The following is a 230,686-nucleotide window of genomic DNA, read 5'->3' as shown; positions in this document are numbered from 1 at the left end:
AGTGGCGCGAATTCGGGTTCGCGGCCGGCGGCCCGCGCCTGGTAGGCGAGCACCAGGTCACGCACGAGCGGGCCCATCGACTCGCCGTCCGCGGAGATGTGATGGGCGACCAGCAGCAGGGTGTGGTCGGCGGGACCGGAGTCGAGCAGACGCGCCCGGATCGGGAGGTCGACGGTCACGTCGAATCCGACGGCCGCGGCGGCGAACAGATCTCGTTCGGAGTCGGCGCTCCCCCAGTCGAGTCGGTCCGCGGCATCGGCGGGTGCCAGGATCTGCTGAACCGGGTCGCCGGCGACCTGCGGGTACACGGTCCGCAGCACCTCGTGACGGGTCATCACGTCGAGAAGCGCCGCGCGCAACGCATCCCCGTCGAGCGGCCCCTCCAGGCGCATCGCCACCGGGATGTTGTAGGCAGGCGACCCACTGTCGAACTGATTGATGAACCACATCCGCTGTTGCGCGTTGGACAGGCGGATGCGATCCGGACGCGGTCCGGCGGTGAGCGGCTCGACGGCCCTGGAGCCCGGGGTCAGCCGGCCGGCCAGGGCTCGTACCGTCGGCGCCTCGAACAGGTCGCGGACCGCGAGGTCCACACCGCGCGCCTGCGCCACCCGGGCGACCACCCGGGTCGCCGACAGCGAGTTGCCACCGAGCGCGAAGAAGTCGTCGGTCGCGCCGATCTCGTCGACGCCGAGGACCTCGGCGAACACCTGCGCGACGGCCCGTTCGTCGTCGCCCTCGGGCGCCTCGTACGCGGCGGCCTCGAAAATTGGTTCCGGGAGCGCCGCCTTGTCCAGCTTGCCCACCGGAGTCAGCGGCAGGGCGTCGAGGACGGTGAACGACGACGGCACCATGAAGGCCGGCAGTCGTTCGCCCAGCAGCGTTCTCAGATCGTCGACGTCGACCGGCCGGTCGGTGACCAGGTAGGCGGCGAGTGCGGTGGCGACCGAGCCCCCAACGCCGAGGACGACCGCCGACTCGACACCGGCGCAGGTTGTGAGGACCGACTCGATCTCACCGAGTTCGATACGCAGGCCCCGCAGTTTGACCTGGTCGTCGCTGCGGCCCGAGTACTCGACGACGAGCGCATCCGAGGCGTCGCGACGCCAGCGCACGACGTCGCCGGTTCGGTACATCCGTTCGCCGTCGCGGCCGTACGGGTCGGCGACGAATCGTTCCGCGGTGAGACCCGACCGGTCGAGGTATCCGCGCGACAATGCGAGCCCGGTGGCATACAGTTCGCCGGTCACGCCGACGGGCACGGGACGGAGCCGGTCGTCGAGGATCATCAGACCGATACCGGCCAGCGGTCCGCCCAATCGGACCGGGGCGCCTGCGGCCATCGGTGTGGACAACGTGAGACCGATGGTGGTCTCGGTGGGTCCGTAGAGATTGTGGACGGCGACGTGACGCGACCAAGCGTCCACGAGCGTCTGTGGGACGGCTTCACCGCCGGCCATCAGGGCCGACAGATCCGGCAGCCCTGCGGGATCCAGGGTCGCCAGCACCGTGGGAGTCAGGAAGGTGTGGGTGACGCGATGCTCGCGCAGGAAGGTCTGCAGCACCTCACCTCCGACCGCATCGCCCGGCCGGTAGACCACCGTTCCGCCGGCGACGGTGGCGAGCAGGTATTCGAGCACGGACGCATCGAAACTCGGAGACGCGAAGCCGAGAACGCACGGTGGCGGGCCGTCGCCGGTGACGCCGAGTCGGGTCATCTCCTCGGCCGCGAAGTTCGCGAGCCCCGAGTGGGTCACCGAGACGCCCTTCGGACGTCCGGTCGAGCCCGAGGTGTAGATCACATAGGCCACGTTGTCGGGCCGGATCACGTCGCGGTGGTCCAGATCGAGGGGCGATGCGTCGAGCCCGTCGACCTGAGCGGTCACTTCGTCACTGTCGAGCTGCAGCCAGTCGAATCCCTCGTCGGGCAGCGATCCGGTGCGGGACACGGTGAGTCCGAGTTCCGCACGCGAGTCCGCCACCATCGACGCGACACGCGCGGGCGGGTAATCGGGGTCGATGGGCACATAGCCGGCACCGGTCTTCGCGACCGCCCAGATCGCCGTGAGCAGATCCGACGACCGGCCGATCGCCAGTGCGACCAGGGATTCCACGCCGATTCCCTGCCCGATCAGCCACCGCGCCAAACGATTCGACCGTTCGTCGAGCTCGGCGTAGGTACGTTCCGCACCGTGGGCGTCGCGGACCGCGACGCGATCGGGCCACCTGCGAGCCGCGGCGGTGAACAGATCGGCGAGCACCACGGGTTCGGTGCCCTCGCCACTCGACACCGGTGTGAGATCGGCGGATTCGCTGTCGTCGAGCAGTCGCGCATCACCGATGGCGCGACGCGGCGCGGCGGTGACGGCGGTGAGCATCCGGACCAGCTGGTCGACCATCGAACGCGCGGTGCCTGCGTCGAACAGATCGGTCGCATAGATCATCGAGCCCCGCCACGGCCGGCCGGGGGCGTCGGTGGCGAAACCGACGGTCAGGTCCACCTTCGCCGATTCGGCACCCGGATCGATCGGCTCGATCGTCAGGCCGTCGGCGGTGACCGCGGCCATCGACTCGTCGGTCGTCCGGTCGGGCGGCGTCACATCGACCGTCAGCAGGACCTGTGTGAGCGGCGCGAAAGCTTCCGACCGCACCGGATTCAGGTGGTCGACGAGCTGTTCGAACGGAATGTCGGCGTGGGCGAACGCGTCGAGGTCGGTGGCGCGGACCGCGGCGACGAGGTCGCCGAACGGCATCCCCGGTTCCGCGGCCGTCCGCAGTACCAGGGTGTTGACGAACATGCCGACGAGATCGTCGAGGACCGCCTCACCGCGGCCGGCGATGGGTGTTCCGATCGCGATGTCGGTGGCCGACGACAAGCGGGCCAGCAATGCCGTGAGACCCGCGTGCAGCACCATGAACTCGGTGGCCCCGTGCTCCCGGGCGATGTCACGCACTCGGTCGGCGACGTCGGCCGGGACCTCGAAGTCGACTGCCGCACCGCGCATCGACGCCACGGCGGGGCGCGGACGGTCGGTGGGCAGATCCAGCACATCCGGGAGCCCGGCGAGTCGGGTGGCCCAGTGGTCGAGTTGCCCGCGCACCGGCGACGACGGATCCTCGGGGTCGCCGAGCACCCGGTGTTGCCAGAGCGCGAAGTCGGCGAACTGCACGGGCAGCGCCGGCAGGTGTGGTTGTGCGCCGCGTGCCCGGGCGGTGTACGCGGCGATCAGATCGCGAGCGAGTACGGGGCCCGACTCGCCGTCCGCCGCGATGTGGTGGATGACGAGGACGACGAGATGGTCGGTGTCGGCGAGCGCGGCGACCCGTCCGCGGATCGGGAGTTCGGTGCTCACGTCGAACCCCTGGGCGACCACCGACAGGGCGCCCTCGGCGGTGTCGGTCACCGTCCAATCCAGCTGCGAGACGGCTGTTCCCACATCGACGACCTGCTGATACGGCCGGCCTGCCACGGCCGGGAAGACCGTCCGCAGTACCTCGTGGCGGGTCACCACGTCGTCGAGCGCGGCCCGCAGCGCCGCGCGGTCCAGATCTCCCGTCAGCCTGAGGGCGACCGGGATGTTGTAGGTCGGCGACGAGGTGTCGAACTGGTTGATGAACCACATCCGCTGCTGTGCGAACGACAATGGCAATCGGTCCGGGCGCGCTCCGGCGACCAGCGGTGGCCTCGCCCGGCCGGTTCCGGGCACCAGCGCCGCCGCGAGTTCCCGCACCGTCGGCGCATCGAACAGACTGCGCACGGCGACGGCGGAATCGAGCGCGTCACCGATTCGCGCCGCCACCCGTGTCGCGGACAGCGAGTTGCCACCCAGATCGAAGAAACTGTCGGTCACCGACACCCGTGCCATGCCCAGCACCTCGGCGAAGACGTCGGCGATCGCGCGTTCGGCATCGGTGGCGGCCGCGACGAATTCCCCCTCGGTGAAGACCGGTTCCGGTAGCGCCCGCCGGTCGAGCTTTCCGGCGGTGTTGAGCGGGATCTCGTCGAGCACCATCCATACGGTGGGCCGCATGTACTCGGGCAGGGCACCGGACACGGCGTGCCTGACCTCATCGAGGTCGAGGTCGTGCCCCGGGACGGAAGCCACGTACGCGACCAGATGCTCCGCGCCACCCGATGCGGCGGACACGGTGGCGGCGGCGTGGACGACGCCCGGTGCCGCGGCGATCGCCGCCTCGATCTCGCCGAGTTCGATGCGCTGGCCGCGCAGCTTCACCTGGAAGTCGGTGCGCCCCAGGTAGACGATCGCGCCGGAACCGTCGACACACACCAGATCGCCGGTGCGGTAGAGGCGGCCGCCGGGCGCACCGAAGGGATCGGCGATGAACCGCTCCGCGGTCAGGTCGCTGCGCGAGGCGTAGCCCCGGGCCAACTGCACCCCGCCGAGGTAGAGCTCGCCGGGGATGCCCGGCGGCACCGCACGCAGACGTGAATCCAGCACGTGGGCAGTCGAGTTCCAGAACGGCAGACCGATGGGCACCGACGTGGCGGACTCGTCGACGGTGTCGACACGTTGATAGGTGATCTCGACGGCCGCCTCGGTGGGGCCGTAGAGGTTGTAGAACTCGGCGCCGGGCATCATGGCGCGGGCCTCGGCGGCGACCGCGGGCGGCAACGCCTCACCGGTGGTGGACAGGTACTTGACCGAGGTCAGGCGCGACAGGCGTTCGGGGCCTGCCACATCGACGAACACCGAGAGCATCGACGGCACGAAGTGCACCATGGTCGCCCGGTGTTCGGCGATCAGATCGGCGAGGTAGATCGGGTCGGCGTGTCCGCCGGGCCGGGCGACCAGCATCTGCGCGCCGGCGACGAGCGGCGCGAAGAGCTCCGGCACCGAGCAGTCGAAGGTGAACGGGGTCTTCTGCACCACGACGTCGTCCGCGGTGAGCGGGAACCGATCCAAACCCCACCACAGGCGGTTGACGACCGCCGCATGGGTCACCGTGACGCCCTTCGGCCGGCCGGTCGAACCCGACGTGAAGATGGTGTAGACCGCGTTGTCACCGGTGAGCGCCGCGGGACGGTCGGCGTCGGTCACCGGCTCGACTGTGTCATCGGCCGGCGACGATGAGTCGACGACGACGATCGGCGTCCCGGTGGTGCCGGCGGCCGTCCGCACCTCGCCGGCCGCCGCATCGTGCGGACCGGTGAGGAGAGCGGCGACGCCCGCGGTCGTGAGCATGTACTCGGCACGATCGGCGGGGGTGTCGACGTCGACCGGGACGTACTGCCCGCCGGCCGCGACGATCGCATGGATGGCGACCATCATCTCCACCGAACGCGGGATGCTCACGGCCACCGCAACATCGGGTCCCACCCCGAGTGCCAGCAACTCACGCGCCAAAGCCGAGACCCGCGTCCCGAACTCCCGGTAGTCGACGACACGATCCTCGAACACCAGCGCCGGGTGGTCGGGGACGGTCGCGATCCGGGCGGCGACGAGCGCATCGACGGTCTCCGGCCGCACCGCGACCTCGTCTCCGGCCGCACGCACCAGGGCCGCGTCGCGCGCCGCTGCACTCAGCAGGTCGATGTCACCGATTGCGGTGTCCGGCCCCTCGACGACGTGTCTCAGGATCGCCACGACGGCCGCCGCGAATCCGCTGATCTCGTCGGCGGTGAACGCGCTCGGCAGGTACTTGACGTTCAAACCCAGGTCGTTCGCGGTCGGCGTGCTGAACAGGTTCAGCGGGTAGTGCGTGGCGTCGGTGAAATCGATGCCGGCGATGCGCAGCCCGGCCGCCCGGCTGCCATCGGCGACGGCGTCACCGTCGATCGGATACGACTCGAAGATGGTGAGGGTGTCGAAGCCGACCTCACCCACCTCCGCGGCGATCTGCGGCAGTCCCAGATGCTGGTGGTCGAGCAGTCGGGTCTTGCTCTCCTGCAGGGCGCGAACCGCGTCGGCGATCGTCGTCCGCGGCTCGACGGACACCGCCACCGGCAGGGTGTTGATGAAGAGGCCGATCATCGATTCGACGCCATCGATCTCGGGGGGCCTGCCGGACACCGTCTCACCGAAGGTCACCGTGTCCTGCCCCGTCATCCGGGACAGCAGGACGCCCCACGCGAACTGGACGACCGTCGACAAGGTCACGTTGGAGGTGCGGGCGAACTCCTCCAGCCCGGCGGTGATGTCGGAGCCGACGAACACCGCGTGCTCGGCCGGCATCTCCTCGACGGTGGCGGACGCACCCGTCGACACCAGTGTCGGACCGTCCACGATGGACAGTTCCTCACGCCACGCATCGACTGCGGCGGCGCGGTCCTGCCGGTACAACCAGTCCAGGAAGTCGGCGTAGTCGGTTGTCGACGAGCGGGTTTCGTCGTCGTCGACGACGTAGCCCTCGATCAGGTCGGCCAGGACCAGCGGTCCGGACCACCCGTCGAACAACAGATGGTGATTGGTGACGATCAGCGCGGCACGCGGCCCGGACTCGCCGGGGAGAGTCGCCAGTACGAACCTTATCAGCGGAGGTGCGGCGAGATCGAAGCGCTCGACTCGCTCGGCGACCGCGATCTCGTCGAGCCGCATATCCGCCGCAGCTACCTTTTCATCGATCAGATCGACAGTGCGCCAAGGCAGTTCGACCGACTCCGGTACCACCACGGCGAGCGCGCCGCTCGACGGTTGCACAAAGCCGGACCGCAACACCCGGTGCCGCTGCAGGAGGCGTGCAGCGGCGCGCCGCAGGCGGTCCGCGTCCTGATCGCCGTCGAGTCGGATGACGGACTGGGTGACGTAGACGTCGACCGCGGCGTCGGTCCCGGCATGCCGGGCCGCCTCGACGTACAGCCCTTGCTGCAGTGGGGACATCGGCCAGATATCGGCGGCGGGATACCGTGCGGCGAGGTCGTCGAGGTCGCGCTGGGTCAGATCGGCGCCCGACACGTCGGAGGGCGTGAACCCCATGTCGCCGACCCGGTCGACCTCGTCGACGAGCACTGCCAGAGCGTCCTCGAATCCGCCGATGATCTCGGCGACCTCCGAGCCGGTGAGGGCGTCGGCGGGATAACCGAATTCGGCGACGATCTCGCGTCCGTGTGTACCGCCACCGATGTGGACGTGCACGTTGAGCGCGGCGAGCGCGCGCATCCGGCCGGTGACCGTGCCGGGCAGCGTCGGCGCGTCCGTCGCGAACTCGAATCCGCGATCGTCGGCGCCCTGGGTGGAACCCACCGCACCCGCGCCACCCGCTCCCATGAAGTTGTAGAGGACGGGCGGCAACGGACGGTTGCGGAGTTCGCTTCCGGCGGCGTAGCGCAGCGGCGCGAAACCGAGGCCCTTGTCCGGGGTGCCTGCGAGGAGTTCCTTGACCGCGCGCACCGTGTCCACCGGCGCTCGATCGCCTGCCGACGGCGTCACGTTCACCGGGGTGAAGGCGGTGAACCAGCCGACGGTGCGCGACAGGTCGGCTCCCGGCTGTACCTGCTCTTCTCGCCCATGCCCCTCCAGCAGCACCGATACGCCGGGGTCGGCGTCGCCCGAGTCGGGTTGCACCCGCTGCCAGCGCTCGATCGCAGTGATGAGCGCGGCGACGAGGATCTCGTCGGTTCCGGTGTGGAAGGCCGCGGCTACCCGGGTCAGCACGGCTTCGGAGACCGTTGCATCGACAGTCGACGTGATGGTGGTGACGGTGCGTTCGCGGTGGTGTGCCCGATCCAGTCGCCGCCCGAGAACGGTGTCGCGCTGCGGCAGTCGCTGCTGCCACAACTCTGCCTCGGCGGGCCGGGTTCGCGGAAGGTCGTCGAGCGCACCCGCCCACCGACGAGCGGAGGTGACCTCCCCGGGCAGCTCGATCGGCAAGCCTGCGGTCCGCTGCGCCCAGGCCATGGCGAGCTCGGTCGCGACGACGGACCAGGAGACGATGTCAATTGCGATGTGGTGCACGGACACCATCAGACGGCCGTCGCCACCGGACCGCGGGCGCAGTCCGGTGACCTCGACGAGCCGTCCGGCGGCGGGGTCGAGCCGGCCCAGTGCGACTCGGTGTTCGGTGCGCAGCAGGTCGTCGAAACCGGCGGTGCCGGGATCGGTGTCGGCGTCGACGAGGCGGACGGCGGCGGTCGGGTCGAAGTGGGCCGCGCCTGCGGTGAGGATCCAGCCGTCGTCCGGGCTTTCGACGAGCGTCGCCGTCAGCATCGGATGGTTGGCCACCACCGCGTCGAGCACGGCCCGGAGGTCGTCGACCCCGGTCGTCGCGGGCAGGGTCAGTGTGACGGTCTGCGAGAAGTCGGCAAAATCCTGCGCCCGATCGGAGAGCTCGAGCATCCAGTGCACACCGGGGCTGAGCGCGGTCGGTCCGACACCCCCTCCCTCGTACTCCGGCAGGACCGCGGCCTCCCGGCCTGTGATCGCCCGGGCGATGGCGCGGATCGTCTTGTGTTCGAAGATGTCCCGCGGGCTCACGTCCAATCCGGCCGCCCGCAGCATCGACGAGAGCTGGATCGACATGATCGAATCGCCACCGAGCCCGAAGAAGGATTCGGTCACCGACACGTCGTCGACCCCCAGGACGCGGGACACCACGTCCGCGATGGCTCGCTCGGCGTCGGTCGCTGCCGGTACGTGACCCACTGCGGGCGCGCCGAACTCGGGTGCGGGCAGGGCTTTCCGGTCCAGCTTTCCGGCCGAGTTCAACGGGAGCTCGTCGAGTACGGACCATACGGTCGGCCGCATGTACTCCGGGAGGGACCGCGCCACGACATCCTCGACGACGTCGAGATCGATCGCCGAACCCGCCAGGTAGCCCACCAGATGTTGGGCACCGCCCGGCGCCGTGGCCACGGTTGCCGATGCGTGCACGACGCCGGGAGAGGATGCGAGCACCGACTCGATCTCGCCGAGCTCGATCCGCTGTCCACGCAGCTTCACCTGGAAATCGGTGCGTCCCAGATACTCCAGATCGCCGAGTATGCTGCGGCGCACCAGGTCGCCGGTGCGGTACAACCGGGCCCCAGGCCGTCCATAGGGGTCCGCGACAAAGCGCTCCGCGGTCAGCTCGGGCCGGGAAACGTACCCGCGCGCCACCTGCACACCGCCCAGGTACAACTCGCCCGGAATCCCCGGGCCTACCACCTGCAGACGATCGTCCAGCACCAGCGCGCGGGTGTTCCACACCGGCGTACCGATGAACACCGTCGGTTCGCCCGACGCCACCTCATGGTGAGTGGCGTCGACCGCCGCCTCGGTGGGTCCATACAGGTTGTGCAGGCGCGCATCGGGAAGTGAACTGCGCGTTGCCTGCGCGACGGACGGCGGCAACGCCTCGCCCGAGGCGAACACCTGCCGCACCGAGGTCAGGCCGGCGAGGCCGGTCGCACCGAGTACGTCGACGAAGACCGACAACATCGACGGCACAAAGTGCAGGGTACTCACCCGCGCGGTGCGGATCAGCTCTGCCAGATATGCCGGATCCCGGTGGCCGCCTGGCCGGGCGATCACGAGCTGTGCGCCCACCATGAAGGGCCAGAACAACTCCCACACCGACACGTCGAAGGTGGCCGGGGTCTTCTGCATCACCACATCGGCGGGCTCCAGGACATATACGGCCTGCATCCACGTGAGTCGATTGACGATCGCTGCGTGAGACACGGTCACGCCTTTCGGGCGACCCGTCGACCCTGAGGTGAACAGCGTGTACGCCGGGTGGCCACCACGCAGTGGTGTTATTCGGTCCGCATCGGTCACCGGCACCACATCGGGTTCGATCGCAGTCGATGCATCGACGATCATCGTGTCGGCGGGCAGCCCGGAGATCAGCGCATCACCGCTCTCGACAACGAGTACCAGTCGAGCACCGGAGGTCGTGACCATGTACTCGACCCGATCCGCGGGAGCATCCGGATCGATGGGCACGTAATGTCCACCGGCGGTGATGATCGCGTGCACCGCGATGAGCAGCTCGACCGAACGTGGGATGGCCACCGCGACCGCCACTTCCGGGCCGACACCGCGGCCGATCAGGAGTCGCGCGACGACGGCCACACGTGCGTCGAACTCGCGACGGGTGACAACCCGGTCGCCGGAGACCAGTGCCGCCGAGGACGGCGTCCCGGACGACGCGAGCAGGTCCGGCAGGGTCTGCACGGGCACGTCAGCGACCGGCCCGTCCGAGAGCTCGATCTGACGCTCGATCTCGTCGGCGCCGAGAATGTCGATGTCACCGACCGCCACATGGTGGTCGGTCCCGAACGCGGTTGCGATGGCGGTGAGAGCCGCTGCGACTCGTTGTATCGTCCCGTGGTCGAAAAGCTCTGTGGCATAGATGATCTTGCCGATCACCTCGTCACCGGTGTCCACCAGACCGAAGGTCAGATCAAATTTCGCCGTGTCCACACCTGGGTCGACCGCCTCGATCTCCAGGTCACCGATCCGGTTCACCTGCGCCGGGCTGCCGCCACCGGACTGCTCGAACACCAGCAACACCTGGGCCAGCGGTTCGAACGACTCTGAGCGCACCGGATCCACCGCCTCGACGACCTGCTCGAACGGTGCATCGGCGTGGGCGAAGGCATCGAGATCGGTACGCCTGATCTGCTCGATCAGGTCAGTCGGCGTCGTCGCGGGGTCGACGGCCGCACGCAGGATCAGCGTGTTGACGAACAGACCCACGAGGTCGTCGAGAGTGGCCTGCCCGCGACCGGCCACCGGGGTGGCGATGGCGATGTCGCCGGTCGCCGACAAGCGCCCCAGCAACGTGGCGAGGGCAGCGTGAACCACCATGAACAACGTCGCGCCCTGCGATTGCGCGAGCGAGTGTAGGGCGTCGCGGGTATCGGCGGAAAGCCGGAACTCGACAGTCGAGGCGTCCGTGGACGCGCCGGCGGGCCGGGATCGGTCGGTCGGGAGCTCCAGCTGATCGGGCAGACCGGCGAGCTCGGCCGACCAGTAGGCGATCTGACGACCCAGTTCGGACTCCGGATCGGCCGGATCGCCGAGCACCGTACGTTGCCAGATCGCGTAATCAGCGTATTGAAGCGGCAATTCGTCCCAGCTCGGTACCTCCCCGGAGATCCTCGCCTGGTACGCGCCGATCAGGTCCCGGGCCAACACCGGTCCGGATTCGCCATCGGAAGCGACGTGATGTACAACGACCACCAACAAGTGCTCGCCAGCGCCGATTTCGGCGATACGCACCCGGATGGGGGCTTCGGTGGCCACGTCGAAGCCGCGCGTGAGAATCGCACGGGCGGCGGAGTCGTCGGTTCGGGCCCAGTCGATGTCCGCCACGTCGACGCCCGACGCGACGTGCTGCGACGGCAGCCCGTCCACACCTCCTGGGTACACAGTGCGCAACACCTCGTGGCGGTTGATGACATCCGCAAGGGCCCGACCCATGGCAATGTCGTCGACCTCGCCGCGGAGCCGCAGCACGACCGGGATGTTGTAGGCAGGCGAGTCGGGTTCGAGTTGATTGATGAACCACATCCGCTGCTGGGCAAACGACAACGGGATCTGTTCGGGACGCGGTTGCGGTGCAGGCGCCGAGCCGACGGGGGTGCGTGCGCCGGACATCTCGACGTCGCCGAGGGCCGCGGCCAGATCGCGTGGTGTCGGCGCGTCGAAGAGCGCGCGGACCGGCACCTCCACGCCCAACGCCTCGGCGACGCGGGCGGCGACGCGGGTGGCCGAGAGCGAATTGCCACCGAGATCGAAGAAGCCGTCGACCACCGACACCCGGTCGACGCCGAGCACATCAGCGAACACACCCGCCACGGTCGACTCCGCATCGGTCTCCGGCGCCACATATCGCCCCGCGGCGAACTCCGGTTCCGGCAACGCCCGACGATCCAGCTTGCCCGCCGAGTTCAGCGCGATGTCGTCGAGAACCATCCACACCGACGGCCGCATGTATTCCGGCAGTGCCTCGGCCGTCACCGACCGCACCGCCGGCAGGTCGATCGCCTGCCCGGGCGCACCCGCCACATATGCGACGAGATGTTGCCCGCCGTCGGGCCCGTCGACGACGCTCGCCGCCACGTGGACGACGCCGTCGGCGTCGGCGATCGCCGCCTCGATCTCGCCGAGCTCGATCCGCTGACCGCGCAGCTTCACCTGGAAGTCGGTACGGCCCAGATACTCCAGTTCATCGCGCGAGTTCCACCGAACGAGGTCGCCGGTGCGGTACAGGCGGGTTCCCGGCTCGCCGAACGGGTCGGCGACGAACCGCTCTGCCGTCAGGTCCGGCCGCGCCGCATACCCGCGCGCCAACTGCACACCGCCGACGTAGAGTTCACCGGCGACACCCATCGGTACCGGATGCATTCGCGCATCCAACACGTACGCCGTCGAGTTCCACACCGGCACACCGATGGCCACCGACGCCACGTCGCGGTCGATCGCCTCTATCTGTTGATAGGTGATCTCGACCGCGGCCTCCGTCGGGCCGTACAGGTTGTAGAACAACACCTCCGGAAGCAACGCGCGGGTCTCGGCCGCCACCGCGGGCGGCAAGGCCTCACCGGTCGTCGACACGATCCGCACCGAATCGAGGGCCCGCACCCGTTCGGCGCCCGCCACCTCCAGGAACACCGACAGCATCGACGGCACGAAATGCACCATGGTGACGCGGTGTTCGGCGATCTGCTCGGCAACGTGGACCGGTTCGAGATGGCCGTCGGCTCGCAGGATCACCATGCGCGCGCCCACCATCAACGGCGCGAAGATCTCCGGGACGGAACAGTCGAATGTGTACGGGGTCTTGAGCATGACCGCATCGGTCGCGTCGATCGGCAGCTCGTCCAGGCCCCACCACAGGCGGTTGACCACTGCGTCGTGCGGCAGGGTCACGCCCTTAGGACGGCCCGTCGAGCCGGACGTGAAAATGGTGTAGACCGCATGATCCGGCCTCAGTGGCGCGCCGCGGTCGGCGTCGGTCACCTCGGCCGAGGCGGGATGGTCGGAGTCGATCTCTGCTGCTGCATCGACCTCGACGATGCGCAGGTCGGCGGCGAGGTCGGCGATCGCCGCCGGGCGGTCGGTGTGCGCATCGACCAGCACCACCTCAAGGCACGCGGTGTCGACCATGTACCGGGCACGATCTGCCGGCACCCCGGGGTCGATCGGGACATACTGACCGCCGGCCGTGACGACGGCGTGGATGGCCAGCACCATCTCAACGGACCGCGGAATACACACGGCCACCGACGTGTCCGGGCTGACACCGAGCGCGATGAGGTCGCGGGCCAGGACGTTCACGCGGGCGGCGAACTCGCGATAGGTCAGGATCCGGTCACCGGCCACCAGCGCCGTGGCGTCCGGGGTGGCCGCGGCCTGGCGGGCCAGCGCGGTGGGCACGGTGTCGCGCGGCAGGTCCTTGTCCCGGCCGGCCGACAGGGCGCGTCGGCGCCTGCGGTCGCTCTCGGTGAGCAACTCCAGGTCGCCGATCGGCGTGGTGGGGGCCGTGACGAGCTGGCCGACGAGACGCTCGAAACGGGCGGCGAACTCGACCATCGTCGACTCGGTGAACAGGTCGGTGGCATAGATGATGTTGCCGCCGAGGGCCGCGGTCGGGTCGTCGGCGCGCTCCGGCGAGACCTCGATGGTGAGGTCCACCTTGGCCGAGGGTGCGCCGGCGTCGACGGGTATGACGTCGAGGCCGGGCAGGGCGACGTCGTCGGAGAGCGCCCGCTGGTAGGCGAGCATCACCTGGGTGAGTGGCGCGAACGCTTCGGAGCGCAGTGGATTCAGCTTTTCGACGAGGTGCTCGAACGGCACGTCGGCGTTGGCGAAGGCGTCGAGGTCGGTGCTGCGCGTCGCCGCGACGACGTCGGCGAATCCGGCAGCGGGGTCGATCTCGGTGCGCAACACCAGGGTGTTGACGAACATGCCGACGATCTCGTCGAGTTCGGCCCGACCACGGCCGGCGACCGGGGTACCGATGGCGATGTCGGCGGTCCCGGACAACCGCGCCAGCAGCACCGCCAGACCGGCGTGCAGCACCATGAACTCGGTGGCCCCGAGTTCGCGGGCGAGGTCGATGATGCCGCGCCGGGTGTCACTCGGGATGGTGAACCGGATGTTCGCCCCGCGCATGCTCGCCACCGGCGGCCGAATGTGATCGGTCGGCAGGGTGAGCAGGTCGGGCAGCCCGTCGAGGGTCCGAGTCCAGTGGGCCGTCTGTCGACCGAGCACCGAGGTCGGATCGTCGGCGTCGCCGAGCACGCGCTGCTGCCAGAGTGCGAAGTCGGCGAACCCGACCGTGAGCGGAGCCAGGTCGGCGCGCTGTCCGTGGCTACGTGCCTCGTAGGCGGCCAACAGATCACGCACCAGCGGCCCGGTGGACTCTCCGTCGGCCGCGATGTGGTGGGTGACGACGAGAAAGACGTGATCGTCGGGTCCCAGTGCGGCGATCCGCGCGCGGATCGGCATGTCGGTGGTGACGTCGAACCCGGTGGTGGCGACGGTGGCGATTGTGTCGAAAGCCGCTGCCGGATCGTCGATCTCGGCCCAGTCAAGCTGGTTCCGGGCCTCGTCGGCGCCGATGATCACCTGGTGTGCGCGTCCGTCGACGGCCGGGAACACGGTGCGCAGTGTCTCGTGCCGCTCGACGACGTCACCGAGCGCGATGCGCAACGCCTCGGCGTCGATCCGTCCGCGCAGCCGGAGTGCCACCGGCAGGTTGTAGGCCGGGGAACCGGGTTCGAATCGGTTGATGAACCACATCCGCTGCTGCGCGGTGGACAGCGGGATGACGTCGGGTCGGGGGCCCGCGACGAGGGGTTCCACCTCGGTGTCACCGGTGTGGATGCGGCGTGCGAGATCACGGACGGTGGGCGCCTCGAACAGATCCCGTACGCCGACATCGGCTTTGAGTGCACCGCCGACGCGCGCGCTCACCCGGGTGGCCGAGAGTGAGTTGCCGCCGAGATCGAAGAAACTGTCGGTCACCGACACCTGGTCCACGCCGAGCACCTCGGCGAAGACCTGCGCGATCGTCTCCTCGATCTCGCCATCCGGTGCCACGAGTTCACCGGCGGCGAACTCCGGTTCGGGCAGCGCGCGACGATCGAGCTTGCCGGTGCTGCCAAGCGGAACCTCGTCGAGCGTCATCCACACGGTGGGACGCATGTATTCGGGCAGCGCACCGGCAACCGAGTCGCGCACCGCGTCGAGATCGAGACGCTGGCCGGGTCCGGCCGCCACATACGCGACGAGATGCTCGCTGCCACCGGCACCCGTGGTGACGGTGGCCGCCGCATGGACGACGCCCGGCGCCGACGTCAGCACCGATTCGATCTCGCCGAGTTCGATGCGCTGGCCGCGCAATTTCACCTGGAAGTCGGTGCGGCCCAGATATTCGATCTCTCCCGAGATGTTCCAGCGGACGAGGTCGCCGGTGCGGTAGAGCCGACCGCCGGTTCCGAACGGATCTGCCACAAAGCGCTCGGCGGTGAGATCCGGGCGCGCCGCGTAGCCGCGGGCGATCTGCACGCCGCCGAGGTACAGCTCGCCGGCGATACCCGGCGGCACCGGGCGAAGCCGGTCGTCGAGGACCCACACCGCCGTATTCCGGATCGGTCCGCCGATCGGCACCACCGTGCTGTGCTCGTCGACGGTGCCGAGGGCCTGCGCGGTCACCTCGACGGCGGCTTCGGTGGGGCCGTACAGGTTGTGCAGTGCCACGTGCGGGAGTCGTCGGCGGGCGGCACGGGCGAGGGCGGGCGGCAGCGCCTCGCCGGCGATGTAGAGGTGGCGCAGTCCGGCCATGGCGGCGAGTTGCTCGTCGTCGACGACGTCGAGGAAGGCGGCGAGCATCGACGGGACGAAGTCGACGGCCGCGATGCCGTGCCGGGCGACGAGGTCGGCCAGGTAGGCGGGGTCGGCGTGTCCGCCGGGACGGGCGACGATCACCCGCGCGCCGATCATGAACGGTGCGAACAGTTCCGGCACCGACACGTCGAAGGTGTACGGCGTCTTCTGGATGGTGGCCGACGTCGCGTCGACCCCGTCGAAGGTCTCCAATCCCCATCGGAGTCGGTTGACGACCGACCGATGCGAGACGGTGACGCCCTTGGGACGGCCGGTGGATCCGGAGGTGAAGATCGTGTAGGCCGCGTGTTCCGGGCGCAATGGTGCCCGGCGATCGTCATCGGTGATCGGCGCACTCGGATCGGCCGGAACACTCGCATCGATCACCATGGTGTCCACGCCCGCCGCGGCGATGGCCGCCGGTACTCCCCCGGACCCGATGAGAACCGTTGTCACCGAGGCGGTATCGATCATGTAGCGCACACGGTCGGCCGGTGTCTCGGTGTCGATCGGCACGTACTGACCGCCGGCGGTCGTGATCGCATGGACCGCCACGAGCATCTCGATCGACCGTGGCAGACAGACTCCCACCGCGTCGTCGGGTCCGACGCCTGCCGCGATCAGCGACCGCCCGAGTGCGTTGACCTGCGCGCTGAACTCGCCGTAGTTGATCTCACGGTCGCCGTCGACCGCGGCGACGGCGTCGGGTGTGAGTGCCGCCTGGTGGGCCGGGCCCGCGCCCACGAAGTCGACCGGTTCGTCGGTCCGGTCGCCGTGACTCCACTTCTCGATGAGGCCGCGCTCTGCGGGTGCCAGCAGGTCAACATCGCCGACACGACCGGGATCAGTGGCACCGAGCGCGATCAGGATCTGCGTGAAGGCGTTGCCGAGATGCTCGATCTGGGCTTCGGAGAACGCATCCGGCAGGTATTTGAGCTGTAGTGATACGCCCGGCGCGGCAGCATCGGACGTGGCGCCCGAAGCGCCACGTCCCGGAGCGGCGATCAGGTTCAGGGGGTAGTGCGTCGCATCACCGGTGCGGATCGCCGTGATCTGGAGGTCGTCGGACTGTCCGTTGTCGGCGATCGTATCGGCGTCGACCGGGTAGGACTCGTAGACGGTGAGGGTGTCGAACAGCGCGTGGTGGCCGGTGGCCGTGGCGATGTCGGCCAGGCCCATGTGCTGGTGATCGAGGAGTCGGGTCTTGGTGTCCTGCAGGGCACGTACCGCGTCGTCGATCCGCTGGTCCGGGTCGACGGTGACCGCGACGGGCAGCGTGTTGATGAACAGGCCGACCATCTGCTCGACGCCGTCGATGTCGGCCGGACGGCCCGACACCGTCTCGCCGAAGCCGACCGTCCTCTGCCCGGTGAGCCGGGACAACAGGATCGCCCAGCCGAACTGGAGCAGGGTCGAGGTGGTGACGCCGAGTCGGCGAGCGGCGTGCCCCAGGGCGGTCCCCAGGTCCGCACCGGTGTCGATGGCGTGCTCACGGGGTCGCGCATCCTCGGTGGCCACCCGCCCGGGTGCGACGACGGTCGGGCCGTCGAGGCGGGCCAGCGCGTCCGACCAGACCGCACGTGCCGCAGCGTCGTCGCGCCGGGCGAGCCACTGCAGGAAGGTCGCGAAATCTCCGCTGTCGGTGGAGGTCAACGGGCGACCGCCGAGATACGTGGCGAACAGGTCACCGACGACCAACGGCCCCGACCATCCGTCCACCACGAGGTGATGGCTGGTGACGACGAGCGCCGCGCGTGAACCGGGCAGCAGCACCAGCGCGAATCGGATGAGGCCGGGCTCGGAGAGGACGAACGGCCGCCGCAGCTGATCCACCGCGATGGATTCGAGGCGGTTGTCGAGTTCCCCTGTCTTGTCCCACAGATCGACTGTCTTGTCCCGGAGATCGACTGTCTTGTCCCGGAGATCGATCGTGGTCCATTCCGGATCGATCCGGGGCGGGACGACTGCGACGACCGTCCCCTCGACGGTCCGCACGTAACCCGAGCGCAGGACTCGATGGTGATCCAGGAGACTTGTTGCGGCAGATCGCATCCGCGCGACGTCGATATCTCCCGCGAGCTCGATCACGGCCTGCGTCACGTACACGTCGACCTCTGCGGTCGCGGATCGCCCGTCGTCCGAGGCGGCACCGAGTTCGGCCTGGAAGTAGAGCCCCTGCTGCAGCGGGGTCAGTGGCCAGATCTCCGCGCCGGGATAGCGGCGACCCAGATCGTCGATCTCGTCCTGGTGCAGACGTGGTCCGATGAGATCCGACGGAGACGGCCCGGGATCCGCGGCGTCGGTCGCCGCGACGATGGCGGCAAGCTCCGTGACCCAGCGGCCGCCGAGGTCGGTGACCTCGGCGTCGGTGAGCGATCCCGGCCGATACGCGAACGATGCGCGCAACCGTCGGTCCCCGTCGATGACGACGGTCTGCACGTCCACCGACAGGGTATGCGGCATCACCAGGGAACCGCTGAGCGTCGACGGGAGCTCGACGTCGTCGGCGGACGGCACGAATGCCCCATCGGCGGCGTCGGTGTTCTGCGGACTCGACGCAGCGACATTCCCGAAGTAGTTGAACCCGATCGAGGGCAGGCGCCTGCGCCCGAGCTCGGCCAGATCGGCGAGGGTCGCGGCATCGGTGTCCGGGGCGGTGAGTACGCGCGGCGCGAGATAGCGCAGCATGCCGAATCCGAGGCCGTTGTCCTCGCGGCCGCGGAGCTCCTCCTTGGTCTCCTTGACCGTGCGCACGACGTCATCGTTGTGCCCCACCGGGATACGCACCGGGGATATCGTCGTGAACCACCCGACGGTTCGCGACAGGTCGACGGCGCGCGGATCGTCACCACGGGCGGCGATCTCGGTTTCCCGGCCGTGGCCCTCGACGCCGAACACGACTGCATCGTCGACCGCCCCTGGGTCGTCGACACCCGCTGTGAGTTCGCCGGTCCACCCGTGGACTGCCCTGGCCAGCGCGGCGAGCAGCGCGTCCTGGGTGCCGGCACCGAACGCGTCGGGCACCGTGGTGAGCAGCGCGCGGGTGGTGTCGGCGTCCACCAACAGCGGCACCGCCACAGGCTGTGCCGCACGGGTCTCGGCGCGGTCGAGTTCACGGCCGATGCGCGGTGGGTCCGCGGGCAATCGCTCCAACCAGTACGGCAGTTCGCCCAATCGGTCGGCCGCGTGGTCGGCGAGCAGCCGGGACCACCGACGAACCGAGGTGCCTTCGGGTTGCGGTGCGGGCGCGAGACCGGATTCCCGCTGCGACCACATGGTCGCCAGGTCGACCACGATCGTCGGCCACGACACCGCATCCACCGCGAGGTGATGGATGACGATCAGCAGCCGTGCGTCGGCACCGACCGCGGTACCGCCGTCGGGGATCTCGACCTTGTCGGGTACCACCACGACGCAGCGCAGGATGTCGCCCGTCGCGGGATCGAGTTCGGCGAGTGCCTCGGCGTGCAGATCGGTGATCGCGTCGGCGAACTCCGCACTGCCGGGTGCCGACCCCACTGCTGCGGTCCGCAGCAAGGCACCGGTGTCCACGGTGGCTCCGGTGTCGAGGTTCCACTCCCCCTCGACCTGTCGCAGTCGCGCGGTCAGCATCGGGTGGGCGGCGACGAGTGCGGCGAGCATGTGCCGCAGGTCGTCTCCGGTCAGTTCGGCGGGCAGATGGAGGAGATTGGCCTGCGAGAAGTCGGCGAAGTCCGCGGGCGAATCCGCATGCTCGAGCATCCAGTCGACGATCGGTGTGATCACCATCTGTCCGGACGGCCCGTCGGGCAGTTCCGTGAGTGGTTCCACCGCCGCTCCGACGACACCCGCCGCCGCGGCCATGGCGCGGATCGTCTTGTGTTCGAAGATGTCCCGAGGAGTCAGGGCAAACCCCGCGGACTTGGCCGCGGATGCCAGCTGGATGGACATGATGCTGTCGCCGCCGAGGGTGAAGAACGAATCGGTGGCGCCCACCCGGTCGGCGCCCAGCAGGCCGGCCACGATGCCGGCCAGCGTGCGCTCGGTATCCGTCGCGGGTGGAACGAACTCGGTGTCGGCGACGAAATCCGGGGCGGGCAGGGCGGCCCGGTCCAACTTGCCGGCGGGGGTCAACGGCAGCGCGTCGAGCACGATCAGCTGCGCCGGCACCATGTGAGCGGCCAGTCGACGGCCGGCCTCGCGCGACACCGCGGCGGTGTCGAGAACCGAGTGGTCGTCGGCGACGAGGTAGCCGACCAGTCGGGTCCGCCCGGCCGGGTCCTCGGCGCCCAGGGTGAGCGCATGTGCAACGCCCGGGGCCGCCGCGAGCACGGCGTCGATCTCGCCGAGTTCGACGCGCTGGCCGTTAATCTTGACCTGGTGGTCGGCACGCCCGGCGAACTCGATCTCGCCGGCCGGGGTCCGCCGGACCAGGTCGCCGGTGGCGTAGAGGCGCGCCCCGGGCAGTCCCAGGGGATCGGCGACGAAGCGCGCGGCGGTCAGGCCGGCCCGCGCGAGGTAGCCACGTGCCAGACCTGGTGCCGAGAGATACAACTCGCCGATGACGCCGTGCGGCACCGGGTTGAGGCGCTCGTCGAGGATGTAGGCGGTGAAACCCCGGATCGGTCGCCCGATGGTGACCGGTCGGCCCGGGAGAGATCGGCCGGCGGTGGCCCAGATCGTCGTCTCGGACGGCCCGTAGAAGTTGAACAGTGCCCGCCCGTCGGCGGCCCACCGCTCGATCAGTTCGGGCGGGCATGCCTCGCCACCCGTCGCAAGGTGCTTGAGGGTGGTGAGTCCCGCGGGATCGACGGTGGCGAGCACGGTGGGCGTGATCAGCGCATCGGTGATGCGGTGCCGTGCGATGAGGGCGGCGAGTTCGGCGCCACCGTAGATCTCGGCAGGCGAGACGACCAGCGTGTGCCCGGATCCGATGGCCCAGATCATCTCGAGCATCGAGGCGTCGAAGCTCGGCGATGCCACGTGCAGCACGCGCGTGGCGGGGCCGGAGGACACTTCACGCAATGCTTGTACGAGATCGGAGATGCCGCGGTGGTTGACGGCAACCGCCTTGGGCCGACCTGTCGAGCCGGACGTGTAGATCAGGTAGGCGAGGTTGTCGAGGCGTACCGGTGCAAGCCGCTCGGCATCGGTCACGGTGTCCGCCGACTCCCGCCCGGTCGCCTCGATCAGGTCGGTCTCGTCGAGGACCAGCCAGTGCGGCCGATCGCGGTCGCCGAGGGTGACGCGGTCGGCGACCGTCGTGAGGCCCAGGGCCGCACCCGAATCCGACAACATGTGGTCGATGCGATCGTCCGGGTAGGTCGGGTCGATCGGCAGGTAGACACCTCCCGCCTTGATCACCGCCCACGTGGCGACGACCGACTCCATCGACCGTGCGATGCCGACCGCGACCACCACGTCCGGTCCCACGCCGTGGCGGATCAGGGTGCGGGCGAGTCGGTTGGTCCGGGATTCGAATTCCTGGTAGTCGATCGTCTCCGCGCCACTGATGAGTGCGGCATGCTCCGGATCGAGGGTGCGGTCGCCGAGGACCTCGGGGAGGGTCTTCCCACCACCGAAGGTCTCGTTCGCTCGGGCGGCCGCCGCGAGTTCGGCGCGGACGGCGTCCATCTCCCGCCGCTGGGCATCGTCGAGCAGGTCGATGTCGCCGACGGCGGCGGTACGGTCCCCGGTGACCGCGCCGAGGACCCGCAGCCAGGTGTCGGCGAACCCCAGGATCGTCGGCTCGTCGAACAATGCTCGCGCATAGAGGAACTCCGCCTTCAGGTCGGGTGTCCCGTCGCTTCCGGGGCGTTCGAGGACACCGACGGTGAGGTCGAACTTGGCATCCTGTTCGGCGAGGTCGAGCGGTTCGATCTCGAGTCCGGCCCCGGTGAACGCCGCGCGACCGGCCGTGTCGTCGGTCGCATAGGTGAACGCGATCTGCGTGAGCGGCGCGTGCGCTGTCGACCGTTCCGGTGCCAGCGCATCCACGAGTTGTTCGAAGGCGACGTCGCTGTGGGCGAAGGCCTCGAGGTCGACGGCTCTGACCTCGGCGAGGAAGTCCTCGACCGACACCGCCGGGTCGACAGCGGTCCGCAACACCAAGGTGTTGACGAACATGCCGATCAATTCGTCGAGGACCGCCTGTCCGCGGCCGGCGACGGGCGCCCCGATCACGACGTCGCGCGTCGCGGCGAGTCGGGCCACGGTCAGCGCGAGCGCGCCGTGGCACACCATGAACGGCGTCAGACCGGTCTCGGCCGCGGTGCGCCGCACCGCAGCGGCGAGATCCGAGGGTAGGTCGATGCTCACGCGCTCGCCGTCGGCTTCGAGCACCGATGGCCGCGGCCGGTCCATGGGCAGGTCGGTGACCGCCGGGATCTCGTCGAGGACCGACAGCCAGTGCGCGAACTGCCGGCCGATGGGTGAGGTCGCGTCGTCGGTGCGGCCGAGCGTCTGGTGTTGCCACAACGCGAAATCGGCGTACTGGACGGTCGGCGGCTCGGCGGCCGACCCGGCGCCGGTACGCGCGAGGTAGGCACGGACCAGGTCGGTCGCGAGAACCTTGGCCGACTCCCCGTCAAAGGCGATGTGATGGCACACGACGATGACGTCGGTGGTCCCCGAATCCGCTGCCCGCCAGACCCGTCCGCGAATCGGGAGGTCGCTCGCGATGTCGAATCCGCGGGCGGTGGCGTCGCGCAGGTCGCCGGAGTCGCGGGCGAACGACCAGTCGAGACGCTCGGCGGCGGCGTCGACGTCCAGGATGCGTTGTGCGGGTCGCCCGTCCACGGTGGGGTACACGGTGCGCAGGATCTCGTGTCGTCCGATCACGTCCAGCAGCGCATCGAGCAGGGCATCGTGATCGACATCTCCGGCCAGCCGCAGGCCCAACGGGATGTTGTACGCCGAGGATGTGATGTCGAACTGGTTGATGAACCACATCCGCTGCTGCGCGAACGACAACGGGATGACGTCGGGCCGGGGCTGCGCGACGATCGGCGCGGTCGCACCGGTTCCCGGACGGACCCGTTCGGCCAGCGATCGCACGGTCGGCGCGTCGAACAGGTCCCGCACCGTGACGTCGGTGTCGAGGGCGCGGCCGACGCGAGCGGCCACCCGGGTGGCGGACAGCGAGTTGCCCCCGAGGTCGAAGAAACTCTCGGTCGCCGATGCGCGGTCGAGGCCGAGTACCTCGGCGAAGACACCGGCGATGGTCACCTCGGTGTCGGTGGTGGGCGCCACGTACTCGCCGCCGCCGCGCTCCGGTGCCGGCAGGGCACGTCGATCCAGTTTGCCCGAACCGGTGAGCTCGACGTGCTGCAATGGCATCCACACCGTCGGCTGCATGTACTCCGGGAGCATGCGGGCCGCGAGCGCCTTGACCGGGGCAAGATCGATCCCTGTTCCGCCGGATTCCCCGGTGCTGCCGGCGAGGTAGGCGACCAGATGTTCGGAGCCGTCGGCGGTGGTCGCGACGGTGGCCGCGGCGTGCACCACTCCGGGTGCGGAGAGGAGCACCGCCTCGATCTCGCCCAGCTCGATGCGCTGACCGCGCAGCTTCACCTGGAAGTCGGTGCGGCCCAGGTATTCCAGATCACCCTGGGGATCGTGGCGCACCAGGTCGCCGGTGCGGTACATGCGGGCCCCGGCCGGCCCGGCCGGGTCCGCGACGAACCGGTCGGCGGTGAGGTCGGTGCGCGAGGCGTACCCGCGGGCGAGTTGCACGCCACCGAGGTAGAGCTCGCCGGGCACCCCGATGGGGACCGGATGGAGCCGGGCGTCGAGGACGCGCGTCGTGGTGTTCCAGACCGGCCGGCCGATCGGTACCTCGGTGTCGCCGTATCGCACCTCGTGGTAGGTGACGTCGACGGCCGCCTCGGTGGGCCCGTACAGATTGTGGAGCCGCACGTTCGGCAGCGCGTCCAGCGCGGTCGCGGCGACCGAGGGTGCCAGCGCCTCACCGGAAGTGAACAGCTGCCGGATCGACGACAATGCGGAGAGCCCTTCGGGGCCGAGGACGTCGATGAAGGCCGACAGCATCGACGGCACGAAGTGTGTGGTGGTCACCCGCTGCTCGCGGATGAGCTGCGCCAGATAGGCCGGGTCGCGGTGGCCGTCGGGACGGGCGATCACCAGTTCCGCGCCGACCATCAACGGCCAGAACAATTCCCACACCGACACGTCGAAGGTCACCGGCGTCTTCTGCAGCACGACGTCTGCGCCGCGCAACCGGTAGGAGTCCTGCATCCAGGCCAGGCGGTTCGCTATGGCCGCGTGGGTGATGACGACGCCCTTGGGGCGGCCCGTCGAGCCGGAGGTGAACAGGGTGTAGGCGGCGTGGTCGGCGGTCAGCGGTGTCCTGCGGTCGGCGTCGGTGACCGGCGAGGTGTCCCCGGCGACCGGCGCGGACAGGTCGGCGACGATGAGGGGACGGTTCGAGTCGGCGAGCGCGTCCGGCACGCCGCCGGGGCCGACGATGACTGCGGCCGAGCGTGCGGTGTCGAGCATGTAGTCGATGCGATCCGCCGGCGCCGCCGGATCGATCGGCACGTAGTGACCGCCGGCGGTCACCACCGCATGGATCGCGACCAGCATCTCCGCGGAGCGCGGGACCGCGACGGCGACCGCGACGTCCGGGCCCACGCCGGCTCCGATGAGCTCGCGCGCGAGGCCGTTCACCCGTGCGCCGAAATCGGCGTAGGAGATGGTCCGGTCGCCGTCGACGAGGGCGGGTGCGCTGCGGTGCGAACGGACCGCCGTTGCGATCGCGTCGGGCAGTACCGCGGCGTCGGTGTCGACGTCGAGGCCCTGTGACCATGCGCGGAGCTTGCCGCGTCCGGCCGAGTCGACGAGCGGCACATCGCCGACCACGGCCTCCGGGTCGCCGACGAGCGCCCGCAGGATCGCGACATACCAGTCGGCGAGCCGGATCGCGGTGTCGTGGTCGAACAGGTCGGTCGCATAGACGATCGAACCGTCGAGGGCGGTCAGCCGGCCGTCGTCGGTGCGTGTGGCGGACAGGCCGACGGTGAGGTCGAAACGTGCTGCGGGATCGGCAGGTTCGGCCGGCGCGATGCTCAGGTCCGGCAGGTCCACGCGCGATTGCGCATGCTGTTCCAGCGTGAACATGACCTGCGCGAGCGGGGCGAAGGCCTCCGATCGGGTCGGTGCGAGTCGTTCGACGAGGTGCTCGAATGGGACGTCCGCGTGGCCGAAGGCATCGAGATCGGTTCCGCGGGTGGCAGTCAGCAGCTCGCGGAACGACATGCCGGGATCGATCTCGCTGCGCAGCACGAGAGTGTTGACGAACATGCCGATCACGTCGTCGAGGGCGGCCTGTCCGCGTCCGGCCACCGGCGTCGCGATGGCGACGTCGGTGGTGGCGCCGATGCGGCCGAGAAGCGCGGCGAGGGCGGCGTGCAGCACCATGAACGGCGTCGCACCATGGCGCCGGGAGAGATCGTCGACGGCGTCGACGAGATCGGCGGGGACGTCGAATCCGGCGAGCCCACCACGCAAGGACGCCGCGGCGGGACGCGGGCGGTCCATGGGCAGTTCGATGACGTCGGGCAGGTCGGCGAGCTGTTCGGTCCAGTACGAGATCTGCTGTCCCACGATCGAGTCCGGATCGTCGGCGGAGCCGAGCACCCGCTGCTGCCACAGCGCGAAGTCGGCGTACTGGACGGACAGGTCCGGCCAGCCCGGTGTGGTGCCAGCGGTCCGTGCCGTGTAGGCGGTGACGATGTCGCGCAGCAGCGGGGCGAGCGACTCACCGTCGGCGGCGATGTGGTGGATGATCACCACGAGCAGGTGGTCGTCGTCCCCCGTCGAGACCAGCGCAGTACGGATCGGTAGGTCGCGGGTGACGTCGAACGGTTGCCCGGCGAGATCGCGCGCGGTGGCGGCGTCTGTGGGTCGACTCCACCAGAATGTGTCGGTCGTCGCGATCGTGGGGTCGAGGATCTGTTGTGCCGCATCGCCGTTCTCGTCGGCCGGGAAGACGGTGCGCAAGCTCTCGTGTCGGCTGATCACGTCGGCGAGAGCGGCGCGCAGGGCGTCGGCGTCGAGGCGGCCGGTGAGCGTCAGCGCAAACGGGATGTTGTAGGCAGGCGACGACAGGTCGAACTGGTTGATGAACCACATCCGCTGTTGTGCGCTCGACAGCGGGATGCGCTCGGGGCGTGGGCCGGCGGTCAGCGTTTCCGTTACCGGGCCGGTGATGTCGGCGACCCGGGTGGCGAGCGCACGGACCGTCGGCGCGTCGAAGAGGTCGCGCACCCCGACCCGGGTACCGAGGGCCTCGGCGATGCGGGCGGCGACTCTGGTTGCCGACAGAGAGTTGCCGCCGAGGTCGAAGAAGCTGTCGGCGGCCGACACGGTGTCGAGGCCGAGGACGTCGCCGAACACGGCGGCGATGGCACGTTCGGCGTCGGTCGCGGGTTCGGCGTACTCCCCTGCCGCGAACTCCGGCTCGGGCAGTGCGCGGCGGTCGATCTTGCCCGCGGTGTTGAACGGCATCTCCTCGAGCAGCGACCAGACCGTGGGACGCATGTACTCCGGCAGCGCCTGCGCGGCGGCCTCACGCACGGTCTGGAGGTCGATCGAATCGCCGGCGACGTAGCCGACGAGGTGTTCGTCGCCGGTGGAGGTGGCCGTGACCGTGGCAACCGCGTGCACGACGCCCGGCACGGACGCGAGGACGGCCTCGATCTCGCCGAGTTCGATGCGCTGACCGCGCAGCTTCACCTGGAAATCGGTGCGGCCCAGATAATCCAGCTCGCCGTCGGAGGTGTACCGCACCAGGTCGCCGGTGCGGTAGAGGCGCGCACCGGCCTCGCCGAACGGATCGGCGACGAACCGGCCGGCGGTCAGGTCGGCACGGGCCGCGTATCCGCGCGCGAGCTGCACGCCACCGAGATACAGTTCGCCCGCCACCCCGGGTGGAACCGGACGCAGTTGCGAATCCAGCACCCGGGTGGCGGTGTTCCAGACCGGTAGGCCGATCGGAACGGCGGTGTCGCCGGGCCGCACCTCGTGGAAGGTGACGTCGACGGCCGCCTCGGTGGGTCCGTACAGATTGTGCAGCCGCGCGTTCGGCAACGCGTCGAGTGCCGCGGCGGCCACCGTCGGCGCAAGTGCCTCACCAGAGGTGAACACCTGGCGGATCGACGTCAACTCGGCCAGACCGGCGGCCCCGACGACGTCGATGAACGTCGACAGCATGGACGGCACGAAGTGTGTGGTGGTCACCCGCTGCTCGCGGATGAGTTCCGCGAGGTAGGCCGGGTCGCGATGGCCGTCGGGACGGGCGATCACCAGTTCCGCGCCGAGCATCAACGGCCAGAACAATTCCCACACCGACACGTCGAAGGTGGCCGGGGTCTTCTGGATGACGGTGTCGCCCGAGTTGATCGGGTACGACGCCTGCATCCACGCGAGACGATTCGCGATCGCCTCGTGTGTCACCGTGACGCCCTTGGGGCGGCCCGTCGATCCGGACGTGAAGATCGTGTATGCGGGGCTCTCGCCTCGCAGCGGAGCGATCCGGTCGGCATCGGTGATCGGTGCGACGGTCACGTCGGCGGCGCGCTCGGCCGCAATGGTCATTGTGCCGGTGTGCTGCGCGCCGATTGTGTGTGCGGTGTCATCGGCGACGAGCACGAGCGTCGCGCCGGAGGTGTCGAGCATGTATTCGACACGGTCGGCCGGGGCGTCCGGGTCGATCGGCACGTAGTGCCCGCCGGCCGCGACCACGGCGTGCAGGGCGACGAGCAGTTCCACCGACCGTGGGATACACACGCCCACGGCGACTTCGGGTCCGACGCCACGCGCGATCAGGTCGCGCGCCAGGTTCCACACCCGCGAACCGAACCGGGCGTACGTGATCGAGTTGCCATCGAAGACCAGCGCGATGGCATCGGGCGTTGCACGGGCCTGCGCCGCAACGTGATCGGCAAGCGTCGTGGCGTCGACGTCGGCCCGGTCGCCGTGCGCCCACCCGGTGACCAGCGCCCGATCGGCGTCGCTGATGGTGTCGACGTCGGCGAGCATGCGCTCGGGCACCTCGACGAGCGTGGCGAGCACCGTGCGGACATGGTCGGCCACGCGCACGACCTCGTCGTCGCCGATGACGCTCGGCAGGTATTTGAAGGCGAACCGCATGCCGTCGCCGGTCGGTCCGACGATCAGGTTGAGCGGATAGTGGGTGGAGTCGGCGAAGTCGACGCCGGTGATGTCCAGACCGGCCGCGCGACTCCCCGAGGCCAGGGCGTCGGAGTCGACCGGATAGGACTCGTAGACGGTCAAGGTGTCGAACAGGACCGGATGCCCGGCGATCTCGCCGATCTCGGCCAGGCCGAGGTGCTGATGGTCCAGGAGCCGGGTCTTGGCGTCCTGCAGTGCCGACGCGACCTCGCCCAGGGTCTGTGCCGGATCGCAGTCGACGATCACCGGGATGGTGTTGATGAACAGGCCGATCGCGGCCTCCACGCCGTCGATGTCGGCCGGGCGGCCGGACACGGTCTCACCGAAGGCCACCACCTGCTGCCCGATCAGCCGGGACAGGGTGAGGGCCCACGCGACCTGGATCGCGGTCGACCGCGTCACCCCGTGCTCGCGGGAGAAGCGGTGCAGTCCGGAGACCATCTCGTGATCGAGGTCGACGTCGCGTTCCGCCGGTGTCTCGGCGACCGTGGCCCGCTCGGGCGCGAGGAGGGTCGGGCCGTCCAACGGCGCCAGCGCCTCTCGCCACGCCTCCCGCGCGGCGGCGCCATCCCGGTCGGCCAGCCAGGTGAGGAAGTCGGCGTAGTCGGCACGGGGCGTCTGCGGGGCGGGGACGGCGCCGTCGCCGAGGTAGGCGGCGAACAGGTCGGCGATCACCAGCGGCCCGGACCAGCCGTCGAGGAGGATGTGGTGGTTGGTGATGATCAGCCGGTGCCCACCCGACGGCATCGTGACCGCGACGAACCGGATGGGGCCGGGTCCTGCGAGGTCGAAGCGGGTGGTGCGCTGCTCGCCGGCGAGTGCCGCCAGACGCGCCTGCGCAGCGTCGGCGTCGAGGGAGGTGAGATCGACCGTCTGCCAATCGGGTTCGACGTCCGGCGGCACCACGGTGACCGGCGTACCGGCGGCCGTCCGCACGAACGCGGATCGCAACACTGGGTGTGCTCGGAACAATTCGCCGGCCGCCCGTTGCATCCGGGGCTCGTCGATACCGTCGGCGATCTCGATGATCACCTGGACCGAGTACACGTCGATCTCATCGGGGCGGTCGACGATCTCGGACTGGAACAGCAGCCCGTTCTGCAGCGGGGACAACGCCCAGAGATCCGCCTCCGGGTACTGTCTGGCGAGCTCGTCGATCTCGTGCTGCGCGAGTCCGGTTGTCACCACATCGGATTCGGACAGGCCGGGATCGCCCACGGCGTCGAGGTCGGCGACGATGGTGGCGAGACCGCCCTGCCACCGTCGCGCGATCGCGCTGACCTCGTCGTCGTCGAGGACGGCGGCCGGGAAGCTGAAGTCAGCTCGCAGGGTCCGGCCGTCGCCATCGGCGACCGCGGAGACGTTGACCGCCAGCGAGGACAGCGCCACCATCGCGCCGGACACCGACGGCGGCAGCACCGGCGCATCCGTCGCCGGCAGGAAGCCGGCGACATCGTTCCCCGCGACATCGTTGCCCGCGGCAGGACCCGTCGGACCACCGACACTGCCGAAGTAGTTGAAGCTGATCGACGGGAGCCGCAGGTCTGCGAGCGGTGAGCCGTCGCGCAGGTGGCGCAGTGACCCGAATGCCACACCGTGATCGGGCATGGCGGCCCGGGAGTCCTTGACGGACTTGACCAACGCGGTGATGTCGGCCGTGTCACCACCGTCCGCGGGGACATCGACGGTCAGCGGTGCGATGCTGGTGAACCATCCGACCGTGCGCGACAGATCGGCGCCCGGTGCGACGGATTCCTCACGTCCGTGGCCCTCGAGGAGGATGGCGATGCGACCACCGGTGGTCGCATCCGCCACCGCCAGGGCCAAGGCCGCGAGCAACGGGTTGTCGGCCCCGGTCCGGAAGGCCTTCGGCACCCTGGTCAGCAGGGCTTCGGTCAGGTCGGTGGGCAGCGTCCACGACACGGTCCGGACCGTCGCCTGACGATCGCGGGCCCGTTCGAAAGGCCTGCCGACCTGCTCGACGTCTGGCGCCCGCAGGTGCTCGGCCCAGATCGGGAGTTCCTCGTCCCGGCCGGCGAGATCGGCGAGCACGCCGGCCCAGCGCCGCATCGACGTGCCGGTCGGTTGCAGCGAGATCCCCTGTCCCGCTGAGTACTGAGCCCATGCGGTGACGAGATCGGTGATGATCGCCGACCACGAGACGGCGTCGACCGCGAGATGATGAATGGCGAGAACCAGCCTGCCGCGCCCGTCCGGGCTCCGCAGCCCGACGGCCTGGAGCACTGCGCCCGTGCCCGGGTCGAGACGTCCCAGCGCCTGGACGTGCCCCTCGCGGACGGCCTCGGTGAAGGCCGGCGAATCGACCGGGGCGTCGATGTCTCGGATCTCGACCGCGGCGCCCGCGTCGAACGCGTTGCCCGCGGTCAGCTCCCACGCGCCGTCGCGCTCGACCAGCCGTGCACCGAGCATCGGATGGTGCGCGACGACCGCGGCGACCACCGTGCGCAGCTCGGGTTCGGAGATGCCGTCGGGCAGGACCAGCACGCTGCTCTGCGAGAAATCGGCGATGTCGGACGGCTCGTCGGCATGTTCGAGCATCCAGTGCACGGCCGGGGTGAGCGCGACCGCGCCCTCTCCCCCGCCCGGGTATTCGGCCAGGTCGGCGACCGCGCCGGCGCGGGCTGCGATGGCCAGGCCCCGCACGGTCCGCCGCTCGAAGATGTCCCGGGGGCTCACGGTGTAGCCCGCGGCACGCAGAGCCGACGACACCCGGATGGACATGATCGAGTCGCCGCCGAGCGCAAAGAAGGATTCGGTCACCGAGATCCGGTCGACGCCGAGGGCACCGGCGAAGATCCCGGCGATCGCACGCTCGTCGTCGTCGGCAGGTGCCTCGTAATCGGTGTCCAGCGCAGTGAAGTCGGGCTCCGGCAACGCCCGACGGTCCAGCTTTCCGGAGCTGCCCAGCGGGATGGCGTCGAGCAGACTCCACACGGTCGGCCGCATGTATTCCGGCAGCGCCTCTGCGGCCGCGGTTTTCGCCGGCTCGGGAGTGGCCGGTCCGACCAGATAGGCGACGAGGTGTTCGGCCCCGGTGGACGACCGCGCGACCGTGACCGCAGCGTGCACCACGTCGTCGACGGCGGTGAGCACCGACTCGATCTCGCCGAGTTCGATGCGCTGTCCGCGCAGCTTCACCTGGAAGTCGGTGCGGCCCAGATACTCCAGCTCGCCGCCGGAGTTGTGGCGCACCAGGTCGCCGGTGCGGTACAGCCGGTCACCGGGTGCACCGAACGGGTCAGCGACGAAACGTTCCGCGGTGAGATCCGGGCGAGCCGCGTAACCGCGGGCGATCTGCACGCCGCCGAGGTACAGCTCGCCGGGCACGCCGACGGGTACCGGGCGCAGCCGGCTGTCGAGCACCCAGGTCGTGGTGTTCCACGTCGGGTGCCCGATCGGCACCACGTCGCCGACAGTGGTCAGATCCTGGTGGGCGACCTCGACGGCCGCCTCGGTGGGACCGAACAGATCGTGCAGTCCGGCCCAGGGCAGTGCGGCGCGGGTGGCCTTCGCGACGGCCGGTGGCAGCGCCTCACCGGAGGCGAAGACGTACCGCAGCGACGTGAGCCCCGCCAGGGTCTCGTCGTCGACGACGTCGAGGAACACCGACAGCATCGACGGCACGAAATGGACCGATGTCACCTGCTCCGACTCGATCACCTCGGCGAGGTGACCCGGATCGGTATGTCCGCCCGGGCGGGCGATCAGCATCCGCGCACCGGCGAAGAGCGGCGCGAACAGCTCGGGCACCGAGACGTCGAAGGTGTACGGCGTCTTGAGGATCACCGTGTCCGAGGCATCGATCGGGAAGGTGCTCAGACCCCAGCGCAGACGGTTGAGGACGGCACGGTGCGACACCGTCACGCCCTTGGGCCGGCCGGTCGAACCCGAGGTGAAGATCGTGTATGCGGCGTGACCCGGATGCAGTGGCGCTCGCCGCTCGGCGTCGGTCACCGGATCGATGTCGATATCGATCGGTGCGGTGGTGTCGACATCGAGCACGGTGGCGCCGGCCTCGACAAACGTCTGCGAGGACGTGCCGGGCGCGACGAGGACGAGTGCCACGCCCGCGGTGTCGAGCATGTGGCGCACACGATCGGCGGGGGCCTCGGTGTCCATCGGCACGTATTGGCCACCCGCGGCGACGATCGCGTGGATCGCGACCACCATGTCGACCGATCGTGGAATACTCACGCCGACTGCGTCATCCGGGCCCACACCGCGCGCGATGAGATCCCGTGCCAGGTCGCTGACCCGGGCCACGAGCTCTGCGTAGTCCACGCTCCGGTCGTCGAACACGAGGGCGGCGGCCGACGGTGTGCGTCGCGACTGCTCGATGATCGCGGTGTCCAGCGTGGCATCGCGGAGCGCCACGTCGGGTCCGACGGAGAGCCGGCGGATGTCGCCGTCCTCACGACTGGTGAGCAACGGGCTGTCGCCGACCGCCGCCGACGGGTGCCGCGCGAGATCCCCGAGGAGGTCGACGAATCGGCCGCCCAGTCGCTCGATGGTCGCCGCGTCGAAGAGATCCGTCGCGTACACGATCGAGCCGCGCCAGCCGTCCTCGGGACCGTCTCCGGTGGCGATGTCGATGGTCAGATCCACTTTGGCGGACGGCTCGCCTGCCGGTACGGGTGTGACGGTCAGCCCGGGCAGATCGATGCTCCCCCGCGACGACGCGTCGACCGTCAACAACACCTGCGACAGCGGCGCAAACGCCTCCGAACGAGTCGGATTCAATTCCTCGACGAGATATTCGAACGGCACATCGGCGTGCGCGTACGCGTCGAGATCGGTGCGCCGCACCGAATCGAGGAGTTCGGTGAATGTCGTCGACGAGTCGACCTCGGTGCGCAGGACGAGCGTGTTCACGAACATGCCGACGAGCTGATCGAAGGCTGCATCGCCGCGTCCGGCGATCGGGGTGCTGACGGCGATGTCGGTGGTGCCGGACAACCGGGACAGCAGTACCGCGAGCGCGGCGTGCACGACCATGAACGACGTGACTCCCCGATCGGCGGCGATCGCGGTGACCGCGGATGCGACCTCGGCGGGGACCTCGAGCTCGACGGCCGCGCCACGCAGCGTCGCAACCGCCGGGCGCGGACGGTCCGCCGGCAGCTCGAGCACATCGGGTAGGGCCGCCAACTGTTGTGTCCAGTAACGGGTTTGCGCCGCCATCGCCGAGTCGGGATCGTCTGGTGAACCGAGGACCGCGCGCTGCCAGAGTGCGTAGTCGGCGAACTGCAGCGGCAGCGGTGTCCACGCCGGCGCGGCGCCTTCCGTCCGCGCGCGGTACGCCGTGAGGACATCGGCGAGCAGCGGTGTCATCGATTCGCCGTCGGCCGCTATGTGGTGCACGACGAGGGCGAGCACATGTCGGCGACGGTCGGCCGCGTCGGTGCCGAGCACCACGCGCACCGGCAACTCGGTCGCGATGTGGAATCCGGTGGTGACGGCCTGCGTCACGGCGGCAGCGATCTCGGCGTCGGAGCCGTCGATGTGCTGCCAACGCAGCGCCGTCGACAGGTCGGCGGCCGCGTGGACCGTCTGGACGGGCGTCCCGTCCACGTCCCCGAAGGTGCTGCGCAGCACCTCGTGTCGGCCCACCACGTCGGTGATGCAGGCGCGCAGCGCAGCGACGTCGAGGTCGCCGTCGAGGCGCAACACCAGCGGGATGTTGTAAGCCGGCGACTCCGGATCGAACCGGTTGAGGAACCAGATCCGCTGCTGCGAGTACGACAGCGGGAGGTGCGGCGGCCGCGGGATCGAGCCCGGCGCGACCGACGCCAGGGTGTCGGTCGCGGACCGGCTCATCAACCGAGCGAGGTCTCGCACCGTCGGGTGGTCGAAGACGTCGCGGACCCGCACGGTGGCGCCCGCGGTCGCCGAGATCCGTGCGGCGAGTCGCGTCGCCGACAACGAGTTGCCGCCGAGGTCGAAGAACGATTCCGTCGCGCTCACCCGGTGGCGGCCCAGCAGATCGCCGATGATCTCGGCGATCTCGGTCTCGCCGGGGCCGACCGGTGCGACGAACTCCTCGGCCGATAGCCCGTCCGGGATCGGCAGTGCGCGTCGGTCGAGTTTTCCGCTGGTGGTCAGCGGCAGGGCGTCGAGGACGACGATCGCCGAGGGCACCATGTATCGCGCGAGTCGCTCGCTCACTGCGCCGATGAGAGTGTCCGGGTCGAGCTCCGTCGATCTGTCCGTCTCCGGCACCACATAGCTCACGAGACGGATACCGGTGCCATCTCCCCCGACGCCCTGGGTGACCGCCGTGTCGACGCCCGGCTGCGCCGTGAGAACGGCATCGATCTCGCCGAGCTCGACACGCTGACCGTTGATCTTCACCTGGAAGTCGGCCCGGCCGGCGAACTCCAACCGATGAGCCCGGGTGCGCGCATCCAGTGTCCAACGGACGAGATCGCCGGTGCGGTACCACCGACTGCCCGGCTCGCCAAGAGGATTCGCCACGAAGGTCGACGCCGTCAGACCGGCCCGGTTCAGATAGCCGAGCGCGAGGCCATCGCCGGCGAGGTAGAGCTCACCGACCGCGCCGATCGGAACCGGATGCAGCCGTTCGTCGAGCACCGCCACCGAGAAGCCGCCCACCGGACGGCCGATGGTGATCGGTTCACCGGGAACCACCGCGGCCGCCGTCGCCCACACCGTGGTCTCCGACGGCCCGTACAGGTTGAACATCTCCCGGCCTGGCGCCCAGGCCTCGACCACGTCAGGCGGACACGCCTCACCTGCCGTCGTGAGGTGACGGAGCGAGGTGACGCCGTGGGGCTCCATCGTCGCGAGCACCTGTGGGGTGATGACCGCGTCGGTGACGGCGCCGTCGACGATCACCTCGACGAGGGCTGGGCCGGCGAAGACGTCGGCCGGGGAGATCACCAGGGTGACCCCCAGCCCGATGGCCCAGGCCATCTCGAAGAAGGCGGCATCGAAGCTCGGGGACGCCACGTGCAGCACCCGGATGTCGGACTCGGTTCCCGAGATTCCCCTCCCCGAGATCGATCGCTGTGCGGCCAGCAATTCGGCGACGCCACGATGCGACACGGCAACGGCCTTGGGCCGTCCGGTCGAGCCCGAGGTGTAGATCAGGTAGGCGAGGTCGTCGAGACGGGCGGCGCGGGTCCGTTCGTCGTCGGCGATCGGTGCGCCCGACAGTCCGTCGAGCCGTGTCCGGATCGACGGGTGGTCGATCGCAATCCAGCGGACCTCGTCGGAACGCTTGTCGAGTCCGCTGTCGCCGATGGTGAGTGCCACCGCCACAGCGGAATCGGTGAGCATGTGGGCCACCCGGTCGGCGGGCAGTGTCGGGTCGATCGGCAGATACGCCGCACCGGTGGCCAGCACCGACCAGACCGCGATGACGGACTCGACAGACCGACCGACCGCCACCGCCACCACGTCTCCCGGTCCGATGCCCTCGCCGATGAGCAACCGGCCGAGTCGGTGGGTGCGGTCGCCGAACTCGTCGTAGGTCATCGACCGGTCGCCGAGGATCAGTGCGGTGCGGTCGCCGGTCACGTCACGCGCGGCGAGGATCTCGGTGATCGTGCGCGGCGACGCCGTGGCGGGAGCGATCATGGGCGCGAGTACCGCACGTTCGTCGGCATCGACGAGCTCGATGTCACCGACGGAGCCGTCCGGCGCGGCCACGAATCCGGCCAGCAGCGTCTGATACAGCGCCGCGATACGCGTGATCTCACTGTCCGAGAACGCATTCGGGAGGTATTTGAACGTCAGGTCGATGCCGTCGCCCGACGGTGCGGCGGCGAGATTGAGCGGATAGTGGGTGGCGTCGGTCAGCGTCACCCGCCCGATCTCCAGGCCGGCCGCCGAGCTGCCCGCGGTGACCGCGTCGGCATCCACCGGATATGACTCGTAGACCGTGAGCGTGTCGAACAGCACGTGATGGCCGGCGGCCGACGCGATGTCGGCGAGGCCGACATGCTGGTGGTCGAGGAGCCGTGCCTTGGTGGCCTGCAGGTCGGCGAGGCCGTCTCGCACCGGCTGTGCCGCATCGACGTCGACGACCACCGGCAGCGTGTTGATGAACAGGCCGATCATCGATTCCACGCCGGGCAGTTCCGGCGGCCGGCCGGAGACCGTCTCGCCGAAGGTGACAGTGGCGCGCCCGGTCAGTCGGGACAGCAGCACGCCCCAGGCGTATTGGAGAATGGTCGGGACGGTGGTGTCGGTGTCGCGGGCCAAGCGGGTCAGCCGCGACGAGAGTTCAGCACCCGCGGCGACAATCCGGTCGCGGGGCAGTTCGGTTGCGGCGGAGGTGAATCCGGGCCGTACCAGGGTCGGGCCATCGACGTCGGCGAGGACCTCGCGCCACGACGCCAGTGCCGCGTCGTCGTCCCGTCGGGCGAGCCAGTCGAGGAAATCGCCGTAGTCACGGCTGACCGTCTCGTCGGTGCCCGGGAGCTCGAGGCCGCCGTAGTGGGCGAACAGTTCGGCCAGCACGAGCGGATTGGACCAGCCGTCGAGCAGCAGGTGGTGGTTGGTGACGACGAACCGGTTCACGCCGTCCGGGAGGTGGATCAGCCGGAAACGCAGCAAGGGCGGCACGGCCAGGTCGAACGGTGTGATCCGATCTCTCAGGGCCAGCTCATCGGCGCGGCGTTCGGCGTCGTCGACCGGGAGTTCACTGAGGTCGACGGACTTCCAGTCCAGGTCGACGTGTGAGGGGACCACGGCGAGCGGTGTGCCCGACTCGGTCCGCAGGTACCCGGAGCGGAGCACCCGGTGATCGCCCAGCAGCCGACGAGCCGACTCCCGCAGCCGATCGCCGTCGACGTGACCGTGGATGTCGATGACGCCCTGGGTGACGTAGACGTCGAGGCCGGTCGCGCCGTCCGCCGGTTCGTGATCGGCCTGGGCGTGTTCGGTCTGTGCCAGTTCGGCCTGATAGAACAGACCGCGCTGCAGCGGGGTGAGCGACCACAGGTCGGCGTCCGGATACCGGACGGCGAGCTGATCGATCTCGCCCTGGGTGAGGCCCGTGGCGGCGACGTCCGACGGACTCAGTCCGGGATCGCCGACCTCGTCGACGTGGGCGGTGATCTCCGCGAGCGCATCGGTGAACCCGGCGGCCAGTGACGCCACCGCATCGCCGTCGAGAACCGTTGCCGGCGCGCTGAACTCGACCTCCAGGACACGACCGACCGCGGTCGGCACGGTGTTGACGTTGACCGCGAGCTGCGCGAGCGCGGCCATCGTCCCCGAGACGGTACCGGGCAGGCGGGGTGCGTCGGCGACCGGTGCGAACGCGACGTCTGCATCGACACCGTCGGCGGACCGGACAGAACCCGTACCCGCGCCGAGGAAGTTGAACGTGATCGGCGGGAGCGGCCGAGAGGCCAGCGGCGAATCGGGTCGGAGGTATCGCAGCGCGCCGAAGGCGATGCCGTCGTCGGGCCGCTCGGCGACGGCTTCCTTGGTGGCCTTGACGAGCGTCGCGATGGGTAGGGCGGGATCGATCTCGACGATGAGCGGCGAGACGCTCGTGAACCAGCCGACGGTGCGGGACAGATCGGCGAGCGCCTCACCGACGTGTTCTTCGCGGCCATGACCCTCGAGCAGGATCGACACCGGGACCGGGCCACCCTGGTGGCGGGCCACGGCGAGTCCGAGTGCGGCGAGCATGATGTCGTCGGCGCCGGTTCGGAAGGCGGTGGCGATGCGGCCGAGGACCGCTTCGGCGAGATCGGCGGACACCCGGAACGTCTCGGATCGGACACCGGACTGTCGGTCCCGGTCTCTGGCGAGCGGCGCGCCGAGCAGGGTGGGATGCTGCGGCAGGTGACGTTCCCAGATCGGCAGCTCGGCGGCGCGGGAGGTCGCGAGACCGTCGAGCACGCTCGCCCACCGCCGCATCGATGTGCCGTTGTCCGGCAGTCTGATCGACTCGCCGGCACTCCGTTGCGACCAGGCGATCGCGAGGTCGGTGATGATGGTGCGCCACGAGACGGCATCGACGGCGAGGTGATGCACGGCCAGGATCAGTCGGCCCGGATCGTCGCCAACGCCGCGCACGCCGGTGCAGGCGACCATCTGTGCCGCGGCCGGATCCAAGCGACCCAGCGCATCGGCATGAGCGGCGTGGACGAGTGCGGCACCGTCGGTGACCCCAGCACGCCGGCCAGCCTCGTCGGCCGTCCAGATGGTCAGGGCGTCGGCACCGGAGAACGGCTCACCGGCCCGCATCGACCATCCGTCGGCTGTCTGCGTCAACCGCGCCGACAATGCCGGATGGTGCGCGACGACGGCATCGAGCACAGCGCTCAGCCCGATCTCGTCGACGTGCGACGGCAGAGTGAGGACGACGGCCTGCGAGTAGTCCGCCACATCCGACGGTTCGTCGGCATGTTCGAGCATCCAGTGCACGGTCGGTGTGATGGCCACCTCGCCGACGGCGCCGCCCGGCAGCTCGTGCAGGAGGTCGCCGGGCGAGGTCTCGACGGCCCGGGCGAGGTCACGAACAGTCTTGTGTTCGAAGATCTCCCGTGGGCTGAGCGGGAACCCGGCACCGCGCAGCAGCGCCGAGACCTGGATCGACATGATCGAGTCGCCGCCGAGCGCGAAGAAGGATTCGGTCACGCCGACCCGGTCGGCGCCGAGCACACCGGCAACGATCTCCGCGATACGGCGTTCCGCCTCGGTCCCCGGCTCAACGGTCTCGGTGGATTCGGTCGTCGAGAAGTCGGGCTGTGGAAGGGCACGGCGGTCGAGCTTGCCGGCACTGCCGAGCGGTAGTTCGTCGAGCACCGTCCACACCGTGGGCCGCATGTACTGCGGGAGCGCCGCTGCGACGGCACGTCGCGTCGCGTCGACGTCGACGGTTGCCGTCGGGGACAGGTAGGCGACGAGATGCTGAGCATCGCCGGGCCCGGTGGCGACTGTCGCGGCCGCGTGGACGACCCCTGGCACGCCGGAGAGCACGGACTCGATCTCGCCGAGCTCCACCCGCTGACCGCGCAGCTTCACCTGGAAGTCGGTGCGGCCCAGGTATTCCAGCTCACCCGCCGAATTGACCCGGACGAGATCACCGGTGCGGTACAGCCGTCCGCCGGAGACCCCGTACGGGTTGGCGACGAATCGGTCGGCCGTGAGGTCGGGGCGGGCCGCGTATCCGCGGGCCACCTGCACACCGCCGAGGTAGAGCTCGCCCGGGACGCCGACCGGCACCACCCGCAGGCGTGCATCGAGCACCAGGGTCTGGGTGTTCCAGGTCGGTCGGCCGATCGGCACCACGTCGCCGACGACGTCGATGCCCTGATGGGCGACCTCGACGGCGGCCTCGGTCGGACCGAACAGGTCGTGCAGCCCGGCGTGCGGGAACCGGTCCCGGGCCGCGGCGGCGACCGAGGGCGACAGGGCCTCGCCGGAGCAGAAGACGTAGCGCAGATGGGTCAGGGCGGCCAACTGCCGGGCGGGGACCACATCGAGGAACACCGACAGCATCGACGGCACGAAATGCACCGACGTCACCCGGTGCGCCGACAGCACCTCGGCGAGGTAGGTCGGGTCGGTGTGTCCCCCATGGCGCGCGACGAGGAGTCGTGCACCGGCGATCAGCGGCGCGAACAATTCCGGTACCGAGACGTCGAAGGTGTAGGGCGTCTTGAGGATCACCGTGTCGTCGGTGCCGAACGGGAAGCTCGCCAGACCCCACCGCAACCGGTTGAGCACCGAGCGGTGACTGACCGTCACACCCTTCGGCCGGCCGGTGGAACCGGAGGTGAAGATCGTGTAGACAGCGTGGTCGGGATGCAGCGGCCCGGTGCGATCGGCGTCCGACACCGGCTGCGCGTCGGGAGCATCGAGGTCGACCGGGCGATCGGCGTCGACCACCACGACGGGCGTCGCATTGGCGGAAACGGGCTCCGGAGGGGCACCCGGATCGACGAGAAGTACCGCCGCACCGGCGGTGTCGATGATGTAGTCGGCGCGCTCGGCGGGCGCCTCGGTGTCGATCGGGACGTACTGTCCGCCAGCGGTCACCACCGCGTGGATCGCGACGACCATCTCGACCGACCGCGGAATGCACACGGCCACCGCCACGTCCGGCCCCACACCGAGCGAGATCAGCGTTCGGGCCAGCATGTTCACCCGGGCGGCGAACTCGGCGTGGTCGAGGACGCGGTCGTCGAACAGCAGCGCCGGGGCGCCCGGGTGGCGTGAGGCGAATTCGCTCAGGGCCTCGGGCAGGACCTGTGTCGGCAGTTCGACGCGCGACCCGGTGGCGTCTGCCACGCGGCGCGACGCCTCGGCCTCGTCGACGAGAGCGAGATCACCGACGGCGGGATCGGCTCCGGCCGAGGCCGCCACGGAGATCTCGATCAGCAGGCTGCGGAATGCGGAGGCGATGCGTTCGGCGCCGGCGTGGTCGAAAAGATCTGTGGCATAGATGATCTTGCCGGTGATCGCGCCCTCGTCGGTCTCGGTCATCCCGACCGTGAGGTCGAACTTGGCGGCGTCGGCACCCGGATCCTCGGCAGTGATCTCGAGCTCGCCGACCGCACTCGGACCGAGCCCGCTCTGATCGAGGACGAGCAACACCTGGGCGAGCGGTTCGAACGATTCCGACCGCACCGGGTCCAGTGCCTCGACGACCCGTTCGAACGGCACGTCGGCGTGCGAGAAGGCGTCGAGATCGACGCGCCGCACCTGGCCCAGCAGTTCCGCCAGCGACTGATCGGGGGTCACCTCGGTGCGCAGCACCAGCGTGTTCACGAACATGCCGACGAGGTCGTCGAGGGCGACGTCGCCGCGACCGGCGACCGGCGTGGCGACCGCGATGTCCGATGTTGCCGACAACCGCGCCAACAGCAGGGCCAGCGCGGCGTGGACCACCATGAATCTCGTGGTGCCGTGGGCACGCGCGAGTTGATCGAGACCATGACGAATGTCCTCGCCGACCCGGTACTCGACCGATCCGCTGCGCATCGACGCCACCGTGGGGCGCGGGTGATCGGTGGGCAGTTCCAGCACGTCGGGGAGCCCGGCGAGCTGCGTCCGCCAGTGCCCGAGCTGTCGGGAGATCTCCGAACCGGGGTCACGGTCGTCGCCGAGCGCTTCCCGTTGCCAGATCGCGTAGTCGGCGTACTGCACGGCCATCGGCGCCCACGCCGGTGATTGTGACTGTGCGCGTGCGGTGTACGCGATGGCGAGGTCGCGGGCGAGCACCGGGCCGGACTCCCCGTCCGCGGCGATGTGGTGGAGAACAACCACGAGGAGGTGTTCGTCGGGGCCGACCGTCGCGAGTCGTGCCCGGATGGGCAATTCACCCGCGACGTCGAAGCCGCGCCACAGGAGTTCACGCGCCCGCACCTCGTCACCGATCCCCCAGTCCAACAGCGGGGTCGCCGTCGCGACATCGGAGATCTCCTGATGCGGCGTGCCGTCGGGACCGGCCGGATAGCGAGTGCGCAGCACTTCGTGACGCGCCACCACATCCGCGAAGGCATCTCCCATGGCATCGGCGTCCACCGGGCCGCGCAGGCGGAGCAGGACGGGGATGTTGTAGGCAGGTGATGTCGTGTCGAATTGGTTGATGAACCACATCCGCTGCTGCGCGAACGACAGTGGCAGCGGCTCGGTTCGGGGCCCGGTGGGTACGAGTGCCGGACGGCCGGCGCGCAGGCCGGCCGCGCCCGAGACGAGTTCGGCGAGTTCACGTGCGGTGGGTGCGTCGAACAGCAACCGCACGGGTACGTCCGCCCCGAGCGCGTCGGCCACCCGGGCGGCGACCCGGGTCGCCGACAGCGAGTTGCCACCGAGATCGAAGAAGCTGTCGGTCACCGACACCCGGTCGACGCCCAGCACGTCGGCGAACACACCGGCGACCCTCGCCTCGACATCCGATTCCGGGGCCACGTACTGCCCTGCGCTGAACTCGGGTTCCGGCAGGGCCCGGCGATCGAGTTTGCCCGCCGAGTTGAGCGGGATGTCGTCGAGGACCATCCAGACCGTGGGCCGCATGTACTCCGCGAGTGCCTCCGACGTCACCGACTTGACCCGGTCCAGGTCGATCGGCTGACCACTCGCACCCGCCAGGTATGCCACGAGATGATCTCCGCCGGCCGGCGCGGCGGCCACCGTCGCGGCCGCGTGCACCACGCCGGGCGCCGATGCCAGCACCGACTCGATCTCGCCCAGCTCGATGCGCTGACCCCGCAACTTGATCTGGAAGTCGGTGCGGCCCAAGTAGTCCAGTGATCCGTCGCCTCGGTGACGTACCAGGTCTCCGGTTCGGTACAACCGCGACCCCGGCGGACCGAACGGATCGGCCACAAAACGTTCCGCGGTCAGTTCCGGTCGAGCGGCATAGCCCCGGGCCAGTTGGATCCCGCCGACGTAGAGCTCGCCGGCAGCGCCTCTGGGCACGGGGTGCAGTCGTGCGTCGAGCACGTGCGCGGTCGAGTTCCACACCGGGACACCGATCGGCACCGATCCGAGCGAGGCGGCCACATCGTCGATCTGCTGATAGGTGATCTCCACGGCGGCCTCGGTCGGCCCGTACAGGTTGTAGAACAGCACCTCGGGCAACAACTGCCGCGTCTCGGCCGCCACCGCCGGCGGGAGCGCTTCCCCTGTGGTGGACACGATGCGCAGCGAATCGAGCGACCGAATCCGTTCCGGACCGGCGACCTCGAGGAACACCGACAGCATCGACGGCACGAAATGCACCATGGTCGCCCGGTGCTTCGCGATCTGCTCGGCCACGTACACCGGATCGAGATGACCGTCGGCGTCGAGCACCAGCAGCCGGGCGCCGACCATCAACGGCGCGAACAACTCGGCCACCGAACAGTCGAAGGTGACCGGCGTCTTCAGCACCACCGTGTCGGACGTGTCGATCGGCAATTCGTCGAGTCCCCAGCGCATCCGGTTGACCACCGCGTCGTGCGACACGGTCACGCCCTTCGGCCGTCCCGTCGATCCGGACGTGAAGATCGTGTAGGCCGCGTGGTCCGGCCGTAGAGGTGTGTGGCGCTCGTCGTCGCGCAGGGGGGTGTCGTCGCCGGCGACCGCCGAATCACATTCGACGGCAAGGATCTCCGCGCCGGCCTCGACGACGGCCGCGGGCGGGGCGCCCGGGCCGACCAATACGACCCCGGCACCTGCGGTGTCGAGCATGTACCGGACCCGGTCCACCGGGGCGGCGACGTCGATCGGCACATATTGTCCACCGGCCGCGACCACGGCGTGGATGGCCACCACCATCTCCACCGAGCGCGGGACGCACACGCCGACCGCGACATCGGGGCCGATCCCACGTCGGATGAGATCCCTTGCCAGGATATTGATCCGGGATGCGAGGTCGCCGTAGGTCAGGGTGCGTCCGTCGGACACCAGGGCCGGCAGATCGGGGGTCGCCGCGGCCTGCCGCGCCAGCGCATCGGCGATCGTCTCGGTGCGGACCGGCACCACCGCACCGGCGGAGAGTTCTCGGCGGCGCTCGACGTCGGCCGCGCCCAACACCTCGAGGTCGCCCAGCGCACGATCGGGTTCGACGACGACCTGCCGGATGATCCGCTCGAAGATCGCGATGAACTCGCCGACCGTCTCACGGTCGAAGAGGTCGGTCGCGTACTCGATCACACCGGAGAGGACCTGATCACCACCGCCACCCTCGATCAGGGTGATCGCGAGATCGTGATCGGTCAGGTCGCGGTACTGTTCGACCAATTCCGCTGTGACACCGGGCAGGTCGAACCGCGCGCCCTGCGCGTCCTGGAGAAGCAGCAACACCTGGAAGACCGGCGAATGTGCGGTGCTACGGGTCGGCTGCAGCTTCTCGACGATCATGTCGAACGGGATGTCGGCGTTGCCCAGCGCCGCCAGATCCCGGTCACGGACCTCCCCGACCAGTTCCCCGAAGCCGCGGGCCGGATCGACGGGGGTACGCAACACGACCGTGTTCATGAACATGCCGACGAGATGTTCGAGCGAACGCTCACCACGGCCCGCATAAGGAGTGCCGACCACCACGTCACGGTCACCGGTCAGGCGGTGCAGCACCAATACCCAGGCGGCGTGCAACACCATGAACAGCGACGCGTTGTGCGCCTGCGCGAACTGCCTGATCGCGGCGAACAGTTCACCGTCGACCTCGAAGGTCACGGCGTCGGCGCGATTGCTCTGCACGGGCGGCCGTGGCCGGTCGGTGGGCAGCGCGATCAGTTCCGGCGCACCGTCGAGATCCTGTTCCCAGAACTCCAGTTGTTGCGCGGCAAGCGAATCGGGGGTACCGGGCTCACCGAGGACGTGTCGTTGCCAGACGGTGTAGTCGGCGTACTGGACGTCGAGTCGCGGTCGATCTGCGTCGCCCTCACCTCGGCGGGCGCCGTAGGCGGCCACCAGATCCTGTGCCAGCGGCGTGAGTGACCCGCCGTCGCTGATGACATGGTGGGCGACGAGGGCGAAGACGAATTCGTCGTCGGCGGTCTGGAACAGTCGTGCGCGGATCGGCGGCGCCGTCTCGAGATCGAATCCGACGCCGATCACTCCCGCGAGGGCGGCGTCGACAGCGGCCGGGTCGTCGGCCGGGATGCGGACCGCCGGATCGATCTGGAGATCCGGACGGTAGCTCCCCTCACCGAGCACGACCTGTTCGGGCACGCCGTCGGTCGACGGGAAGCGGGTGCGCAGGATCTCGTGCCTGCCGAGGAGGTCACGGACCGCGCCGTCGAGCGCCGACGGATCGAGATCTCCCCGGAACCTGAGTACCAGCGGGATGTTGTAGACGTGGCTGCCCGCGTCGAGGGTGGCCAGGAACCAGATCCGCCGCTGCGCATACGACAGCGGGATCGGCGACGGCCGCTCGGTCGCGACGAGTTCGGGTCGGTGGACGTGCCGGCGGCCGGCCACGCGCGCGGCGAGATCGCGCACCGTAGGCGCTTCGAAGATGTCCCGGACGGACACCACCAGGTCGAGATCGTCCTTGCACCTCGCGGCGATCTGTGCGGCCACCAGTGAATTGCCGCCGATGCCGAACAACGACTCGACGACACTGACCTGATCGACGTCGAGGACGGCCTCGAACACCGTGGCGATCTGGCGCTCGGCCTCGCCGCGCGGCGGTACGTACGCCATCGCGCCGGCCGGCGTGGGCACCGGGAGCGCCTTGCGATCGAGCTTCCCGTTGACATTGAGCGGCAGCTGGTCGAGGACCATCACCACGTCGGGAACCATGTAGTCCGGAACCCTGATCGCGACGGCGGACCTGATCTCGGTCCCGTCGAGATCTCCGCCGTCCGTTCCGGTCCCGACGACGTAGCCGACCATCTGCTCGGGTTGACCGTCACGCTGCTTGATCGCGGCGGCCGCGGCATCCACTCCGGGCGCGTCCAAGAGCGCTGCCTCCACCTCACCGAGTTCGATGCGGTATCCCCGGAGTTTCACCTGGGCGTCGCTGCGCCCGATGTACTCCATCGCATCACCCCGGGGAATCACGACATCCCCGGTGCGGTACATACGGGCCCCCGGCTCGTAGGGGTCGGCGACGAATCGTGTTGCGTTCAGGCCGAATCGGCCCAGGTATCCACGCGCGACCTGCCCACCGGCGATGTACAGTTCGCCGGGTACGCCCTCGGGCACACGGGCGAGGCGCTGGTCGAGCACGTAGCAGCGAGTGCCGGGGATGGAACCGCCGATGTCCGAAGCCAGGCTGTTCGCGACGAGATCGATCGTCAGTTCCCGTCGGGTCATGTACACCGTCGCCTCGGTGGGGCCGTACATGTTGTTCAGCGACGGTCCCGCGTTGCCGTCCAGCGTGAGCCGGTCGTCGTGCCAACGGCGTACCTGCGCGAAGTCGAGTGCCTCACCGACAAAGATCATGTACCGGATCGACGGCGCCACCACGCCGTTCGCGGGCGGACGGACGGCGGCGGCCAGTTGGTAGAAGGCGGACGGGGTGAGGTTGACGACGGTGACCTGTTCCCGTTCGAGAACCTCCACGAAGTCGGCGGGTGATCGGGTCGTGAAATAGTCGAGCACGACGAGACGGCCGCCGAAGCTCAGCGACACCCAGATCTCGCCGACCGACACGTCGAAGGCATAGGACTGGAACATCGTCCATACGTCGTCGCAGGACAGGTCGTACATCTCACCCATCGACCGCATCAGGGTGACCACGTCGTCGTGGGTGACCACCACGCCCTTGGGCTTGCCCGTCGAGCCGGAGGTGTACATCACGTACGCGGGATGCGCCCCGTTGATGTGCTGCGGGATGAGATCGACACCGTGATCGCTGCCGGCATCGGCAACCGTGGACAGGGAGACGTCGAGGGTCTGCCAGGCCTTGATGGTCTCGTCGTCGGCGAGGACGAGCAACGGCCCGGCGTCATCGATGATCGTCTGCAGCCGTTCGAGCGGATGCGATCGGTCGAGCGGCAGGTAGGCCGCACCCGACTTGATCACGCCGAGCAACGCGACGATCAGTTCTGCCGATCTCGGCATCGCGACACCGATCAGGATCTCGGGACCGGCGCCGGCCGAGATGAGGCCGGCGGCGAGCCGGTCCGAACGCTCATCGAGTTCCCGGTACGTCAGGGCCGCGCCGTCGAGATCGACGACCGCGGTTCGATCGGCGAATCGATGAGCGGACAAACGGAAAAGTCCCGGGAGCGAGCCCCAGTCCGAGGAGCCCGACATCTCGAACGCGATCGAACGGACCCGGTCCACGACCCGGTTCGCCTCGGCGGCGATCTCACCGGCCGCCAGCCCGGCCTTCGGGATCAGGCCGGTGACGGTACCCACCACCGCCGACTCGGCGTCGAGCCCACTCGCAGCGAGCACGCTCGCGGTGGCCGCGACCTGCGCCTGGAGCGCACCGAAGGTGACGGGGCCGGCCGCACCGGTGAAGGAGGTCTGCTCCGGCGCCGTGGCGGCCGCCACGGCGATCAGATGCAGGGTGGATGGCCGGGGGCCCCATCCGGAGGAGAGGTCCCGTTGGCCGTGCTCGGGGGCCGTCACGCGCGATCGGCGCCTCTCACCGGGACCTCGCCTCTCACCGGGACCTCGCCTCTCACCGGGACAACGGTGCCGTCGACCGTCTGGGCGCCGGGCGCGTCCCCATCGTTGCCGACGACCTCGACAGCGCGCACCCGTAGCTCTCGGACCACGGCGTCGAGGGTGTCGGGACCGGACGTGACCAGGTCCGGGACGCTGCTCATCAACGCCATCGTGAGGCCGGCGTTCGAATCGTCGGCGGGCAGCCCGGCCGACATGGCGGTCTTGATCGCATCCAGGTCACCGAAGCCCATGATGAATCCATTCCGCTCGACCGCGGTCGCCATCGGCTCCGCCGCGGCGGCCCGGGTCACCAGATCTGCGAGGGTGACCGCGTCCTGCGCGGTGCTGGTGGCTTCATCGGCGAGATCGAGCACAATGTCTCCCACGATACAAGTCGTGTCGTCGGCGACCGCCTCGAGCACCCGGACATACCAGTCGGCGATCCGCTCCACCGTGCTCGCGTCGAAAAGATCCGTTGCGTAGAGCAACTGGGCCTTGATGGCACCGTCGGACGTCTGCCCCGCCGGATCGCTCGGGAAGAGCGTCAGCTGCAGGTCGACCTTCGCCGAAGAGAGCTGCTCGTCCTCCGGCGAGATGCGCAGACCCTCGAGTTCCAGCGTGGGGAACTCGATGTTCTGGAAGGCGAACATGACCTGGAACAACGGGTTGTAGGAGGTGGGCGCCACCGGCAGTACGCGTGAGACGATCTGGTCGAAGGCCACATCGGTGTGTGCCATGTCGACGAGATCCTCGTTGCGGACCCGCTCGAGAAGCGTGCCGAACCGCTCGCCGACCGACAGCCGGGTCCGCAGTGCCAGGGTGTTGACGAACATCCCGACCACGTTCTCGAGTGCGGAATCACCGCGGCCCGCATACGGCGTGCCGATAACCACGTCGTCGTTGCCGGAGATGCGGCTCAACAGCAGGGCGTAGGCCGCGTGCGTGACCATGAACAGAGTGGTGTTGTTGACGCGCGCCACCGAGTCCAGCGCACGGACGAGATCCGCGGGCAGCTCGAACTCGACGGTGCGCCCCTCGAAACTCGGGGTGCGCGGCCGCGGGCGGTCGGTCGGGAGATCGATCTGGTCGGGCACGCCCTCGAGCCGCTCCGCCCAGTACTGCAGCTGACGATCCCCCTCGGTGACCTCGTCGTCACCGGCGGTCGCCAGCCGATCGGCCTGCCACAGGGTGAAGTCCGCGTATTGCACGGGCAGCGGCACCCAGGCCGGTGCGGCCCCACCGAGTCGCGCCGCGTACGCGGTCATCAGGTCACGGGCGAGTGGCGCCATCGATGCACCGTCGGCGCTGATGTGATGGACCACGAACACCAGCACGTGCTCGTCGGGACGCACCCGCAGCACCGACATCCGCAGCGGCGCCTTCGACACGATGTCGAATCCCTCGCCGGTGACCCGGGCGATCGCGTCGGTCAGGTCCCCGTCCACATCGGTGACGCGCAGATCGAGATCGTCGACCATGTCCTCGGCCGGGATGATGATCTGGATCGGCAGCGCGTTGACCATCGGGTAGGTCGTCCGGAGCGACTCGTGGCGCCGGACGAGGTCACCCATCGCGGCCCGCAACGCGTCGGTGTCGAGCTCGCCGGACAGTCGAAGTGCCAGCGCGACATTGTAATTGGCCGCATCCGGGTCGGCGCGATTGAGCAGCCAGAGGCCGCGCTGCACTCCCGACACCGGCACCATCTCGGCGCGATTGCGGGCGGTCAGCGGAGGCGCCGAACGGCCGGTCATCGTCGACGTCAGGTGTGCGGCGAACTTGGCCGCGGTGGGCTTCTCGAACAGGTCCTTCACCGGGACCCGGCGATCGAAGACCCCCGCGAGGCGGGACACCGCCTTGGTCGCCGACAGCGAGTTCCCGCCGAGTTCGAAGAAACTGTCGTCGACACTCACCCGGGAGACGTCGAGGACCTGCGCGAAGACGTCGGCCACCACCGCCTCCATCTCGCTGCGCGGCGCAACGAACTCCTTGGACATCGTGAAGTCCACCGGCGGAAGCGACGTGCGGTCGATCTTGCCGACCGGGGTGAGGTCGAAGGACGCCACGACGACCACGGTCTGCGGGACCATGTAGGCGGGCAGGCGCGCGGCGGTGTGATCGAGGATGTCCGCCGGTGACGGCGATGCACCGTCGGCCGCCGTCACGTAGGACACGAGAACGGTCTCGCCGGCAGGACCGGGCACGCCGAGGCTGAGGGCGTTCGCCACCCCGGGGTGTTCCATGAGTCCCGCGTCGACCTCGCCCGGCTCGATCCGCTGTCCACGGATCTTGAGCTGGAAGTCGTTGCGGCCCTGATAGATCAGGGCACCGTCTGCCGTCCGGACAACCCGGTCTCCGGTGCGGTACATACGACTGTTCGGTTCGTGGGGATTCGCCACGAACGCGGTTGCCGTCAGATCAGGACGGCCGTGATAGCCACGTCCGAGCTGGACACCGGTGAGATAGAGCTCGCCCGGCACCCCGACGGGCGTCGGCCGTAGACCACGATCCAGCACCAGTGCACCCACGCCGGACACGGCCGGCCCGATCGTCACCGCGTCGTCGGCGCGCATCGGTCCCGCCGCGGTCGCCCAGATCGTCGCCTCGGTCGGCCCGTACAGGTTGAAGAACTGACGACCGGCACCGACCCATCGACGCATCAGGTCCGGCGGGCACGCCTCCCCCACACTGACGACGGTCGACAGGCTCCGGACTCGAGACGGCTCGAGCGTACCGAGAGCCGATGGGGTCATGACCGCATGCGTCACACCACCGCCGGCGATCACCTCGTCGAGTTCGGCGCCACCGAAGACATCGGCCGGGCTCACCACGAGCCGTCCGCCCGAACACAGGGCCATGGCGATCTCGAAGATCGATGCGTCGAAGCTGGGCGACGCGACGTGCAGGACCCGGGCGGCCGGACCCACCGACAGCGTCCCGCGCTGGTTGGCGATCATGTTCGCGAGTCCTCGATGGGTGACGGCGGCCGCTTTCGGCCGTCCCGTGGAACCCGATGTGTAGATGAGGTAGGCCAGGTCGTCGAGGCCTGGCGCCGACACGAGCTCGCCGTCCTGGATCCGGGTCCCGCAGTGACCGGCGACCTGCAACTCGATCTGCTCGTCGTCGATCACGAGCCAGTCGACGTCGCCCGGGGCATCGACAGCGACATCGCAGACGGTGACGCCGAGGACCGGGGCCGCGTCGAACAGCATGTCGGCGCGTCGCTCCGCCGGATGGCGAGGGTCGATGTTGACGAACGCGGCTCCGGTCTTGGCGACCGCGACGGTCGCGATCACCGACTGCGCGGACCGCGGGATCGTGACGGCCACCACCGATCCCGGTCCGGCGCCGCGCGAGATCAATTCGCGCGCCAATTGATTGGTACGTATCTCGAAGACGTCCCAGCTGGTCGTCGAGCCGTCACCGACCAGTGCGGGTGCAGCCGGGTTCGCCGCGTTCGCGCCGGCCGCCAGGAGCTCCCGCAGCGTCTGCGGCGCGGCCGCCGACGGCGACCGATCGGACAGCGCCGCGATCTCGTCGGGCGGCAGCAGGTCGATCTGGCCGACGGGTGCGTCGGCATCGGCCACCATCCCCTGCATCATCGTGATCAACCGATCGCCGATCGCCGAGACCGTGGATTCGTCGAAGAGATCGGTCGCATAGGAGATCTCGACGTCGTAGTGGACGTCGTCCGGCGGCCCGTCCGCCGAGCGCTCGGTGACGGAGAAGGCGAGGTCGTACTTCGCTGCGGGGACGCGGGCATCGATCACCTCCGTCGAATCGGCCCATTGCCGCAACTCGCCGGACTGGTCCGACTGCATCGTCAGGGCGACCTGGAAGAGCGGGGTGTGCGACGACGAGCGCTGCGGTGCAACCGCGTCCACGACTCTCTCGAACGGGACGTTGGCATGCGCCATGGCGGTGGCCCGCGCCGTGTGCGCGGAGGCGAGCAGATCGCTCACCGTGGTCGCGGTGCCGACCGGCGTGCGGAGCACCACCGTGTTGACGAACATCCCGACCAGATCGGCGGTGAGTTCGTCGTCCCGCCCCGCGAGGGCGGTGCCGATGGCGACATCGTCGGTGTCACCGAGACGGGCGAGCACCGCGGCCACTGCGCCGTGGATCACGGCGAAGGGGGTGACCGACACCCGTCGCGCGAGCGACCGGATGCCCGCGACGAGCTGACCGTCGATCGACACATCGACGTAATCGCCTGCACCGCCTGCCACCTCGGGTCGCGGGCGATCGGTGGGCAACGTCAGGAAATCGGGCATCCCGGCGAGTTCTGCTCGCCAGAAGTCGAGTTCTCGGGTCTGGAGTTCACTCGGGTGCTCGACGTCGCCGAGCATGCGGTGCTGCCACAGGGCGAAGTCCGCGTACTGGATGGGCAACGGAGCGAACCGGGGCGAGTCGCCGTCCCGGCGAGACCGGTAGGCCGTCATCAGATCCCGGATGAGGGGCCGCAGGGAGAAGCCGTCGGCGGCGATGTGGTGGAGGACGACCACCAGGACGTAGCCCTCGGAGTCGGCGAACACCGCCCAGCGGAAACCGATCTCGTCGACCAGGTCGAAGCCGCGGACCGTCTCGCTCGCGACCGCTTCGTCGAGGGTTCCCACCACCGGACGCACCTCGACCTCGGCGTGATGCTCGAGGTCGACGACCGGGAGCACCTCCTGCACCGGTTCACCGGCGACAGAAGGATATCGGGTCCGCAGCGCCTCGTGTCTCTCGAGCACGTCGAGCACGGCCCCGCGCAGCGCATCGAGGTCGGCATCGGGACCGAGACGAATCGCGCCCGGCATGTTGTAGGTCGCCGCCGCCGGGTCCATGCGATTGATGAACCAGAGGCGGGTCTGGGCATGGGACAACGGGATCACGCTTGCGCGGTCAGCGACCGGGCCGAGCTCCGGCAGGTCGGCGTCGGCCGCGTCGTCGGCCCGACGCGCGATCTCGCCGAGGTCGGAGCTGTCGAAGATGTCGGTCAACCGCAACGACAGTCCGTACTCGTTCCGCGCCCGCGACACCAGACGGGCGGCCGTCAGAGAGTCGGCACCGATCGCGAAGATGTTGTCGCGCAGACTGACCCGGTCGGCACCGATCAGGTCGGCGACGAGATCGGCCAGCGCGACCTCCACTGCCGACTCCGGCGCCTCGAAAGGCACGTCGGCGCCCGTCGTCGGTGCGGGCAGCGCCGACCGATCGAGCTTGCCGGAGGCGTTGACGGGGAAGTCGTCGAGGACCACCACCGCCGACGGCACCATGTGCGACGGAAGATTCTTGCGACAGAACGCGAGGACCCGTTGCTCCTCGACCGTTTCCGAGTTCGAACGCAGATAGGCGACCAGCATCGGTCCGGCGCCGTCGTCGCTGCGGGCCACCACCACGACCGCGTCCACATGCGGCACATCTGCGAGTACCGCCTCGATCTCGCCGAGCTCGACCCGCTGACCCCGGATCTTGATCTGGAAGTCGGTGCGTCCCAAGTATTCCAGCTCGTGACGATCGTTCCACCGGACGAGGTCGCCGGTGCGGTACATCCGCGTGCCCGCGGGCGCGAACGGGTCCGCGACGAAGCGATCCGCGGTGAGGTCCGGCCGGCCCGCGTAGCCACGCGCGAGTTGCGCGCCGGCCAGATACAGCTCGCCCGCCACCCCGATCGGAACCGGCCGGAGACGGACGTCGAGGACTCGGACGTCGGTGTTGACCATCGGGCGGCCGATCGGCACCGGGCCCGTCTGATCGGTCACCCGATGCTCGGTGACGTCGACGGCCGCCTCGGTGGGGCCGTACAGATTGCACAGATCAACCGAACTCACGGCGCCGACCTTGTCGGCGAGGGCTCGGCTCAGCGGTTCGCCCGAGGTGAACACCTGACGCACGGTGGGGCCGAACACCGTTGCGGCGCCGGGTATGCCATCCATCGTCGTGGTGGCACGGTTGCGCTGCGACAGGATGTCGACATACGCATCGAGCATCGACGGGACGAAATGCAGTGTGGTGACGCCGGTGTCCTCGATGAGACGGGCGAGATATTCCGGGTCGCGGTGTCCGTCCGGTCGGGCGATGACCATGCGACCGCCGGTTCGCAACGGCCAGAACAGTTCCCAGACCGAGACGTCGAAGGTGATCGGTGTCTTGTAGAGCACCGCGTCGTCGGGGCCGATCGGATGGCCGTCCTGCATCCAGCCCAGCCGGTTGATCGCCGCGCGCTGTGTGACCTCGACCCCCTTGGGGACGCCGGTGGAGCCCGAGGTGAAGATGACATAGGCCGAGGCGTCGCCGCCGCGACGCGCTGCCACCGGCGCGGTCCGCGCCGCGGGGCGCGCGTCGTCGAAACGGGCCCAGGTCAGATAGGCGGCATCGATCACGACCTCCGCGCCCACGGAGTCCGCGATCAGCGCACGACGACGGGCCGGTTGCCCCGGATCCACCGGCACGTAGGCAGCTCCCGCCGTGAGGATCGCGTAGACCGCACAGACCTGCGCGAGGCCACGCGGCAGCGACACCAGCACTCGATCGCCTGCGGCCACCCCGTCGTCGAGGAGCCGCCCGGCGAGGCCGAGACGGAGCGCGTCGAACTCGCCGTAGGTCCACGTCCGGCCCTCGAACTCCACCGCGACCGCGTCGGGGGTGAGTGCCACCTGCCGTTCGAAGTCGTCGAGGAGTGAGGTGTCGTCGCCGGGCAGCTCGGCACGCGGCCCGGCCCCCGTCTCGAGGAGGGTGGTGGCCTCACCGTCGAAGAGCAGGTCGACCTCGCCGATCGGCGTGTTCGGCTCGGCCATCAGTCGGTCCATGAAGATCAGGAACCGTCGCAGGTGCTGGTCGAGCTCGTCCTGTCGGTACAGCTCCGGATTGCCGTGCAGATCGACGACCAGACGCTCGCCCGGGCCGGCCTGGTAGAGGTTGAGCCGGAGATCCTCGAGGATGCCGGAGGTCAGGATCTGATAGTCCACCCGGGCGCCCGCGAGTTCGATGGGCTTGTCGAACATCATCATGTTGACGATCGGCCCGAACGATGCCGTGTTCGAGTCCGCCATCCCGGCGTCGAGCCGGATCTCCTCGAACCGGTACCGCTGGTGACGCAGGGCCCCCGTCATCTCCAGCTTCAGTTGGCCGACGAGATCACCGGTGGTGAGACCGGTCACGTCGCGGGCGACGATCGGCAGCATGTTGGAGAGCATCCCGCCCGCACGCTTGATCCGTGCCGTCGCGCGACCGGTCACCGGCAGGCTCAGCGCCACGTCGTCGGTGCCGCTCATCCGGGCCAGATATGCGGAGAACACTGCGGTCAGCAGGACGGCGGGCGAACCCCCGATCTGCGCTGCGCGCTCCTCCAACACTTCCTGCCGAGCCGTGTCGAGCGCGCTGCCGGCGATCAGGTTGACCGGATGCAGAGGGGCCACGGCGGCGCTGACCGCGAGGCTGACCCGCTCGGGCAGGTCACCGGCCCGGTCGGTCCAGTGCACCCGGTCCGACTCGTGCCGGGTGCTCTCGGCATATGCGCGATCGTCTGCGACGAGGTCGGCGAGCGATGCGTGCGGCCGATCCGTGCGGGTCCGACCTTCGACGACCGCGTTGTAGCGCTCGAGAGTCTCCTGCATGGCCGTGAGCGCGGCATAACCGTCGATCACGATGTGGTGGGCGCGCAGGTACCAGAGCGCCCGGTCATCGGCGACGCGGATCAGGCTGGTGACCGTGAGTTGATCGGTGACCAGATCGATCGTGCGCTGGTAGTCGGCGTTCATCCACCGGAACGCGGCCGCCATCGGGTCCGCGTCGTCGCGCAGATCGATGACCGCGAGGGTGAAGTCGACCGTCGGGTCGACCAGCTGCATGGGCACCCCGCCCGACTCGATGATGCGGGTGAACGGGGACTGCAGATCCCAACCCACCTCGCGCACCACACGCGCGAAGAGCTCGATGTCGAGCGGACGGTCGTCGTCGCGGATGTCCAGATAATTCGCGACCGTCACCGAGTAATCCGGGGACAGGTTCTCCGCGAACCACATACCCCGCTGAGCTGCGGTCAGCGCGAGTGGCTGGTACCCCGAGACGTCCGCTACGCGATCATCCTCCGGGTGCATTCCACTCACTCTCGTCTCGGCGGTCTCGCGATCTTCCGCGGTACCATCTCGTCATGCGCCCGGAGAACCCGAGTGCGCGCATCTCTGCCGTTACCTGTCTCGCTTCGCGCCCTCCGTCGCCGACCGGACGTCTCCCGAACCCGCAAATCCATGCTGTCGAACAAGTTGTTTAGCAATCGATACTAAGTACTGCAATACACAGGTATTTCGTGCCGAGGCCGCCGGCCGTTACACGGCATCTCGCAGATTCCTGACCACGAACCGTAACGAACGACGAGCCGAGGACGGTAATCACCACGTCCCCCGTTCGAGCGATCGCGACTTCTCCGCCCAGGTCACGACCGCCCGTCGGCCCGTCCCGAACTGGTTCACAACGGGAACTGTAGGAGCCGAACCTGTGGGAAAGCTGTCTACTCGATGTCAGGTCGCCCAGATGTGCGATTCCGGGCCGCTCGCCGACGACACCGACCACCTGCCACGTCGGTGGTCGTCGCCCCGACGGCCTGTACTGCGTAAGTTTGATTCGGTAACGACCCCGTCACGCTCGAGAACATCGATCCGGAAGAGGAGCGGAATGCCTGATTCACGAGGGCGTCACACGGTCGATGACCTGTACCGCCCCGAGGACGCCGACGCTCCGGACGACGGCGCGGTGACGCCTTCCACCGAAGTGCCCGCCCCCGAAGTGCCCACCGCCGAAGTGCCCACCGCCGAAGTGCCCGCCCCCGAGGTGCACCGCACGTGGGACCCTCTCACCGATCCGCTCGATCCCGCCGATCTGTTGCCGCTCGACGAGCCCGGCGATCCCAGTTTGTGGGAGCGTGACCTGCATCCGCGCGATGCGATCACCTGGGAAGAGTTCAGCACCGACGCCGAGCCGACACCGGGACCGCACGACATCGGCCCGCCCCAGAGCCCGAACGGCTCCTCGGCACATCACGGCGACGAGCCGACCGGAGCCGCCGTCACTCCGCAGCCGTTCGGCGGTGTCACCGATCAGAATCCCGACCCCGATGTCCAACCCGGTGGCCCTGCTCCGGCCGATCCGCATGCACCGGTGTCCGAGGCGGTTCAGAACACGGTCACCGACCGGATTCCGCGAACCCCCGAACCCGCCGTCGCAGCGGTCGGCCTGCAGAAGCGCTTCGGCGATTTCGTCGCCGTGTCCGATGTCACGTTCTCGGTCGCAAAGGGCACCATCCTGGGTCTGCTCGGCCCCAACGGTGCCGGCAAGACGACGACCGTCAACATGCTGTGCACGCTACTCAAACCGGACGCGGGCACCGGCCTCGTCGCCGGTCACGACGTCGTGCACCAGGCCGCCGCGGTCCGCCGTTCGATCATGTTGACCGGACAGTTCGCCGCGCTCGACGAATCGCTGACCGGGCGGGAGAATCTGATCCTGTTCGGGCGCCTGCTCGGTCTCGCGAAACCCGCCGCGACCGTCCGCGCCGACGAACTGCTCGCCGCCTTCGGATTGACCGACGCGGCCCGTCGGAGGGTGCGCGAGTATTCGGGCGGTATGCGCCGCCGGATCGACATCGCGTGTGGCCTGGTCACCCGCCCCGAAGTGGTGTTCCTCGACGAACCGACCACCGGACTCGACCCGCGTAGCCGACAGGAGGTGTGGCAACTCGTGAAGAGTCTGCGCAACCAGGGCGTGACGACGGTGCTCACCACGCAGTACCTGGAAGAGGCGGACGAACTCGCGGACCAGATCGTGGTGATCGACCACGGCCGGGTCATCGCGCGAGGTACGACCGACGAACTCAAGTCGCAGATCGGCACATCGGTCTATCAGGTGACACCCACCGATCCCGAGCAGGTGCCCGCGGTCCGGGAGGCCCTCGCCGACCTGCTGGCCGAATCGCCCTCGCCGGTGCAGTCGGCGCTCACACCATCACCGGATGCGCCGGCCCGCGACGGCGACCGACCGATCTCGGTGTCGGTGCCCGCCCCCGACGGCGCGGACACCCTCGTCCAGATCGTCCAGCGAACGAGCGCCGCCGGCATCCGCCTCTCCGACGTCGCGCTGCGTCGGCCGTCGCTCGACGAGGTCTTCCTCGCCCTCACCGAACCCTCGACCACGAAGGTGCCCGTCCCCTGATCACGCACACCACCCCGGACCCGACCGGACCGACGCAGGCCGCGGAGCCACAGGTCAGCCCACCGCAACAGTGGTGGGCGCTGACCACGCGCGGTCTGTCCGGCATCGTGCGCAACGGCGAGATCATCTTCGCGATGATCGCTCCCGCCTTCCTCGCGGTGTGCTTCTACGTGCCGTTGCGGTCGTTGATGGACGCCTATCCGGGCATGGACTACGCGCAGTACCTGATGCCGATCATCGCGCTGCAGTCAGTCGGCTTCGTCGCGTCGGCCTCCGCCATGCGTTCGTCGATGGACGGCATGCGCGGCATCAACCTGCGCTTCCGGGTCATGCCGATGAACTCCCTGGTCCCGGTCGCCGCCCGCGGGTCGGCCAATGCGGTTCTGCTGACGATCTCACTCGTCTTCGCGACCATCGCGAGTCTGCTGATCGGCTGGCGTCCGCACGGTGGCATCGGCGGGACCATCGGCCTTTACGCGGTGGCCTTCGTCGTCGGTCTGCTGGTCGCCGTGATCGCCGACGCGCTCGGGCTGTTGGCGAGCAGCCCCGAGTCGACGAGTCAGATGCTCGGACTGCCGATCCTGATCCTCGGCATGCTGTCGACGGGATTCGTCCCCGAGAGCCAGTTCCCGGAGTGGATTCAGCCGTTCGTCCGCAATCAGCCGGTGTCGCAGTTCTCGAACGCGATGCGAGCTTTCAACGACGGCACCGCGACCTGGTCGGTGGTGGCACCGACGGTGTACTGGTGCCTGGGGATGGCCGGTCTGGCCGCGGGCCTGCTCATCTGGGCCGAGCGGAGGCTACGCGCATGACGACACCACCGCAGATGAGTTCCACCGCGGCGGCGGCCGCGACGATGCCGACCGGCGAGGTCCCACCGGAACACTCGACCGATGCCTGGACGACGCAGACCCGAATCCTCACCGGACGACAGCTGTCGGTATGGGTGCGGGACTACTCGACGCTCGGCCAGAGCCTGCTGTTCCCGGCGCTGTCGATGGTCATGTTCAAGGTCGTCCTGGGCGATGCCGTGGGCAATGCGACCGGTCAGAACAGCGCGTACGGAACCGTGCCACTGGTGATCCTGGTGGGAGCCATGTTCGGCTCGATGGCGGCGGCGGTCCGGCTCAACACCGAACGCGGCACCGGTCTCCTCGGCCGTCTGTACGTGCTGCCGATCAACCGTGCCGCCGATCTCAGCGCACGCATCATCGCCGAGCTCGTGCGCATCCTGGCCTCGACCGTGGTGTTGTTGGTGGCGGGGCTGTTCATCGGTTTCCGTTTCACCCAGGGTGTGTGGGCCGTCCTCGGCATCATCGGGGTCGCGCTGCTCTACGGCATGGCGTTCTCGACGATGGTCCTCGCGCTCGCCGTCAACGCGAAACCGGCGGCCCCGATCGTGCCGATGATCTCCTTGTTCTCGAGTGTCCTGATGTTCTTCAACTCGGGGTTCAGCCCGCTCGAGGCCTATCCGGGATGGCTGCAGCCGATCGTCGCGAACCAGCCGATGACACCGGCGATCGAAGTGATGCGGTCACTCGCCGTCGGCGGACCGATCACCGAGAACCTCATCAAGGTGATCGTCTGGTCGGTCGTCCTGCTGGGCGTCTTCGTCTACCCGGCACTGCGTGGTTATCAGCGCGCCGCCACCGATCACTGACGGCCTCGGGACAGCGCCGGGATCGTCGAGGACCGTAAGCTCGCACCATGGCCACCGACAAGACCGGAGTCCACACCTCCGTTGCCCACCACCCGGCCGAACGCCGCTACGAGATCACGGTGGCGGACGCCGGTGAACCCCGGGTGGCCGGGTTCACCGCTTACCGTGACCGTGACGTCGACGGCACCGGACAACGCGTCTTCTTCCACACGGAGGTGGCCGAGGAGTTCGGTGGCCGTGGTCTGGGCACCATCCTGATCCGCGAAGCGCTCGACGCGACCCGCGAAGAGGGGCGCGTCATCGTCGGTGTCTGTCCGATGGTCGCGGCCTTCCTACGCAAGAACCCCGACTACGCGGATGCGGCGCGCCCGGTGACCCCCGAGGTGCTCTCCTGGCTGGAGACCGCGCTCAACTGACCGAACCCGGCCGAGACGGGGAGGCAACCGGTCACTCGTCGGACGTCGACACCGGGACGGTCGCGCTGTGTTCCGACGTCTCGCCGCCGACACCGTATTCGATGCGTTTGATGGTCGGTCCGGTGTTGACGACGATCGACGCGACCAGCGAGCGACCCGGCGGCAGGACCCGCGCGGTGACCTGACCGCTGTCGAGGGGCCGCAGCTCGTCGACCAGCACATCCCGCAACCGGCGCAGGAGGTCGCGTTCGGGCACCATGCTCAACGCACCGTCGTCGAGGAGCAGCACTGTGACACCTCGCCTGCGGGCCTGCCACACCGCGTCACGAACCGGGTCGGACTCCCACGCGGGAGCTCGGATCCCGTCGCGCAGTTGCGCCTCGGTGAGTCGTACATCGGCCACCTCATCGATGGTGAACTCGTGCCCGTCGACGATCTCGCCCAGGATCGGTCGCGCGCGACGCCCCAGTCGAGAGAGTTGGCGGCCGCGCTCGGCCGCGGCCGCCGCCGTCGCGGCCTCGGTCGCGGCCTGCGCGACCGCACGCTCGCGGAGAACGCGGATACGTTCCGCGAGCGGCCGCGCCATCAACATGAACAGCATCGCCAGCACCAGGACCGGGTAGCAGAAAGCCGTGTTTCCCGCACCGGAGGCGAATCCGAATCCGATTGCCATACCCCACAGTCCGGCGATCCCGGTGCAGCACACGGCACCCATCCAGGCGAACGCCGGCCGACCACGCACCGCGAGCAGGGTGAACACGATGGTTGCCGCGGAGACCGGCGGTGCCGTCTGGAGCTGAAGATATGTCTCGCCGGGCAGGCTCCACAGCGAGATGGCGAGTCCGCAGACCGCCATCAGGGCCGCCGGGACGGCAGCGGAGAGCGGGAACCGCGGACCACGCGCTCGCTGAACGATCAAGGTGGCGATCGCGAAGAGCACCAGACCGGCGATCAGCCCGGCCCAGTTGTGCACGGACGTGATGTGCCATCCGGCAGCGATCGTCACGACGGTATAGACCGCCGCGAACAGCCCGAGTCCCCGCGTGACCGTCGACGAGCCGAGCCCGTAGATGTCGACGGTTGCGTCGTCGAGCTCCCGGTCCTCGGAACGCGGATTCGGCGTCACGACCGCCGCCACTCGACGACGACGGTCGTCCCCCGCCCGGGCGCGCTCACGATCTGGGCTGCACCGCCCGGCAGCGAGGCCATCCGTCCCCGGATTCCGGTGGCGATCCCGTACCGTTCCGGCCCCACCGATTCGGGGACGAACCCCACGCCGTCGTCGGTGATCGTGACCCGCACGGCGGCGTCGCCGAAATCGCCACCGACCACACAACGGGCGCTCCCTCCCGCGTGCCGGTGCCAGTTGCGCACCGCTTCTCCCGTCGACTCGGTCAGCGCCGAGACGACGTCGGCGGGATACGACACAAAGCGATCGTGCACGAACAATTCGCTGCGGACACCGTCGCTCACGGATGCCGCAGATGCCCGGATCCGTTCGGCGAACTGGGTCGCCGAGACGACACCGAGGTCGTGGTCGTCGCTGCGGTCGAGCTCGTCGAGGGTCGATGCGGCCTGGTTCGCGAGACGTGGGTCTAGCCGCCCCGGTGTCACGGCGAGCAACGACGCGATCACCTTGTCGTGGATCACCGCCGCAAATCGTGCGCGTTCGGCTTCCTGTGCCATCTCCGCGGCACCGGTGGCGGCCGAGGCCAGAATCTCGGCCCGGCGGGCGTCGAGTAGTCGCACATTGGCCATCGTCGCGATCGCCACGGCCAAAAAAACCCCGCTGAGCGCCATCGTCAGGGGCGCACTGAGCAACGCGACCGGACGGATCTCACCGAAGCGACCCACCTGGTTGGCCGCATGTACGGCCAGCGTGGCCGTGACGAGATGCGCAATGGCCCAGCGGGCACGCGCCACCAACACCAGACCGATGCTCGGCACCGACGGAAACTGCACCATCCACACCGCCCAGCGCGCCGGATCGTTGGTGGCGCCATTCCATGCGACGAACCAGAGGAGCGTCGCGAGCAGGTAGCCCAGCGCAGACAGGACCATCAGGGCCTCATGGCCCCGCGGCACCGGGCGGAAGGACGCCAACACGAGCAGGATCGCGGGCACGACGATCAGCGCCAAGCTGACCGGCGTCCACCAGACCGCGGTGAGATCGGCGCACCGGATGGCCACCGGGATCATCACCACTGTGAACGTGAGGAGGCCGAGACCGATGAAACGCCCACCGCTCCGCTGCATCCGGAGTAGATCGGAGTCGTCGCTGACCGCGGGCGCGCGCAGACCCCGCAGGCGGCCGACGACCGCTCGCCCGGCCTGTGTGTGATCGATCACCATCGAAGTCCACCAGACTCTGTGGCGGATCTGCCAGCCTCCGTTCGGACGGTCATCTGATCGTCATGAACCGGGCGTGGCTCACGGTGCCCGCACTCGGCGGAAACTGCACCGACTCCCTACCCGAAGGCGGCACCGTCCCCGATGTGCGACCACACACCTCCGGAGATCTCGCCGTCCTCGGTGACGTCGTATCGCCGCGTGGCGTCCTCGACGTTGACGACGATCGTGGCGCGGGTCGGACGTCCGGGCGGCAGGACACGCGCGGTGACCCGGCCGTCGTCGAGACGGTCGAGTTCGTCGATGAGCGCATCGTCGAGCCGCTGCTGCACCGAGTCGTCGCCGATCAGGCCGCCGTCGTCGAACAGCACGACCGACACTCCCCGTTCCCGCGCCCGCCACACGGCTGCCCGAACCTGGATCGAATCCCAGGCGGGCGCTCGGATACCGTCGCGCAGCTGGGCTTCCACGAGCCGGGCGCGCTGCACTTCGATCGGGCTGAACTCGTGGCGGTCGGCGACCTGTTCGAGCAGCGACCGGGCCTGCCGGTCCAGTCGGCCGAGCTGCCGGTCCCGTTCGGCGGCTACGGCCAGGGCCGCCGCGTCCGACGCCGCGTACCCCAGCTCCCGATCTCGCAGGGTGCGGATGCTCTCGGCCATCGGCCGCAGCATCACCACGAACAGTGACGCGAAGATCATCACCGGGTACACCCACGAGGTGTAGCCGAGTCCGGTCACGAACCCGGGCCCCCGGAAGCCGCCCCACAGCGTTGCGGACAGACTCATCGTGAAAGCGCCGATCCACGCCAGACCGAGCCGGCCCCGGACGGCGAGCAGTGCGAGAACCACGATCCCGGAGACCGCCGCGGGAAGGCACTGCAAGGTCTCGAAGGTGTCCGGCGGGACCGACCACCAGGCTGTCGCGGTCCCGGCGATCATGACCGCCACCACCGCCACGCCCCAGCGAAACGGGAACGGGTCGCCGACGACCCGGATCAGGCCCACCAGATCGGCGGCCAGCAGTGCGAACGCCAGGGCAAGGCCCAGCCAGTTCGCCGACCCGCGGATGTCGAGTCCGGAACCGATCGTGACCACGATGTAGACCGCGCCGAAGGCGACCAGCGCACCGACCACCGGCAGGGATCGCAGTCCGAACAGGTCGACCGTCTCATCCGGCCGCACCTCCACCGCGTCACGTTCCGACATCACGGACCCACCTCAGCACCACGACGGTGCCCCGGCCCGGCTCGCTGCGGACCTCGACGTCGCCCCCGGCCAGCCCGGTCATCCGACCACGGATCCCGACCGCGACGCCCAGTCGCTCGGGACGCACCCGGTCCGGATCGAAACCCTCGCCATCGTCGACGATGGCCACGGTGACCTGGTCTGCCCGGAAATCGCCGACGACGAGACAGGATGCGCCCGCGCCGGCATGTCTGCTGGCGTTGCGGATGGCCTCACACATCGCCTCGATCATCCCGGACACGACCTCGCCCGGATACCGTCCCGAGGCGGACCGGTTGATCGACAACTCACGTTCGACGTCGTCGGCGGTCGCCGCGATCGCGGTTCGCACCCGCTGTACGAACTCGTCGACACCCATTGACGCCTCGGGCGGCTCGTCGTCGCGCCGGTCGAGTTCGTCGAGGGCCGTCACCGCCTCTGCCCCGAGCCCCCGGCGCGGCCGCCCGACCTCGATCGCCAGCAGGATGGCGATGACCTTGTCGTGGATCAACGCCGCGAAGCGTGCTCGCTCGGACTCCTTGGCCGCCGACGCCGCCGACGTCGCGGCGGCGTCCATCGCGGCCGACCGTGTCTCGTCGAGCAGCCCGGCGGTCCGCACGGTCACGACGGCGACCGCGAGGAACACACACGTGAGAGCGATGGTGACCAATGATCCGAGATAGAGCTCGGGACGCAGATGTCCTGCGATACCGATCTGGTTGGCCGTCTGGGCCAGGAAGGTCGCCGCCACGATGTGTCCGATGGCCGGCAGGTACCGACCCGCCATCCCGAACACCAGACCGGGGACCCCGGGGAACTGGACCAGCCAGACACTCCACCAGGATTGCCCCGGTGTGACGTCTCCGTTCCATGCGACGAACCAGAGTCCGATCGCCAGCAGGAATCCGAGACTCGACAGGGCTGCCAGGACGGTCTGATGTCGCAAGGTCTGCCGATAGGTCGCACCGATGACGAGCAGGGCGGGCCCGACCACCAACGCGGCGCTCAGCGGAGGCCACCAGGGATCGGTGAGTTCCGAGCGGGCCGCGATGACCGGCGACAACCCGACTGTGAAGGTGATCAGTCCGCAGCCGATGAACCGGGCCCCGATCCGTTGGACGCGGGCACGATCTGTGGCGTCCGACGGCCCGACGACGCGGTCGCGCCACTGCCGCGCTCGCACATCGTCCGGCGACGCCCGGACAGGGCCGGTCACGCCGGCCGCAGTATCTCCGCTCATCGCATCATCACCATCTGTCCATTCCTGGGAATCGACTCGCAGACTGGTGACAATGCCATACCGCGTACACACTCCGATTGTGGGCCGACGATGGCGAGCGGGCACGCGAAACGGCCCGCTCCCCTGAAGGGAACGGGCCGTCTCGATGTGTCTGTTGCGGAAAGGCCGCTACTACTTGGCCTTCTCCAGCACCTCGACGAAGCGCCACCGCTTGGTCGCCGACAGCGGGCGGGTCTCCATGAGCCGCACGCGGTCGCCGACACCGGCGGTCTCGTCCTCGTCGTGTGCCTTGACCCGGCTCGTGGTCCGGATGATCTTGCCGTAGAGCGGGTGGCTCTTACGATCTTCCAGCTCGACCACGATGGTCTTCTGCATCTTGTCGCTGACCACGTAACCGATCCGCTCTTTGCGGTTGTTACGTACTTCGGCCTGTGACGATCCTTCTTGGGTCACTTTCTGGTCCTCACTCATGCGTCATCACCATCCGGTCCCGACGCCAGGCCCAGCTCACGCTCGCGCATCACGGTGTAGACACGCGCGATCTCGCGACGCACGGTCCGCAGGCGGCGATTGTTGTCGAGCTGGCCGGTGGCCATCTGGAACCGAAGGTTGAACAGCTCTTCCTTCGACTCTTTGAGGCGATCGACCAGATCGGTATCACTGAGCTCACGCAGCTCGTTCGCAGCAACTCCGAGTGCCATCAGAACTGCTCCTCTCTGGTCACGATCCTGGTCTTGATGGGGAGCTTGTGCTGCGCGCGACGCAGGGCCTCGCGAGCGGTCTCCTCATTGGGGTAGCTCATCTCGAACAGCACCCGACCCGGCTTGACCGGGGCGACCCACCACTCGGGCGAACCCTTACCGGAACCCATGCGGGTCTCGGCGGGCTTCTTGGTCAGCGGGCGGTCCGGGAAGATGTTGATCCACACCTTGCCGCCACGCTTGATGTGCCGGTTGATGGCAATACGTGCCGATTCGATCTGACGGTTGGTGATGTACGCGCCTTCCAGAGCCTGGATGCCGTAGTCACCGAACGTCACCTTGGTGCCGCCCTTGGCCTGGCCCTTGAGGCTGGGATGGTGCTGCTTGCGGTGCTTGACCCGACGAGGGATCAACATGATCAGCCCTCCTTTTCCGTGGCCGCGCCGGCAGTGGCCCCCGCATTGGCGTCCACAGCCGGAGCATCGGCGGCACGACCCGCTTCGGTGCTCGTCGCGGTGGTACCCGAGGAACCGCTGCGACGCGGCCGGCTGGGCCGGCGCGGACGGCGATCCTCGGCGGCCGGCGCGGCTGCGGACAGCTCACGCTTGCCACCGACGATGTCGCCCTTGTAGATCCAGACCTTCACGCCGATACGGCCGAAGGTGGTCTTGGCTTCGTAGAGTCCGTAGTCGATGTCGGCGCGCAGCGTGTGCAGCGGCACCCGACCCTCGCGGTAGAACTCACTGCGGCTCATCTCTGCGCCACCCAGGCGACCCGAGCACTGGACCCGGATGCCCTTCACGTTCGGCTGACGCATCGCCGACTGGATCGCCTTGCGCATCGCGCGGCGGAAGGCCACACGGTTGCTCAGCTGCTCAGCGACGCCCTGGGCCACCAGCTGGGCCTCGGACTCTGCGTTCTTCACCTCGAGGATGTTCAGCTGCACCTGCTTGCCGGTCAGCTTCTCCAGGTCGCCACGAATCCGATCGGCCTCGGCGCCGCGGCGGCCGATGACGATGCCCGGACGGGCGGTGTGGATGTCGACGCGAACCCGGTCACGGGTGCGCTCGATCTCCACCTTGGCGATGCCGGCGCGCTCGAGTCCCGTGGACAGGAGCTTGCGGATGGCGACATCCTCTTTCACGTACTCCGCATACTGCTTGTCGGCGTACCACCGCGAACTCCAGTCCGTGGTGATGCCCAGACGGAAGCCGTGCGGGTTGATTTTCTGACCCACTACTGGGCTCCCTTCTTCGGCTGACGCGACCGGCCTCGACCGGCGGTGGCCTTCTCGGGAAGGCTCTCCACGACGACGGTGATGTGGCTGGTGCGCTTGCGGATGCGGAACGCACGACCCTGTGCACGCGGCTGGAACCGCTTGAGCGTGGGGCCCTCGTCGGCGAACGCGGTGGCGACGACCAGGGTCCGGCGATCCAGATCCAGGTTGTTCTCCGCATTCGCGACGGCGCTGGCGAGCACCTTGGAGACCGGCTCAGACGCCGACTGCGGGGCGAACCGCAGGATGTCGAGGGCCTCGTCGACGTTCTTGCCGCGGATCAGGTCGATCACACGGCGCGCCTTCATCGGCGTCACACGAACGAACTTCGCGGTCGCCTTGGCTGTGGGATTCTCGGTTTGCGTAGTCATTACCGGCGCTTCGCTTTCCGGTCATCCTTGATGTGACCCTTGAAGGTGCGGGTAGGGGCGAACTCGCCCAGCTTGTGCCCGACCATGTTGTCCGAGACGAACACCGGGACGTGCTTGCGACCGTCGTGAACGGCGAAGGTGTGACCGATGAAGTCGGGGATGATGGTCGAACGGCGCGACCAGGTCTTGATGACCTGCTTGGTGCCCTTCTCGTTCTGCGTGTCCACCTTGGCAAGCAGGTGGTCGTCGACGAACGGGCCCTTCTTGAGGCTGCGTGGCATTCTCTAACTCCCTCCTGTGCTTATCGCTTGTTCTTGCCGGTGCGACGACGCCGGACGATCAACTGGTCGCTGGCCTTGTTCTTGCGGGTCCGGCCTTCCGGCTGGCCCCACGGGCTGACCGGGTGGCGACCACCCGAGGTCTTGCCCTCGCCGCCACCATGGGGGTGGTCGACCGGGTTCATCACGACACCGCGGACGGTCGGGCGCTTGCCCTTCCAACGCATACGGCCGGCCTTGCCCCAGTTGATGTTCGACTGCTCGGCGTTGCCCACCTCGCCGACGGTGGCGCGGCAGCGCACGTCGACTCGACGGATCTCGCCGGACGGCATACGCAGGGTGGCGTAGCCACCCTCCTTGCCGAGCAGCTGGATCGAGGCGCCTGCGCTGCGGGCCATCTTCGCCCCGCCGCCCGGGCGCAGCTCCACGGCGTGCACCTGGGTACCGGTCGGGATGTTGCGCAGCGGCAGGTTGTTGCCGGGCTTGATGTCGGCGGTGGCACCGCTCTCCACCACGTCGCCCTGCTTCAGGCCCTTGGGCGCGATGATGTAGCGCTTCTCGCCGTCGACGAAGTGCAGCAACGCGATCCGCGCAGTGCGGTTCGGGTCGTACTCGATGTGAGCGACCTTGGCGTTGACGCCGTCCTTGTCGTTGCGACGGAAGTCGATGAGGCGGTACGCGCGCTTGTGGCCGCCACCCTTGTGACGGGTGGTGATGCGGCCGTGCGCGTTACGGCCACCACGGCCGTGCAGCGGACGGACCAGCGACTTCTCGGGATGGTCACGGGTGACCTCCGCGAAATCTGCGCCGGACGAACCGCGACGACCCGGGGTCGTCGGCTTGTACTTACGAATAGCCATGAGTCTGTAGTCCCTCTACTCTCGAGTCCCGGTCAGCCGACCGGGCCTCCAAAGATCTCGATGGGCTTGCTGTCAGCGGACAGCGTCACGATCGCGCGCTTGGTGGACTTGCGCTGGCCGTAGCCGAAGCGGGTGCGCTTGCGCTTGCCCTGCCGGTTGGCGGTGTTGACGCTGGTGACCGTGACGTCGAAGATCTGCTCGACCGCAATCTTGATCTGCGTCTTGTTCGAGTCCGGGTGCACGATGAACGTGTACACGTTGTCCTCGATCAGTCCGTAGGACTTCTCCGAGATCACCGGCGCCAGGATGATGTCACGCGGGTTGGCCTGCGTAGCCATACTCACGCCTCCTCTGTCTCATTGGCGACGGGAGACTTCGTCTCAGTCGCTGAGTTCTGCTCGATGAACGCGTTGAGCGTCTCGACGCTGAACACCACCTCGTCCGAATCCAGGACGTCGTAGGTGTTGAGCTGATCCGGTGCGATCGGCAGAACGTTCTGCAGGTTCGCGACGCTCTTCCATGCGGCGTCGTCCTCACGGCCGAGCACCACCAGGAACTTGCGGCGATCACTCAGTGCCTCGAGGAACTGGCGAGCCGACTTGGTCGACGGGTTCTGCCCGGCAACCAGTTCGGTGATCACGTGGATGCGCTCGTTACGGGCCCGGTCGGACAGGGCACCGCGCAGGGCGGCGGCCTTCATCTTCTTCGGGGTCCGCTGGCTGTAGTCACGCGGCTGCGGACCGTGAACGGTGCCACCGCCGACGAACTGCGGCGCACGGGTCGAACCCTGGCGGGCGCGGCCGGTGCCCTTCTGGCGGTACGGCTTGGCTCCACCACCACTCACCTCGCCACGAGTCTTGGTGGCGTGGGTGCCCTGGCGGGCAGCGGCCTGCTGGGCCACGACCACCTGGTGCATCAGTGAGATGTTGGCGGTCACGTCGAACAGCTCGGCGGGCAGATCAACGGTGCCGTTGGTCTTGCCGTCGGCGGACTTGACGTCCAGCGTCAGTTTTGTAGTCGTCTCGGTGCTCACTTGGCACCACCCTTCACTGCGTCGCGGATCACCACGATGCCGCCCTTGCGGCCGGGGATCGCACCCTTGATCAACAGCAGACCGGCGTCGGCGTCAACCATGTGCACGGTCAGGTTCTGCGTGGTCACGGTGTCGTTACCCATACGTCCGGCCATCCGCATGCCCTTGAACACGCGGCCCGGGGTGGCGCAGCCACCGATCGAGCCGGGTGCGCGGTGCACGCGGTGCACGCCGTGGCTGGCGCCGAGACCGGAGAAGCCATGACGCTTCATGACGCCGGCGAAACCCTTGCCCTTGGAGGTACCGGTCACGTCGACCTTGGTGCCGTTCTCGAAGATCTCGGCGGTCAGCTCCTGACCGATCTCGAGCTCCGAGACGTCCGCGACGCGGATCTCGGCGAGGTGGCGACGCGGGGTCACTCCGGCCTTGGCGTACTGCCCGGCGACCGGCTTGGTCACCTTGCGCGGATCGATGGCGCCGTAGGCGAGCTGGACGGCGGTGTAGCCGTCGCGGTCCGCGGTACGGAGCTGGGTGATGACGTTCGGTCCGGCCTGGATCACCGTCACCGGAACGACACGGTTGTTCTCGTCGAAGACCTGGGTCATGCCGAGCTTGGTGCCCAGGATTCCCCGTGTGGCACTTTGATTGCTGGTTGCACTCTTTGTGGTCATATCTCTCGCCCCCCGCCTACTGGATGTTGACGTCGACGCTGGCCGGCAGATCGATGCGCATCAGCGCATCGACCGTCTTCGGCGTCGGGTCGAGGATGTCGATGAGTCGCTTGTGGGTACGCATCTCGAAATGTTCGCGGCTGTCCTTGTACTTATGCGGCGAACGGATGACGCAATACACGTTCTTCTCGGTGGGCAACGGCACCGGGCCGACCACGCGTGCCCCGGTACGGGTCACGGTTTCCACGATCTTGCGCGCCGAAGCGTCGATCGCCTCGTGGTCGTAGGCCTTGAGCCTGATGCGGATCTTCTGTCCCGCCACGCTGTGTCCTCTTCCGTCAGTTGTTCTCGACAGACAAACACCGCGTGGCCTGATCCGACACTGGAGGCCGGTGGACACATGACCGCCCGCGTGAGATTCGGGGATCGACGCTGTTCATCTATCGTTGTACGTAAGCTCGTCACTTGGTACGAGCCGGTTGTGCTCCGGCACCCGCGGTCGGGCGTGTCGTGTCCGTACCACTGATCCAGGGCACGCGTTACACGCCCGGTCCCGGAATCCGGGGCCTGGGAGTCATTCACCTGATGGAGGCCGCACAAAAACCTGCGTCCGCCGCTCAAGGCAACCCGACAAGTATGCACCAGGTCGGGGCCCTAAGCCAAATCCAGGACGCCGGCGGATGCCCGCGCCCTCCGCCGGACCCCGGAGATTGCCGACCGGGGCGAGCAGCGCGTCGAACTGCTCCTTCTTCTCCGGCTCGACAGGCGCCCCTCAACTTACCGGGTAGTAATATCTGGTCGCATGAGCGACTCCGGCTCCTCGAGCCCCACCTATGCCCTGCGCCGCAAGCTACCCGACAACGCGATCGGGCACGCTCTGTTCTCACTCGGCATGGTCGCCAGGGTGCCCTACTTCGGCACAGTGCTGCCGACCGTCAGCGAGATGCGGCCCGGGTTCTGCCGGGTGACGGCACCCAATTGGTTCGGCGTCCACAACCACATCGGGACCTTCCACGCGATCGCGGCGTGCAACCTCGCCGAGGCCGCGATGGGCATGCTCATGGAGGCGACCACACCGAGGAGCCATCGTTGGATTCCGAAGGCGATGAACACGCAGTATCTCGCCAAGGCGACGACGCGACTCACTGCGGAGGCCCGGCTCGACGACGCCGTGAGCTTCGCGGAGATCGTCGAGGGCACCGATGTCGTCGTCGCCGTCCGGGTCCTCGACAAGCACGGCACCGAGGTCGTCCACTGCGACATCACCACCTGGGTGACCCCGGTCTGACACGCTTGTCCGCCCGGCAACTCACCCGCCCGGCCAGCTAACCGGCCCGCAACTCACCATGCCGTGGGCGTCGGTTCCTCCTACCCTTAGACGATGACGCCCGGAAACGCCTGCGCCGGGCCCGCCGACCCCGTCGGTGCGGTCCGCAAGGTCGGGGTCGAGGAGGAGTTCCACCTCGTCGACCTGCGCACGTCACGGCTGACCACCCGGGCTCCCGAGCTGCTCGGCGTCCTGCCGCCCGGCAGCCCGTATGTCGAAGAGCTGCAGCGCTGCGTCATCGAGGCGAACAGCGATGTGCACCGACACCTCGACGACCTGCGCGTCAACCTGCAGTCCAACCGGTCCGTCCTGGTCGACGCAGCAGCCGGCCTGGGGATCGGCGTCGTCGCGGCCGGTTCCGTGCCGCTCGCGGTGCCGACCGAGATGCTGGTCACCGAAACCCCCCGCTACCGACGGATGCTCGCCGACTATCAACTCCTCGCCCGGGAACAATTGATCTGCGGCACGCAGGTGCACGTCGACGTGACCGATCGCGACGAGGCCGTCGCCATCGCGTCGCGCATCAGTCCGTACATACCGTCGCTGCTCGCACTGTCGGCGAGTTCACCGTTCTGGGCCGACGGCACCGACACCGGTTACGCGAGCGCCCGCACCCTCGTCTGGCAACGCTGGCCGACCACCGGACCGTTTCCCGACGTCCACTCGGCGGCCGAGTACGACGACGAGATCGAGCGGCTGATCAACAGCGGCGTGATCACCGATCCGGGCATGGTCTACTTCGACGTCCGCCCGTCCGCGCGGGTCAACACCCTGGAACTCCGGGTCTGTGACAGCTGTCCGTCCGTAGACACCATCACCCTCATCGCCGGCCTGTTCCGCGCACTCGTGCTCCGTGAGGCCCGCCGTCTCGACTCGCCTTTCCCACCGACGTCACCCGCGTTGTACCGGGCCGCGATCTGGCAGGCCGCCCGCGCGGGACTCGAAGGCGACCTGATCGACGTCGATCACTCCGCTCCACGACCGGCCGCCGACGTGATCGCCGACCTCACCGCGTCGTTGCGCAACGAACTCGAGGACTGTGGCGACTGGCCCGCGGTCGATGAGCTCACCCGTCGGGCACTGACCTTCGGAAGTTCCTCGGCACGTCAGCGACGCACCCTGCGTCGCCGGGGACGGTTCACCGCTGTCGTCGACAATCTGATCGCGGAGACGGCCGGAACCCTGACCGAGGCACCGTTGCCCGACGACCCGGACGGGCGGCTCCTGCACGGGTACCTCCGTCCCGAGCACCCCGCCGACATCCCGACGGTGGACTCGCCGGACCGCGACTCCTACGACGAGGCGGTCGCACCCGGGATCACGTCACGCCCGGGTTACGCCGAGATCCTCTCGTCGGCCGCCACTCTCGGATCGATCACGTTGCGCAAGCGGCAATATCAGATCGAACGGGAACAGAGCATCGACGGGGTCACCTTCCGGGTGACCGGGCAATCGCGGGCCCAACTCTTCCCGCTCGACGTGATGCCCCGCTACATCGGCGCCGACGACTGGCAGCGGGTCTCCCGAGGTCTCCGGCAGCGGGCGCTGGCACTCAACGCCTTCATCACCGACGTGTACGGCGACCAGGAATGCATGCACGACGGCATCCTTCCGCCCGAAGCGCTCGACCGCGCGCCGGGATACCGCCAGACCGGCCGCGTGCCGGCGTGGCAACGGGTGCGCACCCACATCTGCGGCACCGACCTGGTCTCGCCCGAACCGGGACACTTCGTGGTCCTCGAGGACAACCTGCGCGTGCCGTCGGGAATCGCTTACGCGATGTCCAACCGCACGTTGATGACCCAGTTCATGTCCGAGATCGCCATGCCCGCGGCGACCATGTCGGTCGCCGACGTCCCGCGCATGATCGGCGAGACGATCGCGGCGGCGGCGCCGCCGGATGCCCACGCCGACGGCATCGACATCATGCTCAGCTCGGGCTGGCAGGATTCGGCGTGGTTCGAGCACACCATCCTGGCCGCCGGTGCCGGACTGCGACTCGCGACACCGGAGCACATCTCGGTCGACGTCACCGACGGCCCCGACGCCGGACGCGTGTTCTTCCAGCACGGCACCTCCCGTGTCCCGGTCAACACCGCGTATGTCCGCATGGACGAGGACATGTTGCTGTCCTCCAACGGTTTCCATGATCAGCCACTCCGCGACGGCATCCTCGACGGACTGGGCCGCGGACGATTCGCCCTCGCCAACGCGCTGGGCAACGGCGTCGGCGACGACAAGGCGATCTACTACTACGTCCCCGCGATGATCCGTTATTACCTGGGCGAGGAGCCGCTCCTCGATCAGGTACCCACGTGGCTCTGCGCGGAACGCCATCAGCGCGATCATGTGCTGGACAACCTGGAACACCTGGTTGTCAAACCCATTGACGGCCTGGGCGGTTCCGGAATCACGATCGGACCCGAATGTACCGAGGAAGAGCTGTCACGTCGCCGGGTCGATCTGCTGACCCAGCCGGAACGATTCATCGCCCAGGAGGTGGTGGCCCTGTCCACCCACCCCACCTTCGACGGCAACGGCTTCTACGCCCACCATGTCGATCTGCGCGCCTTCGTCCACCTCCGTGGCGCGGGCGACGAGCGCGTCACCGCCCACGTCGCCCCGGCCGCACTCACCCGGGTCGCCCCCGCCGGCAGCCTGATCGTCAACTCGTCCCGCGGTGGCGGCGGTAAGGACACCTGGATTCAGGGCACCGATCCGGCACCGAGAGAGGGATGACCGATGTGTGGTGTATGTGGTGAGATCCGTTTCGATGCGACAACTCCCGACATCGGCGCCGTGGAGGTGATGACCGGCTCGATGACTCGGCGCGGACCGGACGGGTCCGGCATCTTCGCCAAAGGTTCGGTGGCGCTGGGCCATCGGCGGCTCAAGATCATCGATCTCTCCGAACGCGGCGCACAGCCGATGGTGGATCCGGAACTCGGTCTGGCGCTGGTGTTCAACGGCTGCATATACAACCACCGGGAACTGCGGGGAGAACTCGAGGGCAAGGGATACCGCTTCTTCTCCCACGCCGACAGCGAGGTCATCCTCAAGGCCTTCCACGCCTGGGGAGCCGACTGCGTCGACCACCTGATCGGGATGTTCGCCTTTGCGGTGGTCGACACCGACTCCGGCACACTGACGCTGGCCCGTGACCGCCTCGGGATCAAACCCCTGTACCTCGCCGAGAGCCCTGGCCGACTGCGATTCGCGTCGTCTCTGCAGGCTCTGCTCCGGGCCGGCGATGTGGACACCACCATCGACCGGGTGGCCCTGCATCACTACTTCAGCTTCCACTCCGTCGTCCCCGCACCCCACACCATCTTCAACGGCATCCGTAAACTGCCGCCCGCGACGGTCCGGACCATCACACCGGACGGCCGGAGCACGGAGCGACGCTACTGGGCGCCCACCTTCTCCCCGCATCCCGAACGGGGCGACTGGGACGAATCGCGGTGGCAGCACGAGTTGCTGGATTCGTTGCGCACCTCGGTCCGCCGTCGGATGGTCGCCGACGTCCCGGTCGGCGTACTGCTGTCCGGAGGGATCGACTCCTCGCTCGTGGTCGCGTTGCTGGCCGAGCAGGGGCAAACCGACCTCGCGACGTTCAGCATCGGATTCGACTCTGCCGGTGGAGAATCCGGCGACGAATACGCATACTCCGATCTGATCGCCGACACCTTCGCCACCGACCACCACAAGATCCACATCGGTACCGACCGGCTGCTGCCCGCGGTACCCGACACCATCGCCGCGATGAGCGAACCGATGGTCAGTCACGACTGCGTGGCCTTCTATCTGCTGTCCGAAGAGGTCAGCAAATCCATCAAGGTGGTGCAATCCGGCCAGGGCGCCGACGAGATCCTCGGCGGATACGGCTGGTATCCGCCTCTGGCGCACACCGCCCGCAACGACACCACCAAGGCCTACGCGAGCGTCTTCTTCGACCGCGATCACGCAGCGATCGGCGAACTGCTCGGCGAGGCCTATCACCTCGAGCAGGACTACGACCCGAGTTGGGAGTTCGCCCACGCCCACCAGTCGTCGGCCGGCGCCCGGACCGCCGTCGACGCGGCACTACGGCTCGACACCACCGTCATGCTCGTGGACGACCCCGTCAAACGGGTCGACACGATGACCATGGCGTGGGGCCTGGAGGCACGGGTCCCCTTCCTGGACCACGAGTTCGTCGAGCTGGCGGCCACCTGCCCGCCCGATCTCAAACTTGCTCACGGCGGCAAGGGAATCCTCAAGGACGCCAGCCGTTCCCTGCTCCCGTCCGCCGTCATCGATCGCACCAAGGGGTACTTCCCCGTGCCCGGTATCCGACACCTCGAGGGCGGTGTGCTCGATCTCGTCGCGGACACCCTCCGCTCGACGGCGGCGACCACCCGGGGGCTGTACCGGCCGGCGGCACTCGACCGATTGTTCGCCGACCCGAACGGCATCCGGACCACCCTGGATGCCAACGAGTTGTGGCAGGTTGCCATGTTGGAGATGTGGCTACAGAGCATGGAAGCAGTCACCGCCTCGTGAGCGTGAGCAGGGCGATACCCGCCGGCACCCCCGGCCACGCCGGCTCGATGCCCGCGCACACCGTCCGTTTCGACGACCGCGGCTGGCACACCTACGGCGCGTCGGTGTCGCCGGACGGAAAGGCGTTCGCCTACATCGTCGACGACGGCACCGGCTATCCGCGCGCCGCGCAACGTTCGCTGTCCATCGCTGGAGTCGGCGAACTCCGCTGGGTGAGCCTGCGTTCGACCGGTCCGGTGCGCAAGATCGTCCACTCGACCGACAGCAAGTGGCTGGCGGTCGAGATCGCCCCGAGTGGCGGTGAGCACCATCAGGTCTGGGTGGTCACCACCGATCCCGACGACGACACCGCACATCGCATCGGCGCGACGCGCCCCGACGGGGACACCCCCGGGCGCCCTGCCGCCGGGGCCGGGCGGACGTTCGGCACCGTCTCACTGGTCGGATGGGACACCGATTGGGTGCTCATCACGGCGACCGAACCCGACGGCACCGCGCATTCGCTGCGGGTACACCCCGGTACGTCGGCGACCATGACACTCGACGTCCGCGTCGGCGGAGCTCTCATCGACTCGTGGAAGGGCGCCACGCTCATCCGGGTGGGCCCGCGTGGCTATCGCGACATGCTGTTGCTGCGCCGACGGCTCGACACCGCGTCCGACAGTGTCGTGATGACGCCACTCCTGCCCAACGATCCCGGCGCGGTCACCGACGTCGGTTACATCCTGGACCAGGGTTTCCATCATCCGTCGCTGGTGTTCACCGGTCCCCCACAGGATGCCGAACGCGATCTCGACAGTGTCCAGGCGATCGTCGTCAGCGATTTCGACAGCAAGTATCCGCGCCTGCTCGGCGTCGAGGTCGGTCGGCACGGCGTTCGGTTCCGGGTGCTGGCGCAACGCCCGGACGCCGGCCTCGACGAGTTCACGGTGAGCAACGACCAGTCGACGGTGGCCATGCTCTGGAATGTCGGCGGGCGCAGCGAATTACAGATCCTCACACTTCCGGACCAGACATTGCACGATCCCATCGACCTGCCAGGCGAGGTGGCCACCGAGCTCTCCATCAGCGCGGCCGGCACTCTGGTCGCCGTCACCGTGTCGAGCCCGCAGCACTCACCGCTGGTCCATCTGATCCTCACCGGCACCGGCGAGGTGATCCCGATCCGCGACGACGTGGTGGCCGGCGAGGGTCCGTCGACCGGACTGGTGCCGGAAGTGCTGGAACTGTCTGCCCGGGATGGGATGCCGCTGTCCGGTCTGCTCTTCCGCGCGCAGCGCGAGGGCCCCGGACCGACCGTCTTGTACTTTCACGGGGGGCCCGAGGCGCAGACACGCCCCGACTACAACTTCCTCTTCGGACCACTCGTGGACGCCGGGATCACGGTGTTCGCCCCCAATGTGCGCGGATCATCGGGATACGGGCGACTGTTCTCGCACGCCGACGACCGGTACGGCCGCTATGCGGGTATCGACGACGCTGCCGACTGCGCGGAACACCTTGTCGCGCGGGCAATCGCCGATCCCGGCGCGCTCTACTGTTCGGGTCGATCGTACGGCGGCTACCTCACCCTCGCATGCCTGACCTTTCACCCCGACACCTTCGCCGCCGGCATCGCCATCTGCGGTATGAGTGATCTCGAGTCGTTCTTCCGTAACACCGAGCCGTGGATCGCGGTGGCGGCGTACACCAAATACGGTCACCCCGAATCGGATCGCGAACTCCTCGCCGATCTGTCACCGGTCCATCGCATCGCCGACGTCCGGGCGCCCTTGCTGGTGGTGCACGGCGCCCACGACACGAATGTCCCGGTGAGCGAATCCCGGCAGATGGTCGACGAACTGCGTGCCCGAGGCGCCGTGGCCGAGATGCTGATGTTCGACGACGAAGGACACGAGATCGTCAAACGTCACAACCAGCAGCGACTGACCGAGGCCGTCGCGGGCTGGATTCTCGACCACCCGCCGCGACCCAGATCATCGGGAGGGGCGCGATGAGGCCGGAGCGCGATACCCGAGGCGCACCTCGCTCCCGACACACCCCCCGGCCCCGCCACATACCCGGCCCCGGAGAAGCGCCCCGGAAATCCGCCCTCCAGCGCGACGGCGCGCACCACGTGTCGATGCCCCGCCCATGGCGGGCGCGTCTCGGGTGCGCTTCTCCGGAGTCGAGCGCTCTCGCGACGACGGGGGTTCGCACCGTGGGGTGCCGATGAACTCACGCATGACCGACCGGCTCATCGCCCAGCTGGTGGAGACACGATCAGAAAGCGCGCGCGCCAACGTGCTCGAGGAACTCCGGCGGTTGATCCTGTCCGGAGGTGCGCCGCCCGGTGCACAGATCCCGCCCGGCGAGGTCGCGGATGCCTTCCAGGTGAGTCCCATCCCCGTGCGCGAAGCTCTCAAGACGCTGGTGGGTGAGGGCCTCGTCGTGCACCAGCGCAACGCCGGTTACCGGGTCAGTCAGCTCTCGATCGACGAACTGCGCGAGATCTACTTCGTGCGGGGCACTCTGGAGCAGGCTGCGTTGGCGCGCGCCGTCGAACTCATCGACAACACCGGCCTCGACCGAGCCCGGGGACGTCACCAAGAATTGTCGACAGCGGTAAAATACGACGACCGCAAGGCCTTTCACGACGTCTCCCGAGAGTTCCACCGCGAGCTCACCGCTCCGTGCGCGATGCCCCGGCTGCTGAACATGTTCGAGGCGACCTGGAACCTCACCGAGCCGTTCCAGGCGATGCGGGCCGTCGGCTCGGCAATCCAGGAAGCCCTCAACAACGATCATGCGGCGCTGCTCGACGCCTTCGCCGCCCGCGACACCGTCGCGGTATTGGAGGTCGGACAACTCCATCATCGGCGACTGGAGAGCGCCATCGTCGAGACCGCAGCCGAACTCGGGGTACGCCACGACGACTGACCGCGCACCGCCCGCGCGCGATCAGGGCATCCAGGTCGGTCATGAGTCCAGCGCTAGCTTGCCCGGTGGCCGAAAAGGCGCACGCTCGTCCACCGGCCGGGGGAAGGCCGGCCGTCGGGACAGGTAGGCGAACACCGGTCCCAGGAAGTTCATCGCCACCACCGAAACCCAGGCGGCCCAGGGATTGCCGGGCGCGAAACCGAACCCGCCGAAGAAGGTGGCGAAAAACGAGGCGAAGCCCGCGGTGCGCGCGAGGAGTAACACGTGAGTTACACTTGGTCATACCAAGAGACCAAGTTTGAATCGGGAGGCGCCGTGATACGACGAGGACGCACGCTCAGCGCGAGCACCGCGGCCTATCTCGAGGGCATGATCACCAACGAGCTCAGCCCGGGCGACAAACTCCCGCCCGAACGGGTTCTCGCGGAGAACCTCGAGGTCTCCCGGACGACGATCCGCGAGGCGCTGCAGGAGCTCGAGCAGCGTAGGCTCTTGGCCCGGACTCCCGGACGCGGCACGATCGTGCTCCCCCGGTCGGCCAACGCGACGGCGATCCTGGAGACGATGGCCGACGATGCCGAGCAGGACCACGTGGCCGAACTCCGGATGCTGATCGAGCCACAGGTGGCGGGTCTGGCGGCGGACCGGGCCATCGAGTCCGATCTCGTGTCCCTCGAGGACATCCTGGCGTCTAGCCACACCGGACTGAATCCGGCCGAGTCGCTCGAGCAAGATGTGGCATTTCATCTCCAACTTGCGCGGGCGGCACGCAATCCGCTGCTGATCTCGCTCTGCCAGCTCAGCAGCGGGTGGGTACAGAACGTCCGTGCGCGGTCACACGCCACCCGGGAGGGCCGACGGATGTCCTTCGACGGGCACACGCAGATCTTTCAGGCAGTGCAGAACAGCGACCACAAGGCGGCGGCGGCGGCGATGACCGACCACCTCGCCGAGGTCGCGCGACTCGTGGATCGGCGGGCGAAATGACCTTCTCATCACTGTCATCGATGAACGAGACGGCGATCCTGGCAGAGGGTTCGGGACCGGTCGTCGGCGACGACTATCTCCCCTGCCGCCCCGAGGAGATCTTCTGGGGCGATCTCCCCTGTGCGACCGATCATCCCGTGATCAGCGTGGTGCCGGGCACTTCGCTGACGGTCGACACCCTGAGTCACGAGGGCATCCTCGCGGATCAGGGTCGCGATCCCCGCAGGTACTTCGGGGCTCACGGGGTCGCGCCCGAATGCGTGCTCGACGAAGCGGTCGCCTTGTGCGCATCAGACCGTACGCACCGCCAGGGTATCGACGGTCCGCATGTCACCACCGGCCCGATCGAGGTCATCGGCGCGATGCCCGGCGACCTGCTCGCGATGACGGTCGTCGAGACGCTGCGACGCGTGCCCTACGGAGTTGTCTCCAATCGCCACGGGCGGGGATCTCTGCCCGGCGAATATCCCTCCGGTGGAATCACATACAGCGCATTCGTCTCCGTGCACGAAGACCCCGATACGGCGTATGGGGTACTGCCCCTGACCCAAGACGTCGACGGGCCTGCAGCCCGGTTCCCGCTGTCCCCATTCCTCGGGATCATGGGAGTGGCCGTCCACGGCGACGCCCGCGCACATTCCATCCCTCCCGGCGCCCACGGCGGCAACATCGACATCAATCTCCTCACCGCCGGCAGCACTCTGTACCTGCCCGTTCAGGTTCCCGGCGCGCTGGCCTACGTCGGGGATCCGCATTTCGCCCAGGGCGACGGCGAGGTCGCGCTCACCGCGCTGGAGGCCTCGCTGCGCGCCACCATCAGGTTCGACATCGTTCGCGCACCGGATGTCGCGGCACGGTTCGGCGACCTGGTCGGCCCGATCGCGGAGACGCAGGACTTCCTCGTCCCCACCGGCCTCGACACCGACCTCGACGTGGCAGTGCAGAACTGTGTCCGCGCCGCGGTGTCGCTCCTGTCCGCGCGATACGGCATGGATGGCGCCCAGGCGCTCGCATACCTCAGTGCCGCAACAGACTTCAACATCTCCCAGGTCGTGGATGTCGTCAAGGGTGTGCATGCCCGGATCCGACGGGCGGACTTCGGGTCGTGAGCCTCGTCGCGCGGCTCCGGGCAATCCCGGATGAGCGAATGCATCTGACGCTGATGATCATCCTGACGTTCACCACGGGCATCAACGACGCGGTCGGCTATCTCGGCCTGGACAAGGTTTTCACCGGCAACATGACCGGCAACGTCGTGGTGCTCGGGATGGCCGTCGCGGGCGGCTCGGGTCTCCCTGTCCTCGGGCCGGCGATGGCACTCGCGGGATTCATGATCGGGGCGGCCCTGGGCGGCCGGGTCCTGCGCGGCCAGGGCAGGCAATGGACCGCCCGGACCACCATCCTGTTCGCGGCCGTCGCGGCGATCATGTTCGGGCTGTCCGCAATGCTGTTCGTCACCGGTCAGCACCCGGCCAGACCGACGATGATCACCATCACCACGCTTGCGGCCACCGCGATGGGAATTCAGGCCGCAGCTGCCCGCGTCGTGGCCGTCAAGGACGTGACCACGGTGGTGGTGACCTCGACCATCACCGGCCTCGCGGCCGATTCGGTCCTCGGCTCCGGGAAGGGCAGCGGCACCGGCCGCCGGGTCGCGGCAGTGGTGGCGATCATCCTCGGCGCCGCTACCGGTGCCGCGGTGATGCACGCCCACATGGGTGCGGCGCTTCTGGTGGCGGCGCTGCTGATCACAGGTGTCACCGTCACCGGTGCGATCCACGATCAACGGCGAAGCGATGAGAATGCGGATACGGCGGTCGCCCGGCGCACCTGAACGCGGCGGACACGGTCACAAGGGAGCCGGCTCGGACACGAGAAGAATTCGGACATCCGGAAATATATCTATCCGTTAATTCCCGGGTAACAAACAATTCTTAGCTTGATCACATCAGCGTCCCCGACCATCCGGCGCTGACTCCGTCTGACCGGGAGAGCCACCATGTCTGCACCTTCTGCCGACGTCGCGACCGCACATGAGAGTGCGGCAGGCGAGAGCGTCATCAAGCTCGGCTACCACCAGAACCTCACCAACTCCGATCTCGCGCCACTCAAAGAGCAGAAGTGGACGTGGTACAACATCTTCGCGTTCTGGATGTCCGACGTGCACAGCGTCGGGGGCTACGTGTTCGCGGGCAGTCTGTTCGCCCTCGGCATCGCAGCGTGGCAGGTGCTCGTCGCATTGGTCGTCGGCATCATCGCCGTCAACCTGCTGTGCAACCTGGTGGCCAAACCATCGCAGCTGGCCGGCGTCCCCTATCCGGTCACCACGCGCGTCGCGTTCGGCGTCAAGGGCGCCAACATCCCGGCGATCATCCGTGGCTGCATCGCCGTCGTCTGGTACGGCATCCAGACCTACTTGGCCTCGGTCGCTTTCGGTCTGCTCGCGCTGAAGTTCTGGCCGGGCCTCGAGCCGTGGGGTGACGTCGATCAGCACGGCTTCCTCGGCTTGAGCATTCTCGGCTGGGCAGGTTTCATCCTGATGTGGGTCCTGCAGGCGTTCGTGTTCTGGAACGGCATGGACACCATCCGCAAGTTCATCGACTTCTGCGGTCCCGCAGTGTATGTCGTGATGGTCGCGCTGGCGGCATACCTCATCGTGAAGGCGGGGTGGAGCAACGTCAGTCTCGATCTCTCGACCGGACCCGGATTGTCCGGATGGTCCTCGGTCACCCAGATGCTCAGCGCATTCGCCCTGGTGGTCTCCTACTTCTCCGGTCCGATGCTCAATTTCGGCGACTTCTCGCGGTACGGCAAGTCATTCGCCGAGGTGAAGAAGGGCAATTTCTGGGGTCTGCCCGTCAACTTCCTGTTCTTCTCGCTGCTGGTCGTCTGCACGGTCTCCGCCGGAGCAACGGTGATCGGCCGTGACGAGGACGGCAACATCATCACCGACCCCGTGCACATCGTCGACCAGATCGACAACACCACTGCCGCCGTGCTCGGTGTGCTGACGTTCGCGATCGCCACCATCGGCATCAACATCGTGGCGAACTTTGTCTCGCCCGCCTTCGATTTCTCGAATGTGGCGCCCACCAAGATCACGTGGCGCACCGGCGGCATGATCGCCGCGGTCGGCTCCGTGCTGATCACCCCGTGGAATCTGTTCAACAACCCCACCGCGATCCACTACACGATGGATACGCTCGGGGCGGTGATCGGTCCGCTGTTCGGCATCCTGATCATCGACTTCTATCTCATCAGGAAACAGCGGATCGAGGTCGACGACCTGTTCAGCATGGACCCGGGCAAGTCCTACTCGTATCGCAACGGCTGGAATCCGGTCGCGGTGATCTCGGTGATCGTCGCTTCGATCCTCCCGATCAGCTTCGTCATCTGGGGCACCGCATATCAGGCCAGTTTCACCTGGTTCATGGGAGCCGCCGCAGGTGCGGTGGTCTACTGGCTCGGGATGAAGTTCGCACCGACGAGCTTCATCTACGACATGGGCGAGGCCCCCGCGGTGTTGCCGACCGCCAAGGACGGCAAGCTCGAACCGTCGGCGCTGTAACGCAAGCCCGGGTAACGCCTAATTCAAAGGAGCAGCAGCGAGACGATGCGCATCTGCGTCATCAATCCGAACACCGCGACGGCGATGACCGACGTCATCGCCGTCGCGGCACGGTCCGTTGCCCGACCGGACGCCGAGATCATCGCCGTCACCTCGTCGATGGGCCCGGCGTCCATCGAGAGCCACTACGACGAGGCCCTGGCGGTTCCCGGGCTCCTCCACGCCATCGCCGAGCATCCCGGTCACGACGGTTATCTCGTCGCATGCTTCGGAGACCCCGGCCTCGATGCCGCCCGCGAGCTGGCGGACGCTCCGGTGCTGGGGATCGCCGAGGCCGCCATGCACCTCGCGGCACCCCTCGGACGGGGGTTCTCGATCGTGACCACCTTGGATCGTACGATCGGCCGCGCGGGAGATCTGGTCGAGCACTACGGTTTCACTCGTCAGTGCCGAGGCATCCACGCCTGCGACATCCCGGTCCTCGAACTCGAGTCCAACCCCGCGACCGCGGACATCCTCGAGAAGGCGTGCCGCGCGGCACTGCACGCCGACCGTTCCGACGCGATCGTCCTCGGTTGCGCCGGCATGGCCGACCTGGCCCACCGCATCAGCGGCGCGATCGGCGCGCCGGTGATCGACGGGGTCGCCGCCGGAGTCGGCATGCTGTCGTCGATGGCCGCGATGGGCCTGCGCACCGGGACCGCGTCCGGCGAGTTCGCCACTCCCCCAATGAAGATCTATTCCGGGCCACTGGAGGGCTTCGGGAAGGTCTGACCTTCGCCCGATTCGCTTCGTCGTCGGTTGCGTTCGCGTTCGTGGCGTCTGCGGGCATGTTTGGCCAACACTTCCGCTGATCGAGTAGCTCCGGAGCGCCGGCGGAGGAGTGTATCGAGATCTCCCTCCAAACCGAAACTCCGGGGTAACACGACCGAAACCATTGCGGCAGATAGTCGCTAGTGCACATGATCGACCCGTCCGCGACCACGCGGTGACGATCCGGGTGACCAGATTCCGGGACAGGGTTCCACTCCGCAGCCTGTGCTGCGGCCTGCCCCGGAGGTACCCATGGCCGAGAAGCCGTGCGATCTGCTGATCAGCAACGCCTACATCTACGTCGACACCCACTGGGAAGTCCCCGACGGCTGGATCGCCATCTCGGACGGTCGCGTCCACAGCATCGGGACGGCCACCGACGAGATCCCCGACGCGACGACCCGGATCGACGCCCAGGGAAAACTCGTGACGCCCGGCCTGATCAACGTCCACCACCACATGTATCAGAACCTGACCCGTTCATATGCGCCGGTCGTCAACGCCGGGCTCTTCGACTGGCTGACCACGCTCTACCCACTGTGGGCGCAGATCGACGACGAGGCCGTCTATCTGTCCACCTGGGTCGCGATGGCAGAGCTGTTGCTGGGCGGATGCACCCTGTCGTCCGATCACATGTATCTGCATCCGCGAGATGGGTTGATAGATGCGCAGATCCGAGCGTCGCGTGATCTGGGCTTCCGCTTCTACGCCAACCGCGGCTCGATGACCCGGTCCACTGCCGACGGCGGGTTGCCACCCGTGCAGGTCGTCCAGGAGCCCGACGTGATCCTCGCCGATTCCGAACGGCTCATCGACAAATATCACGACCCTTCGCCGGGTGCGATGTCACGGGTCGCGCTGGCGCCGTGCTCGCCGTTCTCCGTCACCGCCCAGCTCATGTCGGACACCGCGGCGCTGGCCGAGAGCCGCGACGTCCGCCTGCACACCCACCTGGCCGAAGATCAGGACGAACTGGCGTACTGCCGGGAAGTGTACGGCATGAGCCCGGTCGACTACTTCGACAGTGTCGGCTGGATGCAATCGCGTTCCTGGGTAGCGCATTTCATCTATCCATCCGACGACGAACAAGCCCGTATGGGCGCAGCCGGAGTCGGCGTCGCGCACTGCCCGAGTTCGAATATGCTCATCGGTGGCGGAACAGCCGACGTCCAGCGGCTCCGCGCACTCGGCGCTCCGGTCGGTCTCGGGTGTGACGGATCCGCGTCCACCGATCACGGCTCGATGTGGCTCGAGGCCCGCGCCGCTCTGACGCTGGGACGCTACCGGGGCGGATCGACCGCGATGACCGCCCGTGACGTGCTGAACATCGCGACGCGCGGCAGCGCGGCCTGCCTCGGCTGGGACGACGAGACCGGTCATCTGAACCCCGGCGCGTGTGCGGACCTCGTCATCTGGACCGGCTCGGCCATGGCGCTCGCCGGTGCAGTCACCGACCCGGTGGAGGCCTGGTTGCGATGTGGGCCGATGGCGGCAGACACGACCATAGTGGCGGGCCGGATTCTGGTCCGCGACAGACAGATTCAGAATTTCGCCGCATCCGACATAGTGTCCGCCCACACCGCCGAGGCCCGGCGTATCCAGCGGGTGGCAGTCTGATGGCCACGATCACGCACGCCACCAGGAACGGCCTGCGTGCCCCTCGTCAGACCTTTATCGTGACGTTCTTCGCCGCGAGCAGTGTGGACAGTGCCTGCGGGACGAGTGCCAAGCCCAGCACAGACATTGCCACGTTCCAGGACCCGGTGACATCGTGCAGGGCGCCGATCGCGATCGGTCCGACCGCGGCCACCACATAGCCGACCGACTGGGCCATCCCCGACACCTGTCCGGTGGCCACCGTCGACGGGCTGCGCAGCACCATGAACAGCAGCACCAGGCTGATCGATGCGCCCGGACCGAACATGATCATGATGACCCAGAGCGTGGTCCACACGTGAACGGTCACCAGACCGACGAACCCTGCGGCGCACACGACCACCACGCCCAGCGTGATGGCGCGTTGATCAGCCAACCTTCCGGCGACTATGGGGATCACCAGTGAGGCGGTCAACGCCACGACCTGCCCGATGGCCAGAGTGGTCCCCGCCTCGGCGGCTGTTCGGCCGTGGTCGATGAGGTACTGCGGCAGCCACGCACTGAAGGTGTAGAAGATGATCGACTGCGAAGCCATGAAGGTCGTTATGGCCCAAGCGATCCGGTTGCGCCACAGTGATGCCGGCGTGCTGGTGACGGCCACGGTGTGGACCCGTGCCAACTGCGGAACCCAGACGACCAGCGCCACGACCGCGAGCAGCGTCCACGACGTCAGTGTCAGGCGCCAGTTGCCGTCGTCCAGATCGTCGATCGGGATGGTCAGGGCGGCGGCGACGGCTGCCCCGCCCGAGAGCGTCATCGAGTACAGCCCGGTCATCAGACCCGACCGGTGTGCAAAGTCACGTTTGATGAGTGCGGGCAGCACCACGTTGCAGATGCCGATCGCCGTTCCGATCACGGCCGAGCCGACGAGCAGACTCGCGATGTTCGGGATGAATCGCAGACCCATGCCGAGGATCAGCATGATCATCGAGCCGAAGATGGTCCGCTCGATCCCGTACCGCGCGGCGATGCGCGGCGCGATCGGGGCGCTGATCCCGAAGAACAGCACTGGCAACGTGGTCAGCAAACCGGCTGCCGCACTGCCGAACCCGAGGTCGCGCATGATGTCGTCTACCAGCGGCGCCACTGAGACCACCGGCGGTCGCAGATTGGCGGCCACGAGCATGATGCCGATCGCTGCGATGACCGCGGCGATCCCTCGCGGGGCATTGCCGCCCGACGATACGTCGGCCGTGCGCTCCGGCGCTGTTTTGACCGACGACTCTGCCTGCCCGTCGCCCGTCACGCCAGCCCTCGCAGCGCTGCATCGAGGTAGGAATGGACCGCGGCACGGGCCGCACCGGCGTCACCGGCCTCGATCGCATCGACCACGCCGACGTGGCCCGGTGGATGATCACCCTCCGCCAGCGTCGCCTCCACGACACTCTCGTGGAGGCGCTGCATGACCTCCACGATGCCGTCGTAGAGTTCGAGCAGCAGCCGGTTGCCCGGGATCTCGACCAGCGAGGCGTGAAACGCTATGTCCTCCTGCGCATACCCGGCTACATCACCAGTGGCGAACGCCTGCTCCGCGGCCCGGAGACGATCGCGCAACCCCGCGACCTCCTCGGAGGTTGCACTCTCGGCGGCGGCGGCCGCGGCCTCGACCTCGATGGCGCGGCGCGCTCCGAGCAGGTCGTGGTGGGCCGAACCCGGAACGCAGCTCTCGATCGCCGCCGCAAGCAGGTTACGACTGCGCACGTAGGTCCCGTCGCCGCGCCGCGGGATGAGCATTCCGGCATGCTCCAGCGCTCGCACGGCCTCGCGGATCGTGTTGCGCCCCACGCCGAAATGCTCCACGAGTGCCGGCTCGGCCGGAATCCGTTCACCCACGGCCCATTCGCCGGACCGGATGAGATCCCGCATTCGGTCGACCACGAGCTCACTGGTCCGTCGCGGCGGGACGATCACGTCGTTCATGGCAAACACCCTAACATCCCATGTTTGCCGCCGACAAAGCCTCCTTGCACAGGAGAGGAAACATCACCCCGAGACGTCGAGCGAGGCGATCACCTTGGTCGGCTCGATCCACACCACGCGCTCGCCGGGCACGCCGTTACGGTCGCCGAACTCGTCGGCACGGTCGGCCCCCATGTACCGCGCACCGCAGAGCGTCGCGATCCGCTTCACCTCGTCGAGGTCGTCGCTGGCCACCGCGCGGCCCTGGATCTGAACGAAAGCGTACGGCGGCTCGGGGAGGTCGACTGTCAGGACCACGCGCGGATCTCGTTGGATGGAACGGGCTTTCGATGTGCCCGAACCCGTGTTGAAGGCAATGCGATCCCCGTCCAACACGAACCAGATCGGCGCGGCGAGCGGCCTGCCGTCAGCGGCGAGGTGACCGAGGTGGCCCGTCTTGGTACCACCGGTCAGGAACTCACGGATCTCGGGATCGTTCAGGGATGCGGCCATGACCCCACCATACGGCGCGGGCGCGTCAGCCGACCGTCAGCGACCGGCCAGCACGTCGGCGATCCGGCACGCGACCATCATGATCGTGGCGTGGGGCCCGCTGCGCCCCGCGGTCGGCAGGATCGATCCGTCGACGATCCGCAGGCCTCGGACCCCGACAACGGCACCGAGCTCATCGGTACGCGGCCCCATGGGCATGCTGCCCCACGCGTGCTGCGAGGTCCGTACGACGGGGTCGACCGCCACCGAACCGGGCTCGACGATGTCCGCGAACACGGGCGACCGCAGCATGTCGGCGACCGTCGCCACGCCCCGGTCGAGCCGGGCGGCCTCCGCCACGTCGACGACTCCGAGATCGACGATCGGACCTCCACCGGCCATCCGCACCGTACCCCGGGTACCGGGTCGCATCGCGGCGACGCCGATGGCCGGCCCGACCGGAGGAAGGCCTTTGATGTAACGTGCCATATCACTGCTGTAGCAACGTATCTCGAGATCGTCGGCAGTGTGCACCACGGACTGCAGCAATGCCGTCGGCGGACCGTCGACACGGCTGCGATAGTGCACCAGCACTTCGCGATGCTCACGTACGGCCAGGACATCACGATCGGTCGGCCCACCGAGACCCGACCGCAACAGGATCACGGCAGTGCCGATAGCGCCTGCGCAGAGGACCACCTCACCGGCACCGACCACGGTGTCACCGACGACGACCCCGGTGACCTGGGCGCCGGACCGACGCAGCCCCGCCACTTCGGCGTCCGCGCAGATGGTGAGATTCGTCCGGCCCAACGCATCACGCAGGTAGGCCTCGGCAGCAGTGCGGCGCATCATGCCGTCCCGGTTCGACCGTACGCGGTTGAGCCCGACGATCGGCCACGCGTCGTCGGGTGGCCGCACCGGAACGATGCCGCTCCAATAGGATTCGAATCTGGCCGTGACCTCGGCCAACTCGCCGTCGGCGAATGGCGACACACTCATCGTCCCCCCGCGCGCGTCCAGCTCCGCGTAGGAGGAGCCGATCTCGTCGATACGCCATCCGGCGGGCCAGTCCGCGAAGTCGTCGGCATGCCAGCGCAGGAAGTAGCCACCGTTCACCGAAGACGACCCGCCGAATCCGCGACCACGGACCACGGCGAGTCCCGACGGCTCCTCGTGCGGCACGGCATAGGGCGAACCGAGGGCGATCGGAAGTCCGCGGAGATCGCGAACCGCCTCAGTGGGCCACTCCGACGACCCGCGCTCGATCAGGAGAACGGTCCGGTCGGGATTGCGGGACAGCCGCTCGGCGACCACACAACCCGCGCTCCCGGCACCGACGATCACCACATCGGCGGTGGCGGGGAGATCACCGAGGGTCATGTCTTGTTGGTGATCACCGGCCGCAGGGCACCGAAATCGCGGTGGCTCAACGCTCCTTGCCACAGCCCGGCGCCGTAGGCGAGATCGTCGAGACGCCGGAACAGGGTGTAGGCGACCGGTCCGAGTGCCGGTCCGGCTTCTGGCTCGGCCACCACCTGGCGGACCCACGAGACCATGCCCTCGGCGATCGCGACCTCCACCGCGAGCCGGCGGAAACGTGCGGACACGATCGCGAGGATCACCGCCACCGGCCAGTAGTGGCGACAGATCGCCGCGGCCGCCTGAAGGAGCCCGAACCCGACTGCTCGTCCGGTCAGCTGCGTCGCGACAATCGGCGCATCGGGCAACTCGCCGAGCCGTCGTCGAAGGCGCATGCCGACCTGACCGAGGATGATCATGGCGATCGCCAGGCCGATCTTCGTCCGGGTCATCAGTGCCACCACGGCGACGGCCATCGGCACCGACATCACGACGGGGGCGGCGAATCCACCGTGCCGGTCCGCGAGATGAGACGCGCCGGTTCCGTAGTACCGACGGCGGTCGAGCACCGAACGCATCCCGGTCCGGTGATCGTGCGACACCCGGGCGACCGGGTCGTAGCGAACCCGCCAGCCCGCCTTGTGGGTCCGCCAGCAGAGGTCGACGTCCTCGGCGACCCGCAGGGACTCATCGAAATCCTGAAAGGCGCTACAGCGCACCAACATTGCGGCGCTCGGCACATACGGGACCCGGCTGCCCGGGACCACAGAGCATTCGTCCGGCCCCATGTCGAGCGACGAATAGCCGTTCTCGTAGCGCTCGGCCAGCGAGACATCGCAGTCGTCGCGACTCAGCCCCACGATCCGGGGTGCCACGATCGCGACCGCCGGGTCCGAGAAATGCCCGAGGAGCATGGTCAGCCAATCGGCCGGGGGCACCACGTCGGAGTCGAGGAAGGCCACGAATTCGGTCGTCGCCTCGGCCGCCCCCGCGTTGCGGGCGGCCGAGGGGCCGCGATTCTCGTCGAAGCGGATCAGTGTGACGTCCCGGCCGCACGCCCGGATCGGTACGTCGGAGCCGTCGTCGACCACGATCACCTTCGCACCGGAGACGGCCTGCAGCAGACGGTCGACCCCGTGCTGATTGCCGCGCACCGGCACCACGACCGTGACGTTCTCCGGACGCGGCCCGAACATGGGACGGGGGTTGGCAATTCCGCTGTCGAGCAGGCGACGCGCGAGACTCCGGGTGGCCGCGTCGACAACCTCGATACGGCCGTCGGCCGATGTCAGTCCCAGCGCGGCATCGGTCAGGCGGAGCATCCGGGTGGGCGATCCACCGACGAGATACCGGAGATCCTTGTGCGGCGCGCACCGCATGTCGATCTGGACCTGGAAACCATCCGGCAGACTGTGGTCGACGACAGAGGTCGGCGGCAGTTCCTTTTCGACTGCGGTCATACGAGTCGCCCCGACTCTCCGACCGACCACGACCCGATGGCCGTCACCAGTCCGGTGACCAGCGCGTCGGTCACGCTCGCGCCGTGCTCAGCGCTCGCGCCGGTCGGATCACCCAGCACGCCGTTGGTGCTCACCGCGGCGACGCCGCCGGCCCGCATCGCGGGCAGCAACGCCGAAATGGGGGTCACGTTCCCGACCTCGGCGGCGGAGAGGCTGACATCCTCAGGCGAAAAATGCAGCAGCACAGAGGTTTCGGTGATCCCGGCGTGCGCGTCGGCCCCCTGTGTGGCGCAGGGGAACCAGGCGGCGTCGCGACCTTCATAGCGCAATGTGTCCACCGCGTCGACCACCGTCGGCCCGTTGCCGCCGTGTCCGTTGACGAAGACCAGACGATCCGCCCAGCGGCAGGCGCTGCGTCCGTACTCCACCAGGAGGAGGTGCAGCGCCTCGTGCCCGACCGAGATGGTCCCCGGGAAACCCTCATGCTCACCGCTCGCGCCGTAGTTGATGCCGGGGGCGGCCACCACCAGTCGGGGCTCCTCCGCGCCGTCGGCAACTGTGGTGGGCCCATCCGCGGACAATCGATCGGCAGCGCGGCCGGCCACGGCCGTCGCGATCCTGCTGTCGGTGTCGAGTGGGAGATGCGGACCGTGCTGTTCGGTGGCTCCCAGCGGGACCAGAAGGGTGACCGATCGATCCGACAGTTGAGGCCAGCACAACTGTCCCAGTGCGGCCCGACGCTCCATTCGCTCAACTCTAGCGACGCCGTCGATGCGTGTTAACCGACTCGGTGCAATTTGTTTGATTCGATTTCGATGATTCCGCGATTGCCCAGGCCCAGGGGTCCGAGCGATCGATCGGTTGTGGGATGCTGGTCCGACAGACGTGAGACCCGACACTTCGGGCGGGTACGGACCGGGAGGACATCATGACGTCAACGGCGCCGCGCAGCAGCGGAAAGAGTGGGCCCCTCAGCGCAATCCGCGTGGTCGAGTTCGCGGGCATCGGACCCGGCCCACATGCGGCGATGCTACTGGCCGACCTCGGGGCCGACGTCGTTCGCGTGCAGCGCCCGGGCTCCCTGCCGGCACCCGACCGCAACGCGGATGCGCTCCTGCGTGGCCGCCGGGTCGTCGAGGCGAACCTGAAGGATGCCCGGGACCGCGACACCATCCTGCGGCTCATCACCAAGGCCGACGTGGTGCTGGAGGGCTTCCGGCCTGGGGTGATGGAACGACTCGGCTTCGGACCCGACGACCTGTCCGCCATCAATCCGGGCCTGGTCTACGGGCGGATGACCGGCTGGGGCCAAGAGGGCCCGCGTGCCGACCGCGCCGGACATGACATCAACTACATCTCACTGACCGGAATGCTGCATGCCATCGGCCGCAAAGAAGATCGGCCGGTGCCGCCGCTCAATCTTGCCGGCGATTTCGGTGGCGGATCGATGTTCCTCGTCATGGGCGTCCTCGCTGCGCTCCTCGAACGACAGACCTCGGGCAACGGACAGGTCGTCGACGCCGCCATGGTCGACGGTGCGTCGGTGCTCGGTCAGATGATGTGGGCCTTCCGCGGAACCGGACTCTGGAGCGACGCGCGCGGCGTGAACATGCTCGACACCGGCGCGCCGTACTACGAGGTCTACGAGACCTCCGACGGCAAATACATGGCGGTCGGTGCCATCGAACCGCAGTTCTACGCCGAATTGCTGACCGGGCTGGGACTGTCCGACACCGATCTGCCCGGCCAGAACGATATTGCCAACTGGCCCAAGCTCAAAGAAGTGTTCACCGACACCTTCAAATCGCGGACCCGTGACGAGTGGACCAAGGTCTTCGAGGGTACGGACGCCTGCACGTCGCCGGTCCTCGACTTCGCCGAGGCGCCGGCCGATGCGCACATGGCGGCGCGCGCCAACCTCGTCGAGATCGACGGCGTGATGCAGGCGCAGGTCGCTCCCCGCTTCTCGCGCACCTCGCCGGAGACCCCGACCGGTCCGGTCCGCGAGGCGACCGACCCCGCCACCCTCTGGCAGGACTGACCCTCACCCCACTCTCCCCACTCCCCCCTCCCCTCCCTCCCCCTCCCACAGGCAACCCCCATCGCAGCCGCGACGGTTCCCGTCATCCGCGCCCCCTTTTACCCGGCGCGGATGACGGGAACCGTCGCGGCTGCGTTCTGGGTCGGGGGGTGTGGACAGGTTCGTGGGCAGTTCGGGTTGTGCACAGATGTCAGTACGGGCGTCCGGTCGCGACATGAGCGGCGGATCATCGCTGCATGGACGAACGCGGTGACACCTCGTCGTCGGACATGTTCCGCAGGCGCGACGCGCTCATCGCCCGCGGTTCCGATGACCGGCGACTACGTCAGGAACTCGACACCGGCACGCTGATCAAACCGTGGCGCGGCGTCTATCTTCCTGCGCCGGAATCGAGTTCCGCCGACGCCGCCTACCTGACCCGCGTACTCGCCGCATGCGAGGTCGCGGAGATCGACAAGGTGGTCAGTCATCAGTCCGCGGCCGCAATCCATGGCCTACCGCTGCTGCACCCCGACCGTTCCCGGGTGCACTTCACGGTGAACCGCACATCCGGTGGTCACCGACGCGGACAGGTCCTCCACCCTGCACGACTCACCTCCGACGACGTCGTGTCCGTCGACGGACGCGCGGTCACCTCGCTTGCCCGCACCGCGGCCGACATCGCGCGGACCGGAAACATGAACCAGGCCGTGTGCGTCTTCGATTCCGCACTACGTGCGGGAGCAACAATCGAAGAACTCCGCGACGCCGTGGCCGGCAACCGCGGTCGTGTCGGCAACTCCGTGGCGCGCGCAGCCCTCCCCCACGCGAACCCGCAGTCGGAATCCATCGCCGAATCATTCAGTCGGGCACTGATCGTCGGCTTCGACGACATCCCAACCCCCATCGCGCAGCACGAGTTGTTCACAACCTCGGGGATCTTCGTCGCCCGCGTGGACCTCTACTGGGACGAAGAACGGATGGTCGGCGAGGTCGACGGCCGCGGGAAGTACACTGCCGACCTCGACCCCGGAGAACACCCCGGTGACCGGGTCTGGGACGAGAAGCGTCGCGAAGACGCCATTCGGGATCTCGACGAGACCGTGGTGCGGTGGGGATGGCAGGAATGCATGCACCCCGAACGACTCCACGCACTCTTGCGCCGAGGCCTGACCCGGGCCCGCAAACGCCGCTGAACCGCAGCCGCGACGGTTTCCGTCATCCGCAACGGGAATTCGGGGTCGCGGATGCAGGAAACCGTCGCGGCTGCGGAGAAGGGTTTGGGTGGGTGGGTGCGTAGGGGTGTCAGACTTTGGAGTTGCCCATGTCGATCTGGAACTCCGCCCCGGTGATCGCCTTGGCACCGTCCGAGGACAGATACACCACGGCATCGGAGATCTCGTCCAGCGACGCCACCGGGTGGTAGTCCAGGACTGAGGTCAGATGTGGTGTCACCCAAGGCATTCCAAAGATCCGGTGGGCCTCGGTGTCGGCGACCCCCATCGGGGTGTCGACTGCGTAGGGGTGGACACTGTTGACCCGAATCCGGTAGTGCCCGAGTTCCTTGGCCGCGGTCTGGGTGAGACCTCGCAGTCCGAACTTCGAGGCCGAGTACGACGCCTGCATCGGCATGGCCTTCAGCCCGGCCACCGAGCTGATCACGACGATGGAACCGCCATTGCCGGCCTCGAGCATCGCGGGGATGGTCGCCTTCAGGGTCTTCCACGTGCCGACCAGGTTGACGTCGACGACATCGGTGAACTGTTCCTCGGAGAGTTCCCACACCTTGCCCCACGTGAGGATGCCCGCGTTGGCGATCACATGGTCGAGTCTGCCGAACTGTTCGACCCCGTCGGCGACCAGTTCTTGCTGGAACGCGAGGTCGCGTGTATCACCCTGCCGGGCAAGAATCTTGCCTCCGGCCTCCTCGACGAGCCGGATCGTCTCGGCGAAGTCGTCGGTGGTCGCCGACGGATAAGTGGCGTGCTCGGCCACCGGACCGGCGATGTCGAGACCGATGATCGCCGCGCCTTCGCGTGCGAATCGCAGGGCATGGTTGCGCCCCTGCCCACGTGCGATTCCGGTGATGTAGACGACCTTGCCGTCGAATTGGCCCATCCGCCGAGTCCTCATTCTCTCGTCCTGGTCACCAGTGGCGATGTCCCGCTTCCGCACCTTCGGCGCCGGAGAAACGCGAACACCCGCCACGGGTGAACTGTGTCGCAAAAACTGTAACACGTTCTACTTTGTGGCGGGCGTTCGCGAGACCCTGGAGATCAGCTGCCGCCGAAGGTGCGTTCGAAATCCTCCGGGATGATCAGGTCGTCGCGGGACAGTTCGTGAACACTGTTGTGTCCCAGCCCCATGACCACACCGTCGAGACCCATGCGGAGCAGGTCGAGAACATTCTCGACGCCGGCCTGTCCGTTGGCCGCCAGCCCCCAGAGGTAGGCGCGACCGACCATGACCGCCCGAGCGCCCAAGGCCAGGGCTTTGGCCACATCGCTGCCCCGGCGGACGCCTCCGTCGAGCAGGACGTCGACCTGATCGCCCACCTGATCCGCGATCGGACCGAGCAGCCGGATCGTGGCCGGGGTGCCGTCGAGGTTGTTGCCGCCGTGATTCGAGACGGAGATGGCCGACGCACCGATGTCGACGGCCCGCTTGGCATCATCGAGACGGGTGATGCCCTTGACCATGAAGGGTCCGTCCCACTGCTCGCGCAGCCACTGCAGGTCCTCCCAGGTCGGCGGCGGAGTGTTCATCCATTGGCCGTAGGCGCCGAAGAACGTCGGGCCTGGCTCTCCCCTGGGCGTCAGGTTGGGCGCGGTGAGGTCGGGGATCTCGACCTTGCCGCCGCGGACCCAGTCGAGCGCGTAACGCGGCTTGACCGCGATCTCCGGTGCCAGTTTCAGCAACGCCTGGAAATCGACCTTCTCCGGGATGTCCGGGCTGCCCCAGTCGCGACCGATGTTGAACACCCAGTCGGTGGTGACGATGAGCCCCTTGGCGCCCGCCTCCTTGGCTCGCAGTGCGCGAGCGAGGATCTCGTCGCGGGTGCCGAGCCAGTAGATCTGGAAGAAGACCTTGTCGTTGACTGCGGTGACCTCCTCCACCGGATGCGACGCGAAGCTGGACAGCCCCATGGCCGTCCCTCGCGCGGCGGCCGCCCGGGCGACCGCGACCTCGCCGTCGGGGTCGACGGCCTGCACGCCGGTCGGCGAGATCATCACCGGGAACGAGAGGTCCTGACCCATCACCGTGGTCGACAGTTCACGATCGGGCTGTGCACCGACCACGTGCGGCGCGAAGCCGAGCTCGGAGAACGCATTGACGTTGTCGCCCAGCGTGATACCGGCCTGCGTGCCGGCGACCAACGACGAGTACACCGATTTCGGCAACCGTTTCTTCGCACGACGCTGCGCCTCGTGAACCGTTTCGAACCACGGGTTGCGGGCCCAGGGATTGGCCATGTTCTTTCCTACCTACTTCATTGTGTGATGGCAGCACAGAACACCCGAAGGGCCGGGCATCCCGTTGTTGCGGGGTGGGTCAGAGCGTGAAGCCCGCGAGGGGGTTCTCGTCACAACTCTTCGACGGCGGGGCACCGATCGGCAACAGGTCGCCGTCGGCCTGGCGGGTCATCAACGTCAGCGGCGTGCCACGTGAATGATCTTTGTTCGCAGTCGGTTTGGAGCGCTCACCGGCAAGCAACTGCTCGCCGTAGCCCTGCACGCACTCGGGGTCGGGCCCGGCCAGGGGCAGGCCGGTGAAGAACTTCGCGGCCATACAGCCGCCGCGGCACGCATCGAAATGGGCGCACTTGGTGCAGGCTCCCGCGTTCTGCGGTTCGCGCAGTTCGGTGAACAGATCCGAATGCTGCCAGATCTCCCGGAAGCCGCCGTCGGCGAGGATGTTGCCGGCGAGGAAGTTCTCGTGGATCGCGAACGGACAGGCGTACACGTCGCCGACGGGATCGATGAGGCACACCACGCGTCCGGCACCACACAGGTTCAGCCCCGGGAGAGCGCCACCACCATCGGCCCCGCCGAACGCGGAGAGATGGAAGAACGAGTCACCGGTGAGCACCCCGTCTCCGTGCGCGACAAGCCAGTTGTAGAGCTCACGTTGCTGTTCGGGCAGCGGGTGCAGATCATCCCACACGTCGGCGCCACGACCCGACGGCCGGAGGCGGGTGATGCGCAGGGTCGCGTTGTACCGATCGGCCAGTGCCTTGAACTCGTCGAGCTGTTCGACATTCTGCCGCGTCATCACCACGCTGATCTTCGCGTCGGCGAAGCCCGCCTCGTGCAGGTTCTCCAGGGCGCGCACGGCCATGTCGAAGGATCCCGGACCGCGGACCGCGTCGTTGACCTCCGCGGTGGCACCGTCCAGCGAGATCTGCACGTCGACGTAATCCGAGGCGGCCAGGCGCTCCGCCACCGCCTTGTCGATACGTAATCCGTTGGTGGAGAACTTCACCCCGACCTGGTGGCTGGTCGCGTAGTCGACGAGCTCCCAGAAGTCGGGCCGAACGGTCGGTTCGCCGCCGCCGATGTTGACGTAGAAGACCTGCATGCGCTGCAGCTCGTCGATGATCGCCTTGCACTGTTCGGTGGAGAGTTCGCGCGGATCCCGCTTTCCCGACGACGACAGGCAGTGCACACACGCGAGATTGCACGCGTAGGTCAGCTCCCAGGTCAGGCAGATCGGGGCGTCGAGCCCCTTCTCGAACTGGTCGACGAGCCGCCCCACCTTGGGGGTCTTCGGGGCAGGCGACGCAGGGGCGACGAGATCCGTTGCGGTGGGCGGAAGTTCCAATGTGGTCATCGGGTGTGACTCCTCAGGACTGGTCGGCGAGGCGAGGCGAGGGACAGTACTCAGGCGGCGGGGCGGGGGACGATCATGCCCGAGTCGGCGAGCGCGCCAAGCGCCTGCACGTAGAGCGCACGATCGGCTTCGCCGAGGCCTGCGGCGGCCAACGCGTCCGAGGCACTGGCGTGGTCGCCGAGCGAGGACACGATGTCCACGACTGTCAGGTTCTTCAGGAAGGACAGCTTGCGGGTGCCGAAGTGGTAGAGCAGCGCGCCGAACGGCTCGGGCCGCAGCGCGACCTTCGGATTCAGCGTCCATGCTCCACCGGAATCGAATTGCGGTGCCGGGCCGGTGCCGGCGGACGCAGCGACGCGACCGCCGGACACCGGTGCGGATGTCGGGGTCGACATCAGTAGACCCCGCACATCCCGTCGATCGACACCTCTTCGACGAGGGACTCGCCCACGAGCTCGGTGTCCTGCGTCGACGTGGCTGACTGATCGGCCATGATCCAACCTCCAATTTTTGTCGGTAGTGATTCGGATCACTGGATACTATAATGGCACTCGGTGCAGAAAAACACCCCCCGACGAAAACTGACCAGACGGACAGGTGACGATGAACCCATCAGACGCGGTGCGCCCACTCATACGCACCGCGCACGCAGGTCGGCGACCGGTCACCTCGCGCGCCCGGATCAGTGCGGTCGCGATCGACCTGTTCACCGCCAAGGGTTTCGAGGAGACGAGCGTCGACGACGTCGCGGACGCGGTCGGCGTCGCCCGCCGCACACTGTTCCGCTACTACCCGTCCAAGAACGCGATCGCCTGGGGTGATTTCGATGCGCACCTCGCCGAGATGCGTGCCCTCCTGGCCGAGATCCCCGATGATCTGCCGATCGCCCAGGCCCTGGGACGCGCACTCATCTCGTTCAACGCGGTGCCCGACACCGAACTCACCGCCCATCGTCGACGGATGTCGCTGCTACTCGGAGTGCCCGCGCTCCAAGCACACTCGATGCTCATGTACGCGGAGTGGCGTCAGGTGATCGCCGATTTCTGCGCGCACCGCCTCGACCTGGGCGAGCACGACCATCTCCCCCAGACCATCGCCTGGATGTGCCTCGGCACCGCACTGGCCGCGTACGAGCAGTGGCTCACCCACCCCGACTCCGACCTCGAAGCCCTGATCGTCGCCGGCACACGTACTCTGTCGCAAGGAGTCGGCGCGCTGTCGTGATCGGCTCCCCATGCGATACGCTGGACTAGAACGTGTTCTAATTTTGTTTCGGAACGGCGATGCCCGGACGCCTGTCCGCACTTGCCGGCCAGACCTGGAGAGGTGGCGAGATGACCGAGTTGACACCGCACGGCTCGCGCAGTGTGATCCTCACGGTCGCCGAGGTCATCGACGAGACCGCGGACGCCCGATCAGTCGTCTTCGAGCTTCCTGACACCCTCACCGAGTCCTTCACGGACTACAAGCCCGGCCAGTTCCTGACGCTGCGGATCCCGAGCGATCAGACCGGTTCGGTCGCGCGTTGCTATTCGCTGGCGTCCGCGCCGGGCACCGACAAGCTCCCGAAGGTCACCGTCAAACGTACGGTCGACGGTTACGGATCCAACTGGGTCTGCGACAACCTCACCGCCGGTGCCCAGATCGAGGTGCTGCCACCCTCGGGCGTCTTCACCCCCAAGGAACTCGACACCGAGTTGCTGCTCATCGCGGCGGGCAGCGGTGTCACCCCGGTGATGTCCATCCTGAAATCGGCTCTGCACGGCGGCACCGCCCGCGTCACCTTCTTCTACGCCAACCGCGGCGTCGACGACGTGATCTTCGCCGACGAGTTGCGCGAACTGCAAGATGCGTATGCCGACCGCCTCACGGTGATCCACTGGCTCGAATCCCTCCAGGGCCTGCCGAACCACGAAGTGCTGGCCACGACCTTCCGGCCGTACTCCGAACACGCCGCGTATATGTGCGGTCCGGGCCCGTTCATGGACGCAGTCCACAAAGGCCTTGCGGGCGCGGGGTTTCCGCACCACAACGTGCACACCGAGGTCTACAACTCGCTGGCCGGGGATCCGTTCGCCGACGTGGTGCTCGACGAGGTCAGCGAGGCCGAGGACGCCGAGGCCGCGACGGTCGAGGTGGAACTCGACGGCGAGACCCACAATCTGAAGTGGCCACGGAAACGGTCCCTGGTCGACATCATGCTGGCCGCGGGCCTCGACGCACCGTACTCCTGCCAGGAAGGCGAATGCGGTTCGTGTGCCTGCACCCTCAGCGAGGGTACGGTCGAGATGGAGAACACGGGGGCACTCGATCCGGAGGACATCGCCGACGGTTACATCCTCGGATGCCAGGCGCACCCCACGTCGGACTCGCTCAAGATCGAGTTCTGACCCACCACCGCGCGAACCTCGACGAGAAGGACTGACGATGAACTCCGAACGACTGGCACGTGGGCTCGGCGGCATGCTGTTGACCATCGGCACATTGCATTTCGTGGCGCCGAAGCCGTTCGACGAGATCATCCCGAAAGAGATCCCCGCCGATCCGCGGACACTCACATACGCATCAGGTGTCGCCGAGGTCGCCATCGGCGCGGGTCTGCTGGCACCGCGCACGCGACGTCCCGCTGCCGCACTGGCCGCCGCACTCTTCGTCGCGGTCTATCCCGCAAACATCAACATGGTGCGACTGTGGAAGGACAAGCCCGCTGCCATGAAGGCCGTGGCGATCGGTCGCCTGCCGCTGCAGTTCCCGATGATCTGGGCTGCGGTCAAGGTGTTCCGCTCCACACCGCAGAATCGCTGATCCAGAACCACTTTCGACTTTCGCCGAGGGTCGGTGCCGGAGTCACTCAGCGTAGGGACCGCAGATACGCCCGGTCACCGGGATCGAGGTGCTCGGTCGCGTAACGCAGTGCGGTACTGCCCATCTGGGCGGCGTGCGCACCCAGATAGTCCGTCAGCACGGTGCGATCCACGCGTTTCCCGAGTTCGCGCAACATCCATCCGGTCGCCTTCTGGATCAGATCACGACGATCATCGAGGACGACCGATACGACGGCGATGGTGGCGTCGGAGAACCCGTGCTTGAGAAACGCGAACGTCCCGACGATGCCGGCCCGTCGGCACCACAGGTCGTCCTGTCCCGCCAGTTCGACGAGCGGCTCGTGGTCGGCACACGAGACCAGCCATTCGCCCAGAATCGGGTCGGCCGACGAGTCGATGAGATCCCAGTTGTCCACCCGCCCGTCGTGCAGGGCGGTCAGGTAGAGCTCAACCCAGGCGGACTGCTCGGTGCCGGCCGACGCCCTCTCGAACTCCGCGCGGAGCAGGAAGAGAGCGAGCAGGCGATGCTCATGTATCGGCGAGTCCAACAGCTCGCGGATCGCACTCGGCTGCACCCCGCGAAATCGCTTGGCCACCTTACGTAACGGCGGCACGGCGACACCGACGAACACATCGCCCTCGCCGTAATCGCCCGGCCCGGTCTTGAAGAAGCGTGCCGAGCTCGCCGCCCGGGCGGGATCCGCCAGTTCGGCGACCGCCGCCACGATCTCCGACGCCGGGAACGCGGCGGCCATCGTCAGGCGATGAGGTCGGCGATCGGGGTGCGTGTGAGGAGCTTCGGGCGCGTCTTCATGACCGCGCCGACCTTACCCGCACCGACCACGCCGGTGAGGATGCCGTCGCGGCTGTAGTACGCCAAGAACTTTCGGCCGTCGTCGTCCACCACATGGACCTCGTCGGTCGACTCCGGGCGGCCGAGCACCTGGATCTTGAGGTCGTACTGATCGCTCCAGAAGTACGCGGGCGTGGCGGGGATCATGGCGTCCGTCTTCGCGATCCGGTGCGCGACGACACTCGCCTGCTCGACGGTGTGCGTCCAGTGCTCGACCCGCCGTGTCCCACCGTTCTCGGTACGCCAGTTGGCCACATCGCCGAGAGCATAGACATCGGGAGCCGATGTAGCGCCGTGTTCATCGCAGGCGATGCCACCACCGACCTCCCGGGGTGCGACCTCGATCCCCGAGCCGTCGAGATAGTCGATGACGGGGGCCGATCCGATTCCGACCACCACGACGTCGGCGTCGACCTCGGCGCCGTCGGACAGGCGCACCCCTCGTACCCGGAAGCCGTCCGACAGCACCTCGTCGACCCCGATGCCGGTGCGGACGTCGACGCCGTTGGCGACATGCAACCGGGTGACCATGTTGCCGATCTCGGGCCCCAACGCCGCGACCAGCGGTGTCGGTGCCGGCTCGACCAGGGTGACCGCCAGGCCACGCTGGTTGAGGCTCGCCGCAACCTCGCAGCCGATGAATCCGGCGCCCACCACCACCGCCCGGGTCGCGCCCTCGAGCTCGCCGCGCAGGGTGAGAGCGTCATCGATGCTGCGCAAGACGTGCACACCCGGCACATCGTCGCAACCGGGCAGCGACCGCGGCCGAAGTCCGGTGGCAAGGACCAGGGTCTCGTACGCCACGATCTCGCTGCGCGCCGGATCATCGAAACGCTCGACGGTGACCGTGTGATCCTCCGGCGAGATCGCGCTCACCCGCTCCCCGACCCGCAGGTCGATCGACGAGTCGCCGAAGAACTCGGCAGGCTTCAGGTCGACGCGGTCGTCCTTGCCGAGCAGCACCGACTTCGACAGCGGCGGACGATCGTAGGGCGGATGGGGCTCGGCCCCGATCAGCGTGACGGTTCCGGCATAGTTGTTGGCGCGCAGGCTCTCAGCGACGCGGATCCCACCCAGGCCCGCTCCCACCACGACCACACCCGCGGTTGACCCACTCATCTGCGTCCTCCCATGACGTATCCAGATCCGTGCCCACGAGGTGTAACCCGGCGCCGCGACGTCGACGCGGTCCGCGTCGCCCGCGGTCGCCGGCCACCGTGAGCCGGCCGGAGATGCGCTGGATGCACCCCCTCATCGGGTGACATCGCCGACCATCTCGAGGTCGGCGAGCCGCCAGTTGCCCCCGACATTACGCATAGTGGCCCACCGAGCGGTAGAGGTGCGTTCTCCGTCGGTGCCGGCGGATGGGGTCACGCCGGGCAACCTCACGGACTGATCGGCGAACACCATCATCTGGGCCTGGTCCGCGGCGTATGCGTTCACCCCGACGCCAACCACCCGGACCGTCATGCTCGCTCCGCCCGTCACCGCACCGGGCAACACGACATCGGGCCCTTCACTGCGGTACCGGAGGAGCAACGAACCCGTCAGACGCGCGGCCACCGCCGCGCGGTCGGACGGTGTGGAGTCGGGCCCGAAGGTCATCAGCGCCGTGACCGCCTCGCTCGTCGCGGCCTGCACGGCGTCGCGCTGGGCCTCGTCGGGAACCGGGCGCGCGCGGTGAGCACCCACGAATCCGGCGATCGCCACGATCGTCGCGACGAGCACGATCACCACCGCCGTACCGAACCAGCGCCGTCCACGACGGGTGAGCTGCAACCCGCCGGTCACGTCAGTCCCGCCTGACTCATCAGCCACCCGGCGGATGTTCGCGTCATCGTCACCTCGATGTTCACGCGTCGGTCGCCGTAGTCGCCACCGACCAAGGTCGGATCGGTGGCCTCGGCGACCATCAGCACGCGTGCCTGCGCGCCGACGTCGTCGGAGGGCGGATCCGTGATCAGACCGGCGGACAAGACCTGCCCGGTACTCGGCCGGTCCTGGCGACCGATCTCGGCGACGAGGGCATCGCGCGACGTGACGAGCCGGTCGTGCTGGGCCCCGGTGGTCACGGCCAGCACCCGATCGAGGTAGCCGGCGGGATCACGGGGATTCGCGGTCAGCAATGCGGTCACCGCCGAACGTGATCCATCGAGTGCCGCGGTCGCGGCGTCGGCACGTTCCGTCGCAGATCGATTGTGCACCGCGACGGCCACGATCACCGCGACCAGGAGCACCACGACGGCCACAGCGAAGGCGGAGGCGATCACCAGGCGTCTCGACCGGCGACGGGCCCGATCGCGCAGCGGCCCGGCTGCCACGACACGCGCCAGACGCGCATTCCGGGTCGCCTCGACCACCTGTTGCCGTGCCTGTTCCACACGTTCCTCATCGACCGCACTCATGAGATCACCTCGACGCGGGTCAGCAACCAGTGATCGTCGGCTTTGTCGAATCGAGCTGTGACCGAGGACCTCTCGGTGATCGGTGCACCGGCGGACGCGACGGCGGGTGTCGTCACGATCTTTGCGCGGATCAGCACGTCCCCGCTGTCGGGCCCTGCATCGACGATGCCGACGGCCTCCGGTGTCCACACGATGCTGCGTGCACCATCGGCAGGCGGGCGAGTCAGTTCCGATGCGTACCGGGCGGCGAACTCTCCGCCCACGAGTCCTCGGGCCCGGGTCCGATCGGCCTGCCACGTCGCGGTGTCGACCGAGAAGACCTGCGCCACCACCTTTCCGGCGTCATTACGTAGTTGATCGCGACTACGTTCGGTGGCGGAATCGGTGACCGAGACCCGCCATTGCCAGGCCAGTACCGTGAGCAGGACGACGAGTACCACCACGATCGCACCGGAGATGAGGAGCGCCGACCTCCTCGAGACGATCCGGGAATTGTTGCGCCCAACGCCGGCACGGGAATCGGTCATGGGATGTACTGCACCGCCGAGAGTTTCAGCTGACCGTCGTCGGGCGTCACCAGCACCCGTAGCCGGAACTGCTGGTCCGAAGGGGCGCGCCCCGCGGCCGCGTCACCAGAGAACTCGACCGTCGCGGCCACCAGGACCGCGGCCTCGTCCCCAGACCGGCCCGAGACCCCGGCGCCGTCCACGGTTCCCCGCGCCACGGTCCCCTGGCTCTGGACGAACCGACTGTAACCGTCGGCAGATTGCGCGAACTCGTCATAGAACGCGCCAGTCGCACCGTCCAGGATGCGCCTCGCCTGATCGGGACGTCGATGATCGGGGCTGAGCAGGAGGGACACCCTCGCCACCGCGGCCCGCTGGAAGTCGCCGTCGGTGTAGGCGCGCTCCGCGCGTACCCACAGCGTCCCCCCGATGACCGCCGCGACCACGGCGGCGACGGCGACGATCGCGATCACCCACCGGATTCGCGAAGGGCGTCGCTCACCGGCCTCGATCTCCGCCGTCCGCAGTTCATCGACCGCGCTGCGCAACTCGGCACGCGCGGTCCGCTCGTCGTCGAGCAGACGGTTGCCGGTCATGCGTCGTTCCTCTCACCGATGGCACCGACGTCACCGTCGAGCCGACTCCACCCTAACGGTGACGCCGGACACAGCCACAGGGGTGTCGTCCTCTCGGCCGCCCTACCGTCCGTCGGCGCCGATACGCTGCGAATACGCTGCTCGCTGATCGTGGTCGTAGTCCAAGAACATACTGTCCAGCTTGGTCATTCGGCGCGACATCCGCTTCATGCGCTGCGGGATCGTCGCATTGGCATGCACCCAGGCCATGGACCGGGGAGCCGTCACCCGAACCCGCGGTCGGGCGATGATCGATACGACGTGTGCCGCGACATCCTCGGGGTCGACCGGCCGTACGAGCGAGTTGGTCCGCAGCCCCGAGATCAGACCGGTTCTGGTGAAGGTCGGGAGCACCGTACTGATCCGCACACCGGTGGGCTCCAACTCGGCGTCGAGGGCCTCGGAGAACTCTATGACGGCGGCTTTCGCGCCGTTGTAGATGGTCAGTCCGGGAGTCGGCAGACGTCCGGCGACCGATGCGATGTTGACGACCTGGCCGCGGCCCCGCGTCACCATCCGGCGGGCCGCGAGCTGGGTTCCGGTGATCACCCCGATGACATCGATGTCGAAGGTTCGCCGGATCAGGGCCTCGTCGTAGGAGAGGAAATGCCCGACCGGCATGATCCCGGCGTTGTTGATCAGGACATCGATCGGGCCGAGGGAATCCTCGACGCCGGTGAGGAAATCGTCGAAGGACTTGCGGTCGGTGACGTCGACGGAGAACCCCTCGACCCCGAGGTCGGCGGCCGCCTTGCCGACCGCCTCCTCGTCGACATCGCCGAGGGCGATGACGGCGCCCGCGTCGAACAGCTGTGTGGCCGTTTCGAATCCGATGCCGCGCGCACCGCCGGTGATGGCGATGATCTTGCCGCACAGAGCGGATCGGACCTCGTCGTGATCGGGCGTACGGCTGATTCGGTCGCGGAGGGACATCGGTGATCCTTTGGTGCTGAACGGAATTGACGAGACGGCGATCGAGGGACCCTCACCAGATCATCGGAGCCAGATACTTGGCGGCGAGTGCCCGGACCGCTTCGGGTTGCGTCCGGCTCTCGTCGGAGGTGGGGACCTCGAGATAGGAGATGACCAACCGGACGTGGAGCTCCACCGCCTGCAGCAGATCATCCGCGGGCATCGTGGCGCCTGCCTCCCGTAGCGTGGCAGCCACCCGATCGGTCACCATGTCGATGAACAGGGCGGTCACCGACGCGGTGATGCCCTTCATCTCCGAGTCGGTGAGCACCAGGCGGCGCATCAGCGGATCCTCGGACACCATCAGCGCGCCCTCGGCGAAGGCCTCGACCACCGCATCGGCGGGTCCGAGCCCGACGACCGCCTGTTCGAGGCGGCGCATCCCACGTTCGTAGAGATCGTTGGCCACCGCCAGCAGCAGCGCCTCCTTGTTGGGGAAGCGCCGGTAGAGCGTGCTCCGGCTGACGCCCGCCTGCGCGGCGACCTCGTCCATGTTCGCGCGCCGGACCCCGACAGAGGTGAACTCGGCCCCGGCCGCCGAGAGGATCGCCTGTTCCTGATCCTCCGGTGACGAGGTGTTGCGCGTCTTACGCGGCGCCCGTGTCGTCGTCATCGGCGTCGAATGCTCACGGGGAGCTTGTCTTTGGGAACAGGAAGGGAGCTGTAATCCATCGGCATGGTGTAGCCGTCCGGCACCGACCACTCGTGACCGCGTACCAGATGATGCAGGATCGTCTTGATCTCCATCTGGCCAAAATACAGGCCGATGCACTTGTGTACGCCACCGCCGAACGGCATCCACGCCATCCGGTGGCCCTTGTCCTCGGCGCGGTCCGCCGAGAAGCGCTCGGGATCGAACATCTCCGGGTTGGTGAAGAACTCGGGGTCACGGTGATTGGTGAGCTGCGGCACCGAGACGAAGCTCCCCTTGGGGACGAAGTATCCCTGGACCGAGGTGTCCTTGATCGCCATCCGCGGCTGCGCGGGCACCGGCGGACACATCCGCAGGGATTCCTTCATCACTGCGTCGATGACCGAGAGCTTGTCGAGATCGTCATAGCCGAGCTCGCGATCGAGGTCCATCGACTGCTCGTACGCCTTCTGTTGCCACTCGGGCGCTTTCGCCATCCGGTAGGCCATCTGCGTCGTGGTGATGGTCGACGTGTCGTGGGCGGCCATCAACACGAAGATCATGTGGTTGACCACGTCCTCGTCCGTGAAGCGATCGCCGTTGTCGCTCTCCGCATGGCAGAGCACCGAGAACAGGTCCGGCGTCTCACGCGCCCGTTTGACCGGGATGTTCTCGTAGAAGAACTCCTCGAGCACCTTGCGAGACCGGAGTCCCTTCCACCACCGTCCTCCGGGAACCGGCTTGCGCACGTAGGCGACTCCCGCACGCACCGTCTCGATGAAGGCCTTGTTGAGTTTGTCCGCATCGTGCTTGGGCAGTTCGACGCCGAGGAAGACCTCGAGGGCGACGTCGAGCGTCAGCTCCTTGAACTCGCTGAACAGCTTCACATCGCCGGACGCGAACCGCTCGATCCGATCGGCGATCATGGGCTGCATCTCCTGCATGTAGCCCTTGAGCGCGGAGGGGGTGAACGCCTGCTGGAGAATGTGCCGATGGTGTCGGTGCTCGTCGAAATCGAGCAGCATGATGCCGCGATTGAAGAAGGGGCCGATGAAGTAGCTCCAGGCCGGCCCGTTGGCGAAGGCCTTGTCGCGGTTCATCAGGATCTCGTCGGCGGCCCGCGGGCCCGAGGCGATCACCATCTGGATACCCAGCGCGTTGAGACCGGACACCTGGCCGAACCGTGCCAGCCGGTCGTCGCCGAACGCGAACGGATCACGCCGCATCGACATCATCTCGAGAATCCCGTTGCGGTCGGCGCACGGCACCTCGAGCAGGTCGCTGCCGGCCGGGGCCTCCGCGCCCACCGTCGTTGTCATGCCACGTCTCCTCACACCCACGGGTCAGGGGCCGACTGTGACCCCGATCGCATTCTCCCGAACCATTGGAACAGAATATCGAAAATGTTTCTAGTCCCGGTCGTGATCGACCCCCCGAGCGGACAGCAGCGCATGACAGCGGATCAGGCGGTCACGCCACCACCGCTCACGCCTCCCATCGGCCAGCGGCACGGCGCCCCGGTCGACGATGTGATCAGGCCCGAACCAGCGCGTGGTGACCGCCCCTCCCGCCGGGAGGAAGGGCACGGCCACATCGGCACCGAACAGGGCGCCGGTGCCGAGCCCACAGGCGTGGTCGAGGTTCGGTAATGCGGCCGCCGCGGCCAGCCCGGCGGAGATGCCCACCGCCGAGTCGAGGGCCGACGACACCACGACGGGCAGCCCGATCGCGTCGGCGATCTCGAGCGTTGCCCGCATCCCACCGAGGGGCGCGACCTTGACGATGGCCACGTCGGCGGCGTCGGCGGCGACCACCCGATATGGATCGGCCGCCTTCCGGATCGATTCGTCCGCGGCGATCGGGACGCCGACGGCGCGGCGCACTTCGGCGAGTTCCTCCACGGTCGCACACGGTTGTTCGACGTACTCGACGTCACCGATCGCCCGGATCGCGCGGATCGCCTCGGCGACAGTCCATTTGCCGTTCGCATCGATCCGCACCCGCGCCACCCCGGCGCGGGCTGCGGCGACCCGCGCGACGTCGTCGTCGAGCGTCTGGCCGGGTTCGGCGACCTTGACCTTGGCGGTCGACGCCCCCGGATAACGAGCCAGAATCCCGGCGACCTCGGACGCCGGGACGGCCGGCACGGTCGCATTGATCGCGATCACGTCGCGTACCGGCGGCGGCGGCCCTTGATATGCCGCCTCGATGCCGGCCGCGAGCCACGCAGACGCTTCGTCGTCGTCGTACTCGACAAAGGGACCGAACTCCCCCCATCCGGCCGGCCCGCGGAAGACCATCGTCTCGCGCATGGTGAGGCCGCGGAACCGTGTACGCATCGGCAATCGGACCACCAACGCCGTGGCGAGCAGATCGGCCGTTGTGGGCAGTGCGTTCCCGGACATCACCGGTCCCTTCTCACGAGCCTCCTTGGAACAAATCTTTCACTTCGTTCCAAGCTGGGTTAGTCTCCTCCCATGTCAGTCAACCAGGACTACGAGCAGTCGATCCGCGAGGCCGAACCGGTCATCGTCGACGACGAGGCCGATGCGGCGGAGGCCTCGCCGCGTCTCGGCGCCGATTCCCTCGTCTGGAAGTTCTACGGCGACAGTCGCGGAATCCTCGGTTTTCAGCGCCTCGCCGGCACCGAGAACTGCATCGAGCAACTCGGCCAGGCGGTGCTCGACCATTCCGTCATCTTCGACGACTTCCTGGGCCGCGCACGGCGGACCGGACCACCGGTGATGACGACCGTCTACAGCACCGAACCGCAGAAGTGGGGCCGCACGGTTCGCGACTTCCATCGCGACATCAAGGGCACGATCAGCGACGGATCGCGCTACCACGCACTCAATCCCGAGCTGTTCTATTGGGCTCATGCGACTTTCGTCGACCAGGTGCTCTACATCACCGATACGTTCATCCGCAGGTTGAGCTACACCGAGAAAGTCCAGATCTTCGAGGAGAGCAAGGTCTGGTATCAGCTGTACGGGGTCAGTGCGCGGAGTCAGCCACAGACCTACGAGGAGTTTCTCGCGTATTGGGATGACATGCTGAACCGGTTCGTTCCGCACAAGACCGTTGTGTACGCCACCGGCTACATCCGCCAGGGCCTCCCCCGGCCCAAGAAGGTCCCGGCACCGGTATGGAGGGTGGCTTCGGTCCCGCTGAACGGATTCATCCGGACGGTCATCGTCGGCACGATCCCACAACAGATGCGTGAGGTGTGCGGTCTCGAGTGGGATGCCAAACGGGAGAAGCGCTTCCAGCGTTTCGCGGCGGCCATGCGGGCGGCGAATCCGGTGTTCAACCGACTGCCACTGAAATGGCTCTACGTGCCATGGGCCTATCAGGCCTGGCGTGAGATCGGCGTGGACCCACGACCGTTGTACAACAAGAAGGGGTCGTCGTAGGACGACTCCCCCGGTGGTCGGAGGCGCGGCGTGGGCCCGAGGTCTCCGTCGAGCGCTCTGCTGATCGTTGGTCCGATCCGCGCGAAGTCGGCGGCCGCCGTCGACATCGGGTAGACATCGGCGATCAGTGCCAGCCAGTGATAGATCTGCCGGAGATCGTCGGTCGACAACGGCCCGTTGACCCAGTTGTCGCTCTTCCAGGTCTCACGTTCCCAGGTCTGCCAGGGGTAGTCCGCGTCGGCCGGCGGGGACACCGAGTACAGTCCCCGGACGATGACGTCGTTGCGAGCGGCCCCGGACTCCGTACGCCATCGGGCCACGACCTCCCCGAACCCGACGTAGTCGTCGGCCGTCCACGCGCTCACCGGGAATCGCTTCCACCCTGCACGACGGATCGTCCTGGCGATCTTGCTGTCGAGCACCTGGCTCGGATGGTCTGGTGCTCCGCCGCCCGCGAAGTACAGAAACCACGTGAAGCCGGTGGGCCCGAGGCGCTCGATCGTGTTGCCGCCACGTTCTGGCTTCAGCAGTTCGAAGGCGGTGGCCGGATCCTCGCGACTCGCCTGCGCCGCCTCCTGGAGCAATCCCCCGATCCGTCGTCGGTCGGTCGCCACCGCGACCATGCGGCGCTTGTTCTCGCCGGGGCGCCGACCGTGACAGAACGCGATGGTGTTCCACAGCAGGTTGATCGCATCGTCGGGAGACGCCAGGGCGGCGTCTGCCAGACCGAAAAGGCCTGTGCGCGATATTGTCTCGCCGCACAACACGCCGGGAAGACCGTGCTCGGCGAGTTGCTCGGCCCACCAGGGGCGGTCGACGCCGACGGTGTCGTCGAGGAGTTCTGTGGTGCGGTCGCCTGCGGCGAGCCAGTCGATCAGGATGGTCGGTGGTGCGAGATCGCGGGGACTCATGGTTCTTAGGACGCAGCCCGGCCCCAAACGGTTCCCGATGTCCGGGGGGCTATGACGCCCTGAGGAATTCACCTGCCGCCGAGCCGAAGTCGGCAGCTCGGTCCCGATGCACACTGTGCCCGGCGTCGATCACGGCGAACCGGCCGTCGGGCAGCACCTCGCTGAGCGTACGGAGATGCTGTGACGGCAGGAAGCTTCGGCGGCCACCCGAGATGACCAGGGCAGGTGCCGTGACCGCCCGCAGACGCGTCCACCAGTCGGGGTCGGCGACCTCGAACTGGGTCGAGACGTCGGTGGCCACCCGTCGGTCGAATCGGATGATGGGAACCGGATTGCGCACGGCCCAGCCCAGTCCGCGCACGCGTTCGCCGAGCGATGCCGCGACGACGATGTTCTCGTCGAGATCGTGTTGATCCCGCGGCATCGGCGGGATCTCCTCGAGGACGATGCGCCGCACGCGGTTCGGCACATCCATCGCCAACCGGAGCGCGGAGTGCGCCCCGAGCGAATGCGCGACCACGTCGGCGACCTCGATGTCGAGGTCGTCGAGGACGAACCTCAGGTCGTCGCGGAAGTCGTCGAGCCGGTAGGTCGCGGCGTGCCCGCTCCGGCCGTGACCGCGGAGATCGACGGAGACGACCGACCTGCCCTCACGGCGTAGCGCCCTGGCGAAGGTGCGCCAGGTGCTGTGGTCGCCGGCCATGCCGTGCACCAGCACGACGGGCGGGCGATCGCGGTCGACCCCGGCGACCCGGACATTCAGTGCCAGTTCCCCGGAAGATGTCGATCGATGCAGCACGCGCATGCCATCGAGGGTAATGAGCGGTGCTCTCGCCGAGATTCCGGGTGCTGTCCGCGGGTCAGTCGCGGAACCAGCCGCTCTTCTTCGCACGCATCACCATGTCCTGCCAGTAACCCCACTGATGGGTTCCGAGCGCCGGATAATCGGTCGTGATCCGCACGCCGGCAATCGCCGCCCCGACCTCGAAGGTGCGGGTCTGCGCGAGCGAGATCACCTCGAGCGGGGTGCCCTTGATGGATCCGATCGCATCGGTGTTGTACTTCCCCCACAGGCCCGAGGCCGCTCCGACCCGGATGTGCATCCCACGCATCCTGGCGATCTGGACGAGGGCGTCGTTGCGAACCCACCGTTCGTTCCACGGCAGACCCCACATGGCGTCGGCGCTGAACGGACCGACCCCCGCGGCCATCCCCGCGTCGATGAGGGCCAGTCGCACCGCTTCCCGCATGGTCGGCGCGGACAGGTTGAGGAATCCCGACATCGAGAAGACATGGGAGATCCGCTTCCGGTGGTACGCACCGTAGATCATCGCCGCGTTGCCGCCCATCGAGATGCCCATGAGGGCATACTTACCCCGCGGCCCCACGGCGAGACCGCGCGCATCGAGTTCTCTCACAATGGTGTTCAGGCGGCAGGTCCAGCGATAGCGGTACTTGATCTTGTTTCCCGGGCTGGCGGCATCCCAGTCGGTGTAGAAGCTCGCCAGCCCACCGACCGGTTCCACCACGTTCACGCCGGTGTCGGCGATCCGCTGAATCCGCGTCTCATGGCGCCAGCCGCTCTCGTCGTTCGTCGCCCGGAGCCCGTCGAGCGCGATCACCGTCTTGTAATTGCCCCATCTGGTCCACATGTCCACCGGCGTCGAGGGCATTCCACAACCCGCCACGTAGAAACGACCGAAGGAGGCCGCGTTTGCGGTCCCCGCGGCGACGACTCCCGTTCCGGCGGCCGCGGCGAGCGCGAGCAGAAACACGAGAAAGCGTCGCCGCGCGACGGCAAAGCGCCCGCGGTCGATGAGAACTGGCACCGCAGCACCGTAATTCGCCGGCACCGGCGATTGCCATGCTTGTGACCACAGCTCCGGCACATTGCAACCACGGTGTTACCAAAGTGGCTCATGTGATTCATGATGCGGACTCGACCAATCGATGAATCGCGTGCGACGCCGGCACCTCGATGAGTCCGACCGAGATCACCGGACCGTGCACGTGCTCCTGACCGGCATGCGCAGACGACGAAGGCGCCCGGCCACTTTCGTGACCGGGCGCCTTCGTGTGTTCGTCTAGACCACTGTGACTGACAAGGTCACTTGTTGATCTTGGTGACGCGGCCGGCACCGACGGTGCGGCCACCCTCGCGGATCGCGAAGCGCAGGCCCTCGTCCATGGCGACCGGCTGGATGAGCTTGACGCTCATCTCGGTGTTGTCGCCCGGCATGACCATCTCGGTGCCCTCGGGAAGGGTCACGACACCGGTCACATCCGTGGTACGGAAGTAGAACTGCGGACGGTAGTTGTTGAAGAACGGGGTGTGACGACCACCCTCGTCCTTGCTCAGGATGTAAGCCTGGCCCTCGAACTCCGTGTGCGGAGTCGTGGTGCCCGGCTTCACGATGACCTGACCGCGCTCGACGTCCTCACGCTTGAGACCGCGCAGCAGCAGACCGGCGTTGTCGCCCGCCTGTGCCGAGTCGAGCAGCTTGTGGAACATCTCGATACCGGTGACGGTGGTCTTGGTGGACTTCTCGCGGATGCCGACGATCTCGACTTCCTCGTTCACATTGACCTCGCCGCGCTCCACACGACCTGTGACCACGGTGCCGCGGCCGGTGATGGTGAAGACGTCCTCGACGGGCATCAGGAACGGCTTGTCGGTCTCGCGGACCGGGTCCGGGATCGACTCGTCGACGGCAGCCATGAGCTCCTCGACCGACTTGGTCCACTCGGCGTCGCCCTCGAGCGCCTTCAGCGCCGAGACCTTGACCACCGGGGCCTCCTCGTCGAACTCCTGGGCGGCCAGCAGTTCGCGGACCTCCATCTCGACGAGCTCGATGATCTCATCGTCGTCGACCATGTCGGCCTTGTTCAGGGCGACCAGGATGTAGGGCACACCGACCTGGCGGGCCAGCAGCACGTGCTCGCGGGTCTGCGGCATCGGACCGTCGGTGGCGGCGACCACGAGGATCGCGCCGTCCATCTGAGCCGCACCGGTGATCATGTTCTTGATGTAGTCCGCGTGACCGGGAGCGTCGACGTGCGCATAGTGACGCTTCTCGGTCTCGTACTCCACGTGCGAGATGTTGATCGTGATCCCACGAGCCTTCTCTTCCGGAGCCTTGTCGATCTGATCGAACGCGAAGCTCTGGTTGAGTTCCGGGTACTTGTCGTGCAGCACCTTGGTGATGGCCGCGGTCAGCGTGGTCTTGCCGTGGTCGACGTGACCGATGGTGCCGATGTTCACGTGCGGCTTGGTCCGCTCGAACTTCGCCTTCGCCACTTGATTGTCCTCCTGGACTGTTGTTGCTCTGTTGGGTGGATCCCAACAGCTCTGTTCGGTTACTTACGTTGTTGCGCCCGCTTGTGATGTGGCCGGCGCGTGTCGCTGGGGCGACCGACTTACTCGCCGGTGGCCTTCGCGATGATCTCCTTCGACACGTTCGCGGGAACTTCCGCGTAGGAGTCGAACACCATGGAGTAGTTTGCCCGGCCCTGGGTCTTCGACCGAAGGTCTCCGATGTAGCCGAACATCTCCGACAGCGGAACCTGCGCCTTCACGACACGGGCACCACTGCGCTCCTCCATGGCCTGGATCTGGCCACGGCGGGAGTTCAGGTCGCCGATCACGTCACCCATGTAGTCCTCCGGAGTCGTGACCTCGACGGCCATGATCGGCTCCAGGATGACCGGGCTCGCCATCCGCGCGGCCTCCTTGAGGGCCTGCGAACCGGCGATCTTGAAGGCCATCTCCGAGGAGTCGACGTCGTGGTACTGACCGTCGAGCAGGGTGACCTTCAAGTTGACCAGCGGGTAACCGGCGAGCACGCCGTACTGCATCGCGTCCTGCGCGCCGGCATCCACGGACGGGATGTACTCACGCGGAACGCGACCACCGGTGACCGCATTGTCGAACTCGTAGGTGGCGCCGTCCTCGGCGTCCACCAGCGGCTCGAGCTTGATGATGACCTTGGCGAACTGCCCCGATCCACCGGTCTGCTTCTTGTGGGTGAACTCGTGCTTGTCGACAGACTTCTTGATGGTCTCGCGGTACGCGACCTGAGGCTTGCCCACGTTGGCCTCGACCTTGAACTCCCGCTTCATGCGGTCGACCAGCACGTCGAGGTGCAGCTCGCCCATACCGCCGATGACGGTCTGGCCGGTCTCGTCGTTGAGCGACACGGTGAAGGTCGGGTCCTCTTCGGCGAGCTTCTGGATCGCGGTGCCGAGCTTCTCCTGGTCGGACTTGGTCTTCGGCTCGATCGAGACGTTGATGACCGGGTCCGGGAAGCTCATCGACTCGAGCACGATCGGTGCATTCGAATCGCACAGGGTGTCACCGGTGGTGGTGTCCTTCAGGCCGATCATCGCGTAGATGTGACCGGCCCAGGCCTCGTCGACCGGATTCTCCTTGTTGGCATGCATCTGGAAGAGCTTGCCGATGCGCTCCTTCTTGCCCTTGGTGGCGTTGAGCACCTGGGTGCCCGGCGTCACGTGGCCGGAGTACACGCGGACGAAGGTCAGCTTGCCGAAGAACGGGTGCGCCGCGATCTTGAACGCCAGCGCCGAGAACGGCTCCTCGGACGACGGCTTGCGCGACAGGATCTCTTCCTCGTTGCCCACGGCGTGACCCTCGACCGAGGGGACGTCGAGCGGCGACGGGAGGTAGTCGATGACCGCGTCCAGCATCGGCTGGACACCCTTGTTCTTGAACGCGGAGCCACAGATCACCGGGTAGTACTCACGGCGGATGGTCAGCTTGCGGATCGCACCCTTGATCTCTTCGGTGGTCAGTTCCTCGCCACCGAAGTACTTCTCCAGCAATGCCTCATCGCTCTCGGCGACGGTCTCCATGAGCTTCTCGCGGTACTCGGCGACCTGGTCGACCAGATCCGCGGGGATCTCCTCGAAGGTCGGCTCCGCACCGATCTCGACGGTGCCGCGCCAGGTGATCGCCTTCTGCTCGATCAGGTCGACGATGCCGTCGAAGTTGTCCTCGGCACCGATCGGCAGCTGCAGGACGAGCGGCTTCGCGCCCAGGCGCTCCTCGATGGTGCGCACGGTGAAGAAGAAGTCCGCACCGAGCTTGTCCATCTTGTTGACGAAGCAGATGCGCGGGACCTCGTACTTCTCCGCCTGCCGCCAGACCTGCTCGGACTGCGGCTCGACGCCTTCCTTGCCGTCGAACACGGCGACCGCGCCGTCGAGCACGCGAAGGCTGCGCTCCACCTCGACGGTGAAGTCGACGTGGCCGGGGGTGTCGATGATGTTGATCTGGTTGTTGTTCCAGAAGCACGTCACCGCGGCGGAGGTGATGGTGATCCCCCGCTCCTTCTCCTGCTCCATCCAGTCGGTGGTCGAGGCACCGTCGTGGGTTTCACCGATCTTGTAGTTGACACCGGTGTAGAAGAGGATTCGCTCGGTTGCGGTGGTCTTACCGGCATCGATGTGGGCCATGATGCCGATGTTGCGCACCTTGTTCAGGTCGCTGAGCACTTCCTGTGCCACTTAATTGCCTCGCAATTTCGCTAGAGCTGAATTGGTTGTGGTGAGCGTCGGGCCGATGATGATCCACCGCCGGCCCGACGTCGAGATCACCAGCGGTAGTGCGCGAACGCCCGGTTGGCCTCGGCCATCTTGTGGGTGTCCTCGCGACGCTTGACCGAAGCGCCGAGACCGTTGGAGGCGTCGAGCAGTTCGTTGGCGAGACGCTCGACCATCGTCTTCTCACGACGCTGGCGGCTGAAGGTCACCAGCCACCGCAGTGCGAGGGTGTTGGCGCGTCCCGGCTTGACCTCGATCGGCACCTGGTACGTGGCGCCACCGACGCGACGGCTCTTGACCTCGAGGGTCGGCTTGACGTTGTCGAGGGCGCGCTTGAGGGTGACGACGGGGTCGGTACCGGTCTTGTCGCGAGCCTGCTCGAGCGCCCGGTAGACGATGCGCTCGGCGGTCGACTTCTTGCCGTCCAGCAGAATCTTGTTGACCAGCTGGGTGACCAGCGGCGAACCGTAGACCGGGTCGTTGATCAGGGGGCGCTTGGGTGCGGGTCCTTTACGTGGCATGACTTATCAGTTCCCCTTCTTCGCGCCGTAACGGCTGCGGGCCTGCTTACGGTCCTTGACACCCTGGGTGTCGAGCGAGCCGCGGATGACCTTGTAGCGAACACCCGGGAGGTCCTTCACACGACCACCGCGGACGAGCACCATCGAGTGCTCCTGAAGGTTGTGACCCTCACCCGGGATGTAAGCGGTGACCTCGACGGAGCTGGTCAGGCGCACACGGGCGACCTTTCGCAGCGCGGAGTTCGGCTTCTTCGGGGTGGTGGTGTAGACGCGGGTGCACACGCCGCGACGCTGCGGGCTTCCCTTGAGGGCCGCGGTCTTGGTCTTCGCGGCCTTGTCGTGACGGCCCTTGCGGACCAGCTGATTGATGGTTGGCACTAGGTGTTCTTCCTTTGTCGGCAGTCCCCGCCTGCGTCTCGTCAACGCTGTCGGCGGGCTTGTAGTTGTCGTGTCGCGGTTTGTGCTCCGGGCAAGCGCCGAGAATCAAAATTCGATCCCGTTGCTTCCACAACTCGCCCCACCAGCCCGTAAGTGCTGGTCAGTACATTATCGCTACCCCGAGGTCGGGCGTGTCAGACGCTCGACCGCGGTTTTGCTTGTCAGACCGCGAGCTCCCGGTTGCCGGGCATGCGGACTGGCCCAGCATGTGCCGGGCACCGGCGATCCACTCTACCGATCGAGTTTGCACAGGTCAAAAAACGGATTCGCCCATCTCGATGACGAACCAACGGATGGTGAACCCGGGGTGACCTTCCGGGTTGCTCAACGGCCGTCGGCGGAACTTTGTTCCGCATGTTGCCGCTCGAGGCGGGCCGCCGACTCCTCGTCGTCCCAGAGCTCGAGGGTCTGCACCACCCAGAAGACCCCGAACTCGGCGAGTAGTACCACCTCGACCCAGAAGAGCCATGACGCGCCGACCGGGCCGATGCAGACGATGCCGATGAGTGTCAGAGCCATCACCAGGGCGATGACGGCATATGCCCACGGATACCACGACCGCGCTCCCCCACCCTCGCGGTCGGCCAGTGCCGCAAGGCCATTGAAGACCACCACGAGGATGAGGCCGACGAACATCGACACGGCGGCGACGTCGTGGGTGGAACCGGGAATCCAGGTCCAGTGCCCGAACAGTCGCACGACGACCAGGATCACGGCCGTCACGCCGAGGCACCGTGCGACGATGCCGATCCACGTCCGGTGCGGCGAGGAGGCGTACCCCCGGAGCCGGCCGAAGACGAACCACAGCACCAGTCCGGCGGCAGTGGCCGCACAGGCTGCCCACACGTTCCAGCGGACCCAGTCCGGGCTCGTGAGCGCCCGCTGGTCCCCGGTGACGGGTGTCGGGATGAACGCGACGAGAAACGCGAGGAACCCCGCGTAGTTGAGCAGAACGTCCTCGACCTCCGAGCGCCCCTTGTACGCCATGAGCATCGCACCCATCGCGCACAGTGCGCCGATGAAGACCGCATGGACGGAGGTGTAGTAGTACCGGCTGATCGACGACTCGATCCGGCCCTCCTCGATGCTGTCGATGGCGATGGCCACCCCGAGCATCAGGATCAGGGAGATCATCCCGACCCGGATGTTGCGGTACGTGTCGATGGTGTCGCCGCGACGTCGCGGTTCCACGTGCTCGTCGGCGAACTTCCTCAGCCTCTTGACGCCGGATTCGACCATGCTCATGCCGACGCTGTTCATACCGTGCCCCTTTGCCATCCGCCGGATCGACAAGACCGATGCCATCCATTGGATACGCACCTCTGGCGGCCCGAGAGGCTTTCGCGATTTCTTCGTCCGGCGAACATGCATACGCCTCGACGGCCTCCACGCGGAGCCAAGGCTATTCGGATGATTGGGGCAGCTTGACCTTCGTGGCGCCACGCTTCGCGGGGTTCGACGGCGGCGGCACGACCGGGCCGATGTCGCCGTCGGGTGCGTTGTCGAGATCGACGACGACCGGCGCATGGTCACTGGGTTTGCTGCCCTTGCGCGCCTGCCGATCGATCCACGCCGACGCGACACGATCGGCGATGGGCCCACCGGCGAGAACGAGATCGATCCGCATCCCGAGGTCCTTGTGGAACATCCCGGCCCGGTAGTCCCAGTAGCTGAAGACCCGGTCCTCAGGCCACCGCTCACGGACCACATCGTGTAGACCCAACTCGTCGAAATCGGTGAGCGCCCGACGTTCCGGCACCGTCACGTGCGTATGACCTTCGTAGGCAGTCGGATCGAACACATCGGCGTCGGTCGGCGCAATGTTCATGTCGCCGCAGAGCATCGTGTTGTCGGCGGCTCCGGCACCGGTCGCCGCGGCGACACTGTCACGCAGACGCGCCAACCACTCCAGCTTGTATCGGTAGTGATCCGAGTCCGGCTCCCGGCCGTTGGGTACGTACAGCGAGTACACCCGGATGCCACCGCACGTGGCGGAGACCGCACGCGCCTCGGTCGGCGAATCCGCCTCGGGAAAGCCCGGTACCCCGTCGAAGCCCGACCGGACGTCGTCGAGTCCGACCCGCGACAGGATCGCGACCCCGTTCCACTGCCCTTGTCCCACATGGGCGATCTCATAACCGCGGTCCGCGAGGTCGGCGCCCAGCGCGTCATGGAACGCGTCGTCGGCGAGCTTGGTCTCCTGCAGGCACACCACGTCGGGCCGTCGTTGATCGAGCCAGGGCAACAATCGCGGGATCCGTTGCTTGACCGAGTTCACGTTCCAGGTCACGACGCGCATGGTGTCAACCGTAGTCGCGGGTATTCCACCCGCCGACGGCATGCCGGTGATCGCGAGCGCAGTAGCGCCGGGGCCCGGCGCAGCAGAGTGATGTGTGTCATGTGAGGACATCGACCCACTCGCCCACCCCTCCGAATCGTCGCCCCGGCGCCCGGTCATCGAGCACTCGTGGCGGCGGTCGGCCCTGTCCGGGGTCCGCCCCGACGACGCGACACCGACCACCCTGGTCGACATCGCGTCGACGGCGCTCGGTACGCCCGCCGAGATCCGCGGCGGGATCGCGATCAACAGCCGCGAGCACTGGCGCGAGCGTCTGATCTGGAAGGTCGGCGACCTCCTCAGCGAGCGTGCGACGGAGTTCGGGCAACTCGAGGCCCTCGACAACGGCAAGGCGGCGACCGTCTCGACCGCGGTCGACATGGCGTGGTCGGCCGACATCTTCCGCTACAACGCCGGGCTCGCCACCAAGATCACCGGCAGCACCGTCGACGTGTCGATGCCGTTCGTCCCCGGCGGCGAGTACCACGCCTACACGTTGCGTGAACCCGTCGGCGTGTGCGGCCGGATCGTGCCGTGGAACTTCCCGCTGCTGATGGCCGCGTTCAAGCTCGCGCCCGCGCTGTCAGCGGGCAACACCGTCATCCTCAAGCCCGCCGAGCAGACCCGCTCACCGCATATCTTCTCGGAGAGATCTTCACCGAGGCCGGATTCCCGCCCGGAGTGGTCTACATCGTCACCTGCTACGGGGAGGCGGGTGCCGCGCTGGCCGCCCACGACGACGACAAGATCGCCTTCACCGGTTCCACCGAGGTCGGCAAGAAGATCGTCGACGCCGCGAAGGGCAACTTGAAGAAGGTCTCCCTCGAACTCGGCGGCAAGAGCCCCAGCATCGTGTTCGCCGACGCGGACTTCGAGAAGGCCGTGGCCGGATCGGTTGCGGCGTGGATGTTCAACCACGGGCAGTGCTGCGTCGCCGGCACCCGACTCGTTGTCGAACGCCCCATCTTCGACGACTTCACGGCCGCGGTCGCCGAGGCGGCATCGCAGGCCAAGATCGGTCCGGGACTCGATCCGGCGACCGAACTCGGACCACTGATCAACCAGGAACAGTTCGACCGCGAGTCGGGCTACCTGTCCGCCGGACTGGCCGACGGCGCCCGCGCACTGACCGGCGGGAAGCGTTGGGGCGATGAGGGTTTCTTCATCGAGCCGACGGTCTTCGGGCATCTGGACCACCGATCTGTCCAAGGCCCACAAGACCGCCCGCCAGATCAAGGCCGGCTCGGTGTGGGTGAACCAGTACAACGGCTTCGACACCGCGATGCCGTTCGGCGGGTACAAGCAGTCCGGCTGGGGTCGCGAACTCGGCAGCTCCGCCATCGATCTGTACACCCAGACCAAGGCCGTCAACGTCGCCCTCTGAGCGCACGCCCACCCGAATCCACGAGAACCCCAGGAGCACATGACATGTCCATGACCACCAACGCCGCGGTCCTCACCTCCCCCGGAAAGCCGTTCGAGATCATCGAACTCGACCTCGACGAGCCGCGGGAGGGCGAGGTCCTGATCAAATACACCGCTGCCGGTCTCTTCCACTCCGATCTCCACCCGACCAACGGCGATCTGCCGCCGCGTTATCCGATCGTCGGCGGCCACGAGGGCTCCGGCATCATCGAGGCGGTGGTCCCGGGCGTCACCAAGGTCAAACCCGGCGATCACGTGGTCTGCAGCTTCATCCCGAACTGCGGGACCTGCCGCTATTGCTCCACCGGTCGCCAGAACCTGTGCGACATGGGCGCAACCATCCTCGAGGGGTCGATGCCCGACGGTTCGTTCCGTTTCCACTCCGGCGGTGACGATTTCGGTGCGATGTGCATGCTCGGGACATTCGCCGAGCAGGCCACGATCTCGCAGCACTCGGTGGTCAAGGTCGACGAGTGGCTGCCGTTGGACAAGGCGGTCCTCGACGGGTGTGGCGTGCCATCGGGCTGGGGAACCTCGGTCTACGCGGGCGGCGTGCGCGCCATGCCTTCGCCGACGCTGCCGAGGCAGCGGCGAAGGTCAACGAACTGACCTGGGGCCAGGGCGCCGATCAGGCGCTCATCCTGGTCGGCACCGTCGACGAACAGGTCGTCGCGAACGCCACCGCCGTGATCGGCAAGGGCGGCACAGTGGTCATCACCGGCCTGGCCGACCCGACGAAACTCACGGTCCAGGTGTCGGGAACGGATCTGACCCTGAACCAGAAGACGATCAAGGGCAGCCTGTTCGGGTCGGCCAACCCGCAGTACGACATCGTCAAACTGCTCCGGCTCTATGACGCGGGCCAGCTCAAGCTCGACGAGCTGATCACCCAGACCCACACCCTCGATCAGGTCAACGAGGGCTATCAGGATCTGCGCGACGGCAAGAACATTCGCGGTGTGATCATCCACGACGCCTGATCGACCGCGACGAATCCACCGCGAACGAGCCCGGCCCGAGCACGCCGAATCCGCCTTCCGTGCCCGGGCCGGCCCACGTCGGTTCGATCTCGTCACCTCACCGACACATCCCACACGGCCAGGAGCCACGGAATCGAGATCGCGACGACCAGTGCGAGGTTGAGCCACCGGTGCTTCCACATGATGGCGGCGAACTCACGGACCTCGGCGTTCGGAACGAAGTACGACGCCGTGCGCGCCCCAGTGGCGAATCCGTCGATCTCGTTGCCGCGCATCAGCATCGCGGCGCGCAGGGCGTGATAGTCGCTGGTGACGACGGCAACCGGCCCCACGACACGATGATCGGCGAGGAGCTTCGCCGAGAAGGCGATGTTCTCGGCGGTGTCGGTCGAATCATCCTCGGCCAGCACGGCATCGCCACGCATTCCGCGGGTCAGCAAGTAATCGGACATGGCTGCGGCCTCCGACACCTCCTCGTCGGCACCGCGGCCACCCGAGCAGATCATGATCGGCCGGCGGCCGGACGCTTCGGCCAGGTCGAACACCTCCTGGGCCAGATCGAGCCGACCCGCCAGCAGTTTCCCCACCCGGCGTCCGTCGATGAGCCCGGCACCTAACACGATCACGGCGCCTGCGGGATCGCGCCGGACCCGTCGTCGAGCCCACACCTCGTAGACGGCCGACCAGATGACCAACGCCAGGAGCGCGAAGCCGATATAGGCAGCAGGTACGCCGATCGCCGCGAGCACGAACAGCAAGCGGTGGTCCGAGGTCGGGATGAGCCAACCGACCACCAGGCCCGTGGCGACGCCGACGACGTAGACCAGGAGGAGTACCCCCAGGGCGGTCGACAGCATCATCGACGAGCGAAGGCCCTCCCTGCGCACCAGCTCGACTCCGGTGCCAACCAGGTACACACCGAGCACGGCCGCGGCGACCAGCCCGGTCACCGCCACCACGGCCAGCACCATGGCACCCGACACCTCGCGTCCGCAGGCCCCCGCCACGGCAGCGACCACCACCATCGCCACGATCACGACCGCGCCCGTTCCGAAGATGCCCGGCAACAATCGGCGCGGCTCACGCCAGGCAGTGATACCGGCGCCGAGCGCGAGAAGAACGAGCGCGATCAGCAGTGCACCCATGTCGGCAATCATGGCAGCCGCGGCGGCAATGATGAGCTCGTTGGGCCGCACAAATCGATGCCCCCGGCCCACCCCGGTCGGGGTCGACGGGTAAGTGCCCGGTAGGAAGGATAAGAGGCAAGGCGACGGAGGTGAAGGTATGAACAGGACTTTGGCGAGATTCTGGACGTCATCGATCGTCGTCGGTGCGTGCCTGCTCGGTGCCACCGCATGCGGCGGGGAGCCCGCGTCGACGCCCGCTTCGGAGTCGGGCGTCGCCGGCCAATCGGTGGTCGACAACCCGATCGATCCGGGCTCGGACGCGCAGGTCGCCGAGGCCGTCCGCGGTCAGAACCTCCAGTTGACCGGCGAGAAGGACGTGACCGCCCAGGTCTGCCCGACGGCGGGTTGTTCGACCGCCACTGAGTTCGATCAGGCGACGTTCCTGAAGTTCCCGACCACCGGCCGAGCCACGACCTACGCGGGCGGACAGGACTCCGCGTACCAGGTGCTCGACCTGGTGGTGACGTTCCCGGAGTCGACACCGCCCGACCTGCGGACGCGGTACCAGGAAGCGGTGCGCGTCGCCATACGCTGAGTCGAAGTCGCGCCGCCGCGCCGCCCACGGTGCTCAGCCGTGTTCGGCCGACCGCAGAGCAGCCGTCACCAACTCCGTCCACGTCGCGACGACCTGGGCGCGACGTTTCGAGTCGTCGGAGAGCGTGTCGGCCAGCCCGAGTCCGCGGGCGAGGTCGAGGGTCACCTGCGCGACGTTGCGCGCCTGCGGATTGGCGCCGTCGGGGTCCAGCGCCTCCACCGTCATCTGATGGGCAGCATGGGCGAACTTGTCCTCCATCGGCAGGATCAGTTCACGCAGCGCGGGATCGGAGGCCGCAGCGGCCCAGACCTGCAGTGCCGCTTTGAATTCCGTACCGGTGTAGATTCTGACCGCCCGATCGACGGCCGCGGCGACCCGGTCGGGCCCCGCGGGCAGCGCGGTGATCGCGGTCGATGCGGTCGAGGTCATGTCCTCGAAGACCTGCTCCAGAGCCGCCGTGATCAAGGCCTCCCGGGTGGGGAAATGATGCTGTGCCGCGCCCCGCGACACGCCGGCCCGTTCGGCGACCGCCGCCACCGTTGCCGCCGACCAGCCGTCATGCGCGAGCGCCTCGATGGTCGATCGCAACAGTCGCTCCCGGGTGATGCGGGAACGCTCCTGACGCGGCTCGCGCGGCGGCGGCGTGCGGGTGCCCGCGGTCATCTCGTCATCGATTCCACTACATCATTCCTTCTGCGTCATTCCTTCTGCGTCATTCCTTCTGCGCATTCAGGTCCCAACGCGGAGAACGCTTCGACAGAAACGCCGTCATACCCTCGCGGGCCTCGTCCGAACCGAACAGAGCGGCCGACTCGTCGGCGCGCTGCCGAGCCAGTCCCCGGAAGCTCGACAACACCGTTGCCGTGGTGAGCATCTTCGATGCGGCCAGACCCTGCGGGGAGGCACGCCGGATTCCGGACAGCACGGATGTCAGTCCGGCATCGAGTTCGTCAGCCGATGCGAATGCCTCTGTGACGAGCCCGATCTGCACCGCGGCCGAGGAATCGAAGGTCTCGCCGGTGAGGAAGTATCGGCCGGCGGACCGCGCGGTCATCTTCGGGAGCAACACCAAGGAGATCACCGACGGCGCCAGTCCGAGCCTGGCCTCGCTGAGCGCGAAGGTGCACCGAGGTCCCACGAGCGCGATGTCCGCTGCACCGAGAAGCCCGAAGCCACCGGCCCGGACGTGTCCGTCGACCTTGGCAATGACCGGCTTCGGCATCTCCAGGATGACCCGCATCAGGTCGAGCATCGCCGACGTGCCCATCGCCGACGCCTCTTCGACGGCGGCACCCCGTGCCAGCGCCTCACTCAGATCCGCACCGGCACAGAATGTCCCACCGGTGTGCGTCAGCACGACGGCACGGATGGCGGGGTCACGTTCGGCGGCACGCAATCCGTCGAGGAGCTGCGCGACCAGCGCCTCGCCCAGTGCGTTGCGGTTCGCCGGAGAGTCCAATGTGAGCGTGAGGACCTCGCCGGCGATGTCGGTGTGAACCACTTCGGTCATCGGCGACCTCCTCAGTACGACTTGGGCAGACCCAGGCTGGTCTGCGCGACGAAGTTCAGGATCATCTCCCGGCTCACCGGCGCGATCCGCGCGATGCGGGCCAGGCTGAGCATCGGTGCCAGACCGTACTCACTCGTCAAACCGTTGCCGCCCATCGAATGCACCGCATGGTCGACGATCTTCACGCACGCCTCGGCGGCCGCGTACTTGGCCATGTTCGCCGGTTCGGCGGCGCCCCAGTCGTCGCCCGCGTCGTACAGGGTCGCGGCCTTCTGCATCATCAGCTTGGCCATCTCGATCGCGACCTTGCCTTCTGCCAGCGGATGCGCGATCGCCTGATGCCCACCGATCGGTGTCTTCCAGACGGTTCGGTCGTTCACGTAGGCGACGGCCTTGTTCAGGGCGAAGCGGCCCATGCCGACCGCGGACGCCGCGGCCATGATGCGTTCGGGATTGAGTCCGGCGAACAACTGACTCAACGCCGCGTCCTCGGAACCGACCAGCGCGTCGGCCGGCAGCCGGACGTCGTCGAGGAACAGCTGGAACTGCTTCTCCGGGTTCTGAAGTTCCATGTCGATCATCGTGTACTCGAACCCGGGTGCGTCGGTGGGCACGATGAACAGCGCGGGCTTGAGCTTGCCGGTCTTGGCGTCCTCGGTGCGAGCGACGATGAGCACGGCCTCGGCCTGGTCGACACCGGAGATGAAGACCTTGCGGCCGGTCAGCAGCCACTCGTCGCCGTCGCGGCGGGCGGTGGTGGTGATCTGGTGCGAGTTCGATCCGGCGTCGGGCTCGGTGATGCCGAACGCCATGGTGATCGTGCCGTCGGCCAGGCCCGGAATCCATTGCTGCTTCTGCGCATCGGTACCGAAACGGGCGATGATGTTGCCACAGATGGCCGGAGACACGACGAGCATCAGCAGCCCGGTGCCGGCCGCGGCGATCTCCTCCATCACAATCGACAGTTCGTACATGCCGGCGCCACCGCCGCCGTACGCCTCCGGCAGGTTGACCCCGATGAATCCGAGTTTCCCCGCTTCGGACCACATCTCGTCGGTTTTGCGTCCCTCACGCGCGCACTCGCGGAAGTACTCCTGACCGTACTTCGCGGCGAAGGCCGCCACCGAGGCCCGCAGGTCTGCCCGTTCCGAGCTCTCCACGAATGGGTTGGCGGCGATGTCATCCAGGTGTGCGGTCATCCGACTCTCTCCTCTTGCTTCGGGTTGTCCGAGTGGTCCTCTGCGGCGGCGGTGCCGGTGCTATCACCGTCGTCGGCGCTGATCACCGCCAGTACGTCACCGACGGAAAGCTGTTGTCCGGGTTCGACCGACAGCGTGGCGACCACGCCGTCGGTGGGTGCGGTCACGGTGTGTTCCATCTTCATCGCCTCCAGCCAGAGCATCGGTTGCCCGGCGACCACCCGCTCCCCCTCGATGACCGCGACCCGGATGACGGCGCCGGGCATGGGCGCGAGCAGTGAGCCCGGACGGGCCACCGCCGACGGGTCGACGAACCGCGGCACCCGCCGCAATGCCACTGCGACACCGGGTCCGTCGACGAAGACATCGTCGCGATAGCGCGCGACGGTCAGGGTGCGGCGGACACCGGCGACGGAGACGACGACGCGATCCGGGGACGCGTGGACGACCGAGACGTCGGGCAGGTCCGGCAGATCGATACCACCCCGCCCGTGCCGGTAGCGAACCTCGATCTCCTGATCGTCCGCGCGCGTGTGGAGGTACCGCTTGGTCTGATACGCCGACGCGAGATTGCGCCACCCGGTGGGCAACCCGGCCTGTACTGTCGCACGGCCGCGTACCTCGGCCGCATCGGCGAGCGCTGCCGCGGCGGCAGCGACCCGCACATCGTCGCCACCGGCGAGGGGCCTGGCCAGCAGGTCGAGGCCGATGCTGTCAATGAATCCCGTGTCGGTGTGGCCGGACCGGAATTGGTCGCTGCGAAGGGTGTTGACGAGCATGTCGCGGTTGGTGACGGGACCGTGGATGCGAGCGTCGGCCAACGCGCGGGCCAGCATCGCGGCCGCCCGGCGCCGGTCCGGCGCCCAGCCGATAACCTTCGCCAGCATCGGATCGTAGAAGGTCGAGATCTCGCTGCCCGCCTCGATGCCGGAATCGACGCGGATACCGGGGCGGTCGAGAGGACCGAATCGGACGTCGTCGGCGATCTCGATCGCATGCACGGTCCCCGACTGCGGTTGCCAGTCGGCGCCCGGGTCCTCGGCATAGAGGCGGACCTCGATGGCGTGCCCGGCTGCGGCCGGCGGTCGGACGTCGAGATGCTCGCCCATCGCGACCCGCAGCTGCCACGCCACCAGGTCGGTGCCGGTGGTCAGCTCCGTGACAGGGTGCTCGACCTGTAGCCGGGTGTTGGTCTCCAGGAAGAAGAATCGCCCGTTCTCGTCGGCGAGAAACTCCACCGTGCCGGCTCCGGTGTACCCGATTGCCGCCACCGCGGTACGCGCCGCCACGTAGAGGCGGTCGCGCAGATCACCGCCGATGCGCTCCACCAATGGGGCCGGCGCCTCTTCGATCACCTTCTGGTGCCGGCGCTGGATGGAGCACTCTCGTTCGCCGACCGCCCAGACGGCCCCGTGCTGATCAGCCATCACCTGGACCTCGATGTGGTGGCCGCGCTCGACATAGGTTTCGCAGAAGACGGTGGGATCGCCGAAGGCGGACGCCGCCTCTCGTGCGGCACCGGCGACCGCATCATCCAGTTCGTCGAGCGAACGCACCACCCGCATCCCGCGGCCACCACCGCCGGCGGATGCCTTGATCAGCAGCGGCAGGTCGTCGGCGGTCACCCCGGCCGGGTCGATGTTGCCCAGCACGGGTACACCCGCGTCGGCCATCAGCTTCTTCGCGTTGACCTTGGAACCCATCGCCTCGATCGCCGCCGGTGGCGGCCCGATCCAGGTGAGTCCGGCGTCTATCACCGACTGCGCGAATTCGGCGTTCTCCGAGAGGAACCCGTACCCGGGATGGATGGCATCCGCACCGGCAGCCTGTGCCGCCGCGATGATGAGGTCGCCACGCAGATACGTCTGCGCCGACGTCGATCCGGGGAGCACGACCGCCGCGTCGGCCATCCGCACGTGCGGCGCGTGCTCGTCGGGATCGGAGAACACGGCGACGGTGCGCAGGCCCATCGCGCGGGCCGTGGTGAACACGCGGCAGGCGATCTCACCGCGGTTGGCGACGAGTACAGAGGTGATCGTGGTTGTCATGTTCGCCTCACATCCGGAAGACGCCGAAGTTGGACGTGCCCTCGACCGGTCCACTGTCGATGGCCGAAAGGCACAGCCCCAGAATGGTCCTGGTGTCACGCGGGTCGATCACACCGTCGTCGTAGAGCATGCCGGACAGGAACGCCGGGACCGACTCGGCCTCGATCTGCGCCTCGATCATCTGCTTCATCGCCGCATCCGCTGATTCGTCGACCGTTCCTCCGCGCGCCTCGGTGGCGGCCCGGGACACGATGGAGATGACGCCGGCGAGCTGGGCCGCACCCATCACCGCAGACTTCGCGCTCGGCCAGGCGAACAGGAATCGCGGATCGTAGGCGCGCCCGCACATGCCGTAGTGACCGGCACCGTAGCTCGCTCCCATCAGCACCGAGATGTGCGGCACGGTGGAGTTGGACACGGCGTTGATCATCATCGAGCCGTGCTTGATGATGCCGTTCTGCTCGTACTCCTTGCCGACCATGTATCCGGTGGTGTTGTGCAGGAACAACAGTGGCGTGTTACTGCGGTTGGCCAGCTGGATGAACTGGGTCGCCTTCTGCGACTCCTGGCTGAACAACACGCCCTGGGCGTTGGCCAGGATGCCGATCGGGTAGCCGTGGATGCGGGCCCAACCGGTACACAGGGAACTGCCGTAGTCGGGTTTGAACTCGTCGAAGTCGCTGTCGTCGACGACGCGGGCGATGACGTCGCGGGGGTTGAACGGGATCTTCAGATCCGAGGGGACGATGCCCAGCAGTTGCTCGGTGTCGTAGCGCGGTTCGATCACCTCGGCCACCGGGCCGGGTCCCTGCTTGCGCCAGTTCAACCGGGCCACGATGCGCCGGCCGAGCCGGATGGCGTCCTGCTCGTCGACGGCGAAGTAGTCGGCCAGACCCGACTGCCGGGCGTGCATCTGGGCGCCGCCGAGGGACTCGTCGTCGCTGTCCTCGCCGGTCGCCATCTTCACCAGCGGCGGTCCACCGAGGAAGACCTTCGACGCGTTCTCGATCATCACGACGTGATCGCTCATACCCGGGACGTAGGCGCCGCCGGCGGTGGAGTTGCCGAAGACCAGGGCGATGGTCGGTATCCCCGCGGCAGACAGCCTCGTGAGGTCGCGGAACATGCGGCCGCCGGGGACGAACACTTCCTTCTGAGTGGGCAGGTCGGCCCCGCCGGACTCGACCAGCGAGATCATCGGCAGGCGGTTCTGCATCGCGATGTCGTTGCAGCGGAGTATCTTCCGCAAGGTCCACGGATTGGATGTGCCGCCTTTCACGGTCGGATCGTTGGCCACGATCATGCACTCGACACCTTCGACCACGCCGATGCCGGTGACCGCGGACGCCCCGACCTGGAAGTCCGAACCGTACGCCGCCAGCGGGCACAGCTCGAGGAAGGCCGAGTCCTCGTCGATCAGTATCTCGATGCGCTCGCGGGCGGTCAGCTTGCCGCGCTCACGATGCCGGGCGACGTACTTCTCGCCGCCGCCGGCGAGTGCCTTGTCGAACTCGGTTTGGATCTCGACGAGCTTGTCGGTCATCGACGTGCCGGCCGCCCGAAAGTCCTCGCCGGCCGGGTCGAGGGTGGATCGGATGGTCGTCATCGCTGATACCCCAATCGTTTTGCCGCGAGACCCGCCAGGATCTCGGTGGTGCCGCCGCCGATACCGATGATGCGCATGTCGCGATACTGACGCTCCACCTCGGTACCGGTCATGTAGCCCATCCCGCCGAACAGCTGAACCGCCTTGTTCGCCACCCACTCACCGGCCTCGACGGCGGTGTTCTTGGCGAAGCACACCTCGGCGATCAGATCGTCGTCGGAGGTCACCTTCCGTTCCACGACGGCGCGGGTGTATGTGCGTGCGATGTCGATGCGGCGGGCCATCTCGGTGACGGCCTCCTGCACCGATTGGCGTGCGATCAACGGCTTTCCGAATGTCTCCCGGTCACGGACCCAGTCCAGGGTGAGGTCGAGGCACCGTTGGGCGCTCGCGTACGCCTGCACCGCCAGACCCGACCGCTCGGTCACGAACGCAGTCGCGATCAGGGCGAAACCCGAGTTCTCCACGCCCACCAGATTGCTGACCGGCACCCGTGCATCGACGAATGACAGCTCGGCGGTGTCCGAACTCCGCCAACCCATCTTGTCCAGTTTGCGGGTGACGGTGAATCCGGGTGTGTCCTTCTCGATCACGAGCAGCGAGACGCCCGATGCGCCCGGGCCGCCGGTGCGGACGGCGGTCACGACGAAGTCGGCACGCACGGCGGAGGTGATGTAGGTCTTGGCGCCGTTGACGACGAAATGGTCGCCCTCGCGGACCGCGGAGGTGGTCAGGTGTCCGACGTCGCTGCCCCCGCCCGGCTCCGTGATCGCGAGGCTGCCGATCTTCTCACCGGCCAGAGTGGGCCGCACCCATCGATCGATCTGATCCGGGTCACCGGCCCCGATGAGATGCGGCAACGCGATGCCGTGGGTGAACAACGAGGCGAACACCCCGCCGGCGGCTCCCGCGTAGTGGAACTCCTCGCCCAGGATGGAGCCGTCGATGAGGTCACCACCGGACCCACCGACCTCCTCGGGGATTCCCAGACCGAACAGCCCGAGCTTCGCCGCCTCGCGATGCAGGTCGCGCGGGATCAATCCGTCGCGCTCCCACTCGTCCTGGTACGGCAGCACGTGACGCTCCACGAATGCCCTGACAGTGGCACGCAGTTCGAGGCGTTCGGGGGTGTCCCACACCGGACTGGTGATCGTCACTTGCTCTCCTTGCTGTTCGTGAAGGCGATCGGGATGGGCACCGGACGCGAGCGCAACCACTCGCCCATGCCCTTGGCCTGCGGATCGAATCGGACGTTCTCGGCGACCCCGCGGCCGAGGACACCGTCGATCACGAAGTTGACCGCGTTGAGATTCGGTAGTCGATGACGTCGCACCGGGAGATCAGCGATCTCGGGCAGGAGTTTTCGGAGCAGGTCGACGTCGAGGGTGCTGTCGAGCCAGGAGAAATGGCCCGGGTCGCGCACCCACACCCCGATGTTCGCGCTACCGCCCTTGTCGCCGCTGCGTGCGCCGGCGATGGTGCCCAGCGGCAGCGACGCCGTCGGGCCCCAGTCAGCGGAGGTCTCCACCGGTGAGTCGCCGGCGTCCTCGGACACCTCGGTGCGCACGGGGCTCGGCAGGATACGTTCGACCACACCGGTTTGCAGGGCCACGCGGTGGTCGACGGCCGCCGCGTCCACGTAGCCAGGCTCGAACACGCCGTATGGGTTGCCGTGTCCGGGAGGTGCGGTGGCCGCGAAACCGGGATAGCTCGCGAGCGCGAGTTCGATGGCGGTCGACGAGAAAGCGCGGCCGACCTTCTTCGCGTCGGGATCACGCACCACGCAGCGGAGCAGCGCGCTCGCCTGTTCCTCCGTCTCGGCATCCGGACGGTCGAGGCGCGAGAGTTCCCAGGCGATCTCGGCGGGCACGGTCGGCAGCGCCGCCGTGAACTGATCCTTGAACAACTCGGCCTTCGCCTCGATGTCGAGCCCGGTGAGGATGAGGGTGATCTCGTTGCGCACTCCGGCAAGGCTGTTCAGCGACACCTTGGTGGTCGCCGGGGGCGCCTCGCCGCGTACCCCGCTGATCGACACGCGATCGTCGCCGGCCTGCCCGAGTTCGATGGTGTCGAGCCGCGTGGTGACATCGGGCCCCAGGTACCGCGGTCCGCCGACCTCGTAGAGCAACTGCGCGGTGACCGTCCCGACCGTGACCGCGCCGCCGGTACCGGGGTGCTTGGTGATCACCGACGATCCGTCGCCGGCGACCTCCGCGATCGGGAAGCCCAGGTGACCCATCCGGGGCAACTCACCGAAGAACGAGTAATTGCCGCCGGTCGCCTGGGCTCCGCACTCGATGACGTGCCCCGCCACCACCGCGCCGGCGAGGGCGTCCAGATCGTGGTACTCCCAGCCGAATTCACTGGCTGCCGGACCGACCGTGAGCGACGCGTCGGTGACCCGGCCGGTCACCACGATCTCGGCGCCGGCATCGAGCGCGGTCTTGATCCCGAACGCCCCGAGATAGGCGTTGGCGGTCAGCGGGTCGCCGAGCTCGAGTTCGGCGGTGCGGTCGAGGAGATCGTCGCCGTCGACAAAAGCGATGTCGGCGCTGATCCCCAACTTCTCGGCGAGTTCGCGCAGCGCCACCGCGAGCCCGTGCGGATTGAGACCACCGGCATTGGTGACGATGCGAACCCCCTTGTCCATCGCGAGGCCGAGACAGTCCTCCATCTGACGCAGGAATGTCTTGGCATAGCCCGATCTCGGGTCCTTCATGCGGTCCCGGCCGAGGATCAGCATGGTCAGCTCGGCCAGGTAGTCGCCCGTCACAAAGTCGAGCTCGCCGCCCTCGAGCATCTCTCGCATTGCGGAGAATCGGTCGCCGTAGAAGCCGGACGCGTTGCCGATCCGGACGATCCTGCCTTCATGCGTGTCGGCCATGACTCAGTGGACCTCTCGTTCAGAAGCGGACGACGGCCTTCCCGCTCCGGGTGGACCGGCAAAGGCCTGGGCGATGCCGGCCCAGCGCCTCGCGTCGGAACCGATGATCTCCAGATCGAGATCCACCAACGCACGTCGCTGGGTCACCAACTGGCAGAAGTCGATTGCCGGGCCCCGCACGACGTCGGTGGCATCGTCGGGTCCCCAGGTCCACACCTCTCCCGACGGCGAGGTGATCTCGTATCGGAACTGCGCCGCCGGTGGCGTCAGACCGTTGACCGCGTAGGCGAAATCCCTGGTACGCACACCGATGTGGACGACACCCCGGATCCGATCGGTGGCCACCATCGTCACGCCGAGTGCATCCGCGACGTCGAGGCCGTGCGCCCAGGTCTCCATCAATCGCGCGGTCGCCATCGACGCCGCCGACATCGGCGGGCCGAACCACGGGATCTTCACACCGTCGGGGACGGCGCGCAGCGCGTCGGTGAGGTTCGCACGAGCAGTCCGCCACGCATCGAGAATCTGCGCGGGCGACGCCATCGCCCCCTTCTCGGCCGCCGCGTCGACAAAACCCATCGGGTTGTCGGCCGCCTCGTCGAGGACCGCGCCGAAGGCGTCCGGGTCAGCTGCGGCCATCGCCGCCACCCGGTCGGTCCACGACAGGTGCGCGATCTGATGCGCCACCGACCACTTGGCGGCAGGCGTCGGCAGCGCCCATCCGGAATCGTCCAGAGCCGCCACCAGGGTGTCGAGCTCCGCCGATTGCGCCGTCAGATCTGCTACAAGCCCCTCCACCATCGACATGCGATCAGGGTCACACAGCCGGTCAGAAAAATCAATCATGCATGATTGTTTTTGCGCCGACAGCAACCGGAATCCCGCCGACAGCAACGTGTATCTCGCCGACAGCAACCGCGACCTCGCCGAGAGCAACGGGTATCGCGCCGAGAGCACCGCGCGGCGTCGACAAGGGCCCGGATAAGCCGCGCACACGGGCGCACACGGACATGGGTGCGCCGGCGGTGTAAGGGATCGTACGTTGCTGTCGGCGGAATCCTGGTTGCTGTCGGCGGAATCCTGGTTGCTGTCGGCGCGATCTCGGTTGCTGTCGGCGCGATCTCGGTTGCTGTCGGCGCGATCTCGGTTGCTGTCGGGGGTCAGCGGTAGTGCACGTCGGCGGCACAGCGACTGAGCAGCATCCCGTCGTGCGCATGCATCGTGGCATCGAACGACGCGACCCGACGACCGATCTTCACCGGCGTCACCTCGACGACGACGTCGGAGCCCTGCACAGCGGGCGACCGGAGAAAACTGATCGCCAGATCCGCGAGTTGATAGTCACGCCCGGCCGTCGTGTTCGCCTGGCCGGCAAACGAGCACCCCTGCGCGACCGCGGCGGCAATGACGCCTCCGTGCATCGTGCCGAACACGTTGCCCATCCACGGTTCGGTGCCCACGGTGAAACGCACACCGGTACCGAGCGGGTGGTCGACGGTCTCGACCCGACCGTTGAGCAGATCTGTCAGGTGACCCGCGGTACGGGTACCGGCGGCGATCTGCTCGACGATCACGCGGCCGTCGAGATCCGGCTCGATGGCCGGTGGCATCGACAGCCCTGACGTACCGACACCGCCGGTCGGAGCCTCGACGCCACGATCCCCGGTCGGATTGTGGTCGAAGGTCCGACCCACTCCGACATTGCGAGCCGTACCGGAACAGCAGATGCGGCCGCTCGACGTCACGATGTCGACCCGAGTGGTCCCGAAGGCCTCGTCGCGCATGAGGAGTTCGGCATTCGCCGTCAGCCGGTCGCCCACGTCGACGGTCCCCTGCATCGAGACGGCGAGACGGGCCTGTACGCAGGGCGACCCATCGGGTTCGGAGGCGAAGTACGGCAGGCCACCGAGATGATCGAACAGCACGGCGAGCGCCGGGAGATCGATCCGCCCACGGTGGTCCACGAGGTTCGCACTCACCAGTTGCTCGGCGCGCACCGTCGTCGGACCGGTCGTCGTGACATTTCCGATGCCGAACGCCATGACGGGATCACGCGGCACGATTCGAGTGGATGAGGCACTGTCGACAACCATGTCTACGGTCCTATCAGCACAGGCATCCGGCCGACGAACCGAGCAGACGCCCCGGGGGTGCATATGAGACACCATTCACAATCGGCATCCTCACCAGCACCTCCCGCCCCTCGGGCAACCCCTTGAACCAGTCTCGGATCCATAACAGAACCTGCGCACACCTGTACGCCCTGACCCCGCTCCGACACCCTGACAGACACGGAACGTGCTCGATCGGACTGGAGGGACCTCTGATGACGGGACGTCGGACAACGATTCGGGCCACGGCCTGCGCAGCCGCAGCCGCCGGCTTGGCGATCAGCGTGATCGCGGGCGGTGGAGCAGCGAATGCGGCACCACCGAAGATGCTGCGGGTCGACCAGGTACCGAATGTGGGCGTCACCGTCGACCGCAACGGGCTTTCCGGTGGATTCGCCGCCAACCTCGCGGCCACCGCCACGAGTGCCGACACCACCCGACTGCGGATCTTGCCGGTGGGCGACGCGTGCGCACGCAACCTCGGCCAGACGCGGGTCGCCATCACCTGGCGGAACGAACGCACCAACCACACCGACGACGTCGTCTTCGGCACGTGCACCTCGGGCAAACCGTCGCCCGGGGCCGAGATCCGCGCGGGTCACGGCCGCATCTCCTTCACCACCACCATCATCGGCAAGGCCGACCGGGCGTTCACCGTGACACCCGGCGTCGGGTGGTTCATCCGCTGAACACAGCACTCACCGGACCACGAGTAGACATTATTCAGAATCTGTTCACAAGAAACGAGAACACGTTCTAGAGTGGCGTCATGGCCGAGACCGTGACCCAGCTCCTGCAGGAGCGCGCAGACGACGACAACCTGGCGATCACCTACGAGGGCACGCAGTGGTCCTGGCGCGAGTACATCGCCGACGCACGGCGCGCTGCCTCGGCCGTACTCGGCCTCGCCGATCGATCGCGTCCGATGCATGTGGGTGTTCTGCTGGGTAACACCCCGGACATGCTCATCGCGCTTGCGGCGGGAGCCCTCGGCGGATACGTGACGGTGGGCGTGAACAACACCCGGCGCGGCGACGGACTCGCTGCCGACATCCTGCGGGCCGACTGCCAGATCCTGATCGCCGACGCCGAGCATCGTCCACTGCTCGACGGTCTGGATCTTCCCGGCGTGCACATCCTCGACACGTCGACGCCCGCCTGGAACACGGCGACCGCCACCGCAGGCGATTTGATCCCGCACTGCGTACCGACGGCCGCGGACACCTTCATGCTGATCTTCACCTCGGGCACGAGTGGCAACCCGAAGCCGGTTCGGTTCGCGCACATGATGATCCCGTTCGCCGGGCCGGTCCTCGCGGACAAATACAGCATCGGGCCCGGCGACGTCTGCTATCTGTCGATGCCACTGTTCCACTCGGCCGCACTGATGGGCGGCTACTGCGTGGCGCTGTGCGGCGGTGCCGCCATCGCCCCGGCGAAGTTCTCCGCTTCCACGTTCCTGCACGACATCCGGCGCTACCACGCGACCTACATGAACTACGTCGGCAAACCCCTCGCCTACATCCTGGCCACCGAGGAAAAGGACGACGACGCCGACAATCCGCTGCGGGTGGCCTTCGGCAACGAGGCCACCGACCGCGACATCAACGACTTCTCCCGCCGATTCGGCTGCACGGTCTGGGACGGCTTCGGCTCGACCGAACTGGCCATCATCATCACGCGTGAACCCGGCACCCCGGAGGGATCGATCGGCCGGGGATTTCCCAATGTCGCCGTGTACAACTCGGAGACACTCACCGAATGCCCGCGGGTCGAGTTCGACGAGAACGGCGCACTGGCCAATGCCGACGACGCGATCGGCGAGCTGGTGAACGTCGATGGCGCAGGCATGTTCATGGGTTACTACAACGACGATGAATCGACCGGTGAGCGCCTGCGGCACGGCATGTACTGGTCGGGCGATCTCGCGTACAAGGACGCCGACGACTGGATCTATCTGGCCGGGCGCACCGGCGACTGGATGCGGGTGGACGGCGAGAACCTGGCCGCGGGACCGATCGAACGTATCCTGCTCCGTCTTCCGGAGGTCAACCGCGTCGCGGTCTATGCGGTCCCCGACGAACATGTCGGCGACGCGGTGATGGCCGCCGTGGTCCTCCAGGACGACGCGGAACTCACTCCCGGGTGGTTCGCCGAACAGCTTGCCGCACAGGCAGACCTGTCCCCCAAGGCGTGGCCGCGCTATGTCCGGATCGCCGGCGACCTGCCGACGACGGCGACCAACAAGATCCTCAAGCGGGAACTGAAGAAGGACGGCCCCAGCGCAGGTGACGGCACGCTGTGGGTGCGCGAGGGACGATCGAGGGACTACGTGATCGTCGGTGCCTCCACCGCGGCGGTCTGAGGACCGATGACGCTCTCACACGCCGGGGACACCGGGGCCATCCCCACCGATGTCGACGGACTGACCGCGCCGTGGCTGTCAGACCTGCTGCGCTCGACCGGGCGGGACGCCGAGATCATCTCGGTCGAATCCGAGCCGGTCGGCTCCGGCCAGATGGCCGGCTCGTACCGGCTGACGCCGACTTGGGCCGTCCCCGGTGACCTGCCGAGGACGATGGTCGCGAAACTCGCGACAGGTGAACGCGCGCAACGCGAGTTCGCGGCAGGCGTCTTCCGCAACGAGGTACTTTTCTACCAGCGACTGGCGCCCACTCTCACCGCGCCCATCCCGCGTTGCCATGCGGCGGTGATCTCCGACGACCACACCGAGTTCGTGCTGCTGCTCGAGGATATGGCGCCTTCCGTCCAGGGCGATCAGATCGCCGGTTGCACGCCCGAGCAGGCGCACGCGGTGGCCCTCGCCGCGGCAGGCCTGCACGCGCCCCGGTGGTGCGATCAGACCCTCGCCGACCTGCCGGGGCTGGCGTTACCCACGCACGAAGACCGACTCCTGATGGATTCGGTTCTCGCCCCGATGGCCGACGTGTTCCGTTCCCGTTTTGATCTGTCCGGGCGCGAGGCGGCCGCCATCGACTGGCTGGTCGCCACTGCCGGGGACTGGCTGGAACGTGATCCTCGATGCTTCTCCCTGATCCACGGCGATCTCCGCATCGACAACATCCTGTTCGGGCCCGAGGGGTCGGTCACGATTGTCGACTGGCAGACCATCACACTTGGCAATCCCCTGCGTGACATAGCGTTCTTGCTTGCCACCAGCCTGACCGTCGATGATCGTCGCGCTCACGAACGGGAGATCGTGGCCGCCTACCATGCTGCGCTGCTCGCGCACGGTGTGACCGACTACTCCCTCGACGACTGTTGGTCCGATTACGTCGACTCGCTGATCCAGGCGCCCATGATCATCGTCTTCGGGTGTGGTGCGGCGATGCCCACCGAGCGCGGTGACCGTATGTTCACGATCATGCTCGAGCGTGCCGCGACCGCCATCGACGACTTGAATCCCGGTGCGCTCTCGTGAAACTGGTGATCGGCGCCAGCGGATTCCTCGGATCTCACGTGGTACGCCGTCTCGTGGAGTCCGGTGAGCAGGTCCGCGTGTTCGTCCGCGAGACCAGCGACACGCAGGGCATCGACGATCTCGTCGTCGAGCGTGTCGTCGGGGACCTGTTCGACGAGGCGACGGTATCCGCCGCCCTCGATGGCTGCGACGACGTCTACTACTGCGTGGTCGACACGCGGGCCTGGCTGATCGATCCGGAACCACTCTTCCGCACGAATGTCGAGGCGCTGCGAGCTGTGCTAGATGTGGCAGTGCATGCCGACCTGCACGCCTTCGTGTTCACCAGCACGCTCGCGACAATCGGCCGTGTCACGGGCCGCTCGGCCACCGAGGCCGACGAATTCAACTGGGCGGACACAGCATCGGATTATGTCCGGTCTCGTGTCGCGGCCGAGGACTTGGTCCTCGAGTACGCCCGGACGAAGGGGCTGCCCGCCGTCGCCATGTGCGTCTCCAACACCTATGGCGCAGGCGATTGGCAGCCGACACCACACGGGGCCTTTGTGGCGGGCGCCGCCCTGGGCAAGATGCCTTTCACGGTGCGGGGCATCCGCGCGGAGTCTGTCGGCATCGACGATGCCGCCGACGCACTGGTGCTGGCGGCCGAACGGGGCCGGCCGGGCGAACGGTACATCGTGTCGGAGCGCTTCATCGACCTCGGCGAGATCATCGCCGTCGCCGCACGCACCGCGGAACGCAGGCCGCCTCGCCTCGTCCTCCACCGGTTGTCGCTCTATGCGTGCGGTGCGGTCGGTTCCCTCCTCGCCAAGGTCACCGGCCGGCCGCGGCAACTGACCATCCCCTCGGTGCGGTTGATGCACTACATGTCCCCGATGGAACACGGCAAGGCCGAGCGCGAACTCGGCTGGCGCCCGAGCCCGGTCACCGAGGCAGTCGTCGAGGGGGCCCGGTTCTGGACCGTCCGGGCGGCGCGACGTCGGGCCGACCGCGCGGGCGCCGGAGATCAGCGCTGACGCCCCCGCAGATCGGGCGCACTTCCCTGACGATCGGGCGCGGAATCACGTCGACTGGACGCACTCTCCGGCCGTTGCGCCCGCTCGGAAAGATCCGGTAGCCGCGCGGCGAGGTTCTCTGCCCGCTCGACGAGATTCTGTACCCGCTGGACGAGATTCTGTGCCCGCTGGACGAGATTCTGTACCCGCTCGGCGGGATTCGGACGACGTCCTCACGCCAGCAGGTCGGCCAGCTCCGCCAAGGTGTAGGGCGCACTGTCGTGATGATCGCGGTATGCGATGAACGCCGCCTGCTGTGGTTCGTATCGTCCGATGAAACCGCCTGCAGCCGTGAATATCTGCCCGGTGATGTCCTTGGCGGCGTCACTGGCCAGGAAGACGTACAGGGCGGCCACGTATTCGGGTGGCGCGGGCTCCAGCGCGGCATCCTTGGTGAGGTCATCGAGAATGCCGCGCCGGTGCAGACTCTCGATGTGTGCGACGTAATCGTCCCCGCTCGACAGTCGGGATTTGGCCCCCGGCATCACCACATTCACCCGAACGCCATGGTCGGCGAGGTCCGCACCGCCGGCGAGCGCCAGTGCGTTGACACCCCCCTTTGCGGCCGGATATCCACTCCCACCGAAGATCCCGAGCGACGCAGCCGAGCCGGTCAGCACGATCGATCCGGTCTGTTGTCGGGAAAAGACCCGTCCAGCGGCCTGCATCAAATGAAACGCACTCATCAGGTGCGCATCGACCTGCTCGCGGAACTCCGAATCGGTGATGGTGAGGATGGTCGAGCCGGCAGGTTCGGCAATACCCGCGCAGTTGACCGCGATGTCGAGTGCGCCGTACTCGGCGAGCGCGGTGTCCACCATCTGCTGGGCCACGCCGTCGTCGCCCGCCGAGCCGACGACGCCGACCGCATACCCACCGCCGCCACGGATCTCGGTGACGGTCTCCTCGACCACCATCCGATCCCGGCCGTTCACCACCACCGACACGCCACGGCCGGACAGCGCGTAGGACACCGCGAGACCGATGCCCCGGGTGGCCCCGGCGACCACGGCCACCCGCCCGGACAGACTCAGGTCCGGGGGGTGATCCGAGGACGACGATGTCCGGCCGTCATCCATCAAACGCCGCTACCCACCGGTGTGATCGGGAGCGAGCGACCCCGGTCGGTGAACTCGAAGGAGGCACCCGAGCTGAATCGTGCGATAGCGACCTCGCCGGATTCCTTGTGTGTCTCGCTTCCCCGGGTCATCACGAACTCGATCGCCTCGTCCGTCTCGTCGCTCGAACCGACTGTCCAGTGGGCATCCATCGCCGTGCCGATGGCCTGCAACGGCTCATGGTGTGCCCTCTCCAACAGGGTGACCCACCCTCCGTCGGTCACGGCGTCGGAGCTGTGGGGTACGCGGACCACCACATCCTCGCCCCGGACCTCGGCGGTCACACCGGTGTACTGCCTGGGTCCGAGAACTGGATGCAGGTTGATCACCGCGGCCAACCCCTCGGCGTCCGATGCGAGGCCGAGTGCCGCACGCAGCCGATCCGCCGACAACCCGGCGATCCCGATCAACTGCTTGCGGAAGATCTCCCGCGCCTGCTCCTCACTCTCGGCGTGCCTGCGCACCGACAGCAGAAAGCCGAGCGAGAGCAATTGATGTTGCAGCGCAATCTCTTCGGCGATACGTGCGAGCGCCGATCGTGACCATTCCCGGAACTGGAGGTCGGCGACGAGCGAGCCGCGGTAGTCGGTCAGTCCGTCGTCGGCCGACGAGTCGATCGGGGTGAGAGTCAACTGACCGGCCCGGGTGGTGAACATCTGCCCGGCGTCGGCCGGCAGCGGCAGTTCCTCCCGGTCCGGCTCGATCGTCACCGTCCACTCGCAGTGCGGCATCCGGTCGACAGGCCGGCGCGGCGGGCGGTGGATCGGCCGGATGCGCGCGCGGCGGTTCGTCGCGATCGCAGTCGCGTCGAACGTCGGGTCCTCGATGTCGTGGCACATCGTCGTCACGTAGTCGTCGCCCATCGGCTCGACGTCCATCAATGCGCCGCAATGTTGCAGGAAGAAGGACCCGTGATATTTGTCGGTCACCTCATAACGGAAGTCCATGAACTGCGGCGGTGCTCCGATGTCGAGTTGGAGGCACTTGAACATGTCCTCCACTCCGTCACCGTCGATCCCGAGCGCTGTCCGCATGCGGTGGGTGTACACCGGACTGGCCGCCATCCACTCCTCGATGGCCACCTGTCCCATCACCTCTCGTCCGAAGGCGCTGATGAGGTGTGCCATCCCGCTGCGGTCGATCAACTGTCCGGAGAGCAGTAGTTCGGGCACCAGGGTGGCCAACTGATCCTGACTCAGGCCTTGATAGGCCGGGGCTGAGTGAGTCATCGATCAGATCACCAGAACTCGACGGGGGCTTTGCCGAACGGGTACCACCCGGGCAGGTCGCCCGGCGCCGACTTCTCGATCCGCTTGAGCATGCCGTCACTCATCGCGTTGTTCTTGAGAAGTTCGACGAACAGGGCCGACACGTTGCCGAAGTCGAAGAAGTCACGCTGCCAGGAGAACTGGAAGTTGCCGGCGTACTTGAACCAGCTGCCCTGGATGCCCTCCAACGCGTAATTGGTGCCATCCTCACGTTTGCGGTCGTAGACCTGCTTCCACAGTCCGATCATGTCACCGGTCTTCTCGTCGATGACCCACGCCTGGTAGGGGTACTCCCACCCCTCGAGGCCCTCCATCTCCTGTCCGAGGGCGAGGTCACGGATCTCGTCGCGACCGACTGCCATGAAATCTTTCTCGGGACCGTAATTCCACCCGTAGGTCGCGTCTTCGGTGTAGAACTCGGCCAGCGGCTTCCAGTCACCCGCCTTCTCGGCGACGACGTTCGCGTCCAGCCACCGCTGTTTCATCTCTTCCAGTTCGGCACGATCAAAAGACATGTCACTCCACTTCACTCGTCGTCTTCGACAATTTTCAGAGCTTGGGTCGGGCAGTACATCACCGCGGCCTCGACCTCGGCGCGGCGATTCTCGTCGGGTTCCTTGTCGAGGATCTCGACATGATCGCGGTGCGCCTCAAAGACGTCGGGCGCCTCCATCTCGCACATTCCGTGTCCCTGGCACAAGTCCAGGTCAACCTCGACACGCACTGTCGATCACCGCTTCCGATACTTCACACGGCACGGCTGCTGGAGCTGCACGACCATCTTGGAGTGATCGTTACGATAGGACTCCGACGGCTGCAGCATCTCGAACTCGTAATTCTGGAACAGCACCGAGAAGATCGCCTTGAGCTGCATGATGGCGAATTGCGCTCCCACACAACGATGCCGACCTGCTCCGAAGGGAATCCAGGTCCACCGATTGACGATGTCTTCCTGCCGCGGCTTGTCGTAGCGGTCGGGATCGAAGGTGTCCGGTTCCGGAAAGTCCTCCGGCAGTCGGTTCGAGATCGCGGGCGACACGGCGATCGACTGGCCGGCCTTGATCTCGAAGTCCTCGACGTGGAAATCCTTCTGCACCACCCGCATCAGAACGATCAACGGCGGGTGCAGCCGCAGCGCCTCCTTGAGAGCATTCTCCAGCTGAGGCATCTGCCTGGTATGGGCGAACGTGTACTCGGGACGCTCCCCGGCCGGGGTTTCTCCATAGATCTCATCGAGTTCGCCGTACACCCGAGCCATGTATTCGGGATTGCGCAACAACTCGATCAACGTCCAGGCCGCGGTGCCCGAGGTGGTGTGGTGACCCGCGAACATCATCGAGATGAACATGCCGGTGATGGTGTTCGCATCGAAGCCGACCTGGACCAAGACGTCCATCAGATCGCGATCTTCTTTGTTCTCCGTCGGATTCGCGATGCGGTCGTTCATCACGCCCTGGATGAACTCGACCAGCTCCGCGCGAGCCTCGTCGCGCTTGCGGAAGCTCTCGATGTCGGCCTTGTAGTCGACGTATGCGATCGGATCGGTACCCTTTTCCAGATCATGGAACAGATGCGCGATGTGTCCGTTCAGACTTTCCCGGAACTTCCTGCCGATCAGGCAGGCCGACGAGGTGTACAGCGTCAGCTCGGCAAAGAACTCGAGCAGGTCGATCTCGCCTTCGTCACCCCATTGCGCGATGATGCGCTCGACCTCGTTGGGGATGGTCACCGCGTGCTGTTTCATGTGCGGGCCCTTGAGCGCCGCATTGTGGATGGCCTTGGAACGCTCCTCCGGGTCGGTGTCGAAGACGACGCCCTCACCGAAGACCGGGGTCATGAACGGGTATGCGGCGGCCTGGTCGAGATCCTCCTCCGGCGCCCGGAAGAACTCCTCGTTGGCGGCGGCACCGGAGACCAGGACCACCTCACGATCGGCGAGCTGGAACATCCCGACGTCGCCGCACTCCTCGCGGATCCGCCAGAACAACGAGATGGGGTCGCTGGCCAGCTCGTCGAGATGTCCGTGTTCGCCTTCTCCACGGGAGACGCGCTTCGGTTGGGTCAGAGCAGTCATCGCTGTTCTCCTTCAGGCTTCTTGCCACGTGTGAGGGCGCCCTCGGCCTCCACCTCGACCACGCGCATGTGCGCGCCGCGCGGCATGGTGACGATCGCGGAGACGGCCTGGGCGATGTGCCCGGGCTCCAGGAAGTTCCCGTGCCGGGCGAGTCCGTGCCGGATCCAGTCGTTCAGCATCAGTTCGGTGGTCTTCTGATCGAGATCCATGCCCATGCCGGTCAGCACCTGGCCGGGCCGGATCACGCTGGCACGCACGCCCGTTCCCTCCAGCTCGAGCTGCGCAGTGGCGACCAGCCCGTCGATGCCGGCTTTGGCAGCCACGTACGCCGAGGACCACGGCCGCGGGTGAAGGACGACGTCGGAGCCGATGAACACGTAGTCGCCGCGTCGCCGCTCGATCATGCCCGGCACGACGGCACGGTAGAGACGATGGGCTCCGACGAGGTGGATGTCGATCTGTGAGGCGAAGTCTTCGGGGCTCACCTCATATGACAGCCCCACGGCGAGGTCGCCGGCGCCGCTCACGACGATCTCCAGATCACCCAGCGCGGCTTGCGCTTTCGCGACGCACTCGGTGACAGAAGCCTCGTCGGTGATGTCCAGCGGGACCGCAACCGCCTCCCCGCCGGCTGCGATGATCTTGTCGGTCAGTTCCTGCAGTTTCTCCACCCGTCGCGCGGCAAGCGCCACCGGATAGCCTGCGGCGGCGAGGACCTCGGCAGTCGCGGCACCAATGCCCGATGATGCGCCGGCCACCAGCACGGGGCGACGATCGGGATGAGGGATGAACGCCATCAGCGCACCTTCACTTTCACGGGGAGTTCCGCGAATCCGCGCACGTTCACCGAATGGACGCGGACCGCGTTGTCGATGTCGATGTCGACACTGCGGATGGAACGGGCAACCTCACCCAGGCCGATGTTTGACTCCAGTCGGGCCAGGTGTGCGCCGAGGCAGAAATGTGTACCCAGCCCGAAACTCAACAGCGCCTGGCTGCAATCCCGGCCGATCTGGTACTCGGCGGCATCGGCGCCGAAGACGTCCACGTCCCGGTTGCCCGAGCCGACCAGCAGCAGGACCCGCTCCCCCGCGGGGATCGTCAGGCCGCCGTACTCGACATCGGAGAGTACGCGACGCAGCACCATCTGAGTGGAGTTGTCGTAGCGCAGTGTCTCTTCGGTCCAGTCTGCGACTGCATCGGGATCGGCCAGCGGCTTCGCGAGCTCGTCAGGGTTGCGCCAACCCCAATACAGCGCATTGGCAAGGAGTTTGGTGGTCGTCTCGTTACCGGCGACGACCATCAGGACCATGAACCCGACGATCTCGTCTTCGGTCAGGCGGATCTTCTCGCCGGTCGCGTCGTCGTCGACCTCCGCCTCGACCAGGGCCGACACCAGGTCGTCCCCGAGGTTCTTGCGGCGATCGGCGATCAGCTCCGAATAGTACTTGTGCAGCTCGATGTAGGCGTAGATCGCCGCTTCCGGGATGTCGAGAACACCCTCTTCCCGATGCAGCAGCAGATCCGACTGATGCCGGAGATGCGCGCGATCGGCCTCCGGCACACCGAGTAGTTCGGACACCACGTCCATCGGCAGCAGACCCGCGAAGTCGGCGATGTAATCGAACTCGCCCATGTCGAGGCACTTGCTCCAGTGCTGGTGGGTCAGCGCCGTGATCCGTCCGGACAGGTCGCCGACCCGGCGAGGGGTGAAGCCCTTGGAGACCAGCTTGCGGATCCGCATGTGCTTCGGATCGTCCATGGCCAGGAACGACATCGACTTGTGCGCATCCGGACCGTACGAGGACGGATCCATGGACACGCCCCAGCTGTTGGACAGCTTCACACTGTCCCGGAATCCGGCGCGGACATCCTCGTGGCGGGCCAGCGCCCAGAAGTCCATCGCCGCATTGTGATAGACCGGCGCCTCGCGGCGAAGCCGGTCGTATGTCGGGTATGGATCCTCGTGGAAGTCATACGCATACGGGTCGAACGGGACGAGATGCTCCATCCCCGTTCCCGTGGCGGTTTCGGTCATCACTTCTCCATCAGTAGATGTGCGGCTGCGACAAGACGTTCGGAGGTCTGCTCGTACGTCATGTGGCCCATTCCCGCGTGCACCAGACCGCCGGCGTAGATCATCTCCAGTGCATCGAGGAGGGGGCCCGGGTTCTCCGGCTCCACCTCCAGAGCCTCGGCGAGACGTCGGCGGATGAAACCGCCGATCCGCAGCCGGAGGTGTTCCACGTCGGGATCGGTGCCCAGGAGAGCCATCGTGACCGCGCCACCGAGCTGCCCCTCCCCCGCGACCACCATCGACACCTCGCGAAGCACCTCCGCCACCCGCTCCGCGGGTGCCACCGACAGGTCGGGCTCACCGACCCCGGCGCTGAGCCGTCGCCAGAAGACCTCGGCTACCAGGTGACTCTTCGACGAGAAGTAGGTGTAGGCGGTCGCGGGTGCGACACCCGCCAACTTGGCCACGGTTCGGACTGTGAGTCCGTCGAATCCCTCGTCGTTCAGCACCTCGACCGCGGCATCCGTCAATCTCGTGACGGTCTCGGCCTGCTGCTGGGTCAATCTTCGGCGAGTGGATTCCTGGGATACAGGACTGGACATGTGAGCGAGGCTACACTAGGTTTGAACTTGAGTCCAGACACCTGTCCAGATGGAGTTCCAGCCAATGTCCTTACGTCCTGCATCGTCGTCGGAACTGCTGATCGACGGCAAGCTCACCCCCGGTGGGGGCGGCACCTTCGATGTCGTGAACCCGGCCACCGAGGAGATCCTCGGCCAGGCCGCCGACGCCACCGCGGCCGACATGGACGCGGCCATCGCCGCCGCCCGCGTCGCCTTTGACACCACCGAATGGTCGCGCGACCACACATTGCGGGCCCGCTGCCTCCGCCAATTACGCGACGCGCTCCTGGCCCACGGCGACGAGCTGCGCGACCTGACGGTGGCCGAGGTCGGTTGCCCCGTGTTCCTCACCAGCGGACCGCAATTCGAGGGACCGGTCACCGATCTCGGCTACTTCGCCGACTTGGCCGAGAGTTATCAGTGGACCACCGACCTCGGCCAGGCCAAGCCGATGGGCATCAAGAACGTCCGGGAGATCCGCAAGGAGGCAGCCGGTGTGGTCGGCGCGATCACGCCGTGGAACTTCCCGCACCAGATCAACTTCGCCAAGATCGGGCCGGCGTTGGCCGCAGGCTGCACCGTGGTGCTCAAGCCCGCGCCCGACACCCCGTGGTGCGCCGCCCTGGTGGGCAAGGTCATCGCCGAGGAGACCGACTTCCCACCGGGCGTGATCAACATCGTCACCTCCACCGATCACGCGCTGGGCGCGCAGCTGTCCACCGATCCGCGTGTGGATCTGGTGTCCTTCACCGGGTCCACCGCAACCGGCAAGAAGGTGATGGCCGGCGCTGCCGAAACCCTGAAGAAAGTGTTCCTGGAACTCGGAGGCAAGTCGGCGTTCATCGTGCTCGACGACGCCGACCTCGCTTCCGCCTGCTCGATGGCCGCATTCAACGTGGTCACCCACGCCGGACAGGGCTGCGCCATCACCACCCGTCTCCTCGTCCCGCGGGAGAAGCTCGACGAGGCGATCACCGCGACCCGCGACTCGCTGGCCGGACTCGGGGCCGGTGATCCGAGCGACGCCGGAACCATCTGTGGCCCCTTGATCTCCGCCACCCAGCGCAATCGTGTCGAGTCCTACATCGAACTCGCGAAGACCGAGGGCGGCACCGTCGAGATCGGCGGCGGCCGGCCGGCCGACAAGGCCAAGGGCTACTTCGTCGAGCCGACCTTGATCTCCGGCCTCGACAACTCCGCCCGCGCCGCGCAGGAGGAGATCTTCGGTCCGGTGCTCGTCATCCTCCCGCACGACGGCGACGACGACGCCATCAGCATCGCCAACGACTCGCCGTACGGGTTGTCCGGTGCCGTCTGGGGTACGGATACGGCACGGATCGACAAGGTGGTCAATGGCGTTCGGACCGGCACGATGGGGATCAACGGGGGCATCTGGTACTCCGCCGACGTCCCGTTCGGCGGGTACAAGCAATCCGGCATCGGCCGGGAGATGGGCGTCGCGGGCTTCGAGGAATATCTCGAGTGCAAGGCGGTCGCGACGCCGGCCTGAGTGATCTCGATTTCGACAAGCTCAATCGGGCGGATCGGCGGTCAGCCCAACCGCTGGTCGAGTAGCTCCGAGCCGCTAGGCGAGGAGTGTATCGAGACCACGCCACCCTTCAACAAACAGAAAGCAGGACAATGAGTTCCGAGGACCGTAACCAACGCTTCGCAGGCAAGACCATCATCGTGACCGGAGCCGCCGGAGGTATCGGTGAGGCCTACGCCCGCGCACTGGCCGGCGAAGGCGCCAACGTCGTGGTCGCCGACCTCAACGACGAGCAGGGCAAGCAGGTCGCAGCCGACATCGGTGGCCTCTATGTGAACACCGACGTCGCCGACGAGCAGTCGGCGCAGGCGCTGGCAACCGCCACGGTCGACGCGTACGGCACCATCGACGGCCTGGTCAACAACGCTGCCATCTACGGCGGCATGAAGCTCGACTTCCTGATCACGGTGCCGTGGGACTACTACAAGAAGTTCATGAGCGTGAACCTCGACGGCGCGCTCAACGTCACCCGCGCGGTCTACCCGCACATGAAGGACGGTGGCGCCATCGTCAACCAGTCCTCCACCGCCGCTTGGCTCTACAGCGGCTTCTACGGCCTCGCGAAGGTCGGCGTGAACGGCCTCACCCAGCAGTTGGCCACCGAACTCGGCGGCCAGAACATCCGTGTGAACGCCATCGCGCCGGGTCCGATCGACACCGAGGCGACGCGTTCCACCACGCCGAAGGAGATGGTGGCCGACATCGTCAACCGGCTGCCGCTCAAGCGCTTCGGCACCCCCGAGGACCTGGTCGGCATGTGTCTGTTCCTGTTGTCCGAGGAGGCCGGTTGGGTCACCGGGCAGATCTTCAATGTCGACGGCGGACAGGTCATCCGCTCATGACACAGTCGGGTACCGCGCCCGCGCGCCTCGGCTATGTCGGCCTCGGCAACATCGGCGGGCCGATGGCCGGTCGCCTGGCCAAGTGGGAGGGTGGCCTGACCGCCTTCGACCTCTCCGAGGAAGCACTCGGGAAGGTCGTCGACCAGGGCGCCACGGCCGCCACCTCACTGGGCGACCTGGCGGCGAAATCCGACATCATCGGCATCTGCGTCCTCGACGACACCCAGGTACGCACCGTGGTCGCCGGCGACGGCGGCCTGCTCAGCGCCGCCAGACCGGGAACCATCATCACCGTCCACTCGACGATCGGCCCCCAGACCGCCGTCGATCTGGCCGCGGAGTGCGCGGAACACGGTGTGACCCTGCTGGATGCGCCGATCTCGGGCGGGGCCGCGGGCGCCGACCAAGGCCGGCTGGCCATCATGGTCGGTGGTGACCGCGCCTCGTACGAACAGCTGAAGGAACCGTTCGGTCTCGTCGCGGGCATGCTCGTCCACGCCGGCGACGACGTCGGGGCCGGCACCAAGATGAAGCTGGCCCGCAATCTCCTGCACTTCATCTCGTTCACCGCCGCCGCGGAGGCCTCGAAGCTCGCCGAGGCGGCCGGGATCAGCATCACCAAACTGGGCAAGGTGGTTCGGCACACGGATGCGATCACCGGTGGTGCCGGGTCGATCATCCTGCGCGACACCACCGACGAGATCGCACCCGATGATTTCTGGTATGACATCTTGACACCCGTACGCACACTCGGCGAGAAGGACCTGTCGCTCGCACTCGAACTCGGACGAGAACTCGGCGTCGATCTGCCGCTCGGCGACATCGCACTCCGCGACTTCGCCATCGGGTTGGGCGTGCCGCATCGAGAAGGAGAGGACTCATGACGTCAGCTGACGAGACCACCAGCCCGCAACGCCAGAAGGGCTTGGACAAGATGTCCGAGGTCTACGGCTGGGAGATGTCCGACGGACCCGGAGACTTCTTCGCGCACACCGCGGACCAGGTGTTCGGTGAGGTCTGGACGCGGGAGGGTCTCTCGGTCCGCGACCGTCGCCTGATCCTGCTCGGCGCCCTCGCCCAGGCGGGTCAGATCGACGTGGCGGAGATCCAGGCGGGTGCAGCGCTGGCCAACGGTGAACTGACGGCCGAACAACTGGAGGAGATCAGCCTCTTCCTGTGCTACTACGTCGGTTGGCCGTTGGGCACCAAGATGCATTTCATGTTCGGCAACGTCATCGGGAAACACCAGAAGAAGCAGAAGTGACCTCGGGAGTCGACTTCACGGAGCTGACCGGGGGCGGCGGCTGCTCGATCATGAGCGCCACCCCCGGTCCCGACCTGGAGGTCAACGGTTTCCGGGAAAACGAGTACGCCGCATCCGGTGTCGCAACCCGCTACGCCAACGCGGGCCCCGGTTCGGTGGCCCCCCTCGGCGAGGACAAGTACGCGACTCGCGTTCTGGTGCGCAGGCCGCGTCTCGATGCCGACTTCAACGGCACCGTCGTCGTCGAGTGGCTGAACGTCAGCAGCGGATCAGACGCGGCACCCGAATACACCTACCTGGCCGAGGAACTCGTCCGAGGCGGATACGCATGGGTCGGCGTCTCGGCTCAGTACACCGGCGTGATGGGCGGGCCGGGCTCCGTGGGCGGTCTCGGTGAAGGCGCATCGGGCACGCTGGCCGCCAAGGACCCGGAACGCTATGCCGGCCTTCATCATCCGGGAGATGCCTACTGTTACGACCTGTTCGGGGCCGTCGGGCGGTCACTGCTGTCAACGTCCGCTTCGGGCGGCTCGCATCCGCTACGCGGACTGTCCGTCCGGCGACTGCTCGCCGCCGGCGAATCGCAGTCGGCAATGGCGTTGACGACCTACGCGAATCTGTTCGCCGCCGAGCACGAGGTGTTCGACGGGCTGCTGATCCACAGCCGCGCGGCCGCCGGCCTGGATCTGGGAGAGCCTGGCACCGCCATCGATGTCGATGCGGTGTTCGCTCAGGAGCCGGTGACGATCCGGAGCGATCTGCCCATCCCGGTCTTCATCGTCCAAACCGAGACCGACGTGCTGACGAATTTCCGCTTCTACCGCGCACGCCAGCCCGACACCGATCGGCTGCGTGTCTGGGAGATCGCGGGCACCTCACACGCCGACCTCCATCAGATCGGGCCGTATGAGCACATGCTCGGGTGTCCGACACCGGTCAACCGTGGGCAGCAACGATTCGTGCTGCGCGCCGCGTTGCGCCACCTGCGCGAATGGGCCGACGGCGGCCCGGTGCCCCCGATGGCGACCCCTTTGGAGCTCGACGACAGCACGGACACAAATCAATTCGCCGTCGATGAGGCCGGGAACGTCCGCGGGGGCGTCCGCACCCCGTGTGTGGATGCGCCGACCGAGATCCTGAGCGGCATCGTCGGCGGCGACGTCCCTCGCATCTGCGTGCTGTTCGGTTCCACCACCCCGATCGCACCGGAAATCCTGGCCGCGCGATACGTCGGCCGCCACGACTACGAGCGGCATTACCGAGCGGCCACAACGTCAGCGATCGAAATGGGTTTCATCCTGGCGGCCGACCGCGACGAGGCTCTGGCCGACGCCCATCCCGACCGGATCCCCGACTGACCCACTCGATGGCGGCAGGAAACGAGACACCATGGAATTCACACTCGAAGACATCTCCACGCAGGAGTTCGAACGTCGTCGTGCGCTTTTCGGTCCCCTCGCCGACTCCGTTCGCGAACTGATCGACGCGGTGATCCGCACCGAGGTCGACGAGGACGTCATCCGTGACGCCCATGGTCAGATCGACTCGGCAGTGGAATCGTTGCGCACCAGGCAGATCGACGGCGCCTTCGGCGTTCGGCACACCGCCGACATGAAGGGCATGCCGTGGGGCAATGCGGTGATCGGCCTGCGGAACGCCGTGGCTCCACCCTTGCAGGTGACCCGGCACGAGAGCGGCCTGGTGTCCACCGATTTCACCCTCGGGGCCGCATATGAGGGGCCGCCGGGTTGCGTGCACGGCGGGATGTGCGCGATGGTCCTCGACCACGTCCTCGGCCAGGCCGGTAGCGCCGACGATGTTCCGTGCTACACCGGCACCCTCACGATGAGATATCTGCGCCCGACACCGCTCGGCCGGTTGCATGCGGAGGCCATCATCGTGGAACGCGACGGCCGCAAGAAGGTCGTGCGCGGGGCGATCTCCGACGCTGATGGCGAGACCGTTGCGGCTGAAGGTGTCTTTATCGTCCCGAAGGACTGGGCGGGCGTGATGCCCGAGGCCGCGGGCACGCCCGACCCGTGATTCGTGCGTCGGCCGCAGCACCTGACGACTGTCGCTGCGCAGCAGTTGCTGTCGTCCACGTGGTCACCCGACGCCACCGAGATAGGCTCGCTCGATCCGCTCGAGATCGCCGGCGAGTACGGACGAGTCCTCCTCGAGACGCACTTGTCCGTGGACCAGAACGATCGCACGGTCGGACACCTCGAGCGCAAGCCGGACATGCTGTTCGACCAACAGCACCGCGGTGCGTTCCGACGCCGCGACGTCCCGCAGAACCGGCAGGATCGCCTCCACGACGACGGGCGCAAGTCCCATACTCAATTCGTCGATCAGCAGGACCTTCGGTCTCTGGAGCAACGCCCGGGCGATCGCCAGCATCTGCTGCTCCCCGCCGGAGAGTTGACCGGCGGCCACGCCCAGTCGCGGTTTCAACGCCGGAAAGTATTGCAACACTTTTTCTATGGACTCTCGCGTGGCGCGATGTCCGCGTTCTCGGACCGCCAGACGCAGATTCTTTTCTGCGGTGAGTCTTCGGAACAGGGCGCGATCGTCGGGCACGATGACCATACCGGCGCGAACCGCGGATCGCGGTTTCCCGGACGGGAGCACCTGCCCCGCCAACGACACTGTTCCACCCAGGCCCGGCAACAAACCGGCAAGGGTCAACAGCAAGGTGGTCTTACCGGCGCCGTTGGGGCCGAGCAACGCGATCACCTCGCCCTCCTCGACGGAGATGTTCAGCCCTCGGACACACGGCGCCGCACGGGAGTACCCGGCTTCCAGTCCCTCACACCCCAATACCGTCACGACGGCACCTCCTCAGTCGTCACCGGATGAGAGTTCCCGATCTGCTCCTGGTCGTGTGCCGTCGGCGAACCGAGATACGCAGCGATCACCAGATCGTTCGTCCGGATCTGTTCCGGTGTGCCGGTGGCGATCACCGATCCGAGATCGAGCACGATCACACGGTCGCAGATGCTGAGGACCAGGTCCATGTCGTGGTCGACCAGCAACACGGACACACCCAGCGCACGGGCCGCCCGTAGGCGCTCCCCCAGCCAACGGCTCTCGGCAGTGTCGAGTCCGGCGGCTGGTTCATCGAGCAATGCGACATGTGGTCGGCCGGCGAGGACCCTGGCCACCGACACCAATTGTCGCTGCCCCTGGGAGAGGTCCGCCGCCAGGATATCGGCGAGATGAGTGATGTCCAGCAGCGTCAGCACGTTGGCCACCGCCTCGTCGGTGTCACCCGACAATCGCGCGGCACCCACCGTGACGTTCTCCGCAACGGTGAGCTCGTCGTAGAGCTCGATGTCCTGGAACGTCCGCCCCAGACCCGATCGACTGCGTCGATGTGGCGGCAGACCGCTGATCTCCTTGCCGTCCAGCGTGACTCGGCCTCTCGATGCCGCGAATCCGCCGATCGCATCGATGAGGGTGGTCTTGCCCGCACCGTTCGGGCCGATGAGTCCGATGATCTCGCCTTCGCGAAGATCGAAGCTCACATCGTCCACCGCGACGACCTGGCCGTAGCTCACGGTCACTCCGGCCACCTCCAGGATGACCTTCTCCCCCACGGCCCGTTCGGATTCCGGCGGGACCGCGGATGCCTCGGGTGTCTGTTCGGCGGGATGCGCCCCTCTTCCGCCGGGGAGGCGAATCCGTTGTAGGTACCCGGCGAGTCCGTCCGGACTGGTCACCACGGTGAGCACCAACAGTATTCCGCTCACCAGCATGTAGTAGTCGCCGAAGCTCAGATAGCGATCTGAGATGAAGTAGAGGATTCCGCCCGGGGCCAGCACGCCGGCGAGCAATCCACCCGACACCGACGTCACACCGGCAACGTAGAAGACCGCAAAGAGCCCGATACCGGCGAAGACCGTGAAGGAGCTGGCGGTGGCGAGCGTCTGCTGATAGGCAAGCATCGCACCACCCAGGCCGGCCACAAACGAACCGATGGCGAATGCCAGGAGCTTGGTGACGCCCACATTGATGCCCGTCGCCGCGGCAGATCTTTCATTGGCCCGCACCGCCAGCATGGACGCACCGAGAGCACTTCCGCGCAACCGCGCGACACCCAGCGCCACCAGCGCGAGCACGATCAGGCAGACCACCCCGAACGCGATCCTCGGATAGCCCTCACCGGCCCCGATCCCGAGGTCGATACCGAACAGACTCGGTGGATCGACGGGTGCGCTTTGCAATCCACCGTTCAGGCTCGGATTCCGGAACCAGAAGGCCTCCAGGAATACCGCGAGAGCCAGGGTCGCGACCATGAGCGGCAATCCCCGAACCCGTAAGGCCGGAAGACCGACCAGCACACCGATGATCATCGCCCCACATGCCGCCAGAATGGGTGCGAACGGAAACGGGACTCCGAGGTCGGAGGTGATCTTGCTCAGGCCGAATGCGCCCGCTCCGGCCAGCGTGAGCTGAGCCAGCGAGACCTGACCCGCATAGCCGGTCACCACCACCTGGGAGAGTGCGATGACGGCGAAGATCATCGAGGCGATCACTGCGAGACGCAGACTGCCGGATGTGGCGAACAGGGCGCCGAGCACCACCACACATCCGACCGCGCCGGGAACCAGCAGACGTCGAGGCCGCGGAGAACGTCCAAGGTCTTGCCGGGTGATCGCGCCGCGCCCCGGCAGCGGCTGCCCGCGGATGAGGAGGAACGCCAAGATGAGTAGCAGCGGAACGGCTTCGGCAACACCCGCCTGGGGGAACCAGTCGACGGTCGACTGCAGGTTGGTCGCCTCGGACTGGAGCATACCGATGAGCAGGCCCGCACCCACCGTCAACGCGATACCGGTGAAATTGCCCACCAGGGCGGCGGCCAGCGCCGGCACGATGAACATCGTGTATGCCACCGGGTTGAGCGGAACGATGGGCGCGATCACGATACCGCCGATACCGGCGACCGCCGACGACAGCGCCCAGTTGCTGATTGCGATCTTGTCCGGCGACAGACCCGTGACCAGCGCGCCCTTCTCTGACTCGGCTGCCGCTTCCGTCGCCATACCGAACCGGGTGTAGCGCAACACGAGTCCGGCGCACACCGCCAGACCGATGACCACCGCGGCCAGCCACAAACGGTCGGACGAGATCGCACTGTCACCGATCCGGAGTACACGCGGTGTGAAGATCGCACTCACGGTCGGGGTTTCGGTTCCGACCCGCAGCGCGATGAGCGCCTGGATCACCAGCATCAGACCGATAGAGGCCACCGCCTTGGCGAGCGCGGGTGCCGTGCGCATCTGACGGAAGACAAGGAGATACAGCACCACGCCGAGAAGTGCCGAGACGGCGACGGACACGATCATCGCCGGCACGATGGCCCAGTCCCCGCCGAGGTCGATCGTCGCCGGGAACCCCGGAATCGGATTGAGGAGCTCTCCGTGACGCAGAAACCCGAAGGTGTAGGCCGCGTAGAGCGCGACGGCGCCCGTCGCGAAGTTGACCACACCCGAACTCTTGAAGGTCATCACGAGTGCGAGTCCGAGTGCGGCGTACACCGCGCCGTTGCCGAGGCCCAATGCCAAGAAGGCGAAATGCTGAGTCATGTGCGAACCCAGATCGGGGGTCGCCGGCGGCGACCCCCGATCTCTCTCGTACTAGTTGTTGACAGCTACGGTGTTTTCCAGCTTTGTGTCAGCACTGACATCACTGACGAGAATTGACTTGCTGCACAGCGTCTTCAGCTGCGGAACAGCCGAGCCGTCGCAGGTGAAGCTGAGCCCCGGGGCGGCCGGCAACGGCACATCCTTTGCTGCCGTGAACGCCGCCATGACATCCTTCGGCGTGACCGGACCGGTGAGCGACTTGCCCACCTCGCCGAGCGACATCATCACCTGGTAGCCCAGGTAGGCCAGGCCGGCCGGATCGACGTCGGACGCATAGGTCGCCATGACACTGCGGTACAACTCGGACGAGGGATCATCGGAGTCCAGCTTGACCGTGGTGAACGCCTTTGCGCCGGCCACCGCGTCTGCACCCACGCCATCGATCACCTGCTTGTCGAGGCAGCTGGCGATCAGATATTTCTTGACCGTCGGAGCAGCTGTCTGCAGCGCCTTGATCGTCGAGATGCACTGACTGGTCTCACCGAGGACCGTGACGGCACCCGGCTTGCCTGCCAGCCCCGCGGTGATCTGCGGAGTGGGATCGGCAGCCGACGCGGGAATGGTGATGACGTCCATATCCACTCCGGCCTGTTTGAAGATCGGTGTACCGATCGCCTTCACCGATGCGGCCGCGTCGCCGGCGTCGGAGATGACGACCGCGATCTTCTTGACGCCCTCCTTGGCCGCGGTGGCGGCCTGACCGGCGAACACCGCGACGATGCCGCCCGAGAGCATGAACGCTCCCGACGTCATCATCTCCACCTGCGAGACCGGCGCCTGCGCGACGTAGGGAATTCCCGCGCCGGCGACGATCGGCAACATGACCGCCCCCTGCGATCCGAACGGCGCGACGACCGCAGCCACCTTCTGCTCGACCATCTGATTCGCGCAGCTCGTCGCCGAGGCCGGGTCCTCCTGCTCTTTGCAGACGACCAGGTCGATCTTGTGGCCCCCGAGGCCACCACCGTTGTTGTTCAGGTATTGCGTGGCGGCCTCACCACCTTCCCGGACCATCGGGACGGTGATCGGGCCGCCTTCGGGCGTGATGAACCCGATCTTGACCGGGTCGCCGGTGGCCGCATTCGACGGCAGTGCCGACGTGCTTCCCGCTGATCCGGCTGAGTCCGAGGAATTGTCGTCAGCACACGCCGTGACGCCACCGACGAGGAGCAGACCGGCTGCGCCGATCGTCGCTGTCGTGCGGAGGACACGCTTGACCGAATGCGATGGTTTCAATGCTGGTCCCTTCAAGAGGTGAACGGCAGATCTGGACAGCTCACAGACCGCCGGAGGAGCCAGGGTGAACATCGCGCTCGCCGTCTGGCCTCCGGCAGAACTGTAACGCGTTGCAATTGCCGTTCGACGTGAATTCGAAGAATCCGACATTTGGTCCGATGCCCACCAAGTTGGTCACTCGCCCAATATGTTTGGCCACGGTGCAACCGCCAGGCCACCGGGCCGGCCGTCCCCGCTCGACGGGCAGCGGTAGCGTGGTCGATGTGAACACCGTGGTTCAGGGTGAGGGCGACAGCGTTCCGTTCGGGCGAGCGGAGGCACTACAGGTGTGCGGGATGTGGCAGCGCCTCGGGTTGCCCGGCATGATCGACATCCACACCCACTTCATGCCCAAACCGGTCATGGACAAGGTGTGGGCGTACTTCGACTCCGCCGGCCCACTGATCGGTCGCGAGTGGCCGATCACCTACCGCGCCGACGAGGACGTCCGGGTCACGACACTGCAGGACTTCGGGGTCCGCGCCTACTCATCCCTGGTCTATCCCCACAAGCCGGACATGGCCGAGTGGTTGAACGGCTGGGCTGCCGATTTCGCGGCGCACCATCCGGACTGTCTCCACACCGCGACCTTCTACCCGGAGGAATCGGCGCCCGCCTACGTCTCGAAGGCCATTCAGCGCGGGACGCAAGTGTTCAAATGCCACATCCAGGTCGGTGACTTCTCGCCGCTGGATTCGCTTCTCGACGGTGTCTGGTCGCAGATCGCCGACAGCCGGATACCGGTCATCATCCACTGCGGGTCGGGCCCGGCGCCCGGGACGCACACCGGTCCCGGGCCGATCGCCGCACTGCTGCAGCGCTTCCCGTCGTTGCCACTGATCGTCGCGCACATGGGAACTCCCGAGTACGTCGAGTTCCTCGATCTCGCCGAGCGCTATCCGGAAGTGCGGTTCGACACGACCATGTCGTTCACCGACTTCTCCGAGGAGGGCGCTCCGTTCCCGAAAAATGAACTTCCCCGGTTGCGCGAGCTCGGCGACCGCATCATGTTCGGCAGCGACTTCCCGAACATCCCCTACCCGTACACCCACGCACTCGAGGCCGTGCAACGCCTCGAGCTCGGCGACGACTGGCTACGCGGCGTGCTCTACCAGAACGCCGCCGAGTTGTTCGGGGTCGGTTGAGGCCTGCGCCTCTCACCACACCCTGAGCTCTCACAACACCTGAGACAGAAACGCGCGCAACCTCTCCGACTCAGCCGAGTCGAAGATCTGCTCGGGTTTGCCGGTTTCCACCACCGCGCCGTGGTCCATGAACAGGACGCTGTCGGAAACATTGCGGGCATAGCCCATCTCGTGGGTGACGACGACCATCGTCATCCCTTCTTCGGCGAGGTCGGCCATCAGCGACAGCACCCCTTTGACGAGTTCTGGGTCGAGTGCCGAGGTCGCCTCGTCGAAGAACATCACCTGTGGTTCCATCGCCAGCGCCCGGGCGATCGCCACGCGCTGTTGCTGTCCGCCGGACAGACTTCCCGGCCGGGCGTCTGCCTTGTTGGTCAGGCCGACGATCTCCAGCTGACGCATCGCGACGGCGCGCGCCTCCTCCTTGCCCAGCCCCCGAAGCTTGCGCGGCCCGAGTGAGATGTTGTCCACGACCGTCTTGTGCGGGAAAAGGTTGAAATGCTGGAACACCATGCCGATCCGGCGCCGGAGCTCGTCGGGATTGTCCCCGAGGACCGAACGGCCGTCGAGGAGCACATCTCCTTGATCGGGTTCGTGCAGCCGGTTGAGTACCCGCAGCAACGTCGATTTCCCGGATCCGGATGGCCCGATCACAGTCGTCGTGGTCCCCGCGTCGACCTGGATGTCGACCCCCCGCAATACGTGGTTCTTGCCGAACGACAGGTGCAGGTCGGTACCGGTCAAGGAGACCGCCTCGCGTGCGGTGATGGTGTCGGCCATGTCGCTCATCCCTTCTCGACCGCTGTTGCCGGCAGCGGGTCGTCCTCGACATCGGCGGGACGGCCGGTGCGCAACCGGTTGTCGATGTAGTTCACGAGGTGTGTGAGCGGAATCGTCAGGACGAGATAGACGATGCCCGCCGCCACCAGCGGTGAGAGATTACCGGTCTGCGCGTTGAGGTCCCGACCGACCGCGAACAGCTCTCGCTGACTGGCGAGCAGGCCGAGGAAGTAGACCAGCGAACTGTCCTTGATGAGGCTGATGAACTGATTCATCAGCGCAGGTAGGACGCGCCGCACACCCTGCGGGATCACGACGAGCCGCATCGACTGCCGGTAGCTGAAACCGATGGCGCGCGAGGCCTCCATCTGCCCGTCGTCGACGCTCTGGATACCCGATCGGAAGATCTCGCCGATGTACGCGGCGGCGAGCAGTGCCAACGCGACCGCGCCGAGCCAGTAGGGGTTGTTCCCGGTGAGGTTCTTGACCACCGGGCCCACCCCGAGACCCACGAGCAGGATCACCACCACTGCGGGCAGACCGCGGAAGATGTCGGTGTACACGCGGGCCGGCCAGCGCAGCCATCGTGAGCGGGAGATGCCGGCGACGGCCAGCAGCATGCCGAGGATCGTGCCGAGCACGCCGGATACCAGCGACAAGATCAGGGTGTTGACCAGTCCGGTCTTGATCAGGTCGGGGAAGGATTCCCGGTAGAGGTCCCAGTTGAAGAAGGTGCTGCCGAGCTGGGCGAAGGTGCCCTTCGGAGCCGACGCCTCGTCCGCCTTGCCCGCGTTCTCGGCCTCGTTCTCCTTGGCGATGGCGGCGAAGTCGGGCAGTTTCGGCTCGGGCGCGGCCTTGCTGCCGGGCTTCCACCCGTCCGGCAGTTCACGCGGTACCCAGTCGGTGTAGAGCTTCGCGTAGGTGCCGTCGGCGATGATGGCGTCGAGGCCGGAGTTGAGCGCCTCGACGAGTTTCGGCTTGTTCTTGCCGACCGCCCAGGCGACGAAGTTGTTGACACTGAAGGTGTTCTCGACGATGGCGGTGCCGTCACCCTCCTTGACCGCGCCCTCCGCCTGCTGTGAGGGCGCGACCCATGCGTCGATCTGGCCGCTCTTCAGGTTCGCGTATGCGGTCGCATAGTCGGGGAACTTCACCGGGTCGAGCTTCAGCGTGTTGATCACGTAGTCGTCCTGGACCGTGCCCTGAACCACACCGATCCTGGTGGAGTCACTCAGGTCCGCGAAACCCTTGATCGATCCGCTCGTCGGTGCGACCAACGAGAAATAGCCGAAGTCGTAACCGTTGGTGAAGTCGACCGTCTTGCGTCGCTCGTCGGTGGTGGTGATCGACGACGAGCCCACGTCGAACCGGTTGTTGGCCACCTGCGAGAGGAGTCCGGCGAACTCGGTCCCGGAGAACTGGATCTGCAGGCCCAGCTTGGCCGCCACCGCCTTGAGCAGCTCGTTGTCGAAGCCCGTGAAGACGCCCTGACCGTTCACGCAGATGCTGGGGCCGGCGTCGGACAAGGTGCCGACCGAGATCGTGCCGGCTTTCAGCAGGCCGAGGGCGTTGGTGTCGATCTGGTCGACCGGCGTCGTGGTGGCGGTGGTGTAGCGGTCCTCGCCGCCCTGATCCGCCGCCGCCATGTTGGTCGGGGCGGCCGATGCCGACGCCGCACCGGCCGGCGTACAACTGTCCGGCGGCGCGGCGGCAGCGCGAGGTGCAGGGCCACCGACAGCAGCCATCAGACCTATCACCGCCACGACCACCAGGAATGCCAGGTGGCGGACCGGCCTGGGAGCGGAGCGAGCCGAGGCCGTGCGGGTGGCGGTCACCTCAGCACATTAGCGAGCGATGACGGCGAACACCCAACACTTCCGCTCATCGCTGCGCGAAACCCCGATGTCAGACCGACCCTTGTGCCGCCATTCGCGCCCGCACCTCGGGACGGCGCAGCGGCGGCACGGTCTTGGGCGGCTGCCGCCGCTCGGGCAACACGTCGAGCAGTGCATGGGTGGCCTCGGTGACCTGCTGCACGGCCAGCTCGAAGGCCTCGGCGTTGGCCGACGACGGTTGCCGAATGCCGCTCACCTTGCGGATGTACTGCCGGGCCGCGGCCTCGATCTCCTCGTCGGTTGCCGCGGGTTCCAGACCGCGCAGCTCGGTGATGTTGCGGCACATGGTGGGCTCCTGGTCTCGATACGTCTCCTCGCTTCACTCGTCGACTACTCGACCAGCGGACAAGGTATTCAGTCGGCGATCTTGACGACCGCTTTCCCCAGGATCCGCCCTTCGGCCAGATCGGTCAACGCCTTGGGCAGCTCGTCGAGCGGATAGGTGACATTGACCTGCGGCCGCAACCCCGCGGCGATCATCTCGGCAAGTTCGTCGTGCAGCATCTCCGGCACCCCGGGATGAGTACGCACGTACTCGCCCCACGCGGCGCCGACGATGGAGATGTTGCGGAACAGCACCCGGTTCAGCTTGACCGTCGGGATGCCGCCGGCAGCGAAACCGATGACCACATAGCGGCCGTCGGGGGCGACCTGACGCAGCGCCTCGTCAAAGACCTCTCCGCCGGAGGGGTCGATCATGACGTCCACACCCTCGGGTGCGACCTCCCTGAGCTTCGCCCCCCATCCATCTTCGAGCGCGACGATCTCGTCGGCGCCCGCACTGCGCAGCAACTCTTCGGCACCCTTCCGGTGCACGATGGCGATCACCTTGGCGCCCATGGCCTTTGCCACCATGATCGACGCGGTACCGACACCGCCCGCGGCGCCGAGGACACCGACGATCTCGCCGGGCGCGGTCTGCGCGCGGAGCTTCAGCGCGAACAACGCCGTCTGGTAGTTGATGCCCATCGCCGCACCCTGGTCGAAGGTCAGCCCCTCGGGCAGCGGCAACAACTGCTCGGGCGCCGCGGCGACCTGCTCGGCGAAGCCACCGACGATGGACGCCACCAGCACCTTGTCGCCCGCCTTGACCGACGAGCCGGCGGGTGCATCGCGCACCACCCCGGCCACCTCGGTGCCCGGGGTGAACGGCGTCGGCATCCGCAGCTGGTATTTGCCCTGACTCATCAGGAGGTCGGGGAAGCAGATACCACACGACTTGATGTCGACGAGGACCTGCCCATCGGCCGGAGCGGGGTCGGCGACGTCGGTCAGTTCCAGTCCAGCGGGTCCCGTCTCGGCGGTGAGCACTTGTGCTTTCATACGGCTCACCCTACGCGGCCGCCGATATCGACCGGATAGGATCAGGAGTATGACTGCATCGTCGGCAAGGACGCCGAACGCACCATCGCCGGAGCGCCTCAAAGTGGCCGAAGAGGCCCCCGGTTTCATGCCCCTCGACGAGGCACAGACCCTTTTCGAGATCGCGGGAGAGTATCTGGCCCAGCCGAATTCGACTCGTGTGGGGGTCGAGATCGGCACCTACTGCGGCAAGTCCACCGTCTTCCTCGGGGCGGCCGCCGAACATTACGGGGCGACCATCGTGACGGTCGATCATCATCGCGGCTCCGAGGAGCATCAGCCCGGCTGGGAGTACCACGACAAGTCCCTCGTCGACCCGCACACCGGGACGCTCGACACCTCGGCACGCTTCCGCCAGACCATGTACGACGCGGGTCTCGAGAACACCGTGATCGGCATGCTCGCAGGGTCGGCCATCGCCGCAAGGGTGTGGGGCAAGCCGGCCGACTTCGTGTTCATCGACGGCGGCCACAGCATGCAGGCCGCGCAGAACGACCTCGACGGGTGGGCGCCCTGGGTGCGCATCGGCGGGGCACTGCTCATCCACGACGTGTTCCCGAACCCCGACGACGGCGGACGGCCTCCGTACGAGATCTATCGTCAGGCGCTGGCCACCGGGCAGTTCACCGAGGTGCGGGCCGAGGGCTCGCTGCGCGTGCTCCGTCGCGACGGCGGCGAGGTGGGCACACCCCTCGGCTGACCCGACCCTGCCCGTTCTTCCCCCAGGTCTCGCGTTGTCCTCCGCGAGCAATCGGCGGACGAAACCAGACGCGGGGGACGAACTGCCGCTGGGGGCATGTCACCGGGGACCGCACCAGAGGATGCCGGCGGCCCGGAGGGCTGCGATCACCCTGGCGTGGAGGATTCTGGGGCGCATGGAATCCGACCATGTCCATCGGACGAGAAGCGGTCCCGTCGCGCGGATCGCATCCTCGCGGAGTTTCTCCTCATAGATGACGTCCTCGGGCAGCCGGTCCCCGAACGGGGTCGACCGGTGATACTCGAGGCGACCGTCGAACTCTCCGACGACTCGGAGCACGCCGTCGACATCCCGCCGGCCGAAGTCGCCGCGCACCGTCTTGCGTTTCCCGTCGAGGTCCACCGGGATCGCGACCTGCAGATCAGGTGTGGGGATCTGCGGGTTCTCGGAGAGCACCAGTCGGCTCACGGACTCACCGACGCGCTCTGACAATCCGTTCGCCGAGACCACCATCGATCGCAGCATCGCGATGCCGCGATGCCGCGATGCCGTGGTGCCGTGGTGCCGCGATGCCGTGGTGCCGTGGTGCCGTGGTGCCGTCGCAGTTGGTCGACCTGCTCGCCGATCTCGGCCATCGTCTCGCCGAGCTGGCGACCCGAATCGAGTACGCAGACCCCCTGGACAAATGTGCCGGTGCGCGCGACGTCGAAGATCGATCGGGCACGCGAGGTGACCGGGACCGGCCGCCGGAAGTTCCTCCCCCGGGTCTTGTTTCGCTCTCCGACGGCGGCCGGACGAGGAAGCAAGACCCGGGGGAAGAACCGTCAGGACATCATCGCCCGCACCTTGCCGAGCACGTCCGGGTAGCGCTGGAGATGCGCACCGCCGTTCACGTCGAAGGCTGCTCCGGTGATCCACGCGGCCTTGTCCGATGCGAGGAACACCGCCATGTCCGCTATCTCCTCGGGACGACCGCTGCGGCCCAGCGGGGTGTTCTCGATGTACTCCTCGGTGAGCCCCGGAACCATCGACAATCCGGCCGTGAGTGGGGTGTCGACAACGCCGGGCTGGATCGCGTTGACCCGCACGCGGCGCGGCGCCATCTCCAGCGCGGCCACCTCGACCAGCATCGTGGCACCGGCCTTCGACGCACAGTAGGCACCGACACCACTGCCGGGCTGACGCCCGTTCAGGGACGAGATCACGGTGATACTGCCGCCCTCGACGACGCGTTGGCCTGCATGTTTGAGCACCAGGAACGATCCCGTGAGGCAGACGTCGATGGTCGTCTGCCAGTGTTCGAGCGGCAGTTCCGTGATGGCGCCGGGAATCGTCAGACCGGCACAACTCACGACGGCCCGCAGATCCTCTACCGCCGCGAAGCCCGCGGACACCGATTCCTCGTCTGTCACATCCATTGTCACCGCGTTGGTAGTACCGCCGATCTCGTCGGCGGCCGTCCGCGCCGCATCGGCGTTCACGTCGGCGATGGTGACGACATAACCGTCGGCGGCCAACGCCCGCGCGGTGGCCAGACCGATACCCGACGCCCCGCCGACGACGACGGCAGCGGGCGAGCCGGTCATGAGGCACCGCCGGTGGCGGCTTTCTCGGCCACCGGCGCGAGATGTGCGGTCAGGAATGACAGTTGATGCGCCACAGCGGGTTCGAACCAGTCCTTGCCCGCGAAGACGTCGAAGTGGTCACACGGGTAGTGCCGCACCTCGGCCCGCGCCTTGAACCCCGCCTTCGCCGCGGCGTGGGGTGGTGCCCCCTGGTCGAAGTCGGCGATCTGCATCAGCACCGGTGCCGTTATCGCATCGGCATGCTTGTCGGCTCGGAAGTTGCCGAGTTCCAATCCGATCGACGCGTCCACCTCGTTCCGCCACGACGGCCCGGCGATCGTCAGGTAGTCCTCGTAAAATCCCGGCGACGTGAGCGCGGCCTTCTCTCCCGGCCGCCCGACCACCGGCATCATCGTCGGCGGTCGGCCCAGCTTACCGGCCAAGGCGCTGCTGATCCCGACGACCGTCGAACGCGCCATGGCACTCGCGCCGACCTGTGGATAGTGGTGGACTCCCGCTGCGAGACCGTTGACGAGCGGCACCATCGCTACCACGGCGCAGATGTCGGTTCGGTCTGCGGCCACGACCAGTGCATGACCCCCGGATTGCGAGACGCCCCAGAGGATCACGCGCTCGGGATCGACTCCCTCCTGACGCTTGGCCGCGTCGATCGCCGCACGATAGTCGTCGGCTTGTCCGGTCATCGAGATCCGTTGCCGTGGTTCGCCACCCGACAAACCGAAACCTCGGTAGTCGAAGGCGAACACCGCGAGTCCGGCGGCGGCGAGACGCTGCGCGTACGGCTCCAGGCCGGAGTCCTTCGTCCCGGCGAACCCGTGTGCCATCACCACCACCGGACGGCCAGCCGGGGTGTCGAACTGTGACCAGTCCGCGCCCGGGAAATACCAGGCGTCACAGCCTGTTCCGTGGGAATCAAAGGTGACCGTCATCCGGGTCGTCATCATTGCGTACCTTCCTGCGCTCCTGCAGCGGCAACCATCGGCTCATCGTGCTCGTCGACCCGAGCCCACACCGGCGACCCCTGAGTGCGCGCGCGCCCGAGCCCCGCCGGCATCTCCTTGCTGCGGATGTTGTGTTCGTAGAGGTAATGGTCGAGTTGCTGTGTGTGCCGTGGCCGGTCGAGCATGTGCCCGGTGAAGAATTGCTGATCCTCCGCGATCACCTGATGCATCTCGTGCTCCGATGGCAGACGATAGCGCCCGACGGCGTACGCGCCGAGCAGTCGCGCCTGACACTCGACGAACGGGAACAGTGTCGGGGTTGCCTGCGCGAACCCGGCGAAAACGAGGTCGTCGATGCCCGGGTAGAACATCCTCTTGTACAGCTCTATCCGATTGTCCGGTGCGCTGATGAAATCCGGATCGAAGAACGGGAAGGTGATGTTGTAACCCGTTGCGTAGATGATGATGTCGAAATCGTCGGAAGTGCCGTCCTCGAAATGAACCGTCTCACCGTCGAACCGCGCGATGTTGGGCTTGGGGATCACATCGCCGGAGCCGAGGCGCAGCGGCAACTCCACCGATTGCGTCGGATGCGCTTCGAAGAACTTGTGATTCGGCGTCGGCAGCCCGAAGTCCTCCGGCCGTCCCGCGGTCATCGGCTGCATGAACTGCATGAACTTGCGCTGCCACGAGAACGGGATGTACGGCGAGGTGTGGTAGTACCTGTCGGCCGGCTTGCCCGCGAAGTACTTGGGCACGATCCACGCACCAGAACGCGTCGACAACGTCAGCTTGTTCCCCAGCGCCTTCGACGACAGTTCGACCGCGATGTCTGCGGCGCTGTTTCCGAGGCCCACGACCAGAATCCGCTTGTCCGAGAATTCATGCGGTGTCTTCGGATCGACGTAGTGGTGCGCATGCATGGCAGTCCCGGTGAACTCACCTGGGAAGTCGGGGAACCTCGGGTCCCAGTGGTGCCCATTCGCGACCACGAGGAGATCGAACCGGCGTGAATCTCCGCGCTGTGTCTCGAGTTCCCATCCCCCGCCGTCGAGCCGTCGGGCGTGGGAGACCGCATTCTCGAATTCGATGTTGTCGAGCAATCCGAACGCCTGCGCGTAGGAGTCGAGGTAGCTCTTGATCTCTGAGTGATGTGGGAAGTCGGGATAGCTCTCGGGCATCGGGAAGTCGCGGAACGACAGCTGATGTTTGGACGTGTCGATGTGCAGTGAGCGATACGCGCTGCTGTGACCGTTCGGGTTGCCGAATGCCCAGTTCCCACCGATCCGATCGGACGATTCGAAGCAGGTGTACGGCACGCCGTAGTCGGCGAGCATCTTGCCGGAGGTGAGACCGCTGATCCCTGCCCCGATGACCGCGGTACGCGGTAGATATGTGCTCATGGTTCCTCACCCGAACAGCCCGCATAGCGGGCGGTAGACAGATTGTTCATTCTGTCTACCGCATTTCGTCGCAGGGGTAAACAGAATCCGGAATTTGTCTACAGATTTGCTAGGGTGCGAACGTGAGCGAGGCACCGACGAATCCGCAACCGGCCGACCCGGTCGCCGCCCGACTTCTCAACGCGTGCGAAAAACTTCTCGCCGAGAAGGGGATCCGCTCGACCACCATGCAGGAAGTCGCGGAGATCGCCGGGGTGTCTCGAGCCTGGCTCTATCGGCACTTTCCGGACAAGTCCACGCTCGTCGGCGCCGCCATCGTGCGGCTCAACGAGTCCTTCTGGGGCGACGCGGTCGCCGAACTCGAGGCGATCGACGGCCTCGATCGGCAAGTGAGCACAGGCGTACGCATCGGCCGTGGCGCCTACGACGATCCCGGAACGCTGCTGATGCGGTTACGGACCACCGAACCCGACGAATTCGCCGCTTGCGCGGGTGCCGGAGTTGCCGGCCTGATACCCGACCTCGCAGCCTTCTGGCGCCCGTTCATCGATGCCGCGGCACAGCGCGGCGAGATCCATCCCGATCACGATCTCGGCGAGGTGTCCGAATGGGTCGCGCGGGTGCTGATCAGTCTGGGCACAGTCCCCGGCGACACCGTCGATCCCGATGATGCCGACGCGGTGCTGCGCCAGGTGCGGCGGTATCTGATGCCGGGATTGCGGGCGTCTCCGGAGCAGTGAATTTGTATGTGGCGCAGGTGGTCTCGATACACCTCTCGCCTAGCGGCTCGACGCTACTCGACCGGCGCTTGGGTGCGTCCCCTGAGTCCCTCACACCACCGCGGACGCGATGCCGAGCTTCCCGGCGAGCTTGGCGAGATAACCGCTCGCCCGCTCCACACTGTCGTCCGGCAGTCCGTAGAGCACGGTGGTCACGCCGATCTCGCGCCATTTGTCGAGACGCTCCGGCACCGGCTTGAAGTCCAGCACGACGATCTGCGGTTCGCCGTCACGACCCGCTTCTGACCAGATGCGCTTGAGGAGCTCCACCGAGCCCTCGATGTCGTCTTCGCCGGGGGTGGTGATCCAGCCGTCGGCACTGCGCGCGATCCACTTGAAGTTCTTCTCGTTGCCCGCCGCGCCGACCAGGGTCGGGATCGACGACTGCGGCGGCTTGGGCCACGCCCAGCTGGCGCCGAAATCGACGAACTCTCCGTGGTATTCGGCCTCTTCCTGGGTCCACAGCGCCCGCATCGCCTCGAGGTACTCGCGCAGCATGGTGCGTCGGCGCTTCGGCGGCACGTTGTGATCACCGAGTTCGTCCAGGTTCCAGCCGAATCCGACACCCAGGGTGACCCGACCACCGGAGATGTGGTCCAGGGTGGCCAATGTCTTCGCCAGCGTGATCGGATCCGATTGCACCGGAAGGGCGACCGCGGTGGCCAACCGGATCCGCTCGGTGACCGCGGCGGCCGCGGCCAGGGACGTCCACGGATCGAGGGTCCTCATGTAGCGGTCATCGGGCAGCGAGGAATCCCCGGTCTGCGGATGCGCGGCGTCGCGCCGGGTGGGTATGTGTCCGTGTTCCGGCACGTAATACGCGGCGAATCCGGCATCTTCGATCAGCGGGGCCAGCACATGGGGCTTGAGCCCACGATCACTGGTGAACTGCACGATCCCGAATTCCATGAACCCTCCAACGCCGCGTCGCAATATGTCACGCCCAACCCTGGACGACTGACTGGACACCAGTCTAGGTCATTCAGCGTCCGACGGCCAGGTTTTGTCGCACGTCGCGGAAGATCCCGTTTGCCGCACTGGTCCTACTGATCGCGTCAGCAGCCAGGATGACCGCTGCCGACGTCCAGCAGCTCTTCTCCACGGGCCACCGTTTGCCGTCGGAATACACCAGCCCGGTCCAGTAGGAGCCGTCCGGATCCCTGAGGTGTTGAATCGATTCCACCAGCGTGATCGCATCTCCGGTGTCCCCGAGCGCATCGAGCGCCAGCGCGAGCTCGCAGGTCTCGGCACCGGTGACCCACGGCCGATGATCAACGCAGCGAACGCCTTTGCCTTCGACCACGAACTCGTCCCACCGGCGTGCGATGTGCTCCTGCCCCGCCCGGCCGCGTAGCGCGCCGCCGAGGATCGGGTAGTACCAGTCCATCGAGTGATCCGACGGCGGCTCGAAGATCTCCGGCCGGTCGCGGATCGCGTCGCCGAGCGCGGCGTGTGCGCTCATCCACTCCTGGTCCGGCTGACCCATCTCGTCGGCGATCCGGATCGCACAGTCTACGGCCTGGAAAATACTTGCGTTGCCGGTGATCTGGGCCTGATCGAACATCGCTCCGGTGCCGTGGTCGCCACCCCAGCGGAACGCGCCGTCGGGGCGCTGAAACTTCATCACCAGGTCGATCGCCGACCACACCATCGGCCACATCCGATCGAGAAACACGGTGTCGCCGGTGATCAGGTAGTGATGCCAGACCCCGACCGCGATGTAGGCGCAGAAGTTGCTGTCGACGTTCGCATCCTCGACGTGGCCGATCACCGTGCGGATGGGCCACGAGCCGTCCGCCCGCTGCAGGCGCCGCGACCATTCATAGCCCGCTTCGGCCTCCGCGACACGTCCGGTGACCGACAGTGCCATCGCGGATTCAATGTGGTCCCACGGATCGGTCTGACCGCCCGGGAACCACGGCAGTGCACCCGAATCCTCTTGCATTGCAGCGACAGCGGCACCCGTGGCGTCCGTCTGCTGCGCGGTCAACACCCCGGCGATCGCCGGAAACCGCGTCACGGTGTCCCGGAGTCGGCCGGCTTCCGTAGGTACAGGGCCACCGACTTGCCGATGAACGGGTTGAGTGCCTGCTCCCCCGCCCGGGTCAGCCACGGCTTGCTCATCATGTCCCAGACGAGCAGCTGGTGATATCCCTTCACCAGGAGGTTGTCATTGTTCTCCACTCCGACAGCACATTTCAGCCACCAGTATGGTGCATGAAGTGCATGCGAGTGATCGGTACCGGTGACCTCGAGCCCCGCGCGAGTCAGCTTGTCGGCGAGTTCGGACGCCTTGTAGATCCGGACGTGCCCGCCTTCCACCTCGTGGTACTCGTCCGACAGTGCCCAGCAGACCTTCTCGGGCCAGTAACGGGGCACCGTGACGGCAGCGACGCCACCCGGCTTGAGTATCCGCACCATCTCGGCCATCGCGGCTTCGTCACCTGGGATGTGCTCCAGGATCTCGGACATCAGCACGACGTCGAAGCTGTTGTCGGCGTAGGGAAGACGAAGTGCATCACCGACCTCGGCCCGTGCTTTCGCATCGGCCGGCACGTGCCCTTCGGCCATCATCGCGTCGAACATCTCGCCGACGTCTGCCATGTCGGATTCGGACTGGTCGAAGGCGATGACATCCGCACCGCGCCGGAACATCTCGAACGAGTGCCTCCCCTGCCCGGCACCGATATCGATCGCCTTGGTCTGCGGACCCACCCCCAGGCGGTCGAAATCCACTGTCAGCACGCGCGTTCCCTTCGTCGATCCGTGATGTTGCTGTGGTCAGCCCACGACCGGGCCGGACTCGGTCGCCACGCCCCCATCGCGCGCGACTCGTTCCAGGACGGTTTCGTAGTGTGCCGCGGTCTTCGCGGCCACCGCCGCCCAGCTGTACCGATCCTCGACGCGGCTCCGGCCTCCCTGCCCGAGACGATGCCGCAACTCGGCATCGTCGAGCAGGCGCCCGATGGACTGTGCGAGTTTGCCGGAGTCCCCCGGCGGCACCAGCAGAGCCGCCTCCTCCTGGGTCCCGACGACCTCGGGAATCGCACCGGCGCGGGTGGCGACGAGCGGTGTCGCACAACTCATCGCCTCGACCGCGGGAAGTGAGAAGCCCTCGTAAAGGGATGGGACACAAGCGACCTCGGCGGACGCCAGCACGTCGGCCATCTCCTCGTCCTCCAGGCCGGAGACCACGCGGACGCGATCACCGATGGCCAGGTCGTCGATCATCTTGGCCGACGGACCGTTCGGGTCGAGTTTGGACACCAGTACCAGTTCGACCTGACGTTCGGCGCTCAGTTTTGCGATGGCCTCCAGCAGATATGAAACACCCTTGAGCGGCGCATCGGCACTGGCGACGCAGGCGACGCGTCCCGGGACACGTTCGACGCCCGGACGGAACACATCTGTGTTCACGCCGAGTGGGATCGTGGTGATGCGGCCCGACGGGATGTCGAATGCCTTGCGGATGTCGACCTCGCTGCTGCGTGACACGGTGAGCAGTTCGGGGATTCGCCGTGAGACGCGACCCTGCATCCGCAGGAACGAATGCCATCGCCATGCGGTGATCTTGCGCCAGCCCTTGGCCGCCTTGACCGCCAGTGTGCGATCGCGGGTGATCGGATGATGGATCGTCGCGATCAGCGGGAAGCCGGCCTTCTGGATGTCGAGCAAACCGTAACCGAGGCATTGGTTGTCGTGGACGATGTCGAAATCGTCCCGCCGCTGCTTCAGCAGTCGGGCCACCCGCAGACTGAAGGTGAGGGGCTCACCGAAGCTCGCGGTCCACATCGACCCGACCTCGAGCGCATCGATCCAGTCCCGGTACTCGCCCGGTCGCGGGGTACGGAACGGGTCCGGCTCGTCGTAGAGCGCCATACTCGGCACCTTGGTGAGCTTGACCCCCGCGTCGATGGCGACCTGGTCGAGTTCGGGATATGGCTGGCCGGAGAAGATCTCGACCTCGTGACCGAGCAGTGCGAGCTCTCGGGACAGGTGACGGACGTAGACTCCCTGACCGCCGCAATGCGGCTTGCTGCGATACGACAGCAGTGCGACGCGCATCCCTACTGCACCGGTTCCATGCCGGCAGCGACCTCGAACTCGTTGAGCGAGACGAACTTCACGCGTCGGCGACCGGCGGACTTACCGGCATTCTTCTCGGCTGCATCGATGGCCTTCCAGCCATCCATGTCGATCCGCCGCGCACCGCGGTCCGACACGATGTCGGCGACGTCGTCGCGAGACGTGGACGGGCTTGAGAAGGCCCCCGCCACATAGTCTTTCAGTACGGCCTCCGCGGTCTCCTGACCACAAATCCGATTCATGCCGATCCCCCCGGTCGCACCACGTTTGATCCATCCAGTGACGAAGAGTCCCGGCACGACCTCACCGTCGGCCGCGACCTGAACCCTGCCGTCGGTGTTCGGCACGACGCCGTTCACATCGTCGAACGGCATATCGATGACAGGTACGCCACGATAACCGATCGCCCGCAACACCACTCCGGTGTCGATGTCGAAGCGCTCGTCGGACGGGGTCACCGCCACCCGTTCGGTGCCCGGCGCGTACACGTTTCGCACGCACGTCAACCGCTCCACGTGCCCGTCCCCGGCCAGTTCCATCGGCGAGACCAGGAAGCGGAACACGATGCGCCGGTTCCCCTCGGTGGTCGGTCGCGCGGCGAACTCGCGCGCGAGGCGGACCTTGGTCGCGATCGTCGAATCCAAGGTGTCGTCCTCGAGCGCCGCCTCGCTGGCCGGATCGAGCACGAGTTCGTCAGGATCGATCACGACGTCGACACCCTCGACATCACCGAGCGCGAGGAACTCGCTGTTGGTGTACGCCGCCTGCGCGACGCCTCGGCGGGCGAGCAGCACGACCTCCTTGACATTCGACTCACGCAGCGTCGCCAGTGCGTGATCGGCGATGTCGGTCTTCGCGAGTTCGTCGGGATCGCTGACCAGGATGCGCGCGACGTCGAGGGCCACGTTGCCGTTGCCGACCACCACGGCCCGCTCAGACGACAGATCGACGTCGAGATCGGCGTAGTCGGGATGGCCGTTGTACCAGGCGACGAACTCGGTGGCCGGGATCGATCCGGACAGATCCTCCCCTTCGAGCCCGAGACGTTTGTCGGTGGACGCACCGACCGCGTAGATCACCGCGTGATAGCGCTCGACGAGCTCGGCATGCGTGATGTGCTTGCCGACCTCGACGTTCAGGAAGTACTGGAAGTTCCGCTTTGCCGCCGTCGCCGCGAAGATCTTCTCGACGCCCTTGGTGGGTGCGTGGTCGGGCGCGACGCCGGCCCGGACAAGACCGTAGGGCGTCGGCAGCCGGTCGAACATGTCGACCTTGACCTGAGGCTTGCGCACGAGCTCCTCGGCCGCGTAGAACGCTGCAGGCCCGGCGCCGATGATGGCGACATGCAGTTCGCCGTCCGGCAACTGCGGCGCCTTCTTCGGGGGTACCAGGCCGCCCTCGACGTCGTGGTCCTTGTAGTAGTCGGCGTTGATCTGCAGATACGGCTCGTCGCGCTCTTCGAGCTGGTCATCGGGGAGGATCGCCTCCACCGGACACTCGTCGATACACGCACCGCAGTCAATGCATGTCTCGGGATCGATGAACAACATCTCCGCCGTGAAGAACTCCGGCTCATCGGGCGTGGGATGAATGCAGTTGACCGGACACACGCTGACACAACTGGCGTCGTTGCAACATGGTCGGGTGATCACATGCGCCATCTGCTGTTTCCTCGTAATCCAACACGTGGAACGTGTTCTAGTTTTCTCGTCCTGCGTATCTTAACTGTAAAGATACCGGTGGCTGAAAGTAGGGACCGAGTGAGCACCTCGCAAGCAGCGGGAACAACGTTCGAACCATTGCCGGATCGCAAGGAGGGAGCTCGATACTTCGAGGCCGACTATCGCGTCCGAACCGGAGACGTGGATCAGGATATGCGCGTACGGCTCGATGCCGTGGCCCGCTACCTGCAAGATGTCGCCAACGACAACATCGAGGCCACCGACTACGGCGCCTCCGATCCGTTCTGGATCGTCCGGCGGACCGTGATCGACGTGATCCGCCCGTTCACCTGGCCGGCCGCGGTGACCGCGCAGCGCTGGTGCGGGGCACTGTCCACACGCTGGACCAACATGCGCGTGCGCCTCACCGCCGATCACGAGACCAACCGCTTCAACCCCGATGAGCGCGAACCGGGACTCATCGAGACCGAGGCGTTCTGGATCAATGTGAACGATCAGGGGATGCCGTCGAGGATCACCGACGAGATGCTCGAGATGCTGTCCGAGATGACCGACGAACATCGGCTGCGCTGGAAGTCCATGAATCCCGACAAGGCGCCCGACCCGTCGTCAATCGAGCTCGAGGACCGCGAGCACGTGCTGCGCATCACCGATTTCGACCCGTTCAAGCACCTCAACAACGCGGCCTACCTGGAGGCGATCGAGGATGAACTCGTCGCTCATCCCGACCTGGTGGACGGTCCGCACCGCGCTGTCATCGAGTATCTGCGGCCGATCGTGCCGGGCGTGCCGATCACTCTGCGCAGGGTCCGGGAACCGGAACGCCTCCTGGTGTGGATGCTGATCCCGGGTGACGACGGACCGGCGGTCGCGGCGACGGTGTCGGTGTCGAAGATGCCGAGCGTGTGACCGACTGACTACTGGCCGCCGCTGAGGAGCAGCTCCATCAGTTTGATCGGCGCTGCACACGGGTCCGCGGGGACCGCTGCCGTCCGCGGTTCGACCCACCACGTGAAGACACCGCGGCTCGGGGCGCGCGCGGTGACCCCGCAGACCGCGGGTCGTTTCGGATCCCGTTGGGTGAACGCCGCCTGGCTGGCCACCTTGATGTTCTCGGTCTCGTAACCGAGCTTCTTGGCGGTCTGCTTCTCGACGTTCGGGTCTCCCCACTCGAACCAGTTGAAGGTGACACTCGCCGAGGTGGCGCCCTCGACGAGCCAACGGCAGATCGCCCCGTTGAAGGTGCCGCGGGCGACGCTTCCGCCGACCGCCTGCGCGATCTGTGCCGTCGAGAGGACCTCGCATTCGAGAAGCAGCTTGTCGTACTGATCGGTGTCGACGTGTCCCTGCTGCTCGTTGTCGGCGGCGCCGACTGCCACGGGCTCGCCGTCGATGTCGCGGGCGCACGCGGTCCCGAGGCCGAGGACCAGCAACAGCACTGCGATCAGAGTGAGCAGCCGTTTCATGATGCACGCTCGATCGAGAGTCGGGAGAGTTCGCGGGTCGACTCGCAGATCTGATCTGTCGCGGGCGGCGGCTGTGCACTTCCGAGCGCCTGCGTTCCCGCGCTCACCGACCATTCGAAGAAGTCGGCGCCGAAGGCGATACCGATCTCGCAGATCCCGGCATCGGATGCGATGAATCCCTTGTGCCCGTCGATGTCGAGGTCCTTGGTGGACTCGCGCGACAGCTGCTCGGTGGCCCGTTCGCGACCGATCGGCGACCCGCGATACCAGTTGAACGACGCGACCGGCCCGGTGCGGTCGTTGCTGCTGTCCCACTCGCAGACCGACGGATTGTTCACGGTGTTGGCCAGACCGGCGAACTTGGTGATCCGGGTGACCTCTTCGGTCGTGACGCCCCCACACGCGCCGAAGAACGGGCCCGCACCGGCCTTGCCCGGCGCGTCCGCAGTCGTCGGTGCCGCCGGATCCTCGGAGTCATCCGAGCAGCCGGCGAGGGCCACGACCAGCACGAGGACCAGAGAGACCAGCAGGCCACCGTGCATCCGCAGTCGGTCGAGTTCGCGTCGTTCTCGCTTGGTCGGTCGCCCGGCACCGCGATCCCGCCGCGGCTGGCTCGCGACGACCTCGCGCAGAGGCGGCGGCGGGCTGCGGTCGATGTAGCACTCGGCCGCGGCAGGCGCGGACACACGTTTGCCGATCAGCTTGGTGACCTCGACGACCCGCTCGTGGCCGTGCAGGCGCACCCGGACTTCGTCACCGATCGCGACGGACTGCGCCGGCTTCGCGGTGGCACCGTTCACCCGCACATGTCCGCCACGGCATGCCGCACCGGCCGCTGACCGGGTCTTGGTGAGCCGGATCGCCCAGATCCAGCTGTCGACGCGTGTGGTCATCGCTCCTCGGGGTCTACTTCCGACGGGTCAGAAAGTAGTAGCCGGCACCGGCACCCACCAGACCCAGCAGGATGGCGAGCGGCCAGTTCAGCAGGAACCCGACGAGGAGGAACACCACGATGCCGGGGGAGACCGCGACGAGACTCATGCCCGGGTGCTGACGGACGACTTGGGAGACCGCTTTGCTCTTCGCCGGATCTACCGCCATGGCTCCTCCTTGGTGAGCGGAACGGGTGACGCTGAGGTTGTCTCCACTGTAACCACGAGAGCGACTGTAACCACGAGAGCGACGCCTGCCGCGGGACCGACGCTCAGGCGGCGCGGCCCGTCCCTGGACGCGGCCTCGGAGCCGCCCACGGTCACCAGCGTGTGCGATCCAGCCGCTCACCGTGTTCGCCGGCGTCCGCAGCACAGCCGAACCCGACCACCCATCGGCCGTCGGAGAGTTCGACGCCGCCCAGCATCATCGGGGCCGGCAGCGCGGCGAGGAACTCCCCCAACGCTGTCGGCGAGAGCGCCCACACCTCCCCCTGGATGGACCGGCCGCGCTCGGGGTCGCGGATGAGGCCCGGCTTTGCGGGGGTGGTGTCGAGCGCAACGAGGCGGTAGTCCGGCGCGGTCCACACCTCACCCGACCACCGCGCGCCCCGGTCGGAGAGTTCGTGGGTCAACGGGCCGCCGCGCATGTGCGCACCGAACACCGCGAGCTCGGTTGCCAGGGCACCACCCGCCTCGGGCCACGCCGCCGGAGCGGCATCGGCGGTGCCGTCGAGAAATCGGCGTGCGAGATCGGTGATCACCGCATCGTCGTGTGCACGCCCCAGTAATGTGACCCCGAATTGCGCACGGGTACCGCCGGTCTCGTCGACCTGCCCGGCTGGTATGGCGAGACCACACAGGTCGAAGAGGTTACCGAAGTTCGTGTAGGTGCCCATCCGGGAGTTCACCCCGATCGGGTCCGCGTCCACCTCGGCCAGGGTCGGGTGCATCGGCGCCGTCGGCACCAGGAGGGCATCCGCATCACCCCACTCCGCCATCGCCTCAGTGCGGAGCTCCGCGAGACGACGGCGGGCGCGCAGGAGATCCACCGCACCGAATCGCTTTGCACCGCTGATGATCCCGGCCACCACAGGGTCCAGCCCGGACTCGGTTCCGGCGGCGTCGATGAACTGTCCGACCGCGTCGTATCGTTCGGCGACCAGGGCATCCTCGTACAGCAACTTCGCCGCGGCGAGGAACGGTCCGAGGTCGATGGGCTTGATCCGTAGGCCCGCGGACTCGGCACGGCCGACCGCCGCACCGAAGGCATCGCGCCACGCGTCGTCGAGTTCGGGCAGATCTGCGGGTACCGCGACGGTCGGCTGCTCGGTGGCGGCCAGTCGGGTGGCCGGGCCGAACGGTCGCGGTCCCTGCGCGGTCGCCATCACGGCCATCGCCCGATTCGCGAGGTCGAGGTCCGCCGCGAAGATGGTCGCCGTGTCGTAACTCGTGCAGGCGGGCACCACGCCGTCGGTCGAGACCACGCCCAAGGTCGGCTTGACCCCGACGATTCCCTGCAGGCCGGCGGGAACCCGCCCCGACCCCGCCGTGTCGGTGCCGATCGCGATGTCGGCGAATCCCAGGGCCACGGCGACGGCCGAACCGGAGCTCGACCCGCCCGAGATCCGGTCGGGTCGTCGTGAATCCCGAACGGCTCCATACGGACTCCGAGTTCCGACGAGTCCGGTGGCGAACTGGTCGAGGTTGGTCTTGCCGATCACGACTGCCCCAGCGGCACGCAGCGCGGCAACCGCCGGGGCATCGGCCGACGGCACGTAGGCATAGTCGGGGCACGCGGCGGTGGTGGAGAGCCCGGCCACATCGACATTGTCCTTGACCGCGAGCACGATTCCCGCCAGCGGCCCGCCGGCCGTCAGCGAGTCCTGATGCTCGGCCTGCACCTCGTCGCGGGAACGAAGGGCGATGAACACCTCCGGACGGTCGGCCTCGTCGATGCGCCGATAGATGTCGGTGATCCTGCTCATGCGACCTTCCCCTCTTCTGCGACCTCCCCTTGCCCCACGGCGTCCGCCAGTGCGTCATCCGCCGGGATATTCGCGAACTCACCCTGACGCGACCAACGTTCGCGCTCCTCGGCACGCGCGGCTTCCATCGTGGCACGCCTCGTGGCGATGTCGGTGGCGTTCTCGTCGAGGAACTGTTGGTGTTCGGCGAGCGAGAAGGAGCCGTCGGAGATCCGCACGCTGTCGCCGCGGCCGGCCGCGACGTCTGCCCTCATGTCGAGGAGTTCGTCCGAACTCACCGGGTACCAACGGATCTGGTCGAAGAACCGGAGCAGCCAGGGGTGCTCCGGGTCGAAGCCCGGCGCAGGCGCCGGATACCGGTGATTCCACACCTGTGTGGTGCGGCCGACGAACTGGTAACCGCCGGGCCCCTCCATGCCGTAGATACACATGTAGGCGCCCCCGATCCCGACCGCGTTCTCCGGCGTCCAGGTGCGCGCCGGGTTGTATTTGGTGGTGACCAGGCGATGACGCGGATCGAGCGGCACGGCAACCGGAGCGCCGAGGTAGACATCGCCCAGCCCCAGCACCAGGTAGCTCGCGTCGAACACGATCTCGTGGACATCGTCCACGGACTCCAGACCGTTCATCCGGCGGATGAACTCGATGTTCCACGGACACCACGGAGCGTCGGAACGAACACCGAGCATGTAGCGCTCGATGGCCTCGCGGGTGGCCGGGTCGTCCCAGGACAGCGGCAGATGGACGGTCCGGCTCTGGACCACGAGGTCCTCCGCAGCCGGCAATTGGCTCTCACATTCGTTGAGCCAGGCAAGCATTCGCTCTTGCGACCACACATCGGGGTCCGCCTTGACCTGCAGCGACCGTATTCCCGGCGTGAGGTCGATGAGTCCGGCCGGACGCTCGGCGTCGATCCACTCACTCAGCGCATGCACCCGGGCGCGCAAGGCGAGATCGAGGTGCATGTCGCCATACTCGACGAGGATGTTGTCGTCCCCGCTTCGGCGGTAGGTGACGGAGGTGGAGCCGTCCGCGGTGGTGGTGGAACCGAGGATGCCACCGTCCGGATCCCCGCCTGAGGAGAGGACATCCACAAAGCACGCGCGGCGTCCCAGCCCGGTCTCCGACGGCGACGCGGTCCGATCGCTGCGCACCGGGACGAACTTCACCGTGTCACCGGGCTTGAGCTGACCGAGCTTCCAGCGCTGAGCTGTCACGACGGTGACCGGGCAGACGAAGCCACCGAGGCTCGGCCCGTCCGGTCCGAGCAGGATCGGCGTGTCGCCGGTGAAGTCCAGTGCGCCGACGGAGTAGGCGTTGTCGTGGATGTTGGAGGGGTGCAGTCCCGCCTCACCGCCGTCGGTTCGAGCCCACCGCGGCTTCGGGCCCATCAGCCGGATACCGGTGCGGTCGGAGTTGAAATGCACCTCGTAGGCCGTGTCGAACAGGTCCTCGATGTCGTCGGCGGTCAAGAACTCCGGCGCACTGTGCGGTCCCACGGTGACGCCGAGTTGCCACCTGTTGGTGAACGCCGGCTGCTCGTCACCGAGGACGCGCCGGGCCGTGCCGATGGGCAGTTCCGCCCGCACCAGTTCATCGCCGTCGCCGAGCTTGCGACCGTCGTGACCGCCGAACCGCCCGAGAGTGAAGGTCGACTTGCTACCCAGATAGTCCTCGGCGTCGACCCCACCGGAGACGGCGATGTAGACGCGCATGCCCAGATCGGCCGTCGCACCGACGTCGAGGACATCGCCGTCCTCGACGGTGATCGGCACCCATTGCGGCACAATCGATCCATTGACGGTGACCACCACGGGCGCACCGGTGACCGCCACCGACGCCGCTTCCGTGAAGCGCAGGGCGGGGCCCATCATGGTGGCTTCGAGCGCTGCCGCGTGCGCGGGATTGCCCACCGCCTGGTTGGCGAGCCGGAACGAGAGGTCGTCCATCGGTCCCGACGGCGGCACACCGACCTTCCAGTAGCCGACCCGGCCGGGCCAGTCCTGGATGGTGGTGAGCGGCCCCGCGCGGAGAACGGTGATGGTGGCCATGGGGAGTCAGCTCCTCGGGTCTGTTCGGGGCCGGTTCGCTGCGGGGCGCGTGACGATGACGCGGACCGCGGTCGGGTCGAATCCGTTGCAGGGGTTGTTGATCTGTGGGCAGTTGGAGATCAGCACCAGGGTGTCGACGTCGGCACGCAGCGCGAGCCGCTTCCCGGGTGCGGACAGCCCGTCCACGATGCCGAGGGAGCCGTCTGGATCGACCGGCACGTTCATGAAGAAGTTGACGTTGCCGACGAGGTCACGTTTACCGAGGCCGTGGCGCGCACCGCCGATGAGGAAGTTCTCCACACACGCATGCTGATGTTTGGTGTGATGGCCGTATCGCAAGGTGTTCGACTCTTGCGAGCAGGCGCCGCCGAGCGTGTCGTGGTTACCCACCTCGTCGTCGACGATGGTCATCATCGGAGCGGATTCCTGATCGCGGATCACCGTACCGGTGGTGAGGAAGATGTTTCCCTGTGCGGCGATGGTGGCCTGCGCGGAATATCGGATCGCGTGGTCGTGGCCGCCGTAGAAGAGGGTGTCGACGGCCTGGTTGCCGTAGAGGTCGACGATGGTCAACACGTCGCCGGCGGCGATGACGCCGGACCACGGAGCCCGCTCGCCGACTTCGGCGTCGTCGATCACCGCACCGGGCACGAGGGCCAGGCCGGCCGCGTCACGTTGAGACATGGTGGTGGTCATGGTGTTCTCCTTGCAGAGTCGGTCTGGTGCTCAGAAATGGGCGGCGGCCCAGGCGTCTTCGGAGTTCGCCACGGCGCGCTGATATTCCGGATCGGTCGAGCCGACCGACGACAGCAGGTTGCCCAGGTCCTCGGGCGCCTGCCAACCGAGCACCTCGAGGGGGCCGGCCGTGAACACCGGCGCGGGATCGAGGGGATGTGCAGTGTTGACGATCGCAACGATGCACGGCAGATGCAGGATCAGGTCGACGGACTTGTCCAGCCCCGCCGAGCCCTTCGATGTGAGAGTGCCGTCGGCCTCCACCACGACGCCGTGGAAGAACGAGAGCGACGGCGCCACGTCGGCAGCGCCCAGACCGTTCTTGGCGGCGGCCAGGGTGAACAGCTCTCGCCCGGCCGGGCTGTCCGAATGAGCAGCTCCGGCACCGTACTTGGCAATGTTCGAGCCCAAGGTGGTGGTACCGCACAGGGCGTCGTGATGGGCGCTGTCGTCGGCGACGAGGGTGGCGAGCACCCGGCCCTGGTCGCTGAGCAACGGGTGCCCGGTGGTGACGTAGGCCTGCCACGGCACCTTGACGGTGTCGGCGACATTGAGCCGCTCCCACGGAGCGTCCACGCGCCACAGCATCAGGTGCGCGCAGGCGCTGCCCGTGACGTCGCGCAGGCGCAACCGGGTACCACGGGCCAGCACCTTGCTCGTGTAGCGGCCACCGGGAACTGTTTCGGCCCAGGTCAATCGGGTCGGCTCGACGTCGGCCGGCGGATTCGGCCATTCGCTGGCCGGCACCACCGGCATCGAGTCGGTGATGGTGCCGGCCTGCGAGCGTGCATGTTCGCGGGCTCCGGTGGTGCTGTCGGTGGTGGTTGCCGTGCTCGTTGCGGTGGAGGACATGGTGATGAAACTCCTTGGAGGGGTGGGATGGGTGGTCGACCCTTCGAGACGCTCGCAAGCTCGCTCCTCAGGGATCGAGGGACGTAGCAAGCTCGCTCCTCAGGGATCGAGGGACGTGGCGGGGTTCCGGAGCCCGGTCCCTGAGGTGTGAGCGAAGCGAGCCACGAAGGGCGGGCGACTACGCGCCGACGGTGACCGGCTTGGGATGCTCTTTGCCCCGTGGGAAGCAGGCGATCCCGACGAGCACGGTGATCGCGATGCAGATCGGACCTGCCCAGCACAGGATCGGCATCTCCCCTGCCGGATCGAACACCTCGGCACGCGGCCAGGAGAGATTCACCACCATGACCGCGCCGTAGAGAACCGCGAGCAGGTTCACGACGATACCGAGACGGCCCATGGAGAACAGCTTCTTGCCCTCGGCATCAACCGCGACACCACCCTTGGGCCAGCCCTGGAACCGGCGGTAGAGCATCGGGCCGGTGACGGCGAGATAGGCCAGGTAGATGAGGATGATGCAGACGCTGGCAAGGGTCGCGAAGATCGCCGAATTGCCGACGTTGACCACGAGGATGCCGATGCAGAGCAATCCGATCAGGATCGACGGGGCGATCGGGGTGCCGGTGCGTTCGTTGACGTGGGACAGCGTCTTGGAGAACGGGAGCCGCCCGTCGCGAGCCATCGAGAACATCAGCCGCGAGCACGCGGTCTGGATCGCCAGGGTGCAGATGAAGATGGCGATGGCGACGTCGCACAGCAGGACCTTTCCCCAGAAGCTGCCGAGAACCGAGTCGAGAACGTAGGGCAGACCCCCGGTGGCGAGTTCTTCGTCGAGGGTGGGGGCCGCCATGAGCGCACCGAGCAGCATCAGTCCGCCACCGATCGCAGAGACCGTCAGGGCGAGACGGATCGTTCGCGGCGCGACCCGACGCGGGTTCCGGGTCTCCTCGGCGAGCTCACCGGCCGAGCCGAAGCCGACCATGACATAGGCGGCCATCAGGCCCGAGACGATGAATGCCCAGATGTACCCGGGCTGCTGGCCGGGGATGCCGGTGTCGAAGACGACGTCGGGGCCGCGCTTGGCGTGGGTGAACAGGGCGAGGACCACCGCGACGACGCCGACGAGTTCGCAGGTGACACCGATGTTGTTGATGCGGCTCATCCACGAGATGCCCACGCAGTTGATGGCCGTGACGATCACCAGCAGGATCGAACCGAGCAAGACCGCATTGGCAGCGCCACTGGTGGTGGTCAGGGTCGGGTCGTCGCCGATGATCTGGAAGCCACTCCACACCGACGGCAGGACCACCTGCAGCGCAATGGCCGCGGCCGAGGCCGTGACGACCTGGGCGATCATCATGAACCAGCCGCCGAACCAACCGATCACCTCGCCGCCCATGCGTCGCGACCACTGGTAGATGGCTCCCGAGATCGGGTAGCGCGCCGCGATCTCCGCGAAGCACAGGGCGACCAGGAACTGGCCTGCGTAGACGATGGGCCACGTCCAGAAGAATGCCGGCCCGCCGAAACCGAATCCGAGACCGAACAGCTGAAAGATGGTGGTGAGGATCGAGACGAAGGAGAAGCCCGCCGCGAACGACGCGAACTTACCGAGCGAGCGGTGCAACTGTTGGTCGTAGCCGAACTCGGACAGGTCATCGGCATCGCCGCCCGAGGACGTCGGCGGCTCGGCCGGAGGGGTGATGGCGGTGGAGGTCATGATCGTTCGTCTCTCTGCTGAGGGTCGGGAGCTCCACGGTGAGCTTTATCTGTCGAGTGACAGATAACCGTCCGGCGATTTCTGTCGAATGACAGAAATGTTTCACCCCGGAAAACGCACGCTACGACTGTGTAACACCACCCCAGGTCAGCGCGTCGGCGCGGGTCGAAACGGTGCACTAGGGTGAATCTGTCGACCGACCGACAACAACACGAACGGGGACGAGATGGCGACGCGTCCGGCTTCATCGCGCACGGCCGCGAGCCCGGGACGGCCACGCCTCGTCAAACCGAGACGCCACGGCGATACCGCCCGCGACGAGATCCTCGACGCCGCAGCCGAGCTTTTCACACGCCACGGGTACACCGGAACGTCGACGCGGATGATCGCCGACGCAGTCGGAGTCCGCCAGGCGTCGCTCTATCACTATTTCAAGACCAAGGACGACATCCTGGCCGCTCTGCTCGCGACCACCGTCGATCCGTCACTGGAACAGGCGCGGGAACTCCTGGCGTCCGAGGGCGAACCCCTGAAACGCCTGCTCGACCTCGCCCGCTACGACGTCACCCAGCTGGCGGCCGCACGGTGGAATCTCGGCGCACTCTATCTGTTGCCCGAGCTGGCCGACGACAGGTTCGGCGAGTTCCGCGCCGCCCGCCAAGAATTGTCGGCGGCATACGAGGCACTCGCCACTGCCGCTCTGGCCGACGCCACGGACACTCGCGGACTACTGCCCTTCCGGCTCGTCGAGTCGGTGATCATGATGCGGTCGGACGAGACACGCGGTGAACTCGGCACCCACACGGTCACCGGACTGGTCGACACGATCGTGGGCGCCATCGAGATGCTGATGGATCACAAGCCGGCCGACTGACGTCGGCCGGCTTGTGTTGGTTGCGTTGCGCGAAGGGTCAGGAGAGACTCGCGTCCGGCTCGAAATCCCACTTCGAGCAGCCGTAGACGATGTTGTCGGCGTAGGAATTCTGCTCAGTCGCCGAGCCATTTCGCACGCCGTATTCGGTCACCCATGCGCGGGGATTCGCGTCGGCGATCTGACTCAGTGTGCGAAGGTTGCTCTGGCCGGCCGGCTGACCGGCGATAGGCTGCGTGCTCCACCACTTACCCGCTGCGAGGTCATTGTTTGTCACAAAGCTGTTCGCACCAGCGCCGCCGTTATAGTTCGGCTGCCAGACGAGCGTCGTGAATCCCGACACCACCTTGTCGGTCCGCTTGGCATCGCGTACCCGGATCTGGAAGGTCGTGGACGTTCCCTTGTACATGTAGCCGAGGGAATTGCGTTGCCTCGCCAACTGCGGCAACGGCGTGCTGAACCCCGAATGGAAATAGGCCGCGGCCCCTCGGGAGTTGTACATATGCAGCGACCCCTTGCCGGATTGACCGCCCGGGCCCGACATGAAGATCGGCTGAGAACCATCCAGACGGCTCCAACCCCACGTAGCAACCGGCGGGTTCACGTTTGTGTGAATGCAAGGGAAGCCCGGCGGAAGTATCGGGTCCAGACTCCCGTTGGGGCCGGCATTCGCAGTTCCGACGGCGGTGAGCCCCGGAATGACCGCGAGCGCGGCCGCCGATGCGGCAATGATTGATGTTCGTGCAAAACGGGACAGACGTTTACGAAAAAACACTGCGCCTCCTACCTATGAGGTGGTGGAAAATCCTGGTCACTGGATATGAACCGAACAATGCTCCATACGTCGCGTATGGCCCCCAGCGAACAATGCGCTCGAGTCAATTTATGGGGCGGTGAGCGTCACCGACCGAGAAGAATCACCTACCTCAGGTTGCTCGGCAAGAATGAGCCACTGAATCTGGCATCTTTGACAGTATCTGCAATACGGTGGTTCGTAGCGGATTTTGCGATCATCAACCCCGCTCTTGAGACTTCGATCGGCGTTTCTCTCGATGAATGGATTCCCCCGGGCCCGACCTCGACACCGCATCACGACGTGAGCGTCGAGCTGCGAAGCGCCGCGCGCACGGTCCTCTAGGCTGTACCGCATGGCAGGCCGCAGCATGCGTTTCGATCCGATCGCCGAGGCTCGTCAGAACTGGTCCGATGCCGGCTGGGCCGACGTCGCCGACGGGATGGTCGCGGTCACCTCGGTCATGCGCGCCCATCAGATCCTGCTGGCGCGGGTCGAGTCGGCATTACGGCCCTACGATCTGAGCTTCTCCCGTTTCGAACTGCTACGGCTGCTGGCATTCTCGCGGCAGGGCGCATTGCCGATCACCAAGGCGAGTGACCGGCTGCAGGTCCACGTCACCAGTGTCACGCATGCGATCCGGCGCCTCGAGGAGGCCAAGCTGGTCCGCCGCGTGCCGCATCCGACTGATGGCCGAACGACCCTCGTGGAGATCACCGATCTCGGCCGCTCGACGGTCGAGGACGCGACGGCCACGCTCAACAAACAGGTATTCGGCGAGGTCGGGATGAGCGACGACGAGATGGCCGCGATGGTGACGGCGATCCAGTCCCTTCGGCGCGACGCCGGCGACTTCTGACCGTCGCCTTACGTCAGAAACGTCATTCCTCGTCGGCGACCTTCCGCACGCGAAGGGTCGCTGACGAGGAATGACGTTTTCAGAGCGCGAAGTGCGGGCCGGATCGAGGCTAGTGCAGCGACGTGATGATCGCGCTGAAGTCGAGGTCGGAGTGCTGTTCGGCAAAAGCCTTGTACAGCTGGGCGGCATGGGTACCGAGTGGCGCCCGGGACCCGGTGCCGGCCACCGCATCCATCGCCAGCCCCAGATCCTTGTTCATCAGCGCGGTCGCGAAGCCGGGCTTGAACTCGTTGTTCGACGGTGAGGTGGGGACCGGACCGGGAACCGGGCAGTTGGTCTGGACCGCCCAGCAGTTCCCGGTGGCACCGGTGATCACGTCGTAGAGGGCCTGGTCGGAGAGTCCGAGCTTCTCGGCGAGCACGAACGCCTCGCCGACCGCGATCTGCTGAACGGCGAGCACCATGTTGTTGCACACCTTCGCGGCCTGACCGGCCCCGGCGGCGCCACAGTGGATCACCTTGCCCGCCATCGGGTCCAGCGTCGAGCGCGCGGCGATGAACGCGTCGTCCGCACCGCCCACCATGAAGGCGAGCGTGCCTGCGACCGCACCCTTCACCCCGCCCGACACCGGGGCGTCGAGCTGGGCGAACCCGTGATCGGCGGCCTGCTGGTTGATCTCCCGCGCATCGTCGACCGAGATGGTGGAGCTGTCGATGAAGAGCGCGCCGGTCGGCGCTGCGGGCAGGATGTCCGTATAACACTTCTTCACGATCGGCCCGCTGGGGAGCATGGTGATCACCACCTCTGCTGCCGCCACTGCCTCGACCGCGGTCGGGAACGTCGCGACACCGTTCCCCTGCGCCGTCTTCACCGCCTCCGGCACCGGATCGAACCCATGCACGGTGTGTCCGGCCGTCACCAGGTTCGCCGCCATCGGCCCACCCATGTTGCCCAGTCCCAGAAAGGCGATCGTCGTCATTGTCGAATCTCCCAATGTGAAGTCGGTTGTGCTGGTGATCAGTTCAGTTCTCGCGGTAGCGCGCGGCGATCGACCGTCCAACCACGACGCGCATGATCTCGTTCGTGCCCTCCAGTATCCGGTGCACACGGAGATCCCGGACGATCTTCTCCAGACCGTATTCGTTGAGATACCCGTACCCACCGTGGAGTTGCAGCGCCTGATCGGCCACGGTGAAGCAGCTGTCGGTGACGAATCGCTTGGCCATCGCACATTGCTCCACCTTGTCCGGTGCGCCCGCATCGAGGGCGGCCGCCGCCTGCCACAACATCAATCGCGAAGCCTGCAGGGACGTCGCCATGTCGGCGAGCGTGAACCGGATGGTCGGCTCGTCGATCAGGGCGCTTCCGAACGCCTTGCGCGACGCGACATAGGTCGCGGCACGGTCGAACGCGGACTGGGCCCCACCCAGGGAGGACGCCGCGATGTTGAGCCGGCCGCCATTGAGGCCGTTCATCGCGATCCCGAAACCGATGCCCTCCTCACCGCCGAGGAGATTGGCGGCAGGCACTCGAACCTCGTCGAGGATGACCTGCGCGGTGGGCTGAGCATGCCAGCCCATCTTGCGCTCCTGCGCACCGAAACTCAGTCCCGGAGTGCCCTTTTCGACGAGGAAGGTGGAGATCCCACGGGCGCCGCTGTCGCCGGTGCGGGCCATCAGCACATAGACGTCGCTGGAACCCGCACCGGAGATGAACTGCTTGACACCGGTGAGGACGTAGTCATCTCCGGATCGGACCGCCTTGGTGGACAACGCCGCCGCATCCGAGCCGGCGCCCGGCTCGGTGAGGCAGTAGCTGGCCACCGTTTCCATCGACGCCAGATGTGGGACCCAGTGGACACGCTGCTCGTCGGTGCCGTAGTGATCGACCATCCAGGCACACATGTTGTGAATGGACAAGAAGGCTGCGACCGCCGGATCCGCGGAGGCGAGCTGCTCGAAGATGCGCACGCCGTCGAGCCGACGCAGGCCACTGCCGCCGACATCCTCCGAGCAGTAGATCGCGCCCATGCCGAGTTCCGCCGCCTCGCGCAACTCATCAACCGGAAAGTGGTGGCTCTCATCCCATTCCAGTGCGAACGGTGCGAGCCGCTTGGCCGCGAATCCGGCCGCGGTCTCGACGATGACGCGTTCGTCCGCGTCGAGACTGCCGTCGGTGATCGTCGTCATCGACATCAATCCATCGTCGGGATGACGAACTCGGCGCCGTCCTTGACGCCGGACGGCCATCGGGTCGTGACGGTCTTGGTTTTGGTATAGAACTGGATCGAGGCCGGGCCATGCTGGTTGAGGTCCCCGAAGCCGGACCGCTTCCAGCCACCAAAGGTGTAGTAGGCCACCGGAACCGGGATCGGCACGTTCACGCCGACCATGCCGACGTTGACCCGTGCGGTGAAGTCACGGGCGGCGTCGCCGTCCTGCGTGAAGATCGCAACACCGTTGCCGTACTGGTGATCCGAGGCCAGCGCGAGCGCCTCCTCGTAGTCGGCGGCCCGCACGATCTGCAGCACCGGACCGAAGATCTCGTCTGTGTAGCTCGTCATTTCCTTGGTGACATGATCGAAAAGGGTTGGCCCGATGAAGAATCCGTTTGATAGATCTTCGTCGCCGTACTGCTGCTCGTCGCTGGTCCGCTCGCGGCCGTCGATGACCAGTTCGGCACCCTCCTCGACACCCTTGCCGATGTAGCCCTTGACACGTTCGAGTGCGGCGGCGGTGACCAGCGGTCCGTAGTTGGCCTTGGGGTCGAGGCTGTGGCCGACACGCAGCGCGTTGACCTTGTCGACGAGCTTGGCGCGCAGGCGTTCCGCGGTCCGCTCACCGACCGGAACCGCGACGCTGATCGCCATGCACCGCTCGCCGGCACTGCCGTAGCCGGCGCCGATCAACGCATCGACGACCTGATCCATGTTCGCGTCCGGCATGACGATCATGTGGTTCTTGGCGCCGCCGAAGCACTGTGAGCGCTTGCCGTTCGCGGCAGCCGTCGAGTAGATGTACTGCGCGATGTCGGAGCTGCCGACGAATCCGAGCGCCTGCACGTCGGGGTTGTTCAGCAGCGCATCGACGGACTCCTTGTCGCCGTGGACGACCTGGAAAACCCCATCCGGCAGACCGGCCTCGCTGAACAGTTCGGCCAGCCGCACCGGCACTGATGGATCCCGCTCACTCGGCTTGAGGATGAAGGCATTGCCACACGCCAGCGCAGGCCCTGCCTTCCACAGCGGGATCATCGCCGGGAAATTGAAGGGCGTGATCCCGGCGACCACGCCCAGCGGCTGGCGGATCGAGTGGACGTCGATGCCGCCGCCCGCCCCCTCGGTGAATTCCCCCTTGAGCAGATGCGGGATGCCGATGGCGAACTCGATGACCTCGATGCCACGCTGGATGTCACCCTTGGCGTCGGGATGGGTCTTGCCGTGCTCGAGTGACAGCAGGGTGGCCAGTTCGTCGGCGTTCTGGTTGACCAGGTCGACGAAGCGCATCAGCACGCGGGCGCGACGCTGCGGGTTCCAGGCGGCCCATTCACGCTGCGCCTCGACGGCGGTGGCGACCGCGGCGTCGACCTCGGCGGTACTGGCCAGCGGCACCTTGGCGGCGACGGCGCCGGTGCTGGGATTGAAGACGTCGGCGAAACGACCGTCGGTGGCGGTCACCAGACCACCGTTCAGGAAGTGCGGAACGGTACGGACGGCGTCGGTGTGGACGGCGTCGGTGTGGATATTGGCTGCATCGGTTGCGGACACGTGTAGATCACCTTGATTCACAGTCGGATGGCAAGCAGGCCGATGTGGCTTGCATCTCTCAATAGTAGGACATCCAAGTAAATCTGCAACCCCCTCCCACCTGCGAATTACCCGCGAGCGGTGAGTTAGGGTAGCCTTCCCTGAACCGTGTGGTCGTGACCTCCAGCGGTGAGGTCGAAAGGGGTTCTGTCATGTCGGTCGTCATCTTGTACGGCACGGAAACGGGCAACTGCGAGTTGGTCGCGGACACCATCTCCGATGTCCTCGCGGTGAATCACGACCCGTCGATCTATGACATGAGCGAGTACTCGGTGGAAGACCTCGATCCCGCCGACTTCCTGGTCGTCGTGTGCTCGACCTACGGCGAGGGTGAGCTGCCCAGCGGTGCCGAGCCGTTCGCCGAGGAGCTCGACGACGTGGAGCCAGACCTGACCGGCGTGCGTTTCGCGGTGTTCGGGCTCGGCGACAGTGTGTACGGCGAGACCTTCAACCACGGCAGCGAGATCATGGCCGAGAAGCTGGCCGCGCGTGGAGCCGTGCAGGTCGGCGAGCACGCGCGCCACGACAACTCGTCGGCGGTCAAACCAGCCACCCTGGCCGCCGAGTGGGCTGAGCGCATCACCGCGGTCATCGAACCCGTCAACGCCGGCTGACGTCCGTCGTCACGGGACGACGGCCTCGTCGGGCACCGCCCTCCGCGCTCGGCAATTGACCTCCTCGGCACGGACCGCGGCAAGTTTGGCGAGTTCGAGGACGGCGCGGACCATCAAGGCAAGCACGACGCCGAGGAACAGGGCGGTCGGCACCGAGACATTGAGGTTCTCACCGAGCAGTACGACGCCGAGTCCCATCGAGACGGCGAGTTCGATCACGGTCAGCGCCGGGAACGACGTCTGCAACTCACCGGCGCCGAACGCCCGCTGCTGGGCGACGACACCGCCCGCCGCCACCACCAGGAACAGGTAGAACTCCGGCTGGCGGAATGCGCCCGCGAAATCGTGGATGAACTGGTACGCGATCGTCTTGACCAGCAACGCCGACATGCCGAACAGGGCACCCGCGGTGACGCCGTACAAAAGCGCCTTGTAGTGCTGGTTGGACCGTTCGGCGGCCAGCACGCACCCGATCAGGACGACGATCACCGCACCGATCGTCACGACCATCAACAGTCCCCCCGGCCGGCGTAGCGATGGTTCGGGTCGTGAGATGGCGAGGAAGACCGTCACGCAGACCACCAGCACCGCACCCCATGTCCACTCGGGCTTCAGCGGCCACCGCTGATCGGCCCAACCTTCCATCGGCAGGGCGAAGAGGATCGCGAGCACCACGAGCGGTTGCACGAGCAGGATCGACCCCAACCCCAGGGCCGCGACCTGCGCCGCGAATCCGCACAGGGCCACAGTCGCACCGATCCACCAGCCCCGCCTGATGGCGCCGCTGGCATGGGATGCGCGTTGACGCATCACCGTACCGCCGGCGATCAGTACTGCTGCGAGGATCGACAGCAGCGCGGGAACCCAGGAGTGCACCCTGTCCAGGCTATCGGTTGGCGAGCGTGGTTCAACCTGTCCGGATCGACACCGATCACGGTGTGTGTCCACCAGGATGTCGGCTCGGCATCGTAGGTTGGGTACATGCGGTACCAGGCCGAACTCGAACGTCTCGCCACATTGGACGCCGACGCCATCAGCCGCGCGTGTTCTTCGCCGGACGCGGTCATGAGCCTGATCGACATCGCGATCGACGAATGCATCGAATACGACGAACTCGCCGACGAGCAATTCGCAACCGGCGACCACGAGCACGCCACCTTTTGCCGACAGGAAGCGGCCGCGTGGCGTGCGACGACCACGGTGCTGCGTTCTCTCAGTCGGTCTCTTGCGGGTTCGCGGGCCGCGACGAATCGGCCGCCCCGGCGTTCGGAGGGTGCGGCATGACGCGCACGCTGGTGTTGATGCGGCACGGGAAGTCCGGCTACCCGTCGGGCGTCGGAGACCACGAGCGCCCCCTGGCCGACCGCGGTCGACGGGAGGCCGCACTCGCCGGACGATGGATGGCCGACGAGGGGCTGGCCATCGACGCGGTGGTGTGCTCGACCGCCACCCGGACGCGCGAGACCCTGGACCGCACGGGCATCTCCGCGCCCACCACCTACGTCGACGACGTCTACGGTGCCGCGCCGCACGAGATCCTCGAGACGCTGAGGGTCCACGCACCCGCCGACGCCGCGACGGTCCTGGTCGTCGGGCATTCGCCCGGCATGCCCACCACGGCCCTCACCCTCGATTCCGACGGATACATCGAGCGGTTCCCGACCTCGGCCTATGCCGTGGTGTCGATCGGACTGCCCTGGGACCGGATCGGTGTCGACGTCGACCCGGACGCTCATCTGATCGGCGTGCGCATCCCCCGAGCGGCCGACGACTGAGCGACCGTCGACGATCTCCGCGTCGTGACGTCCACCGAGCATCCCGATGCGGTAATGTACGGCCCGGATTGCAGAATTACGCAATCCGTGTATCCGTCAATCCATCGAGCAGCCGCTCACGATCCGCCGCACCCGGATCGTCGCTCGCAAGGAGATCTCCACGTGCCGAACAGGACCTCGATCAACTCGGACGGTCCCGAGCGGCCGCTGTACGAGATCAAGGCAAACCTGTTCAAAGCACTCGCCCACCCCGCACGCATCCGGGTTCTCGAGGTACTGAGCGCAAACGGGGACCCGACGGCGGTGAGCGAGTTGCTCACGATCACCGAGATAGAGCCGACCCGGTTATCGCAGCACCTTGCCGTGCTGAAGCGACATCACGTGGTGGCGACCGAACGGGTGGGCAATGCGGTGTTCTACGAGCTCGCCCATCCGGAGATCGCCGAACTCCTGGTGATCGCCCGGACCTTCCTCGCCGCCACGCTGGGCGCCCGCCGCGACCAGCTCGAAGCCATCGCATCCTTGCCGCCCCTGACCAGGTCGTGAGTGACCCGGCGGGGTCACGCACCGGTGAAGGGCGGGACGTAGAGACATTGGATCGGCGCACGCCTGCCCGGATCGAGTGCGTTCAGAACGAATCCCGCCGTACGCCGATTCGCGACGATCGAGAGGTGATCGGAGTGATCCTCCCGACAGCCTTGCTGCACAACGATATTTGTGACTCGCGTCCCGGGCGGGCCGGCGAGGAGGCCGTTGCTGTAGGGCGTCACGATCTCGTCGTCGCGAGTCGTGATGTTGGTGTATCGCACACCGCGGAGGTAAGGAGTCGGCGAACGGACTGCGCGATTGAAATCGGTGTCGACCGGTGGTGCAATGCATCCCGCGCAGGATGACGGTGTGAGGGGCGCGATCCCGAGCCCCCGCTGCACCGCGGCCACCATGTCACTGCGCTGATCGTCCTCGTCGGGCCCTTGCCGCCAGTACGGGGCCAGCGAGACATAGTTCGCCACCTTGCCACGGCCACCCAGGTATTTCATCCAGTAGGTCGGGACCTCGGTGCCCAGTGAATGGCCGACGATGTCGACCTGCTCGGCGCCGGTGGCGGCCAGAACACGATCGGCGAATGTCTTGATCTGCCAGGCACCGTCCTGCTTCACCCCGAGACCACCGAGTGCCGAGCCTGGCCACACCGTGGACAGCGCCCCGTAGGTCGGCGCGTACACACAGTAGCCGGCGTTGGCCAGTACCGGGGCGAGCGTCGCCCAGTTCGTCTGTCGGCCACCACCGCTGCCGTGCACCAGGATCACCGGGCGCGGATGCGCGCGCGACGGACGACACCGAAAGTTGTTCGTACCCGGTAACGACCCACCCGGGTTGCCGAGTTCCGCGGTGATCCCCGCGAGGAAGTCATAGGTCACCGGTAACGGTCCGGGACGCGCTGCTGCCTGCCCGGGCGCCGCGAGTCCGACGATCGACAGCAGCCCGGCGACCGTCCACACCCATCGCCACTTCATGATTCATCCTCCGCTTCATCCGTTTCGTCGGTGACCAGGTCCAACCGCACGCCGAGGAGGCGAACGGGTCGATCCAGTTCGAAGTCGTCCAGCAAGGAGACCACTATGGGCTCGATGTGGTCGTAGACGGTGGTCGGCCCGGCCAGCTTGCGAGACTTGGTGCGGGTGAAGAACGTCGACGTCCGCAGTGTCACCGCGACCCGGAACACCACCCGCTCCTCGGCCAGCACCTGGTCGAGCACGTCCCGGGCCAATACCTTTGCGGCTCTGCGCATCTCCTCCTGATCGACCAGGTCGACGGGAAACGTCCGCGACTTCGAGTGCGAACGGGCCAGCCATGGCTCCTCGGTGATCGTCGAATCGCCGCCCCCGCGACACAGCACGTACAGCCAGTTGCCCTGATGGGGACCGAAGGTCTCGATCAGATCCTCGCGAGAAGTCGCGATCAACTGGTTGACGGTGTCGACACCCTGTGCGGCGAGTTTTGCGGCGGTCTTCGGGCCGACACTCCACAGATCCCGACATGGTCCGTCGCCCATCAACTCCAGCCAGTTCCGGGAGTCGAGGAGGAACACCTTGTCGTCGGCGGACTTCTTGGCGAAGCCGGTGGCCATCTTCGCGCGTTGCTTGTTGTCGCTGATACCGATCGAAGATGCGAGTCCGTTTCTTCCCAGGATCGCCGCCCGGATCTCGTGGGCGATTCGGCGAATCCGCTCATCGTCGGTATCGGTGCCAACGGTGCCAACCGTGTCGGCGGCCGGGACCGGCTCGATGCCCACATAGGCCTCATCCCACCCCCACACCTCGACGGGATGTCCGAAACTCCGTAAGACCGACATCACCTCGCCCGAGGCGACGTCATAGGCCGGGATGTCCAACGGCAGATAGACCGCGTCGGGCAGCTTTCGATGCGCGGCTCGTAGCGGCATCCCGGCTCGCACGCCCGCATCGCGCGCCTCATACGACGCGCAGGTCACCACTTTGCGGGCCTCGGTGGGATCGCCGTTGCCGCCGACTATCACCGCGACGTCGACGAGCTCTGGGCTTCGCAACCGCTCGACCGAGACCTGGAACTGATCGAGGTCCACGTGGAGCAGCCAGCGGTACCGCAGTGGGGTGTCAGCCACGATCTCAGAGTACGACGCCGGGTAACTCCGACGGACCCACAGTGATCTTCGGGTCGGACCGGCCGTCGGTGGTGGTACTACCGACAGACCGACCCGACCCGACCCCGCGACGACGCCCTCCCCTGCGTCGACAGGCCTTTAGAAACTGAAGAACCACGGACTCGGTCCACACGCCAAGCGCGCGAACCGTTCGGGGTCGAGCGCGTGCAGAGCGATCGACATGGCCCGCGGCGAATAGGACATCGACAGGTGATCCGACGTGTCCTGTTCGCATCCATCCTGCAGCACAACGTTGTTCACACCCGGGCGACGGATGAAGGTGAGATCGAACGGCGTCGTCACCTCGTCGTATCGTGAGCCGACGATCGTGTAATCCACACCGGGGAACACCAGCTTCGACCGGTTGAGGTTCTTGATGAAGGGCGAGTCGACGGTCTGCTGAATCCCGGAGCGCCCGACCAGGATCTCGGTGACGCCGAGAACGTTGAACGCGGGGCCGAGATTGTTGATCCCGCGGCCGAGCGCGCCGATACCGAGCAGCGTGGTGCCCTTGTGGGTGGCTCCGTAGGTGATCAGCTTGCCGATCTTGGAACGCTCGGGATGGTCGTAGTCGGCGCCGCCGCCGAACTTCATCCACTGGCGAACCATCAGACCGCCTTGCGAATGTCCGATGACGTCAACCTTTTTCGCGCCCGTCGCCTTCAGGACCCGATCGACGTAGCCGCCGAATTGCGCGGCCGAGTACTCGATGGCCGCCTCACCGTTGGTGCCCGGCAGGATCACGCCGAGGCCGCCACCGTTGAGGAGATCCGTGCGCCCGTAGTTCGGCGCGAACACGCAGTAGCCTGCCTTCTCGAGAACCGGCGCGAAGGCGGCCCAGTTGTCGTAGGCGTTCTCCCAGGTGCCGTGCGCCAGGACGATGGGACGCTGCCCGGCCCTCGGCTTGCAGTTCCAGTTGTTGGCGCCGGGCGGTGCGACGTTCGGGTGAAACTGCGAGTAAGCGAAGGCCGGCCAGAACCCGCGCTGCGCGGGGCCAACCCCCTGGGTGTCGACGATGGGACCGAGCGGACGGGTGGCGACCTCCCGACGCAGAGCGTTGACCGCCCGCGGCGAACCGGGTGCGGCCTTCGCGTTGATGTCATCGGTGAGCCGTTGTGCCTGTGCGATCTCGGCCGGCGTGGGCTCGCCGACGGCATCCGCCGTACCTACCGTGGATTCTGCCGCACCGACCGTGGGCTGTGCCGAAACCGGAGCCGCACTGCTGATGGCGATTGCCGCCACGGTTGAGATGGCCGCGATCGCGGGCTTCACGAGCCGCGTGCGTACGCCCTTCCACCCAACATCACCCACTGAAAAATCCCCTCTGACATGCAACAACCGCGGTCTCCCGTCGGTTACCCCCGAGTAGGTTACTGACGCGTAAGCTACCGTAAGGTAAGTCACTCTCAGTTGTCCAGTGGTCTGTGGCACTTTTTCCGCAGAATGTGATCCAGGCGGTCATTTTCGCGAGGAGATACGCAGTTCCTGCGGGTTGAGGCCGACGCTGCGGCACGCTTCGCGCAGCGCATCGGGGTTGTAGACGAGCAGTGACGACGCCGAGGTGTCACGCTTGCCGCCACTGAACGGGACCGACCATCGGACCGCGTCGGGATCGGAGAAGAAGACGCTGGCCTTGCTGATGTAGATCGACAACAGCTGGCGGGCGTTCGCGCCGAGGCCCGGTAGCGCCTCACCCAACACTCGGCGGAGAAGGGCCCGATCGTCGTGCAGCGGGCGCGGTCGCAGGTGCAGAGCCCGTGACGCCGTGCGGCAGTCGGTCGGGTCGGTCAGCGCATGGACTGCGACGAATGCGAACGCGATCCGGACCAGCGCGAGCCCTTCCGGATCCGCCGACCACCTGGGATATGCGACGATCGACTGCACCGCACGGACTGGCAGGGCAGACGGGATGTGCGCGAGATGCTGCGGACCACAGCCGCTTTCATCGAGAGCCTCGACGACCATCTGCTTGAGGATGCCGACCCGTTGCGCGTGCTTGCGCAGCATGCCGGACAACGCGATCGAGGATTCGAAGCTCAAGGCGAACTGCTGGGGCGCATCGAGTACGGCGTCGAGTCCGGGAATGACGACCAATTCCATGATCTCGATGGCCTCGAGCAGCTCCAGGGGCCGCCGGAAAGAATCGTCGGCCAGACCGCGCATGCGGATGGTGCTGAGTGTGTCGGGCATGGGTCCCCCTTGCGTTGGTTCTGCGGTGCGTTGGTTCTGCGGAGTGTGAGTGTTGGTTCTGCGGACGTCGCGTCATGACCCGCCCCGACACGTGAGGCATGACCGACGAACCTGCCGGCTCCGCGACCGGCACAGGATTATGAGTGGCTGATCGAAACCTCTTGCCGGAGATGACACCTCGGTCCGGTTGGCGACAGACGCCACCTTCCGGCCGAGATGAAAACCGACCCCCCAGCGCCCCTACTGCTCAGTAACTTGCGGACGCGTAACGCTACCGTAGGGTACGGACGCCTCGCTGTCCAGAGGCAAATCGGGCCACTACCTCGGGGTTCCGGCTATCGAACGTTCGGTCGCGAAGACGCCCAGCCGCTGTCCATCTCAGTACAGGTCCGGCCGGCGGTCGGCGAGATACGGGTAGCGCCCTCGCGACTCCACGAGGATCGAGTGGTCGAGATCGGCGACGACGATTTCCGGCGCGCGATCGGCAGCGGCCAGCACCTCCCCGGTCGGCGCCACGATCTCGCTACGCCCGCCGTAGACCAGATCCCCCTCCCTGTCACAGTAATTCGCGTAGGCGACGAACACTTGGTTCTCCAGTGCCCGAGCGCGGACGAGCACATCCTGGACTGCGTCGTACTCGATCATGTTCGCGGTGGGCACGCACACCACGTCGGCACCACGGACGGCCAGCGACCGGACCAGTTCCGGGAACTCCACCTCGTAACAGGTCAGGAGGCCCAGACGCCATCCACCGAGATCGACCACGGGGGGCATGGTGCCACCAGGTGCCACCATCGCGCGGTCGAGGTCCCCGAACAGATGGGTCTTGTGGTGCGTGGTCACCGCGGTCCCGGCCCGGTTGACGAGCCGGATGGCGTTGTACACCAACTCATCCCGTCCCCGCTCCGCACACCCGTACAGAACGCCGATACGGTGACGTCGCGCCATCGACCTGACCTGCTCGGCAATCGCGCCGTCCGGCGGATCCGCCAGCCGATTCGCCGCGTCGGCGTCGAGTTGATAGCCCGGGACGACCATCTCGGGCGTGACCAGAAGGTCCACCGACCGTCGGGCCGACTCTTCGAGCACCGCATCGAGACGCGCGAGGTTTTCCACGACCTCGCCGGTTCGAGATACGCACTGCCAGAGTGCTATCCGGAGGTTACGTGCTGGGCTGGTCAACTCTGTCACAGCCCGATGTCGATCGGACCGAGCTCGTCGTATCGGTCCCCGGGGCCCGGATTGTCGGGGTGCGACGACCCGCCGAAGTGGTGGATCACGCCCCATACGGCGTTGAGCGCGGTCTGCACGGCGCCCTCCACCCAGGCGGGCATGAACGACACGTCGTCGCCGGCGATGAAGATGCCGCGCTCGGCGGCGGGCAGTTGCTCCTGCCGGTGGAAGTGCCCGTACATGCGGGTGTTGTATCGGTAATGGCCGGGCAGCGCTCCCTTGAATGCGCCGAGGAAGTGCGGCTCGGCCTCCCAGGAGACGGTCAGGGGGCGACCCACGATGTGCTCGGCGATGTCGACGTCGGGGTAGATCTTGCGTAAAGCATCGAGTGCCAACGAGACTCGCCGGTCCACGGGATGTGGCAACACCTTGAGGGCGTCGCTCATCCATGTGTAACTGAGACAGATGACCCCCGGCCGGTCGGGCCCGTTGTCGAAGAGGTAGGTACCGCGCGTCAACCGGTCGGTCAGTGTCATGCTCATCGTGTCGCGGCCTGTCGTCGGGTTGCGATCGGTCCAGAACGGCCGGTCGACCATGACGAATGTCTTCGACGACTGCATGTATCGGGTCCGATCCAGCGCCATCCACAGTTCCTGGCTGAAAAGGCTCTCATCGCATTCGATCTCGGTGGACAGCAGCCATGCCTGGCAGGTGGCGACCACCGCCGGGAACTCGCGCGAATCACCCCAGTGGTCGACGACCTCGATGCGGTCGGGACCGAGACGCCGGATCGCAGAGACCCCGGCCCGCGGCACTCCGCTGTGCAACGACGAGAGGCTGGTGCCCACCGGCCAGTGCCGAATCTTGGCCGGACTGTCGGACCACAGTTTGCGCGGAACCTGCTCGGCCCCGCCGACGATGAGATGTTGCTCGGTGTCGCAGTTGGTCACCACCACCCGAAGGATCTCCAACATCGAATTCGCGAAGTCGGAATCCCAACCGCCGGTGCCGAATCCGACCTGCCCGAAAAGCTCACGATGGCGGAAGGACAGCGACCCGAACTCGTCGGAGGTGGCCAGGAAATCGTAGAAGCTCCGATCGTCCCAGTCGACGACGAGCCGGTTCCACAACTCCTTGAGTCGCGGGACGTCACGTTCCCGGATCGCGTCCTGCAACTCGGAGAAGCCGGCGACGCGTTCCAGCGCACTGTCCCAGGCGTTCTCGATCTCGGTGTAGATCGGCGGCAGGTCGTCGAGGGTGCGGGCGTACAGGGTCTCACCACCGAGGTCGATCACCGTGCTACCGGCGGCCTCGGTCAGCGGGTTGGGAAACGGTCGGCTGCGGAGGCCGAAAGTGTCCACGTAGTGGAAGAACGTCGACGACGACGCCGGGAACCGCATGCCGCCGAGTTCGGCGACCTCGGGCTCGCCCGGAACGAAATGCTCCGATCGCAGGCGGCCACCGATCCGCTCGGGTTCGTAGACCACCGGCCGCAGGCCGACCTTCATCAACTCGTACGCGGCGACCATCCCGGCCATCCCCGCGCCGATGATCGCGACCTCGGCACCCAGGGCGTCGGTCGGCACCGATCCGATGCCGGCGCGATGTGTGATCCAGTCGTCGTGGGCGAACGGGAAGTCGGGACCGAAGATGGTCACGGGCCGGTCGGGCTGCACCGTCCCAGCGTATGGCCCACATCTGGTCGCCGCGCGACACATCGCGCGGCGGCGCGCCGGACCATCGTCGAACCACTTCGCGAATGAGGACGCGACCTGTCCGCTATGCAGCGCAGAATCATCTGCATCGGAGCTCGACCATCACCGCGGAGAGGGAAGATCATGGACTGGACACTCGAGGTTGCGTTTCTGCCGGTCACCGACGTCGACCGTGCGAAGGACTTTTACACGCGAATCGGTTTCAATCCCGACCACGACCAGTCCCCGACCGACGACATCCGGTTCGTCCAGATGACGCCGCCCGGATCGAACTGCTCGATCGCGTTCGGCAAGGGCATCGTCGACGCTGCACCGCCGAATGCCTCGCCCCTGATGCTGTGTGTTTCCGACATCGAGGTGGCCCGGAAGCAACTGCTCGACGCCGGTGTCGAGGCGAGCGACGTCGACATCCAGGCGTGGGGCCACTTCGTTTACTTCGACGACCCGGACGGGAATCACTGGAACGTGCAGTATCTGCCGTATCGGTAGGAACTGAGTGTACGGGGCCGGCTGCCTGTCACTAGCGTGTGGCAGCGGGCACCGCTCGCATGGCAGTGATCCGGATAGCGGCTGTCATTCTCGTTGCTATCGGTCGCGCTCGGGTTACTGCACCGTTGATGCCTGTCGGACCGCGCTGCTGATCAACCTGTTGAAGCTGGTCATGTCCGCTTCGCTGCCGAAGCCATCCACCTGTTCGTAGAACTCGATCTGGAGGCCGGGCAGGTCGGCGTATCCGATGACCGTCCGCCGTTGCGACCGCAACGCGTTGGACCCCGGATCGGGCTGGAAGGTCGTCGAGAACGTGAACACCAGAGTGTCGTCGGCTTTGACGTCGCCGGGCGCGGCGATCTGCTGTGTTGCCATCGCCATGGTCCCCTGTCCGGGAATTGTGGCGGTGTTGTCACCGCAACGATTCACCACCTCACGTCGATGCGGTATTGGTTCGGCCTGCCGGATGATGGTGTTGGAGTATCTGGGAAAGGACGGCTGATCCGGGTCCACAGCATTGATGCCTGAACGCCGGCTCTCCTTCGTGTATCGCGCTTGATTCGCGAAGAGCGCGGCGCATTCTGGGGGTTGATAGGCCCGACCGTCTACCGCTTGTTGCTGTGCCCTGCCGACGTCGCTCTTCGCCTGCACGACTTCATAACCGGGAGGAAAGTCCTCCGCCGTCAGGAGCAGGTCCATGTCCGGGCTCTGCGACGCGGACGGGTCGGATGACTGTGTTGTCGTGCCGCAGGCAGCCAGCAATAAAAGCCCTGACACCAACAGCACAGCACGATATCGCACGCTGATCAGACTCCTGTTCACTGACTAGTTCGCGCCTGGATCCGGGAGGCGCACGCCCTTTTCAGCAAGGCTGACTATCTCTGATTGCGGCACCCAGTCGGTGATCTAGCGCTACGCACTCGCGCTCAGAAGTCAGGCGGTCGCTGCTCGGTCAACGGCTGCCGCGAACAGCGAATTGAAACTGTTGGCGTCAAGCGCGCTATCGAAGCCGTAGATCTCTTCATAAAATGTGACTCGTTTGCCGGAAACCTCGGCATGTCCGATAAGGCTCTTCTGCTGGGCGGCCACAGCGCCCTGGTTGGCCGGGTACGGGCTCGTGGTCACGGTGGTCTCGACCACAAATGCATCGGCATCCACGCTCGGAGGTGGATCTCTCTTCATTGTCGTCATCGAGATCTCCCCCTCTCCGGCCACAACTGCGGTGTAGTTCCCGCATTTGTCGTATACGTCGCGGGACTCCGCCAAGGTCTCGCCATCTCGGATGATGAAGTCACCGTAGGAAGGCTTGTACGGTTCGTCATGCTCCGCGTAGACACCGCGTCGTTGCGACGACGCTGTTCGGTCCGCCTGCATCGAGAAGACATCCGCGCACGCGGGCGGTTCAAAGGAACGAGTACTCACGTTCTTGCGCTGCTGTTCTGCCAAATCCTTTGACGTCGAACCAGGATGTAGTTGGTACCCGACAGGGAAGTCCGACACGCCGAGGAGTCCATTACCAGATGTTGTGGCAGACGATGTCGGACCCGTGAGAGATTCGGCGCCGGAACACCCCGAGATGGCGAGTGCAACGCAGCCCGCCACAAGCAGCAGCCTCGCCTTGACGATCAATCGCGGATGTAGCTTCACGAACCCGTCCTTCCGGGATCTGGCACCCGAACACCCTGCGAATGAAGTTTCGTCACATCGTTTCGGCTGATGGGCTCCCAATGGGGCGCGTTGTCGGTGGTGAGTTGGACACCATTTGCATCGACTCGTGTCACGCCAGAGACTTCGTAGTCGTACTCATACGTGACCGCGAGGTAGCTCACGCCGCCGATGTCCACGGAGCCAACCTGCGCCGGCTGAGCGCCGACAACGCGAAGCTCCTTCTGCTGAGTAATTCCGAGTTCGAAATTCTTGCCTTTGCCGAAGGGAACTGCAGCACCGCCTCCCATACCGTCGCCGGTCTCTGGGTTCTGTGGCAGCAAATTCTTCGACACTCCGCCACGCGCTCCTTGCGAGGTCGGAGTGATCGTGACGGGCAGAGCGTATCGTTTCGCAAGGTCTGAATTCATACTCGGGTCCTTCCAGCCCTTCGGTACACGTACCGGAAGCACCCTGGTACTGGACATCTTTGGGCTCGGATTCATTCCAGGAACGCCGGGGATGTGGCGCGGTTCATGCCCGGGAAGGTGATCTGGTTCCTCCGGTTTCGGTAGCGTTTGGGTATTCACCGCCGACGCCGGTACAGCGCCTATAGCCGCCTGGATCGCGTGCGCCAGAGCTCTATCGGCCGCATCTGCGTCCGCCATCACCTTGTTCACCATCGCCTGCGCGGTATCTCGATCGGCCACCCGATCGACGTTCATGGTTCCGATCTCCCACGCCGGCAAGTCGACGTCTCCTGACGCATCGTCGATGACAAGACCGCTCGCCGCTGCGAAGTCACGCGCCGCCGCCAATTGACGTTTGACGGCCTCGACTTCGGCCTGCGCAACCGAAGCGGCTTGTGCGACAGCTGCAACCTCGGTGCCGTGGGCATCCAGATCCGCTCGCTTCTTGCCGGCCGCTTCGTCCGCGGCTTTCGCCGCGCTGCCGCCCCAGGTCTCGAACAGTTCCGGCGACTTCAGATGGTCGCCGGTGGTGGCACACACCTCTTTCCGCGCCTTGCACACGCGGAATACTTCACCGATTTGAGCCGGATCCCAGCGATCGATTTCTTCAGGGGTCATCCTGCACCCTCACTGGTCCAGCCGCAGCGGCACGTCCGGACCCGCTGTGCCACTCGCCCGGATCGCATCGCCGTTCGACCGATCCTCCGCGTCATAGCGAAGGGCAGCCGTTTCGATTCCCTCCGCGTGGTCCGCGACCGCCGTGACCATAGTGTCTGCGGCGCTACGCCAACGAGCCATCAGCCCGGCGAACACGTCCTTCGAAGTGCCGGCCCAGCCACCGATCGCATCCTCGAGCCGGCCGTGGTCCAGATCGAAGGACCGTCGGGCTTCCTCTGCCGTACGGGCGATCGTGCTACTCACCGAGCGCATGATCTGCGTGTCCGCACGTGTTTCGGCACCGTGCGACTCGCCGTCATAGATCATCATTTCCCCCGAGGACTTCTTCGCGGCACTTTACCCATCGTGACTTTTGGACGCACATGTAGGCCGTGGGGTTCCCCTCTCGTACAAACGCAGATCGGCCCCCACGCTGAGCGTGGGGGCCGATCTGTGAGATTTCGTAGCAATAACACGCGGAAAACGCGTGTTATTGCTACGGATTCGGGCTAGCGGTAGTCGTTGGAGAACCCGTAGTCGTCCAGCGGCACTGCAGCACCGGCGGGGGCACCGAAGGTGCCGTCCGGGCTGTAGTACGTGTCGTCGTAGGACGGCACGGCGTAGGCCGCGGCACGCGCTTCCTCGGTCGGCTGAACCTGGATGTTGCGGTACCGGTTGATACCGGTACCGGCCGGGATCAGCTTACCGATGATCACGTTCTCCTTGAGACCGATCAGCTTGTCGCTGCGGCTGTTGATGGCCGCATCGGTCAGGACACGCGTGGTCTCCTGGAACGACGCCGCCGACAGCCACGACTCGGTCGCCAGCGATGCCTTGGTGATACCCATCAGCACCGGACGTCCGGCCGCCGGCTCGCCACCCTCGGTGACGACGCGACGGTTCGCGTTCTCGAACTCGGCACGCTCGGTGAGCGAACCGGGCAGGAACTCGGTGGCACCGGAATCGATGATCGTCACGCGACGCAGCATCTGACGCACGATGGTCTCGATGTGCTTGTCGTGGATCGACACACCCTGGCTCCGGTAGACCTCCTGGACCTCGTTCACCAGATGCACCTGCACCTGACGCGGTCCCATCACGCGCAGTACCTCGTGCGGATCGGCGGCACCTTCCATGAGCTGCTGACCCACCTCGACATGATCGCCGTCGGTGAGCAGACGCTCACTGCCGTCGTCGTGCTTGAAGACACGCAGACGCTGACGCTTGGAGATCTTGTCGTACACGACCTCCTCCGAACCGTCGTCGGGAACGATGGTGATCTTGTAGAAACGATCGTCGTCCTCGAGGCGAATCCGTCCGGAGACCTCGGCGATCGGAGCCTTGCCCTTGGGCACACGGGCCTCGAACAGCTCCTGGACACGCGGCAGACCACCGGTGATGTCCTCACCGACGCCACCCTGGTGGAACGTACGCATGGTCAGCTGGGTACCCGGCTCACCGATCGACTGCGCGGCGATGATGCCCACCGCTTCGCCGATGTCGACGAGCTTGCCGGTGGCCATCGAACGGCCGTAGCACATCGCACACACACCGGTACCGGTTGTACAGGTGAGCACGGACCGAACCTTGACCTCGGTGATGCCCGCACCCAGCAGGGCCTCGATCGCGGGATCGCCGAGATCGTGACCGCGCTCGACGATCACGGCTCCGTTCTCGTCGACGGCGTCCTGGGCCAGCGTCCGGGCGTAGGTGGAGGTCTCCACGTGCGCATCGCGGATCAGCGTGCCGTCGGCCTGCTTCTCGGCGATTGTGGTGGTGATACCACGCTCGGTACCACAGTCGGTCTCGCGAACGATGACGTCCTGGCTGACGTCCACCAGACGACGGGTCAGGTAACCCGAGTCGGCGGTACGCAGTGCGGTGTCGGCCAGACCCTTACGGGCACCGTGGGTGTTGATGAAGTACTCGGCCACGGTCAGGCCCTCGCGGAACGAGGACTTGATCGGACGCGGGATGAACTCACCCTTCGGGTTGGTCACCAGACCCTTCATGCCCGCGAGCGAGCGGATCTGGGTCATGTTGCCCGCCGCACCCGACTTCACGATCATCGGGATCGGGTTGTCGTCCGGGTAGTGGGCCTCCATCGCCTGACCGACCTCTTCGGTGGCCTGCTTCCAGATCTCCACGAGAGCGTCACGACGCTCTTCCGGGGTGAGGGCACCACGCTGGAACTTGCGCTCCAGACCGTCGGCCCGCTCCTCGTACTTGTCGAGGATCTCCTTCTTGGCCGGCGGCACCAGCACGTCTGCCATCGAGATGGTCACACCCGAACGGGTGGCCCAGTGGAAGCCGACGTCCTTGAGCTTGTCGACGGTCTGCGCGACCACGATCATCGGATACCGCTCGGCGAGATCGTTGATGATCACGGCCTGACGCTTCTTCGGCATCTGCTCGTTGACGAACGGGTACTCGACCGGGAGCAGCTCGTTGAACAGCACGCGACCCAGAGTGGTCTCGAGCTGCCACGGCTGTCCGTACTTCCAGCCGTCGGGGAACTCCTCGGCCTCGATCTCGGCGGGCGGACGCTGATCGGTCAGCCGCACCTTGATCGCCGACTGCACGGTGAGTGCACCACGGTCGACGGCCATGATGGCCTCGGCCGGAGTGGAGTACACGCCACGCTCGACGTCGTCGGAGTTGGCCGCGCTGTACTCGCCTGCCGCACCACCGGTGAGGGTGGTCAGGTAGTACAGGCCGGTCACCATGTCCAGTCGCGGCATGGCCAGCGGACGACCCGAGGCCGGCGACAGGATGTTGTTCGACGACAGCATCAGGATGCGCGCCTCGGCCTGCGCCTCCGCGGACAGCGGGAGGTGGACGGCCATCTGGTCACCGTCGAAGTCGGCGTTGAACGCCTCGCAGACCAGCGGGTGCAGCTGGATGGCCTTGCCCTCCACCAGCTGCGGCTCGAAGGCCTGGATGCCGAGGCGGTGCAGCGTCGGAGCGCGGTTCAGCAGCACGGGGTGCTCGGCGATGACCTCTTCGAGGACATCCCACACCGCGGGGCGCTGACGCTCGACCATCCGCTTGGCGGACTTGATGTTCTGCGCCTGGTTCAGGTCGACGAGGCGCTTCATCACGAACGGCTTGAACAGCTCGAGGGCCATCAGCTTCGGCAGACCGCACTGGTGCAACTTGAGCTGCGGACCGACGACGATGACCGAACGGCCCGAGTAGTCGACGCGCTTGCCCAGCAGGTTCTGGCGGAAACGTCCCTGCTTGCCCTTGAGCAGATCGGACAGCGACTTCAGCGGACGGTTGCCCGGTCCGGTGACCGGACGTCCACGGCGACCGTTGTCGAACAGTGCGTCCACCGACTCCTGCAGCATCCGCTTCTCGTTGTTGACGATGATCTCGGGCGCGCCGAGGTCGATCAGTCGCTTGAGGCGGTTGTTGCGGTTGATGACGCGGCGGTACAGATCGTTCAGGTCGGAGGTCGCGAAGCGGCCACCGTCGAGCTGCACCATCGGACGCAGCTCCGGCGGGATCACCGGGACGGCGTCGAGCACCATGCCGAGCGGCGAGTTGCCGGACTGCTGGAACGCCGCGACGACCTTGAGACGCTTGAGCGCACGCAGCTTCTTCTGGCCCTTGCCGCTGCGGATGGTCTCGCGCAACGAGTCGGCCTCGGCGTCGATGTCGAAGGTCTCGAGGAGCTTCTTGATCGCCTCGGCACCCATCGCACCGGCGAAGTACTCGCCGAAGCGCTCGTCGAGCTGGCGGTAGAGCTTCTCGTCGATGATCAGCTCGCCCGGGCTCAGCTTGACAAAGCGGTCCCAGATCTCCTCGAGGTCGTCGAGCGCACGCTGAGCATGATCGCGCATACGACGCATCTCGCGCTCCGCACCGTCACGCACCTTGCGGCGCACGTCGGCCTTCGCACCCTCGGCCTCCAACTCGGCGAGATCCTGCTCGAGCTTCTGCTGACGCTCGTTCAGGTCGACGTCGCGCTGGTCGGCGACAGCCTTCTTCTCGACCTCGATCTCGGCCTCACGGGTCGAGAGCTCCGCGTGGCGCAGCTCGTCGTCCACCGAGGTGATCACGTAGGCGGCGAAGTAGATGATCTTCTCGAGATCCTTCGGCGCCAGGTCCAGCAGGTAGCCGAGGCGGCTCGGCACACCCTTGAAGTACCAGATGTGGGTGACCGGGGCGGCCAGCTCGATATGGCCCATCCGCTCACGACGCACCTTGGCGCGGGTCACCTCGACGCCGCAGCGCTCACAGATGATGCCCTTGAAGCGCACGCGCTTGTACTTGCCGCAGTAGCACTCCCAGTCGCGAGTCGGTCCGAAGATCTTCTCGCAGAACAGGCCGTCCTTCTCGGGCTTGAGCGTGCGGTAGTTGATGGTCTCCGGCTTCTTGACCTCACCGTACGACCAGTTGTGGATGTCGTCGGCCGTGGCCAGGCCGATCTTCAGTTCATCGAAATAGTTGACGTCGAGCACTTGTTACCTTTCGAGCTCTTCTAGTCAGTTGTGGTCGGCGGCTGATCAGTTGGCGAGGTCGTCGACCGTCGCGGATTCGTTGCGCGACAGGTTGATTCCCAGGTTCGCCGCAGCGCGCTCGAGGTCCTCGTCGTCGGTGTCGCGCATCTCGATGGCGGCGCCATCAGAGCTGAGCACCTCGACGTTGAGGCAGAGCGACTGCAACTCCTTGAGCAACACCTTGAACGACTCCGGGATACCGGGTTCGGGGATGTTCTCGCCCTTGACGATCGCCTCGTACACCTTCACGCGGCCGACCACGTCGTCCGACTTGATGGTGAGCAGCTCCTGCAGGGTGTAGGCGGCGCCGTAGGCCTGCATGGCCCAGCACTCCATCTCACCGAAGCGCTGACCACCGAACTGCGCCTTACCACCGAGCGGCTGCTGCGTGATCATCGAGTACGGACCGGTCGAACGAGCGTGGATCTTGTCGTCGACCAGGTGATGCAGCTTGATGATGTACATGTAGCCGACCGACACCGGGTACGGGAACGGCTCGCCGGAACGGCCGTCGAACAAGGTCGCCTTGCCGTCGCCGTTCACCATGACCTCGCCGTCGCGGTTCGGCAGCGTCGAGGACAGCAGTCCGGTCAGCTCCTCCTCGCGGGCGCCGTCGAACACCGGGGTCGCGGTGTTGGTGTTCGGCTCCGCCGCGTACATCTCCTCCGGCAGCTTCGACGCCCAGTCGGGCACGCCGCCGGCCACGTTGATGTTCCAGCCTGCCTTGGCGACCCAACCGAGGTGGGTCTCAAGGATCTGACCGATGTTCATACGACGCGGCACACCGTGGGTGTTCAGGATGATGTCGACCGGGGTGCCGTCCGGCATGAACGGCATGTCCTCGGCAGGCAGGATCTTGCCGATGACGCCCTTGTTGCCGTGGCGCCCGGCCAGCTTGTCGCCGTCCTGGATCTTGCGCTTCTGGGCCACGTAGACGCGGACCAGCTCGTTGACGCCGGGCGCGAGATCGTCGTCGTCGTCGCGGCTGAAGACGCGGACGCCGATGACCTTGCCGGTCTCACCGTGCGGCACCTTGAGGGAGGTGTCGCGGACCTCGCGGGCCTTCTCACCGAAGATGGCGCGCAGCAGGCGCTCCTCCGGGGTCAGCTCCGTCTCGCCCTTCGGGGTGACCTTGCCGACCAGGATGTCGCCGTCGCGGACCTCCGCACCGATGCGGACGATGCCGCGCTCGTCGAGATCCGCGAGGACCTCGTCGGAGACGTTCGGGATGTCCCGGGTGATCTCCTCGGCACCGAGCTTGGTGTCGCGGGCATCGATCTCGTGCTCCTCGATGTGGATCGAGGTGAGCACGTCCTCCTCCACGAGCCGCTGGCTCAGGATGATCGCGTCCTCGTAGTTGTGACCCTCCCACGGCATGATCGCCACGAGCAGGTTCTTGCCCAGGGCCATCTCGCCGTTCTCGGTGCACGGACCGTCGGCGAGGACCTGCCCGGTCTCGATGCGCTGACCCTCGTCCACGATCGGACGCTGGTTGGCGCAGGTGCCGTGATTGGAGCGGGCGAACTTGCGCATCCGGTAGGTGTCGCGGCTGCCATCGTCGGCCATCACGGTGATGTAGTCGGCGGAGACCTCCTCGACCACACCGGTCTTGGTGGACAGGACCACGTCGCCGGCATCAACCGCGGCGCGCAGCTCCATACCGGTGCCGACCAGCGGCGACTCGTTACGGACCAGCGGCACGGCCTGACGCTGCATGTTCGCACCCATGAGGGCACGGTTGGCGTCGTCGTGCTCGAGGAACGGGATCATCGCGGTGGCGACCGACACCATCTGGCGCGGCGAGACGTCGAGATACTCGACGTCGCCGATGCCCACGAACTCGACCTCGGAGCCCTTCTTGCGGACCAGCACGCGCTCGTCGGTGATCCGACCTTCGAGGTCGTAGGCGGTGTTCGCCTGACCGATGAGGTAGCGATCCTCCTCGTCGGCGGTCATGTACTGGATGTCGTCGGACACCACACCGTCGACGACCTTGCGGTACGGGGTCTCGATGAAGCCGAACGGGTTGACCCGTGCGTACACCGACAGCGAACCGATGAGACCGATGTTCGGGCCCTCAGGGGTCTCGATCGGGCACATGCGGCCGTAGTGCGACGGGTGCACGTCGCGGACCTCGAGGCCGGCGCGCTCACGGGAGAGACCACCGGGGCCCAGCGCCGACAGACGACGCTTGTGGGTCAGACCCGACAGCGGGTTGTTCTGGTCCATGAACTGCGACAGCTGCGAGGTGCCGAAGAACTCCTTGATCGCCGCCACGACGGGACGGATGTTGATCAGGGTCTGCGGGGTGATCGCCTCGACGTCCTGGGTGGTCATGCGCTCACGCACGACACGCTCCATACGCGACAGACCCACGCGGATCTGGTTCTGGATCAGCTCGCCCACCGTGCGCAGACGACGGTTGCCGAAGTGGTCGATGTCGTCGACCTCCACCGGGACCTCCACGCCGCCGGGGACGGTCATGTAGCTGGTGGTGAACGGGTCGGCCTCGTGCAGACGCACGAGGTACTCGACGGTCGCGACGATGTCCTCGCGCGTCAGCACCGAGTCGCCGTTCATCGGGTTGGCGGCCAGGCCGAGCTTCTTGTTGACCTTGTAACGGCCGACCTTGGCCAGGTCGTAGCGCTTCTCCTTGAAGAACAGGTTCTCGAGGAGATTCTCCGCTGACTCACGGGTCGGCGGCTCGCCCGGGCGCAGCTTGCGGTAGACCTCGAGCAGCGCCTCGTCCTGATTGGCGGTGTTGTCCTTCTCAAGCGTGGACATCATGATCTCGGAGAAACCGAAACGCTCGGCGATCTCCTCGTTCGTCCAGCCCAGCGCCTTGAGCAGCACGGTGACCGGCTGGCGGCGCTTGCGGTCGATGCGGACGCCGACGGTGTCGCGCTTGTCGACGTCGAACTCCAGCCACGCACCGCGACCCGGGATGACCTTCACGGTGTGGAGGGTCTTCTCGGTGGTCTTGTCGATGTTGGAGTCGAAGTACACGCCAGGGCTACGGACGAGCTGACTCACCACGACACGCTCGGTGCCGTTGATGATGAAGCTGCCCTTGTCGGTCATGATCGGGAAGTCGCCCATGAAGACGGTCTGCGACTTGATCTCGCCGGTGTTGTTGTTGATGAACTCCGCGGTGACGAACAACGGCGCCGCGTAGGTCATGTCCTTGTCCTTGCACTCCTCGACCGAGGCCTTGACCTCGTCGAAGTGCGGATCGGTGAAGGACAGCGACATCGAACCCGAGAAGTCCTCGATCGGGGACAGTTCGTGAAGGATGTCCTCGAGGCCGCCGGTGGGGTTGTCGTCGCCGCGGGCGATCGCCTTGGCACGCCACTCCGGCGTACCGACGAGCCACTCGAAGGAGTCGAGCTGGAGGTCAAGGAGGCCGGGGACCTCCAGTGGCTCACTGATCTTTGCAAAGGATGCGCGCTTGGGCGCGCCCGGGATGGTTGAGGTGGACTGGCGGTCGAGTGCCAAGATCTGTCCTTCCAACACGAAGTGTTCTACCTAGCTCGGTGCTTGGCTTGATGGGCCGTTCGCTGGTGACACCCTGATTTCGGCGATCACCACGAGCACACACAACAAAGGTGGCTTGAGGAAGGATCGAGAGGTGGACAGGAGGCAGCCAGCGCAACGTCCAACTGTAGCAGAAAATAGACGTACTTTGTCAAGCCACGTCTGGAAGCGAGTACGCGCTGATGGCTGCCTGCACGTCATTCACTGGTGACAGCCTGGCCCGACAACGCTATTTCGTCAAGCGCTACGCGCATCTTTTTGCCGAAGATTTGCCGACCGGACGCACAGGCACGCGAGACAACCGGATGTCGCAGGTCAGAAGGCTTCCACTTGACTGATGAGCCAGTCGTCGCCGTGCTTGACCATGGAGAACTGATACCTGGGCGCCGCGCTCTGGCCGGCGACGCCGGCCTGTTTCTGGCTGACGATCAGGTTCGCCACCACGCGTGCGGTGGCGCCGTCGCCGCCGCCGGAGAGGTCTGCGACACCGACCGATTCGACCCGACAATCCGCGACCTGCTTGGTCTGGTTGAGGATGTCGCGCTGCTGCGGCAGGTACTTGTCGAACTCGCTGCGGGCGCTGCCGGTGAGCACCGATCGAGCCTTGCCCGCCCATTTGTCGACGTCGAGCGTGTCGACGGTCAACGAGCAGGCCTTGCTCTGCACCTGAGACGTGAGTTCGGTGGTGGCGGGCTGATCGACGAAGGCCTTGTTGGCGCCGATCGACGCCCCGGGATGGAGTCCCGCGATGAGGGCGAAGACCCCGAGCACGACGGCGACACCGATCAGGATGCCGACACCACGGCGGCCGAACGGGAACAGGCCCGACGTCGAGGGCTTCTCGGTCGCGTTCTTGTGCGTCGTCGAGGCGCGGGTCGTCGAGGACGCGGCATCACCGGTCCGCAGCGTGGAGACGCGTGCGACCGGCCGCGTCTTGCCGGCCGGCTTGGGCTTCTCGACGGGCTCGGCGGCGACGTCGACGGAATCCGTGGTGCTGTCGACGGGATCCGTGGTGCTGTCGGCGGGAACCGGGTTGCTGTCGGCGGAATCCGTGGTGCTGTCAGCGGGATCCGGGTTGCTCTCAGCGGAATCCGTGGTGCTGTCAGCGGGATCCGTGGTGCTGTCAGCGGGATCCGGGTTGCTCTCAGCGGAATCCGGGTTGCTGTCGGCGGGATCGACGGCCTTCGATTCGGTCTCCGGGGCCGAGTCGGTGGGACGCTGACCACTGCCGGCGATACGCGGGGTGTAGGGCTTGCGTGCGGTCTTCTTACGCGGCGGGCGCGGGTTCTGCGGCGCCATCAGTTACCTCCCCCTGGTGTGCCCGACGGAGCCGTGCCCTGACCGCCCGCGGCGTCGCCGCCGGCGCCCGGATCCTGGTACGACAGCGACTCGAGTGGTGCGATGTCGTCGGCCTTCCACATATCGCCCTCCTCGGTCATCGAGACCGAGAACCCCATCGTCTGGGTGACGCCCGCTTCGTTCTCGCGCTTCGACGTCGCGGCGACGTAGACGAGCACCTTGGCTTTTCCGTCGTCGGCGTCGACCTCGGTCGGCGCGCTCCGGAGCAGTCGTGAGGTCAGCGACGCGGCCTGCGGGCCCGCCTGCGTGATCATCGAGTTGAGGTTGGTGACGTCCTGGCTGGTGATCTGTTCACGCGCCTTACCGGTCAGCGAGCCGTCGACGCGACGCTTCCATCCCGCGGTGTCCTTCGGATCCACGGTCGTGACGTTGATGATCGCCTGTTCCGCCCCGTCGACGGCGCCGTCGCGCGCGTCCTGGATCGGCTTCTGCACGAAGTACGCCTGGTACCCCTGGTAGCCGAACCATGCGGCACACGCGGCCGCCACGACCACGAGGAGCAGAGCCAGCACGCTGGCCACCGTCCGTCCGCGGTTGCGACCGCCGGTCGAGGCTGCGGAATCGTCGCGGCTGGCTTGGGTTGTGTCGCTAGTCATCGGCCGTCACTGTAGTGGTTGGCACCTGAGAGGAGGCAAAGCGAGCTGCGCCCGCGGGCCCCCTGACGTGGTGAGATCACTTCGGATGGACTCCCATCAACGCCGCCAGCTGCGTTGCCAGCGGGTTGAGGTTCAACTTGTCCGGGTCCTTCTTCGGGGTGTTGTCCCACGGTTGCTTGTATGCGGGATTCGCGAGCGCCGCACGATTGGCACTGCGCACCCCGGTCGGGTTGCCCACCGGCACCGAACACTTCGCGCTCGTGTTGAACGGGAAATCGTCGTAGTGGATGTCGAACGACGGATCCTTGCGCTTCATCTCCCGGATCATCGCGTCGGTGCTCTCATAGCCCCGCGTACACGGCGCCGGGTTGTTCGTCTCCAGGACGATGCCGAAATGGATCTGACCGTCACCCGGCGCGGGCGAATGGCTGCCGGCCGAGAGCGCCGACAGCATCGCGAAGGTGGTCGACGTCGCGAAACTGGTCGGTTCGATGGTCCGCAACGTGCTGGACAACTGCTTGACGACGGTCGAGATGTCGCCACCGCTCTTCTGCAGCAACGCCGAGATCTGCGTCGCCGACGCCGTACCCGTCGTCAACAACCGTCGCAGATCCGGATCCGACGACGCCAACGTCGCCGTGATCAGATCCAAATTGTGCGACCACGACAAAATCGCGTCCGACTGATCAGCCTGAGTGGCCAGCACCACATTCGAATTCTGAATCAACGAAATCGTCTGATCCAACGAGTCATAACCCGACCGGGACAACTTCGACAACGAATCCACCAACCGGGTCAGATTCTCACCCTGACCGTTGAATGCCTTACCCAACTCCGTGATCACCGTATGCAGATCATCCACCGGAATCGACGATGTGAAATCAATCGCCGACGACACCACGTCCTCCAACGGCGGCGGCACCGACGTCTTCGTGATCACCGACCCGTCCGACAAGAAGGGCCCCTCCGACGACGTCGGCTGCAAATCCACATACTGCTCACCGATCGCCGACCGATTCGCCACCACCGCCGTCGCCGACGTCGGGATCTCCGGCCCCCCCGAGTTCAGCTCCAACGCGACGTCCACACCCGAACGAGTCAACGTCAGCTTCCCGACCCGACCCACCGGAACACCCTGATACGTCACCTCGGCATTGGTGAAGATCCCACCCGAATCCTTCATCGACGCCGTCACCGTGTACTGGCCGATACCGGCGAGCCGGTCGAGCCTGGCGTATTTGCCGCCGACGTAGACGAGCGCCACCAGTCCGACGATGACGAACACGATCAGCTGAATCCTCGCGACCTTCGACAACATCACTTGGCTCCGATCCGTGACACCGAGATGATCGGGAGCCCGGTTCCGGCGATACGTGCGGTGTGGTTCATCCCTGGGCTCCGATCATGCTGAGCGGACCGTCGATGAACCGCTGTCCCGGCTGTGCCGGCGGCATCAGGGTGTACTGCTGATCGTCGTCACGCTTCTTCTGCGTCTTCGCCGATGCCGGCGCCTTGGCGGAGCCGGATGCGGGGTTCATCGGATAGGTGCCACCCGACGGCGGGGTGTTCGGCCCCGGCCGTGAGTTCGCCGCCGGCGGGAGCAATGTGATGGTCGGCCAGCCATAGCGCGGGCCGTTGCCATCGATATACGGGTTACCCGGGTTGACCGGCACCTTCACGCGTGCCGGCGGCGAGTACTTCGGGTTGCCCTGACCGACGCCCAATGCCTCGAGCTGGTTCAGCGTCCGCAGATCCAGCGTCATGAACAGGTTGGTCGCGTCGCCCTTCACGCCCGGCAACAGCCAGTCCGGGAACGGGACGGTCAGCATCAGCGGCGCAGCCGTGATGAGTTCCGGGGCCGCCTTGGACAGCTGGGTCAGCACCGGGCGCAACGCCTTGAGATCGGTGATCAGCGCAGTCCGCGACTTGCCGAGGACGTCGGTCCCGACCTTGCCCAGGTCGTCGAGTTTGGTGAGCAGGTCCACCAGTTGAGGACGCTGCTCTTCCAGCACCGCGACACCGGCAGGCAGCTCCTTGAGGATCCGGTCGATCTGCGTCTTCTGATTCGACGCCCGCGTCGACAGCCGTGCGAGGCCGTCGATGGCGTTGACGATGTCGTCGCGCTGGCGGTTGAGACCGGTGATCAGGGTCTGGCTCTGTTCCAGCAGACTCCGGAACACCGGGCAGCTCTGTCCCTTCGGGGCGACATCACACGGCTGGCTCGTGGATCCGGCCAACGCCTTGTTCAGTTCCGTCACGATGGGTTCGAGCTGGTTGATGCCGCCACCGTTGAGCAACATCGACAGCGCGCCGAGAACCTGCTCGATGTCGGTGGCCGTGCGGGTGCGATCCAGCGGGATCGGCTGCGCCGGATTCTGTCGCGGCAACGACTCGCTGTCCTTCGGCTCGCTGAGCGCGACGAACTTCTCGCCGAGCAGCGACGTCTGCTGCACCGCCGCGATCGACTTGGCCGACAGGTCGACGTCGTTCTTCACCTTGATCTTGACCTGGGCGTACCACTCGTTGTCCGGTACCTCGACCGACTCCACGCGTCCGACCGGGACACCGTCCTTCTTGACCATCGACTGCGGGACGAGGTCCAGGATGTCGGCGAACTGGATCTGATAGGTCCGTGCGTTGTCGCCGGTGTCCACCCCGCCGGGCAGCGGGATCGACTGGATCCCGTTGCCGCACCCGGACACCGCGAGGACTGCGGAAACCATGGCCGCGGCGAGCACGGCGCGAATCGACTTACGCGACAGAAGTTCTCGCATCATCAATGCCCACCTGTCCCGGAACGTGCAGACGGTCGCGTCGTGGTCGGCGCGTTCGACGGAGTCTTCGGCGTCGAACCGGGGCCGGTCTCCAGATTCGGATCCGGGTTGCCCGGATTGGTGCCCGGCGCCGGATAGCGCTGCAGCTTGTTGTTGCTCATGATGCCGAAGGGCAGCACGGGCAGCAGCGGATCGAGGACACCCTTGGTGATCTGCTGGCCGAGGTTCTCACACTGGCTGATCAGCGGACTCAGCGTGGTGCTGAACTGCTTCGCCTGCGGGTTGCCGGGCAGCACCTTGCCGAGGTCCAGCAAGCGGCACTGGGCGCCGATCAGATCTTGCAGTTCCGGGATGTCCAGGTGCATGGCCAGGGTTCCCGACTCCGCGTCGTAGGCGTTGATCAGGTTGTTGATGGTCACCGGCAGGACCGTCAGGACCTCCTTCAGGTGATCCTTGGTGTCGAGCAGCGCCTTGGTGGTCGGTTGCAGATCCTTGACGGTCTGCCCGAGTTGGTCGCGGTTGTCCTCGACGAACGTCGCGACGTCACCGAGCGCGACGGACAGCTTGTTCAGCGACGTGGAGAGCTGGGTCCGCTCCCCCGCCAGGAACTTGTTGAACGACGCCATCTGCGTGTTGAACTGACGGACCTGGGAGTCGTTCTCGCGCAACGCACCCACGAACACGTTCAGGTTCTTGACCGTGTCGACGATGTTGCCGCGGGAGTTGCTCAGTGTGGTCGACGCCTTGGAGAGCTGTTCGATGGCGTCGCCCAGCTTGGCGCCATTGCCCTTCAGATTGTCCGCGCCGGTGGCGATCACGTCGCTGACCGCGCCGTTCTTGTTCGCCCCCTCGGGCCCGAGCGCCTCGGACAGCTTCTGCACGCTCGAGTAGATCTGGTCGACCTCCACCGGGACCATCGTCTGGTCCTCGGAGAGGGTGATGTCATGAGGAGCCTTCTCGCCGCCCGTATAGGCCGGCGTGAGCTGCACATAGCGGTCCGCGACGACCGACGGGATGATCTGGACGGCGCGGACGTCGGCGGGCAGGTCGATCCCGCGGTCGACCGTCATGGTCACCTTGACGGTCTTGCCCTGAGGGGTCACCTTGTCGACCTTGCCGACCGGCACACCCAGCACGCGGACATCAGAACCCGAGTAGATGCCGACGCTCCGGGCGAAGGTGGCGGTGATCTTGGTGGTGCCCATGAGCGAGAACGCCCACCACAGGACGCCTGCCGCGATCAACGCAAGGATCAGGCCGATCACCAGCATCACGATGTGACGCGGGGTGAACCACCGGCCGGGGCCGGAGGTGCCGCTGAGGTCGGGAGCTGTGGTCATCAGCCGGCCTCCGTTCCGCCGTTGTTCTGGAGCTTCTGCTTGTTGGGCGGACGCGTGGTGTTCTGCTGCGGCAGAGCAGGCGGCAGCAGGTTGGTCACCACGGACTCGAACCAGCGTCCGTTACCCAAGACGTTGGCGTAGAGCCGATAGAACGGCGCCATGTAGGTGATGGTCTTGCGCAGATTGTCGTTCTGGGAGATCAACAGCTTGTTGACATCCTGGAGCGAGTCAAGTGCGGGACCGATCTGCGCCTGGTTGTCGCGCACGATCCCCGACAGCGAATCCGACAGGGTCGTGGTGGTGGACAGCAGCGTCGAGATGGCCTTCTGCCGGTTGTTCAGCTCGTCGAGCAGCTGACCGGCACCGGCGATGAGCCGGACGAACTCCTGATTCCGGTCGGCCAGGATCTTCGACGTGTCCTTCGTCGCCTCGAGGAGATGCTGGACCTCCTGATCGCGGCTGGCGATTGTCTGCGACAACCGCGACAAACCGTCCAGTGACGGACCGATGTCGCCCGCCGTACCGGAGAAGGCCTCCGACAGCGTCTCCATCGAGTGCGCGAGCTGGTCGGTGTTCAGGTCGTCGATCTGATCGGCCGCATCGGAGAACGCCTCGATGACGTCGTAGGGCGAGACCGTGTCGGTCAGCGGGACGTCGGGATCGGCGGGATCGCTGCCGCGCGGGTTCAGGGCCAGGTACTTCTGGCCGAGAATCGTCTTGATCTGGATCGACGCCTGCGTCTGGTTCCCGATCCAGGTGTTGGTCACCCGGAACTTCACGTTCACGCGGTCACCGTCGAGCGTCACGCCGTCGACCTCCCCGACCTTGACGCCCGCCACGCGCACCTCGGCACCGGACTTGAGTCCGGCCGCCTCGGTGAACTTCGCTGTGTAGCGCGCGCCGGCACCGACCAGCGGGAGCTGATTGAGGTAGAACGCCGAGATCGCCACCATCAGCAGCACCAGGATGCCGATGGCACCGATGCTCACCGGGCTTCGACGCCCAGCGAATCGACGACGGGAGCTCTGCGGCGGCGGTGCGCCACCGTCATCCGAGCCGGCCTTGCCGTCCGCGGCGTCGGCCTGCGCCGCCGCGTGACGCACCTCGTCACTCGAGAACTGCTCGGTCCGGGCGTCGTCGCCCTCGGGCTGAGCATGCCGGTTCTGTTCGTCAGCCACAGATCAGCCCCCCGGCCTTTCGTCTTTCCAGCAACGGGTGGCCGCACTGGTGTACAGCACATGGTTGATGTCGGGCAGCGGGACCACCGGCTGTGTCAGCATCGTGGACTTGCCGTTGCCCGCGACGACATCGATACCGCAGAGGTAGAACTGGAACCAGGAACCGAAGGTCGCCGCCCGGCCGATCTTCTGCAACTTGACCGGCAGGTTCGTCAGGATCTGTTTCACATCCTCGTCGCGGGAGTTGATCTGATCCGACAGCGACTTCAGTCCGGCGATGTCCCCCTGGATGGCAGGTCGGGTCGGCTGCAGGATCGACGCGGTCACCGAGGTCAGGTTGGACACCGAGCTGATCGCCGAGCCAACCGAACCGCGCTGCGCGGCAAGGCCGGTGACGAGCTTCTCGGTGTTGTCCAGCAATGCCGTGAACTGCTTGTCGTTGCGATTGACCGTATCCAGCACGGTGCTCAGGTTGGTGATCAGCTGACCGATCACCTTGTCCTTGTCGGCGATCGCGTTGGTCAGATCGGCAGTGCTGCTGATCAGCTGCGAGATCGTACCGCTCTCCCCCTGGAAGACCTTGATGATCTCCTCCGACAGCTTGTTCACATCGTCGGCGGACAGCTCCCGGAACAGCGGCTTGAAACCGTTGAAGAGTTCGGTGAGGTTCACCGCGGGGTGGGTGTCCTGGTGCGTCGGATCAGTGCCGAACGTGTGTCCGGTTTTGACGGTCTGGTCGGGATCACCAGCACCCTTCTCCAGCGCCAGATACCGCAGACCGGTCAGATTTCGGTAGCGGATGTAGACCTGCGTGCCCTCGGGCAGCTGATCACGGTTGACGTTGAACGAGACCAGCGCCTGATTGCGGTCATGCACCTTGACGTCGGTCACCTGCCCGACGCGAACGCCCGCGATGCGAACGTCGTCGCCCTTGTTGAGCAGCGCGGCGTCGGAGAACACGGCCTTGAAGTCGTTGTTGCCGTCGCCGCCTGCGTTGGCGATCGTCAACGCCAGCAGGCTGGTGGCGACCACGGTCACCACCGCGAAGACGATGAGTTTGATCAGTGGTCCGGTGATGGATTTCATCGGATGGTGACCTGCGCTCCCTGTAGCGATACGCCGCCGATCGTGGTGACCCAGGTCGGAACCTTCTCAGGGTCGGTGCCGTTGGCGCCGCCGTAGATGACCTTCAGTTGCTTCACGTAGTCGGGATCGTCGAACGGGTTCGACCGGATATTTCCCGCCGGGGTGGCGGAGAACTGCGGTTGCGGCAGCTCCGGCATCGTGCGCGGTCCCGGGTTACGCGACGGTGGCTGGTACGAGCCGTCGGCGAGACCGCCTCCCGGGTACTGCGGGAACGGGCGTCCGTTTGTCGGCGGGTCGTAGCAGACGGCCGGCGGATCGGTGTCGAGCAGTCGCGGCTCGTCCTGGTTCGGCAGGTAACGACCGCGCGGGTTGACGAACTGGAGGTTCACCCGCACACCCGGATTCGCGGTGCCCTGGCCCACGATCTTGCGCGACTCGGGGATCAGCGTCGCGAAGTTGTGGGCGGTGCACACGAACGTCGGCGACTGCTTGGCCAGGCCCACCAGGAACGGTTCCGAATCCACTGCGAGGTCGATCAGGTCGGCCCGGTTCTGCTGCAGGAACTTCGTCGTATCGGTCGCCGCCACACCCACGGTCGAGATGAGGGTGCGTAGGTCGCCCTGACGCTCGACGATGGTCTTGCTCGTGGTCCGGAAGTTGTCGAGAGCGTCGATGACGTCCGGCAGCGCGTCGGAATAGGTCTTGGAGAAGCTGGCGAGCCCACGCAGCGTGCCCTGGAGTTCGGGCATGTTGTCGTTGACGCGCGTGAAGATCTTGTTGAGCTCGTCGAACGTGACGCCGAGCTGGTGGCCCCGTCCGGCCAGCGCCTGCGACAGGGAGGTCAGCGTGACGTTCAGGTCCTGCGGCGGGATCGCCTTGAGCACCGGCAGCAGCTTGTCGAAGAGGTCCTGGACCTCACGTGCGTTGCCGCTCTGGTCGGTGTAGATGGTGTCGCCGTTGGCGAGAGTCGCGCCCGATGTGTCGTCGGTCGGGACCTGCAGCGCCACATACCGTTCACCGAACAAGGTCTTCGGGAGGATGCGCGCGGTGGTGTTCTGCGGCAGCTGCGACGCCATGTCGGGGGTCAGTCCCAGCGTGACCGCGACGCTGCCGTCGGCGGCGGGTTCCACGTCGCGGACCTCGCCGACGACGACGCCGCGCGCCTTCACGTCGGCGTTGGTCGGCAGTGCGTTACCGGTGGAGTCGGTTTTCAGGGTCACGTCGGTGAACGTCGTGAACCCGTCGTTGAACTTCGTGACCGTGACGACGAAGAACAGCGCAACCACGACAAAGAACACCAGCCCGAGCAGCCGGCGACGTAACGTCGACATCGGTCAGCCTCCCACTCGCACAGTCGTCGTGGTGCCCCAGATCGCGAGCCCCAGGAAGAAGTCCAGCACCGCGATCAGCACGAGCGCAGCACGCACGGCGTGTCCGACCGCCACGCCGACGCCCGCTGGGCCGCCGGACGCGTAATAGCCGTAATAGCAGTGCACGAGGATGATCACGAAGGCGAAGACCAGCACCTTGCCGAACGACCACAACACGTCGCCGGGTGGCAGGAACAGATTGAAGTAGTGGTCATACGAACCGCCCGACTGCCCGTTGAAGACAGTGGTGATGACCCGAGACGCGAGATACGCGGAGAGCAGACCGAGCACGTAGAGCGGGATGACCGCGACGAAGCCGGCGATCACGCGCGTGGAGACCAGGAACGGGATCGACGGCACCGCCATCGATTCGAGCGCGTCGATCTCCTCGGAGATGCGCATGGCACCCAGCTGCGCGGTGAATCCGCATCCGACCGTGGCCGAGAGCGCGAGGCCGGCCACCAGCGGCGCGACCTCACGGGTGTTCACATATGCCGAGAGGAAGCCGGTCAGCGCCTGCGAACCGATCTGGTCGAGCGCCGCATACCCCTGCAGCCCGACGACGACGCCGGTGAAGCCCGACATCAGCACCATCACGCCGATCGTGCCGCCGATGACCGCGAGCCCGCCGGACCCGAAGGCGACCTCGGCCAGCAGCCGCAGCACCTCACGGGTGTAGTGGACCAGCGTCTTGGGGATCCACGCGAGAGTGCGCCCATAGAACGACATCTGCTCGCCTGCGCCGTCGAGCAACTTGAGCGGCTTGCGCAGTTGCTTACGGGCCTCGTACAGGTAGTACTCGGGCCGCGACTTGGAGATCGTCACACCACCGGCCATCGCTAGCTTCCCTTCGGCGGAACGATCTGCAGGTAGACCGCAGTGATGATCAGGTTGGCGAGGAACAACAAGAGGAAGGTGATGACCACGCTCTGGTTGACCGCGTCACCGACACCCTTGGGCCCGCCCTTCGGGTTGAGTCCCTTGTACGCGGCGATGACACCTGCGAGCACACCGAAGATGGCGGCCTTGAGCGTGGACACATAGAGGTCCGGGAGTTGCGCCAGGGCACCGAAGGAGGCGAGGTAGGCGCCGGGGGTGCCGCCCTGGACGACGACGTTGAAGAAGTAGCCACCACCGATACCGACGACCGCGACCAATCCGTTGAGCAGCATCGCCACCAGCACCATCGCGATGACGCGCGGAACCACCAGGCGCTGGATCGGATTGATGCCGAGCACCTCCATCGCGTCGATCTCCTCGCGAATGGTGCGGGACCCGAGGTCTGCGGCCACCGCGGAGCCTGCGGCGCCGGCGATCAACAGCGACGTCACCAGCGGTGATCCCTGCTGGATCACCACGAGCACGCTCGCCGCACCCGTGTACGACTCGGCGCCGAGCTGCTTGATCAGCGAACCGGTCTGCAGCGAGACGATCGCGCCGAACGGGATCGCGATCAGAGCCGTCGGCAGGATCGTCACACTCGCGATGAACCAGGCCTGCTGGATGAACTCACGCCACTGGAACGGACGCACGAAGGATTGACGCGCGACGTCGACGAAAAGCTGCACGATGTTGCCGGTCTGGGCGAGCGCGCCCGTTCCGGCCTGAGCTATCCGATCAACGCCACGCGTGGTGGCACTGGTCATCCTTACGAACTCCGACCGTCGTTGGGCTGCTGGAACTGGCCGGTTTCGATTGGCTGGGTGACGGTGTTGTCGTTGGCGCCCTGGCCGGCCGGAGGTGTCGCCCAGCTCTGGGTTGGTGCGTCACTTCCGGCGTAATCGCCGCCGGCAGCATGCGCCGGTGTCCACTCGCCCGCCGCGTGAGCCGCTCCGACCGGCACGTTCTCGGTGTCCTGGTCGGCGGCATGTGCGTCGGCCTCGGAGCGCATCCGGTCTTCTTCGTCCATGCTGCGGCGGATGGCTTCCTGGGCATTCGGCGGCATCGTGTGCAGCATCTCGTGTACGCGCTGACGGTGGCGGGCGACGGCCTTGCGTTCGGGCATGCCCGGATTGGGCTGCACCTGCGGGATGATCTCGGAGAAATCGTCCTTGGTACCACCGCCACCGATACCGGCGGCCTGCATGGCCTCCTCGGCCTTCTGCACGCCCTCGTCCTTCTCCTCCGACATCCCGATCGGACCGAACCGATCCCCGGAGAGGAACTGCTTGACCACCGGCTGCTCCGAGGTCAGCAACTGCTCACGCGGACCGAACATCACCAGCTCCTTACGGAACAACATGCCGATGTTGTCCGGAATCGTGCGGGCGATGTTGATGTTGTGCGTCACGATCATGATCGTCGCGTCGATCTGGGCGTTGATGTCGATCAACAACTGCGAGATATAAGCCGTACGCACCGGATCCAGACCCGAGTCCGGCTCATCACACAGGATGATCTGCGGATCCAGGACCAGAGCACGAGCCAGGCCGGCACGCTTACGCATACCACCGGAGATCTCGCCGGGCAGCTTGTCCTCGGCACCGGTCAGACCGACCAGGTCGATCTTCTCCATCACGATGTCGCGGACTTCGTCTTCCTTCTTCTTCGTGTGCTCACGAAGCGGGAACGCCACATTGTCGAACAGGCTCATCGACCCGAACAGGGCACCGTCCTGGAACAACACCCCGAACAACTTGCGGATCTCGTAGAGCTCCTTGGCCGAACACTGGGTGATATCGGTGCCGTCGATGATCACCGACCCCTGCTCGGGATGCAACAAGCCGATCAACGTCTTCAGGAACACCGACTTACCGGTACCCGACGGACCCAACAACGCAGACACCTCACCGGTCGGCAACGTCAACGACACGTCACGCCAGATGTTCTGCGATCCGAATGACTTGGTGAGCCCCTCAACACTGACCTCTACACCCACTGCATCCTCCCAGACATTCGCTGCCCCCTGCGGCGGTCAGGGCGACCACTCACGATCCGGTGGCATTGTGGTTGGGGTCACTGTAGCGGACGCCCGCTGATCCCCACACCCGCCTGCGCCCGTCGATCCCCCATCGAGACATAGGCGCTCGGCGATTCCTTACCCACCGGTAACTTCCCTGCCGAATGAGCGTAGCCCATGCCACGCTGTTCGCAAAGTGCGCCGACCATCACAGTCCAGGCACAACAATGGCCCGTGGGGTATCTCACCCACGGGCCATTGTCAGCGTGCTTGCCGATCCCAGAGGAAGGGCCTGCGAGCTCGGTCGGAGACCGTCTTACTTGACGGACACCGAAGCGCCGGCCTCTTCGAGCTTGGCCTTGGCAGCCTCGGCGGCTTCCTTGTCGACCTTCTCCAGGATCGGCTTCGGAGCACCCTCGACGAGGTCCTTGGCTTCCTTCAGGCCCAGGCCCGAGACGATCTCACGGACCACCTTGATGACCTGGATCTTCTTGTCGCCCGCACCCTCGAGCACGACGTCGAACTCGTCCTGCTCGGCAGCGGCCTCGGCGCCACCGGCAGCCGGAGCGCCGGCAGCGGCAACGGCGACCGGAGCGGCCGCGGTGACCTCGAAGACCTCTTCGAACTTCTTCACGAAATCGCTGAGCTCCAGCAGGGTCAGTTCCTTGAACTGATCGATGAGCTCGTCAGCGGTGAGCTTCGCCATGGTGGCGTCCTTCCTGTCAGTCCCCAGACGGGGCTTGGTTCATCCCGGCACGGAATCGCCCGCCCAAGGATTGGTGTGTTGCGGCGAGAATTACTCGCCGGCTTCGTTCTTCTTCTCCTGCAGGGCCGCGGCGAGGCGCGCCACCTGCGAAGCCGGCTGGTTGAACAGACCGGCAGCCTTTGCCAAGTTGCCCTTCATGGCACCGGCGAGCTTGGCCAACAGAACCTCACGGGTCTCCAGGTCGGCGATCTGTTCGATCTCCGCCACGGACAGCGCGCGGCCGTCCATGGTGCCGCCCTTGATGACCAGAGACTTGTTGTCCTTGGCGAACGTCTTGATCGCCTTTGCGGCCATGACCGGCTCGCCTTCGATGAAGGCGATCGCGGTCGGACCGGTGAACAGCTCGTCGAGCCCTTCCACGCCCGCCTCGGCGGCGGCACGCTTCACCAGGGTGTTCTTGGCGACGGAGTAGGTTGCACCCTCACCGAGGGAACGACGCAGCTCGGAGATCTGCTTGACGGACAGGCCACGGTATTCCGTGACGACCGTCGCCGTGGATCCCTTGAACTGCTCAGCGATCTCCGCGACTGCGGCGACCTTTTCGGACTTGGCCATACTTCGCCTCCTCTCTCATCACTAGAGTTGGGTCGGGCCCAACCTGAGCCGAGAGGGGCGAGGTGACGTCGAGAACGACTGCCATCCATGCAAAAACGCCCCGGCACGCAGAAGGTCCGGGGCGTGAACAGGCGCCGGAGCGCTCTGTCAATCCTCGTTCTCCCTGCGTGGGCCGCCGACCTCGTCATCGTCGATGACGTGAGTCGGACCTTCGGTCGGGATCTCTCCCGACGACCGACGGTCTCTGGTTGAACCGATACGGCACACGGTTGTGTGCCACACCAAGCGGAAAGGTTACCCGACCGTGGCGGATGCAACCAAATCAGCGGCCGATGGACCTGCGGCGACGTCGCCGAACGACCGCGCCGCAGCGGCCGCCGCGGCGGTCACCGACCGCCATCTGAGGCGGATGTTGTGGACACCCGGCACCCGGCTCGCCACGGTTGCGTGGCCGAGCGGGGCGGTCGCGGGGCGCTTCGGCATGTGGCACTACTGGTGGCATGCCCACCTGGTGGACCTGCTGGTCGACGCGGCCGTCCACCGCCCGGGCGACGATACCGCCGATGTGGTGAGCCTGCTGTTGCGCGGTATCCGCCTGCGCAACCTGGGCAAATGGACGAACAACTACTTCGACGACATGGCCTGGCTCGGCCTCGCCATCGAGCGTGCGGACCGTCACCTCGGGCTGAGTCACGACCGGGCCGTCCGCACTCTCTCCGGCCGCATGGTCGACGCCTGGGTCCCGCACCTCGGTGGCGGCATCCCGTGGCGCACGATGGACCTCTTCTTCAACGCACCGGCAAACGGCCCCGCGGCCGTCCTGCTGGCGCGGACCGGCCACGTGGAGCGGGCGGCGGCGATGACGGACTGGATGGACGCACATCTCGTCGACGACGAATCGCACCTGATCATCGACGGCATCAAACCCGCCACCCGGCCCGGCGAGATGGAACGGGTGACCGCGATCTACACCTACTGCCAGGGCGTGGTGCTCGGAGCCGAGCTCGAACTGCTCCGGCGCACCCGGCGCGAGGTGCATGCCGAACGCCTCGACCGACTCCTCCGCGCCGTGCAGACACGGATGTGCCCCGACGGCGTGATCCCGGGAGCCGGCGGCGGAGACGGCGGCCTGTTCGCGGGCATCCTGGCGCGCTACCTGGCGCTGATCGCCACCGACCTGCCGCCGATCATTCAGGGGGCAGACGACCTACGCCGACGAGCAGCGCAGATCGTGACCACGAGCGCCGAGGCCGCCTGGCTCCACCGCGCGGACACCGAGAGCGGCCCGGTGTTCGGCGCCGATTGGCGGAAACCGGCGAGCCAACCGGCGAGCGAGGGCACGAACGCCCAGTTCATCGAGGGTGCGGTCAATTCGTCGCAGCTCCCAGAGCGCGACCTCTCGGTCCAGCTCTCGGCCTGGATGGTGCTCGAGGCGGCGGCCGCCATCGACCTGCGGTTACCGGAGCATGTCCAAAACGAGGCTACCTAGTTAGCAATCCGATATCGGGGCTGAGATACCCTCGTCCGGCGAGGTGAGGAACGCCACATGTGTAACGTCCGTCACCTGGTGGCCGACACGAATGGTGTCGGGGAATCGAGTTTGGCGACGATGCCCACGTGCATGACCTGAGCGGGCACCGAGCCTGGGCAGGGTGATGCACCATGACGTACCAGTTGGACCAACCCGCGCAACCACGCCGCGGACGCACCGCCGCACGACCGGTCGGCACTGGCAGCGCACCGCATTTCGGCTCGCTCCCGCTCGGCGACCCCACCGGCGGCTCCGACGGCATCCGCTGGCGTGAGCAGGTCGACGGCAAGCAGTTGTATCCGCGGGTGGCGATCGACCGGGACGTCGTCCTCACCATGAGCGACGGTGTGCGGCTGCGCGCGACCGTGGTCCGCCCGGCCAACCGGTTCGGCCAGACCGTCTTGACCCCCTACCCCGCGATCCTCAACATCAACCCGTACAACCGCGTCGCGATCGACGCGCTCGACCACGCGCTGCACGCACCCGGCCTCGGCAAGGCCCTGCACATCGCGTCGGCGTCGATGGACGGGACGGGAACGGGACTCGAAGGCCTGACCACGCTCACCAAGACCCTGTCCGGCGGCGTGTTCGACGTCTTCGGGATCAATCGGAACCTCGTCCGCAGCGGTTATGTGCAGATCATCGTCGATGTCCGGGGAACCGGCGCGAGCCAGGGCAAGTGGCAGATCCTCGGTGCCCGCGAGCAACAGGACTCGGTGGAGATCATCGACTGGGCCGCGGAGCAGGAGTGGTGCAACGGTGCCGTCGGGCTGGCCGGCTGGTCGTACTCGGCGATCAACTCGCTGCAGGCTGCGGACAAGCGCCTGCCCGCGGTCAAGGCCGTGTTCGCGGTCGAGGGCTGCGACGACATCGTCCGCGACATCTACATCACCGGCGGCATGCCGTCGGCGTTCATCCCGACCTGGCTGTCGGTGGTGAATCTGCTGAAATGGCTGCCGAATCCGTCGAGCCCGGTCCGTGACGTCTTCCGCGGTGACACCGCGCGCTGGCTGCGGGACCGATTGAAGTCGCCCGCCACCGAGATCACGTCGCTGCTCTGGGGATTCCTCACCGCCCGCGACGACCGCATCTTCGACGACCCGTATTTCGACGAGCGCGATCCCGTGGTCGACCGGATCGCCGCCCCCACCTTCACCGTCGGCGCCTGGCACGACCTCTTCGGGCGCAGCGCGACCGGCGTCTACGAACGACTGCAGATGGAACCCGGCCGCAAGCAGATGGTGGTGGGCGACGGCTATCACGTCGACGTCGGTTCGGGATACGGCGGCAAGTTCGCGCCACCCCGTCTCGACGTGCTCGAACGTGCCTGGTTCGACCGCTGGCTCAAGGGTCACCGCAACGGGATCGAGTACTACGGCCCGGTCACCATGCTCCAACAGGGCGGCGCGTGGACCTCCGGTCCGAGCTTCCCCCGGCCCGGGGTGGTTCCGCGGCGGCTCCACCTGACCGAGCGCCCGTCGGGCACCGCCGATCACGCCACCCACGACGGCTCGTTGGCCACCATGCCCGTCGAACACCTGTCGTCGCTCACCGTCCACCCGGATGCGCGGGGCGCCGTCTCCCGCGACATGACGCAGGTGACCGCGGGCGCGGCGATGGTCTTCGGACGCTCGTTCACGGCCGACGCCCGCTTCCAGGAACGAGGTGGGCTGTCGTTCACCACCGAACCGGTCAGCGAGTCGACGACCATCAGCGGTCCGATGAACCTGCGGCTCAACGTGGCCACCACAGGTCACGAGGCGATCTGGGCGGTCACCGTCAACGACGTCGCGCCGGACGGGACCTCGACCGTGCTGACCAACGGCGCCCTGTCGGCGTCGAACCGGGCCCTCGATCCGTCCGAGTCGACATACGCCTCTGACGGCAGCCTGATCTCGGCCCATCACTACCTGTCACGCAAACGGAAGCTGCCGGTGCCGGCGGACGAGGGGGTCCGCATCGACGTGGACCTGGTCCCCACCGACGCCGTGCTCGAGCCGGGCCACCGGCTGCGCGTCGACGTCTATGCGGCCAGTTTCCCGCGCTACCTCACCGTGGTGCCCGATCTGATCAAGGCGCGTGGTCGTCGTCAACGGCTGGTGCTCGATCCGCGTCATCCCAGTTATCTGACCTTCCTGACCAACGGGGAGTTCTGAATCGGGCCCAGCAGGTCAGGCGCCCACACCACTGTCGGCGAACACGACCCGGTAGACGAATGCCGCCTCGGGGCCCATCACGCGACCCACCAACTCGATCAGGGTGATCACGAACCCGCGACCGTGGGACGCGTCCGTCGAGTCGTCGAGGTGGTGTGCGATCTCGTGCAGGACGACGAGTTCGCGCAATGCCCAGCGCCCCTCCGCCGACGTCGGCACCGCGATCTCGGCTCCGTCGGGGGTTCGGCGATACTCCGCCGAGCGGTGACCGCGTCGTCGTCGCACCCGCACCGGTAGGGCGGCCCGCGCGAACTCTTCGGACACCGCGGGCAACGTGAGCACCCGCGTCACGTAGTCGGCCACCGACTCCACCGACGCGAACGACGCCTCCGAAGGCAAGGTGACCCGAGCGCCAGCCAGCTCCACCATCCGTCCGTTCGCCGCGCTGCCCGCGTGGTCGAACATGCGGTGCACGATCCGCTCGGCCGCATACATCTGGGCCCGGCCGGTGTCGCGCGGGGTCATGCGGGGATGTCGCGGCGGCCGAAACCGACCATCGACACACCCACCAGGAGGACCGCGACGACCGCGAGTACCAGCACACCGGTGACCGACACGTCGTCGAGTGGGACGTCGCCGACCGAGTACATCGGTGACAGCCGCAGCACCGCATCGGGCAGGTCGAGGATGCCGCCGAGGAATGCGATCGCCGTGGTGTAGCCCATCAACAGCCAGGCCAGCGACTGCCACCGCGGCAGCCAGCCGAACAGCAGCAGAGCGAAACCCGCGAGTACGGCGATGGCAGGCAGGTAGTCGATCCCGGCCATCAGTATGTGGCCGATCTCCGATCCATCCGAGAGTTGGCCGGCCACCACCAATCCCAGGGCCAGTGCCGGTACCAGCGTGACGATGACCATGCCGAGACCGATCACCAGGATCTCGGCGCCGAACCATGCCGGCCGGCCGATCGGCTGAGCCAGCGTCGTCTCCAGCCGGCCACCCGTTTCGTCGGCGCGCAGCCGCCCGACCGCGGAGATCACGAAGCCGCCGGCCATCAGAACCAGGATCACGACGGTCAACGCCACGTACAGGTCGACGGCCTGTCCCCTCGCGCCACCGTCGCCGAGCGCCTCGCCGATCGACGGATTCCCGGCGACCGCGTCACTCACGTCGTGCACGAGCGCGCCGAACACGATGGCGACGGCCAGTCCGCCGGCGGTCCATCCGAGGATCGACCCACGATGCTCGGCGATCGCGCGGCCGACGGTCGAGCCGGCGATCAACCCCGCGCGTTCGCCGCCCGGTCGGCTGGTGAACAGCCCCGAGCCGAGGTCGCGGGTGGCCGCCTGCCACCAGCCGACCGCGATGAGCGCCACCGCAACCGCGAGGGCCAGAGCCAATGGCCACCAGCGGGCATCGGGGGCGAACGGGCGGGTCTCCTGCTGCCAGGCCAACGGCGACAGCCATTTCCACGCTGTGTCACGGACGTCGCCGATCGCCCGGAACCCGTAGGCCGCCCCCAGCACCACGAGGCTGGTGGCGTACGCCTTACCGACGCGGCGCACCCACTGGGCGATGCACAATGCGACCCCGGTCCACACCGCGCCGAGACCGGCCAGCGACCACGCGTACAGGGCGGAGCTACCGGCGCTGACGCCGTAACCGAGCAGGCTGAACCAGACACCGAAGGCCACCAGCGCGAACGCGCCCAGCGCCAGGATCGTCGCGGCGACGGCCGGAGCCCACCGGGCCACACACCGCGACCGTACGAGTTCGAGCAGACCGGACTCCTCCGGCCCGCGGGTGGCCCGCAGAATGAGGTGCGTCGCCATCAGCGGGAATGCAAGAGCCGCGATGAAGGCGAACTCGTTCGCCGATACACCACCGAGAGTCGTTGCACCGTAAGGTATTCCGTTGATCGCGGCGAGCGCCTTGTCGCCGGCGAAGGTGGCACCGTAGGACTCGAACTGCTCGGCGGTGGTGAAGGTCGAGTCGATCGCGGCGACGGTCGCCAGGTAGCCGACGACTATCGATACCACCCAGATCGCATAGGGCTTCCACCCGGTGCGCAGCGTCAGGCCGATCATCGTCACCACGCCGGCGTTGCGACCGGCCGATGTGGTGGGCCGGCCGATCGCCGGAACGGTGGTGGCAGCGGTCATGACGCGCCGGCACCGTCATCGGCAGTCGCGGACTCGCCGGCCGCCTCATACGAGCGCAGGAACAACTCGTCGAGGCTCGGGGGGCGCACGGTCAGCGAGTCGATACCCACCGACACCAGCATCCCGACCGCGTCATCGAGGTCCGCGTCGCCGACATCGAAACGCACGTCACGTTCCTGGGCGTGCTCGCCACCGACGGCGG

At 66.9% G+C, this 230,686-nt stretch carries 168 protein-coding genes and 2 pseudogenes (2 of these 170 running past the window's edge); 47 read left to right on the top strand and 123 right to left on the bottom strand.

Translation table 11 applies throughout. The features are described 5' to 3' along the window. Both ACLQ3I_RS10625 and ACLQ3I_RS10620 read right to left on the bottom strand, forming a co-directional pair. Window positions 1–46,991, bottom strand: the 5' portion of a protein-coding gene (locus ACLQ3I_RS10625) for a non-ribosomal peptide synthase/polyketide synthase (RefSeq protein ID WP_425801728.1). The gene continues 6,715 nt to the left of window position 1, outside the view; 46,991 of the gene's 53,706 nt are visible here — the first part of the coding sequence; it begins with the start codon at window positions 46,989–46,991; its stop codon lies off the left edge, out of view. Then, window positions 46,988–55,111: an amino acid adenylation domain-containing protein gene (locus ACLQ3I_RS10620; protein ID WP_425801724.1), complete on the bottom strand. Its 8,124-nt coding sequence runs from the start codon at window positions 55,109–55,111 to the stop codon at window positions 46,988–46,990. The genes ACLQ3I_RS10625 and ACLQ3I_RS10620 overlap by 4 nt, the downstream gene beginning before the upstream one ends. A 574-nt stretch (window positions 55,112–55,685) precedes the next feature. Here ACLQ3I_RS10620 and ACLQ3I_RS10615 point away from each other — a divergent pair. From ACLQ3I_RS10615 to ACLQ3I_RS10600, 4 genes are read left to right on the top strand one after another with little or no spacing between them, the layout of a single operon-like run. Further along, on the top strand, window positions 55,686–57,218 hold the full coding sequence (locus ACLQ3I_RS10615) for an ATP-binding cassette domain-containing protein (RefSeq protein WP_425801722.1): 1,533 nt from the start codon (window positions 55,686–55,688) through the stop codon (window positions 57,216–57,218). After that, entirely contained in the window at window positions 57,215–58,030 is an 816-nt protein-coding gene (locus tag ACLQ3I_RS10610) for an ABC transporter permease (RefSeq protein ID WP_425792069.1), read from the top strand. The genes ACLQ3I_RS10615 and ACLQ3I_RS10610 overlap by 4 nt, the downstream gene beginning before the upstream one ends. Then, window positions 58,027–58,878 carry an ABC transporter permease gene (locus ACLQ3I_RS10605; protein ID WP_425801719.1) on the top strand — a complete coding sequence of 284 codons (852 nt, stop codon included), beginning with the start codon at window positions 58,027–58,029 and terminating at the stop codon, window positions 58,876–58,878. The genes ACLQ3I_RS10610 and ACLQ3I_RS10605 overlap by 4 nt, the downstream gene beginning before the upstream one ends. A gap of 47 nt (window positions 58,879–58,925) precedes the next feature. Beyond that, entirely contained in the window at window positions 58,926–59,294 is a 369-nt protein-coding gene (locus ACLQ3I_RS10600) for a GNAT family N-acetyltransferase (RefSeq protein WP_425790717.1), read from the top strand. A gap of 31 nt (window positions 59,295–59,325) precedes the next feature. On the opposite strand, the gene ACLQ3I_RS10595 is transcribed toward ACLQ3I_RS10600, so the two are convergent. From ACLQ3I_RS10595 to rpsJ, 15 genes are all read right to left on the bottom strand, one after another. After that, window positions 59,326–60,420, bottom strand: a complete 1,095-nt coding sequence (locus ACLQ3I_RS10595) for a hypothetical protein (protein ID WP_425801716.1) — start codon at window positions 60,418–60,420, stop codon at window positions 59,326–59,328. Continuing rightward, complete coding sequence (locus tag ACLQ3I_RS10590) at window positions 60,417–61,646, bottom strand: sensor histidine kinase (protein ID WP_425801713.1); 1,230 nt, start codon at window positions 61,644–61,646, stop codon at window positions 60,417–60,419. Before ACLQ3I_RS10590 ends, ACLQ3I_RS10595 begins: the two co-directional genes overlap by 4 nt. A 116-nt stretch (window positions 61,647–61,762) precedes the next feature. Continuing rightward, window positions 61,763–62,848 carry a hypothetical protein gene (locus tag ACLQ3I_RS10585; protein WP_425790711.1) on the bottom strand — a complete coding sequence of 362 codons (1,086 nt, stop codon included), beginning with the start codon at window positions 62,846–62,848 and terminating at the stop codon, window positions 61,763–61,765. Then, on the bottom strand, window positions 62,835–64,106 hold the full coding sequence (locus ACLQ3I_RS10580) for a sensor histidine kinase (RefSeq protein WP_425801710.1): 1,272 nt from the start codon (window positions 64,104–64,106) through the stop codon (window positions 62,835–62,837). The genes ACLQ3I_RS10585 and ACLQ3I_RS10580 overlap by 14 nt, the downstream gene beginning before the upstream one ends. Before the next feature lie 171 nt (window positions 64,107–64,277). After that, window positions 64,278–64,577, bottom strand: a complete 300-nt coding sequence (gene rpsQ, locus ACLQ3I_RS10575) for a 30S ribosomal protein S17 (RefSeq protein WP_425790708.1) — start codon at window positions 64,575–64,577, stop codon at window positions 64,278–64,280. Beyond that, on the bottom strand, window positions 64,574–64,807 hold the full coding sequence (gene rpmC / locus ACLQ3I_RS10570; RefSeq protein ID WP_161062058.1) for a 50S ribosomal protein L29: 234 nt from the start codon (window positions 64,805–64,807) through the stop codon (window positions 64,574–64,576). The genes rpsQ and rpmC overlap by 4 nt, the downstream gene beginning before the upstream one ends. After that, complete coding sequence (gene rplP / locus ACLQ3I_RS10565) at window positions 64,807–65,223, bottom strand: 50S ribosomal protein L16 (protein WP_161062057.1); 417 nt, start codon at window positions 65,221–65,223, stop codon at window positions 64,807–64,809. Before rplP ends, rpmC begins: the two co-directional genes overlap by 1 nt. A gap of 2 nt (window positions 65,224–65,225) precedes the next feature. Beyond that, window positions 65,226–66,044, bottom strand: a complete 819-nt coding sequence (gene rpsC / locus ACLQ3I_RS10560) for a 30S ribosomal protein S3 (protein ID WP_164308674.1) — start codon at window positions 66,042–66,044, stop codon at window positions 65,226–65,228. Next, a complete protein-coding gene (gene rplV / locus ACLQ3I_RS10555) occupies window positions 66,044–66,454 on the bottom strand; it encodes a 50S ribosomal protein L22 (protein ID WP_425790705.1) in 411 nt (136 codons plus the stop codon). Before rplV ends, rpsC begins: the two co-directional genes overlap by 1 nt. Beyond that, a complete protein-coding gene (gene rpsS / locus ACLQ3I_RS10550; protein WP_005203946.1) occupies window positions 66,454–66,735 on the bottom strand; it encodes a 30S ribosomal protein S19 in 282 nt (93 codons plus the stop codon). Before rpsS ends, rplV begins: the two co-directional genes overlap by 1 nt. Window positions 66,736–66,755: 20 nt before the next feature. After that, window positions 66,756–67,592: a 50S ribosomal protein L2 gene (gene rplB, locus ACLQ3I_RS10545; RefSeq protein WP_190265825.1), complete on the bottom strand. Its 837-nt coding sequence runs from the start codon at window positions 67,590–67,592 to the stop codon at window positions 66,756–66,758. A 32-nt stretch (window positions 67,593–67,624) separates the two neighbouring features. After that, window positions 67,625–67,930 carry a 50S ribosomal protein L23 gene (rplW, locus tag ACLQ3I_RS10540; RefSeq protein WP_164308671.1) on the bottom strand — a complete coding sequence of 102 codons (306 nt, stop codon included), beginning with the start codon at window positions 67,928–67,930 and terminating at the stop codon, window positions 67,625–67,627. Between the two features lie 2 nt (window positions 67,931–67,932). Then, window positions 67,933–68,625, bottom strand: coding sequence for a 50S ribosomal protein L4 (gene rplD, locus ACLQ3I_RS10535; RefSeq protein ID WP_425790702.1), 693 nt, complete (start codon window positions 68,623–68,625; stop codon window positions 67,933–67,935). Continuing rightward, window positions 68,622–69,296 carry a 50S ribosomal protein L3 gene (gene rplC, locus ACLQ3I_RS10530; RefSeq protein ID WP_425790700.1) on the bottom strand — a complete coding sequence of 225 codons (675 nt, stop codon included), beginning with the start codon at window positions 69,294–69,296 and terminating at the stop codon, window positions 68,622–68,624. The genes rplD and rplC overlap by 4 nt, the downstream gene beginning before the upstream one ends. A 16-nt stretch (window positions 69,297–69,312) precedes the next feature. After that, window positions 69,313–69,618, bottom strand: a complete 306-nt coding sequence (gene rpsJ / locus ACLQ3I_RS10525; RefSeq protein ID WP_003938093.1) for a 30S ribosomal protein S10 — start codon at window positions 69,616–69,618, stop codon at window positions 69,313–69,315. Between the two features lie 480 nt (window positions 69,619–70,098). On the opposite strand from rpsJ, the gene ACLQ3I_RS10520 reads away from it, so the two are divergent. The 5 genes from ACLQ3I_RS10520 (at window position 70,099) to ACLQ3I_RS10500 (ending at window position 78,084) form a co-directional block, all read left to right on the top strand. After that, window positions 70,099–70,584 carry a hotdog fold domain-containing protein gene (locus ACLQ3I_RS10520; protein ID WP_425790699.1) on the top strand — a complete coding sequence of 162 codons (486 nt, stop codon included), beginning with the start codon at window positions 70,099–70,101 and terminating at the stop codon, window positions 70,582–70,584. A 93-nt stretch (window positions 70,585–70,677) separates the two neighbouring features. After that, complete coding sequence (locus tag ACLQ3I_RS10515) at window positions 70,678–73,362, top strand: glutamate--cysteine ligase (RefSeq protein ID WP_425790698.1); 2,685 nt, start codon at window positions 70,678–70,680, stop codon at window positions 73,360–73,362. Between the two features lie 3 nt (window positions 73,363–73,365). Further along, window positions 73,366–75,165 carry an N-acetylglutaminylglutamine amidotransferase gene (locus ACLQ3I_RS10510; protein ID WP_425801707.1) on the top strand — a complete coding sequence of 600 codons (1,800 nt, stop codon included), beginning with the start codon at window positions 73,366–73,368 and terminating at the stop codon, window positions 75,163–75,165. A gap of 47 nt (window positions 75,166–75,212) precedes the next feature. After that, window positions 75,213–77,162 (top strand): alpha/beta hydrolase family protein, encoded by a 1,950-nt coding sequence (locus ACLQ3I_RS10505; RefSeq protein ID WP_425801967.1) that lies wholly within the window; start codon window positions 75,213–75,215, stop codon window positions 77,160–77,162. A gap of 214 nt (window positions 77,163–77,376) precedes the next feature. Next, on the top strand, window positions 77,377–78,084 hold the full coding sequence (locus ACLQ3I_RS10500; RefSeq protein WP_425790694.1) for a GntR family transcriptional regulator: 708 nt from the start codon (window positions 77,377–77,379) through the stop codon (window positions 78,082–78,084). Window positions 78,085–78,123: 39 nt separating this feature from the next. On the opposite strand, the gene ACLQ3I_RS10495 is transcribed toward ACLQ3I_RS10500, so the two are convergent. Then, a complete protein-coding gene (locus tag ACLQ3I_RS10495) occupies window positions 78,124–78,348 on the bottom strand; it encodes a hypothetical protein (protein WP_425790692.1) in 225 nt (74 codons plus the stop codon). A gap of 51 nt (window positions 78,349–78,399) precedes the next feature. Between ACLQ3I_RS10495 and ACLQ3I_RS10490 the strand changes: the two genes are divergently transcribed. From ACLQ3I_RS10490 to ACLQ3I_RS10465, 6 genes are all read left to right on the top strand, one after another. Continuing rightward, window positions 78,400–79,071, top strand: a complete 672-nt coding sequence (locus tag ACLQ3I_RS10490) for a FadR/GntR family transcriptional regulator (RefSeq protein WP_425790690.1) — start codon at window positions 78,400–78,402, stop codon at window positions 79,069–79,071. Next, window positions 79,068–80,180: an acetamidase/formamidase family protein gene (locus tag ACLQ3I_RS10485; RefSeq protein ID WP_425790689.1), complete on the top strand. Its 1,113-nt coding sequence runs from the start codon at window positions 79,068–79,070 to the stop codon at window positions 80,178–80,180. The genes ACLQ3I_RS10490 and ACLQ3I_RS10485 overlap by 4 nt, the downstream gene beginning before the upstream one ends. A 38-nt stretch (window positions 80,181–80,218) precedes the next feature. Continuing rightward, the gene (locus ACLQ3I_RS10480; protein WP_425790687.1) at window positions 80,219–80,905 is read left to right on the top strand and encodes a YoaK family protein; all 687 of its coding nucleotides are present in this window, start codon (window positions 80,219–80,221) and stop codon (window positions 80,903–80,905) included. Window positions 80,906–81,070: 165 nt separating this feature from the next. Continuing rightward, the gene (locus tag ACLQ3I_RS10475; protein ID WP_425801704.1) at window positions 81,071–82,639 is read left to right on the top strand and encodes an NCS1 family nucleobase:cation symporter-1; all 1,569 of its coding nucleotides are present in this window, start codon (window positions 81,071–81,073) and stop codon (window positions 82,637–82,639) included. Between the two features lie 45 nt (window positions 82,640–82,684). Continuing rightward, window positions 82,685–83,413 (top strand): aspartate/glutamate racemase family protein, encoded by a 729-nt coding sequence (locus ACLQ3I_RS10470; RefSeq protein ID WP_425790683.1) that lies wholly within the window; start codon window positions 82,685–82,687, stop codon window positions 83,411–83,413. A 291-nt stretch (window positions 83,414–83,704) separates the two neighbouring features. Next, window positions 83,705–85,069: an 8-oxoguanine deaminase gene (locus tag ACLQ3I_RS10465; RefSeq protein ID WP_425801702.1), complete on the top strand. Its 1,365-nt coding sequence runs from the start codon at window positions 83,705–83,707 to the stop codon at window positions 85,067–85,069. Window positions 85,070–85,115: 46 nt separating this feature from the next. Here the strand turns inward: ACLQ3I_RS10465 and ACLQ3I_RS10460 are convergent, their stop codons facing one another. The 6 genes from ACLQ3I_RS10460 to mftE all read right to left on the bottom strand — a co-directional run bounded on the left by ACLQ3I_RS10460 (window position 85,116) and on the right by mftE (window position 91,067). After that, window positions 85,116–86,234, bottom strand: a complete 1,119-nt coding sequence (locus ACLQ3I_RS10460; RefSeq protein ID WP_425801964.1) for a CynX/NimT family MFS transporter — start codon at window positions 86,232–86,234, stop codon at window positions 85,116–85,118. 116 nt (window positions 86,235–86,350) lie between these two features. Further along, a complete protein-coding gene (locus ACLQ3I_RS10455) occupies window positions 86,351–87,028 on the bottom strand; it encodes a FadR/GntR family transcriptional regulator (protein ID WP_425801699.1) in 678 nt (225 codons plus the stop codon). A 63-nt stretch (window positions 87,029–87,091) separates the two neighbouring features. Continuing rightward, window positions 87,092–87,520, bottom strand: coding sequence for a PPOX class F420-dependent oxidoreductase (locus ACLQ3I_RS10450; RefSeq protein WP_425790677.1), 429 nt, complete (start codon window positions 87,518–87,520; stop codon window positions 87,092–87,094). Window positions 87,521–87,556: 36 nt separating this feature from the next. Next, complete coding sequence (gene mftG / locus ACLQ3I_RS10445) at window positions 87,557–88,882, bottom strand: mycofactocin system GMC family oxidoreductase MftG (protein WP_425801697.1); 1,326 nt, start codon at window positions 88,880–88,882, stop codon at window positions 87,557–87,559. After that, on the bottom strand, window positions 88,879–90,321 hold the full coding sequence (mftF, locus tag ACLQ3I_RS10440) for a mycofactocin biosynthesis glycosyltransferase MftF (RefSeq protein ID WP_425790673.1): 1,443 nt from the start codon (window positions 90,319–90,321) through the stop codon (window positions 88,879–88,881). Before mftF ends, mftG begins: the two co-directional genes overlap by 4 nt. Continuing rightward, window positions 90,318–91,067 carry a mycofactocin biosynthesis peptidyl-dipeptidase MftE gene (gene mftE / locus ACLQ3I_RS10435; protein ID WP_425790671.1) on the bottom strand — a complete coding sequence of 250 codons (750 nt, stop codon included), beginning with the start codon at window positions 91,065–91,067 and terminating at the stop codon, window positions 90,318–90,320. The genes mftF and mftE overlap by 4 nt, the downstream gene beginning before the upstream one ends. A gap of 182 nt (window positions 91,068–91,249) precedes the next feature. Here mftE and ACLQ3I_RS10430 point away from each other — a divergent pair, with 182 nt between their 5' ends. Both ACLQ3I_RS10430 and ACLQ3I_RS10425 read left to right on the top strand, forming a co-directional pair. Beyond that, window positions 91,250–92,362 (top strand): CaiB/BaiF CoA transferase family protein, encoded by a 1,113-nt coding sequence (locus ACLQ3I_RS10430; RefSeq protein ID WP_425790669.1) that lies wholly within the window; start codon window positions 91,250–91,252, stop codon window positions 92,360–92,362. A gap of 236 nt (window positions 92,363–92,598) precedes the next feature. Then, entirely contained in the window at window positions 92,599–93,537 is a 939-nt protein-coding gene (locus ACLQ3I_RS10425) for a hypothetical protein (RefSeq protein ID WP_425801694.1), read from the top strand. Between the two features lie 109 nt (window positions 93,538–93,646). Here ACLQ3I_RS10425 and ACLQ3I_RS10420 read toward each other — a convergent pair whose 3' ends face one another. The 5 genes from ACLQ3I_RS10420 to mftA form a co-directional block, all read right to left on the bottom strand. Next, a complete protein-coding gene (locus ACLQ3I_RS10420; protein WP_425790665.1) occupies window positions 93,647–94,459 on the bottom strand; it encodes a mycofactocin-coupled SDR family oxidoreductase in 813 nt (270 codons plus the stop codon). A gap of 158 nt (window positions 94,460–94,617) precedes the next feature. Continuing rightward, complete coding sequence (mftD, locus tag ACLQ3I_RS10415; protein ID WP_425790663.1) at window positions 94,618–95,814, bottom strand: pre-mycofactocin synthase MftD; 1,197 nt, start codon at window positions 95,812–95,814, stop codon at window positions 94,618–94,620. Window positions 95,815–95,893: 79 nt separating this feature from the next. Beyond that, the gene (gene mftC, locus ACLQ3I_RS10410; RefSeq protein ID WP_425790661.1) at window positions 95,894–97,171 is read right to left on the bottom strand and encodes a mycofactocin radical SAM maturase; all 1,278 of its coding nucleotides are present in this window, start codon (window positions 97,169–97,171) and stop codon (window positions 95,894–95,896) included. A 50-nt stretch (window positions 97,172–97,221) separates the two neighbouring features. Then, window positions 97,222–97,566, bottom strand: coding sequence for a mycofactocin biosynthesis chaperone MftB (gene mftB, locus ACLQ3I_RS10405; RefSeq protein WP_425790659.1), 345 nt, complete (start codon window positions 97,564–97,566; stop codon window positions 97,222–97,224). Beyond that, window positions 97,566–97,664: a mycofactocin precursor MftA gene (gene mftA, locus ACLQ3I_RS10400; protein WP_267629915.1), complete on the bottom strand. Its 99-nt coding sequence runs from the start codon at window positions 97,662–97,664 to the stop codon at window positions 97,566–97,568. The genes mftB and mftA overlap by 1 nt, the downstream gene beginning before the upstream one ends. A 110-nt stretch (window positions 97,665–97,774) precedes the next feature. Between mftA and mftR the strand changes: the two genes are divergently transcribed. The 3 genes from mftR to ACLQ3I_RS10385 all read left to right on the top strand — a co-directional run bounded on the left by mftR (window position 97,775) and on the right by ACLQ3I_RS10385 (window position 99,976). Then, on the top strand, window positions 97,775–98,395 hold the full coding sequence (gene mftR, locus ACLQ3I_RS10395) for a mycofactocin system transcriptional regulator (protein WP_425790657.1): 621 nt from the start codon (window positions 97,775–97,777) through the stop codon (window positions 98,393–98,395). Window positions 98,396–98,505: 110 nt separating this feature from the next. Next, the gene (locus ACLQ3I_RS10390) at window positions 98,506–99,561 is read left to right on the top strand and encodes a 2Fe-2S iron-sulfur cluster-binding protein (protein ID WP_425801692.1); all 1,056 of its coding nucleotides are present in this window, start codon (window positions 98,506–98,508) and stop codon (window positions 99,559–99,561) included. Window positions 99,562–99,598: 37 nt separating this feature from the next. After that, on the top strand, window positions 99,599–99,976 hold the full coding sequence (locus ACLQ3I_RS10385) for a DoxX family protein (protein WP_425790653.1): 378 nt from the start codon (window positions 99,599–99,601) through the stop codon (window positions 99,974–99,976). Between the two features lie 46 nt (window positions 99,977–100,022). Here ACLQ3I_RS10385 and ACLQ3I_RS10380 read toward each other — a convergent pair whose 3' ends face one another. The 10 genes from ACLQ3I_RS10380 to ACLQ3I_RS10335 all read right to left on the bottom strand — a co-directional run bounded on the left by ACLQ3I_RS10380 (window position 100,023) and on the right by ACLQ3I_RS10335 (window position 108,403). Continuing rightward, the gene (locus ACLQ3I_RS10380) at window positions 100,023–100,751 is read right to left on the bottom strand and encodes a DNA alkylation repair protein (protein ID WP_425801689.1); all 729 of its coding nucleotides are present in this window, start codon (window positions 100,749–100,751) and stop codon (window positions 100,023–100,025) included. Window positions 100,752–100,753: 2 nt separating this feature from the next. Further along, window positions 100,754–101,968 carry an NAD(P)/FAD-dependent oxidoreductase gene (locus ACLQ3I_RS10375; protein WP_425801686.1) on the bottom strand — a complete coding sequence of 405 codons (1,215 nt, stop codon included), beginning with the start codon at window positions 101,966–101,968 and terminating at the stop codon, window positions 100,754–100,756. 132 nt (window positions 101,969–102,100) lie between these two features. After that, window positions 102,101–102,667: a hypothetical protein gene (locus ACLQ3I_RS10370; protein ID WP_425790648.1), complete on the bottom strand. Its 567-nt coding sequence runs from the start codon at window positions 102,665–102,667 to the stop codon at window positions 102,101–102,103. Next, on the bottom strand, window positions 102,637–103,254 hold the full coding sequence (locus tag ACLQ3I_RS10365; RefSeq protein WP_425801684.1) for a hypothetical protein: 618 nt from the start codon (window positions 103,252–103,254) through the stop codon (window positions 102,637–102,639). Before ACLQ3I_RS10365 ends, ACLQ3I_RS10370 begins: the two co-directional genes overlap by 31 nt. Then, window positions 103,251–103,781 (bottom strand): hypothetical protein, encoded by a 531-nt coding sequence (locus tag ACLQ3I_RS10360; protein WP_425801682.1) that lies wholly within the window; start codon window positions 103,779–103,781, stop codon window positions 103,251–103,253. The genes ACLQ3I_RS10365 and ACLQ3I_RS10360 overlap by 4 nt, the downstream gene beginning before the upstream one ends. Beyond that, window positions 103,778–104,356, bottom strand: coding sequence for a hypothetical protein (locus tag ACLQ3I_RS10355; RefSeq protein ID WP_425790642.1), 579 nt, complete (start codon window positions 104,354–104,356; stop codon window positions 103,778–103,780). Before ACLQ3I_RS10355 ends, ACLQ3I_RS10360 begins: the two co-directional genes overlap by 4 nt. Before the next feature lie 102 nt (window positions 104,357–104,458). After that, on the bottom strand, window positions 104,459–105,328 hold the full coding sequence (locus ACLQ3I_RS10350; RefSeq protein ID WP_425801680.1) for an SDR family oxidoreductase: 870 nt from the start codon (window positions 105,326–105,328) through the stop codon (window positions 104,459–104,461). Between the two features lie 52 nt (window positions 105,329–105,380). Further along, on the bottom strand, window positions 105,381–105,980 hold the full coding sequence (locus ACLQ3I_RS10345; RefSeq protein ID WP_267629927.1) for a TetR/AcrR family transcriptional regulator: 600 nt from the start codon (window positions 105,978–105,980) through the stop codon (window positions 105,381–105,383). Further along, window positions 105,977–107,317, bottom strand: coding sequence for a cytochrome P450 (locus ACLQ3I_RS10340; protein ID WP_425801678.1), 1,341 nt, complete (start codon window positions 107,315–107,317; stop codon window positions 105,977–105,979). Before ACLQ3I_RS10340 ends, ACLQ3I_RS10345 begins: the two co-directional genes overlap by 4 nt. A 90-nt stretch (window positions 107,318–107,407) precedes the next feature. Continuing rightward, on the bottom strand, window positions 107,408–108,403 hold the full coding sequence (locus ACLQ3I_RS10335) for an o-succinylbenzoate synthase (RefSeq protein ID WP_425801675.1): 996 nt from the start codon (window positions 108,401–108,403) through the stop codon (window positions 107,408–107,410). Window positions 108,404–108,475: 72 nt separating this feature from the next. Here ACLQ3I_RS10335 and ACLQ3I_RS10330 point away from each other — a divergent pair, with 72 nt between their 5' ends. Continuing rightward, window positions 108,476–109,411 (top strand): oxygenase MpaB family protein, encoded by a 936-nt coding sequence (locus tag ACLQ3I_RS10330; RefSeq protein ID WP_425801672.1) that lies wholly within the window; start codon window positions 108,476–108,478, stop codon window positions 109,409–109,411. Here ACLQ3I_RS10330 and ACLQ3I_RS10325 read toward each other — a convergent pair. The 9 genes from ACLQ3I_RS10325 to ACLQ3I_RS10285 form a co-directional block, all read right to left on the bottom strand. Next, window positions 109,348–110,322, bottom strand: coding sequence for a hypothetical protein (locus ACLQ3I_RS10325; RefSeq protein WP_425790633.1), 975 nt, complete (start codon window positions 110,320–110,322; stop codon window positions 109,348–109,350). The genes ACLQ3I_RS10330 and ACLQ3I_RS10325 overlap by 64 nt on opposite strands. Window positions 110,323–110,371: 49 nt before the next feature. Next, on the bottom strand, window positions 110,372–111,127 hold the full coding sequence (locus ACLQ3I_RS10320; RefSeq protein ID WP_425801669.1) for an alpha/beta fold hydrolase: 756 nt from the start codon (window positions 111,125–111,127) through the stop codon (window positions 110,372–110,374). Between the two features lie 55 nt (window positions 111,128–111,182). Then, the gene (locus ACLQ3I_RS10315) at window positions 111,183–112,091 is read right to left on the bottom strand and encodes an alpha/beta hydrolase (RefSeq protein ID WP_425801962.1); all 909 of its coding nucleotides are present in this window, start codon (window positions 112,089–112,091) and stop codon (window positions 111,183–111,185) included. A gap of 338 nt (window positions 112,092–112,429) precedes the next feature. Further along, window positions 112,430–113,620, bottom strand: a complete 1,191-nt coding sequence (gene tuf, locus ACLQ3I_RS10310; protein ID WP_425801666.1) for an elongation factor Tu — start codon at window positions 113,618–113,620, stop codon at window positions 112,430–112,432. A 119-nt stretch (window positions 113,621–113,739) separates the two neighbouring features. Continuing rightward, window positions 113,740–115,845, bottom strand: coding sequence for an elongation factor G (fusA, locus tag ACLQ3I_RS10305; protein WP_425792796.1), 2,106 nt, complete (start codon window positions 115,843–115,845; stop codon window positions 113,740–113,742). 86 nt (window positions 115,846–115,931) lie between these two features. Then, complete coding sequence (gene rpsG / locus ACLQ3I_RS10300) at window positions 115,932–116,402, bottom strand: 30S ribosomal protein S7 (protein WP_425792795.1); 471 nt, start codon at window positions 116,400–116,402, stop codon at window positions 115,932–115,934. 6 nt (window positions 116,403–116,408) lie between these two features. Then, the gene (gene rpsL / locus ACLQ3I_RS10295; protein ID WP_007619326.1) at window positions 116,409–116,780 is read right to left on the bottom strand and encodes a 30S ribosomal protein S12; all 372 of its coding nucleotides are present in this window, start codon (window positions 116,778–116,780) and stop codon (window positions 116,409–116,411) included. Window positions 116,781–117,164: 384 nt separating this feature from the next. After that, window positions 117,165–118,145: a hypothetical protein gene (locus tag ACLQ3I_RS10290; RefSeq protein WP_425801663.1), complete on the bottom strand. Its 981-nt coding sequence runs from the start codon at window positions 118,143–118,145 to the stop codon at window positions 117,165–117,167. Window positions 118,146–118,242: 97 nt separating this feature from the next. Further along, window positions 118,243–119,139 carry an exodeoxyribonuclease III gene (locus tag ACLQ3I_RS10285; RefSeq protein WP_425792793.1) on the bottom strand — a complete coding sequence of 299 codons (897 nt, stop codon included), beginning with the start codon at window positions 119,137–119,139 and terminating at the stop codon, window positions 118,243–118,245. 157 nt (window positions 119,140–119,296) lie between these two features. On the opposite strand from ACLQ3I_RS10285, the pseudogene ACLQ3I_RS10280 reads away from it, so the two are divergent. Continuing rightward, window positions 119,297–120,562 (top strand): annotated as a pseudogene (locus ACLQ3I_RS10280) (aldehyde dehydrogenase family protein). Between the two features lie 50 nt (window positions 120,563–120,612). Beyond that, window positions 120,613–121,583: pseudogene (locus ACLQ3I_RS10275) on the top strand (alcohol dehydrogenase catalytic domain-containing protein). A gap of 92 nt (window positions 121,584–121,675) precedes the next feature. On the opposite strand, the gene ACLQ3I_RS10270 reads toward ACLQ3I_RS10275, so the two are convergent. After that, on the bottom strand, window positions 121,676–122,728 hold the full coding sequence (locus ACLQ3I_RS10270; protein ID WP_425801660.1) for a YdcF family protein: 1,053 nt from the start codon (window positions 122,726–122,728) through the stop codon (window positions 121,676–121,678). Window positions 122,729–122,867: 139 nt separating this feature from the next. On the opposite strand from ACLQ3I_RS10270, the gene ACLQ3I_RS10265 reads away from it, so the two are divergent. Then, entirely contained in the window at window positions 122,868–123,305 is a 438-nt protein-coding gene (locus ACLQ3I_RS10265) for a hypothetical protein (RefSeq protein WP_425792791.1), read from the top strand. 33 nt (window positions 123,306–123,338) lie between these two features. On the opposite strand, the gene ACLQ3I_RS10260 is transcribed toward ACLQ3I_RS10265, so the two are convergent. The 9 genes from ACLQ3I_RS10260 to ACLQ3I_RS10220 all read right to left on the bottom strand — a co-directional run bounded on the left by ACLQ3I_RS10260 (window position 123,339) and on the right by ACLQ3I_RS10220 (window position 134,612). Continuing rightward, window positions 123,339–123,968 (bottom strand): TetR/AcrR family transcriptional regulator, encoded by a 630-nt coding sequence (locus tag ACLQ3I_RS10260; RefSeq protein WP_425801657.1) that lies wholly within the window; start codon window positions 123,966–123,968, stop codon window positions 123,339–123,341. A 49-nt stretch (window positions 123,969–124,017) separates the two neighbouring features. After that, window positions 124,018–124,815 (bottom strand): enoyl-CoA hydratase family protein, encoded by a 798-nt coding sequence (locus ACLQ3I_RS10255; RefSeq protein WP_425801654.1) that lies wholly within the window; start codon window positions 124,813–124,815, stop codon window positions 124,018–124,020. Between the two features lie 11 nt (window positions 124,816–124,826). Beyond that, window positions 124,827–126,014: an acyl-CoA dehydrogenase family protein gene (locus ACLQ3I_RS10250; RefSeq protein ID WP_425801651.1), complete on the bottom strand. Its 1,188-nt coding sequence runs from the start codon at window positions 126,012–126,014 to the stop codon at window positions 124,827–124,829. Then, the gene (locus ACLQ3I_RS10245; RefSeq protein ID WP_425801648.1) at window positions 126,011–128,062 is read right to left on the bottom strand and encodes a biotin carboxylase N-terminal domain-containing protein; all 2,052 of its coding nucleotides are present in this window, start codon (window positions 128,060–128,062) and stop codon (window positions 126,011–126,013) included. Before ACLQ3I_RS10245 ends, ACLQ3I_RS10250 begins: the two co-directional genes overlap by 4 nt. A 7-nt stretch (window positions 128,063–128,069) precedes the next feature. Then, window positions 128,070–129,668 (bottom strand): acyl-CoA carboxylase subunit beta, encoded by a 1,599-nt coding sequence (locus tag ACLQ3I_RS10240; RefSeq protein WP_425801645.1) that lies wholly within the window; start codon window positions 129,666–129,668, stop codon window positions 128,070–128,072. Next, window positions 129,665–130,825, bottom strand: coding sequence for an acyl-CoA dehydrogenase family protein (locus tag ACLQ3I_RS10235; protein ID WP_425801642.1), 1,161 nt, complete (start codon window positions 130,823–130,825; stop codon window positions 129,665–129,667). The genes ACLQ3I_RS10240 and ACLQ3I_RS10235 overlap by 4 nt, the downstream gene beginning before the upstream one ends. Then, complete coding sequence (locus ACLQ3I_RS10230; protein WP_425801640.1) at window positions 130,822–132,552, bottom strand: acyclic terpene utilization AtuA family protein; 1,731 nt, start codon at window positions 132,550–132,552, stop codon at window positions 130,822–130,824. Before ACLQ3I_RS10230 ends, ACLQ3I_RS10235 begins: the two co-directional genes overlap by 4 nt. Before the next feature lie 3 nt (window positions 132,553–132,555). Continuing rightward, window positions 132,556–133,359 carry a TIGR03084 family metal-binding protein gene (locus ACLQ3I_RS10225; protein ID WP_425792783.1) on the bottom strand — a complete coding sequence of 268 codons (804 nt, stop codon included), beginning with the start codon at window positions 133,357–133,359 and terminating at the stop codon, window positions 132,556–132,558. Between the two features lie 353 nt (window positions 133,360–133,712). Continuing rightward, window positions 133,713–134,612, bottom strand: coding sequence for a hotdog domain-containing protein (locus tag ACLQ3I_RS10220; RefSeq protein WP_425801637.1), 900 nt, complete (start codon window positions 134,610–134,612; stop codon window positions 133,713–133,715). A gap of 266 nt (window positions 134,613–134,878) precedes the next feature. Here ACLQ3I_RS10220 and ACLQ3I_RS10215 point away from each other — a divergent pair, with 266 nt between their 5' ends. The 4 genes from ACLQ3I_RS10215 (at window position 134,879) to ACLQ3I_RS10200 (ending at window position 139,121) form a co-directional block, all read left to right on the top strand. Continuing rightward, a complete protein-coding gene (locus tag ACLQ3I_RS10215; RefSeq protein ID WP_425792780.1) occupies window positions 134,879–135,352 on the top strand; it encodes a hypothetical protein in 474 nt (157 codons plus the stop codon). Between the two features lie 80 nt (window positions 135,353–135,432). Next, a complete protein-coding gene (gene fadD1 / locus ACLQ3I_RS10210; RefSeq protein WP_425801635.1) occupies window positions 135,433–137,028 on the top strand; it encodes a fatty-acid--CoA ligase FadD1 in 1,596 nt (531 codons plus the stop codon). Window positions 137,029–137,034: 6 nt separating this feature from the next. Further along, window positions 137,035–138,105 carry a phosphotransferase gene (locus ACLQ3I_RS10205; RefSeq protein ID WP_425801633.1) on the top strand — a complete coding sequence of 357 codons (1,071 nt, stop codon included), beginning with the start codon at window positions 137,035–137,037 and terminating at the stop codon, window positions 138,103–138,105. Continuing rightward, a complete protein-coding gene (locus tag ACLQ3I_RS10200) occupies window positions 138,102–139,121 on the top strand; it encodes an NAD-dependent epimerase/dehydratase family protein (RefSeq protein WP_425801631.1) in 1,020 nt (339 codons plus the stop codon). The genes ACLQ3I_RS10205 and ACLQ3I_RS10200 overlap by 4 nt, the downstream gene beginning before the upstream one ends. 212 nt (window positions 139,122–139,333) lie before the next feature. On the opposite strand, the gene ACLQ3I_RS10195 is transcribed toward ACLQ3I_RS10200, so the two are convergent. The 8 genes from ACLQ3I_RS10195 to ACLQ3I_RS10160 are packed head-to-tail and all read right to left on the bottom strand — an operon-like array spanning window position 139,334 to window position 146,239. After that, window positions 139,334–140,239: an SDR family NAD(P)-dependent oxidoreductase gene (locus ACLQ3I_RS10195; RefSeq protein WP_425801628.1), complete on the bottom strand. Its 906-nt coding sequence runs from the start codon at window positions 140,237–140,239 to the stop codon at window positions 139,334–139,336. Next, a complete protein-coding gene (locus ACLQ3I_RS10190) occupies window positions 140,239–141,507 on the bottom strand; it encodes a hypothetical protein (protein WP_425801626.1) in 1,269 nt (422 codons plus the stop codon). The genes ACLQ3I_RS10195 and ACLQ3I_RS10190 overlap by 1 nt, the downstream gene beginning before the upstream one ends. 8 nt (window positions 141,508–141,515) lie before the next feature. After that, on the bottom strand, window positions 141,516–142,061 hold the full coding sequence (locus tag ACLQ3I_RS10185) for a nuclear transport factor 2 family protein (protein ID WP_425801623.1): 546 nt from the start codon (window positions 142,059–142,061) through the stop codon (window positions 141,516–141,518). 11 nt (window positions 142,062–142,072) lie between these two features. Then, window positions 142,073–142,270 carry a ferredoxin gene (locus tag ACLQ3I_RS10180; RefSeq protein ID WP_425792773.1) on the bottom strand — a complete coding sequence of 66 codons (198 nt, stop codon included), beginning with the start codon at window positions 142,268–142,270 and terminating at the stop codon, window positions 142,073–142,075. Between the two features lie 6 nt (window positions 142,271–142,276). Beyond that, on the bottom strand, window positions 142,277–143,620 hold the full coding sequence (locus ACLQ3I_RS10175) for a cytochrome P450 (protein WP_425792772.1): 1,344 nt from the start codon (window positions 143,618–143,620) through the stop codon (window positions 142,277–142,279). Continuing rightward, the gene (locus ACLQ3I_RS10170; protein ID WP_425801620.1) at window positions 143,617–144,417 is read right to left on the bottom strand and encodes an SDR family oxidoreductase; all 801 of its coding nucleotides are present in this window, start codon (window positions 144,415–144,417) and stop codon (window positions 143,617–143,619) included. Before ACLQ3I_RS10170 ends, ACLQ3I_RS10175 begins: the two co-directional genes overlap by 4 nt. Beyond that, window positions 144,417–145,658, bottom strand: coding sequence for a cytochrome P450 (locus tag ACLQ3I_RS10165; protein WP_425792770.1), 1,242 nt, complete (start codon window positions 145,656–145,658; stop codon window positions 144,417–144,419). Before ACLQ3I_RS10165 ends, ACLQ3I_RS10170 begins: the two co-directional genes overlap by 1 nt. After that, on the bottom strand, window positions 145,658–146,239 hold the full coding sequence (locus ACLQ3I_RS10160; protein ID WP_425792769.1) for a TetR/AcrR family transcriptional regulator: 582 nt from the start codon (window positions 146,237–146,239) through the stop codon (window positions 145,658–145,660). The genes ACLQ3I_RS10165 and ACLQ3I_RS10160 overlap by 1 nt, the downstream gene beginning before the upstream one ends. A gap of 64 nt (window positions 146,240–146,303) precedes the next feature. Between ACLQ3I_RS10160 and ACLQ3I_RS10155 the strand changes: the two genes are divergently transcribed. From ACLQ3I_RS10155 to ACLQ3I_RS10130, 6 genes are all read left to right on the top strand, one after another. Then, window positions 146,304–147,770, top strand: a complete 1,467-nt coding sequence (locus ACLQ3I_RS10155) for an aldehyde dehydrogenase (protein WP_425792768.1) — start codon at window positions 146,304–146,306, stop codon at window positions 147,768–147,770. Window positions 147,771–147,901: 131 nt separating this feature from the next. Continuing rightward, window positions 147,902–148,651, top strand: coding sequence for an SDR family oxidoreductase (locus tag ACLQ3I_RS10150; protein WP_425792767.1), 750 nt, complete (start codon window positions 147,902–147,904; stop codon window positions 148,649–148,651). Continuing rightward, on the top strand, window positions 148,648–149,535 hold the full coding sequence (locus ACLQ3I_RS10145; RefSeq protein ID WP_425792766.1) for an NAD(P)-dependent oxidoreductase: 888 nt from the start codon (window positions 148,648–148,650) through the stop codon (window positions 149,533–149,535). Before ACLQ3I_RS10150 ends, ACLQ3I_RS10145 begins: the two co-directional genes overlap by 4 nt. Next, entirely contained in the window at window positions 149,532–149,915 is a 384-nt protein-coding gene (locus ACLQ3I_RS10140; protein ID WP_425792765.1) for a carboxymuconolactone decarboxylase family protein, read from the top strand. The genes ACLQ3I_RS10145 and ACLQ3I_RS10140 overlap by 4 nt, the downstream gene beginning before the upstream one ends. Next, a complete protein-coding gene (locus tag ACLQ3I_RS10135; protein WP_425801617.1) occupies window positions 149,912–151,273 on the top strand; it encodes an alpha/beta hydrolase domain-containing protein in 1,362 nt (453 codons plus the stop codon). The genes ACLQ3I_RS10140 and ACLQ3I_RS10135 overlap by 4 nt, the downstream gene beginning before the upstream one ends. Window positions 151,274–151,304: 31 nt before the next feature. Continuing rightward, window positions 151,305–151,958 carry a PaaI family thioesterase gene (locus tag ACLQ3I_RS10130; protein ID WP_425792763.1) on the top strand — a complete coding sequence of 218 codons (654 nt, stop codon included), beginning with the start codon at window positions 151,305–151,307 and terminating at the stop codon, window positions 151,956–151,958. 63 nt (window positions 151,959–152,021) lie between these two features. Here the strand turns inward: ACLQ3I_RS10130 and ACLQ3I_RS10125 are convergent, their stop codons facing one another. From ACLQ3I_RS10125 to ACLQ3I_RS10115, 3 genes are read right to left on the bottom strand one after another with little or no spacing between them, the layout of a single operon-like run. Then, on the bottom strand, window positions 152,022–152,744 hold the full coding sequence (locus ACLQ3I_RS10125) for an ABC transporter ATP-binding protein (RefSeq protein ID WP_425792762.1): 723 nt from the start codon (window positions 152,742–152,744) through the stop codon (window positions 152,022–152,024). Beyond that, on the bottom strand, window positions 152,741–155,503 hold the full coding sequence (locus tag ACLQ3I_RS10120) for an ABC transporter permease subunit (protein WP_425801614.1): 2,763 nt from the start codon (window positions 155,501–155,503) through the stop codon (window positions 152,741–152,743). Before ACLQ3I_RS10120 ends, ACLQ3I_RS10125 begins: the two co-directional genes overlap by 4 nt. 51 nt (window positions 155,504–155,554) lie before the next feature. Next, window positions 155,555–156,799: an ABC transporter substrate-binding protein gene (locus ACLQ3I_RS10115; protein WP_425792760.1), complete on the bottom strand. Its 1,245-nt coding sequence runs from the start codon at window positions 156,797–156,799 to the stop codon at window positions 155,555–155,557. A gap of 335 nt (window positions 156,800–157,134) precedes the next feature. On the opposite strand from ACLQ3I_RS10115, the gene ACLQ3I_RS10110 reads away from it, so the two are divergent. Next, a complete protein-coding gene (locus tag ACLQ3I_RS10110; protein WP_425792852.1) occupies window positions 157,135–157,983 on the top strand; it encodes an amidohydrolase family protein in 849 nt (282 codons plus the stop codon). Window positions 157,984–158,013: 30 nt separating this feature from the next. Here ACLQ3I_RS10110 and ACLQ3I_RS10105 read toward each other — a convergent pair whose 3' ends face one another. From ACLQ3I_RS10105 to ACLQ3I_RS10090, 4 genes are all read right to left on the bottom strand, one after another. Continuing rightward, complete coding sequence (locus ACLQ3I_RS10105; RefSeq protein WP_425792759.1) at window positions 158,014–158,763, bottom strand: amino acid ABC transporter ATP-binding protein; 750 nt, start codon at window positions 158,761–158,763, stop codon at window positions 158,014–158,016. Between the two features lie 5 nt (window positions 158,764–158,768). Beyond that, window positions 158,769–160,508, bottom strand: a complete 1,740-nt coding sequence (locus ACLQ3I_RS10100) for an ABC transporter substrate-binding protein/permease (RefSeq protein ID WP_425801960.1) — start codon at window positions 160,506–160,508, stop codon at window positions 158,769–158,771. A gap of 160 nt (window positions 160,509–160,668) precedes the next feature. Further along, window positions 160,669–160,944 carry a DUF2277 domain-containing protein gene (locus tag ACLQ3I_RS10095; protein WP_425792758.1) on the bottom strand — a complete coding sequence of 92 codons (276 nt, stop codon included), beginning with the start codon at window positions 160,942–160,944 and terminating at the stop codon, window positions 160,669–160,671. A 68-nt stretch (window positions 160,945–161,012) separates the two neighbouring features. After that, entirely contained in the window at window positions 161,013–161,981 is a 969-nt protein-coding gene (locus ACLQ3I_RS10090; RefSeq protein WP_425792757.1) for an NADPH:quinone oxidoreductase family protein, read from the bottom strand. A gap of 49 nt (window positions 161,982–162,030) precedes the next feature. On the opposite strand from ACLQ3I_RS10090, the gene ACLQ3I_RS10085 reads away from it, so the two are divergent. Continuing rightward, window positions 162,031–162,720, top strand: coding sequence for a class I SAM-dependent methyltransferase (locus ACLQ3I_RS10085; protein WP_425801611.1), 690 nt, complete (start codon window positions 162,031–162,033; stop codon window positions 162,718–162,720). Window positions 162,721–162,819: 99 nt separating this feature from the next. Here ACLQ3I_RS10085 and ACLQ3I_RS10080 read toward each other — a convergent pair whose 3' ends face one another. From ACLQ3I_RS10080 to ACLQ3I_RS10065, 4 genes are all read right to left on the bottom strand, one after another. Then, entirely contained in the window at window positions 162,820–163,233 is a 414-nt protein-coding gene (locus tag ACLQ3I_RS10080) for a hypothetical protein (RefSeq protein WP_425801609.1), read from the bottom strand. Between the two features lie 311 nt (window positions 163,234–163,544). Further along, window positions 163,545–164,306 carry an SDR family NAD(P)-dependent oxidoreductase gene (locus tag ACLQ3I_RS10075; RefSeq protein ID WP_425801607.1) on the bottom strand — a complete coding sequence of 254 codons (762 nt, stop codon included), beginning with the start codon at window positions 164,304–164,306 and terminating at the stop codon, window positions 163,545–163,547. Then, a complete protein-coding gene (locus ACLQ3I_RS10070) occupies window positions 164,303–165,247 on the bottom strand; it encodes an alpha/beta hydrolase (protein ID WP_425792753.1) in 945 nt (314 codons plus the stop codon). Before ACLQ3I_RS10070 ends, ACLQ3I_RS10075 begins: the two co-directional genes overlap by 4 nt. Further along, on the bottom strand, window positions 165,247–166,650 hold the full coding sequence (locus ACLQ3I_RS10065; RefSeq protein WP_425801605.1) for a flavin-containing monooxygenase: 1,404 nt from the start codon (window positions 166,648–166,650) through the stop codon (window positions 165,247–165,249). The genes ACLQ3I_RS10070 and ACLQ3I_RS10065 overlap by 1 nt, the downstream gene beginning before the upstream one ends. 122 nt (window positions 166,651–166,772) lie before the next feature. On the opposite strand from ACLQ3I_RS10065, the gene ACLQ3I_RS10060 reads away from it, so the two are divergent. Then, window positions 166,773–167,390 (top strand): TetR/AcrR family transcriptional regulator, encoded by a 618-nt coding sequence (locus ACLQ3I_RS10060; RefSeq protein ID WP_425792751.1) that lies wholly within the window; start codon window positions 166,773–166,775, stop codon window positions 167,388–167,390. Between the two features lie 90 nt (window positions 167,391–167,480). Here the strand turns inward: ACLQ3I_RS10060 and ACLQ3I_RS10055 are convergent, their stop codons facing one another. The 5 genes from ACLQ3I_RS10055 to ACLQ3I_RS10035 form a co-directional block, all read right to left on the bottom strand. Continuing rightward, complete coding sequence (locus ACLQ3I_RS10055) at window positions 167,481–168,338, bottom strand: LLM class F420-dependent oxidoreductase (RefSeq protein WP_425792750.1); 858 nt, start codon at window positions 168,336–168,338, stop codon at window positions 167,481–167,483. Window positions 168,339–168,411: 73 nt separating this feature from the next. After that, window positions 168,412–169,449, bottom strand: coding sequence for a prenyltransferase (locus tag ACLQ3I_RS10050; protein ID WP_425801603.1), 1,038 nt, complete (start codon window positions 169,447–169,449; stop codon window positions 168,412–168,414). Further along, window positions 169,446–170,174, bottom strand: a complete 729-nt coding sequence (locus ACLQ3I_RS10045; protein ID WP_267630043.1) for a class I SAM-dependent methyltransferase — start codon at window positions 170,172–170,174, stop codon at window positions 169,446–169,448. Before ACLQ3I_RS10045 ends, ACLQ3I_RS10050 begins: the two co-directional genes overlap by 4 nt. 36 nt (window positions 170,175–170,210) lie before the next feature. Further along, a complete protein-coding gene (locus ACLQ3I_RS10040; protein WP_425792748.1) occupies window positions 170,211–171,494 on the bottom strand; it encodes a glycosyltransferase family 4 protein in 1,284 nt (427 codons plus the stop codon). Window positions 171,495–171,496: 2 nt separating this feature from the next. After that, entirely contained in the window at window positions 171,497–173,176 is a 1,680-nt protein-coding gene (locus ACLQ3I_RS10035; RefSeq protein ID WP_425801601.1) for an FAD-dependent oxidoreductase, read from the bottom strand. 99 nt (window positions 173,177–173,275) lie between these two features. Here ACLQ3I_RS10035 and ACLQ3I_RS10030 point away from each other — a divergent pair, with 99 nt between their 5' ends. Then, window positions 173,276–174,106, top strand: a complete 831-nt coding sequence (locus ACLQ3I_RS10030) for an acyl-[acyl-carrier-protein] thioesterase (protein ID WP_425792746.1) — start codon at window positions 173,276–173,278, stop codon at window positions 174,104–174,106. 8 nt (window positions 174,107–174,114) lie between these two features. On the opposite strand, the gene ACLQ3I_RS10025 is transcribed toward ACLQ3I_RS10030, so the two are convergent. The 8 genes from ACLQ3I_RS10025 to ACLQ3I_RS09990 form a co-directional block, all read right to left on the bottom strand. Then, the gene (locus ACLQ3I_RS10025; RefSeq protein WP_425792745.1) at window positions 174,115–174,663 is read right to left on the bottom strand and encodes a DUF3558 domain-containing protein; all 549 of its coding nucleotides are present in this window, start codon (window positions 174,661–174,663) and stop codon (window positions 174,115–174,117) included. Then, complete coding sequence (locus ACLQ3I_RS10020) at window positions 174,660–175,556, bottom strand: DUF3558 family protein (RefSeq protein ID WP_425801599.1); 897 nt, start codon at window positions 175,554–175,556, stop codon at window positions 174,660–174,662. The genes ACLQ3I_RS10025 and ACLQ3I_RS10020 overlap by 4 nt, the downstream gene beginning before the upstream one ends. 13 nt (window positions 175,557–175,569) lie before the next feature. Next, window positions 175,570–175,764, bottom strand: a complete 195-nt coding sequence (locus ACLQ3I_RS10015) for a hypothetical protein (protein ID WP_425792743.1) — start codon at window positions 175,762–175,764, stop codon at window positions 175,570–175,572. Between the two features lie 151 nt (window positions 175,765–175,915). Next, entirely contained in the window at window positions 175,916–177,580 is a 1,665-nt protein-coding gene (atzF, locus tag ACLQ3I_RS10010) for an allophanate hydrolase (RefSeq protein WP_425801597.1), read from the bottom strand. After that, the gene (locus tag ACLQ3I_RS10005) at window positions 177,577–179,631 is read right to left on the bottom strand and encodes a 5-oxoprolinase/urea amidolyase family protein (RefSeq protein WP_425801595.1); all 2,055 of its coding nucleotides are present in this window, start codon (window positions 179,629–179,631) and stop codon (window positions 177,577–177,579) included. The genes atzF and ACLQ3I_RS10005 overlap by 4 nt, the downstream gene beginning before the upstream one ends. 6 nt (window positions 179,632–179,637) lie before the next feature. Continuing rightward, the gene (locus tag ACLQ3I_RS10000; protein WP_425792740.1) at window positions 179,638–180,327 is read right to left on the bottom strand and encodes an urea amidolyase associated protein UAAP2; all 690 of its coding nucleotides are present in this window, start codon (window positions 180,325–180,327) and stop codon (window positions 179,638–179,640) included. Window positions 180,328–180,357: 30 nt separating this feature from the next. Further along, the gene (locus ACLQ3I_RS09995) at window positions 180,358–181,218 is read right to left on the bottom strand and encodes an urea amidolyase associated protein UAAP1 (protein ID WP_425801593.1); all 861 of its coding nucleotides are present in this window, start codon (window positions 181,216–181,218) and stop codon (window positions 180,358–180,360) included. Window positions 181,219–181,396: 178 nt separating this feature from the next. After that, entirely contained in the window at window positions 181,397–182,938 is a 1,542-nt protein-coding gene (locus ACLQ3I_RS09990) for an amino acid permease (protein ID WP_425792738.1), read from the bottom strand. A 226-nt stretch (window positions 182,939–183,164) separates the two neighbouring features. On the opposite strand from ACLQ3I_RS09990, the gene ACLQ3I_RS09985 reads away from it, so the two are divergent. Further along, window positions 183,165–183,812 (top strand): TetR/AcrR family transcriptional regulator, encoded by a 648-nt coding sequence (locus ACLQ3I_RS09985; protein WP_425792737.1) that lies wholly within the window; start codon window positions 183,165–183,167, stop codon window positions 183,810–183,812. A 37-nt stretch (window positions 183,813–183,849) separates the two neighbouring features. Here ACLQ3I_RS09985 and ACLQ3I_RS09980 read toward each other — a convergent pair whose 3' ends face one another. Beyond that, a complete protein-coding gene (locus ACLQ3I_RS09980; protein ID WP_425792736.1) occupies window positions 183,850–184,584 on the bottom strand; it encodes a hypothetical protein in 735 nt (244 codons plus the stop codon). A gap of 373 nt (window positions 184,585–184,957) precedes the next feature. On the opposite strand from ACLQ3I_RS09980, the gene ACLQ3I_RS09975 reads away from it, so the two are divergent. After that, window positions 184,958–185,461, top strand: a complete 504-nt coding sequence (locus tag ACLQ3I_RS09975; protein ID WP_425792735.1) for a MarR family transcriptional regulator — start codon at window positions 184,958–184,960, stop codon at window positions 185,459–185,461. 109 nt (window positions 185,462–185,570) lie between these two features. On the opposite strand, the gene mmsB is transcribed toward ACLQ3I_RS09975, so the two are convergent. The 3 genes from mmsB to ACLQ3I_RS09960 are packed head-to-tail and all read right to left on the bottom strand — an operon-like array spanning window position 185,571 to window position 189,227. Further along, entirely contained in the window at window positions 185,571–186,440 is an 870-nt protein-coding gene (gene mmsB / locus ACLQ3I_RS09970) for a 3-hydroxyisobutyrate dehydrogenase (protein ID WP_425801590.1), read from the bottom strand. 43 nt (window positions 186,441–186,483) lie between these two features. Then, entirely contained in the window at window positions 186,484–187,650 is a 1,167-nt protein-coding gene (locus tag ACLQ3I_RS09965) for an acyl-CoA dehydrogenase family protein (protein WP_425801957.1), read from the bottom strand. A gap of 5 nt (window positions 187,651–187,655) precedes the next feature. Continuing rightward, window positions 187,656–189,227, bottom strand: a complete 1,572-nt coding sequence (locus ACLQ3I_RS09960) for a CoA-acylating methylmalonate-semialdehyde dehydrogenase (protein WP_425801587.1) — start codon at window positions 189,225–189,227, stop codon at window positions 187,656–187,658. A gap of 191 nt (window positions 189,228–189,418) precedes the next feature. Here ACLQ3I_RS09960 and ACLQ3I_RS09955 point away from each other — a divergent pair, with 191 nt between their 5' ends. Next, window positions 189,419–189,880, top strand: coding sequence for a flavodoxin domain-containing protein (locus tag ACLQ3I_RS09955; RefSeq protein ID WP_425801585.1), 462 nt, complete (start codon window positions 189,419–189,421; stop codon window positions 189,878–189,880). A gap of 9 nt (window positions 189,881–189,889) precedes the next feature. Here ACLQ3I_RS09955 and ACLQ3I_RS09950 read toward each other — a convergent pair whose 3' ends face one another. Then, a complete protein-coding gene (locus ACLQ3I_RS09950; protein ID WP_425792731.1) occupies window positions 189,890–190,756 on the bottom strand; it encodes a DMT family transporter in 867 nt (288 codons plus the stop codon). A 105-nt stretch (window positions 190,757–190,861) separates the two neighbouring features. Between ACLQ3I_RS09950 and ACLQ3I_RS09945 the strand changes: the two genes are divergently transcribed. The 3 genes from ACLQ3I_RS09945 to ACLQ3I_RS09935 all read left to right on the top strand — a co-directional run bounded on the left by ACLQ3I_RS09945 (window position 190,862) and on the right by ACLQ3I_RS09935 (window position 192,201). Continuing rightward, window positions 190,862–191,164, top strand: coding sequence for a hypothetical protein (locus ACLQ3I_RS09945; RefSeq protein ID WP_425801583.1), 303 nt, complete (start codon window positions 190,862–190,864; stop codon window positions 191,162–191,164). Continuing rightward, window positions 191,161–191,655, top strand: coding sequence for a SixA phosphatase family protein (locus ACLQ3I_RS09940; RefSeq protein WP_425792729.1), 495 nt, complete (start codon window positions 191,161–191,163; stop codon window positions 191,653–191,655). The genes ACLQ3I_RS09945 and ACLQ3I_RS09940 overlap by 4 nt, the downstream gene beginning before the upstream one ends. A gap of 162 nt (window positions 191,656–191,817) precedes the next feature. Next, entirely contained in the window at window positions 191,818–192,201 is a 384-nt protein-coding gene (locus ACLQ3I_RS09935; protein WP_425792728.1) for an ArsR/SmtB family transcription factor, read from the top strand. Window positions 192,202–192,215: 14 nt separating this feature from the next. On the opposite strand, the gene ACLQ3I_RS09930 is transcribed toward ACLQ3I_RS09935, so the two are convergent. From ACLQ3I_RS09930 to ACLQ3I_RS09905, 6 genes are all read right to left on the bottom strand, one after another. Continuing rightward, on the bottom strand, window positions 192,216–193,169 hold the full coding sequence (locus ACLQ3I_RS09930; RefSeq protein ID WP_425801581.1) for an esterase/lipase family protein: 954 nt from the start codon (window positions 193,167–193,169) through the stop codon (window positions 192,216–192,218). Continuing rightward, window positions 193,166–194,299: a DNA polymerase IV gene (locus tag ACLQ3I_RS09925; RefSeq protein WP_425801954.1), complete on the bottom strand. Its 1,134-nt coding sequence runs from the start codon at window positions 194,297–194,299 to the stop codon at window positions 193,166–193,168. Before ACLQ3I_RS09925 ends, ACLQ3I_RS09930 begins: the two co-directional genes overlap by 4 nt. 135 nt (window positions 194,300–194,434) lie before the next feature. After that, entirely contained in the window at window positions 194,435–195,646 is a 1,212-nt protein-coding gene (locus tag ACLQ3I_RS09920; protein ID WP_425792726.1) for an esterase/lipase family protein, read from the bottom strand. Window positions 195,647–195,793: 147 nt separating this feature from the next. Continuing rightward, entirely contained in the window at window positions 195,794–196,525 is a 732-nt protein-coding gene (locus ACLQ3I_RS09915) for a hypothetical protein (protein WP_425792725.1), read from the bottom strand. Window positions 196,526–196,903: 378 nt separating this feature from the next. Then, a complete protein-coding gene (locus ACLQ3I_RS09910) occupies window positions 196,904–197,641 on the bottom strand; it encodes a carbon-nitrogen hydrolase family protein (RefSeq protein WP_425792724.1) in 738 nt (245 codons plus the stop codon). A gap of 71 nt (window positions 197,642–197,712) precedes the next feature. After that, entirely contained in the window at window positions 197,713–199,416 is a 1,704-nt protein-coding gene (locus tag ACLQ3I_RS09905; protein WP_425801578.1) for a flavin monoamine oxidase family protein, read from the bottom strand. 120 nt (window positions 199,417–199,536) lie between these two features. Between ACLQ3I_RS09905 and ACLQ3I_RS09900 the strand changes: the two genes are divergently transcribed. Then, the gene (locus tag ACLQ3I_RS09900) at window positions 199,537–199,902 is read left to right on the top strand and encodes a VOC family protein (protein WP_425792722.1); all 366 of its coding nucleotides are present in this window, start codon (window positions 199,537–199,539) and stop codon (window positions 199,900–199,902) included. Between the two features lie 114 nt (window positions 199,903–200,016). On the opposite strand, the gene ACLQ3I_RS09895 is transcribed toward ACLQ3I_RS09900, so the two are convergent. The 19 genes from ACLQ3I_RS09895 to rplJ form a co-directional block, all read right to left on the bottom strand. Then, window positions 200,017–200,703 carry a hypothetical protein gene (locus ACLQ3I_RS09895; RefSeq protein WP_425801576.1) on the bottom strand — a complete coding sequence of 229 codons (687 nt, stop codon included), beginning with the start codon at window positions 200,701–200,703 and terminating at the stop codon, window positions 200,017–200,019. A 132-nt stretch (window positions 200,704–200,835) separates the two neighbouring features. Next, window positions 200,836–201,549, bottom strand: a complete 714-nt coding sequence (locus tag ACLQ3I_RS09890) for a hypothetical protein (RefSeq protein ID WP_425792720.1) — start codon at window positions 201,547–201,549, stop codon at window positions 200,836–200,838. Beyond that, the gene (locus ACLQ3I_RS09885; RefSeq protein WP_425801574.1) at window positions 201,546–202,634 is read right to left on the bottom strand and encodes a hypothetical protein; all 1,089 of its coding nucleotides are present in this window, start codon (window positions 202,632–202,634) and stop codon (window positions 201,546–201,548) included. Before ACLQ3I_RS09885 ends, ACLQ3I_RS09890 begins: the two co-directional genes overlap by 4 nt. Window positions 202,635–202,643: 9 nt before the next feature. Then, the gene (locus tag ACLQ3I_RS09880) at window positions 202,644–203,000 is read right to left on the bottom strand and encodes a WXG100 family type VII secretion target (RefSeq protein ID WP_425801572.1); all 357 of its coding nucleotides are present in this window, start codon (window positions 202,998–203,000) and stop codon (window positions 202,644–202,646) included. A 182-nt stretch (window positions 203,001–203,182) separates the two neighbouring features. Next, a complete protein-coding gene (locus ACLQ3I_RS09875; RefSeq protein WP_425792717.1) occupies window positions 203,183–207,139 on the bottom strand; it encodes a DNA-directed RNA polymerase subunit beta' in 3,957 nt (1,318 codons plus the stop codon). Window positions 207,140–207,184: 45 nt separating this feature from the next. Then, window positions 207,185–210,673 carry a DNA-directed RNA polymerase subunit beta gene (locus tag ACLQ3I_RS09870; protein WP_425792716.1) on the bottom strand — a complete coding sequence of 1,163 codons (3,489 nt, stop codon included), beginning with the start codon at window positions 210,671–210,673 and terminating at the stop codon, window positions 207,185–207,187. A gap of 354 nt (window positions 210,674–211,027) precedes the next feature. Continuing rightward, a complete protein-coding gene (locus ACLQ3I_RS09865; protein ID WP_425801570.1) occupies window positions 211,028–212,011 on the bottom strand; it encodes a hypothetical protein in 984 nt (327 codons plus the stop codon). After that, window positions 212,011–212,667, bottom strand: coding sequence for a hypothetical protein (locus ACLQ3I_RS09860; RefSeq protein WP_425792714.1), 657 nt, complete (start codon window positions 212,665–212,667; stop codon window positions 212,011–212,013). Before ACLQ3I_RS09860 ends, ACLQ3I_RS09865 begins: the two co-directional genes overlap by 1 nt. 76 nt (window positions 212,668–212,743) lie before the next feature. After that, window positions 212,744–213,985 (bottom strand): MCE family protein, encoded by a 1,242-nt coding sequence (locus tag ACLQ3I_RS09855; RefSeq protein WP_425792713.1) that lies wholly within the window; start codon window positions 213,983–213,985, stop codon window positions 212,744–212,746. Between the two features lie 67 nt (window positions 213,986–214,052). Then, the gene (locus ACLQ3I_RS09850) at window positions 214,053–215,441 is read right to left on the bottom strand and encodes an MCE family protein (RefSeq protein ID WP_425801952.1); all 1,389 of its coding nucleotides are present in this window, start codon (window positions 215,439–215,441) and stop codon (window positions 214,053–214,055) included. Between the two features lie 2 nt (window positions 215,442–215,443). Next, the gene (locus ACLQ3I_RS09845) at window positions 215,444–216,781 is read right to left on the bottom strand and encodes an MCE family protein (RefSeq protein ID WP_425792712.1); all 1,338 of its coding nucleotides are present in this window, start codon (window positions 216,779–216,781) and stop codon (window positions 215,444–215,446) included. Further along, on the bottom strand, window positions 216,781–217,884 hold the full coding sequence (locus ACLQ3I_RS09840) for an MCE family protein (RefSeq protein ID WP_425792847.1): 1,104 nt from the start codon (window positions 217,882–217,884) through the stop codon (window positions 216,781–216,783). Before ACLQ3I_RS09840 ends, ACLQ3I_RS09845 begins: the two co-directional genes overlap by 1 nt. 78 nt (window positions 217,885–217,962) lie before the next feature. Next, window positions 217,963–219,045 carry an MCE family protein gene (locus ACLQ3I_RS09835; protein WP_425792711.1) on the bottom strand — a complete coding sequence of 361 codons (1,083 nt, stop codon included), beginning with the start codon at window positions 219,043–219,045 and terminating at the stop codon, window positions 217,963–217,965. Beyond that, window positions 219,042–220,376: an MCE family protein gene (locus tag ACLQ3I_RS09830; protein WP_425792710.1), complete on the bottom strand. Its 1,335-nt coding sequence runs from the start codon at window positions 220,374–220,376 to the stop codon at window positions 219,042–219,044. Before ACLQ3I_RS09830 ends, ACLQ3I_RS09835 begins: the two co-directional genes overlap by 4 nt. A 3-nt stretch (window positions 220,377–220,379) precedes the next feature. Then, window positions 220,380–221,252, bottom strand: coding sequence for an MlaE family ABC transporter permease (locus tag ACLQ3I_RS09825; RefSeq protein WP_425792709.1), 873 nt, complete (start codon window positions 221,250–221,252; stop codon window positions 220,380–220,382). A 2-nt stretch (window positions 221,253–221,254) separates the two neighbouring features. After that, window positions 221,255–222,061: an MlaE family ABC transporter permease gene (locus tag ACLQ3I_RS09820; protein WP_425792708.1), complete on the bottom strand. Its 807-nt coding sequence runs from the start codon at window positions 222,059–222,061 to the stop codon at window positions 221,255–221,257. Between the two features lie 2 nt (window positions 222,062–222,063). Then, on the bottom strand, window positions 222,064–223,293 hold the full coding sequence (locus ACLQ3I_RS09815; RefSeq protein WP_425801567.1) for an ABC transporter ATP-binding protein: 1,230 nt from the start codon (window positions 223,291–223,293) through the stop codon (window positions 222,064–222,066). Between the two features lie 337 nt (window positions 223,294–223,630). After that, window positions 223,631–224,020: a 50S ribosomal protein L7/L12 gene (gene rplL / locus ACLQ3I_RS09810; protein WP_425792706.1), complete on the bottom strand. Its 390-nt coding sequence runs from the start codon at window positions 224,018–224,020 to the stop codon at window positions 223,631–223,633. 90 nt (window positions 224,021–224,110) lie between these two features. After that, on the bottom strand, window positions 224,111–224,635 hold the full coding sequence (gene rplJ, locus ACLQ3I_RS09805; RefSeq protein WP_425792705.1) for a 50S ribosomal protein L10: 525 nt from the start codon (window positions 224,633–224,635) through the stop codon (window positions 224,111–224,113). Between the two features lie 304 nt (window positions 224,636–224,939). Between rplJ and ACLQ3I_RS09800 the strand changes: the two genes are divergently transcribed. Both ACLQ3I_RS09800 and ACLQ3I_RS09795 read left to right on the top strand, forming a co-directional pair. Beyond that, a complete protein-coding gene (locus ACLQ3I_RS09800; RefSeq protein WP_425801563.1) occupies window positions 224,940–226,124 on the top strand; it encodes a glycoside hydrolase family 76 protein in 1,185 nt (394 codons plus the stop codon). Window positions 226,125–226,297: 173 nt separating this feature from the next. After that, window positions 226,298–228,322 (top strand): CocE/NonD family hydrolase, encoded by a 2,025-nt coding sequence (locus ACLQ3I_RS09795; protein ID WP_425792703.1) that lies wholly within the window; start codon window positions 226,298–226,300, stop codon window positions 228,320–228,322. Between the two features lie 15 nt (window positions 228,323–228,337). Here the strand turns inward: ACLQ3I_RS09795 and ACLQ3I_RS09790 are convergent, their stop codons facing one another. The 3 genes in view from ACLQ3I_RS09790 to ACLQ3I_RS09780 are tightly spaced (each overlapping or abutting the next) and all read right to left on the bottom strand, a layout consistent with a single transcriptional unit that may run on beyond the window. After that, entirely contained in the window at window positions 228,338–228,847 is a 510-nt protein-coding gene (locus ACLQ3I_RS09790; protein WP_425792702.1) for a TIGR04338 family metallohydrolase, read from the bottom strand. Beyond that, window positions 228,844–230,484, bottom strand: coding sequence for an ABC transporter permease (locus ACLQ3I_RS09785; RefSeq protein WP_425801561.1), 1,641 nt, complete (start codon window positions 230,482–230,484; stop codon window positions 228,844–228,846). Before ACLQ3I_RS09785 ends, ACLQ3I_RS09790 begins: the two co-directional genes overlap by 4 nt. Next, a protein-coding gene (locus tag ACLQ3I_RS09780) for an ABC transporter ATP-binding protein (RefSeq protein WP_425801558.1) crosses the window boundary here: on the bottom strand, window positions 230,481–230,686 show its 3' end. 742 nt of this gene lie beyond the right edge of the window; only the last 206 of its 948 coding nucleotides appear in the window; the start codon falls outside the window, past its right edge; the stop codon is at window positions 230,481–230,483. Before ACLQ3I_RS09780 ends, ACLQ3I_RS09785 begins: the two co-directional genes overlap by 4 nt.

The sequence above is a fragment of the Gordonia sp. DT101 genome (genome assembly GCF_049844895.1).
Classification (GTDB): domain Bacteria; phylum Actinomycetota; class Actinomycetes; order Mycobacteriales; family Mycobacteriaceae; genus Gordonia.
Note: the sequence above shows the minus strand (reverse complement) of the source record. Positions and strands in the feature narration are given on the sequence as shown.

What these genes read in the sequence shown, in the direction of transcription:
- ACLQ3I_RS10620 (WP_425801724.1), bottom strand. Translation starts at nt 55,111, where the DNA reads ATGCACCCGGAGGATGATCGCGTAGCGGACGTCTCGGGGTACCAGCCA.
- ACLQ3I_RS10615 (WP_425801722.1), top strand. Translation starts at nt 55,686, where the DNA reads ATGCCTGATTCACGAGGGCGTCACACGGTCGATGACCTGTACCGCCCC.
- ACLQ3I_RS10605 (WP_425801719.1), top strand. Translation starts at nt 58,027, where the DNA reads ATGACGACACCACCGCAGATGAGTTCCACCGCGGCGGCGGCCGCGACG.
- ACLQ3I_RS10600 (WP_425790717.1), top strand. Translation starts at nt 58,926, where the DNA reads ATGGCCACCGACAAGACCGGAGTCCACACCTCCGTTGCCCACCACCCG.
- ACLQ3I_RS10590 (WP_425801713.1), bottom strand. Translation starts at nt 61,646, where the DNA reads ATGGTGATCGATCACACACAGGCCGGGCGAGCGGTCGTCGGCCGCCTG.
- ACLQ3I_RS10585 (WP_425790711.1), bottom strand. Translation starts at nt 62,848, where the DNA reads ATGTCGGAACGTGACGCGGTGGAGGTGCGGCCGGATGAGACGGTCGAC.
- ACLQ3I_RS10580 (WP_425801710.1), bottom strand. Translation starts at nt 64,106, where the DNA reads ATGAGCGGAGATACTGCGGCCGGCGTGACCGGCCCTGTCCGGGCGTCG.
- rpsQ (WP_425790708.1), bottom strand. Translation starts at nt 64,577, where the DNA reads ATGAGTGAGGACCAGAAAGTGACCCAAGAAGGATCGTCACAGGCCGAA.
- rpmC (WP_161062058.1), bottom strand. Translation starts at nt 64,807, where the DNA reads ATGGCACTCGGAGTTGCTGCGAACGAGCTGCGTGAGCTCAGTGATACC.
- rplP (WP_161062057.1), bottom strand. Translation starts at nt 65,223, where the DNA reads ATGTTGATCCCTCGTCGGGTCAAGCACCGCAAGCAGCACCATCCCAGC.
- rplV (WP_425790705.1), bottom strand. Translation starts at nt 66,454, where the DNA reads ATGACTACGCAAACCGAGAATCCCACAGCCAAGGCGACCGCGAAGTTC.
- rpsS (WP_005203946.1), bottom strand. Translation starts at nt 66,735, where the DNA reads ATGCCACGCAGCCTCAAGAAGGGCCCGTTCGTCGACGACCACCTGCTT.
- rplB (WP_190265825.1), bottom strand. Translation starts at nt 67,592, where the DNA reads ATGGCTATTCGTAAGTACAAGCCGACGACCCCGGGTCGTCGCGGTTCG.
- rplW (WP_164308671.1), bottom strand. Translation starts at nt 67,930, where the DNA reads ATGGCTACGCAGGCCAACCCGCGTGACATCATCCTGGCGCCGGTGATC.
- rplC (WP_425790700.1), bottom strand. Translation starts at nt 69,296, where the DNA reads ATGACCACAAAGAGTGCAACCAGCAATCAAAGTGCCACACGGGGAATC.
- ACLQ3I_RS10520 (WP_425790699.1), top strand. Translation starts at nt 70,099, where the DNA reads ATGAGCGACTCCGGCTCCTCGAGCCCCACCTATGCCCTGCGCCGCAAG.
- ACLQ3I_RS10515 (WP_425790698.1), top strand. Translation starts at nt 70,678, where the DNA reads ATGACGCCCGGAAACGCCTGCGCCGGGCCCGCCGACCCCGTCGGTGCG.
- ACLQ3I_RS10510 (WP_425801707.1), top strand. Translation starts at nt 73,366, where the DNA reads ATGTGTGGTGTATGTGGTGAGATCCGTTTCGATGCGACAACTCCCGAC.
- ACLQ3I_RS10505 (WP_425801967.1), top strand. Translation starts at nt 75,213, where the DNA reads ATGCCCGCGCACACCGTCCGTTTCGACGACCGCGGCTGGCACACCTAC.
- ACLQ3I_RS10500 (WP_425790694.1), top strand. Translation starts at nt 77,377, where the DNA reads ATGAACTCACGCATGACCGACCGGCTCATCGCCCAGCTGGTGGAGACA.
- ACLQ3I_RS10485 (WP_425790689.1), top strand. Translation starts at nt 79,068, where the DNA reads ATGACCTTCTCATCACTGTCATCGATGAACGAGACGGCGATCCTGGCA.
- ACLQ3I_RS10480 (WP_425790687.1), top strand. Translation starts at nt 80,219, where the DNA reads ATGCATCTGACGCTGATGATCATCCTGACGTTCACCACGGGCATCAAC.
- ACLQ3I_RS10475 (WP_425801704.1), top strand. Translation starts at nt 81,071, where the DNA reads ATGTCTGCACCTTCTGCCGACGTCGCGACCGCACATGAGAGTGCGGCA.
- ACLQ3I_RS10470 (WP_425790683.1), top strand. Translation starts at nt 82,685, where the DNA reads ATGCGCATCTGCGTCATCAATCCGAACACCGCGACGGCGATGACCGAC.
- ACLQ3I_RS10465 (WP_425801702.1), top strand. Translation starts at nt 83,705, where the DNA reads ATGGCCGAGAAGCCGTGCGATCTGCTGATCAGCAACGCCTACATCTAC.
- ACLQ3I_RS10460 (WP_425801964.1), bottom strand. Translation starts at nt 86,234, where the DNA reads ATGCTCGTGGCCGCCAATCTGCGACCGCCGGTGGTCTCAGTGGCGCCG.
- ACLQ3I_RS10455 (WP_425801699.1), bottom strand. Translation starts at nt 87,028, where the DNA reads ATGAACGACGTGATCGTCCCGCCGCGACGGACCAGTGAGCTCGTGGTC.
- ACLQ3I_RS10450 (WP_425790677.1), bottom strand. Translation starts at nt 87,520, where the DNA reads ATGGCCGCATCCCTGAACGATCCCGAGATCCGTGAGTTCCTGACCGGT.
- mftG (WP_425801697.1), bottom strand. Translation starts at nt 88,882, where the DNA reads ATGACCCTCGGTGATCTCCCCGCCACCGCCGATGTGGTGATCGTCGGT.
- mftF (WP_425790673.1), bottom strand. Translation starts at nt 90,321, where the DNA reads ATGACCGCAGTCGAAAAGGAACTGCCGCCGACCTCTGTCGTCGACCAC.
- mftE (WP_425790671.1), bottom strand. Translation starts at nt 91,067, where the DNA reads ATGGAGCGTCGGGCCGCACTGGGACAGTTGTGCTGGCCTCAACTGTCG.
- ACLQ3I_RS10430 (WP_425790669.1), top strand. Translation starts at nt 91,250, where the DNA reads ATGACGTCAACGGCGCCGCGCAGCAGCGGAAAGAGTGGGCCCCTCAGC.
- ACLQ3I_RS10425 (WP_425801694.1), top strand. Translation starts at nt 92,599, where the DNA reads ATGGACGAACGCGGTGACACCTCGTCGTCGGACATGTTCCGCAGGCGC.
- ACLQ3I_RS10420 (WP_425790665.1), bottom strand. Translation starts at nt 94,459, where the DNA reads ATGGGCCAATTCGACGGCAAGGTCGTCTACATCACCGGAATCGCACGT.
- mftD (WP_425790663.1), bottom strand. Translation starts at nt 95,814, where the DNA reads ATGGCCAATCCCTGGGCCCGCAACCCGTGGTTCGAAACGGTTCACGAG.
- mftC (WP_425790661.1), bottom strand. Translation starts at nt 97,171, where the DNA reads ATGACCACATTGGAACTTCCGCCCACCGCAACGGATCTCGTCGCCCCT.
- mftB (WP_425790659.1), bottom strand. Translation starts at nt 97,566, where the DNA reads ATGTCGACCCCGACATCCGCACCGGTGTCCGGCGGTCGCGTCGCTGCG.
- mftA (WP_267629915.1), bottom strand. Translation starts at nt 97,664, where the DNA reads ATGGCCGATCAGTCAGCCACGTCGACGCAGGACACCGAGCTCGTGGGC.
- mftR (WP_425790657.1), top strand. Translation starts at nt 97,775, where the DNA reads ATGAACCCATCAGACGCGGTGCGCCCACTCATACGCACCGCGCACGCA.
- ACLQ3I_RS10390 (WP_425801692.1), top strand. Translation starts at nt 98,506, where the DNA reads ATGACCGAGTTGACACCGCACGGCTCGCGCAGTGTGATCCTCACGGTC.
- ACLQ3I_RS10385 (WP_425790653.1), top strand. Translation starts at nt 99,599, where the DNA reads ATGAACTCCGAACGACTGGCACGTGGGCTCGGCGGCATGCTGTTGACC.
- ACLQ3I_RS10380 (WP_425801689.1), bottom strand. Translation starts at nt 100,751, where the DNA reads ATGGCCGCCGCGTTCCCGGCGTCGGAGATCGTGGCGGCGGTCGCCGAA.
- ACLQ3I_RS10375 (WP_425801686.1), bottom strand. Translation starts at nt 101,968, where the DNA reads ATGAGTGGGTCAACCGCGGGTGTGGTCGTGGTGGGAGCGGGCCTGGGT.
- ACLQ3I_RS10365 (WP_425801684.1), bottom strand. Translation starts at nt 103,254, where the DNA reads ATGAGTGCGGTCGATGAGGAACGTGTGGAACAGGCACGGCAACAGGTG.
- ACLQ3I_RS10360 (WP_425801682.1), bottom strand. Translation starts at nt 103,781, where the DNA reads ATGACCGATTCCCGTGCCGGCGTTGGGCGCAACAATTCCCGGATCGTC.
- ACLQ3I_RS10355 (WP_425790642.1), bottom strand. Translation starts at nt 104,356, where the DNA reads ATGACCGGCAACCGTCTGCTCGACGACGAGCGGACCGCGCGTGCCGAG.
- ACLQ3I_RS10350 (WP_425801680.1), bottom strand. Translation starts at nt 105,328, where the DNA reads ATGTCCCTCCGCGACCGAATCAGCCGTACGCCCGATCACGACGAGGTC.
- ACLQ3I_RS10345 (WP_267629927.1), bottom strand. Translation starts at nt 105,980, where the DNA reads ATGACGACGACACGGGCGCCGCGTAAGACGCGCAACACCTCGTCACCG.
- ACLQ3I_RS10340 (WP_425801678.1), bottom strand. Translation starts at nt 107,317, where the DNA reads ATGACAACGACGGTGGGCGCGGAGGCCCCGGCCGGCAGCGACCTGCTC.
- ACLQ3I_RS10335 (WP_425801675.1), bottom strand. Translation starts at nt 108,403, where the DNA reads ATGTCCGGGAACGCACTGCCCACAACGGCCGATCTGCTCGCCACGGCG.
- ACLQ3I_RS10330 (WP_425801672.1), top strand. Translation starts at nt 108,476, where the DNA reads ATGTCAGTCAACCAGGACTACGAGCAGTCGATCCGCGAGGCCGAACCG.
- ACLQ3I_RS10325 (WP_425790633.1), bottom strand. Translation starts at nt 110,322, where the DNA reads ATGAGTCCCCGCGATCTCGCACCACCGACCATCCTGATCGACTGGCTC.
- ACLQ3I_RS10320 (WP_425801669.1), bottom strand. Translation starts at nt 111,127, where the DNA reads ATGCGCGTGCTGCATCGATCGACATCTTCCGGGGAACTGGCACTGAAT.
- rpsG (WP_425792795.1), bottom strand. Translation starts at nt 116,402, where the DNA reads ATGCCACGTAAAGGACCCGCACCCAAGCGCCCCCTGATCAACGACCCG.
- ACLQ3I_RS10290 (WP_425801663.1), bottom strand. Translation starts at nt 118,145, where the DNA reads ATGGCATCGGTCTTGTCGATCCGGCGGATGGCAAAGGGGCACGGTATG.
- ACLQ3I_RS10285 (WP_425792793.1), bottom strand. Translation starts at nt 119,139, where the DNA reads ATGCGCGTCGTGACCTGGAACGTGAACTCGGTCAAGCAACGGATCCCG.
- ACLQ3I_RS10270 (WP_425801660.1), bottom strand. Translation starts at nt 122,728, where the DNA reads ATGGGTGCACTGCTGATCGCGCTCGTTCTTCTCGCGCTCGGCGCCGGT.
- ACLQ3I_RS10265 (WP_425792791.1), top strand. Translation starts at nt 122,868, where the DNA reads ATGAACAGGACTTTGGCGAGATTCTGGACGTCATCGATCGTCGTCGGT.
- ACLQ3I_RS10260 (WP_425801657.1), bottom strand. Translation starts at nt 123,968, where the DNA reads ATGACCGCGGGCACCCGCACGCCGCCGCCGCGCGAGCCGCGTCAGGAG.
- ACLQ3I_RS10255 (WP_425801654.1), bottom strand. Translation starts at nt 124,815, where the DNA reads ATGACCGAAGTGGTTCACACCGACATCGCCGGCGAGGTCCTCACGCTC.
- ACLQ3I_RS10250 (WP_425801651.1), bottom strand. Translation starts at nt 126,014, where the DNA reads ATGACCGCACACCTGGATGACATCGCCGCCAACCCATTCGTGGAGAGC.
- ACLQ3I_RS10245 (WP_425801648.1), bottom strand. Translation starts at nt 128,062, where the DNA reads ATGACAACCACGATCACCTCTGTACTCGTCGCCAACCGCGGTGAGATC.
- ACLQ3I_RS10240 (WP_425801645.1), bottom strand. Translation starts at nt 129,668, where the DNA reads ATGACGACCATCCGATCCACCCTCGACCCGGCCGGCGAGGACTTTCGG.
- ACLQ3I_RS10230 (WP_425801640.1), bottom strand. Translation starts at nt 132,552, where the DNA reads ATGGCCGACACGCATGAAGGCAGGATCGTCCGGATCGGCAACGCGTCC.
- ACLQ3I_RS10225 (WP_425792783.1), bottom strand. Translation starts at nt 133,359, where the DNA reads ATGTCGATGGTGGAGGGGCTTGTAGCAGATCTGACGGCGCAATCGGCG.
- ACLQ3I_RS10215 (WP_425792780.1), top strand. Translation starts at nt 134,879, where the DNA reads ATGACGGGACGTCGGACAACGATTCGGGCCACGGCCTGCGCAGCCGCA.
- fadD1 (WP_425801635.1), top strand. Translation starts at nt 135,433, where the DNA reads ATGGCCGAGACCGTGACCCAGCTCCTGCAGGAGCGCGCAGACGACGAC.
- ACLQ3I_RS10205 (WP_425801633.1), top strand. Translation starts at nt 137,035, where the DNA reads ATGACGCTCTCACACGCCGGGGACACCGGGGCCATCCCCACCGATGTC.
- ACLQ3I_RS10195 (WP_425801628.1), bottom strand. Translation starts at nt 140,239, where the DNA reads ATGGATGACGGCCGGACATCGTCGTCCTCGGATCACCCCCCGGACCTG.
- ACLQ3I_RS10190 (WP_425801626.1), bottom strand. Translation starts at nt 141,507, where the DNA reads ATGACTCACTCAGCCCCGGCCTATCAAGGCCTGAGTCAGGATCAGTTG.
- ACLQ3I_RS10185 (WP_425801623.1), bottom strand. Translation starts at nt 142,061, where the DNA reads ATGTCTTTTGATCGTGCCGAACTGGAAGAGATGAAACAGCGGTGGCTG.
- ACLQ3I_RS10175 (WP_425792772.1), bottom strand. Translation starts at nt 143,620, where the DNA reads ATGACTGCTCTGACCCAACCGAAGCGCGTCTCCCGTGGAGAAGGCGAA.
- ACLQ3I_RS10170 (WP_425801620.1), bottom strand. Translation starts at nt 144,417, where the DNA reads ATGGCGTTCATCCCTCATCCCGATCGTCGCCCCGTGCTGGTGGCCGGC.
- ACLQ3I_RS10165 (WP_425792770.1), bottom strand. Translation starts at nt 145,658, where the DNA reads ATGACCGAAACCGCCACGGGAACGGGGATGGAGCATCTCGTCCCGTTC.
- ACLQ3I_RS10160 (WP_425792769.1), bottom strand. Translation starts at nt 146,239, where the DNA reads ATGTCCAGTCCTGTATCCCAGGAATCCACTCGCCGAAGATTGACCCAG.
- ACLQ3I_RS10155 (WP_425792768.1), top strand. Translation starts at nt 146,304, where the DNA reads ATGTCCTTACGTCCTGCATCGTCGTCGGAACTGCTGATCGACGGCAAG.
- ACLQ3I_RS10150 (WP_425792767.1), top strand. Translation starts at nt 147,902, where the DNA reads ATGAGTTCCGAGGACCGTAACCAACGCTTCGCAGGCAAGACCATCATC.
- ACLQ3I_RS10145 (WP_425792766.1), top strand. Translation starts at nt 148,648, where the DNA reads ATGACACAGTCGGGTACCGCGCCCGCGCGCCTCGGCTATGTCGGCCTC.
- ACLQ3I_RS10140 (WP_425792765.1), top strand. Translation starts at nt 149,532, where the DNA reads ATGACGTCAGCTGACGAGACCACCAGCCCGCAACGCCAGAAGGGCTTG.
- ACLQ3I_RS10130 (WP_425792763.1), top strand. Translation starts at nt 151,305, where the DNA reads ATGGAATTCACACTCGAAGACATCTCCACGCAGGAGTTCGAACGTCGT.
- ACLQ3I_RS10120 (WP_425801614.1), bottom strand. Translation starts at nt 155,503, where the DNA reads ATGACTCAGCATTTCGCCTTCTTGGCATTGGGCCTCGGCAACGGCGCG.
- ACLQ3I_RS10110 (WP_425792852.1), top strand. Translation starts at nt 157,135, where the DNA reads ATGTGGCAGCGCCTCGGGTTGCCCGGCATGATCGACATCCACACCCAC.
- ACLQ3I_RS10105 (WP_425792759.1), bottom strand. Translation starts at nt 158,763, where the DNA reads ATGGCCGACACCATCACCGCACGCGAGGCGGTCTCCTTGACCGGTACC.
- ACLQ3I_RS10100 (WP_425801960.1), bottom strand. Translation starts at nt 160,508, where the DNA reads ATGGCTGCTGTCGGTGGCCCTGCACCTCGCGCTGCCGCCGCGCCGCCG.
- ACLQ3I_RS10095 (WP_425792758.1), bottom strand. Translation starts at nt 160,944, where the DNA reads ATGTGCCGCAACATCACCGAGCTGCGCGGTCTGGAACCCGCGGCAACC.
- ACLQ3I_RS10090 (WP_425792757.1), bottom strand. Translation starts at nt 161,981, where the DNA reads ATGAAAGCACAAGTGCTCACCGCCGAGACGGGACCCGCTGGACTGGAA.
- ACLQ3I_RS10085 (WP_425801611.1), top strand. Translation starts at nt 162,031, where the DNA reads ATGACTGCATCGTCGGCAAGGACGCCGAACGCACCATCGCCGGAGCGC.
- ACLQ3I_RS10080 (WP_425801609.1), bottom strand. Translation starts at nt 163,233, where the DNA reads ATGGTGGTCTCGGCGAACGGATTGTCAGAGCGCGTCGGTGAGTCCGTG.
- ACLQ3I_RS10075 (WP_425801607.1), bottom strand. Translation starts at nt 164,306, where the DNA reads ATGACCGGCTCGCCCGCTGCCGTCGTCGTCGGCGGGGCGTCGGGTATC.
- ACLQ3I_RS10070 (WP_425792753.1), bottom strand. Translation starts at nt 165,247, where the DNA reads ATGACGACCCGGATGACGGTCACCTTTGATTCCCACGGAACAGGCTGT.
- ACLQ3I_RS10065 (WP_425801605.1), bottom strand. Translation starts at nt 166,650, where the DNA reads ATGAGCACATATCTACCGCGTACCGCGGTCATCGGGGCAGGGATCAGC.
- ACLQ3I_RS10055 (WP_425792750.1), bottom strand. Translation starts at nt 168,338, where the DNA reads ATGGAATTCGGGATCGTGCAGTTCACCAGTGATCGTGGGCTCAAGCCC.
- ACLQ3I_RS10040 (WP_425792748.1), bottom strand. Translation starts at nt 171,494, where the DNA reads ATGCGCGTCGCACTGCTGTCGTATCGCAGCAAGCCGCATTGCGGCGGT.
- ACLQ3I_RS10035 (WP_425801601.1), bottom strand. Translation starts at nt 173,176, where the DNA reads ATGGCGCATGTGATCACCCGACCATGTTGCAACGACGCCAGTTGTGTC.
- ACLQ3I_RS10025 (WP_425792745.1), bottom strand. Translation starts at nt 174,663, where the DNA reads ATGAAACGGCTGCTCACTCTGATCGCAGTGCTGTTGCTGGTCCTCGGC.
- ACLQ3I_RS10020 (WP_425801599.1), bottom strand. Translation starts at nt 175,556, where the DNA reads ATGACCACACGCGTCGACAGCTGGATCTGGGCGATCCGGCTCACCAAG.
- ACLQ3I_RS10015 (WP_425792743.1), bottom strand. Translation starts at nt 175,764, where the DNA reads ATGGCGGTAGATCCGGCGAAGAGCAAAGCGGTCTCCCAAGTCGTCCGT.
- atzF (WP_425801597.1), bottom strand. Translation starts at nt 177,580, where the DNA reads ATGAGCAGGATCACCGACATCTATCGGCGCATCGACGAGGCCGACCGT.
- ACLQ3I_RS10005 (WP_425801595.1), bottom strand. Translation starts at nt 179,631, where the DNA reads ATGGCCACCATCACCGTTCTCCGCGCGGGGCCGCTCACCACCATCCAG.
- ACLQ3I_RS10000 (WP_425792740.1), bottom strand. Translation starts at nt 180,327, where the DNA reads ATGACCACCACCATGTCTCAACGTGACGCGGCCGGCCTGGCCCTCGTG.
- ACLQ3I_RS09995 (WP_425801593.1), bottom strand. Translation starts at nt 181,218, where the DNA reads ATGTCCTCCACCGCAACGAGCACGGCAACCACCACCGACAGCACCACC.
- ACLQ3I_RS09990 (WP_425792738.1), bottom strand. Translation starts at nt 182,938, where the DNA reads ATGACCTCCACCGCCATCACCCCTCCGGCCGAGCCGCCGACGTCCTCG.
- ACLQ3I_RS09985 (WP_425792737.1), top strand. Translation starts at nt 183,165, where the DNA reads ATGGCGACGCGTCCGGCTTCATCGCGCACGGCCGCGAGCCCGGGACGG.
- ACLQ3I_RS09975 (WP_425792735.1), top strand. Translation starts at nt 184,958, where the DNA reads ATGGCAGGCCGCAGCATGCGTTTCGATCCGATCGCCGAGGCTCGTCAG.
- mmsB (WP_425801590.1), bottom strand. Translation starts at nt 186,440, where the DNA reads ATGACGACGATCGCCTTTCTGGGACTGGGCAACATGGGTGGGCCGATG.
- ACLQ3I_RS09965 (WP_425801957.1), bottom strand. Translation starts at nt 187,650, where the DNA reads ATGACGACGATCACCGACGGCAGTCTCGACGCGGACGAACGCGTCATC.
- ACLQ3I_RS09955 (WP_425801585.1), top strand. Translation starts at nt 189,419, where the DNA reads ATGTCGGTCGTCATCTTGTACGGCACGGAAACGGGCAACTGCGAGTTG.
- ACLQ3I_RS09945 (WP_425801583.1), top strand. Translation starts at nt 190,862, where the DNA reads ATGCGGTACCAGGCCGAACTCGAACGTCTCGCCACATTGGACGCCGAC.
- ACLQ3I_RS09940 (WP_425792729.1), top strand. Translation starts at nt 191,161, where the DNA reads ATGACGCGCACGCTGGTGTTGATGCGGCACGGGAAGTCCGGCTACCCG.
- ACLQ3I_RS09930 (WP_425801581.1), bottom strand. Translation starts at nt 193,169, where the DNA reads ATGAAGTGGCGATGGGTGTGGACGGTCGCCGGGCTGCTGTCGATCGTC.
- ACLQ3I_RS09915 (WP_425792725.1), bottom strand. Translation starts at nt 196,525, where the DNA reads ATGCCCGACACACTCAGCACCATCCGCATGCGCGGTCTGGCCGACGAT.
- ACLQ3I_RS09905 (WP_425801578.1), bottom strand. Translation starts at nt 199,416, where the DNA reads ATGTGTCGCGCGGCGACCAGATGTGGGCCATACGCTGGGACGGTGCAG.
- ACLQ3I_RS09900 (WP_425792722.1), top strand. Translation starts at nt 199,537, where the DNA reads ATGGACTGGACACTCGAGGTTGCGTTTCTGCCGGTCACCGACGTCGAC.
- ACLQ3I_RS09885 (WP_425801574.1), bottom strand. Translation starts at nt 202,634, where the DNA reads ATGACCCCTGAAGAAATCGATCGCTGGGATCCGGCTCAAATCGGTGAA.
- ACLQ3I_RS09880 (WP_425801572.1), bottom strand. Translation starts at nt 203,000, where the DNA reads ATGATCTATGACGGCGAGTCGCACGGTGCCGAAACACGTGCGGACACG.
- ACLQ3I_RS09865 (WP_425801570.1), bottom strand. Translation starts at nt 212,011, where the DNA reads ATGGCGCCGCAGAACCCGCGCCCGCCGCGTAAGAAGACCGCACGCAAG.
- ACLQ3I_RS09860 (WP_425792714.1), bottom strand. Translation starts at nt 212,667, where the DNA reads ATGACTAGCGACACAACCCAAGCCAGCCGCGACGATTCCGCAGCCTCG.
- ACLQ3I_RS09855 (WP_425792713.1), bottom strand. Translation starts at nt 213,985, where the DNA reads ATGTTGTCGAAGGTCGCGAGGATTCAGCTGATCGTGTTCGTCATCGTC.
- ACLQ3I_RS09850 (WP_425801952.1), bottom strand. Translation starts at nt 215,441, where the DNA reads ATGCGAGAACTTCTGTCGCGTAAGTCGATTCGCGCCGTGCTCGCCGCG.
- ACLQ3I_RS09845 (WP_425792712.1), bottom strand. Translation starts at nt 216,781, where the DNA reads ATGACCACAGCTCCCGACCTCAGCGGCACCTCCGGCCCCGGCCGGTGG.
- ACLQ3I_RS09835 (WP_425792711.1), bottom strand. Translation starts at nt 219,045, where the DNA reads ATGAAATCCATCACCGGACCACTGATCAAACTCATCGTCTTCGCGGTG.
- ACLQ3I_RS09830 (WP_425792710.1), bottom strand. Translation starts at nt 220,376, where the DNA reads ATGTCGACGTTACGTCGCCGGCTGCTCGGGCTGGTGTTCTTTGTCGTG.
- ACLQ3I_RS09825 (WP_425792709.1), bottom strand. Translation starts at nt 221,252, where the DNA reads ATGGCCGGTGGTGTGACGATCTCCAAGTCGCGGCCCGAGTACTACCTG.
- ACLQ3I_RS09820 (WP_425792708.1), bottom strand. Translation starts at nt 222,061, where the DNA reads ATGACCAGTGCCACCACGCGTGGCGTTGATCGGATAGCTCAGGCCGGA.
- rplL (WP_425792706.1), bottom strand. Translation starts at nt 224,020, where the DNA reads ATGGCGAAGCTCACCGCTGACGAGCTCATCGATCAGTTCAAGGAACTG.
- rplJ (WP_425792705.1), bottom strand. Translation starts at nt 224,635, where the DNA reads ATGGCCAAGTCCGAAAAGGTCGCCGCAGTCGCGGAGATCGCTGAGCAG.
- ACLQ3I_RS09795 (WP_425792703.1), top strand. Translation starts at nt 226,298, where the DNA reads ATGACGTACCAGTTGGACCAACCCGCGCAACCACGCCGCGGACGCACC.
- ACLQ3I_RS09790 (WP_425792702.1), bottom strand. Translation starts at nt 228,847, where the DNA reads ATGACCCCGCGCGACACCGGCCGGGCCCAGATGTATGCGGCCGAGCGG.
- ACLQ3I_RS09785 (WP_425801561.1), bottom strand. Translation starts at nt 230,484, where the DNA reads ATGACCGCTGCCACCACCGTTCCGGCGATCGGCCGGCCCACCACATCG.